The sequence below is a fragment of the Glaciecola sp. 33A genome, assembly GCF_002836745.1.
In the GTDB taxonomy this organism is placed as follows: domain Bacteria; phylum Pseudomonadota; class Gammaproteobacteria; order Enterobacterales; family Alteromonadaceae; genus Glaciecola.
The window spans coordinates 1-230,686 of the sequence record NZ_PJAR01000042.1; the positions used below are offsets into that span (position 1 = coordinate 1).

Genomic DNA, 230,686 nt, shown 5'->3' on the forward strand with positions numbered 1-230,686 from the left:
GGAACCAACGGTAAAACCACCACGTCTAGAATGTTAGCTAGCATTATGAAAAGCGCTGGATTTACCACCGGTATGACTTCAACAGATGGTGTCTATATCGATGGGCACCTTACAGTGAAGGGTGATATGACTGGTCCAACCGCAGCCCAAATTGTATTACGTGACCCTAGTGTCGATTTTGCCATTATGGAAACTGCGCGCGGCGGTATCGTTAAACGCGGCTTGGGTTATAGCACATGTAACGTTGGTGCGTGTTTAAATATTTCAGCCGACCATTTAGGTCAACGAGGCATCGATACCTTAGAGCAATTAGCACAAATTAAACGGGTTGTTGTTGAAGTAGCCCAAGACTGCGTTGTGCTTAACGCAGATGATATCCATTGTCTAGAGATGGCAGAGTTTTGCGAAGCCAAACAAATTTGTTATGTCACTATTGATTCTGGTCATGGACTGGTGCGTGAGCATATTCGTCAAGGCGGCATGGCGGTTGTGTTAGAAAAAGGTATTAATGGGGAAATGATCACGATTTATGACAACGGGGCTCATATTCCTTTGTTATGGACGCATTTGATACCAGCAACGATTGAAGGCAAAGCAATGCATAACGTGCAAAATGCAATGTTCGCAACGGCAATGGCATATAGCTTTGATACTTCATTAGAAAATATTCGCCAAGGTTTGAGAATATTTAATACGTCATTCTATCAAGCCCCGGGTCGACTCAATATCTTTGATGAACACCCGTTCAAGGTTATTTTAGATTACGCGCATAACCCCGCAGCAATTAAAACAATTACCGATTTAGCCGGGCGTCTAGGTGTGAAAGGAAAGCGTAGGCTCGTATTGGCTATGCCAGGTGATAGACGAGATGAAGATATTATAGAGGCAGCCAAAATTGTGGCTTCTACTTTCGACAGTTTTGTGTGTAAAGCCGATGATGATCGTCGCGGTCGCGGACACGATGAAGTGCCAATGTTACTCAAGCAAACCTTACAAGCTAGCGGTGTTGATGCGAAAGATATTCAGGTAATACCAAGCGAAGCTGACGCGGTTGAAGCTGCCTTAGTAAGTTGTACTCCGGGTGATTTACTCATTATTTTAGGCGATAACATTACCCGTTGCTGGAAACAGATCGTACACTTTAATAACGTATCTGAGCACCCTGGAAGCGATATGGATAAACCATCGAGTGACTTCCCCGAAAAATTATATGAACCTATTGAGCACAAATTTGAACTACAAGAAGGTACCCGAATTGTACAAGATGAGCGCGGTGTTCATATTGTTGTTGATAGAGAAGAAGACGCTGATTAAATTGCGTATAAGTAAGATAATGAGTGGTGATACTGATGGCTTTTGAACTTGATGAGGTGAGAAGGTTAACGGGTCCTAATTTATTATCCAATGACCCCGGAGCGATAATAGATGTGTTTTTTGATGACGTCGAGGCGCAAGTTGTTATTGATTGTTGGCAAAAGCACCTTTATCACTGTCAGGTGAGTTTGGGTGGTGAGTATGCATGGCCGTCTAACTGCTATGATAGACATTATAAAGGCGGTGCAAGTATGTCGATTTCTGCGCCTATGGATTTACTTTATAGTGCATGCGACTTAATTGAACTTGCTTGGGACCTATGTGCTGCCGAGTTTTCTGTAGGTGACAATCGCCAATACAGCGTTTCAATGTTGCCTCGTTTGGCAGCACTAAAAGTAACGATTGTTGAGGAGAGAAACCCACAATTACTTGAATTCATGCAGCAAGCTAAGGCCCACGACGTTGTTTGTTTAGTAGACGATGATGAAATTAGCCTTGGTATGGGATCCAAATCTGAAACATGGCCTATTGATGCATTCCCAGATCCTCAAGATGTTAGCTGGCAGCACTATTCTACTATTCCATTAGCCCTAATCACAGGAACTAATGGAAAGTCGACGAGTGTTCGCTTAGCCGCCGGAATTGCAAAAGCAGCTTCCCTGAGTGCAGGTGTAACCTCGACTGATTTTATCAAAGTGGGAGACACAATTATTGATGACGGCGATTATTCAGGTCCTGGTGGTGCAAGACTGGTGCTCAGAGATAAGCGTACTGAAATTGCATTTTTGGAAGTTGCTCGAGGCGGTTTATTGAGACGTGGTTTACCGGTTCAATTCGCAAATGTCGCTTTGATTACGAATGTGGCTGCTGATCATCTAGGGCAATATGGGATAAATACAGTCGAGGAAATAGCAACGGTTAAAAGTATGGTTTCAAAAGCTATTCCACAAGGGAATGACTTTACGAAAGGCATGCTTGTGTTAAATGCAGATGACGTGTTGCTAGTAAAAGAGTCTGAAAAGCTATATGTTCCTATTTGTTGGTTTAGTGAAAATGAACATAACCCTCAAATATTACGCGCATTGAGTCAACATCATCCCTGTGTTTTTGTGCGAAATAATGAGCTTGTATATAGCCACAGTGAGCAAGTCATCATTGCTGCTGTTAGTGATATTCCGATGACGGTAAACGGCACTGCAAAGCACAATATACAGAACGCTTTGGGTGTGATTGGGCTAACTAAGGCGCTAGGAATTAGTAATGATGACGTTATTTCTGGACTAATGAATTTTAGCAGTGATGCAAGCGATAATCCTGGACGTGGCAACATCTATGAAGTTAACGGCGTAACGGTTATCGTTGATTTCGCGCATAACAGTCATAGCATGCAAGCTGTGGTCAATATGGCGTCAAATATGCCAGCGAAGGCTAAGCACGTTATGTTTAGCCATGCAGGTGATCGTTCTGATAAAGATATGCTTGACGTTGCTAACGCAGTAAGTGAATTACGTCCTAGTACTTATGTATTAGCTGAGATTAAGAAATATCTTAGAGGACGAGAGCTAAATGAAATTTCTTTTTTAGTTAAAGCACATTTGCTTGCAACCGGTATTGCAGAAAAAGACATTATACTCGCTAGTGATCCTTTAGATGGCACTAAGAAAATAATGGATCGCGCTGTTGTTGGTGACCTTGTTCTATTATTTGTCTTAGATGATAGAGAGAAAGTGCAGGCGCTGCTCACAGATAGATAAAATTTTATAAACAGGATAATGCGGTACCCGCGCTATTCTCATGAATACCGTCGTTATTTCTGTCACTGCTGAGCTTTATTTTCCCCTGCAAACTCACTGTTAGTAATCTTGCGTATTTAGCGTCGTTTGAGGCTGGGCAGATACGCACACTTGCTGGGCTTGCAGTGATCCCACTTTCATAAAACTTGATAGTCTTTTTGCGACTGTAAAGTTGATTGCTGTCATGACTTTTTGGCATGCTCATCAGCATAGGCTCCTGAGGGTCTCTTTCATTATTGTTATTAGTGTCAATAAAGACAATTTTGGGTCCATTCCAGTCAGTATCGCAATGACTGTAATCGCTAGTGGGGCACAATAAGGTCAGTTGCTGTTGCTCAATTGCCTTAAAGCGTGCAAAGCGAATTAGGCTATTTAATTGATTAGTTTCAGAAGTAATTCTAGCTTTGGTAATAATCGACAAAAAACTAGGCACTCCAAGTGTCCCTACTATTGCTAAAATACCAACAATAACCATCAATTCTACAAGTGTTGTGCCTTCATACCGAAATTGTGGTTTGCTTCTTGGATTTTTTTTAGCTTGTCGGTTACTCATATTTCGGCATTCCTTTGCTTATATTTTATTTCTATTCATTGTAATTTGATAATGAGTAATTGCTACTGAACCTGTTGACAGTTTTTGCTATCATTCTGAGATACTGGATAATTATTGAAGATTGCCGTTTATATAACGCTTTTACCTCATTTAGGAACTTAAATTCACTTGCTTCCCATACAGGAAATACTTAAGGCACTCGCACTGCAACTGGCAGATGGTAACGCTATTGTTGTTGCACCACCGGGAGCGGGGAAGTCAACAGCACTGCCACTGTTTTTGTTACAGCAACCGGCTTTTCAACATAGTAAAATTATTATGCTGCAACCGCGTCGTATTGCAGCGCGAAACATTGCCTACTATCTGTCTGAAAAATTGGGCGAAAAGGTAGGTAAAACAATTGGCTATCGGGTGCGTGGTGAAAATGTAACCAGTGCCAACACCCGCTTGGAAATTGTTACCGAAGGCATTCTTACGCGCATGTTGCAGGCGAAGCCTGAGCTTCCAGGAGTTGCACTTATTATCTTTGATGAGTTTCATGAGCGCAGTATTCATGCGGATTTTTCATTAGCATTAAGCCTAGAAGTACAGCAAGCGTTGCGTGATGATCTGCGAATACTAGTTATGTCGGCCACATTAAATGCACAGGCAATTAGCAAAATAATGCCTGATGCAAAGTTACTAGAGTCCAAAGGCAGAAGTTATCCCGTTGATATTAAATACGTTGCTTCAAATCCAAAAATACCAGTTGTTGATAGGGTCTGTGAACTGCTAATTCAAACCTTTAGTTGCCATGACAAAGACTTTCTGGTTTTTTTACCTGGGGCATATGAAATTAGAAAGGCAGCTGAAATTCTGTCTCGAAAGCTACCAGATTGTGTTGTTTTACCCCTTTTTTCAGACCTCAATAAACAACATCAGCAAGAAGCATTAATGCCTAATAAAGAAGGCAAAAGAAAAATTGTATTGGCAACCAACATTGCGGAAACAAGCCTGACCATTGAAGGAATAGAAGTAGTTATTGATAGTGGAATTGAGAAAAAGGCAATATTCGATTTACGCAGAGGTATTACTCAACTAACGAGCCAAAAAATATCACAAGCTTCGGCCACCCAGAGAGCAGGCCGGGCAGGGCGAGTTATGGCGGGTACTTGTTATCGTTTATGGTCAAAAGAATTGCATGGTCGACTTGCGCAACAATCAACGCCGGAAATACTGCAATCTGACGTTTCAGACTTAGTATTAGAAGCCGCTATTTGGGGCGCGCCAATTGCCGACCTAGCGCTTATTGACCAACCGAATTCGGCACAACTCTCGCAAGGTAAAGAGAAACTAATGAGTCTTGGCGTTATTGAGAAAAGTCATAAAATAACCGAATTTGGTCGCCAAGTGCATGCGCTGGGCGGTAATGCAAGCATTGCCATTATGTTACTAAAGAGTGCTCAATTGAGTCTAGCTCATCAGAGTCTGGCTTGCGCATTGGCTGCGCTGCTTGAAAGTAAAGATCCATTACCGCAAGCGCAAACTGTTGAAGTGACGCCCCGATTGACCTTTTTGCTAAAAAATAAACAGCACAGCATTTGGTTGCTTATTAAGCAATGGCACCGCAAGCAAAATATTCAATTAGTTGAATGGCCTTTACAAGACCTCGCGATTGTTCTGGCTTTTGGTTTTCCTCAGTGGATAGCAAAATATCGCTCAGAAGGACGTTTTAGTTTGGCTAATGGTAGCGGCGCGACGTTGAGTATTAATGATCAACTGTTGCGACATTTAGGACCTCAATCGTTGTCGCAAAATAACCAATGTTGGTTAGCCGTCGGGCATATGCAGCTGACCGACAAACAGAAGGATAGCGCCATTATTCGATATGCTGAACCAATAAAATTTGAACAGATACAAACTCATTTTTCAGCATTTTTTGACGACAAAGAAATAGTCCAATGGGATGAAGAGAAACAACGGATTAGCGCATTTGAATCACAATTTTTTGGCAGTATCTCATTTTCTAAAAAACCACTTCCTAAGCCTTCGTCAGTGTCTTTAAATGACGTATGGCGGCAGCAAATACTGAAAAAAGGAATACCGGCGATACCTTTTGATACTCGTACAAAGCAATTAATCAAAAGAGTCAGTTTGTTAAATGCAGGAGTAAATATAGCGGAGCAAAACGAAGCGTTTCCGGATTTTTCTGACGCCGCATTGCGACAGAATATTGATCAATGGCTGTTGCCATTTTTGAATGGCAAGACTACGTGGCAGGCATTTGTCAACCTGCCATTTTATCAGCTGTTGAGTCAGCAAATGGATTATCAGCAACTCAAAAAGCTTGATTCATTACTACCAGAAAGTATCATTATTCCTACAGGGAGAAAAGCTGGAATTGATTATAATGAGGACGGTAGAGCGTTATTGTCTGTGAGAATGCAAGAGCTATACGGCATGCAACAGCACCCCACACTATTAAATGGCAAACTAACTATTACTTTTGAATTACTTTCACCCGCGCAAAGACCCTTGCAAACAACGGACGATCTGATTGGGTTTTGGCAAGGGAGCTATAAGCAAATTCAGAAGGAAATGAAGGGCCGTTACCCGAGACATTTTTGGCCAGACGACCCAGCTAATTCACCTGCTACTGCCACTGTCAAGAAGCGAATGCCGCAATAGGACGTTAAACGACGACAGTTTGTCCAATAACAAAGGCGTAGATTGCATAAAAGTGGCAAGCTGCGCCTAATAGCACAAATAAATGCCATATAGCATGCGTGTAGTGTTTATGTTTTGCCATATAGAATGGAATACCCAAGCTATATGCGGCACCACCTAAGAATAAAAATATGAACCCGGTTAAAGGAACAGCATTGTAAATGGGTACAATAATGAGCAAGGCCAACCAACCCATAACAGCATAAGTAGTCACAGCTAGTTTCGGGTATTTGTCTTTAAAGATGGCTTTGAAACCGACCCCAAATAATGCTACCGCCCATATAGTAATAATACTCACAGTAGACACCCAGCCATCAATTGCAACCACTAAAAAAGGTGAATAAGTGCCGGCAATCAGCAAATAAATAGCAATGTGGTCGGCGCGTTTTAGTATGGGCTTTAACCTTGAGTTACTGACTGAGTGATACAAGGTAGATGCCCCAAACAAAAGCACCATTGAGCTTCCAAAAACAATAGATGATATGACTTCTGCCAAGCCATTACTTTTAAGCAGCAGCGCGCCAAGGCCTAGGACTGCCAACGCAAAGCCAAAAAAATGAGTAAACGCATTCAACCGCTCTTCTAACTTACTGTATTGATGTATTTGTGGACTGGCTGTTTGCTTCACGATAATGGCTTATTTGAGTGTTAATTTAGTTTCAACTTACAATTGTACGCTGAAAAGATGACGTTTAAAAGGCGGTAATTTAATTAGCATATTGTCAAATGTAGGTTCAGTAACCTTTCGTCCAAAAGCGCACTCGGCAAACGGGTTTGTTGGGCTTCAATTGATTTTGATGTATCAACGTTTTCTCCACTGACAGTTTATTCATTAACATATAAAAAATCTTCAGCTATACTTGCAAGTGATTATTTATATCTTTAAGTAACATGCCGATAGTAGACTATGCCATGAGCTGGATTTTATTAATAAACATACAGATGGACTAAAGGTAGACATGATATGAAGCGTGTGTGGTTCACTACATTATTATTTAGCTGTCTAATATTGCCCCTTCCTCTCTCTGCTCAGATTAGTTCATCACAATCCAAAGCTAATCAATTAGTCAATTTAATAAGACATGATACGAGTTTATCTTCTGCAAACAAAATAATTGCCTACGAAGCATTGCTCAACAGAGAAAAAATAAAAGAAGATCTAAATGACATCGCAATACTTATATTTAACGAAGCGCTTCTGGTTGAAATGTTAAAAGTAGGAAGTTATGCAGAAATAACAACGTTATTTAAAACGTTTACCCCCTTGAAAAATATTAATAAAACTAATAAAACTATAGATAGTTACCTTCCCTTACTGCGCAGTGTTGCTAATGCCTATTTAAATTTGGAAGAATTTGACAGTGCCAAAGTGTTATTAGCAGAAATGAAGTCCTACCTATCACTATATGACATAACATACGTTAACAAAGCCTATTTTTTTCTTGCTGCTGGTCAACTCAGCATAAGGACAGAAAATTACAAAGAAGGTTTAATAATGTTGGGACAGGCCATGAAGGCTTTTGAAGAAAGCGAAAGTCTAAGTGACATAAATAGGAGCAAAAGAATATCTACCGTACTCAGTTACATAGGTAATACATACTACACTTTGGGTGACTATAAAAACGCCATAAAGTATTACGAGAGGGGTCATGATAAAGCAGATAATTTGTTAAGCCCTACTAATATGCTTATTTATAATAATAACATTGCTTCATCCCAGCTTGCATTGTTACAGTGGGAACAAGCCCTCAAGTCAGCTACTGTTGCCTCTCAACAAGCAAAAGCAATAGACAACTATATATACTTTGCATCATCAAATGAAACTGCTGCCCGCGCAAAACATGGTCTTGGAAAAAGTGCTGAAGCAATCGAAATAATACATAAATCAATCTATACATATAAAGAAAACAATTACACGCAAAAGATCATAGAAGCGCTAGCTTATGAAGCTGAATTCCATATTAGTTTAGGCCATTGGGATGAAGCGAAAAAGGATGTAATGGAGGCTTACTTCGTTCTCAAAAACTCAAAAAATCCAGCGATACCGTCGGTTACATTGCTTAAATCTAGTTTTCTTATTGAAGAGCGAAATGGTAATTCGGATAAAGCAAGTTTTTACCGAAAACAGCTAATAAAATTAGAAGGAGAGAATTTTAAAGCCAAAAAAAAGCAAGACGCACAACGCTTAATGTTAAATTTCGAGCTTGAATTAGCCGAAGAGAAATCGCTGCGCTTAGAGCAAGAAAATGAACTTAAATCGATTATTATAGAAAGAAATCAAAGCAAGCATAGATTTTTAATGACCGTCATTTCTCTTGCAATCGCAATGCTCGTGTTACTTGTGTATGTCTATATGAGAGAGCGTAACTTGAAATTAAAGATGAGTCATTTAGCTATGACTGATTACTTGACAGGCTGCCCAAATCGCAGAAATGCCATGCATCAAGCAAAAGTCATGCTGAGCAATCAGGTCAATAAAAAATATTCAATGACAATTGCTATTTTAGACGTCGATAACTTTAAAGCAGTTAACGACACATATGGACATGATGTAGGCGACAAAGTCCTTCAGAACTTATCGTCAATTATGCTCGGTGCGCTGCGGGAAACAGATGTTATGGGTCGGTATGGCGGCGAAGAGTTTATAATACTTTTACCCAATGCAGGCGAAAAAGAAGTGACAATGATATTTTATCGAATGCAACAAGCACTGAAAAATCATATCTGTGAATATAAAGGTGAAAGTATCATACTACCAATAACTATAAGCATGGGCGCTTCTGTGGTTTCTTATGTTCCAGAACAACTTGATGAAAACGAGCAAAAACTGTTACTCGATACCATTATTAAAAAAGCCGATATTAAAGCCTACGAAGCTAAAGAAGAGGGGAAAGATCAATTAAGGTTTGTTGCGGTATCTATTGACAGTTAGTTAGCGCTTAAGGCATCCACTTCCCTTCTTTGCATTCCTTCAACGATGGCAATATTATAATAAATTTTGTTTATTCATGGCTTACCCAGTCTATAAGCAATGCACCACGATTAGTCATCGTTGCCTTATCTAACTGCTTAAACCCTCGGAATTTCTACTCAATGCTATCTACACGGATCGATTGTTAACAATCAGAACAATTGAGTTGATTTATTTCTATCCAGATTAACCAAGCCGCTATGTTGCTAAATAGCGTCAGCTCCGGCCTATAGACGCTACAAGAGATTATTTTTTATATTGTTGGCTTTCACCGTCTACTCTTTTATACATAGGTATTGATTAGGTCAATCTTATTGGGTATAACATGTGGCTAGAAATCTTCACAACAGTGATATGCATATTGAACTGGTAATATCTGGGCTTTTTTTAGTTGCTGATATCAAACAAGTTGTGCGTAACCTAGATAATTTGAAACATAATAATAAGCTCGAGCACAAAAGCTCGGCGTAGCTGTATTAGGAGCAAGTACCATGACGTTGTTAACAACACGCAATTTAACTCGCGCGTTAGTGTTGTGTTTGGCATTGTTCTACCTAACCATCATTTCTGAATTTTTCGACTTCAACATTCTGAATAGACTTCCTAGCGTTAATATAGGTGCGGTTATTGTAACTTGCGCATTAGGTGTTTTTTGGCTTGTATTCAGTATCCGGGCTCGTCACAGACATTAAAGGGCAAATTTGCAGGGCGTGATTTCGTTTTAATCACGAAATTCTTTGCAGAATAATGAGACATGCCTGCGCTAAGTGCTACAATCACTTTTTTGTATGTTGAGAACGACTTCGTATTATGCTTTTGCTTATTATATATGTGCTCATTGCACTTGGTTTTTCGTTTATATGTTCAATTGCGGAAGCCGTAATACTTAGCGTTTCGCAAGCGTATATCTCGTTACTAGAAAAAGACGGGAAGCCCTCCGGTACACTGCTAGGCAAATTAACCAGCGACATCAATAAACCATTATCTGCAATACTCACCTTAAACACCGTTGCACACACAATGGGTGCTGCGGGTGCTGGTGCTCAAGCAGCTGCGGTATTCGGTGATGCCTATTTGGGGGTTATTTCTGCAGTGCTGACTCTTCTGATCCTTGTTTTTTCAGAAATTATTCCAAAAACACTCGGCGCAACCTATTGGCGACGATTGGCTCCAGCAACGGCACATTTTCTCAAATATTTAATTATTGTTTTGTATCCATTCGTAAAAATGTCTGAAAAATTAACCCGTGGATTTAAAGAAGACAGTCCGCTCAAAGGCTTAAGTCGAAGCGAGTTATTGGCAATGGCGGAGTTGTCTGGTCAAGAAGGGCAATTAGCCAAACAAGAATCACGTTTTTTAAAGAACTTATTACAGTTACATGCGTTAAACGTAAAAGACGCGATGACTCATCGTACGGTCGTATTTTCAGCCCCTGAATCAATGTCAGTCAACGACTTTATGAAACAGAAATTACCAACGGAATTTTCTCGTATCCCCATTTATGAAGATGACCATCGCGAAAATATAAGCGGCTTTGTTATTAAGTCCGATATCCTATTGGCTAAAGCGAATGGCGAAGATGACAAGAAGCTTAGCGAAATGAGCAACTCCTTACCCACCGTCTTAAGTAGCATGCCATTATCCAGCACATTCGATCAGTTTTTGAAATCTCGCATTCATATGATATTAGTTGTAGACGAATATGGCGGCTTAGAGGGCTTGCTGACGCTAGAAGATTTACTTGAAAGCCTTCTAGGTATCGAAATAGTAGATGAAAGCGACACTAACGTGAGCATGAAACAGCTCGCAAAAGTGATGTGGCGTAGACGTGAACGTCGCCTTTTGACCAAAGACAGTAATAAATAATCTGTCTACATAAGACAAGATCAAGTGTTGTTTTTGATCTTGTCTATTTTGCTGGTGGGTTCGAACTCCTGTAAGACTTGGTGCCAAGCCGCCAAGTGATTTGCATAGTTTTGTTTTAGCTGACTACTCACTTCTTCAACATCTAACAAGTCCGCTGGAATTTCTGCTAATATACGCCAATGATTCAGGGTATTTGTGGCCGCAGCGCAAAGCTGTGAGATAGATGCGTGAGCCTGTTTTGAGTCTCCGATATTATGATCGGTTTGGATGCAAAGTAATGCAAGTGGGGAACCAGTGATCGGTGCCATATTCTTGGTTACCTGATAATCGCGTAATAGCTGCTGATAGTTGTCGTTGTCCTCGTCAATATCCCTGCCACTGTCGTTTACTTCTTGAATAATCGCATGGGCATAACCCATTGTGTCGAAGGTACTTAGGTGCAATTGTTGGAATATACCTTCCTTCGCTTGCAACCGAGGGTCTACAAATTTTTCATCAGACATTTATTGTCCTCCATAAGCAACATGAAATATTAACACGAAACGTGAAACATGTAGTCTATACGTCAAATAGTCAATATTGTTTTCTCTTATATGTAAAAACAGCAAAAGAATATAAAAATAATACGGGTAAAAATTAATTATGGGGACGTGTTTGATGATAGCTGTCTTTGCTAGACCAAGGTCTTATATTCCAGTTTGATTGTTCCTCTATCCTACTAACCTTTAATGCTAATGGAGTTTGTAATGAGTTTTCGCGTGGGTGCTTTGCTATTAATATCTTTATTTTTGAGTTTCTGTGCGAAAGCGTCGCAACAAATCGACGCTGTTGGGTCAAGTATTTTAGATTTAACCGCGACAGCCTATGGTTTTATTGCAATTATCATTTTCGTTATTGCTTATGTCTTTGTCATCTTAGAGGAAAAGCTACACTTACGTAAATCGAAACCAGTGCTGCTAGCTGCCGGTATTATTTGGATTTTGATCGCTGTAGCTTACTTAGGAGAACCCAATCATTTGCTTGTAGAGCAAGCGATTCGACACAACTTCTTGGAATATGCCGAGTTGTTTTTCTTCCTATTGGTTGCAATGACATACATAAACGCGATGTTAGAGCGCGGTGTCTTCGATGCCCTGCGTGATGTGCTCGTCAGCAAAGGCTTCAGCTATAAAAGTTTGTTTTGGTTAACGGGTGTGCTCGCATTTTTCATTTCGCCAATTGCCGATAATCTGACCACCGCACTAGTTATGTGCGCAGTCATCATGGCAGTAGGCAAAGACCAACCTAAATTCATCGGATTGGCTTGTATTAATATTGTTGTGGCGGCTAATGCTGGTGGTGCTTTTAGTCCCTTTGGTGATATAACCACATTGATGGTTTGGCAAAAAGGCATTCTTGAATTTTGGACATTCTTTAAGCTATTTATCCCTTCTGTAGTCAACTTTTTGATACCGGCGTTTATTATTAGTTTCGCCGTTCCACCTGGCAAGCCTGTAACGCAAATTGATGCTCCAATTTTCAAGATAAAACAAGGTGGATTAGTCATTGTCGGTTTGTTTCTTGTCACTATTGTCACCGCGATTAGCTTCCATTTAGTGCTGCACTTACCGCCAGTTTTTGGCATGATGACAGGCCTTGCCTATTTGAAGTTGTATGCTTTTTTCCTCAATCGACATTCTAAAAATGGGGACCAGGACCCAGATGCTTCTCCGGGCTCAACGCCAAATGGTAGTTATGGAAAATTTGATATTTTCAATAAAATTGCACAAGCAGAATGGGACACATTGTTCTTCTTTTATGGTGTTATTTTAGCCGTAGGTGGCTTAGGGTTTATGGGCTATTTAGGCATGACATCTGAATTCATGTATGGCCAGCTAGGTGCATTAAATGCCAACATTCTAGTAGGTGTATTATCAGCTATTGTGGATAATATTCCGGTCATGTTTGCGGTGATCACCATGAATCCTGAAATGAGCGAAGTACAATGGTTGTTAGTGACACTGACCGCTGGCGTTGGTGGAAGCCTGCTTTCTATTGGTTCCGCAGCGGGCGTTGCATTGATGGGGCAAGCTCGCGGTCATTATACGTTTTTTGGTCATCTAAAATGGACTCCTGCAATTGCGCTAGGTTATGGCGCTAGTATTGGCGTGCATATGCTTCTGAATGGCTAAGGCTGCGCTCTTATGCAATATACAAAAATGGTTGCTTTGACAAACAAGCCCACTGAATTTATGCATTCTTGGGCGTTTACTTTTATCTTATTTCGTTAAGGTGTAACTTTTTAGCTTGAATTTTGGCATAATACCGCCACTTTTTGTGGTACGCGCAAAATCACTATATTCACATAAGTGAAAATGGCTTGAGGGGCATAATGAAAGCATTAGATATAAAGGGCTTGGCGAAAACCTATAAAGGTGGAGTACAGGCGCTAAAAGGGATTGATTTAACGGTTGAAGAAGGTGATTTTTTCGCCTTGCTAGGACCCAACGGTGCCGGTAAGTCAACCGCTATTGGAATTATTAGCTCTCTGGTTAATAAGTCTAGTGGCAGTGTGAAAGTATTCGAACACGATCTAGCGACTGATATTGTTAATGCTAAAAGCTGCATTGGGCTAGTACCTCAAGAATTTAATTTTAACCAGTTCGAAACTCTATTCCAAATTGTGGTCAATCAGGCCGGTTATTATGGTGTTCCTCGTTCAATTGCAAAAGAGCGCGCTGAAAAGTACCTCAAGCAATTAGACCTGTGGGATAAACGGAACTCTGCAGGTAGAGAGCTATCAGGTGGCATGAAACGCCGTTTAATGATTGCTCGTGCGTTAATGCACGAACCTCGTATGTTGATACTTGATGAGCCTACTGCTGGTGTTGATATTGAGGTGCGTCGTTCAATGTGGACCTTCCTTAAGAAAATCAATGAAGAGGGCATTACTATTATTTTGACTACACATTATTTGGAAGAGGCTGAAATGTTATGTCGAAATATTGCGATTATTGATGAAGGAAAAATTGTTAAAAATACTAGCATGAAGGCCCTATTAGCGACATTAAACGTTGAAACCTATGTGTTCGATATTGCATCGGGTGCAAATCAAATAAGTATTGAGGGTTTTGAGACACGAGCTAATGATGACCAAACCTTAGAAGTCGATGTGCTCAAAAAAGGAGGCTTAAATCCGGTCTTTGAGGAGCTATCAAAACAAAATATCGAAGTGATGAGTATGCGCAATAAGTCGAATCGACTAGAGGAGTTATTTGTGCGCCTAGTCGAAGCAAATCAAGCAAAAGGAACTACCAATGAGTAATCGTAATATGACGGCGCTCTATACCATTTGGATTAAAGAGTGCACTAGATTTTTACGCATTTGGGTACAAACGTTAGTACCGCCCGCTATCACAATGTCGCTTTATTTTGTGATTTTTGGCAAGCTTATGGGGGACAGAATAGGTCCAATTGACGGCTCTAGTTACATGGAGTTTATTGTTCCTGGATTAATTATGATGGCAGTGATAACGAGCTCATATTCGAATGTGTCGTCTTCATTTTTTAGTGCGAAATTTCAGCGTAATGTCGAGGAAATCCTCGTCGCTCCAGTACCCACATGGGTTGTTATTATGGGCTTCGTAGGTGGAGGCGTAGCGAGGGCTTCTATTATAGGCGTGGTTGTTATTTTTGTATCAATGTTTTTTGTTGACATAAAAATAGCGCATTATGCAGTCATTATCGTGACTATTTTACTCACCTCTATCTTGTTCGCTACAGCAGGGTTAATCAACGGTATCTACGCCAAAAGCTTTGACGATATCAGTATTATTCCTACCTTTGTGCTAACCCCTCTCACTTATCTCGGGGGTGTATTTTATTCAGCATCGATGCTAGAAAAAGTATTTAATGACTTTTGGCAGGGTGTAATCCAAATCAATCCGATTTATCATATGGTAAATGCATTTCGTTACGGTTTTTTAGGCAGCGCTGATGTTAATTTTATATTAGCACTTAGTATGTTGGTTGGCCTAAATGTGCTGTTATTTGCGGTTGCTTACCGTCTACTCTCTACCGGTACTGGTATTCGCACTTAATGGAATCGAGTCCAAGAGAAATTACGACGAATCAGCGTGGCATTCACGAAGACCTTACTGATATTGTGAATAAGTATCGACACTCTGAATTTAAAAAGCCGATTGCTGAACACACTCAAGAAAGCTTCGAGGGGGTCATTGAGTGGCTAGGTAATTGGCAGGGTGACGTCATCATTGACGCTTGTTGCGGTGTGGGCGAAAGTAGTATCGTACTTGCTCAACAACATCAGAATGCTAAGGTCATTGGTATTGACAAGTCGGCCGTTCGCCTGAATAAATACACACATTACAAGCGCCAAAAAAATCATAATAGCAGTGACAATGTCAGGGTGTTTCAAGCTGACCTACATGATTTCTGGCGGTTAATAGCTGAGTATCTGAAAACAGCGAAATGGAATATAAGTAAACAATGCCTGTTTTATCCCAATCCTTACCCTAAAAAAGCTCAGGTTCAAAAGCGTTGGCATGCGAGTCCCGCATTCATCGCTCTGCTTGGTTGTTCAACTAATATTGAAGTTAGAAGTAATTGGCTAACCTATCTTGAAGAATTTCAACAAGCACTGCATATTCATGGCGTAAAAAGCCAAATTTATCCTATTATCGGTGCCCCAATTACCCCGTTCGAACGAAAATATACTGAATCAGGCCAACCATGTTGGCGGCTTCATACGCTTGCTGAGGGCGAAGACAGGTAAAACCCTTGTCCATAATCAATCCCCAGTGAAGTGACTAACTCAAGCGTTTTTTTGTCTTCAATGTGTTCAGCAACCAGTTTCGTATTATCAATTTTGCACAACTCGACAAGTTCAGTTAGTACTTTTTTATCTACATAGGGATTATTTATCATTATTCCTGAAAGCTTAATAGCTTGAATTTTTAACTTTAGTGCTTGCGTCAAAATAGCACAGGACGTTGACACATCGTCTATGATGATAGTTAAATTTGGACAGTTCTCATTTAAATGAGCGACTACTGCAAAGTGCTTTTTCAAGGTTGAATGGGAAATCTCAATACCAAATAGAGTCGTCAATGTATTTTCATGAGAGCGTATCAACCAAGTCACTAAAGACTCGTCATTTAAATCTTTTTCGCTCAGGTTTATACTCCATGGCATATTGCGGTGAACGCAATAGCGGCGACTTTGTTCGTACATATGATGTGTTAATTCGATATTCCAATTCTTTTGTTCAACAATGGTCAAAAACTCACTAGGTAAAAAAATATGTTCATTTTCACCCAATAACCTGGCTAAGCACTCATATCGCCACACTCGGTTACTCTGCAAATTCATTATTGGCTGAAAGTATGGAACGATACGTTCCATTTTGAATTCTGTTTCGACCTGTGAGTGACCCATTTCAATACCCTGTCCTAATTTTGCGAAGGTTCAAACTTAACTGTCTGTTTAATATGTATCAGTTCTAATCGCAAAATCTTGAGTGTTTTCAACAAATCCACCTATATTTACATTAATTTAATGTGTTTTGTCGATAATTGTCACATTCAGGATCTTGGTATTGATGAGGAAGTGGGGTAAAATTAGATCTTGAAAGTTTTCACCTAGGGTTACAAATTGGCAAAAGCAGAAGTTAGCTTAGAGCATTTATTTAGAGTTTTTACTAAACCTGAGCATAGTGATTCAACGTTAGCCAAAATAGAACGGCATTTATCTGACAATATTTCAGACTTCCTTTCTCAGCATGTGGTCACAAAAAAGACCTCTTTAGAAGAGATTGAAAAAGATTTCTCTAGTGCATCTGTGCCTGATAGTCCTGAATTTGTTTCTGAGCATGCAGAATCACTACTTAATAAATTGGTGGCTCATTCAGTTAATACCTATTCTCCCACGTTTATAGGTCACATGACGTCGGCTCTGCCGTACTTTCATTTAACCTTAGCCAAATTATTGGTTGGCTTGAATCAAAATCTGGTCAAAATTGAAACCTCAAAAGCGTTCACACCACTCGAACGACAGACCCTTGGCATGATGCATAATTTGATTTATCAGCAAGATGATAAATTTTATGAAGATTATCTGCACAGTGCGGATCATGCTTTGGGATCCTTTTGTTCCGGTGGTACGGTTGCGAACATAACAGCGCTGTGGATCGCTAGAAACCAATTATTGTCTGCCGATGGAAAGTTTCCGGGTGTCGCAAAAGCAGGTCTCGCAGCTGCTTACCGCCATTATGGTTACGAGAATATTGGGGTGATGTCATCTAATCGAGGACATTATTCATTGTCTAAAACAGTAGATGTATTGGGTATTGGTCGCGACAACATGCTTACGGTGCAAAGCCCGACACAGAAGCTTGATCCACAACAAGCGTTAAAGCTGGGTAAAGCTTATCAAGAGTCGGGCAACAAATTACTTGCCATTATTGGGATAGCAGGCACGACTGAAACCGGGCATGTTGATCCATTAGATGAGCTTGCTGATGTAGCAAAAGAATTGAATTGCTGGTTTCACGTTGATGCTGCTTGGGGCGGTGCAACGTTGTTTTCAGAACGTTATCGCAGTAAATTAGCGGGCATCGAACGAGCCGACTCTGTCACTATTGATGCGCACAAGCAAATGTATGTGCCAATGGGTGCAGGTATGGCTTTGTTCAAAGATCCAAAGCATAGTAATGCCGTGCGTCATCATGCACAGTATGTGCTGCGTGAGGGTTCTAAAGACTTAGGCGCAACGACGCTTGAAGGTTCGCGTAATGGTATGGCGATGATGGTGTATTCTTCATTACACATTTTGGGTCGTCGAGGCTACGAACTTCTTATTAATAAAAGTATTGAGTTGGCGTTTGAATTTGCCGAGATGATAAACGTTCATCCTGAATTTGAGCTAACCACGCAGCCCACTTTATCTTTACTTACCTATCGACTTAGACCTTTTTCGTTAGCTCAGTTAGCAGGCATGCCGGCATCGGATATTACGAATATCAATAACAAATTGAATAGTTTAACGGTGTCGGTACAAAAGCAACAACGTGAAGCGGGGAAGTCGTTTGTATCCAGAACACGGATTGAAATTGAGAAATACAATGGTGAGGCCATCACTGTATTTCGTGTGGTTTTAGCTAATCCTTTAACTACCAAGGAACATTTGTCTGACATTCTTCAAGAGCAATTAACGATTGCAAATAATAGCAGAATTTGGAATGAACTTTCCGTAAACCCGACATCGAAAATAGCATAGCTTTGTATTTTTCATTGTAAAAATGCAAAGCTACTGCGGCTTTATCACTCCTTATTTTATGATCTACAATTGCTTCTTCAACTTGTTGACTTGTTTCCTTAAGTCTTTATTGTCTGCTACCAATATACTCATCAGTAAATCTGATGCCGCCTTCTTATTGCCGGATTGAATATATAACTCCGCAATTCTTGCTTTTGCCCACTCCATGTTAGGCAGGTTATTGGTATCAAGTTTACTGCTTTCGACAGCGGCTTGTAGCTTGCCCATCGCCGCGAGGCCTACTTCAGTATTTTCTTTGGTTACCACTGCCGTGCGACCCACTTGATAAAGTGCATTCAATTTTGCACTCATATTTCGAATATAACCGCTTTGTGTTTCCCCTGTTGCAGGGTCTATAGCGAACTTCGGCTCTGGCATCCCAGCAGCTTGCTGGAATAGAGGAAAGGCTTGCTTGTAATCCTCCTGCTGTGCGTAGTAAGTAGCTAATCTAAACACAAAGTTAATCTCATACGGAAAGTCAGTTATTGCTTTTTGCAATGCTTGAGTGGCTTTTTCGGGCTTGTCGGTCAGTTGGTAAAACGCAACTTGTGACGACACTCCTTCTAGCGTATTTGCTTTTTGAATTGCTTGCAATTGTACCAACGCAAGCTCCTCATCGCCTCCTGCAATTGACGGTGCTGCAAGATAGAAACTCATCAAGGCTTTGCGATATTTAACCGTTGTTGGCTCCAGTTCAGTTGCCTTTACGAAACTATTTAACGATTTTTCGGCATAGCCTAAGGCACTAAAAATTGAACTTTGTGCTTGGTTTCCCATAATAACACCGCGTAAATAATGCAATTCTGCGTTTTTTGGAAAAGCGCGTACCGCCTCATTAGCCGTTTCTTCAGCATTATCCATATCAATGTTAGCTAAGTTTGAAATCATAGCGGCGTAACTTGCTGGGGTCTTAGCGACTGATTTTAATAAAGTAAATGCATCCTTGTACTTGCCTTGATCATTCAATGCTTTTGCTTTTAGCACTATTGGATTTACATCTTTAAATTGCGATTTTGGAGCTGCCGCAAATGCTGATGACAACGATAGACTTGCACCTAGGCTTACACTGAATAGCATCCAGAAGATGCCTACCGGTAATATATTAGGGGGTGATAGAGACATAGTAATTCCTTTTCGGTGCCGGCAATTTATGGCTATATGAGCGTTTTATTTTTATACCCCTAGCTTAGAGGGTTGTATATGAATATCAACTGAATGTAGCTATTGTCATGATTTAGTGTAGTTTAGCGCTCAATTTACTGGATTTCTGTCGAAGTGCATTTTTAGCTTGAATAAAGATTACTTTTTTGAACATAAAATTATTTATATTTTACAATTCATTTTTTGCATCCACCTTGCTGAGTCGCTCGTTTGGCTAATTAAGTGAAATAGAGGATTGTTATGGAACATGAAGAACTATTTTTTTTGCTGAAGAAAGTTGCTGTAGGCAACCAGCCCGCTTTTAACCAACTATACAAGATTACCAGTGGGCAACTTTTCGCTGTTGCACTTAAAATGTTAAAAAATAGAGATAGCGCCGAAGAAGCTTTGCAAGAGGCCTACGTTAGTATTTGGTATAAAGCTGATTACTATAAAGAAGGTCAAGGCACAGTACTAACTTGGATGGTGAGCATCATTCGTTACCGCGCCTTAGATATGCTGCGAAGCCAAAAAGTTAAAAAAGAAGACGATTTATCAGACGACATATTGAGCGAGTTAGACGCAACCGAAACGACTGGATCTGGATATGATATTAAAATTGAAGGCTGTATGAAAGAACTTGACCAACAGCAAAGGCAGGCAATTCATCTGGCCTATTTCAACGGCTTATCGCATTCCGAAGTGGTGGAACATTTGGATCATCCTTTAGGCACTATCAAAAGTTGGATTAGACGCGGATTAACCAGTTTACAGAGGTGTTTAGGTATATGAATTACGACAACCCACCATTAATATCTGCGTTAGCAGCTGAATATGTGCTTGGCACATTGAGGGGCAAAGCCAGAGAAAGATTTGAAGCGTTAAAATTTGAAAATGAAAATGTAGTCAAAGAAATTAAGTATTGGGAATCACATTTAAATAAAATGGCTTTGCATCTTCAGCCAATTGAGCCAAGAGAATATGTCTTACAAAATATACGACAACGATTAGGGTTTGTTGGCGCCGAAAATAGGGTTAGTGATGCCCCCGTAAATACAAGCAGTGTCAGACAATTTAAGCAACATAAAACGACTCAAAAAGATAAACATATGATCTGGAAATGGTGGTCTGGGCTGGCCACAGCAGCGGCACTAATTCTTGCAGTTTTGGTTTCAATAAACATTAAGGTTGATACTACGCAGCAAGTTCAGAGCCTTGCAGTCATAAGCAATGAAGACGCGCAAGTATTGTGGTCTATCGATGTTTTGGCGAACGATATAAGAGTCAAAGTGACTTCTTTTGTACCAAACCTGCCAAATAATGATTATCAACTTTGGATAGTTCCTGCTTCAGGTGCCGCTCCTATTTCAATTGGCGTAATGCAGCAATCGGGTGAGTTCTATTTATCGAAGCCGGTTGAGTTTGATAATATTGATATTGCGGCACTAGCGGTAAGTAAAGAACCAAAAGGAGGATCACCTAATGGAGCCCCGACAGATGTTCTTCATGCTGTTGAACTTGCGTTTATGTAAGTAAAGATATGCGCATGGAGCAGCATTTATTGCTGCTCCAGCCATCCCAAGAGTCGATTTCAAATCCCCCTTCAAAAATTACTTAATAAAAAAAAATTCTTTTGCATCCAATACAGACCCTCATGCGTTTGGTTTCCTGAATACCTAATTTATACCAATAAAGGAAATTATAATGATAAACACACGAAATACTAAAATAGCACTTGCGATAACTGCAGTGCTAACCGCTGGTGCAGCAAACGCATCAAGTCACCGTGAAGCGCCAAACATGACTAAAACACCAACAGTAGATTCAACAGATTTCTATATGTTTAATAGTTATGAAGAAGGTCGTGGCGATTTCGTCACCATAATTGCTAACTATATTCCTCTTCAAGATGCATACGGAGGTCCAAATTATTTTGCAATGGATCAAGATGCTACATATAGCATTCACATTGATAATGATGGTGATGCAAATGAGGACCTTACGTTTGCTTTTAATTTTACAAAGTCTAGTCCTGGTATTGCATTAGATATAGGCCCTGAAGGTGATAAGAAGTCCATCGCTGTGCCTTTAGTCAATGTCGGCGGAATTTCTGCAGGTAACGACGGCGCTGCAAACTTTTCTGAAACTTATGAGGTGTCTTTGATTGAAGGCTCAATGAGAAACGGAACAAGAACGGCGATAACCAGAACAAGTGGTGCCAGTGTTCAAAGTGATTATGGCAGCCAATCTACATTTGAAAAGCCATTAGATTATATCGGTAATAAAACATTTACAGATGAGGCCGGTTACTCTGCCTACGCAGGCGCTTACATTTATAACATGCAAATACCAGGTTGCTCTACTGAAGCAAAAGTTTTTGTCGGCCAACGTAAAGACGCATTCGTGGTTAACTTAGGAAAAACCTTTGATTTAGTCAACTACGTTCCTGTTGAAGGCGATAGTGTCCGAGGAAATGGGGATGGTAATGGTTTTCCAGATGGTATTACTCAAGATTCGTCTAACGATGACTTGATAGATAAAAATGTGACAAGTATCGCAATTGAAATACCTAAAAGCTGTATAACTGGCGAAGGAAACGGCGTTGTTGGTGGTTGGACTACAGCAAGTTTACCGCAAGTGAGGATTCTTAATCCAAACGCTACTTTCGATAAGCCGGCAAAGAGTGGTGGTGCACTAACACAAGTATCTAGACTGGGTTCACCATTAGTTAACGAACTAGTTATTGGTTTAAAAGATAAAGATGCATTCTCTTCATCACATCCAAAAGATGATGGTCAATTTGCTGACTATGTAACTAACCCTTCTTTACCTGAGTTATTGAATATTTTGTTCTTAGACGCCGTCAATGCCCGCACCGGCGGTGGATTTGAAACACTTGCTCCAACTAACTTCCCTAGAGTCGATTTAGTCACTGCATTCTTAACTGGTTTTCCTGGTGTGAATCAAATGTCTACGGTTACGGCATCTGAAATGCTACGTTTGAATACCGGTATTGCAGCGAGGCCAGCTGCTGAGCAGAGCCCATTTGGCGTCGCTGGTGATGATCTAGCTGGTTTCCCAAATGGTCGTCGTCCTGGTGATGATGTCGTAGATATCGCATTACGCGTAGTTATGGGCGCACTGTGCCACCCAATCCCTATCAATGGCGAACCACAAAACTTAGGTCTTTGTGAAGAGAGTGATGCGAGTGTTGGAAATCAAGCCTTTACTGACGGAGCGCCAAGCGACGCTAGTATGATGATGACAGCTTTCCCATACTTAGCTACTCCAATTGCCGGTTCTAAGTAATAATAGTTAAGGAGACAATTATGAAGATTAAAAAGTCTGTAATCAAAGTGGCGATAGCGATAGCTGGTGTTATAAGTTTATCTGGCTGTTTCGATAGTGATAATGATAAAGCGGCAACTGACGTTGCAGTCGCTTCCGCTCCAGTTAACGAAGCCCCTATCGCAATGTCTGTCGATTTAACTACGCAAACTGAAGTGGCTATCACTGACCAGTTATCAGGCTCAGATCCTGAAGGGCAAGTACTTACCTTTGAGCTCTCTTCAGAGCCTCAGTCTGGTAGTCTGACGATTGATGAAGATGGTACGTTCACATACCAGCCATTCAATGAAGTGACGGGTTCTGATGCGTTTACATACATGGTGACCGACGTTGGTGGCTTAGAGGCATCTGCAACAGTTAACATCACTATCGAAGTGTTGCAGTTATCATTCTTTAACTATAGTCGTCATGCATTTACTGCACCACAGAGTGATAAACCATTGTCGCTAAATGGCAGAGAGCTGGCTCAAGATTCAAATGATCAAAGTGATTACCAAGATTTGTTAGACGGTAACTAAATCGATTTTGCCAAGGATGGCATTTCTAATTCCATTGATCCTACCATTTATTTTTAAATTTATTACTAGGAGTACCCCTTCTCGTGAAACGCATGACTTTACTTTTGTTACTCTTTTTTATCTGTTCTAACAGAGCCTTCTCATCAGAGTCTTTCGTGCCTTATTCATCTGAATTTGTGGTCGCTAAATGGCCAGTACAAACATTAGGTTTAAACGTAAGTAATCAAATACAAAATCTACTCAATGACGCTTCTTATCCTGGCAATAGCGCAAATTATTCCATTGCAGCAAGCCTACTTAAACAGTCCTCCACTCAAGACCTGTCAGTGCTGGACCGATTATACTATGGGGCAGTCATAAAACAGCACTATCATCGATTTAAAGAAAGTAAAGAACTACTCCTTACTTTGTTGAAAACACAAGCTAAGAATCCTAATGCGTTGTTATTACTGTCCAATATGTATTCTGTTTTAGGAGAGCATCAACTCGCTGAAAAGATGTGTATTCGTCTCATCTCAATCGCTCCGCAAACTTTCGTCGCTACTTGTGTACTCAATGTAAGAGCGCAAGAGGGTGATTTAAAATCAAGTCTGGAACAACTCGCTACATTTTTGAAAAACAATGATTTAAGCGCTCAAAGTAATGAAGGCTTAGGGATATGGTCAGCAGAGACTCTCGCTAGCCTTGCCAGAGCGAATGGCGAGCTTAAGCGTGCACAGCGAATACTAGCACCTTATATCGATAAAAAAGTGCCGGTCAGTTTTTGGGTCCTTTGGTCTGATATTGAACTCGAATTAGAGGATCCAGAGCGTGTAATGAATCGTCTTCAAAGTATTGTTAAAAGTTCACAGAATCAGGATGATGCTCTTATTTTAAGACTTGCTTTAGCGGAACAGCGATTAGTTCCGCTAAAAAGTGTGTGGCTAGAAAAGGTGCGCGCAAGAATTGATTTGAGAGAATCTAGAAATGACACAGAACACGCTTTCGACATTGCCCTTTATTACTACTTTATTGAACGTAAATATCACAAAGCACACTCTTGGGCTCTGATTAATTGGGATAAAGCAAAATTATTAGACGATAAGAATTTATTAAAAATGACTCAAGATGCTTTGCAAATGCTTCCGGCAGACAAACAGTTCATGGGCGACGATAAATGATTATTCGTAACATATTTTTTCTATTTGCTTTGTTGTTTCTGAACAATGTAGTAGCGCATGAACTAAGCACAACTTTTATCGCGGCTGAACTTAGCGAAGATGGCAGTCTAAACGGACAGGTAAAGCTCGATGTTTTAGACTTAAAAGAAGTGATTACACTTGATATCGATGCCAACGGTGAATTAACTTGGGGGGAACTGGAAGTGAGTAAAGTCATCGTCCATACCTATATTTCCAATGGTTTACGTTTTTTCGCGGGTACCGATCAATGTATGCTCAACTTGAATAGCCCGCTTGAGCTACAAGAGTTGAATGGTGTTACTTATCTAGTTGTCCCTTTTTCTTCAGAATGTCCAAAAATGAGTAAGTTACGTTTCGAGTATTCACTACTTTTTGATGCAGCGGCCAATCACAAGGCTATTTTCAGTTTGCTTGTCGAGTCACAGCAACATGTTTTTATAGTAGACGATGAAAACAGCCGAAATTCGATAGATGTTAGTTTAAATGAGAACTCATCATGGGCTACATTTGGGGCGTTTATTTACCAAGGTATATTTCATATTCTTATTGGTCTTGATCACATCCTATTTTTATTCACCCTATTATTAACGTTATGTCTCTATCGTCACCTAAATGAGTGGAAGAACATAGAGTCTAAAAAAATCATTATTAGAAAAACACTGGTAATTATTACTGCATTTACCGTTGCACATTCAATCACCTTATCAGGCACGGCGCTTGGTATTATTCCAGTTATGGGTTCTTGGATTGAAGTCGCTATAGCTGCGTCAATATTATTTAATGTTATCAATAATTTATTCCCGATGATTAAAAAATTGGGCGTCATTACGTTCATTTTTGGTCTAATCCACGGCATGGGTTTTGCGGGGGCATTGTCTGAGTTTGGTTTTACTAAAGAGCATCAATTATTAAGTGTACTAGGTTTTAATTTAGGTGTGGAAATCGGGCAGTTGGGTGTTTTAATCATTTTCTTACCTATTTTGTTATGGTTAAGAAAAAGCAATTATTACAAATCGTATGGAATGCAACTGCTGTCCCTTTTGGTCGGAGGACTAGCTATATACTGGATAGTAGAACGGTGGTAGAAGTCACTACTCAATGAGCATCAAAACCCTGAAAATGACCCTTAGATAGTTTAACGAGTCAGTATGTTGGCTACTCTGTTCTTTTGAGTAGATATTTAAAACGATAATTTGTAAGGAAAATTTGTATTATAAAAAATTAAAAATCAATCGATACAATGGTTTGCGTTAAAATTTACGTGGTGAGTTGAATTCTTCAAATTAAATTCATTTAGGGCCTTCATTTTGTGTGCAATTATTGCAGGGCATTGATATCCTATAACTGACTAATAATAGTAAACAACTTGTGTTACCGAATAAGTAGTTGGTGACGATGAGTGAAGAAGAAGAAGTGTGCTAAAAAAAATAACCATAGTCATGCTATTGGTTTGCGTTAGTTTACTTGCAGATGCAACTCAGCTATTGACTAAAGATAGCCAAACTAAAATCAACTCGGTGACAACGACATCAGCGAACGTGAAATTAGTGAGTTCTCAACAAGCAAAGCAATATTCAAGCTATAAGCAAAAAAAGGCTCAGATTGCCATCATTATTGACGATATCGGAAACAAACGAGCCGATGCCGACGCTTTCTCTCTCCCTAAAAAAGTCACCTTTTCGATATTACCGCACGCACCTTTTTCGACGCAATTTTCAAGCTATTCCTATCATCAAGGGAGAGAAGTTATGCTGCATATGCCGATGGAGTCATTGCATGGTGACGCCCTAGGCGATGGTGCTCTACTCGCTAGTATGTATCCTCAAGAAGTCGAAAATAACTTATTGTCAGCCTTAGAGTCAGTACCTCATGCTATCGGCGTGAATAATCATATGGGCAGTAAACTCACGCAAATTACCTTGCAGATGAACGCAGTTATGGACGTTCTTTATAAGCACAACTTATACTTTATTGACAGCCGCACGACGAAATTTACCAAAGCATATATAATCGCGCAGCAGCATGGTGTGGCTAGTGCTCAGCGACATGTATTCCTCGATCATCATGCAAATGAAGCATTCCTTGAAAAGCAATTTGACCAGCTTATTCGAAAAGCCAGACGCGACGGGTCGGTGATTGGTATAGCCCATCCATATAAAATCAGTATCTTATTTTTACAACGAAAATTGGCTAATTTACCTGATGATATTGAGCTAATTACGGTAAGTGAATATCTGTCCGTAGGCGGCAGCGAGAGCATCGATAGCTTTGAACAACCAAGACTTGCAAAAGAAACAATGTTACCGACAACTGACATTGCACCAGAATAAATACACTTGTGTCGTTTTAATACTTTTACACTTCTTAAATTAGATGTTATATTATAACGCTAACTTAACACATGCCGATACCATTCGGCTTTTTCGAGAAGAGTAAATGAACAGCAAAGTAGCTGACGTTAAACCAGAAGTACTAAAAGCAGAAATAGGGGCACTTGTATCTGTGCAGTCTGCTGTCGGGGCTAAAACACAAAATGCAGTTTTGGACCGAGTGGGTATTTGGACGTCTAGCATTTGTGCTGTACATTGTTTGCTTTTACCAATTCTGCTGCCCCTTGCACCCTTAGTTGCCAGTAGTGTTTTTGCCGAAGTATGGTTTGAGCGTATGATACTAACATTCTCAATTTTGGTCGGCTTTGCCGCCTTGTTTGTCGGTTTTCACAAATATCATCGTCAACTTTATCCTTTGTATTCACTCGCACTTGGGGGGTTAATATACTGGAATAAGGATATATTTGGTCACGAATATGAACCCTTCACTATTGCTATTGGTGCTTTCCTCATTGTTGCTGCTCACGTGACTAATATGCGTCTGTGTAACAATTGCAAAAGCTGCGAAGATAAATGCGGGTCGGCAAATTAGTACATTGCTTCTTGCGTGCGTAAGTCAAAGCTAAATTCAGCCTAATTTGAAAAAGTAATGCAACGCGCTATACTCAAGTCTACTTATTGAGATAGGTATTTGTCATTTGTCATTTTATTTTTTATTGAACGATGCGCTAAAAGACTTTAAAATTTCAATAGCTTCTAAACTAATGCGCGGCTTTTCTATTATCGTCTGTATCGCTTTGCCGCTGTCACTTATGCGGTGGTTTGAGATTGGTTTTCAGCCGGTTTTTTTACTCCACATCGCAATAACAATCATCATTTTAGCCTGCAATTTTAGGCCCAATAAATCTAACTACGAATTAGATTTTGTGGTCATTATCTGTGTTCTTAGTCTCATGATTATCGCTGGAATGCTGTCATTTGGACTACAAAGCGGGGTGATTACATTTGCTACGTTCACCTCTTTCTTAGTCGCGGTGTTATGGGGTATCCGCCCTGCCATATGGTTCTCTGTTTTTTGGTGCTTTTTTGTTCTTGGTCTCGGATTTTTATTTGTTAATGAATTGCTTGAATATTCGGTAAAACCTGAAATCTACAGTGCGACATTTGGTTCTTGGGTAATTGTTGCGATAGGTTCGGGGTTATCAATCACCTTAATATTGATCCTAGCATCGCAAGGTTTTAAAGCGCTTTCTAAACAATTTGAAATAATTGAATTGCAACAACAGGAAATAGAATACTTAGCAAATCACGACGCCCTGACGGGATATTATTCTGCTAGGCTGGCAGTTCCAATGTTAAAAAGTGCCTTGAACACGGCGAAAAGAAAAACTCACAAAGTTGCCGTTGTATTTGTAGATTTAAATGAATTTAAACAAATAAATGATAACTTAGGTCATGAAATTGGTGACGTTGTGTTAACTGCTGTTGCAAAACTGTTCAGGGAAGAAATGAGAGATATGGATACCGCTGTGCGTATTGGTGGCGATGAGTTCCTGTTTGTTTTGCCAAATTTACAATCCCCCGACGAAGCTTTAGAAATAGTCACTAGATTAATAAATAGACTGTCTGCATTTTGCTCAATAGGTGTTCACAATTTATCGGTGAGTGCTAGTGCTGGTATCGCCATTTACCCTGATGATTCACTAAGCGCTTCCAAACTGAGAAATTTTGCGGACAAGGCAATGTATAGCGCTAAACAAGACGCTGTGCAGATTAAATTCTACCACGACTTAAAAGAAACTTTCCACGCTGAGCTTTGATACCAACACATTTATAACAACCACTATTTGTAGACTATATTTTTATGGATATATCGCTATTTTTTTTGGCTTTTAAGAATGCTTGATTTACTATCATAAATAGCATTATAAAAAAATTAAGAAAACATGGATTCTTTGACACAAGTCGCGTTGGGCGCAGCCGTTGGATATGCTGTACTGGGAAGTAAAGTTGGTCGTAAAGCCGCCGTCTGGGGCGCAGTTTTAGGCACGTTACCCGACTTAGATGTGTTTTTACCCTATGCTGGCGAAGTAGAGGCATTTACCTACCATCGCGGCTTCAGTCACTCTTTTTTCGTTTATCTTTTCGCTAGCCCGGTTATAACTTGGTTAATATTAAAACTGCATACTAGCGACCAGCAGTATAAAAAAGAGTGGTTTTGCTTAGTGTTTTTAACTTTATCGACGCATGCAATTCTTGATAGTTTGACTGTGTATGGCACTCAATTAATGTGGCCCCTCACTGAATATCCATTTGCTGTCTCCAATATGTTTATTATTGACCCCATGTATACCTTGCCTTTATTGCTGGGCATTGCTTTTGCGCTATTTCCAAAGGTAAAAACGACAACAGCCCGGCACATGAATTTTTTAGGATTAGCGTTAAGTAGTGTCTATATTTGTTGGTCTCTTATCGCTAAAGTCGCGATTGACCATAAACTCGAAACTGCACTGAGCAACAGCGGCATACAAGTAAATGACTATATTAGTACGCCTGCGCCATTAACTACGATGCTTTGGCGCATTGTGGTTATGTCTGATGGGCAATATTATGAGGGCTACGCTTCTATTTTCGATGATCCACAAGATATCACCTTGGATGCTTATCAAACTTATCCGGCGCTGCTGAACAGCATTCAAGATGAATGGGGTGTTAAACGTTTGCAGTGGTTTACTCGGGGATTTTACTCAGTGCGGCAAAAAGAACAAAAAGTGATCTTGTCTGACTTGCGAATGGGAGTTGAGTGCAGTTACGTATTTAACTTCGTCGTGGGTGAAAAAACAATGTCGGGTATTCGGGTAGGAGACTTTGCGAAAGTAAGTGAACGGCCAGACTTAAGTAAGGTAGGCCGCATTTGGGATAGGATTTGGGACCCTAGTATTTCCTTGGCTCCGTCTTTAGTTGCCAATGATTGCTAGGAAAATAATAATTCGTTACTGAAAACTACTTTATAAGTTTCATACAACTAATAAGGTGGGGCAATGCCAAGGACTTTATGCAATTCTACCAGTGGTACGTAGCACTGAGCGTGTATTGTTCTCCTCGGCCGGGTGTGCCAGGAACCTCCTCAAAAGATTCATCCCAAAGATTGTCAGCTGCAAGCATAATATCCAGCCCTTTCAACTGCGATGGAGATATCTTTAGCGTAAGGTGTGTAAATAATGCATCGTCATCGCCGTTGCGTAGTGTATTTTCTTCTTGTTTACGCCACTCATTATCAACACGGACTTCAATCATGTTGGTAGGACGCCAAATAACACCTAATGTTACGCGATGATCGGGGTAGTTCAATGCATAAAAGCTAGCATCGATATCAGTAGCGCCATAATCTTCAGATTTATTAAGGAAGGTATAGCTGGTAATGATCTCTGCGTTATCTAAACGCTTTATGGCAAGTAGTTCCAGACCTAAAGTTTTTATATCGACCGGGTTTGCAGAGCGCGCAGAGCTTGAACTTAAACTATAAGTCCAATCGGTTAAATCATCATCTTGTCGATAAAAAATAGCAGAATCAAGACGCCAAGTATCTCGTTCTAATGCCAAGCCTAATTCAATATTTTTAGTGGTTTCTCGCTCAAGGTCATAGTTACTTCTGAATAGCCCACCCGTATTACTGCCACCGATAGCTGTATAACCGGGCACTTGACTGGCTTGAGCATAAGAAAGATAGACAATTTGAGAGGTGTTGTCAGCATTTATCGTGTTCAACGTTATATCACCAATTAGTGACATTTCGGAACCATCTCGGTTAGTATCGTCAAAAGTCGCGCCGAGGCGATACGTTAACTGTCGATCATTTTGCAGATCCACGCGGTATTCAGGTAATACACTGAGCTTGTAATAATGACGAGAGGTAAAGTTATTTTCAAGCGTGGTTGATTCGATACCATCTGCTATAAACTGTGCTGAATAATTGAGTGCAAAGGATACTGTTTGTACATGACGCCCAGAGAGCGCTATCGATTTAACATCAGTTTCGTGAAAAGCCTCAAATATATCTGGGTTTTCACGTGAAAAAATATAATGGTCATTATGACGACGATAGTAAGTAGAAATTTCAAATATGCTGTCTTGTGCGTAATATTGTTTATGATTAAGTATCAATAGTCGCGCTTTAAGGTCTTCAGTTTCATTGAAATTAAATGGTGTGTACATATTTGGCCAACCAAAGAATTTCTCTTGAGCACCAAAGAACAAGTCAGTTTGTGATGATGGCCCAACTAACTGAATACGACCAGATGCACGTTGAAAATCGTGGTCGCCATTTTCTATAGTACCGTCACTTTCAGAGCGAGAGAACTCACCTTCAAAACCGATAGTCCAATCTGTAAAGTCACCCAGTGCTAAAGTCACACCACTGTGAATTCGTTGTAAATTAAAGTTGTTATTACCCGCGCCAATAGAAACGCTGCCAGAAGTTTGTATGGGGGTCCACTCACGCGAAATAGTTCCCACCGAGCTGTTAACACCCAGAAGCGCATTGTCTACACCAGTCAGCACGTTCGCGTCACTTAACATTTCCTGAGCAATAGGAATTTCTGCAAAATAATGCCCGGTTTGCGGATCAAATAATGTCGCGCTGCCTATTCTAAATCCTGTATTTTCAAAAATGCCACCACGAATTGTTACATCGGCTTGAGCTTCGGCCATATTGCGCGACTGTAGGTCAACACGTGGATCATATTCTAGATTTGAAACTAGTGAACCAAAGGTTCCTACCGGCTTGTTATTTGCCGTTGCTGAACCTTCAACCGTAATTTTCTCAATATGATTTACTTCATTGCTATTGTCGGGTTTGTCGGATCCATTGGACGCCGGTGAGAATGTTGATACGCTAAATAACAAGGCGGGAAAAGCAATTTGTACAACTCGAATCATGTTTATGTTCTCTGTTTACGTTGTTAGATCTATTAGTAACACCGATTATTTTCTATTACCCCACCCAACCATATGAGCAACTAGCAGAGCGCGTCGTTCTCTCTATTAGTGCTATATACCTATCATACATTGGCAATAGATGAGTGCTTGCCAACGATGAATATGAACACGCTTACCCTAAGGATAGCTTCCGACCGCAAGCCATATGGAACAAATAAATTTCCTTATGTTCGCTATGGCCCCGCCCTTTAACTGGCGAAAGGTTAATCCAAAAATATGAAAAAACGTTATTTAGTTTGACACTTTATTGTGAGCCCACACTTGCTCTTTGTGTAATTAATTGCATCGCCCAGTCTGGGCGATCTGTAAATATGCCATCGACGCCGATGTCTAGAAGCTCTAATAGCGTTTCTTGATGATTCACCGTGTAACACCATACCTTTTTGCCACGCCTATGTGCATCATCTACAAAGTCAGCATTAACTGTATTCCAATCGGTGCCAGCTATTAATACGCCGAGACTGCTTGCGTATTTAGCGTGATCAAAGGGGGCATGAGCAATTAATGCCGCGAATTCCACGGGGTACGCTTCTTCAGATAATAAATCTGCTTCTGTGAAGTCACTGAAACTGGCCTTTATAGCCATCAGTAAAGGATGATCAAAAGATGAAATTACTACTCTGCATTGATGTGTTGCAATTAGATGTTTTACATAGACAACAAACTCTTGAACTGATTGCAGTGATTTTACCTCAATGTTCAATATGACTCTGTTGCCTATGAGCGCCGCGACCTCGCCCAAAGTCGGTATTGGCTCTTTATCTTTGACCCGCAGTTGACGCGCTTGGTCCAGTGGCATATCAAAGATACGACCTTCACCATTGGTCAGTGTGTTTACGTATGGATCGTGAAAAACTAAAAACTCGTGTTCAACTTGATGAATGTCGAGTTCAATTGCATCAACCTCAAGCTTTAGCGCTTGTTGAAATGCAATAATTGTGTTTTCAGTATATTGGCTGCTAAAACCGCGATGAGCAATTACGAGCATTGTTTGGCTTTTTGGTTTTCTCTATGGGTATTAATAGTCTCGTATACCGCCGCAGAAATTACCAGTAAACCACCAACTAAAGTTTGCCAGGTAGGCTGCTCATTAATTAAAATCATTGCAAATAGAATCGCGTAAAAGGGCTGCATGCAAGCAACTAAGGAAAATGTTTTTGCACGCAAATGCTTCAGAGCACTAGCAACCATAGCGTGTGGTACAGCAGTAAAAAATGTACCTAATGCAACCAGTAACCATAATGTATTTAAGTCAATCATTGCCAATTCATCGGATACAAAAAAGACCAACGTAGGGCATATGATGAGTGTTTGCCATGCCATCGCTTTTGCGCCGCTGTAATGTGAAAAATAATGGCGATGTAGTAAGTTACGAATGGCATAAAGAAAAGCCGAAAAAACACCCACAATCACACCTAAAGTCACTTCATTTTCCAATGACGCATCGGGAACGATTAGGGCGATACCAGCTAACACCACAAGCGCACTCAATATGTCTTGCCATAGCAAGCGGTTTTTCTCAAAATAAGGTTCAATTAGCACTGTGATTACCGGAAACGTAAATAGCGCAATAATACCAACGGATACGCTGGACAATTGCATCGCCATAAAGTAAGTGACCCAATGCACAGCCATAATGATGCCAAGACCGAATGCAATCAAATAGTCTTTGCTTGAATTCAGCCGCAATCCTTCACCGGTGAACTTAGCCACTGCAAAAAGTAGCATACACGCAATTAAAGAACGACCAAAGGTGATGTCAATTGAACCCAGTGGGATTAATTGCGAAAAAAGTGCGGTGCCGCCTAATAGCATTACAGTAATATGCAATGATATTAGGCTTTTCTTAACGGGGTCCATCAACGCTATTCAGAGTCGCTTGATGTTTCAATTTTTTCTTTGACAACCGCAAATGGTTGACCTAAACGTGTCACCATACCCGCTTGTAAGTTCGCAAATTCAATGGCATTTGGTTCGAAACAAACCACAATTGTTGAGCCTAATTTAAAGAGCCCCATTTCGTCTCCCTTCTGCAAGCTAACATCTTGATCTTCATATTGCCAATGTTGCACTGTTTTTCCTGCGGGTGGCGTTATGTTACCGGCCCAAACCGTCTCAATACTCGCAACAATAGTGGCACCAATCAGAACAATTGCTACTTTGCCTACGGGAGTATCAAATATGGTCACAACACGTTCATTACGCGCAAACAATCTCGGCATATTTGCAGCTGTTAAAGGATTGACCGAAAATAGCTCGCCAGGAACATGCAACATATCAGTAAGTTTGCCGTGAATGGGCATGTGAATGCGATGGTAATCCTTTGGTGATAAATAAATAGTAGCAAAGTCGCCGCCTTTAAATATACCTGCTAGCTCGGGTTTGCCGCCCAATAATGTGGTCAAACTATAATTATGACCTTTGGCCTGAAAAATCTCGTCACCGATAATTTTTCCGAATTGGCTTACTCTTCCATCAACTGAATGGCAAAGCTGTTTGTTATTTTCCTCGATAGGCCGAATGCCTTCTTTTAGTTGGCGTGTAAAAAATGCATTAAAGGTTTTATAGTCGCTTGGCTCAGAATATTTAGCTTCGAACATATCCACTTTAAATGCTTTAATAAAAATTCGAATAAAAAACTGGGTAATAACGCCTGCTTCAGCCGCAGCTAACCAACCGACGAATCTTGACGTTAAGTGTTTAGGAACTATATATTGAACGTGAACTTTAAACCAATCTAGCACTGGATTCTCTCGATAATTTAGACTTCGTGATTGTACAACAAAGAACAAACGAATGAGAAATTAAGTTCTTATGTGAAATTACCCTTTCGAATAAGAGGGACTGTTTTCTTCCAAAGAATCGACAATTTTATGATAGCTCTCATAACGATCTTCGGTTATTTTTTCATCCATCACAGCCTGTCTGATAAGACACCCCGGGTCGGTTCCATGTTTGCAATCGGTAAACTTGCAGCCTCCTATATAATCACGAAATTCAATGAAGCCAGAGGTTACTTTTTCAACAGGTAAGTGCCAAAGGCCAAATTCTCTTACTCCTGGAGAGTCAATTAAGTCGCCGCCTTGCTCAAAATGTAATAATTTTGCCGCGGTTGTTGTATGTTGCCCTAAGCCTGAGTTTTTAGAAATATCACCAACCATCTCTTCTGCGTCTGGAAGTAACTGGTTAATGATACTGGACTTACCTACACCACTTTGGCCAACAAAAACGCTAATTTTATCTTTTAGTAAAGTGGACAGTTCAGCAATACCTTCTTGGGTGACACAACTCATGTAGATTACTCTGTAACCAATTTCCTCATAGATTTCGACGACCTCTTTTACATACTCACGGTCTTCGTTACTTAACAGCTCCATTTTATTTATAACAACAACGGGCTGGATGTCGACGTCTTCGCATGCAACTAAATAGCGGTCAATGATGTGGGCTGACAGTTGAGGAACAATAGCAGCCACAATAATAATTTGATCTATGTTAGCGGCGATAGGTTTTACACCATCATAAAAATCGGGTCGAGTGAGGGTTGTAATTCGGTCCAAGACAACTTCAATTACGCCACGGTCTCGCGAGTCATCCGATTGAGAAGGGCGAAACAACACATTATCACCGCAAACAACAGAGGTAACTGTTCGGCGAATATGACATTTATGCACCTTGCCATCGTCAATGGATTCGACATTCGCGTGTTTTCCAAAACGGCCAATAACGCGACCTTTTAATTCAGCACCAAGGTGCTCATCGCTATGCGCAACTTGTTTGCTTGCTAAGCGTTTTGTGCGGTTATCTTTGACTTGTCGTTTTTGACGATCGGATAGTTTTGGTTGTTTAGCCACGTGAACCTTGCTGATTGAATACTTGTTGGCGAAATACTAATTTGCATGTTACCTTTTTTCATCTTTATTTTCATGATATTTAATGACAGGGGTAATCATGTCGCCGAATGAATCGTTTAATGACTCAAATTTAGTTTGGATTGATATGGAAATGACAGGGTTAGACCCTGAGGCTTGCGTAGTCATGGAAATCGCAACCATTGTAACAGACAAAGAACTTAATATATTGGCTCAAGGCCCTGTCATTGCAGTGCATCAGTCTGATGATGTGCTTGATAATATGGATGCTTGGTGTGTTAAAACCCACGGTGCGACAGGGTTGACGGCTCGTTGCCGCGCGAGTGTATACGATGTAGACGCGGCGACGAAAGAAACCATAAAGTTCCTAGAGACATACGTAGCGAAGGGGAAGTCTCCTTTGTGCGGTAACACAATTGGTCAAGACAGACGTTTCCTGGTTAAATATATGCCAGAGTTAGAAGCGTATTTTCATTACCGAAATGTGGATGTAAGTACAATTAAGGAACTAACAGCCCGTTGGAAACCGGAGATACTTGCTGGATTCAAGAAGAAAGGGGTTCATTTAGCATTAGACGATATTATCGAATCAATTGATGAAATGAAATTTTACCGAGAGAATGTGTTTAAGATTTAGGCGATTACAGGTTATTTTACAAATAATTGCAAATTAGACTTGCACTGCTCGAGTATTTTTGTAAAATGCGCCTCCATATTGCGGGAATAGCTCAGCTGGTAGAGCACGACCTTGCCAAGGTCGGGGTCGCGAGTTCGAATCTCGTTTCCCGCTCCAAATATAAAAAAGCACAGTTTTTACTGTGCTTTTTTGGTTTTTGGCTCATCTATTTTAGTTCCTAATTGATTTACTTACCTAGGCGATTTTTATGTTCATACCAAACCCGCTGAGAATCTTTGCAGACAGGGCGATGAAAATGCCATTGTGGCTGCGTTTTAAAATATTGACTTGGATGTTTAGGTATAAGGTAAAATTAGTTGGAACCTGTAAGATAGAAATAAAAGAAACTGACCTGAAAAGCGTCACATTCTTTGTTAAAAACCGTAATAAAGTACAAAATCATATCGGCAGCGTTCATGCGGCGACGATGGCATTAATCGCTGAATCAGCAACCGGTTTCGTCGTAGGGATAAATTTACCTGGCGATAAACTTCCTCTCATAAAAAACATGAATCTTAATTATGTAAAGCGAGCTTATGGCGATATGCAGGCCATTGCGAGTCTTACTGATGAGCAAATACATATTTTGCAGAATGAACCCAAAGGCGACTTTCTGGTTAACGTTAAAGTAACGGATGAAAGTGGGAATGAGCCTGTCATCGCAGAAATGCATTGGGCATGGGTTGAGAAAGATAAAAAATAATGAGTCGAAGTATCGTTAAAGATACGATGCTAGTTACTTACTGATGTCCTGCCAATAGACGCTTTTTTTTTTAAAACAGAAACTTAATGGCACTCATATTCGCATGCCCACGCGTCGGTATTCTTTCACTATTTAAATAATATAAAAATTAGCAGTTGACAATACGCAAGTTCCGATCACTAATGCGGTTTGTCAGCAAGTCCCATTGTTTTTGTCTTATTTCAGGGAGCAGTTTCTTGTGTTAAATATGAATAGCGAATCACTGTTAAAACGTATGTTTAGCGATGCTAAGCATTATCCTTATGGTTTTTCTCGTTCTGGTGATTTTTCTATCGCTGAGAGCAAGGCTCTATTGCAATATGGTTGCTTAATTGCCGCATTAGTTGACGGACATTTATTACCATCAAACGATGAAGAAATAGGCTTCATTGAATCTGCGTTTGGACGCAAGAAACCAGAGACTGCTCCTGAGCGTGCTTGGTTGAAGTATCAAAGCCGTATCAATCGACCAAAATATGCAAGTATACACGGTACGACAAAAGCATTGAATGAGAGCCGATTGGATGACGATCTAGTAAACGATAAAGATGATGATGTAAGTATTGATGTGGATGAATAATTAGGTGTTTTATCCTATTTACAAGCTATTAACATTCATATATTAGTATTTTTATCCTAATATTTTTATATATTAGGATGGCATTTACATCTATTACGATATTTTTTCACTTTTTGGTTCTTTTGGGTTTTATCTTTGGTTCGGCTACGCTATATTCGAGGTGTGACCTTATTTTATATGATAAAAATACTTTAGGAGAGAACTCTGTGAAAATGATGTCGGGCGCTGCAATGGTGGTAGAAGCCCTAAAAGAAGTTGGCGTAACGCACTTGTTCGGTTATCCGGGCGGCGCGGTATTGGATATCTATGATGCCTTGCATGCTCAAGACGACATTAAGCACGTGCTCGTGCGCCATGAACAAGCCGCGGCGCATATGGCTGATGGCTACGCGCGTGCAACAGGCAAAACTGGTGCGGTCTTAGTCACATCTGGACCGGGCGCAACAAATACGATTACTGGCATAGCGACTGCTTTTATGGATTCGATTCCAATGGTCATTCTGTCTGGCCAAGTACCTTCTATGCATATCGGAGAAGACGCCTTTCAAGAATGTGACATGGTGGGGATCTCTAGGCCGGTCGTCAAACACAGTTTTCTGGTCAAAAAAGCAGAAGATATACCAATGGCAATCGCAAAAGCATTTTATATTGCGAATACGGGTCGTCCCGGTCCTGTGGTTGTTGATTTACCTAAAGACATCGTAAACGTTCAAGATTCACATCCTTATGTTTTTCCTGATGACGTAACAATGCGCTCCTACAATCCGACCTTGAAGGGCCACAATAAGCAAATCAAAAAAGCGGTTGCGTCAATGCTAAAGGCACAACGCCCTGTTCTTTATGTCGGCGGCGGTGCGATCGTAGCCGAGGCTGGTGCTTATGTGACCCAATTGGCAGAGCTGCTACAAGCACCTGTTTGCAGCACACTCATGGGCTTAGGCGCTTTTTCATCTGTACACCCTCAGTTTATTGGTATGTTAGGCATGCACGGCACGCTTGAAGCAAATAAAACAATGCACAATTCAGATTGTATTATTGCTTTGGGTTCGCGCTTTGACGATCGTGTCACTAACAATGTTGACAAGTTTTGTCCACATGCTGACATTATTCACGTAGATATAGACCCCGCATCGATTTCAAAAATTGTGAATGCACATATTCCCGTGGTTGGTTCTGTTGATAAAGTGGTGTTGCAAATGTTAGACCTGCTTGCTGATGCGGACTTCGCAAACCAAGAACAGAAGGTTGCTGATTGGTGGCGACAGATTGAAGAATGGCGAAGTAAAAAATGCTTGCAGTTCGATCAGTCTAGTCAGGTAATAAAACCACAAAAAGTTATTCAGTGTTTGTATGAACATACCAAGGGCGATGCATATGTGAGTTCAGACGTTGGGCAACATCAAATGTTTGCAGCATTGTATTATCCATTTGCTAAACCTCGGCGTTGGATTAATTCAGGTGGGCTGGGCACTATGGGCTTTGGTCTTCCCGCCGCCATGGGCGTTCAGTTTGCGTATCCAGATGCGGTTTCTGTTGTGGTAACGGGTGATGGCAGTATTCAAATGAATATTCAAGAGTTATCGACTTGTTTGCAATATGGTTTACCTATTAAAATTATTTCATTGAACAACCGCGCACTCGGTATGGTTCGTCAATGGCAGGATATGAATTATAAGGGCCGCCATTCTTGCTCATATATGGAATCAATGCCTGATTTTGTTAAGTTGGCTGAAGCTTATGGTCATACTGGAATTAAAGTAGACCATCTTGATGAGCTAGATGATGCAATGGCTCGTTGTTTTGCGACTCCTGGGCTAGTCTTCATGGACATAATGGTTGACCAAAATGAACACGTTTATCCGATGCAAATTAAGTATGGTGCCATGGATGACATGCGCTTGAGTAAGAAGGAGCGTACATAATGAGAAGAATTATTTCAGTATTAATGGAAAACGCACCCGGTGCATTGTCAAGAATAGTCGGTGTGTTTTCCCAACGCGGTTTTAACGTTGACTCTCTTTGCGTAGCCCCAACTGACGATGAAAGCTTATCTCGCTTGACTATTATCACGCAGGGAGATGATAAAGTTATTGAGCAAATTACTAAGCAGGTAAATAAGCTTATTGACGTACTCAAAATAGCAGAATTAACTGAAGGCCCGCACATTGAACGCGAATTAATGCTTATTAAGGTAGGCAACAAAACAGAGTTGTCGCGTGCCGAAGTAAAACGAAATGTGGACATTTTCAGAGCCAGAATACTAGATGTAAATGCCAATAACTATACGATTGAAATCACCGGTACGAGCGATAAACTTTGCGCGTTTGAAGATGTAATGTCACAGTGTGGTGATATTATCGAGTCCGCACGCACGGGTGTTTGCGGTCTTGCAAGAGGCGATAAAGCGCTGCGACCTTAGTTTTTGTGCGTGTGATTAAGAGAAGCACCATTGCTCAAATTTGTTCAATTAATTAGCAGTTTCAGTGAATAAAGATTTGCAACGGTGTTTTTTGTGCTACACTCCAATTGTTTCTGAAAAGACAACGTTATTTAGTTTGATACTGTAAGTGCTATAAACCTCTTTGCTCACGCCCGTGACATTAGTTAGACGTTTTTCCATTTGTTAGTAAAATCTCAGTAAGTCATCTTCCCAGAAATTCGAAATGCGCAGCTATTTGCGCGGTTAAATTTACATATATTTGAGGTTTACATGTCTAAAGTTACAGGCACAGTTAAGTGGTTCAACGCTGATAAAGGTTACGGTTTTCTTACACAGGACAATGGCGGCAAAGACGTTTTTGTTCATTTTAGAGCTATCGTTGCTGAAGGCTATAAAACTCTTCCAGAAGGGCAGAAAGTGTCTTTCGAAGTAGAAGAAGGCCAAAAAGGTTTGCAAGCAGCAAACGTTGAAACAATTTAAGTTTCTTATGAGGTGATGCATCTGCATCGCCTCGTTTTTTCATTTAAGGTTAACTTATCCTTATCAATAAATTTCAATTCCAAGATGTTACAATCCTCAAAAGTCAATATTCAACACATGTACATTAACACCCTCAAATAACTCGGTATTTTACACTGGTGCAATCCCCAAATAAATATCCTTTAAACGCGTTCAATTCTTAAATACACTAAATTACTTATGCCAACTGCACATAGTATAATGAGCATACTGAGCAATATAAAAAGGTTACTCGACCAATGAATAGTAACTTGGTATAAAAATCCACCCATTCCACAACATGAACTGCTCAGCGCAAATTGTTTAGATGATAGTGAGGGATAAATAACCGGAATGGACCAAATTACGCACAATATCAACAGTATATTGCATGCTATTGTAGCCGTGAAATTTGTTATATCGAGGGATTGTCGAAAAACAGCTGACACGATCCCTAGTGTTAAAAAAATAAAAGCTAAGCGACTATAGATCCGTTTATTCACATTAATTTCCTTTTATATGATGAAAGCCATCACCTACCAAAACACATTAAGCATAGCTTTTATTTTATGATTACACCTCATTGATGTCTATTTGAAGTGATCTGTGTCAGATTTTATAATCGGTTGTAAGGTAGACTTCTATTTGGATCTTGATACATGTCATCGACATTTGAGGCTGCTTCTAAGGTTTTATCTATTACCTTGGGACCAAAGTAGCTCAATAAGGCTTGTAAAAATCCACCGGATACCTGTTCTACTTCTGCATTAGTTAAGTTTTTCATGTTTAATTTATCCTTAAATTATTCATTTATTATAAAAAATGTATTGCTATTAACAATTCAAACTAGAAACACACTGACCTCATTTAGCATAAGTATCGCAAACACGTTTCATTCCAACTAAATGCTCGCGAAGAGTGTCTCAAGCCTGTTTGAAATTGCTAGCAATGTATTGAATGGCGCTTCTACATAGTCGCGCCATCAGCTATCAAAGTAACAGCAATATTGATTCTTTACATCTGTACTTCAGACAGGTTTATGCCTGGCTTGCTGTCAACGCTTGCTCTATATCTGCAATAATGTCATCAATATGTTCAATACCAACTGAAATCCTAACCATTTCCAGTGAAACGCCTACTTTTGCCAGTTCTTCAGGATCCAGCTGTCGATGAGTTGTGCTTGCTGGATGGCAAGCCAATGACTTCGCATCACCAATATTGACTAGTCGTAGGATCAATTGAAGTGAATCGATGAACTTTGAACCAGCTTCAATGCCGGTATTTTTTCCAGCTTTTAGACCGAAACTAACAATACCTGCTGCTTTTCCACCACAAATACGCTGACATGTTTCGTAGTACTTACTCGTAGGAAGTGCCGCGTAGTTAACCCAAGCAACAGCGCTATGTGATTCTAAATATTTCGCTACTTTTTCAGCATTTTCGCAATGTCTCTCCATACGTAAAGACAGCGTTTCTAAGCCTTGCATAATTTGAAATGCGCTTTGAGCTGAAAGTGTAGCGCCGGTATTTCTCAACGGCACGACTCTGCATCGGCCAATATAAGCTGCAGCACCAAGCGCTTCTGTATATACAACCCCGTGATAAGAAGGGTCCGGTGTAGTTAGCATGCTAAAACGCTCTGCATTTGCTGACCAATCAAACTTGCCAGAGTCTACAATAATACCGCCGATAGTTGTTCCGTGGCCGCCAATATATTTTGTCAGTGAATGAATAACAATATCAGCGCCTAAATCAAAAGCACGACATAGGATGGGTGTCGCAACGGTGTTATCAACAATCAAAGGAACGCCTGCTGCGTGCGCAATTTCTGCCCATCGTTGTATGTCGACCACATTGCCAGCAGGATTACCAATGGATTCACAAAATAGAGCTTTAGTATTTTTATCAATTAGTGAAGCTAGTTTTGCGTAATCATCACCTTCTGCAAATCGAGTTTCTATACCTTGACGTGGAAAAGTATGTGCAAACAAATTGTACGTTCCGCCATACAACTGACTGGAACTGACGATGTTGGAACCAACTTCTGCTATTGTTTCTATCGCATAACGGATAGCAGCCATTCCTGAGGCAACAGCTAAGGCACCGATACCGCCTTCTAATTCAGCAACTCGTTGTTCTAAAACTGCATTCGTCGGGTTCATAATACGACTATAAATATTACCAGGTACGGCCAAATTAAAAAGGTCTGCACCATGTTGCGTATCATCGAAAGTAAAAGATGTTGTTTGATAAATGGGTACTGCAGCGGCTTTTGTTGTTGGTTCACTAGTATAACCCGCATGTAACGCGATTGTTTCTGGTTTCATTATGTTCTCCACTTTATTGTCATGAGTCTGTGTTATTTGCAATCATCTTAACGACGTTATTAGATTTATAATGCTACGAATTAAGGATTTAAAAAACACTCAAAATGAGATTAAAACCATCTATATAATAACTTTTGTGTGTTAACTTCTATTTGTCGCCTTCAAAAATGATAGCTATGTGATTTTGTTACATTTATTAAGTAAGCAAAAACACGTAGATGTTGTGCATCAGCGGGCGACTCGTTATTATTTTGCGTAAGATATTCAGCACAAAATATTCAATGTACTGATGTGTGCGAACAGTATTAATTAAATAAATGGAGTTTTCTGATGAAAAAACACGCTATCACGCAGTGGTTAATCGTATTATTTTGCGCCGCCATCTTACTATCAGCTCAAGCCTACGCTATCACCACAGCACAAGATATTAAGCAATTCACATTAGCTAATGGAATGAAAATAATCGTCTTAGAAGATGATTCTATTCCTAATGCCAACATGTACTTATTTTGGAAAGTAGGTTCTAGAAACGAATACCCTGGGATCACAGGTTTGTCGCACTTTTTTGAGCATATGATGTTTAATGGCTCTAAAAAATATGGACCTAAAATGTTTGACCGCACAATGGAAGCTGCGGGTGGTTCTAACAATGCGTATACCACAGAAAACTCGACGGTTTATACCAATTGGTTTCCTGCTGATGCGCTAGAGCTTATGTTCGATCTTGAAGCTGATCGTATGCAAAACTTGGACATTAATGCCGACGTAGTTGAAAGTGAGCGTGGCGTAGTAACCTCAGAGCGTTCCACGGGCCTTGAAAATTCAAACTACAGAATGCTTAGTGAGCAAGTTAAAGCCGCTGCGTTCCGAGCTCACCCATATAGTTGGTCTGTAATAGGACATGAGTCCGATATTGCCAATTGGAAACTGCAAGATTTAAAAGATTTTCATAAAACTTACTATGCACCTAACAATGCTATTGTCGTTGTTGTTGGGGCGATTAAATTTGAGGACGTCATACGCCTTGCAAAAAAATACTTCGAACCTATTCCAGCGCAAGCTGCGCCCCGCGAAGTACATACAGTGGAACCCAAGCAAGTGGGTGAAAAGCGTGTGTATGTGCAGAAAAAATCAGTGACTAGTCCCAACGTCATGCTTGCCTACCATGTGCCAGAAACCAAACATGAAGACTATTATGCGTTACAAATTTTAGCCGGTATCTTAAGTGATGGTGATACTTCAAGACTCACCAAAACGTTAGTTTATGAGCAAGAATTAGCGGCTCAAGTATTCGCCTTTAGCTCAGAATCTATCAATCCTAACCTGTTTTATTTCTACGCGATTGCGGCGCCAAATGTTGATGTAGATTTGCTGGAAAAAGGTTTGATCACGCAAATAAATGAAGTAATGAAAAACGGCGTGACAGATCAAGAACTACAAAAAGTCAAGAACCGCCAATTGGTAAACTTTTATCGTGAAATGTCGACGATTAATGGCAAAGCCAACACGGTGGGGTCGTATGAATTCTATTTTGGCGATTATAACGCTTTATTTGAATTGCCAAATTCACTTGACAAAGTGTCCAAGGAAGATGTGCAACGCGTTGCCAATTTGTATTTACGAAAAGCAAACCGCACTGTCGGTATTCTAGCAGCCCAGGAGGATAGCAATGAAAACGATCTTTAATAAGTTACTGATAACTGTTGTTTCGACTTCTTTGTTCAGTTTCACTAACTTTGCTAGCGCTGCAGAGTTTACTTTGCCTAAATATGAAAAGATGATACTTAAAAATGGCTTAACTATTTATTTAATGAAACAGGATGAAGTACCCTTAGTCGATGTTGTAGCCATCGTTAAGGCTGGGGCAGTAAGCGATGAAAAGGCGGGTGTAGCGCAAATGACCGCGAGTAATTTGTTGTTAGGTACAACGTCGCTGGATAGACAGGCATTTCAAGAAAAGCTGGATTTTATTGGGGCAGAAACAAGTAGCAGTGCAGCATTAGAATACAGTGTGTTGAGCGCCTCCTTGGCAAGTAAAGATATTGATACTGTATTACCTATTCTGCGCGACGTATTACTTAACCCTAGATTAAACCAAGCCGAGTTTGATCAACAAAAATCCCGCTATTTAGCTGATTTAGAACGTCAGACAGAAAGTCCAAGGGCCAAAGTAGGGCCGTTCTTTAATGCGCTTTTGTACGCTGATCACGTTTATGCAAATCCCGTTGGCGGCAATGTAGATTCAGTCCAAAGTATCACACTAGAAGATGTTAAAGCATTTCATGAAAAGTGGTTTAGTCCAGGCAATTCAGCGGTTATCGTGACCGGTGACATTGATCCTAAGACCATGGCAAAAAAATTGAAAGAGCTGTTTGGTGAATGGGAGGGTGAGAAAGTCGTGGCGAAGGTGAACTCAATGTTACCTGCCCCTAAACAATCAACCGTGTTGTTAGTGAACAAGTCGGATGCGACTGAAAGTACATTTTTAATTGGCGGACCCGGCATAAAACGCAGTAATGCAGATTTTGTTGCTGTATCGGTAATCAATACTATTTTGGGAGGCAGATTTACCAGTTGGCTGAATGATGAGTTACGAGTCAACAGCGGCTTAACCTACGGTGCGAGAAGTTCTTTTTCAAGTAATAAAGAGGGCGGCAGCTTTGCAATCTCTACATTTACCAAAACAGAAACTACCACTGAGGTGATTGATCTTGCATTAAAAACTTATGCCAAATTATGGCAACAGGGTATTGATGCGGCCACATTGGATTCAGCCAAGTCTTACGTTAAAGGACAGTTTCCTCCGCGTTATGAGACATCATCTGATATCGCCTTTTTGCTAGCTGAAATGTTTGTATATGATTTTGATGAATCCTTTATTAACACCTTTACCCAACAGGTCAATAAACTTGATGTAGAGCGCAGCAAAGAAGTTATCGAAAAGTATTTTCCTAAAGAAAATATGCAATTTGTGATTGTGGGTAAAGCCGATGATATCAGGCAGAGCGTTAAACAATACGGTAAGCTGATTGAGGCTGATATAGAGGACAATAGTATTCGCCTCAATTAAGGTTAGCAGGCAGCAGGGTCATCACTTAAATGGTGTTCTAAATGAAAGTTAACGTAGTTAGGTGTCACCGTTAGCCTTTCACACCATCTTGCATTTATGGTTCGTGCATGTTTGCGTGGTTATCTATCTAATAAATTAGGCACTGCTGCGTGTTCGGCCGCATTCCTTAAGCGCAAAAATAATGGGTAGACTGTGAAATAGGCTGCAACCCTTAATAGATATAGGAAAGCATTTTTTAGTGAGAATAAAATAAACCAAAGCATTACATTACAAAAAAACAGGAAGCCACAGACCCTTAACCAAATTAGTGACTATTTTAGAAACAATAAGCGTTTGTTTACTTGTTTGGTTTTTATAAACGGAATCGTAATCCAATACACCAGCATTCATAAGCAACAGCGATCAAAAAATTAGAGCGCATTAGTTCCACTTAGGTCGCGTGCTACTTTTCGTAGCACGCTAGCATGGGTAATGGGATCATTTTTGTAATTTAGGTGGTCTGGATCATTTTGTGTTGCAGCGTCTTTATGACGTTGCAAGTGATATGTTCGATAAGCATCTACGTCGGCAATAACTGGGGCCCCGCAGAATACACCCCTATCCAACGATTAACTTTTGGGCGCTTAAAAAGCATGTAATGCGCCTTGCCAATTCGACTTCTCAGAAAATTGACGAATGTCTGCGTTGTTACTTCCTGTAAAGTCGGTTTTTTCACGCATTTTTTCTACCCCCATACCTAGTAACTGCTATCAACAAAGTTTGCGAATAAAAATACAACACAGCCAAATTTAAATAAGCAAAAGCTAGTTTTTAAGTCCACTCGTCACTTTAGTTAAAAATTACTCTACTCCATTTCCTGGTTTGTTATCGGCTATTTTCGATAGCTTATTGTTTCCGATTGTATTTTGTGAGCGATTAATAGCAGATAACATCAACTGAGAACCAATCAGCGAAACCACGCAGTACCCAACAAAATAGTAAAAACCCATTCCTACATTCGATAACGTTTGCGTACTGATTTCAAAGTCGATAGACATACCAAAAAAAGAAAGTTGATGTTGTTCTGCGCTTTGTGCATGGTCAGTTGAGAGTACGGCAAGAAATATAGCAACCACAAAGACATCAGCCATCGACCATTTACCGATAACCGCTACAAATTTGCTAATTTTATGCTGAAATTCAACACTTTTAGTGAAGTAAACTGAGGTAATTAAACTGGTCTTAGTTAATGGGATCACCACAGAAAAAATAAATATGAGCAGAGCAACAAACAACCTATCTTCACTCACTAGTTCCTGTACCGTGCCTATTATGGATAGTTCTTTATTGACTAGCTCAGAAGAAATTGAGGGGCCAGAAAGAACAACAGCAAGCTCCATATTTAATGTAAACATGGGGGCCAGAATACCTGGTACAAAAAGTCCAATTGCGATAATGCTGAGTACAAATCCTATGTGTTTTTGAAGCAATTTTTTTTACCTTAAATAATAGTTAGTTTAAACTTATCAACTCTATTATAAGTTGAGTAAAAAGATGAGTCACTTAAATCTTTGTATCAAGACTTTGCTAAATTTAGGCACACTGACTAAGCTGCACTTTGCACTCATATTAGAGTGATATTCCACGGACCTTAAGGATAGAACAAGATAATGAATATGCTAAAAAAAGTTGCATGGATAGTGTTTTTATCGACGTCATTTTCGGTGCGATCAGCTTCTGTGTGGAAGGTAACCGATGGTGAAAACAGCGTTTATTTTGGTGGTACTATTCATATTTTGAAAACTGAAAACTTACCTTTGCCAATTGAGTATGACATAGCTTACGCGGCTTCTGATAAGTTGGTTTTCGAAACCGATATTGACGGTATTAAAACGGTAGAGTTTCAACAAAAAATGTTATCAAAACTGACCTTGACCGATGGCACAACACTGCAATCTCACTTAAATGATGGAACTTATAATGCACTGAAGACGCATTTACATTCCAGAGGTCTGCAGATCGTCGAGTTCCATCGGTTTAAACCTTCAATGCTGGCATTAATGATTTCAATGATGGAGTTTAGAGCAAACGGTTTCGACCACGATGGTGTTGACCAAATTTTCGCAAGCAGAGCAAAAGCAGATGGAAAAGCAATACAATGGTTCGAATCTGTTGATGAGCAATTAGATTTTATAGTTAACCTCGGTGGCGATGATGACAATGCAATGATCAAACATACGCTTGATGAGATCCAAACTCTACCAGCCCTTATTGATGATATGTTATCTAGCTGGAGGGATGGCGATCTCGAAAAATTAAATAAGTCGCTTGTTGAAGCAATGGAAAAAACGTCCCCTAAAATTTACGATAGCTTAATCATTCAACGTAATAATAATTGGATGCCTAAAATCATGCAAATGCTAAAGGACAGGCCGACTGAATTTGTGTTGGTTGGTGCAGCTCACTTAGCAGGTAAAGACAGTGTTTTTGCTAAATTAGAGGCCAAAGGCTACAAGATTGAAAAGGTAAAATAGTCTAAGGCTAATATTATCTGCAAAACAACTGTTGTAGGTAGACCAAATGAAGGCTATTTGTGCAAGTAAATATAGCTGTTTGTTGACCTATAAATAGGTCAACAACACCGCATTTTCATTGCGATGTATTACATTCTGCTGTACCCTCTGCGATCTTAGTATCAGTTAGCAATATGCATAAGCTATTTTGCTAGGCGATTCCTGCTTAACAGCGTGTTAGGTCCTATCAGTTCTTCAAACGAGTATAACCATGTCATTTAAATCCTTAGGATTATCCCCTCTTGTCCTGCAAGCTATAGAAGAAAAGGGCTACAAACAACCATCGCCAATTCAAGAACAAGGGATCCCGGTTGTATTAGAAGGCAAGGATGTCATGGCTGCTGCACAAACAGGCACAGGTAAAACCGCCGCGTTTACGTTGCCTATACTGTCGATGTTTGAGAACACGACACCTGCTGCAGCGAATAATGTTAAGGCGCTTATTTTAACGCCAACTAGAGAATTAGCAGCTCAAATCGACGAGAATATTCGTTCCTACGGCAAGCATTTAAACCTGAAAACTCAAGTCGTGTTTGGTGGAGTAGGTATTAATCCTCAAATGATTAAATTGCGCAGAGGTGTTGATATTTTAGTGGCGACGCCTGGCCGATTAATGGATTTGTATCAACAAAAAGCAGTAAAGTTTTCTCAACTTGAAATACTCGTGCTCGATGAAGCTGACCGCATGTTAGATATGGGGTTTATTCATGACATTAAAAAAATCATGGCAATACTTCCTAAAAAGAGACAAAACCTGCTTTTCTCCGCCACGTTTTCAGATGATATTCGCAAGTTAGCAAAAACAATTGTGAATAATCCGGTGGAGATTTCGGTTAATACCAAAAATAGCACTGCAACGGCAGTTGAACAGGTCATTATTCCTGTGGATAAAACAAATAAGAATACTTTGTTGAGCCATTTAATTATTGAAAATAATTGGCAACAAGTCTTGGTTTTTTGCAGAACAAAGCATGGTGCTGACAGACTCGCCAAATTTTTAATTAAGAGGAACATTAGCGCGTCAGCTATTCATGGTAACAAAAGCCAAGGCGCGAGAACGAGAGCGTTAGCTGATTTTAAAAACGGTAAAGTTCAGATATTAGCAGCTACCGACATTGCCGCTAGAGGTATCGATATCAATGAGCTTCCGCAAATTGTGAACTTCGATTTACCTAATATTCCTGAAGACTATGTTCACCGAATTGGTCGTACAGGCAGAGCTGGTGCGACGGGTCATGCTTATAGTTTTGCAACCATAGAAGACAAAAAAAATATCAGTGATATCCAGAGTCTGATAGGCAAAGTTATAACAACTGAGGTGATTAAAGGTTTCGAGCCAAGTGAAAAGTTAGCACCTGTTGCCCTAAAAGCACAAAAACCAAAGCGCCCTAAAGGACCTAAAAATACACGTTCGGATGGGGTCAATGGAAATCGTGAAGGTCGGAATGATAAACCGAGGCAACCTAGAAGAAAGTAAGGGCTATATAACTCGCTTAATTTATACAATGTTGCTGCGGTGAAAGAGTTCAGCACAGCCTATCGAGTCTTAATAATGTATTGGACTGCGGTGACAGGGATTCAATACTAGCTCCAAAAGTATAAAATGTGGCGGGTGTTGCTAACAGCTCCTATGATGACGCCGATTCATCAGTAGCTTTGCACGATGCCCCATAAATATCAATGATGCTTGTGTATAGCCTGCTTACCCGCTAATTTATGTTCATAATCACTTACATTGGCAATGAACATGACGTCAGCGGCGGTATCAATCGAGCAAAAACACTATTCTACCTGTACCTTATGTGAGGCTATGTGTGGTATTGAAGTCACCACAATAGGTCGTGAAATACTGTCTATTGTAGGGGATAAAAAAAATCCATTCAGTGAAGGTCATGTTTGTCCTAAAGCAATGGCGCTAAAAGACCTATATGATGATCCTGACCGCATTAAAATGCCGTTAGAGAAAACAGCGTCTGGCTGGCAAGAAATTCCATGGGACGAAGCCCTAGATAAAGTGGCGAATGGCCTGTTTGAAATTCAGCAACAGTATGGAGTTGAATCCGTAGCGACTTATTTAGGTAATCCCAATGCACATAATATGGGCTCTATTTTATATGGTCCTTACTTTTATCGGTCATTGCAGTCACACAATCGTTTTTCTGCGACGTCAGTTGATCAGCTTCCGCATCATATTGTGAGTCGAAAGCTATTTGGGCATCAATCACAAATTCCTATTCCTGATATTGATCGTACCCAATATTTTATGATTATTGGTGGCAATCCTTTAGCATCAAATGGCAGCATTATGACTGTTCCGCATATTAAGCGCCGATTAAAAGCCATTCAAAGCAGACAGGGTAAAGTGGTTGTTATTGACCCTAAACAGTCTGAAACAGCGGACATGAGCAGTGAACATCATTTTATTAAACCAGGCACTGACGCGCTGCTACTATTGGCAATGATCAATACTGTGTTTGCTACGAATAAAGAAGCACCAGCGCGACTGCTAGAATTTGCACCCCAGTTATTAGACGTTAAGGATTACATATTGCCTTATACTCCGCATAAAGTGGCAACGAAAATAGGGATGACAGCAGCTCAAATTGAACAGTTAGTCAGTGATTTTTGTGCTGCAGAATCGGCCGTTTGTTATGGCCGAATGGGCGCAAGTGTGCAAGCTTTTGGCACGTTAACACAATATTTAATTATGCTGTTCAACATGTTAACCGGCAACTTAGATAAACCTGGTGGCATGATGTTTACGCAACCGGCTGCAGATTTTTTACCCCATTCTGGTCGTGGCTCAATTGGTAACTTTCATACTCGGGTACGCAAGCTTCCTGCTTTTGCTGGCGAATTTCCTGTTTCTGCCTTAGCTGAAGAAATGACAACGCCCGGTGAAGGTCAAATCAAAGCAATGGTTATTGGTGCAGGAAACCCGGTTCTTACTACACCAAACGGACAGCAGCTTGATGCGGCCTTTGAGAATTTAGATTTTGTGGTCGCCGTTGATTTTTATATGACTGAAACCACTAGACACGCAAATATTATACTACCGCCTGTGACTGCGCTTGAACGAGACCACTATGATATTGTTTTCCATAATTTTGCGGTTCGTAACAGCAGTAAATATTCGCCTGCCATATTCCCACCAGAAGCAAACAGTAAAACCGATTGGCAAATATATCTGGGCCTAGCTGAGCGACTCGACAAGCTCAATGGCTTACCTACTGATAAGTATCAGTTGCTGTGGGACAAAAAGCCAACAGGCGTAGTTGATGATATGTTGCAAATGGGGCGTTACCAGCATGCAGGCAAACCTATTAGCATTAAGACATTGTTAGATTTACCGCATGGTATTGACTTAGGGCCATTGCAAGCTGATCTACCTGGTGCAATTTTCCATAATGATAAGAAAATCGACATGAGTTTTGATTATTTTATGCCCGACCTAACGCGTGTAGATAAACACTTTTTTGAGATTGACCTGCCAGATGATAACAGTCTGCAGCTGATTGGTCGCCGCCATTTAAAAACGAATAACTCGTGGCTGCATAATAGCAAGCGCATGGTCAAAGGGACTAATAATGGACTGTCTCGCTGCACGGCGCAAATTCACCCTGATGATGCGACTAAATTCGCAATACAAGACAAACAAATGATAAACGTAAAATCACGCGTGGGAGAAATCAGTTTGCCGGCAGAAATTACACATAAGATCATGCCTGGCGTTATTTCTATTCCGCATGGTTGGGGGCACAATAAGAAAGGTATGCGTTGGAAAACTGCAGAGCAACATGCAGGCGTCAGTGTGAATGACTTAACAGATGAAATGGTGATCGATGAATTGTCTGGCAATGCAGTGCTTAATGGCGTACCAGTTTGGATAGAGGCAAGCGTCTAGCGTATATAACGCTTGCCCAATCAAGTACCTAAATAGACTCACAACACAAAATTATGGTGTGTTTTAACGCGGTTTATTCAAACGTAAAAACGACAGATTGTCCGCGTCCAGAGGATTCCGAGGCCGCATCTAGTTCATCGCTAGTATGCAGAATGATGTGCATATCACCGAAGCTACTTTGATGCATGATGTAGCCCATTTCTTCGAGCTGGCTGATGACTTCTTCATCAAGGCCTTCATGATATCGAATTTCGTTTTTGGGTAGCAATTGATGATGAAACCGAGGTTGGTCTACAACATCTTGTGCGCTCATGCCAAACTCCAATGCATTCAATATAGATAAATACACCGAGCTGATGATGGTAGTGCCGCCGGGAGAACCGGTTACCATAACGACTTTGTTGTCTTCTAACACCATGCTAGGCGTCATCGATGAAAGCATGCGCTTTTGCGGTTGAATTTCATTGGCTTCACCACCTACGGCGCCAAATACGTTGGCTACCCCTGGTTTAGCGCTGAAATCGTCCATTTCATCGTTCAGCAAAAAGCCGGCACCTTCCACGACTACACCGCTGCCAAAGCCTAAGTTAATGGTCGTGGTATTTGATACCGCATTACCCCATTTATCCATAATTGAAAAATGAGTAGTTTGTTCACTTTCTTTTAATCCTGGTTTGATGCTTTCAGTCACTGATATTTTATCGCGCAAGACACTTTGGCTGCGCATTGCAATATAGTCGTCAGCAATTAACTCATCAACTGGCACCTTTACAAAGTCAGGGTCCCCTAGGTATTCTGCTCTATCGGCAAATACGCGTTTACCGATTTCGGCCAATAAGTGCACGTAAGCAGCGGAATTATGCGCTAGTTGAGGCTGACCTTGGGTTAATATGTCATACATCTTTAGCCATTGTAGTATGGCTATACCACCTGAACTCGGGGGCGGAGCGCTTACCAATTCATATTCACGCCATTTTGTTTTAATGGGCTGCCGACTCTTGGCTTCATAAGAAAGTAAGTCTTGTTCAGTAATTAGCCCATTTTCTTTACGCATAAAATCGCTAATTATTTTTGCGGTTTCGCCTTGGTAAAAACCATCTCGACCTTGATCTCGAATTCGCACGAGCGTGCTAGCTAACTCTGGTTGTTTAAATACTTCATTGGCTTTTGCTGAGCCAAAGTAGTCTTTAAAATTAACATCAAATCCGCGTTTTTCTAGGTCTTCAATATGCTCTGTAATAGAAGATGACAGTTTAGGATGTACAATAAAACCTTGCTCTGCCAATGTAACCGCAGGTTGCACTAACTCCTTCCATGGCAAGCTGCCATACTTTTGATGTGCTAACCACATTCCTGCTACTGTTCCTGGGACCCCAGATGATAATACACCGATAACGGATTTATAAGGAATTACGTTGCCTTGCTCATCTAAATACATATCTTTGTGCGCAGACAACGGTGCTTGTTCCCGGTAATCAATAAAGTCAGCTTTTTGGTCTTTATAAATCAACATGAAACCACCGCCGCCAATATTTCCTGCCTCAGGTAATGTGACTGCAAGTACAAGTTGCGCCGCAATAGCTGCGTCGACGGCGTTACCGCCTTTTTGTAATATTTCTTTGGCAACATCGGCACTGTAACTGTCGGGCATCGCTACAGCTGCTTGTGCAGTTTCATTTGCACTAGGACCCGATGCGGGTTGACTGCAGCCGAGAGTGGTTAAACACAAGGTAGCTAAAAGAATGAGATTGATTGGAAAACGGTGGTTGCTTGGCGCCAAGAGTGTTTCTCCTTGAATAGTAAAACAGCTTGAATTGAAGTTATATGACTATCGAAATGGTAACACTAATCTTTGTCTATGCAACTAGCCATAAAGCTCTCCATGCATCTTACTATTTGCAAAGTGCTCAATTACAAAAAAGCGGCACCAGCAGATGACAGTGGGGCGCCTCAGGAGTACACTATTGAAGGATCCATAACCGATAGTAGCATCGTGTCTTCGTTAAAGTATTTAGCCTCTTACGCTCCTGACTTGCAGCAGCAGATTGCACAATTGTTGTCGCAAAATCGTCTGACTGATTATTTGCTTCAGAAATACCCTACAGTTAGCGACATACCAAACGACGCAGCCCTTCGTGGCTATGTAATGGATCTGAAAAATCAGTATCTTAAAAAGTCCCAGCCACTGAGCAAGATAGTATTTGATAAGAAAATTCATGTGGTAAATAATGCATTAGGTTTGCATAGCTTTGTATCCAGAGTCCAGGGCGGTAAGCTAAAGAGTAAAAATGAAATCCGTATTAGTACTTTATTTAAGAATGCACCGCATGAATTTCTTAATATGATTGTGGTGCATGAATTGGCACATTTAAAAGAAAAAAATCATAACAAAGCGTTTTATCAACTTTGCCGGCATATGTTGCCTGACTACCATCAAATAGAGTTTGATGTCAGAGTCTATCTAACCCATTTGGAAGAAAAGGGTGAAGTTTATATGAATCAATCTGTTATTAACAAAGCATGAGGCAATGATGAACTATCAATTTATTCGTGATCAGCAAGGCAGTCCAGTTGCCGAATTTGATATGGGGAGTGAGATTTTTTCGCAATGGTTTACACAAGAGCTAGGCACGGATCAACATAAAATTGAGGCTATATTTAAAGCAATTCAAGAGTTACGAAGTCGTCAAATTAAAGAGTTTGTGCTGCAAGGCAACGAAATTAATTTATTATTTGATCCAGATGAAGTAGAAGCTAGGTCGAAAATTTTAGATATACAGGCGCCAGATGAATTGCCAGAGGGAACACAATTGTATGATCAGGAGTCTATAGCGGGTTGTGGACTGGAAGATTTTATTCGAGTGTTGCAATCGTGGAGCGATTTTGTTTCTGACAATTAAGCAAAAAGATGACTGGATTTGTGCTCTGTGACGGCTACAATTGTTGACAATTTCGTTGCGCCAAAATGCTTTCAAAAAATCGACATTTTATTTGAAAGTACTGATTTTCTGTTGATAAATAAACCCAGTGGTTTGCTATCGCTTTCGGGTAAAAATCCATTAAACAAAGATTCAGTACACTTTCGCTTGGTACAGGATTTCCCCACCGCTAGCTTGGTGCATCGTCTCGACCTAGGTACCTCAGGGATTATGCTAATTGCCCTGAATAAGCCAGCAAATACTAATTTGGCTGGGCAATTTCAATTACGTAGCGTGTTTAAAACCTATATTAGTATTTTAGCTGGCCACGTGATTGAGGACAGTGGGCAGATTAAGATGCCCATAGCCAAAGATCCTTTGCTATTTCCTCGGTTAAAAATCTGTATTGAGCATGGCAAACAAGCGCAAACTGACTATCAGGTCCTCGAACGACTGCAAAGCCCCTTATCAACCCGCATAAGATATGAGCCACTAACCGGCAGGACTCATCAATTGCGTATTCACAGTCAACATATTGGCCATCCTATTCTAGGTTGTGATTTATACGGCACACAACAAACTCATAAAGCTGCAGATCGACTGATGTTACATGCTGAAAAATTACAATTTGACCATCCGGTAACGGGAAAACGGATAATGGCTGAATGTGCTTGTCCTTTTTAGGGACTATTATTTCAGTTCTATTATTTAAGAGACATAACAAATGGGGTATACAGGTCATAAGTTTGATACAGATATTGGATTAAGCTATATGCAGGCACGATATTATGATCCAGTGATTGGGCGGTTTTATAGCAATGATCCAATTGGGTTAAGGGATATACATAGTTTTAATCGATATCAATATGTTGCTAATAACCCATACAAATACACCGATCCAACTGGGATGTGGAAGAGTAAGCTCGATGAAATAAGAGAAAATAAGCAGAAGCGAAAAGATAGACAAAAGAAACAAGACGCAAAAGATTCAGTAAAATTATTGACTTTGTTGAAAGGAAATCAGCCTCTACTGGAAATGGTAAACAATGCTATGAGGTATGCTCAAAGTCACCACAAAGTGGGAGATAATCCGGGTTTCAATTCTATGGGGGTTGCAATTACAATTGAAGATGGCGAGTACAAAGAAGGTTTGGCAAATTCGACTTTGTGGCGGGGATGGGATCAATGGATGAGTGAAACAGGCGGAGCTAGTGGTGGTGGACTTGTCGTTCCACCAACATACGTTATTGTCATTGTGACTAGGAGTGACGCTAATGGCAGGAATGTCGAGTTAAACCCAGGACAATACAACTTTGCTGCTGTCTCAAAAAATGTGCCCTACATTGTAATTGCTACGAAGGGTGGAAATGCTTATTTTTTTGCCGAAGCAGGCAAATCAGAACCACTTACAGAAATTGAATTTTAGGGAATTTATTATGAACAAACGATTATTGAGCGTTTTGATTGTTGGAGTGTGTCTAAGCTCTAATAAAGTTATTGCTGGTCCAGTGTGTTCACCAGACTTAAGTGCTTTGGATAACATGAATGTTTTACGGAAAGTAGTTATGCAAACAAAAAAAATGGGGATTACTCAAAAATTTCATGGAGTAACAGAAAGTATTGTTAGCAATTATACCTTTGATATTATTGATTTAGATTCCACAGATTTTTTAATAAAAACACAAAAAGACGATAGTACTCCGCCACAAATTCATGGCATCATAAAGAATATTTATGTTGGTCTAGATAATAGAAATGAAGAAATAGACTTATTATTTTTTAGAGCTGGAATGGGCGTGGACGAAAGGTTCCTTGCTTCGTTTAAAGTACAAAAATCAGATAATAAATGTGTTTTGGCTACGCCTCATTATGATGAAAAAAGATATGCACAATTAACTATCGACTCATGGAGCAGCTTAAGATTAGAGTATTATCTGATAGACGACGGTGAAATAGACGAATATGCACCAAATTACATTTTTCAATAAAAGTATACGCTATTGGTTACCATTATTGACAGCTGTATTTTCGTGAAAAAGTGAACAAGGGGTCAGGTTCGCTGAAATGCTAAAGCACAATTAACCGTGGGATAGGCAGATGTTATCGGTTTGGTTGCGCAGTGTATTCGAGCGGCGTTGGCGGTTAGTGCCAGCGCCACTAGATGGTGATACCAGTCATTTTGACTAGGCTGCCGGTTTCTTCTGACCATGGCAACCAGCCACCGCTGCCTGCTAAATCTGCTGAAGTGCCTGCAGACTAGAGATAGTCGAGCGATAGTAAGTTGCTTTTTTCTTGAGTTTTAATTAATTTGTCTACCAACCATTTTAAGCCTTTATGAGAAACTGGTAATTTGTATTTTCTTACGTGCATGGCTTTGGCATGCGCGTCCGACGATACCGCCTATAATGCAACACCATTGAATGGAAGCAGTTCGTCGATTTCCACATCACTGTGGCTAATTTTATCCAACGTATTCATCTGTAGTGGGCCGGTAATTTTGGCCACGGGTTCATAATCTTCTTCATAATGTCCGCTTTCACTAAAACGGACAATAATTCTAGCCTCTAAACGTCCCGTTTTGGCACAAAATGCTCATATGCTTTCGTGGCATCGACTGGCGGCTATTGCCGTAGAGCCGACCGACAGAGATATATCGCAATAAGCAAAAAGCGGGAATGATCAGAACAAATCTGACCGTCTCCTTAGGCGAGCACTTTCATTCAAAAGTTTAACTGTACTGTTATGTTAAGCGACAATGAACTTGACCAGTCAAGATAGTTGAGGCGCTATAGCTGTTAAGAATGAGTTAGCAAACCAAACAAATCATAAAGCAAAAACCACTCGTAAGCGGTTTCATAATGTTACTGTGAGTTTCAAACTTTAATGTCTAGTTGCAAACATTAATATCCAGTTTCAAACATTAATATGCCGCACAGGTAGATTGATATAGAGAGCTAACGTTAATGACAAGTTAAAGTCTACAAGTGAGCAAAAATTCAAGGAAGATTATTTTCCGCCGATGACTCAACGTAAATAAAGAACGTACACACAAATATACATAGTGTGTACGTTTAAGGTTTTCCTGTGTGAGTATGCTGCATATGACTTGCAACTTACTCACTCACGAATATACATTGTTTTTACTATATACTCATATGAGCATCCCTTTTTCGTGCTTAAAAGCCTTTAAACGCGTTCGAAAATAGTCGCGATGCCTTGGCCTAAACCAATACACATAGTCGCTAAACCAATTTCTTTATCGTTCGCTTCCATCAAGTTAATTAGAGTTGTGGAAATACGCGAACCAGAGCAACCTAAGGGGTGACCTAATGCAATGGCACCTCCATTTAAGTTTACTTTATCTTCGTATTCATCCATCCAACCTAAATGCTTTATACAAGACAATGCTTGCGCCGCAAAAGCTTCGTTGAATTCAGCTAATTGAATATCTGCCATTGTCATACCAGCGCGTTTCAATGCTTTTTGTGTGGCAGGAACCGGACCAAAGCCCATAATTGCCGCATCACAACCAGCAACAGCCATTGCACGAATTTTCGCACGTGGTGTTAGGCCAAGTTCTTTTGCACGGCTCGCAGACATGATCAACATTGCAGAAGCGCCATCAGACAGCGCTGATGATGTACCCGCTGTTACTGAGCCGTTAACCGGATCGAACACGGGTCTTAAACCAGCAAGCCCTTCTACGGAAGTTTCAGGACGAATTACTTCATCCTGCTCAATTAAGCGTAATACGCCATGGGCATCATGACCCTCAATCGGTACGATTTCATTCCAACGACCTTCAACAGCTGCTTTGTGAGCGCGCTGATGAGAACGTGCAGCAAATGCGTCTTGCATTTCACGCGTAATGCCATTTTGACGACCTAATAATTCGGCTGTCATGCCCATGCTGCCCGAAGCACGCGCTGCATGTTTCGCAATACCAGGGTGGAAATCAATATTGAAATCCATTGGTACGTGACCCATATGCTCAACACCACCAATCATGTAAACGTCACCACGACCAGACATGATACCTGATGCAGCATCATGCAATGCTTGCATTGAAGAACCACACAAACGGTTTACCGTAACGGCACCTGTGCTTCTTGGAATTGACGTTAGTAACTGAGCGTTTCGAGCGATATTGAAACCTTGTTCTTTGGTTTGCTGCACGCAGCCCCAAATAATGTCTTCAATTTCAGCTGGGTCAACACCTGGGTTACGCTCTACTAATTTTGTCATTAAGTGCGCTGACAAAGTTTCAGCGCGCACGTTTCTAAAAACACCACCCTTGGAACGTCCCATAGGGGTACGAATACAATCGATAACGACGACATCTTTCATTTTTATCTCCTCTGGTGAATTAGGCTGATTGTGAAAAATAAGATTTTCCAGAAGACGCCATTTCGCGCACGCCATCTGAAATTTGATAAATTGGACCTAAACTTGCGTACTTGTCTGCTAACACCACAAAATTTGCCAGTCCCATGGTTTCAATATAACGGAATATACCGCCTCTGAAAGGAGGGAAGCCTAAGCCAAACAGCAATGCTATGTCGGCTTCTGCAGCACTTGCTACTATCCCTTCCTCTAAACAACGAATAGCTTCGTTCGCCATCGGGATCATCACGCGAGCAATAATCTCCTCTTTGTCGAACTCTTTAGTTGCAGCCACATGACCTTCAAATAATGTGTAAGCTTCTGGTGAGGCTTTTTTGGCTGGGCGTCCGCGTTTGTCTAGCGAGAAGTCATAGAAGCCTTTACCGTTTTTCTGACCAAATCGACCTGCTTTATAAAGTAAAGTAACAGGGTCATTGTCAATTTTTTGCATACGCTCAGGAATGCCATTAGACATGACGCTAGAAGCGTGATCAGCTGTGTCCATGCCAACAACGTCGAGTAAAAATGCAGGACCCATAGGCCAACCGAATACTTTCTCCATCACTTTATCAACAGCAGTAAAATCAGCACCATCAATTAACAATTGGCTAAAACCTGCGAAGTAAGGGAACAATACCCGGTTAACTAAGAAACCAGGACAATCGTTTACAACGATAGGTGTTTTACCCATCTTCAATGTAGAGGCAACAACCGCACTAATTGTGGCATCCGAGGTGTTTTCACCGCGAATAATTTCAACTAAAGGCATCTTATGTACTGGATTGAAAAAATGCATACCGCAAAAACGCTCAGGCTTTTCTAAGCTTTTTGCTAACTGATTAATAGAAATTGTAGAGGTGTTTGAACAAATAATAGCATCATCAGCAACGGTCTTTTCCGTTGCAGCCAGCACAGCCGCTTTGATTTTTGGATTTTCGACAACTGCTTCGATAATTAAATCAGCATTGGCAATCGCATTTTGATCAAGCGTCGGGATGATTTTGTTTAGTGTTGATGCCATTTTTTTTGCATCAACTTTACCGCGCTGCATGCCTTTTTCAAGAATGCTTGACGCTTCTTTTAAACCAAGGTCAAGAGCAGCTTGGTTGATATCTTTCATTATAGTCGTAATGCCTTTTACAGCACCTTGATAAGCAATGCCGCCACCCATAATACCAGCACCTAATACGGCATGTTGTTTGATTTCTTTAGTGGCGCCTTTAGCTACTTTTTTGCCTTTAGCTTTAACTAATTGGTCTGCAAGGAAAATACCCACTTGTGCCTTGCACGCATCGGTTTTAGCCAGCGCAACAAAACCTTCATTTTCAAGTTTGAGTGCACCGTCTCTGTCAAGACGAGCAGCCTTGCTGATGGTTTCTACCATCTTATGTGGAGCTGGATAATGTCTGCCCGCTTGTGCGGCTACCATTGCGGCTGCAGTTGAGAAACTCATTACTGATTCGTTTGCGTTTAACATCAATGGTGCTTTTTTCTGAGCCCTGCGAACCTGCCAATCAAGCTTACCAGCCATTGCATCTTGGAGCATGCTACGCCCTGCTTCATGCAAATGTTCAGGTGCAACAACAGCATCAATGGCGCCTTCCTTCAATGCTTGGGCACCGTCACGGTCACGACCCGTGGTCATCCATTCTAATGCGTTATCAGCGCCAATAACTCGCGGAAGACGGACTGTTCCGCCAAAACCGGGCATTAAGCCGAGTTTTACTTCAGGAAAACCGATTCTTGAAGATGTATCGACAACTCGAATATCGCCAGCTAACGCCATTTCAAAGCCACCGCCAAGAGCAAAGCCATTTATTGCAACAACAGTAGGAACCGCTAAATCTTCAAAATGGTCAAATACTTGAGATGTTTTTGCAACCCAGGTTAGAATATCGGCTGGGTCCATTTCAAACAATGGTAGGAATTCAGTGATGTCCGCTCCCACAATAAACGTGCTCTTTGCAGAACGTACAAGTACCCCTTTTACGTCGCTTGAGGCAGCTATAGCAGCAGTGGCTTGGTTGAGTTCTTCAACTGTTTGTCGGTCGAATTTGTTAACTGAACCTTGTGCATCAAACACAAGTTCAGCGATTGAATTGTCGGTCAGTGCTACTGAAAGACTCTTGCCTTCAAAGATCATTATATTCTCCTGTGACATTTACAACACGGATTATAGAAATTGTTGAGATTGACCACCATTTTTCGATAGTGGTTTATACTATACTTGAACGTTCTGGTAAATATTGTGGTACTACTTAACACATAACGTTCCGATAGATCATCAACATGGTTGTGAATACTAACTTTTCAAGAACTCATTGTACCAGTTATTTTTTTGTTTGTTTAATGTAATTAACTCTTAACAACAGCGGATGCCCCCATTGTCTAACGTTATAGCTACTATTTATTGCTTGTTTTTGATATTCGGTATTTTTTTATCTGATGTTGCCTTCTCACTTGAAAATAAATCACCAGAACAAGAGTTGGAGAGTCAACGTGCTGAATTTTTGCGAATTGAAAAACAAGTTTGGAGTACCAGTGATAAAGATTTTGCAAAGTTAGTAATCAACTTAGGTGATTACCCATTAATACCTTATTTGATAGAAATAAAAATTTTGCACGGATTAACAACAAAGAAAGTCGATCAAGTTCGCGCTTTTCTTAAAGAATATAAAGACACTCCGCTGGAGAGTCGTGTTCTGCGTCCATGGCTGCGATATCTTGCGAAGAACAACCGTAAAAGTTTATTCATGGAGTTTTACGAGCCAATGGGTGACATTAAATTAACGTGCCAATATTTGCGTTATCAACTCGAGGACAATGTTAATAAGGACCAGTTATACTCGCAAATCGCTGACTTGTGGAATGTCAGTAAGTCGCAACCGAAAGACTGTGACCCTGTATTTAAAAAGTGGAAAGCGGACGCTCAATTGACTGAGGAGTTAATTTTGCAACGCATCGCTAAAGCAGCGAATGGCGGGCAGTACTCTATTATTACCTATCTGAGAACGTTATTACCTGAAGATAAGAAGTACCTCGCCGATTTGTGGTATGAAACTAGAAAGTCTCCTTCTACAGTAAGGAGATTGAATGTATTTAAAGGTAATTATCCTGATATTGAAACAGAAATTATCAGTTATGGTTTAGGCCGTTTAATTTGGCGAAACAAAGCTGAGTCAGTAAAAACATGGCAACGAGCGCAGAAGAAATTTACGTTCACCGATGAACAACAAGCGCATGTTGCGAATAAGTTTGCAATAAGTATGGCGATCTCGAAACACCAAGATGCTGAATATTGGTTGATTAAATCAGAGTTATTAGAGCAAGATCCGGAAGTGTTGCGTTGGCATCTTGCTACATTATTAAAAGACCAAAACTGGCCGAGTATTATAAACTTAATAGAACAAGCGTCACCCACATTAACTCGCGCTCATGAGTATCAATATTGGTTAGCCCGCAGTTATGCTGAGTTAGGTAATGATAACAAGGCGAATGAGTTATTTAAGCAATTGGCTGGTGAGCGCCATTATTATGGATTTTTAGCAAGTGCTAGATTAGGACAGTCTTTTAACTTTCAGGATCAGCCTTTGGTTATTAAAAAAGAGGTGATTGAGCGAATTAAACAACTGCCTAGTGCCAAGCGTGCTTTGGAACTTAAAGAGTTAGAAAGATTCCACGAGGCAAGATTGGAATGGCGCTTTGTACAACAACAATTGAACGCTCAAGAAATGCTCGCCTCTGCGGTTATTGCGGGTCAATGGGGCTGGCATGATCAAGCTATATTTACCTTTATTACTACAGGTTATTTGAACGATGTAAATAGACGATTCCCCATGGCCTATTCGGATATTCTGACCAAAGAAGCGCAACGTAATAGAATTGATCCTGAGTGGGCATTTGCTATTGCGCGCAGAGAAAGTTCTTTTATGAGCGATGCCGTGTCGTCAGCTAAAGCCCTTGGATTGATGCAGGTGTTGCCGTCAACCGCTAGATATTTAGAGAAAAAACGGGTATCAAATCGTGCATTGATGAATCCCAATACGAATGCTAAATTGGGGAATAAATATTTACGCTACTTAATGGATAAAGTAGATAATAATACGCTGCTTGCGACTGCTTCATACAATGCAGGCTGGAGTAGGGTGAAAAGTTGGTTGCCCGCCAGCGAATCAGTTGGGGCAGACTTATGGGTCGAAACTATTCCCTACAGAGAAACTCGTAACTACGTTAAAGCAGTCATGGCATACAAGCAGATTTATCAAAACCAGTTATTTGAAATCAGCAACTCAAAAACGCCGCAGTTAATAGCTAATTCGGTTTTCGGTGAGCTAGTTCAAATGCAAATTCCGATCAATGTTGGCGACTAAAATTAGCTGGTATGGTTCTTATATCGCTGACAACCGTGTGATGGCGTGCTAGCCTAAGACAAACAAGTATATTGCTGAAAAAACAATGTAAAAGTCAACCAAATAAGGTTGAGATTTATGCTCTAAACGAGGACACCAATGCTAAGCCACTCTGCATCTTACGCTGAACATATAAAGATTTTACAAGCTCGCACACTCGAAGCAATTCAGCGAGAAAGTATTGACGGTTTAATTATCCATTCTGGACAGGGCAAAATCATGTTCTTGGATGATAACTATTATCCATACAAAGTGAATCCTCAATTTAAAGCCTGGCTTCCAGTCGTTGATAATCCTTGCTGCTGGTTAGTCGTGAATGGCACTGACAAGCCAAAGCTTATTTTTTATCGGCCTGAGGACTTCTGGCATAAAGTGCCGCCTGAGCCAACAGAATTTTGGGTTGAGCATTTTGATATTGTGTATTTAAAACAAGCTAAAGCAGTTGAAAAACATTTGCCTTATGACAAAGTAAAATACGCTTATGTGGGGGAATATATTGAAGTTGCCAAAGCACTTGGCTTCGAATTAGTTAATCCGGATCGTGTACTTAACTATTTGCACTGGCAACGAGCCTTTAAAACAGATTATGAGCTCGAATGTATGCGCCAAGCAAATACTATCGCGGTGGGTGCACATCTAGCAGCAAAAGCTGCGTTTTTTGATGAAAAAAGCGAATTTGATATTAACAATGCCTACCTCAGTGCAGCAAGACAAGGTCACAATGAACTTCCCTATAACAATATTGTAGCGTTAAATGAAAACGCAGCCATACTGCATTACATGCAAACGAATGCAGTCGCACCGGCTGACTTTAAAACGTTCTTGATTGATGCAGGAGCCACTTACCATGGCTATGCTGCTGATATTACCCGCACGTATTGCGCCAAACAACATGAGTTTAGCGACTTAATTAAAGCGGTGGATGCGTTAACTATTAATTTAGGCGAACAAATGAAACCAGGCTTAAGTTATGTTGAAATTCATTTGGCTGCGCATGTTGGTATTGCGCAAATTTTGCATGATTTTGGTATTGTGAATCTGTCGGTAGAAGATTGCGTAGAAAGTGGCATAGTAAGTACGTTCTTTCCCCATGGTGTTGGCCATTTCTTAGGTTTACAAGTGCATGATGTTGCCGGCCATGCCAGAGACGATCGCGGAACACCTAATCCGGCGCCAGAAAATCACCCCTTCTTGCGATGCACTCGTATTATTGAACCAAGACAGGTGTTCACGATTGAACCTGGATTGTATTTTATCGATAGTTTACTAACGAAGCTTAAAGGCTCAGAGCAATCCAAATTCATTAATTGGAACGTTGTTGATAAATTTAGACCGTTTGGTGGTATTCGTATTGAAGACAATATTATCGTGCACCGTGAACGCAATGAAAATATGACGAGAGAGCTAGGCTTGGTAAGCGATTAGCGTTGCCATCTATAGACTTAATATAATATATAGCTAATCGAGTGACTGAAGTAATAAGAGGCCAACGAATAGGCATTGGCTTATGAACTGGCTTTTTTGAGTCAGGGTATTCAGTGAAGAAGCTTTTATATTTTCTGTTGCCTGCACAAAATTTCTGCTATTATTCGCGGCCACTGCGTTGAACGAAGCAACATAATTGTATTCGAAGACGCAGTGCTAAAAGGGATTTTTATGAAACGGTCTATTCTTAATAGCGCATTTTTTGCACTTCTTTACGGCGCCTTGCCATTGCAAATGATTTCATTTTTTTATTCTCAGTGGGCACTCTGGTTTGTTCTATGTTTACCCGTGTTGTTTGTTTTGGCCAAGTCACAAGACTATCTTTATCAAAAAGGTGGGGAAACCTATTTCCGACGTATTCCGTTTTTTGGTGGCGTACTGCTTAACCAAATAAATGATATGGGCGATTTGAAGCTAGTCGACACATCGACAACGGTCCAAATTTTATGGGCGAATATAGAGTTGCGTCGAATACAGTAATTCCAATAGCTTAATGAGATAAAACAATGCGTTAAAAAGCGTTAGTAGTTTCTGTTAACGGATAAATCGGCCAGCCCAATTAGGGCTTCTTTAAATTCGCTGTCAGGAATAGGAATTAATGCCTCCTTCGCTTTTTGAGCTTCAATTTCAGCACATTCTCGAGTGTAAGCTAGTGAGCCGGTGGCTTGCATTATTTTTAATATATGGTCGAAATGTGCCATGCCATTTGCGTTCTCAATTGCGTCTCGAATGAGACGTGCATCTGCTATATCACAATGCCACATTGCATGTAAAAGAGGCAAGGTTGGCTTACCTTCAGCTAAATCATCGCCTGCATTCTTGCCCATGTCATCTGCTTGTGCCGTGTAATCAAGGACATCATCAATGAGTTGAAATGCAGTGCCTAAATGCTTTCCATAAGCTTGCATTGCTAATTCAATTTCTTCATTTTGATCCGTTAGTATCGCCGCAAGTTGCGTTGCGGCCTCAAACAAACGCGCCGTCTTGCTATAAATAACTTCTAAATAGCTCGCTTCGGTGGTATTAGGATCGTTGCAATTCATTAATTGCATGACTTCACCTTGTGCGATTCGGTTGGTTGCATCAGATAAAATGTCCATTACCCTCATACGTTTTAAGCTAACCATCATCTGAAAGGCACGTGAATATAGAAAATCACCCACGAGCACAGTCGCTTGGTTACCAAATACCGCATTAGCGGTCTCTCGACCGCGGCGCATAGTAGACTCATCAACAACATCGTCATGCAATAGTGTTGCCGTATGTATGAATTCAATAATAGCCGCCAACGTATGGTGCTCATCATTTTTAATATTGAGGGACCGAGCAGCCAAGACGGTGAGCAATGGACGCAATCTTTTACCACCGCTGTTAACGATGTAAAAACCGAGTTGATTAATAAGAGCAACGTCAGAATCAACCTGCGTTTGAATCAGTTTATTAACTGCCTGCATGTCCAATGCAGTGAGTGATTGAATACTTGCTAAATCCATATTGAACTCGTACCGGGCCTAATTATAAAGAATACGCTTGATGACCTGTAGTGTACATTAATCTATAATGTCATGTACAAAACTGATGCAAATAAGCCTTACTTTGCCTGCTTATTGTGGCTATTTCTATCTAATTGAAAATACCCTGAATAAAATTCAGTTTTGTGCTTGATAGATTAGATTCCATAAAGTACAATTCGCGCCCTGTTTTTTGAATAAAAAGCGCTTGTATGCGCAGTGCGGAGAAATATATGTACGCGGTTTTCCAAAGTGGTGGTAAACAACACCGTGTGGCCGAAGGTCAAACCGTTCGTCTTGAAAAGATTGAAGTGGCTCCAGGTGAGTCAATCGAATTCGATAATATCTTGATGATTAGCAATGGCGAAGATGTAAAAATTGGAACCCCTTATGTTGCTGGTGGTAAAGTTACAGCTGAGATCGTTGTTCACGGTCGTGGCGAGAAAATTAAAGTAGTTAAGTTCCGTCGACGCAAGCATAGTCGAACGCAGATGGGACATCGCCAGTGGTTTACAGAAGTAAAAATCACTGCAATCAACGTATAATAGGAGCACTAACTCATGGCACATAAAAAAGCTGGTGGTAGTACTAAAAACGGTCGCGATTCAGAAAGTAAACGCTTAGGCGTTAAACGCTACGGCGGCCAAGATGTATTAGCTGGTAACATTATTGTTCGTCAGCGTGGAACTAAATTCCACCCTGGTAACAACATGGGTATCGGCAAAGACCATACATTATTCGCTCTTACAGCGGGTAAAGTACAGTTTGAAATTAAAGGCCCTAAAAACCGCAGATTTGTCAGTATTCTTTCTGAGTAGTCTGGTTTAAAGCATATCGAAAACCCCGCTATCGGCGGGGTTTTTTTTGTGTTATTTTTTAATCCGGACCCTATGGCAGATATTTTCTGGCGTAAAATGCACTGATTGATGTGCAAGCGTTTTGTATTATTTGTACATACACTGACTAGAGTTGTTGGGTTTTCAGTATTACATTAATTGTTTAATGCCAATTCCACAGGCTATTTGTGAAGATCAGGTAGGTTTATCAAGCGGCAGTGCTGTGTATGAAATATGACACTGATATGTACAAATATCTTGACATCGGTATGTAAAGATCTGAATTGTTTAGAATTTAAAGCTGGTTTAAAGACCAGTTACTGGTACAGCAAAAACTGCTATACTAATAGCGTAATTTCGTGCGAATGCATTGCACTTGGCTTGCTGACGCGCACCAACCACAGGTTTAGAGAAAAGATATGAAGTTTGTTGATGAAGCAGAAATACGCGTAGAAGCTGGAGACGGTGGTAACGGCGTTATTGGATTCAGACGCGAGAAATATATACCTAATGGTGGTCCAGATGGTGGTGACGGTGGTGATGGCGGTAGTGTCTACCTTGAAGCTGACGAAAACTTAAATACCCTAATTGATTATCGTTTCGAACGTTTTCATCGAGCGCAGCGTGGCACTAACGGTCAAGGTGCCGATTGCACTGGTCGCGGTGGTGAGGATTTGATTTTGGCAGTACCGGTTGGTACCCGCGCTGCCGACAAAGACACTGGTGAATTTTTGGGTGATTTGGTCAAGCATGGCCAGCGCATGAAAGTAGCTCAAGGTGGTTATCACGGTTTGGGTAATGCTCGATTTAAGAGTAGTACCAACAGAGCGCCGCGGATAAAATCAGACGGCACACCAGGCGAAATTCGTAAACTGTCTTTAGAACTAATGTTGCTTGCGGATGTAGGTATGTTGGGCATGCCTAATGCGGGTAAGTCGACGTTTATTCGTTCGGTTTCTGCAGCCACACCAAAAGTTGCTGATTACCCATTTACCACTTTGATACCAAATTTAGGCGTCGTTCGTCTCGACTCACAAGCGAGTTTCGTTGTTGCCGATATCCCCGGTTTGATTGAAGGCGCTTCTGATGGTGCTGGACTTGGTATTCAGTTTCTGAGGCATCTTGAGCGTTGTAGAGTATTAATTCATTTGATTGACATTATGCCCGCAGATGGTTCAGACCCAGTTCAGAATGCGTTAACTATTGACAACGAATTAGATAAATATAGTCCTAAGTTAGCCGCCAAACCACGCTGGCTAGTGTTCAATAAAATTGATTTAATGTTAGAAGATGAAGCAAATGCTTTATGCGCAGATATTGCTGCAAAATTAGGATGGGAAAAAGATTACTATCAAATCTCAGCCTTCCAAAAGTTGAATGTTGATGTACTTTGCCAAGACATCATGGAGTTCATTGATTCTCTTCCACCTGAAGAGGAAATGTTCAATAAAGACGAAGAAATGACGTTTACGTGGAATACCAATCGTGAGGAAGCTGTTTCAGAAGTTCAAAACGACGATTCAGATGCTGATGCCGACTTGGACGATGAAGATTGGGATGATGACGATTATGACGTTGAAGTTATTTACCAGAAGTAGACAGCCAAGATAACACTTTGGACATACACAGATGATATCCATGATTGCCGCTATGGCAAACAATCGCATAATTGGTGCTGATAATGATATGCCTTGGCATCTACCAGCAGATCTTAAGCACTTCAAATTTGTCACTATGGGCAAACCTGTGCTTATGGGCAGAAAAACCTATGAGTCGATTGGAAGGGCGTTACCAGGGCGCCCAAATATAGTTATTACGACCAACAAATCTTATGTATTAGATGATGCAACGGTGGTGACATCAATTGAGGCAGCTATGCAAGAAGCGTCCGCCTTTGACGAAGTCATGATTATTGGAGGTGGAAGTATTTATGAATTGATGTTGGCACAAGCGCAACGACTGTATCTGACTTTCATCGACTTAAAGGTTGATGGTGATACACAGTTCCCAGATTATGAAGCAAATGCTAATTGGATTGAGATAGAGCGAGAAACTCATCAAAAAAATGAAAAAAATCCATACAATTATACCTTCGTTATGCTTGAGCGTGCTTAAGTTTTTTGGTCAGTGAAATACTATATACATAGCCGTAGACCATACTAAAAAATATAGACGGTGCAACTGTTAGCCATAAATTAGGCGTCATAAAGGCAACATTTACTCCCACCACAAATACACTCTGCACTGCAATTGCCGGTAATGGTGTTACCAACATACCAGCTACACAACTTCCTCTGCGGGCATGTTCAATAGTTAGTAAAGATGTTTCAAAGGATTTGGTTGTTGCACATTCTTTGCTAAAAAAGCCGGGTTTTGCCACTGTCGGAACAACAAACGGAAGGCAAAATTGTTTATTTCTAAAAAATTTATGACAAAGCTCCAATATAAAGGTGAATATAAGCGTAATACCACCACTGTAGGTACCTTGCACTAATGCCGCTTTATAAAGGATGTTGGTGTCATCGGTTACTAAACTGTTAGCGTAGTAAGCCCACGCAGCATAGAAAAAGAAGGCGATGAGGCCAGATATAGCAAGTCGTATGAAAGCAAAAATCATGAGTTTAGTTTTTATTACCCTTGGTATGTAAACAATGACTCTATATCAAGACCGTGATGACGTACAACATCTTTCAAACGTTTTAATGCTTCAACTTGAATTTGCCTAACACGCTCTCTCGTTAGGCCTATTTCGATGCCCACATCTTCTAAGGTTGCTGGCTCATGGCCCAGTAGACCAAATCGTCTCGCTAATACTTCTGTTTGTTTTGGGTTGAGCTCTTCTAACCATTTTATAATGTGCAGCTTCATATCACTGGTCTGCAGTTGGTTTTCAGGTTCAGCGCCGCGCTCATCCGCAATAATGTCAAGTAGTGCTTTATTCTCATCGTCGCCGCCAATAGGTGTATCGACAGAATTAATGCGTTCATTTAATTTTAGCATTTTTTGCACGCTAGCGACTGGCTCACCCGTAGCCTCAGCAATCTCTTCTGCTGTGGGTTCATGGTCGAGTTCTTGAGAGAGCTTTCTAGCAGTTCGCAAATATAAGTTGAGTTCTTTAACGATGTGGATCGGTAAACGAATAGTACGCGTTTGGTTCATCAACGCGCGCTCAATAGTTTGACGTATCCACCAAGTTGCATAGGTTGAGAAGCGGAAGCCACGTTCAGGATCAAATTTTTCAACAGCTCGAATTAGACCCAAGTTACCTTCTTCAATCAGATCTAGCAAAGCCAAGCCTCTATTGTTATAGCGGCGGGCAATTTTAACCACTAATCGCAAGTTACTAACAATCATTCGTTCTCGGGATTTTTCGTTACCTTTCAAAGACTCACGCGAAAATTTAACTTCTTCTTCAGCAGTCAATAATGGCGAAAAGCCAATTTCACCCAAATATATTTGGGTGGCATCAAGCTGTTTAGCGCTGACGTCTAAGACATCAGTTTGTTCTTTTGAGGCTGTTGTATTGCCAATCTGTTTCGTGGTCATGATCCACCCCTATCAGCTTTGTAAAGTAGATTTAGTGAGCGTTTGAAAAGCAGATCCTGATATGGATGAGCCAATACATGAATTATTTTTTTGGTAAGAATTCGAAGGGATCAATGGACTTCCCTTTACGCCTGATTTCAAAATGCAGCATAACATCGCTAGAACCCGAACGACCCATTGTTGCAATTTTTTGTCCTTGCTTAACATAACGTTGCTCGCTAACTAAAATCGTATCGTTGTGCGCATAAGCGCTTAATAAATTATTATCATGTTTAATAATTACCAGATTTCCATATCCCTTTAACGCGTTACCTGCATAAACAACTTTACCACTAGCAGCTGCATATATTGGGGAATACAAATCGCCTTTTATATCGAGCCCACGATTTGTGCCGTCGCTACCGACTACCGCAGACGTCGACTTACCTGATGCTGGCCACATCCAACTCACATCATTATCAGGTTTATTCGACGGTTCGTATTTTTTATTTAATTTTTTTCGATGAACTTTCTTTTCTCTCTCACCATACGCCTGTGTTTTAACCGGGTCAACTACAACTTTAGTGGCACTATTTGCTTTTGATGTTATACCGTTGTTTTTATTCCTATTATATTCTGGAGGCGTCGCAATTAAGGTCAAGGTTTGACCTGGATATATGCTGTAGGGAGCTTTTATATTGTTATATTTAGCGATGTCTCTGTAATCATTGCCACTGTAAAACGCCACGGCGAAGAGCGTGTCGCCCCTCTGAACTTCATATGTCTCACCGTCTATTTCAGTGAGATTATTTTGTTTCGCGACAGTGGTGTTAAGTGACATAACCGGAGCTGGCTGCGAACGACCACTGCATGACGCCACCAAAATGAGCGCAAAAACACAGAACCCTACTTTTGCAAAGATCAGTAATTTCCGTTTGACCAAGCAAGTCATGTATTTATTACCTGAATATTAAATAGAGAGCGACTGCAAATGCAACAGTACCCCAGCCGATAATCTCTATGTATTTTTTTAGTTTAATTTCCACCATTGGTCCGCCGTATTTCATCAAGGCTGCAACTAAAAAGAAACGCATGCCCCGGCCAATGGTTGACGCGATTATGAAAGGAATGAGTGCCATATGCAAAAAACCAGCGCTTACAGTAAACACTTTATATGGAATAGGGGAGAAGCCAGCTAAAAAAACTACCCAAATACCATATTCTTCAAACCAAAGTGTGGCTTGGGCTAGTCTTTCTTGATAACCCATTTCTATAACTACGGGTTGAATAAAAGATTCAAATGCAAAATATCCTAACAAGTAACCCAATATACCACCAATAACCGAAGCAACGGTGGTGATTAAGGCAAAACGCCATGCTTTTTGTGGCTGACTAAGCGCCATGGGAGCCAACATAACATCGGGCGGAATAGGGAAGAACATAGATTCAGAGCAGCTTAGCCCCGCGAGGTATTTTTCAGCATGTTTGTGTTGTGCCCATTTGAGGCAAAGTTCATAACAAGTTTCGAATATCTTCACAGCAAATCGCCCGCAATTAATGGCACAAAACGCACTGATTCAATGGCTTTTTCGATAAACTCTCCACCTTGGCGGTCAATACACTTAAGACTTTGTTGCTCATCTCCGACTGGAATAATTAAGCGGCCACCGTCGTTAAGTTGTTCCAGTAAAGCGTGTGGTAGTTTCGTGGCTGCTGCCGTAACAATAATGCCGTCAAACGGACCTTTACTTTGCCAACCTTGCCAGCCATCACCATGCTTCATTGAAATGTTGTGAAAGTCGAGCTGGTTCATGCGACGTTTTGCTTGAAACTGCAAAGCCTTAATGCGTTCGACTGAATATATGTGCCCAAAAATACCTGCTAAAATTGCAGTTTGGTAGCCAGAACCAGTGCCAATTTCTAAGATTTTCTTAGGCAATACTGGCGCGTTAAGCAATAACTCTGTCATTTTTGCCACAATATACGGTTGTGATATCGTTTGTCCTTGTCCAATAGGTAGGGCGGTATTTTGATAAGCTTTGTGTTTAAGTGCGTCTGGAATAAAAAGTTCGCGAGGTATCTTAGCAATAGCACTTAATACTCTATTGTCCGTTACGCCTTCTTGTTCTAATAATTGCGCGAGCTGTAAACCCTTGCGAGATGATATTGCCATTTCTATTCCTAGTTCATCGCTTCTTTGGTGTTCAACCAAGCGTTCATTTTGCTTACTTTCTGATGCACCGTCATATCCACTGACAGCGGTGTTACAGAGCAGTAATTGTTATTTACGGCGTCAAAGTCAGTACCTTCACCCGCATCCTGCTCACTACCCAATTTTCCATACCAATATATCGTTCTACCAAATGGGTCCATACTTTCTACCATCGTCTCTGCACGATGACGTTTACCCAACCTAGTAGCTGTTATGCCTTTTAAGCAGTCATAAGGAATGGCGGGTACATTTATATTTAAAATCTCGTTTCGTTCTAGGGGATGCGAGGCAAGGCGGCGAATAATATCGCAAGCCACCTTTGCAGCGGTATCGAAATGCTCTTCTTTTTTGCTGCAAAGTGAGACAGCTATTGCCGGCAAGCCCATATGGCGACCTTCTAACGCTGCCGCTACCGTACCTGAATAAATCGTGTCATCGCCTAAATTAGCGCCGTGGTTAATACCAGACACAACTAAATCAGGTTCCTGCAACATGAATTTGTTAATACCCAATTGGACGCAATCTGATGGCGTACCATTCACTGCATAGAAGCCATTCGGCATTTTCTCAATGCGCAACGGTGTGTGCAGCGACAGTGCGTTACTCATTCCGCTGCAGTTGCGGTCAGGTGCAATAACCGTGACATCATGTTCTTTTGATAAATGCTCAAAAAGTACCGCAATTCCTACTGCATTTACACCGTCATCATTGCTCAATAATATGTTCACTTGTTATTCGCCTTTTTACCAGTTGACTGCGTCGCGCTTTCATATCCACAACACTGTGATGCGAGAACATGCTTTGAGACCCAATTAGTCGAGTATTTATGCACGCAAGAATTAACCATGACTCGCTTAAACATCTACCAGTTCCCTCACAATCGAGGTTGCAAAACAGCCTGCGGGAAGCGAAAACTGCATTTTTAAATTATTATCTTCTATTTGCCAAGTAAATTCTTGTGGAAAAATACGAATAGCTCTTCTTTCTTGTTTTAAGCCTAATGAATTAAGCGTTTGGATGATGTCAGGGAATTGTGTGACACAGCTCAGCTCTAAGGCTCTGCTCGTTGCAGTTGAATGTAGCTTGCCGTCACCCCACAAAGGTGCGGTAATATTGATATCAAATTCGGCTAATCGTTTTATTATGTTAGCGTATTCTGCTTCATCTTCGAACACAAAAAAGCTGTTTGAGCCACTCAACTGCATCGCATCGCCAAGCAACGGTTGATGAAAGCTTTGTTGTACTATTCGTTGGTGAATAACTTCATTGAATAACCAGCTGCGCAATGCCGATATAGCCATGGAGCGTTTATTACGATTACGGATGCTTTCACCATCGATTAGTTTTTCGGCTAAGGCAAGATTACCACCTTGCAGCAACCTCGCAGTTGCCGTTACTGGTTCGATATCTTTGGATGTTAGTCTGATTTCACCAAAGCGTTGGCTGCCGTAATAATTGGGTGCACCTCGGTATTTTATAAGCGCTAGGCGTTGTTCTAATGCGGGGATGTCAAATTCGGCATCATCCTTCGAGGTTGATGTTAAGTTTCGCAATATGAGTTCGAACTTATTGCTTTTGAGCACGCCAACACGTAATTTTCGATCGTTGCGTGTGACTTGTAAAATTTTCGCACCTTGAAGTTCAAACTCATCCCAATTGGGCTCTTTTTTGTTGGCAATATGCACCCCAAACCATTGTCGAGTTAACGCGAACTTATCTTTTCTACCAGCGTAGGTAATATCGCGCAAGTGCAGTTTGCTAAACCTTGCGAGCGACTCAGCGACGAAAGCGGTATTTAGATTTGTTTTCTCCAACCATAAGAAAATATGCTCGCCTTCGCCGCTGGGCTCAAATCCGAGTTGTTCTTCAACGATAAAATCGTGCATTTCTTGTTTAAGTGTGGCGCTACCTAGTGCATCACCATACAACCTAGACCAATGCGAAATCGACAATGCCATTCAGTTACCTACGTGGACATATGAGCACGACAGCGTGGCATGCAATGCCTTCTTCTCGTCCTACAAAGCCAATTCCTTCAGTTGTGGTTGCTTTAATGCTGATATCCTTGACCGAAACGCCCATAGCATCAGAGATTGCTTCGCGCATAAAGTTAATGTGAGGTGCCATTTTTGGTGCTTGAGCTTCAATCGTAATATCCGCATTGCTGAGCATATAGCCTAAATCTTGAATACGTTGGTAAACCTGCCTTAATAGTTCTAGGCTGCTAATGTTTTCGTAGCTTTTGTCAGAGTCTGGAAAGTGATGTCCAATATCACCTAGTGCTAATGATCCCAGAAGCGCATCGCATAATGCATGTAAAGCAACATCACCATCGGAGTGGGCAATTAAACCACGCTCATGCACTATGCAGATGCCACCAATCGTTATTGGACCCATTCCACCGAACTTATGTACATCGTAACCATGACCTATACGGAACATAGAGTACCTCCCTGCTTATTATTGTTTGCCAATGTATTATCGGTTAAATAAAACGCGGCCAATGCTAAATCGCACGGGCGGGTTATTTTTATGTTGGTGCTGCGTCCTTCAACCAGTTTTACACTCGCATTGACATGCTCCATTGCTGAAGCTTCATCGGTAATATCAATATTATTGTGTTGCGCAAGTTCAATCGCATGTATTAATTTTCCCAGTGGAAAAAACTGCGGTGTTTGCGCTTGCCAAAGCTGAGTGCGTTCGACTGTTTCTTCAATTTCAGCTATTGGACTTAGCTTATTTGAGGAAGCTCGTTTTATTGTATCAGTAACTGGCACTGCCAATATGGCGCCGTCACACGTGTTAATACTGGCGAATAAATCATCGAGCTCTGCATGGGTTATGCAAGGTCTTGCCGCATCATGCACTAATATCCACGAATTTGCATTTGCTATTGATTCGGTTAAGCAATGCTGCAAACCGCTCAATACTGAATCGACTCTTTGGGTTCCGCCAATAACGGTTTCAATTAATGGGTTTTGAGATGCGTTTAACGATTTAAAAATAGTATCTTGCGGATGTAAAACGACAACAATGCGTCGAATTTGATGGTGGGACAGCAATGCGTCGAGCGTGTGCTCGATAACAGTTTGATTACCAATGGTAAGATATTGCTTTGCTACCGATGACTCCATTCTACTGCCAATACCGGCAGCAGGAACAACGGCTACAAATTTCTCTACTGCTGTCAAAATTACTTCTCTGGGGGTAAAATTCGATAAAAAGTTTCGCCGTCTTTAATCAGACCTAGTTCGTTACGCGCCCTTTCTTCAATAGATTCTAAACCCAGTTGAAGATCGCTAATATCAGCCTTGAGGAGCGAGTTGCGCTGTTTTAGATTTGCGTTTTGTTTTTGCAATTCTTCTACTTCTGATTTCATCAGGTTGTAATCGGCGATGCTATTCTTGCCAAACCAAAGGCGAGCCTGCAGCAGCCCCAGCAGGGCAATCAATGTGACGAGTATCCATCTATTGCGCATCGCTCATTCCTTATTGGCTTTGTATTTATTGGTTGCCAAGCAACTTATCGCTAAGCTTATTTAATAGTTTATCTTTCGTGTTGCCCAATGCATTTGTCATCTGTGATTTTAATAGCTCATTTAGGCTGTCAGTATCACCTTGCGCTGCCGTTAGCAGAGCATCAACAGAAGCTAGTTGTTGACCCGACTGTCCTAATTGTTCAGCCACTTTTGCATTTAATTTAGTTTTTAATTCACTTAGTTTACCAGAACTATTGCCAGTCAGGCCACTAGAAAGAGCTTGCAGCATTTTTTTGTTCAAATCTGATTTTATTTTGATGGATGGACTAGTAAGGTTACCTGAAAAATCAGTGCTCAATTTTAACTCAGACAAGCCCGAAATTATTTCAGCCATCGCATTTGTTAGATCATCTTCACCTGTGGCTTTTAACTTCATGGCAGTAAGATCAAATACCGACGAACCAGTTAGCTGGCCATCGACTATGTTTAATTCACCTTTGCTGGCAAGTAAACCAGACTCTAGTAATGCATTTAGCTTTTGCTTTGACTGTTCTGGTACTAATTCAATTGCATCTAATACTAAGCCTTTAATATCCCAGTCTTGTACTGAATTTACCTTGCCCTCAATAATTTCAAACGTGCCGTTTAAGTCAATGTTACTCAAATTGTTGGCCTTGCTTGAATTGACTACAAATGAGGTTGGTTTGCCTATAAGCGCATGTTGATCTGTTATATTTTGCCAAGCAGTTTGAATTTTTTGGTTTTGCCATTTAACGCTGACTGCTGCGTTCTTGATCCAAACACGGGGTAAGCCATCATCCACCGTAGTTTGTTCAACAACCGGATCCTCGGAGCTGCTCGACAGCATATCCATAACGATTAAAAGGCCTCGAGTGTAAATTGTCGCCTTTTCACCAAATAAGTGTTGAGTTACCTCGCCAATAGCGCCTTCATCCCCTGCAACTAGACCTTTGAGCAGAGCAAAGTCGTCTTGAGGTGCTGACTTTAATAAAGATACTGAATTGGAGGAAGCAGCTTGAGCCTCTTTTGCTAGGTCGACAAACGCTGACACCTTGATTCTGTCTTTTTTAATTGTTTCTTTAATGTCATCAAACTCTTTTTTTGCTGCAATCAAATTAGTTGGGTTTTTATAGTCAGTTTCTTGCAGGACTCTAAGGCGTTCTTTATAGGCAATTAATTTCTGTTTGCTAGGTAGAGTTGCATACTTATCTTGTATGGGTCGTTTGTATTGTTCAAACACTCTTTTTGCTTCAGCAACGGCGGCTGTCGTTTTTAACGGCGATTTTTCTAATATGTCATCTACGCTTGGCAAGTCTGCTAATGTTGGAAAGGCAAAACTTGAGGTTTGCGCATCAGGTTGAACATAAATCGCACCAGCGCTGTCGCGTTTGGTATCAAATTCAACATTTTGTACAATGAGGTCACCAATAATGAGTTTTTTGCTTAATAAAGGCATAAAATTAACATCAGCTTTGAGCATCGCAATCTCAATCTTATTGTGAAGAGGATTGGCGTTGTCAGTAGCTTGCAGTCGAGTTAGAGTGAGACCAAATGGAAAAAGACGATGCTCTACAGCGCCGATATTCACCTCTGCACCAGATGCATCACCAAGTGCATTTTGCGCAAGCGTTTTTAACAAGGTATTAGCAAAGAATAAATAAAATACAGTAACAATAGTAATCGTTCCTAGGGGAACTGAAATCCAAAGGGACATTCTGCCTTGTTGCGCTGCTGGCGATTTTGAAGAAAAACGATGCCTAAACATAAAATAATCCTTGTGACGCTTATAAATATTGTTGTTTGCCTGCGACCAAACTGACGACCCAAAACTAGTCTTTTCTTGCGATGAACAACCTTTACACAATTTTTCGAAAATAATTATAGCTGATAAGCACGCAACAACCAATGAAAACGCAGTTTTGTTTATGCGTTTTTGGTTAAAAATTAGGGTGTTATATACCTTGTCAAAATGCCTGTAAAATTAGTTGATAAAACTAACTAAATTTTTTGCTCACAAAGGTAGTTTTTCATTGCAATTAGGCTTATCGTACGCGAACTTTTTAAGCTGCAAAATTAGGGCAGCATCAGCACAAAAAGATAGTGCTAAAAATAGTGCTAAAAAGAGTGCAAAATACAACTGTGAGGCGAGCCAATGTTAGTGAACAATACAATCAATAATACCTGTCCGATCCGACAGAAAATACGCGAGTTTTACCGTATCGGTGAATCAGAGGCTATTGATCATATTTTACCTGAAGCAGAAGTGAATATGGCTGCTCGTTCACGCGCATGGGAACGCGCTAGGACCATGGTTTTGCAAATTCGCCGCGATCAAGAAGGTCATGGTGGTATTGATGCGCTATTAAATGAATTTTCGTTGTCAACAGCGGAAGGTATTGTATTGATGTGTTTAGCTGAAGCGCTGTTGCGTGTACCTGATAAACACACCCAAGAAGAGCTTATTCGAGACAAGCTTTCAAAAGGAGAATGGACACCTCACTTAGGTAATAGCGATTCATTATTTGTTAACGCTTCCGCTTGGGGATTATTGTTAACCGGCAATATGGTTAACTACGCAGACAAACGCAAATCTGAGCAGTTCGGATTACTCAAAAAGACCATGGGTCGTTTAGGTGAGCCGGTTATCCGCAAAGCAATGAAAATTGCAATGAAAGTGATGGGTCGCCAATTTGTTATGGGCGAACGTATCGAAGATGCTGTTGAAAGAGCTGCGAAAAAAGAAACCCAAGGTTATGTCTATTCTTACGATATGTTAGGCGAAGGTGCCAGAACAGGTAAAGATGCAGAGCGCTATTATCAGGCTTACGTTAAAGCTATTGAAGTAATTGGTAAAGCGGCAAAGGGACGCGGGCCGCGCAAGAGTCCCGGGATTTCGGTAAAGCTTTCAGCTATTCACCCGCGCTATGATTTTGCTAAATATGATCGCGTTATGGAAGAAATTCCGGCAAAACTAAAAACCTTATGCTTAATGGCGAAGAAGTATGACATCGGTTTGACGGTCGATGCAGAAGAGTCCGAGAGACTCGACATATCTCTGGATATTATCGAAAAAGTATTTAGCGATCCCGATTTAGAAGGTTGGCACGGTTTTGGTTTAGCCGTTCAGTCATATCAAAAACGCGCTATTTTTGTGATCGAATGGTTACGTGAATTGACACTTAAAGTGGGCCGTAAAATGATGGTTCGCTTGGTCAAAGGCGCGTATTGGGATACTGAAATAAAGCACAGCCAACAAGGTGGTTTTGACGACTTTCCCGTGTTCACTCGTAAAACTTCTACCGATGTTTCTTATCACGCGTGTGCAAATAGAATGTTGGCATATCGTGACAGCATCTATCCGCAGTTTGCGACTCATAACGCTTATACTGCGTCAGTTATCATTGAGCTTGCTGGTGGTGATAAAGAAGGCTTTGAATTTCAGTGCTTGCATGGAATGGGCGACTCTTTGTACGATCAAGTGGTGACTAAAGATAAGATTCAATGTCGCGTTTATGCACCGGTTGGTGTTCATGAAGAATTGTTAGCTTATTTGGTTCGCCGTTTGTTAGAAAATGGGGCCAATTCATCGTTTGTCAATGCGATAGTCGATGACAGCCTGCAAGTTGAATCGCTCTTAGAGGATCCAGTAGAGCGCACACAGCGTTTGCAGGTTCGGGAAAACAAGCAAATTGTTATGCCGGTTGATTTATATGCGCCAAGCAGAGCAAATGCCCGCGGCTTTGATATCTATGATTTGAATGCGACTCTGGATTTATCGCTGAGATTAGAGAAATGGTTTGAAGAGCATGTAAAAGCACTCGGCGATGTAGACGAGGCTGAAAATCAGATCATCGTGCGCAACCCAGCTCTATTGAGCGAAATCGTAGGAACGCATCAGCTTCATGGCAAAGCAGATATGCTAGCTATGCTTGAACGCACAACTAAAGCGTCAGAATCCTGGTCGAAAGAGCCGGTGGAAGATCGAGCAGACCTATTAATGCGTATTGCTGGCATTCTTGAACGTCATATGGACGAGTTGATTGGCTTGTGTATAAAAGAAGCGGGTAAGATTACCTCAGATAGTATTGATGAAGTTCGCGAGGCTGTGGATTTTTGCCGTTACTATGCAGTTGAAGCTAAACGACTTGATCCCTCAAATCGTTTGCAATCGCGCGGAGTGGTTCTTTGTATCAGCCCTTGGAATTTCCCTTTGGCCATTTTTATGGGACAAATAGCAGCAGCGTTAGTTACCGGAAATACGGTCATCGCTAAACCAGCGGAGCAAACTAGTTTAATTGCTAAACGTGCTTTGGAATTGATGATATCTGTCGGTTTGCCTGAAGATACAGTCAATATAGTTATTGCTAACGGCCCTGATGTTGGCGATGTACTTTTACCTGACGAGCGCATTCAATGCGTCATGTTCACGGGCTCAACGCAAACAGGATCGCTAATATCACAAATATTAGCGGCTCGTGGCACGGAACAGGTTCCATTAATTGCAGAAACCGGCGGTCAAAATTGCATGATTGTTGACTCAACAGCGCTTCCTGAACAAGTGGTAGATGATGTTATTATGTCAGGTTTCTTAAGTGCCGGTCAGCGTTGCTCAGCCTTGAGGGTGTTGTTTGTGCAAGAAGATATTGCTGATGTTGTGAGCGAAATGATTGTTGGTGCTATGAAAGAATTATCACTGGGTGACCCTGCCTTTTTGTCTACGGACATTGGGCCGGTCATTGATAAAAAAGCATTAAAAGCACTCAACGATCACGCCGAATACATGCAAGAAAATGGAAAGTTATTACACAAATGTGAGTTACCTGCAAGCGACGGTAACTTCTTTGCGCCGCACTTTTTCGAAATAGACAATATTGACGTGTTGAAAAAAGAAGTCTTTGGACCTTGTGTGCATTTGGTCCGCTTTAAAGGCAAAGAAATAGACAAAGTCATACAGCAAATCAATGGTACAGGTTTTGGTTTGACGATGGGCATCCACTCTCGTATTGAAGAGCGTGCTATTGAATTGGCGCATCTCTCTAGAGCGGGTAACGTATATATCAACCGCAACATGATTGGCGCTATCGTTGGGGTTCAGCCATTTGGTGGACGAGGACTGTCAGGCACGGGTCCTAAAGCCGGTGGCCCGAACTATTTACCGCGTTTGATGAAAGAAAGGGCGACACCAAAAGTGGCATCGCAAGTTGAAAATTATGCCGATGATAAGGCAATTCAAAGTGATGCGACTGCGGTAACTGAAGCTAACAATCTGATGGACTCGGCATTGGCTGTTGAAAACCAGTGGCGCTTAACACCACTGATCAGTCGGATTTCGTTTGTACGTCAACTGTTAGCAAAAATTGCTAATGTTGAAATTGTTGAAGAACTTGCTGAGGATTTAAATCAAACACTGGCGACAGCTAGAACCCAGTTGATTGCTATTGAGCGTAGGTTGCGAGCACCTATTCACTTGCCTGGGCCTACTGGTGAGTCGAATACCTTACATTTGGAACCTCGAGGCGTCTTAGTGTGTTTCGCTGATAAAGACGTTACCTTTGAATACTGGATGTTATCGATTGTAACTGCACTAGCAACGGGTAATTTAGTTATTTCGGTGGTATCAGACTTGTTCTATGAAGAGGCTCTGACATTCAAAGAAAAATTAGCTAGTACAGGAGCGCCAAATTCAGTTTTCCAAGTAGCAAACTTGTGTCACTTAGAAGCTTTATTGATGAACAAGGGTTTGACAGGTGTCGTGGTGGATAGTCGGACAGACCGAAGTGCCTATATTTCTGCGAAACTAGCTGAGAGGCAGGGTGCAATATTACCGGTTATTACGGCTGAATATAATGATAACTTGATTCAGCGCTTGGTTACTGAAAAAACAATCAGTATTGATACAACGGCATCAGGAGGGAATACGTCGTTGATGACATTGGTTGAAGACGACGATTAAAAATCATATTGAATGAGTTGAGCAGGGTAAAACCTGCTCATTATTTTTTAATTAATTTGTATATTACCAACGAGTGTTTCGCGTTCCTTAGATCACTGCAAGCCTTTGTGCGCTGGCATGGAAAGCTTTGTCACTATTGCGATAGCACGAACGGTAAATGCCACAACGCAGCCAAGTCCTATGGCGTAAAAATCAATAATATCTAGCAAGTTATAACAAACACAGAAAGCAATCGCGCCGGTCAATGACGCCGTGATATAAATTTCTTTTTGAAAGACGACAGGAACATCATTCAGGATAACATCACGAATGATTCCGCCTAAACACGCACTAAACACCCCCATTATGACGGCAACCGGAATTTCAGCTCCCAAGCTCAATGCCTTTTCGGCGCCCAAAACGCTGAATAATGCCATGCCTACAGCATCAGCCCATAGCAATGCGTTAGATTTACGAGATATTTGCTGGGCAGCGAAATAGGTGATGACAGCAGAAAAACTGCATATGACCACATAATACCAATCGACTAACCAAAAGACAGGCACGTCTAATATAACGTCGCGCAAGGTGCCTCCGCCGATACCGGTGACATTACCAATAAAAACAAACCCCACCCAGTCCATTTTTTTCTTAGCCGCCAATAATGCGCCAGAAATAGCAAATGCGGCGGTTCCAGCAATATTGATGACTAGCAAAAACGTTAGCATTTTATCAACCTTCTATGAATTTTTATGTTGGGTGAGAATAGCGGCATCAGCTCTGCTTGAATCAACTTATGGAATTGGATTGAGCTTTTTTGCGCCCAAACAGACCTAATAAGTAACCAATGGTAACACTAATCAATCCGAGTACGGTGCCGCGTGTAAACCATTGCATTTGGTCGCTACGCTCTTTCTTAATTATGCGTCTTTCTAGTTCAGCATTTTGTTCAAGAATGTGAGTTAATTTTCTGTTCAGTGCTATTTTTTGTTGCTCAGACAGAGCGAAGTCGCTTATCGCTATATTCATTCGTTGTTGCATTGCCTTTATGTCTTCTTGTTGTGATTTCAATCTATCGGTTGCATCGTCAAGTGTCGTTCTGATTGATGGAGTGCGACTCACGAACCTAGATTCAACCCAGCCTACACGTTCGCGCTCATCCTGCACCTGAGCGTAGCCAGCCTTTCTTTCAACTTGTAAAAGTGACACAGTGGTACCGGCATTAATTGAGCCAACAATACGAAAGTCTCGACCTGGTCCCGCATGCAAAAAGATATATAGTTCATCAGAAATATAACGAATTTCCTGTTCGGCAGCGGTCACATCTGCTTGTGATGAGGAAGATTGAGCGATTAAATAAAAAGGGAAAAGAAAGAGGGAAACAAACAAAATAAAAAAGCGCATGTTGTCTTCATTGTAAAAAACGGTTGGGGGATTTTAGGTGCTTCACTGCTATTTCACAAGGCTATATTTTATCATGTTGTATTTCACAAGGATTTATTTTTTAACATGTATGTTGAAAGGTTTGCGCACATAAGCATTCGGCGATATTGTAAGCAGATACTCGATACCAACCTTTTTATAAGCAAGTTGAGACCATGGAAATTGAATTAAAACTCGTTGCAGACCAAGACGCTCTCACCAGCTTTGAGCAAACATTGTTGCCGAAGTTAAAAGGTGAGGTAAAGCGCAGTTCTTTTGACGTATTCAATGATTATTACGACACCCCAGAGCAATTTTTGGGCAAGCGTAAAATGGGGTTTCGCATTCGTCGAGTTAACGACCATATTGAACAGACATTAAAAACTCAAGGTAAGGTTAAAGGAGGTTTGCATCAACGTCCCGAATACAATATTGATTTAGATAAAGCACATCCAGATTTAGAAATGTTTGATTCTGAAATATGGGATAAAGATATTAATGTCCAGGAGGTGAATAGACAACTACAAGTGCAATTTTCAACCCATTTTAATCGCGTCACTTTTGATATTGTGGATGGTGAAAATCACATAGAACTGGTATTTGATAGTGGCGAAGTAAAACATCGCATGGGGTCATTACCGATTGGTGAAATAGAGATTGAATTGAAAGCAGGTAAGCCCACCGCATTGTTCGATTTGGCCGACGAAATAAGCAAAGTCACTCCCGTTCGTTTAAGTAATGTAACGAAGGCTGCGCGTGGTTATGAATTAATGAATGGCAGTATTTCAGACTCATTTGAGCTTCCTACATTCTTAGACTTAGACGCTGAAGATAGCACCGAAGACGGCTTATGCAAGGCTATTGAATGCGCGTTGTCGCATTGGCAGCATCATGAATATGTATATTTGCAATCGGGTCATACCGGGGCATTGAAAGAAATAGCGCAAAGCGTTCGATTGCTATTACAAGGTGTGTCTTTGTACTTGCCAGTGCTGCAATGTCAGGAACTCCTTAACTTACACAAGCAACTTCTTGTTTTGTCTGAGCAATGGTCGTGGCAAGATGACTTGCAATGCATTCGTAAACTGCGTTCTAACAAAGGTCCGTTTAGTCGTAGAATACCTAAAAATCAAGCGTTGATGGGTTATCTCAATGGTCGCCGTGAAGGTTTGTTAACAGTGCGATCACCAGGACAATTATTAGTCTCTATGGAAAGTAGTCAAGTGCAACTTGGCGCATCAAGATTACTGATTGAAAAACCATGGAGAGCACAAGCTACAGGTCATCAAATTCCGGTGTTAAAGCATGCCAAAGGCTGGTTGTCTCAAGGTTGGCAAACTGTCATGCAAAGTTTACCATCAAAAGTTGAAATGCATTACACCAAGTACATCGCACTGGAGGTGCTGTTGCGCCAAACACTACTCAATGGATTCCTGCTCGCGGATTTGTTTGCCGAGAGCCGAGGTAAATTCAGAGCGCCTTGGTTGGATTTAGTCGAAGGCATTGATGAGATCAAAGCGCTGATGTTTTTGCGAAGTGTATTAAAGGAAGTTGATATTGAAGATGCAGAAGACTTAGATAATTGGATTAATGACAAATTGACCAGTGTGATTACCGTGATGGAAAAGAGTCGCAAAGTGGCAATGAGCGCTGAGATATATTGGTGACATGTCTATCGAATTTAGAAGATGTGAGGTTTTTCGTCATATTTTTGTTGAATTACACTTAATCTATAACCATACCGATCTGTATAGCGGCGATAACTGTAACTATTGAGCTAACATCGCGTTTAGCAATCAGTCTTGAAGCAGTGTTGCCAACCTGTTGAATTGTGCGTGCGCAGTGGCTTTCAATTCTAGGTACTAAACTGGCTAATCGATTTAACTGGTTAACAGAATCGATTTTATTCAATTTATTTATTTACGAAAAACGCTTATCTTAACGCTTAGAAAAACGGTAAGCGTTTTATCAGCAATTTTAAACAGTTAAATTAAGAGGAAACAAACAATGACAATGATCAACAAATCAATCCCAGAATTTTCGGTAGAAGCTTTTCATGATGGTAAATTTAAAACGATTACTAACGAAGATGTAAAAGGAAAATGGTCTATCTTCGTATTCTACCCAGCAGACTTTACATTTGTATGTCCAACCGAATTAGAAGACATGGCTAACAAGCATGAAGAACTTTTAGCACTTGGAGTTGAAATTTACTCTGTATCAACGGACTCACATTTTGTGCATAAAGCATGGCACGACACAAGTGAAGCAATTGGCAACGTTAAGTACCCTATGCTAGCTGACTCAACAGGCGCTCTGACTCGTGCATTTGATATTATGATAGAAGAAGAGGGTCGTGCTTTACGCGGCACTTTCCTAGCAAATCCAGACGGCATCATTAAAGTTGAAGAGGTTCATGACTTGGGTATTGGTCGTTCAGCAGCTGACATGGTTCGTAAAGTGAAGGCAGCTCAGTATGTTGCTAACAACGACGGTGAAGTTTGTCCAGCAGCCTGGGAACAAGGTCAAGCGACTTTAACGCCAAGCCTTGATCTTGTTGGTAAGATCTAAGCTTCGTTAGAAAATATGTTTGGGGAGCGCTCGCTCCCCAATGTCCAGGCTGCTGCGTAATGAGTGACACAAAAGACGCGTAGGCCATAACGACGGCTTTTAGAGATGACAACATGCTTAAAAGCGAAATATTGAAAACAAGAATTTGAAAGCAGAGGCTTTCACCCTTTACTTATCGCAACTATCAAACTGAAAAGGATAGGGTTCATTAATTGAGCTGGGTTTTATTCGTGCTTTTTTTGATAAATTACCCCATAAGTAAATGGTGAAGCCCTTTGCTACAACCCATTTAAAGTGAAAGGAAAAAACAATGTTAACTCCAGATATATTAACAGCTTTAGCTCAGTATGCGAAAGATATGCAACACACCGTTACCTTGGTAATGCAAACAGGTGAGCACGCAAAGCGAGCAGAACTCAAAGAAATGCTAACTCAATTTGCCTCTATATCAGATAAGATTACGCTCGAAGAGAAAGACGACTCAGCGCGTTTTCGCAGCCCAGTGAGCTTCGGTTTAGAAGTAAATGGTAAGCCAAGCGGTATTACATTTTCAGGCGTGCCAGGTGGACATGAGTTTAATTCATTTGTTTTAGCCGTGTTGCAAGCCGGTGGTGTAAAACTAAAGCTTGATGAAAGTGTTCAAAGCATGATTAAAAAAGTGGTTAATCCGCTTAAGTTTCAGGTCTACATTAGCTTAAGTTGTCATGCATGCCCCGACGTCGTGCAAGCAATGAATCAGTTCGCGTTATTGAACGACAATATCGAATCTGAAATGATTGATGGTAGCGTTTATCCAGATTTAGTCGAACAAAATGGCATTCAAGGTGTTCCTACCGTTTTTATGAACGGCAAAGTGTTTGCGACAGGTCAGATAGACACCGCAAAACTGATCGACAAATTAACACAGTCTCAACCTGAAATGCTGCAAGCGAACGACAATGTTGAGCAGCTTCCACTGCAAGACGTTACCGTTATTGGTGGTGGTCCAGCGGGTGTTGCTGCTGCTATTTATTCAGCGCGTAAAGGATTGAAAGTGACCATCATTGCGGATCGTTTTGGTGGCCAAGTAAAGGACACTATGGGAATTGAAAATTTGATTTCGGTATCAAAAACCACAGGCCCTCAGTTAACCACATCATTGATGGATCATTTGAATGACTACGAGGTAACAATACGTGAGCATTTTCGTGTCGATAAAATTGAGAAAGGTGATATTAAAACGCTGACATTAACTTCAGGCGAAGTGATTGAAACTAAAACAATTATAATTGCCACTGGTGCTAACTGGAGAGAACTAGGTGTACCTGGAGAAAAGGAAAATATAGGTAACGGTGTAGCCTACTGCCCACATTGCGATGGTCCTTTCTACAAAGGTAAAGACGTTGCTGTGATTGGCGGTGGTAACTCAGGTGTCGAAGCTGCGTTGGATTTATCTGGCATTGTAAAATCGGTCACCGTGTTTGAGTTCATGCCAGAATTGAAGGCGGACCAAGTGTTAATTGATCAAGTAAATGCAAGGGATAACATCAAGATCATTAAAAATGCGGCAACCAAAGAAATCCATGCAAAAGACGGTAAAGTCAACGCTATTGAATATATTGATCGTGCAACTAACGAAGCGCACGTGCAAGCCTTGCAGGGTGTGTTTGTGCAAATCGGTTTAGTACCAAATAGTTCGGTGCTAAAAGGCGTTGTTGATTTAACTAAACATGGCGAAGTCATTATTAATGAGAAAAGCCAAACCAGTGAAGCCGGTATTTACGCATGTGGTGACGTTACAACGGTACCCTATAAGCAAATTGTGATTGCAATGGGTGAAGGTGCGAAAGCATCGTTGGCAGCTTACGATTACATCTTAATGAGCAAACCTCTTAAGAAAACTGAGGCTGTAGCGGCTTAGTAACGGTTGTTGAGTTAGTCTAATGAGTAAAAAAGGCGTTATGATTAAATCAGCGCCTTTTTTTTACGTGAAAATTACTTTTATCATTATCTAAAAGTTGTCTAAATAGTTCTCTGGAATGCTTTCTATTTTGGCAACGCCAGACGCGATAGCTGCTTTTGCGACTGCTGTCGCAATGCGCTTGCAGAGTCTAGGGTCCATTGGTTTAGGAATAATATAATGCTTACCAAAAATGAGCGATTTTGACTGGCTAGCAATCAACACCTTTTCAGGCACAGGTTCTTTTGAAATACTTCTCAATGCTTCAACCGCAGCCACTTTCATTTCATCATTAATGACGGAGGCTCTTACATCTAAAGCGCCTCTAAAAATAAATGGAAAACAAAGAACGTTGTTTACTTGATTTGGGTAATCAGAGCGGCCGGTCGCCATAATTAAATCATCACGCACAGCATGCGCTAATTCCGGTTTAATCTCAGGGTCGGGGTTGGAGCAAGCAAATACCACTGGATTGGGTGCCATCAGTTTAAGGGCTTCAGGCGGAAGCAAATCAGGACCACTTAATCCTAAAAAGACATCAGCTCCTTCCAGCACATCTTCTAATGTGCGTTTGTCAGTATTATTGGCAAACAAAGCTTTGTGCGGCGTTAGCTCTTCTCGTCTGGTATGGATAACACCCTTGCGGTCAAGCATGTAGATTTTTTCACGCATAGCGCCGCATTTGATGAGTAATTCCATACAAGCGACAGCAGCAGCCCCAGCACCTAAACAAACAAATATAGCTTCGCCTATTTTTTTGCCTTGTATTTCAAGCGCATTCAACATACCCGCAGTGGTTACTATTGCGGTGCCATGCTGGTCATCATGAAATACCGGGATTTTACACCGCTTTATAAGCTCTTGTTCAATTTCAAAACATTCAGGTGCTTTAATGTCTTCTAAATTAATACCACCAAAGGTGTCAGCGATATTAGCGACAGTATTGATGAATTCTTCCGTGGTACGGTGTTTAACTTCGATATCAATTGAATCAATTCCTGCAAAGTGCTTAAACAGCAACGCTTTGCCTTCCATTACTGGCTTAGAGGCGAGGGGACCCAAATTACCTAAGCCAAGGATCGCAGTACCATTTGTTATGACGGCGACTAAGTTGCCTTTAGCGGTATATTTATATGCAGCATTTGGATCCGCTGCAATTTCACGCACAGGTTCTGCTACACCGGGGCTATATGCGAGAGCCAGATCGGTAACAGTGTCGGCAGAAGTAGTTAGCTCAACACTAATTTTGCCGGGCTTAGGAAATTCGTGATAATCGAGCGCTTGTTGGCGAAAATCTGGCATGTCAGTCAGGGTCCTTTCGAATGTGTTTGTGATACTGTTTTGGTAAGCTTTCAAAGTGACTTACAAGCAAAGTACAGGTGCACAGCAAATGTAGCACATATCGATAGAAAATGAAGAGTACAAAAAGCATTAAGTTATATTGAAAGGCAGCGAGTAAGACCATGATTTTAAGCGAATAGTTTTTATTAAATTGAGTATTATAATCTAAGGGCATAACGAGTATTTATGTAAAGAGAAATTAATATATGAATATTTATATAGTAAAAGGGCAACTAGTTTTTTAAAAATTTAACGTTTTATCATTAATTAGCACCGTAAATGTAGCCATTAGGCTAAAAGTAATTCATTTTTTAACTAAATAATAGTGTGTTTATTGTGTCGAAAATAGAGGATGCGATAACTCTCAACCAGGCAATATACGGTTAATATTTCTTCTGAAGTTAGAGATTCAGTGCACGGCGATAAGTAAGATGCGGCTAAATGCAAAGCGCGGCCAAGTACAAAGCGTAATAAAAAGAGAAAATAGCCTAAATAACCGGTGATAAGTTTGTGTGTTGTGCATTACTAGGCATAAAAAAAGAGCGCAATGCACTCTTTTTAAATTATATTGTAAGCGTAGTTTGTTAGATAATAACTTACTTAGCTTTAAGTGCGCCAAAACGCTTCTTGAACTTATCAACACGACCGCCAGTGTCAGCAGTACGTTGCTTACCAGTGTAGAACGGATGACATAATGAGCATACGTCTAAGTTGATGTCTCTGCCAAGTGTAGAACGAACAACCATTACATTACCGCATGAACAAGTTGCTGTGATCTCGTTATACTTAGGATGAATACCTTCTCTCATTGGGATACCTTATCTATTTAGGCCGTCTCGCTATACAACCCGAAGTTGCACACCAAACGAAATTAATTAAAAAGTAGCTGAATATTCAACTACATAAATTTGGAGCGCCATGATAATGGACTTACACACCATAATCAAGAAATAACGAAGCAATTATCGCTAAACATAAGCAACAATAATGAAATACCCAACATTAGATGCATGAAAACCAGATAAGGATAAAAACATTTCGTAGTTGCTTGATAAAAGTTGATATCATGGTGCCAGAACGTAATGCTCGAAAGCTGGCAAACATTAACACGGCTGCTATTAACAAGGTTGCTATTAATAAAAGAGGTTTCATTGCAAGTTATTCAAGTGGCCATTGCGGTGCCCATGTCACAATTGTTTGATTATAAAATTGACAGTGCTATTGCAACTAAGTCTGGGATAAATCAATTATCGCAGACTGAAGAAGCGTTAACTTCCCTCTCAATGACCGGTTCAGGTAATACTGAATTGCTCGGTTGTAGAGTCTTAGTGCCTTTTGGTCCGCGCAAGTGCGTTGGCATCGTGTTGCGCGTGGATGTCGAATCTGATTATGAAATATCAAAGCTTAAGTCGGTAATTGAGATACTCGATAGCGCACCTGTTTGTTCTCGACAGATGTTGACCTTAGGTCAGTGGATGAGTGAGTATTATCATTATCCTATTGGCGAAGTGTTACATACATTGTTACCTGCTGCCCTAAGAAAGCAGCAAAAAGGAAAAACTAATGCGGCAGTTGCTTCTCAAGCTTATTTGCAACTTGATACTGCAAGCAAAGCAAATGATGAAGTCGATGAATTGCTTGCCCGTTCGCTCAAACAGTTCGATTTGTATCGCTTGCTTAAAAAAGGCGCTCAGCCGCTATCAGTGATAAAGCAGCAATTTACTGCTGCCATCATTAAAGCACTCATAGATAAGTTGCTGATTGAAAAGGTCGACGTTGTCGAAAAGCCAGATGAGTGGACAACACAATTAACGATATCTGAAAAGCCGGTGCCGAATGTGGAACAAGCAATGGCAATTGCAACCATAAATCTTGCTAGTGGCTTCGACACAATGTTGATTGAAGGTGTTACCGGTAGCGGCAAAACCGAAGTGTATTTGCAAATTATTGAACCACTGCTGGCGGCAGGTAAACAAGTCCTTATTTTGGTGCCTGAAATTGGATTAACTCCGCAAACTGTAGGGCGTTTTGAAAAGCGCTTTGGAATACGAGTGGGGACATTACATTCCAATCTGAATGACACTGAACGTTTACAAGTTTGGCAGCAAGCAAAAGAGGGTAGTTTAGGTATTGTGATAGGGACGCGGTCTTGCATTTTTATCGAAATGAAAAATCCTGGAATGATCATTGTAGATGAAGAGCATGATGAATCGTTTAAGCAACAAGATAATTTGAAATATCACGCCCGAGATATCGCTGTTTATCGTGCAAGGCAGTTAAATATTCCTCTGGTGCTGGGCAGCGCAACGCCTTCACTAGAAAGTTTGCATAATGCGCTAGAAAAAAAATATCGACATATTTTATTACCCAACCGCGCAGGTAATGCAGCAATGCCTGCGCAACGTTTAATGAATATTAAGGGTCAGCCTATGCAATACGGAATAGCCCAAGGGATGCTCGATAAAATGCAAATACAGCTGGATGCAGGCAATCAAGTCATGGTGTTTGTAAACCGCCGTGGATACGCTCCCGCGTTACTTTGCCATCAGTGCGGACATGTTGAGCATTGTGCTCGCTGTGATAACCCCATGACAGTGCATAAAAGCGCGAATAATCTGCAATGCCATCGCTGTGCTGATATTCGCCAATTGCCCAAAGCGTGTGCAGAATGTGGACACACCGAGTTAGATACTTTCGGTGTTGGTACGGAACAATTACAGCAAGGTTTGGAAACGCTTTTTCCAGACTACGCAACAGTGCGAGTCGATAGCGACACCGTTCGCGGTAAGGGAAAATTAAGTCAGCTATTGCAAGACATCAATCAGCAGAAGTATCAAATTCTTGTAGGTACGCAAATTTTATCGAAAGGTCACCATTTTCCGGATGTGACCCTAGTGCTTATTTTAAACGTCGACAGTGCCCTTTTTAGTGCAGACTTCAGGGCACCAGAAAAACTAGCTCAACTAATTACTCAGTTATCAGGTAGAGCGGGTCGCAGTGATAAAGCGGGCGAAATGTGGTTACAAACTCACTGCCCGGAGCATCCATTATTGCAAGATCTCATCAATAATGGTTTTTCTGATTTTGCTCGATATGCACTACTTGAACGTAAACACGCGGCGTTGCCGCCCCACGAACATCAAATTTGTATTCGCAGCGAGTCACATCATAAACATCTGTCCATGCACTTTTTGCAATTGTGCGCACAACTATTCAAGCAATTTAAACATGCCAAAGTATTAGGACCATTTCCTGCATTTATTGAAAAGAAACAAGGGCGCTATCGAAATCTGTTGATAATTCAATCGGCTTCACGAAAGTATTTACAACAAGCAACTGAACAAGCTAATAAAGCATTGTCTGAAATGCCGGTGAGTAAGCAGGTGCGTTGGAGTATTGATGTTTCACCTATCGATTTCAGTTAAATAAAGTACAATAAACTCGCGTTTTTTATAGCAAAGTTTTGTATAGTCTTGGACTGAAGCCGACTCAAAAAAAGATATTAAAGAAAAATATGGCGCAAAGAGATTACGTGGCGCGTAGCCAAAAGAAAAAACAGCCTCCTAAAAATAAAAACCAAGCTACCCAGTCGGTTGCTTGGTTTAAAGTGGTGATAGCCATTTTAGTTGTGAGCGGCTTTGTGGCGGTTCTATTGTATTTAAAAGATGCAGGCAATAGCGATGCAGGTACCCCGCTGCAAAATGAACAAGATAATATCGCGAGACCCATTGAAGGTGAAAAAGATCCACTACCTGTGCTTGAAGAAGAACACTGGGAGTTTATAGAGGGCTTACCTGCTTATTCAGTAGAAGTAGAGGTAGATGAATTACCCAATGCGGATCGTCGCTATTTAATGCAGTGCGGTGCGTTTAGAAAGGAATCGCAAGCGCAAGAATTAAAAGCCACAATTGCATTTCAAGGGCTGGAATCGCAAGTGCTAGACAGTAAGAATTCAAAAGGTATTTGGTATCGAGTTGTTCTTGGACCCTACGAAAGTAAGCGTGACGCTGAACGAGACCGCCATTCATTAAGATCCGCTCGTGTCAATCGCTGTCAAATTTGGAATTGGGAATAGGCTGAACGGTAGGGAAAACATTACAAACTATCGATTGAGTAACAAAGCGAGACTTGAAATAATTTGAACGCCCCCCATTTATTCCTGACTAACATAAATTAGACGGTATTAAATAGGAGTTTACATGACAACGATCGTATCAGTTCGTCGAGGCAATCAAGTTGTGATTGCGGGTGATGGCCAAGTTTCACTTGGCAATACCGTTATGAAGGGTAACGCACGAAAAGTTAGACGCCTTTATAATAACAAAGTATTGGCTGGATTTGCAGGCGGCACCGCCGATGCTTTTACGTTGTTTGAACGTTTTGAATCCAAACTTGAGATGCATCAAGGGCACCTTACTAAGGCTGCGGTTGAGCTTGCTAAAGACTGGCGTTCGGATCGAATGCTTCGAAAATTAGAAGCACTATTGGCTGTTGCTGACCACAGTGGCTCTTTGATTATCACCGGTAATGGTGATGTAATTCAACCTGAAGAAGATCTCATAGCAATTGGCTCAGGTGGCCCATTTGCCCAAGCTGCAGCGACAGCACTGTTTGCTAATACCGATTTAAGCGCGCAAGAAATTGCCGAAAAAAGCTTAACTATAGCGGGTAATATTTGCGTATTTACCAATCAAAACCACACAATTGAAACTCTTGATTATTAACTCTATTTTTTAAATTAACTCGCCCAATGGCCTTGTTATAGGATCCGTTGGCAGCGTTAATCAAAGGTAACCAGACTATGTCAGAAATGACTCCCAGAGAAATTGTACATGCTTTAGATAAGCATATTATTGGGCAATCAGATGCGAAAAAAGCGGTGTCTATTGCGCTTAGAAATCGCTGGCGTCGAATGCAACTTGACCCAGAACTGCGCCAAGAAGTCACGCCCAAAAATATTTTGATGATAGGCCCAACGGGGGTGGGCAAAACGGAGATAGCCCGTCGCTTAGCAAAGCTAGCGAATGCCCCGTTTATCAAAGTAGAGGCGACTAAATTCACTGAAGTGGGTTATGTAGGTAAAGAAGTTGAAAGTATTATTCGCGACCTTGCGGATATTGCTGTCAAAATGACTAAAGAAGATGCGGTAAAAAAGGTGAAATATCGTGCTGAAGAGGCGGCTGAAGAGCGAGTTTTAGATATTTTGATTCCGCCAGCAAAAACCTCATCTGGAGAGCGCGAAGACAATCAAGATAAAGGAACTCGTCAGATTTTCCGTAAAAAATTACGCGAAGGTCTGCTGGACGATAAAGAAATCGAATTAGATGTAGCTCCTCCCCAGATAGGCGTTGAAATCATGGCACCGCCAGGAATGGAAGAAATGACTAATCAACTGCAAGGTATGTTTCAAAATCTGTCAGGTGAGAAGAGCAAAAAGAAGAAAAAGTTAAAAATCAAAGACGCTTTAAAATTGTTGATTGAAGAAGAATCGGGCAAGTTAGTTAATCAGCAAGATTTAAAAGAGCAGGCCATTGAATCGTTAGAACAAAATGGCATTGTGTTCATTGATGAAATTGATAAAATTTGTAAGGGAGAAGGAACGCAATCTGGCGGAGTTTCCAGGGAAGGCGTTCAGCGTGATCTTTTGCCCCTGGTCGAAGGGTCTACGGTGTCAACGAAACACGGCATGGTAAAAACTGACCATATCTTGTTTATAGCCTCAGGAGCTTTCCAAATGGCAAAACCGTCCGACTTGATCCCTGAATTGCAAGGTCGCCTGCCAATTCGGGTAGAGTTATCAGCCTTACGCGTCGAAGATTTTGTGAGGATTTTAACGGAGCCAGATGCATCCCTAACTCTACAGTACAAAGCCTTGTTGAAAACCGAAGGTGTGGACATCAACTTTGTTGAGTCAGGTATTCAGCGTATTGCCGAAGTTGCTTGGCAGGTAAATGAAAAAACCGAAAATATAGGTGCCAGACGACTCTACACCGTGTTGGAGCGGTTAATGGAAGAAATTTCGTTTGAAGCGTCGGACAGATCGGGTGAGTCATTAGTTATTGATATTGATTATGTGAATCATCACTTAGAAACGTTAGCAGATAACGAGGACTTAAGTAGATTTATACTGTAGTATGTGACCTTAGACGTGAGTCTTAACCTCTATACCTGTCTGAGTCACTGAACACTAACATGTACTTAGCGTTTAAAAACAGTAGAAGTAGTCTAAAACGTAGTAAAAAGTTTGTTAACAGAGCAGTTAGAAAGTGTTTTTTAGGTAGCGTTATTGGTCTAGTCAACTATAGCGTGCAGGTGCGTATTAATATTTGATTAAAACCCCATTAGCTTTTGGTTACTGGGGTTTTATTATTCTAGAACGCGACGTTTTGAAATAAATTCGGTTTAAGCCAAAAGAGCGCAAGCGCTCAATTTTACATTGATTCTTCCGCGCTCATAGAACCTATCTTATGGTCGTGAGCTGAACAGCCTCAATCGTCTTTAGGCCTTTTTTCGTTCCACACAAAAGGCATTGGAATTCGGCCATCAGTAATTGTAGTCAATCCATGATCGCCAAGAAACCCCATGCGGCGCTGATTTAAGGGCTGGCCAACATAACCGAGACCAATATTGAGTGGCTTACCGCCGAATACAACTAGTTGCTGCACTTGGGTTAATTGTGTTGTTTTCTCTAGTTTATTCTTCATGCTTATTCCCAGTCATAGCGAGTAAAGTGACTATTAAATAAGTGAGTAACATAGGCCAGTCTTTAAGATAGCCTATGTTGTCACCATCCTTGGTAGTTTTTTGTCTGCTTCCTTCCAGACACATTTAGAATAGATGACTTATAGAATTCGAGCTACTGACCGCTCGACTAGTTTGTTGATTCCTAGGATAATAACTGACCTATAGTCTTGCTGTTCAGCGCAAATCAAAGGACAATACAGGCACGTCTATGTTGCCCTACTTTTTTATGTAAATCATAAGGAGCTGCTTATTTCTGTCTTACTCAGTTGTCGACAATTTCTTCGTAGCTTACTTATCCTCCCAAGCTTACTCATCCTCGCGGTCTTTTTTGTTCACGCACCAGCTATGGCAAAATGGGAAATTAAATCTGCAGACGAAAATAAGCAAGTCGACAGTCAAGTTATGGATAATATTGGACTTCATCTGGTTGGTCTAACGTTTCCAGAAAATGATTATGAGTTAACGCAGTTCGAAGAACAAACTCGTGTCAAAATCACGACTGCAATTCGCGCATATTCCTATTATCAGGCAACGGTCGTACTTAATAATTTCAATAAAAAGTCATTTGATAATGACGGCGTCCAGATCTTATTAACATTGGGACCAAAGCTAATTGTTAACGAGGTGGTCTTGGAATATGACCGATCTGCGGCGCAACAAGCGCATTTCCCAAGTGAATTAAAAGACATTATGAAGTCATTAGAAGCTTTTGAAGGCAAGCCCCTAGAACAATCAAAATATGATGGGTTAAAGACCAAAATACAGTCTTTTGCCCTAATATTTGGTTATTTTGATTTCGTACTGGATAAAAGTGAAGTGCAAGTTAGCTTGGCTGAGAATCAGGCAAGTATTTATTGGAAATTTAACTTTGGTTCTCGATATCGCTTCGGCAATCTTGAATATATTGGTGAAAATAGAGGTATGGAGCTTGTTGAAGCGGTAAAGCCATTTTTAAGCAATGATTATTTTGATCAACAAAAGGTCAGTGAGTTTACGCAACTTATTCGCCAAACCTCGTATTATGACAACGTTATTGTTAGGGCAAATGTGAATGCAATGAGCAGTGAGCAGCGAGTAGGTAAGATTGTGCCGATCGAAGTTCTTTTAACAGCTAAACCAAAAGACACCTATCAATTCGGTATTGGTGCATCGACCGATTCAGGGCCCAGAGTGACTGTTAATTGGAAACGTCCGTGGGTCAATTTACGGGGTCATAGTTTGTCGTCTGAACTCTACATTTCAGGCCCCAAAAAGAATGTCGCGTTGGGCTACACAGTTCCAATGGCGAACCCATTGAACGATTTTTTTAAAGTTCAAATGGGCTATCAAGAAGTCAATGAAGAGCAACGAAATAGTCAAACATATACGCTTGCTGCCCAGCGCCAATTGGGAGCTAAGAATAAGAATGATTGGGATAAAATAGTCTTTCTTCGGTATGAATATGAGAATTTTATTCAAGGTATTGATGAAGAACAATCGACACAACTTCTGCTACCGGGATTCACATTTAACCGGGTTAGAAAAGACGGCGAATTATTTGTAAATTGGGGAGACCGTCAGCAACTGACCGTTGAAGCAGCTTCGGATAGCGTGATATCAGATCTGAATATTTTACGCGTCACGGCACGAACAAAATGGATAAGATCATTTGGTAAGCACCGCTATATAATGCGCGGCGATGCCGGTGCTATTGTTACAAACGATTTTGAACAAGTGCCCTCAAGCCTCCGATTCTTTGTAGGTGGCGACCAAAGCGTACGTGGTTTTGGCTTAAATAAAGTCAGTGAAGAGCGTATTGATAACAGAACAGGATTAGATGAACTCCTTGGTGCACAGTTTTTAGTGGTTGCCAGTGTTGAATATGCATATCAAGTGAGCAATGATTGGCGACTGGCTGTGTTTGTTGATGCAGGTAGCGCGAATAATGAGATAGGAAAATCGCCCATTTATGGCACTGGACTGGGTGTCCACTGGTTGTCGCCTATAGGGACGATTAGACTTTATTTTGCAAGAGGATTTAGTGACAAAGAAAACACCAAGCGGCTTCATTTTTCGATTGGGCCTGGGATTTAATATGTCTAATTCCGTGTTGTTGAATCGTGCCATTAAAATAGCGTCTTGGTCTGTATTGGGTGTCGTGTTATCGATCATTCTTGTTGTCAGTGTTGCACTGTCGAACATTGGTACACAGTGGGCTATTCATTATATTAATAAGAGTGACATTGGTGTTTTGGTTGACTATAAAAGTGGGAGTTTTTATTCCCAAGTCGAGCTCAATCAAATTCGAATTAAGCAAGCTGGGGTTGAAATCGAGTCAAATGACTTGTCCCTTGATATTGCTCTACATTGCCTGTTTGCAGGCGAGATATGTATTAATGAAATTCGAATAAACAACTTGATTGTTGAACTTGGTAACATCCTGGTGCAACAAGACGCGGTTGAGGCGACAGAAAATAAGCAAATTCAGTTGCCTATTTTGCTTAGCCTAAATGAATTGAGTATTGGTGATGTGGTGGTTTCTCAACATAATGTTGAGGTCCTAAAACTGAAAGACATGCTGCTGGCCTTGTCTTTCCATAATGAGTTGAATATATCGCAGTTAAATGTGAGTTCACTATCCATACAACTGCCAAAAACGGTTGAACCTGAACTGACTCCAACGACGCCTAGTTCGCCGAATAAAAAAGGGCCTAGGGAGTGGTTGAGTACGTTAGCAAATTACCAATACGACCCTATTGTAATACCTGAGGTTTATCTCCCAATAGAGTTGGCGCTCAGAAACACGATGCTGCGTAATGTGTGTATTCGCCAACAAGGCCAAGATGATTCAATCAGCACTATTGTTTGCAATGACAGTTTGGCTATTGTTCTTGATATAAAAAATCAAAATCTAGACACCACATTAGTGATCGGGAATTTGCATCAAGAGTCAGAAACCCCCACCTTCATGCCAACAAATTTAAAACTGAAAGCAGCCGTGAATTTTGCAAAAAAATTCGAACATAATTTGACATTTATTGCCTTCAAAGTAGATGCTCCCAAAGTAGACACACCTGTTTCGAACCTAGCATCAAGAGCCACCAAAGTAGACACACCTATTTTTAATAATGCCACTGGTTTTGAATTGCAAAGCCAAGGCAATATCAACAAGCTCAATTTGATTTTGACTCATTTGCCAACCAAGCAAAAATTAAGCACGCTTGATTACATGCTTGAGTTATCCAAAGCGACACTCCCTGTAAATGTTGATATGAAATTAGAAGCATTGTCTGCTCAGGTTGCTGATGACATTCAGGCTTGGTTTCCCAAATTGAGTAATGACGTGACTTTACAGTTAAGAGGTGTGTCTTTATTGCATGCAAAAATAGCTGGAGACATGCAAGGCTATCGTTTAACTAGCATGCTAAAAACGGAAGAAATATTCGGGATTGAAAATTTTGAATTAAATGCATTGTTCAAACCCATGAGCGCAAAACAAGGAGAGCGCTCAATTGTTGATATTCAAAAACTTAACCTTAATGGCAGTATTGGAGCGCTCGATTATCTTGGTAAAGCCATATTAGCGCCCAACAGTGATGGGCAAAATGAGTTGTCGTTTAGTGGAAAGCTAGAGCTTGAATCTGTTCAGCTAGCAAAACTTGATTCCTCTTTAAAGTCTCATGTCTCTGGCCAGTTGCCGCATACGATGGTGATAACTGAAACAACGCAATCAATTGCTATTAAGGGCGCTAATCTGAGTGGGAGTTGGCAGAATTTACCCTTATCTTTGATTGCTGATGCAGAACTAGAGAAAAGTGGTAATGTGAAGGTGCAATCGGTTCGCCTAACTCAGGGTGACAATAAGTTGCATGTGCAAGGGCATCTTTATTCTAGGAAAGCACTTGAATCTATAGCGCAGCTTGGTATGAGCTTTCCAGATAAAGATGAAAAAAAGGCTTCTAGCCTCGATTTTTCTATCGATTTAAACGCCTTAAGTGATATTTATCCTGACTTAGAGGGGCAGATATATGCGAAAGGTAACTTATCTGGGCCTATTGAAGCCCCCAAAATCATTATGCAAGCGAGTGCAAAAAAACTCGCTGCTGTCGGCATTAGGTTAGACGATGCGCTAATCGATGTCAGCGTAAATATCGCCAACAAACTGGCATCAAAAGCGCAGATATCTATTTCAAACTTGTCTGCGGGTGGCCAGCATATTCCTCGCCTTGAACTGCAATTAAGCGGTGATGAAAGTGAGCAGTCATTACGACTCAGTATTCCAGAAGGAAAATACACTACTGAACAATTTTTCAAAGGGCAGTTGAACGCCCAAAATACAACATGGTCAGGCAAGTGGTTAGAGGGAAATATAGTTTCTAGCTTTACGCAACTCTCACTCCAAGATCAGCCCGATCTAACTCTGAACTTGCAGCCTTTCAGTTTGTTCCTTGCCCGGCATTGCTGGGAAGGTCGAGGAGACCGATTGTGCACAGAGGATATTAACGCGAACCAAAAACAAGCCAAAACAAAGATCTCACTAGACTACAATGTGATGAATCCGGGCGTGGCTAAGTTACTGCCTAGTTTTAATATAGACACTTCAGAATTAACGGTAAATATCGACATTGATATTGATTGGCAACAGCAGCAAGGTCTAAATTTTTCCGCTGATGTTGTTTCGGAAAACGCGACGCTGGTATCAAAAGAAAATAAATTCAGCATAGATAATATCCTAGCTAAAGTACAAGGAACGCCAAAGAGTATTAATAGCAGTTTTAGCTTTGACAGTACTGAAGCGGGCCAAGTATCTTTGAGCAGTAAATTGGACCTAGCAAATCAGCCCTATCAACATCAGGGTAGCATTACGGTTAGCGATTTCGCGATATCCTATTTTGCCTCTTTCATTACGGCAGTGAAAAAATTAAGGGGTGACATCAATGCTAATATCGCTTTTGAAGGGCCATTAGATAAACCGTCATTGCATGGGGAGTTGTCCATCACTGAGGGTGCTGTTGTATTAAAAGAATATCCGTTAAGGTTGACTGAGTATAATCAAAAAGTCATATTTAACGGTTCTAAAGCTGACTTCTCGGCACAATTTACCTTAGGCGATGGCATGGGGAGTATCAATGGCGATGTTGACTTTGCCGATGCCTTGATTGTTAACACGACCGTGGTTGGCGATAAACTTGATATTGCTTATGAAACCTATCAATTTAAGGTATCCCCAGATGTAAACATGACACTTTCATCTGAGTTATTGTCTGTTTCAGGCAAGGTTGAAGTACCATATGCTAGAGTAAAAATTAAGTCATTACCGGCGAACGCAAAATCACCCACGCAAGACATTGTTGTGATTGATGAGAATAAGGCAGTGAAGCAAAGAGGATTGCCACTTGATGTTAACGTCAATGTACTAATTGATAAGGCGAAGACAGGCCAAGTTAAACTTGATGCTTTGGATTTAAAAGCTGAGTTAAGTGGTGATTTAACGGTACAAATTGATACTCAAAATACCCGTGTGCACGGCATTGTTGAAGTACTTAAAGGTGAATATAAAGCTTACTCTCAAGTATTGCAGATCAGAAAAGGCGATATCATCTTTAGTGGTCAGCCTGACGTTCCTGCATTTGATATTGAAGCTATTCGTAATCCGCTAAATACCAAGGATGAAGTCATTGCTGGAATTAGGGTTACTGGAAACGCCATTAAGCCCTCTGTAGAATTGTTTTCGGAACCAACAATGGAGCAAGCAAGACAGTTATCATACCTCATTAGTGGTGCAGATAGCTTTGGTGCCGGTGAGGATTCGGATTCAAATACAACGTTGGTGAATGCACTCGTGAGCTTTGGTGTTGGGCGCAGTGAAAATGGCATTGGCAGCTTAGGTCAAAAGTTAGGTGTGAAGGATTTGAATTTACAAACTGCGGGGCAAGGTAGTGACACTCAAGTTCAACTTTCTGGACAGCTGGCTAAAGGTGTTAAAATTACATATGGTATAGGTGTGTTCGATTCTGTCAGTGAAGTAAGTGTACACTATCAATTACTCCCCAAGTTATATCTTGAAGCGGTGAGCGGGGTAAATAACACGCTTGATTTGTATTATCAGATTACCAGTAAAGATTAAGTGTTATGAAGAAGCCCGAAATCGGGGCTTCTTATTTTACTTAATAAGTAGTTTACGCGGTCATGTAAAAGCACTTTTTTGTAATTATAAACTACGATGCCATATCATATAGGTCCTTATAATAATTCGCCATTAAGGTTGTTCTATTGTTAATGTTAAGCTTGCGGTAAATATTTGCGCAGTGAAATTTAACTGTACGTTCACTGATGAATAGGTCTGCCGCAATAATTTTATTGGGTAAGCCTTCCATAATCTTCATCGCAATTTGCTTCTCTCGTCTAGATAATGTTTGTATTTGAGTAATCATATTCATCATTTATTTTCCTTATTTTGATGTTTTTTGCTGGTGGGTATTGGTGACATATTGGTGCGTAATATCGCATAATTCACCTTCAATAAAAGCAAGCACAATGTCTGCACTTCCAATCGTTTCTTGTCGATGAGCAATCATAATCTTAGTCATGCTCAATTTACGTAAGTTGTTGTTTATCGTGTTTTCTGTAAAGGCATCAAGGTGACTTGTTGCTTCGTCCATAAATAATAATCTGGGTTGCTTGTAAAGAGCGCGAGCAAGCAGTAATCGTTGTTTCTGTCCGCCACTCAATGTGCTCCCCATATCTCCTACTAACGTGTTGTACTGCATCGTCATTTGCATGACATCGTCGTGCAGACAACTTATTTTAGTGACCTCAATAGCGAGAGGTAGGTCTGTTGTGTCGGCAAAGTCAGTAATATTTTCTAGAATTGAGCCATTAAGTAACTGATCATCCTGCAGCACGGCCGCAACACCCTGTTGGTGTCGGTTGCTGGCATTGAGTAAATGACCATCGATATAAACATGGCCTTTAGTACTGTTACTCAATCCCATTAAGCAGAGTAACAAGCTCGATTTTCCACAGCCACTTTGACCACAAATAACCACACTTTTACCACGCGGAATATTCAAGTTTAGGTTCTTAAAAATACAGTCTTGAGTTGGATGATATTGAAACGATAAATCACGAACTGATAAGTGAAAGGCACTTTCTACATTAGCGGTTAGGTGTTCTACATTTTTGTTGATTTCATTTTCTAGGTTTTTCGATATTTCACTTGCGGTAAATACAATGTCCGCCAATCTATCTAAGTGTACTCGGAGCATTTTGAATTCGAGCCAGTTATTAATCAAACTGTCAGCGGCATTAATAAACTTAGCTTTGTAGCTCATGAACGCATACAGCATACCTATAGAGAACAAGTTTATAGTAACCAGTTGGGCCGCTAAATAAACGATAATGATATTCTCTACACCAAATAATATTTTATTAAGCACTGAAAAATTTATTTGCCAACGTGAAAGCTCAATTTGTTTATTCATGGCACGGCTAAGAAGGTTAAGCCATTGAGAACCGCGTTGTGTGCTTTTGTTATTGAGCTTAATTGTTTTTATTGCCCGAACGCTTTGCATAAAATGGGTGTTTTCGGCAGCTTGGCTTTGAATCACTTCCATATTTTGGCGTTTCATGGGATTAAAGAATACCCAGCGTAGAAGCCCGTAAAATACAACGACTAAGCAAACGATGCTGGAAAGTGTGGAAGAATAGAAGAATAAAACGATAAGCATCAATACCGCCATCAGTCCATCAATGAGGCCCGAGATAATGCCAGATGTCACAATATGACGAATATTTTGAAGGGATCCGAAGCGACTCACAATGTCACCTAAATGTCTTTTTTGAAAATAGTCTACGGGCAGTGAAAGCAGGTGGGCAAAAACGCGAGTCGACATATGAATGCTAAATTGATTCGAAAAATAGAGCATGACCCTTTCGCGAAGCATGAATGTGAGGGTATCTATACATAGTAACAAAAGGAAAGCGATTGCGAGCACATTGAGTAGAGAGATATCCGACTTTACAATGACTTCATCGATAACAGTTTGCATGTAAAAAGGCGCTGCGATGGCAAAAAGCTGAAGCAATAGACTTAGGCCAAATAAGATCCCCAGCTGTCTTTTAATGCCAATAGCCTGGCTTAAAAAATCTTTTATTTCTAGCTTTTGCGATGCTCTTACTTTCGTAAATTTAGTATTCGGCTGTATTTCAACCGCGATGCCAGTAAAGGCGTCACTGACTTGCCGCATACCTAATTTTCTTAGGCCAAGCGCGGGATCTGCAATATAACAATGCTCCTTTGCTACCTTCTTTAACACCACAAAGTGTTGGAAATTCCAATGTAGAATACAAGGCGTATTCAGTTGATTCAGTTCTGTTAGTTGTACTTTCAATGCTCGACAAGAGAAGCTTAGTAACTCGCCAAGTTGCATTATTTGAGTCAGATTACTTCCTTGAATTGATATTGGGTTCAGTTGGCGTAGCTTATCTAAGGTAATATGATTGCCATGAAAGTTGGCGATCATAGCAACGCAAGCTAAACCACACTCACTGGACTCAGCCTGCATAACAATATTAAGACAAGGCTTTGACGAAAAGCGTAATATATGACTCACCTTGGTGTGGACTGTTTTCTGCGTAACTGTTTGGGTATTTGTACTTTTTGCTTTAGCGTCAGAATCGAAGAACATTAGACTGTGCCTCGTAAGCTATAAATTGGACTTAACAACCATTCCAATAGGCTTCTATTTGACAGCGTTATCTCAGCCTGAAATAGCATACCGGCCTTCAGTTCAACCGTGTCACCATTGGCGTTAAGTTGTTGATTATCGAGAATAGCATTAATAAGAAAAACGGGCTCTGTGAGTTGCATAGGCAAACGTTTTACTTGATGCGGTAATAGTATTTGTTTTGACACATATGACACCTGAGCCGTTGACATACCAAATTTTTGGTAGGGGAATGCGTTTAGTTTGAGCTGAACTAACTGCTTATTCTTGATAAAGCCTGCATGATTTGATGGCACGTATAAGACCGCTATCAGTGGATTGTTGAGCGGGGTTATTTGGAGTAAGGGCATATTGCTACCAATAGTCTCGCCGTTAGTTGCTTGTAAGTTATGCACTATGCCGTCAATGGGGCTTTTAATTAAGTAGTCACCAGCGCCTTCGAATCGTTGTATCTCTTGGGTAATGCGTTGCAAACTTGATGCAAGTGTATTGAGTTCTTCTGCTAACGCTATTTTGTTACTTACCTGGTTTTGTTTGACCGACAACAATCTTTGTTCAAACTCTAATTTTGTTGAATACCCCTGTGCCTGCCGCAATTCAATCGCCTGGCGTTTCTCTTTTTGCGCGTTATAGCTTAATTTTGGAATGCTGTTAACTTGCAGGAGTGACAGTAATAATGCCTCTTCAACACCCGCTTCATTGACTTGTTGGTTTAATTTTTTTTCAATTTGAATATTAACGCTTAAATGTTGCTGATAGCTATGTATCAAACTGTCATTCTGATTCTCTTGTTGTTGATACTTATCAACGAGTATAATTTGACGTTTTTCTAATAGTTCACGTTGTTGCATGAGCGAATGAAATTGTTGCTGGTAATTTCCATTTAAGAGTGAGGGAACATTGCGCGATATCTCGATTAACACCTGACCCTTCAACACCTCTTGTCCGTTGCTTATTAGTGTGGACTTGATGATACCACTTGCCTCTTTCGCCATGACATCAATGCTTGATTTAGAACTTACCAGCCATCCATTCACAGTCGCTTTACGACTAAAATTGGCGTTAAGAAGCAACCCGCACAAAAGCAAAAACCAACAGACTAGAATAGTGGTGATCACCAAATGATTCGTTTTTGGTAACAGCAGAGCCTCACCAAGGTTGTTTGAATTTTGCCCTTGTATTGCTTCTTGTCTAAAAAGCTCGGTTGAATGTTGCATGTGTTTTTCATTCCCTGAAAGTAAAAGATTATTCGGGTGTCATCACTTTTTGATGTGAACAACTAGCTTACTTAGATTCTTTCAAAACGACGTTTAAAAATGAGACAAATACTTTTAAAAATGGGACATTTTGCAATTTTGTCCCATTTTTAAAGATGTACTAATGATCAAGCCCATTAATATAGGTTACTTTGGTTCAGGAGAGTTAATTTCAATATAAATAGAGTGTTAGATGATTTTATACTGGTAATTTAAGTTAAATGACGCTATTTCTTAGTCTGTTTTTGATTGTTTAACGTTAGAAAATTAAATCGTGTTTTTTAGTTAAATTAAGAGGTTACGCATAACTTTAGTGTTTTTTCTGTATGAATAATAAACAAAACGTAAATATTATTAAAAATGAAGGCATAAAAAAACGCGCCGCATAGGCACGCTTTTAAACTTCTGAGGCTAGAAACTAACGTAAATTAATGCACCCAATGATACATATGTGCTTTCTCTTCCATTTGCTGCTGAGTTTCTTGAGGCATAAATAAGCTGTTATCATTTTCAAAGAAGAAAGGAGACCGTTTCTTTTTCGAACCCACTTCATTCATTGTTGCTGCTGCAAATACGCGACCATTAATCATTGTATAGTCAACAAATTCGCTGCGTCTTAAATCATTCAGCACGTCACCGTCGATAATGACTAAGTCGGCTAACTTTCCCGGTTCTATGCTGCCGATTGCGTTGTCCATACCTAGGTGTCTTGCGCCATCGATGGTGCCAGCGCGAAGTGCTTCAAATGGGGTAAAACCACCTTGCTCCATTATCCATAACTCCCAATGTGCAGCCAAGCCTTCGCGTTGACCATGTGCTCCAATATGAACGCTAACACCATTGTCGCGTAACTCTTTTGCATATTTAGCAACGGCAAAATGATTGTAGTGATCATCAGGTGCTTTGGGACGGCGGATATTACGGTCAACCAAGAAGTGAGGTGTATAACGCATTAATCTCTCATTTTCCCAGACATTGGTGCGGTCATAAAAGTAGGTTTCACCGCTTAATCCGCCATAGGAAACAACAAACGTAGGTGTGTAACCAAACTTCGTGGCTTTCCATAGTTGGGTCAGGTCGTTATAACCGGAAGCAATGGGAAGACTGTGCTCCAAACCAGTGTGGCCATCAACCAGCATAGTAATGTTCTGTTGGAATTTGCCACCGCCTTCAGGCATGACCATCATATCTTGGTTTTTAGCTGCGACTAGCACCTGTTGGCGTTGATCGCGTCGCGGTTGGTTGTAACTTTTAACCGAAATAGCCCCAAGGTCTTTTAATCTTTGGACGTGATAATAGGCATCATCATAGTCGTTAATAATAGATTTAAAGCCAAGTGCTTCTGCGCCATATAAAATTGTTCCTGTGGAGTAAGTTCTTGGAGCTATTCGTTGACCTGCTCTTTGTAATTCCCCTGCGGCCATTATCTCAGTGGTGTCATTTGATGGATCATGAATAGTTGTTACACCAAAGGCGAGATTAGAATATTGACTCCAGTTTTGCTCAGGAATAATTTCACTTCGCCCTTGTGCTCCATGTGCATGAGTATCAATTAGTCCAGGAATAACTGTTTTCCCTTCAGCATTGATAATGAGTGCATCGTCAGGGATCATGATTTCTGCTCTTTTGCCGACAGCTTCGATTCTATTGTCTTTTATTAATACAACGCCATTTTCAAATACTTCCTCTTGATTATCGGCATCACGCATGGAAACAATTTTGCCACCAACAATTGCAGTATAGCGATTTGGCTTGTCAGACTTTTTCTTAAATGATAAATCCATACCTTCGTTTAATGGTTCAGGCAATTGAGCATTGGGCTCTGCTAAAAAGTCAAAGGCTTGATCCAAACTGCGTTCAAAATAACGAGGACCATGAGACCAACCCACCGAATCGTTATTCGGGCTCCAAGTCATGTAGTTACCTGAGCGTGCAGAAAGTTGCTTGACAGGAAGTGACAACATTTTAGGACCAATCGACACTTTTTGACCATTATCTGCAAAAGGAGTTACGAATGTGTTGTATTGATGCACAAAAGCAACCCACTTTTTATCATGTGATAAGCGGTATTCACTTACTTTGTCGGCGCCATATAGATGCACACGTTTGTCTTCACCCCGCAAATTCACGCTAGAAAACTGGGTTTCACGATAAGGAGTACCAGCCACCGATTCACTGAAATAAACACGCTCATTACCTGCAGAAAAATGCGGTTCAACACCACTTTTTGAGACACGTTCGGTGGTTTTTTCTTTTAAGTTAAGAACGTAAATACCAGGATCAATAGAGTTGGTTGGGTCTAGCAAATATCCGCCAGTAAATTTGCGATAGGTAAGCATTTTTCCGTCTGTTGAAAAGCTTGGTTCAATGTAATGGCCTTTTGACAAACTGACTACTTTACCTTTGCCGCCTCTTACGGAAATAATCCTTACGTCGCCAAGATTATCATCACTCCATGTCGTATAAACGATTTGCTTACCGTCATTTGAGAAACGCGGATAGTATTCGTCATGCTGATTTTGCTTAGTTAAGCGTTGTATTTCACCACTCTTAATATTTTTGGTGTAAAGTTTACCGAGTGCTTGAAACAAGATTGAGTTACCGTTTGGTGATTTTTGGGCCCAACGTATCGCCTTTACATCAAACTCATCCGGCGCAACATCGACATCAAAGCGCAGCGCATCTGCAAACTGAACTGTTGTCTTAATGTTTACATCTAACGTTGCTAATGACTGATCTTTGATATTCAGTTTATGAAACTTTCCACCTGTCCAAAATACGATTTGTTCGGAGTCTGGTGTCCAATCAAAATAGGGAAAATAACCTTCGCTTCCAAAACCTTCTTGCATGTCACGTTCTAGTTCCATAAATACCGCTTTTTCATCGCCAGTCTGTATATCCTTTAGGAATAAGGCTGTTTTACTTTTTACACGACGAACAAATGCTATGTATTTTCCATCTGGGGAAGGTGTAGGAACCACAGCGCCTCCTGTGCCAGAGATATAGCGTTCTTCTTCACCTGTTTCTCTGTCATATCGAATAATTGCGAATATGCCTTTCAGGGCATCTCTGTTGTAGCTAAATTGGGAGCCGTCGGTAATATCTTGGGTATAATAGATATATTGCCCATCCGATGAAAATGCAGGGTCAGTAATATTCTTTTGGTCGACCTTGCCACTAACACGTTCTTTGATTGCTAGACCGTTGCCACCGCTTTGGTGATAAAGCCAGATTTCACCTGCCGGAATACTTCGACTCGACATAATACCTTTATTGACGATAATATATTCGCCATCTGGACTCCACTTAGGAGAGTGTATTAAGTTGCTCTTTTCCTTGGTCACTTGGCGCAAGTTTTCGCCGTTCATGTCCATTACCCAAACATTTGAAAGGCCATCGCGGTCAGAAATAAAGGCAATTTGTTTGCCATCGGGGCTAATTGAAGGATGTATATTCCAAGCAAAATCTTGAGTTAGCGATTTAGCGTCGCCACCGTTAATGCTAGCAATAAAAATATCTCCGAGCATATCAAACACAAACTGCTTGCCGTCTGGACTAACGTCTAAGCTAGACCAGGTGGTTTCATCCGTGTTTATTTCAACGCTAGATAATGTCATAGGCGGATTTAACACATCCCATGTTGCGAAAGGCTTTTCTTTTTCTTTGTCTGTTTCGTCATGCCCATCGGCAATACTGATTGCACTAAAGCTCAGTAAACCGGATAGTAGAAAGGGTAACAGCTTCTGTCTTGTCGATATCATTATTTGTCTTCTGCTTTGGATTAATTAATGCTTCAGTGATGTGTCTTTTGTGACTAGTTTAACAACCAACTTGCACATTCTAAGGCGAACAATAGATGTTAACAAAAAGTTCTGCAACTTTTGGTTAATTTACAATCAATCCATTTTGTAAACTCTGGAATAAGGACACACCTGTTTTATCGTTACGTTGCATAGAGGTGTGTCTTAGTTTTGTGTTTTTCCGTCTTCGGCTAAGGAAAATTGGTGTGTCCTTATTACTGTCCTTATTACTGCTGTTTTTATCATTGACGCTCATTGGCACCTAATTCTAAAATAGTTCCGTGGTGAATTGTTGATTTCTTATCGCGATTTGACTTGATGGGGCTATTTCACCTAATTTATATTGTGCTGCGCCAGTTGGTTCAGCGAGGATATAAGATAAGTTATTTTGTACTATTTGTGCATCCGTTTCATTTGGATTCATATTAACTCCAACCAATGCATGATTGCGTAAGAAAACCATTTTGGCAGATAACGTTGGGTTGTAAGATTTTAAAAGGGCAAGGAACAAAGTTGATTTACTATCACAGTCCCCTCTATTGTTTAATAGGAGTTGTTGAGGTGCGGCAAACCCAGATCCATTTGACGAGATACGATTTTCAAGAGTGTCATAGGGAATGGTTTGCAGCCAATTCAAGGTGAAATCAATAAACTCTCTGGCATTATTAGGATTATTCAGTTGCTCTTTAATAGCGAGCACAACACCAGAAAGATGATTGCTGCTTTCTTCAGCGTAACGCCGATGATCTTGTTTAATAGTCAGCCGGCCCATTTCATTTTTAAAAGGAACATAGTAGTTTTTGGTTAAGTATTCGGCTTCTGCTTCTTCGTGCTTTTTACCAAGTGTCGCTGTTATTTTGTCTATCTGTTCGGGATATTTACCAGAAACTTGCATATTCAAGGACCCCGCAGATCGCTTAATTGAAATATTCGCAATTTTTGGGTCTATTGTTTTGGCATATTCGAGTAAATTTCTGTGAATATAATTTTGAGCGAGAAGCGTATTGTAGGCAGGAGCGGAAGTTGGTAGCTTATCGATGTCTGTGTGCGTAAGTAAAAACTTGAGTTTACGAATACCATCTTCGCTTTGCCATTGATAATTGAACTCAATACCTAAGGTAGAACTGTTTTTAAAAAAATATTCTTGTTGAGAGTCGGCCTTAAATGGCGTAATAAACATGACTATTAAAGCAATATTAATTAAGATCTTGAACATGTATCGCATTTAACTAACCTTACAATATTATTGGTCTACGTTTCCTCGAGAAAACCAGTTAAGTGATGAATGTAAATTAACAACGCTACCTACAATAATCAAAGTGGGTGGCTTTAACAACGCAACTCTAGGATTACCGACAATATTATCAAGCGTTCCGGTAACAACGGCTTGATCTTCTCGAGTTGCTGATTGGATTAGCGCAATAGGCATCTCTGGAGACATTCCATGTTCAATTAGTTTGTCACAAATTATAGGTAAACCGGTTAGTCCCATATAAAATACAACCGTGTGATTCTGTTGAACAAGTGCTGGCCAATTTAAATTGATAGTGTCATCGCGCAAATGGCCAGTGGTGAATGTTACTGACTGTGCATGGTCGCGATGCGTTAATGGTATACCTGCATAACTCGCCGCTCCTGTAGCGGCAGTAATACCAGGCACTACTTGGAAGTCAATACCATGTTCAATGAGAGTTTCAATTTCTTCTCCTCCACGGCCAAATATAAACGGGTCGCCTCCTTTCAATCTAACCACTCTGTTTCCAGCTAATGCTTCCTTCGCTAGTAGTTTGCTAATATCTTCTTGTGGGATAGTGTGATTGCTTTTTTCCTTTCCAACATAAATTTTTTCCGCGTCTCTGCGCACGAGCTCAAGTATTTCAGGACTTACTAACCGATCATAAACAACAACGTCAGCTTTTTGCATTAATCTTAATGCTCTGAAGGTGAGTAGGTCGGGGTCTCCAGGACCTGCGCCAACCAAATAAACTTGACCAGCGGGTTTATCACCATTTTTATAGGCAATAAGTGCTTTATCGAATTTCGTTTCTGCAAGTTTTTCGTTTCCTTGCAGAATTGATTCACCAATGTCACCGTCAAGCACCTCTTCCCAAAAGTAGCGTCTGTCAGTTACCGAAGAAAGTGCTCCTTTGACTGTATCGCGGAACTTAGCTGAAAAATCACCTAATAGTCGTATGTTTGCAGGTATAACACTTTCTAGTTTTTGACGAATATAACGAAGTAAAACAGGCGCAACACCGCCGCTGCTCATTGCGATGATGATGGGTGAGCGGTCGACGATAGATGGTGTAATAAATTTACATAGCGGTGTGTTGTCAACTACGTTGACGAGCATGTTTTTAGCATGTGCTATATCGTGTATGTGCTTGTTTACAAGTGCATCATCAGTAGCAACAAAAATCATTTGCTTGCCTTCAATATCAGTATCTTCAAATTTTCTTTCAATTAAAGTAATTTGAGTTGATTCGGCGGCAAGTCGTTTTACTGTGTTACTTACCCACGGCGATACAATCGTTATTTTTGCCGGAGTTTTTAACAACAGTTCACATTTTCTAGCGGCAACTTCGCCTGCGCCAACTAGTAGGCAATGGATGTATTCAGCATCGACGAATATAGGGAAATACTTCATTAGTGTGCGCGCTTGTCATAAATATTGAGTTTAATTATGAGGGTTATCCTTATTCTAATATAGCAATATTTTTAAAGGTAATATTTCATTTTGGAATTAGAAAGCTAAAAGCATTCAGCAATTTCTTTGTTTATGTCAGTTTCGAATGAAGTTTGTGAATGGTAAATGAAGTTTGTGAATTAAATGAAGTTTGTGAATAAGGCTCAAAAAGCCGAATTGATCAATACGCGTTACTTTTATTTGGTATTAATACTACCGCATGAATTAAATGTCATCACCCACGATGTAAAAGCAGAACTTTACCGCTCACTGTTTCAAGCTGTCTCGCAGATCCTCGATAAGTTTGCGCATAATCGCAAACGTCTAAAGGGGTAATTAGGGATAACGATGGCGGTGGATGCGTGGTGACAAGCCTTAAGCCAGCACATTCATGTGCATCGCTTGGTGCCGTGCGGCGTTTGAGATGGGGCTAATCATTGGCAATAAGTAAAAACTGATTATCTGTTTCCGGTGAAAGCATTATCAGGTGTTTTTAAAGCGAAAATGTGTGAGGCATTGAGGTCTCGGAACGTTACTATTCCAGAACCGGATAAGCTGATGTTGGAGCCTTGGTGCGTTTATAGCAAACCGTCTCTCAGTAAGCCTGAAACGGTAATTACCGAGACTATCGTCAACTCAAGGGCCAATCGATGTCGTCGCAATAAACGCTCATTCATCCAGCAACAACCACAGCGTGCTACTTCTATTAAAAAAGACGCTACTGAAATACCGTTTAGCCATCATTGGGCATGTCCGATATGTAAACAGGGAGAATGAATGTTGGCGAGTTCCAGTTTATTACCGGCCTATCAACACAGCATAGGTGAGGTATATCGTTTAAGTGGCTGATCAAACTTAACGGAAGATAAGCGGGCTAATCAAATACCGACAATGTTATTCGGCGGCTTGTTTGTTGCCTAAATTGCCAATTGGGTGTAATACTTGATGTAACGGACTGCAAATCGAAGAGAGCAGTAAAGCATGACAAAGAATAGGCAACCAATCGTAAACCGCTTTGGCCAATTAGTCGCTCATTCTAGCGTTGAGAGATTTACAAATTCCTACAGCATAAATCAGACCAAAAATTAAAGAAGCTTTATGTAAACCCGTCAACACGAGTTTATAATTTAAGGTGATGTATTGATGAAAAGGTTGTTTCAAATAAGTTTTATGTCCATTGTTGTTGCGTGCAATAGCAATGTGTCCTAATCCCGTTATACAGAAATAATTCTACTTATAAATACGTTAGCGCTCATATGATATACGGTAAATTTTTGTTTTTTAATAAGTTTTACAAATTTGATTTAATTAAAAGATTGGACAAATTAGTGCAGTGCTAATTTTCACAAGCTTGATGAATTGTGGTAATGATTTTATCGTGCTGTGGTAGCAGACCACTTAAATAGAGCAGGTGAATATAAAGGCTTCCTCGACAGACTCGCTTTGCGAGTCAATATAAACTAATTGGCAAACGAAAATTGTGAAGTAGAAAATACCAAAAATAGGATAGTTATAAATTGTTAGCGATGAAGCAACATCGATTCCGATAAATACTCATCGATATATTGTTTGGTTGTTTTCCAACACGGTGCTACTTAAAAAAGAATGATTGATACTAAAATTCCCAATGTCGTTAATAACATTTTACCCACTCTTGAGTCATGCGTAAATTCGATAACATAAATTGTACCTCTGCAGATATGAAATTTAGAGTGCAAGCGACCTGCAAATATATCAACACTTTTTGACGTCAAAATTTTTTGTGTTGCTTATCGATTAACGACGCTTTTGCCGGATATAAATATATTATTTAACAACTCAGGATTTTGGGCATAAAAAAAGCCACTCAAAGTGGCTTTCGTATTTTTACTAGCAGAAGCCGCTAACTTTTACGTTTTGGCGGTGTATCAGACCATTCACGTATATTTAAACGTTGACCCGCTACGCGTGTTTTTGCGAGCGTTTCTCTAGTTTCTGCAGGCATGCTTTTAGGTAAATCTACAGTCGTAAAGTTATCATAGATTTCAATAGCACCTATGTTTTTACTGCTGATGTTTGCTTCGTTAGCAATTGCGCCGACAATGTTTCCTGGCTTCGCACCATGCGAATGGCCTACTTCAATTCGGAAGCGCTGCATACCTTCGTCTGGTGTGCTTGCACCTCTTGCGGGACGCGGTTTTCTCTCATTGCGATCACTTTTGCCACGTTCAGTGCGCTCATTGCGACCTTGTCTTCTGCCGTTATCACGGTCTCCACTGTCGCTTCGATCATTGAACGTTGGTTTGCTATGCAAATCTGGACGGTCAGATTCTTTTAACAACAAAGGCTCATTACCTTGCGCAACTTTGGCAAGTGCAGCCATTATTAAATCTGGAGAAGCTTCAGTTTCTTCCATGATTGATTCAACGATGGGTATGTATGATTCAATCGATTCATCATTCATCGCTTCTATAATGCTCTGCTTGAAACGTTCTAAACGTGACTCATTCAATTGTGAAATTGAAGGGATTTCCATGTTTTCTATACGTTGCTTTGTTGCTTTCTCAATTGCGAACAATAAACGTTTTTCACGATGAGAAATAAACAAAATTGCGTCACCAGTTCTTCCCGCTCGGCCAGTTCTGCCTATGCGGTGAACGTAGGACTCAGTATCATATGGAATATCGTAGTTAAGAACATGACTGACGCGTTCTACGTCAAGACCACGAGCAACAACATCAGTAGCGACCAAAATATCAATATCACCACGTTTCAGTTTCTCAACCGTTCTCTCGCGCGCATTCTGCGGAATATCACCGTTAAGGGGTTCAACAACATACCCACGCGCCATTAATTTGTCGGCTAATTCAACTGTCGCTGTTTTAGTACGCACAAAAATAATCATACCGTCGAACTTTTCAACTTCCATGATGCGAGTTAATGCTTCTAATTTATGATGACCTGCAACTTGGCAATAACGCTGCTTGATCATGCTCGCAGATGAAACAGTTGACTCAATTTTAATATGCTCTGGATTCTTCAAATAACGTTTTGTTATCTTCTTAATCGCATCAGGCATTGTTGCAGAGAACAACGCGGTCTGGCGTTCTGCCGGCGCGTGACTTAAAATTAATTCAACGTCATCAATGAAGCCCATTCTAAGCATTTCATCAGCTTCATCGAGGACTAGAAATTTAAGCTTGTCTAGTTTCAGTGTTTTGCGCTTAATATGGTCTATAATTCGACCCGGAGTACCAACTACAACCTGAACTCCGCGCTTAAGCTGACGGATCTGATTATCGTAAGACTGACCACCGTATACAGGCAGTACTCGAATTTTTTTCGAAAAACTGGCATAGACCTGAAACGCTTCAGCAACTTGAATAGCAAGTTCGCGAGTTGGCGCTAATACCAGAAGTTGTGTAAAGTTCTCGTCTGGGTCAATATTTGCTAACATTGGCAGTGCAAATGCAGCTGTTTTCCCCGTACCTGTTTGAGCTTGGCCCAAAAGGTCGTGACCCGCGAGTAAAAGTGGAATACTCTTAGCTTGTATTGGAGATGGCTTTTCATAGCCTACTTTTTCTAACGCTTGTAATAAATACGTTGGAAGATTTAAATCTTTAAATGTAACATCGACAGTGTCGGTCATCGTGTATCCTGATAGACTGAAAGGGGGCATTGCTGAAGGGATGTGAGAGCCTTCTTAAAAAAAGAATTATATAAGAATTAATGGTTATTTACCACCATTACTCTTGACTAGTTTGTAACCACCTGAGTTAGCTACTAATTAATTGGGATGTGAGCCGTTTTTGTATTTCAAAAACAAGTTAAAATACAAGGGAATAGGATAAAAAGTGGACAAAAGAATGAAAAAAAATAATCGTAATTGCCAGCAAAGTATCAACACAACCAATATATTTTTCTCTAATACGAAAGTAATTAAAAAAATATCGCTTGCCGCACTTTTGCTATCATCACTAATAGGCTTAGGCGGCTGCCAACAAAAAACCAGTGAGGAACACATCGCTGCTGCTAAAGAGTTTGTTGTGACTGGAGATCAACAAGCCGCGATAGTTGAGCTTAAAAATGCCATTCAGTTAGACCCTAAACAAGCAGAAGCGCGTTTTGAACTAGGTAGTTTGTACTTGGAGCAAGGAAACTATCAAGCTGCTGAAAAAGAACTCAACCGAGCACTGGAACTGGGTTATTCGGCCTCAAAAACGATTCCCTTGCTAGCAAGATCTTACCAACGCACAGGAGCGAATGCCGCGCTGGAAGGACTCGAACATGATATGTCCGAGTTGACTGTGGTAGAGAGGGCCGAAGTTGGTTACTACAAGGCGCAGTCTCTTATTGAACTTGGTAAACCAGACGAAGCGATAGTGTTAATTCAAGAACTAATGCAATTGGATACCAGTTCGGTTTACAAAGGGTTGGCGGGTGTTCTTAATTTAGTATTATCAGAAAAGAATCAAGAAGCACTAGAAAGGGCAATTCAATTACAAAATCAAGCACCACTCAACAAAGATGTATTAAATGTGACTGCCCGTCTCTATTTAATCAACCAACAACCAACCAAAGCGGCTGATGTTTATGCCCAATATGTGAAAGCAGCGCCAGGGGACATTGAAACGAGATTTGCACTGGCAAATATGTTGGTTGAGCAAACTAGAACACAAGAAGCTGAAGTGCACGTCGATACTTTATTGAAAATCAATGATCAAAATGCGTTATTGAATCAATTAAAAGGCGTCATTCGTGCTGCAGACAAAGACTTTGTGAATGCTCAGAAATTTTCTGAAATTGCAATTACTAATGGCAATACTGATCCGATTGTTAGGTTGGTTGCTGGCTATAGTGCTTTTCAACAAGGTGACTTTGAAGCTGCCGTTTCGCATTTATCGATCATTGCAAGTGGCTTACCTGATAATCACGCAGGCTTGCGCATTCTAGCGGCCAGTCAATTGCAAACAGGAATGACAACAGAAGCGTCAGAAGTATTAAAGCGACTAGATAACCTAACCGCTGCTGATGCGACCCTATTCTCATCAACCGGTTATGAATTGCTGCAATCAGGTGAAGCAAAGAAAGCCAGAGCGTTGCTTAAAAGAGTCGAGGGTATCAGTGAAACTGCGGAAGATTTAACTCGCTTGGGTGTATTGAAGCTGAGTCTTAATGATATAGACGGTGTGCTTGATCTGGAGAATGCAGTCGCAAAATCACCAGAGTCAGTAACCGCAAAAACGACCTTGGCGACCGCCTATTTAGCAACAAATCAACTTGAAAAAGCACTAGCGTTGTCGGCTGAATGGAAAAAAGAAGCAAGCAGTGATCCTCAAGGTTTCTTGTTGGCTGGTGAAGTGGCATTAAGAGAAAATGATTTAGTTAAGGCCGAGGCTGAGTTTCTAAGCGCATCTGCACTTGCGCCAAATAACAATAAAGTGAAAATGGCATTAATAGGCCTAGATATTCGAAGTGAAAAGTTAGATGCTGCTGTTACTAAACTCGAAAACCTTATTGCTATATCGTCGGATAACCTACCCGCATTGACTGCGTATTTTGCAATAAAGCAGCAGCAAGGAAACGCCAGTGAAGGAATGCAACCAACATTGGCGCAATTGCAGAAGACGCCTCAGAATGCCGACATCGTTGTTCTAGCAGCTAGAATGAGAGCCAGTGATTCTAGTTACGATGAAGCACTTGCTTTGCTCAAATCTATTGCCGCAGATAAAAATGCACCGAATACCTTTTGGCCAACAAAGGGCATGGCGTTGCTACAGTCTGGAAATATAAAAGAAGCTGAAGCGCATTACGAAACATGGATTGAGTTGGCGCCAAACAATCGAGAAGCTGCGCTTGGACAATTACTTTTGTTAGACAGTCAAAACAAATACAGCGATGGTTTAGCATTAACTAAACGCTACCTAGATGCCAGAGATGACATTCAGATTCAAGTTTTGCAAAGCTATTTTCAGGTAATGAGCGGCGACAGTGAAAGTGCCAGAGCCGTCATAGGCGGATTTACTCAAGAAGTGCAGCAACTGCCTTTTGTCCGCGGTGTTATGGCTAGAATCAAACTTAGAGAGCAGAATCCAACTGGCGCGATTGAAGATGCTGAAGTTGCCTTTAATGCTAACCAAAACTCGAAAAACCTACAAGTGCTTGTGATGGCGTATGATCTGACGAAACAAAACGACAAGTCTTACGAGTTGTTAAAGAACTATTCTGCTAGCAAACCCCAAGATTTAACCGCACTAATGTTGTTAGCCGAAAAAGAAATGGGTAAAGATAAAGGCTCTGCAATTGCCAAATATAAAGATGCGTTAACCTTAAATGAAAATAACTTTGTGGTACTGAATAACTTGGCTTATTTGTTGATGGAGGAAGACAAACTAAGTGAGGCCTTTGCGTTTGGAAAACGTGCTTTTGATTTAAAGCCAAACCATGCAGCGACTGTAGATACATACGCGCAGATACTAGTTCGTCAAAATCAACCTAAAGAAGCGCTAGAAGCATATAATAGAGTAATGAATGAAGATGTGAAAAATGAGGAAATATTCTTAAACTACATTGAAACGTTGTTATTGAATGATAGTAAGGTAATTGCAAAGCGCAGACTCGAATCTCGCACCTTTGTGTTGCCCGAGTCAAACACTAGGTTAGCGGAATTAAAGACGCAATACGGCCTATAAAATAATTGTTGAGGCACCACATTCTGTAGTGCCTCGACCAACTACCTACTAAGTGGCTTGCACTTCTATGTTCGAATCCATCCGTATATCCTTGTTTAATTTAAAAGAAAAAAAGCTTTTTGAATTCTTTGTTATTATTGTCATCATTATTTCTGCACTAGAGATTGGTGCAAAAACATTTGATTTATCAGAGAATTCGTTATCGGTTACAAAGTACCTTGATGTATTTATTACTTTATTTTTCTTATTTGAAATAACCATCAGATTTTTGTCCGAAGAAAAGAAGACGGACTTTTTTAAGTCTGGCTGGAACATATTTGACACTTTGGTGGTTGCCATCAGTTTAATCCCAATCAATGAATCTGAGATGGCCCTGCTTGCTCGATTGATTCGGATTTTCCGCGTATTACGTATGATTTCGATTATTCCAGAGCTGAGAATACTCATTAATTCGTTGCTACAAGCTTTACCTCGCTTGGGCTATGTTGTCTTATTAATGTTTATTATTTTCTACATTTACGCTGCCGTCGGAAGCTATCTGTTCCAAGATATTAATCCTGTTTTATGGGGGGATATTGCGATTTCAATGCTGACCTTGTTTAGAGTCATGACCTTTGAGGATTGGACTGATATTCAGTATGAAACGATGGAAATATATCCGATGAGTTGGATATTCTACATGACTTTTATATTTTTCACTGCGTTTGCCTTTTTGAATATGGTGATTGGTATTGTGGTTGGAGTGATGGATGAGGAAATGCATAAAGAGCGCTTGAAGTCAGAACCTTCAATGAATGAACTACAGGACCAAATTAAAGATATTAGAGGTCAGATTCAAATATTGATTGATCGAGAGAATAAGTCGTAGATGCTTTTATCGCCTAATAGACTTGGTTCATAATAAGTAACAAAACGGCTTAATTAAGGAAGTGTAGAGTTGGGCTGTTGCAAAAATCTCTAGGTTGAAAATGCAAAAAGCGGCAGTCTAATTTCATTTTGACTGCCGCTTTTTTCTAGTGCTAGTTTGTATCGCTACTTACTTGGACTTAGCATGTTATGCAGGTTTCATGACACGGTTTATAGCCAATAAATCATCTTCGGTAAGCGTGCCGGCTGCTCGTTTAAGGTCGATAATTGCGGTGATGAAATTATAACGAGCGTCTGCTAAGTTGCGTCTGGCATCAAACAAGTTTCTGGTACTGTTAAGCACATCAACGATTGTTCTTGTTCCAACGTCAAAACCAGCTTCAGTGGCTTTCAACGCACTGTCAGCAGAAACAACGGATTGCTCTAGGGCGCGAATGGTAGAGACTGCTGCTTTTACGTCGTTAAAAGAGCTTCTTACGGAGCGAACGGTTTGACGATAAACCAGTTCAAGATTTTCACTAGCGATTACATAGCGACTGCGTGCTTGGTCAGTACTTGTGGTAACGCGGCCACCTTGGTAGATCGGAATATTCAAACTTAAAGCTAATGATTGACTATTTAGAGTCGGAAACTCGTTAGATGCTGCGCCTTGAATTTCCGTGGTTCGGTCAACTCTGCTCAGGGTAGCTGATAGTCCTAGTGTCGGGTAATGACCAGCCTTAGCCGATGCAATATCCTCCATTGCGATATCTTTTGCGAAACGCTGTATTAGTAAATCATAATTATAGTCTTCAGCTAGTTTTAACCAATCATCAACTTTCGCTGGCGTTGGCTCAGTCGCTGAGAATAAATTTGTATCAAGTACCGAAATACCTTGGTGGTATTTACCGGTAATTTCTCGTAACTCTTCTAAACGCAATTCTAATTGGTTTTCAGCTCGGATTTGACGTGCAACCGTATTATCGAAGTTAGCTTGAGCCTCATGAACGTCAGTGATTGCTGTTAAACCTACCTCAAATCGCTGCTTGGTTTGTTCTAATTGACGTTCGATTGCGCGTAATTCAGCTTTAACGAATTCGACGTTGTCTTGCTCTCTCAACACAGCAAGATAAGTATTGGTGACGCGAACTATAAGTAACTGTAAAGCTGACGCTAAATTTGCATCACCCTGCTGTGCTACTTTTTCCGCTCTGTCCATACCTACCCAGTCGGCGTGGTCGTAGATAGACATGCCTAAGTCTAGACCCATTCTCAAAGTATCAGATTCAGACTCGATGGTACCGAAGCCGCTTGAAGTGGTAAAAACTTGATCACCAGAATTAAGAGAATAAGAAACTGAACCCGAAAGTTGTGGCAACAAGTTAGCTCTACTTAGCGCAACTCCACTGAATGCCAGTTCTTTATCAGCCTTTGCTCGATTAATAACGGGATCATTTTGTAGTGCAAGTTGATAAACTTCTGATAAATCATCCGCTAATACTGGTGCGGTGAGACCAAAACCAATAAATAGTGACAGTAGGGTTTTCTTCATAAAATGACCTTTAAAATAGTATTCTTTATATTGAGCTTTTCATTGTTGTTAAGTGTAAGACATTCATGTCTTTAAACATAATGAATGGTTGTTACATATTCCTACTAAGTGTAACAGAATGTGATTTTTATGCTGAAATTCGGTTACGCATCGTTTATTTTAGTTAAAAACGTCAAAGAGGATAATAATGAAACAATTAAAGTATACTAATGATGATGTAAAAGTACTGACCGAGGAGACCGTTTTTAAAGGTTTTTTCGAAATGAAACGAGTTCAAGTTCAGCATAAATTATTTGATGGTAATTGGAGCCGAGTTTTATCTCGTGAAATGTTTGAACGAGGACATGCGGTCGCCGTTTTACCTTATGATCCAAATACGCGGGAGTTTGTATTAATCGAACAATTTCGTTTAGGTGCGATGGCAACTTGCGACACACCGTGGTTGTATGAAGTGATTGCGGGGATGATTGAACCTAATGAAGACATTGATGAAGTCTGTCATCGTGAATCTTTTGAAGAGGCAGGCATTTTACTCACAGGCTTACAAAAAGTGCTGTCCTATTTATCCAGTCCTGGTGGAACCACAGAACGTCTGCATATTTTCATGGCGAAAACAGATACAACCCTAGCAAAGGGCGTGCATGGTTTAGAATCTGAGTCAGAAGATATTATGGTTCACAGGGTGAAAGAATCAGACGCAAGAGAATGGTTGGATAATGGAAAGATTGACAATGCAGCAGCGATTATAGCCCTGCAATGGTTTTTTTTAAACAAGCAAAAATTACTAAAAAGTTGGAAATAGGACACACCTGTTTGCTACTCTACTGAACGGTTTGAAGTTAAGACAGCATAAAACTTCATTTATTTACAACATTTGCCGAAGCATTATTATGCATAAGATTGAGGAGTAACAATTGAGAAAGAAGTATGTACCGCATTTACCCAGTATTCTTGCGACGTGTGAGAACAACTATGCTTGCGCTCTAAAACTTCTTCCTGACTGCGATTCGGAGAATCTTAGTTATGAATTTATGATTAATGATCAATTAAAATATAAAATAAAAATTTTAGATTCCGCTAGATACACAAGCACGATAATGATGTCCCAGATGGCAAACAATACCCCCAGTTTTTTAAGACCATCTATGGAAATTAGGTTGTATCACGACGCGAAGGTTGCAGAAGTATTAAGTTGTCAGAAAGTATCTAAGTTACAGCCGACCTATGAATATCCTAATTTAAATATGCATTTGCGAAATGAAAAGCAAATGGTGAATGTGTTTTTGGCGGAGTGGTTACACTTCTGTTTAGAACAACGCAAACTGCAGATTATAATAAGTTAGAAACACAATGGGAACCGAATGGATCATATTATTTACTTACACGGATTTTTAAGCTCACCGAAATCCGAAAAAGCACGGTTAGTGTTGAAATACGTTGCTCATAATCATCCAAATATACAACTACACATCCCCAAGTTACCCGGCAATTCTGCAAAAGCGGTTGAGATAGTCGAGCGACTCATATGTACTGTTTTGAGCAATAAAAGCATGAACAAAAACATGAACAAAGACACACCTACTAATGGACTTCGATTTATTGGAAGTTCAATGGGTGGTTTCCTAGCTACGTATTGTGTTGAAACTTATGGTGGCAAAGCAGTGCTTGTTAATCCGGCAGTCGAGCCATTCAATCTGCTGACAGAGTATTTCGGGGAACACCTCAATCCTTATACTGGAGAAGTGTTTAGCATCGACCAAAGTAGCGTTGGTCAGTTACTTCAATTGAACAAAGTAATAAAGAGAAATGATCCTAACTATTTAGTTTATTTGCAGAAAGAAGACGAAACATTAGATTATCGGTTGGCAGAAAAAAAATATGGTACTGACTGCTGTATTATTGAAGAGGGAGGTAATCATTCGTTCACTGGCTTGCAAAACCATTTAAGGGACATTATTGGATTCTTATCGCAGTAATAGGATGTCTTTTATAGGTATGATAAGGGTTAACAGCTGCGATGTTTGCTTTTAGACTCAAAATAGGTGTGTCTTTATTGGCCGTTCTTAATGCTAATAAAATTAGCTAAAACCTTCATTGCTCAAGAGCTTCAGCCTTGCTAATATCGTTGTTAATAAATTAAATAAAAACTTAAGCAAGAAACTATGTCAACACAATATAATTCTGATGCTATTGAAGTCTTAAATGGCTTGGATCCGGTTAAGCGCAGACCTGGAATGTACACTGATACGACTCGTCCGAATCATTTAAGCCAAGAAGTTATCGATAACAGTGTTGATGAAGCGCTCGCCGGTCATGCGTCTTCTATAAAAGTGATATTGCACGAAGACCAGTCATTAGAAGTAACTGATGATGGTCGAGGCATGCCTGTTGATATTCACCCAGAAGAAAAAATTTCTGGTGTTGAATTAATCATGACCAAATTACATTCTGGCGCCAAGTTTTCTAATAAAAATTACGAATATTCAGGTGGTCTGCATGGTGTAGGTATATCTATTGTAAACGCATTATCTACGCGAGTGCTGGTCACTGTTCGTCGCGACGGTAACGTTTATCAGATGACATTTGAAAACGGGGACAAAGTTGAAGAACTTTCAATTGTTGACACTTGCGGTAAACGTAATACTGGCACCAGCGTTCACTTTTGGCCTGACCCAAAGTATTTTGATTCCTCAAAGTTCTCTGTTAGTAAATTGCTTCACGTCCTGCGCGCCAAGGCTGTGTTATGCCCAGGCCTAAAAATTCGCTTTGACGATAAGATTTCCAAGGAGACTACGGAATGGTACTACGAAGACGGGTTAAGAGATTATCTCTACCAGTCAGTAAAAGATTACATCACATTACCAAATGATAGCCCCTTTATAGGGCAATTTGCAGGTAATGGAGAGGCTGCAGACTGGGCGGTAATGTGGCTACCTGAAGGTGGCGAAATGATGACAGAGAGTTACGTGAATCTTATTCCGACAGCCCAAGGCGGAACTCATGTAAATGGTCTTAGGCAAGGGCTTTTAGATTCGATGCGTGAATTTTGTGAGTTTCGTAATTTGTTGCCAAGAGGCGTGAAAATTACTGCTGACGATATTTGGGAGCGCTGCAGCTATATCCTTTCAACAAAAATGCACGACCCACAATTTGCGGGGCAAACAAAAGAGCGATTGTCTTCTCGTCAAGCTTCTGCTTTTGTTTCTGGCGTCGTAAAGGATTCATTTAGTTTGTGGCTAAATCAACATACAGATGTTGCAGAGCTGCTTGCTGATATGTGTATAAATAATGCGCAGAAACGTTTACGTCAAAGCAAAAAAGTTGCGCGGAAGAAAGTCACTCAAGGTCCAGCCTTGCCTGGTAAATTAACCGACTGTTCATCTCAAGATATTAATTATTCAGAGCTGTTTTTGGTTGAAGGTGATTCTGCTGGCGGTTCCGCTAAACAAGCTCGAGACAGAGAATTTCAAGCTATAATGCCATTGAGAGGTAAAATATTAAACAGTTGGGAGGTTGACTCATCTCAAGTTTTAGCGTCACAAGAAATACATGACATATCCGTTGCATTAGGAATTGACCCTGATTCTGAGGATTTATCAGGTTTACGTTACGGTAAAATTTGCATTCTTGCTGATGCTGACTCTGATGGATTGCATATTGCAACATTACTATGCGCCTTATTTGTAAGGCACTTCAGAACGTTGGTTGATAAGGGGCATGTGTATGTTGCTATGCCACCCTTGTTTAGAATCGATGTGGGTAAAGAAGTTTATTACGCGCTAGATGAAAGCGAAAGGCAAGGGATTTTGGATAGAATTCAAGCAGAAAAGAAACGAGGCAAAGTCAATGTGCAAAGATTCAAGGGGCTCGGTGAAATGAATCCTTTGCAACTTAGAGAAACTACTATGGATCCAAATACACGCAGACTAGTGCAATTGACTAGCCATGATTCGGAGGGAATGCTCGAGCTGATGGACATGCTTCTATCTAAAAAACGTTCTCCTGATCGCAAAGCATGGTTGGAAACAAAAGGTAATTTGGCGGTAGTAGATTAGTACTGTTGCGCCAAAAAAATTGGATTAGTAATGAAACGATTCATCAAGATTACAGCACTTGCTCTAATTAGCTTATTTTGCCTTTCTGTGATTTTGTTAATCGATTTATCACCAACGGTTGCAAAAAATGCATATCAACAAGTTAAAAATGCTGAGAACGTGTCAGAATTAATTATGCAACTGCGCTCAAGCCTAAGGAATCGATACCAACCGCAACAAATTGATATCTCATATTCACAAGCCGAAAGTTTGTTAGGCTTCACTCAGCGTGCTCTACCGAACGTGAGTAGTGATATTAAATTATCTGAAGACCAGGCTGAAATCCTGATTTCATATCAACTTCCTGCCTACCTTTTATCTTTGTACGTAAATGTCTCGATAAAAGTTAAAGAAGCCAGTTATCTGGACGTTGAAAGCGTTTCCATCGGTGTAATTACTTTACCGGGAGATTGGGCATTAAGTTGGGTCGAAGCATTTGCGAATTCTTATACAAATAGCGAAGTTGCGACTAAAGCAATTCAACAAGTAGCAAAAACAGATATATCACCTCATCAAGTCATTGTTAGTCTGAATCCGCTGGATCCATTGCTTCGAGAACTAAAAAACATTAAGACTTCAGGTGATGGCAGTGAACGACAATTGTTGAAAATAAAAATAGCACACTACCTAAGACTTTTAGATAGCCTTCCTCTCCCGAATGACTTAGCAACCCAGAACAAAGACACATCTCTTAGTTATTATTTGCACAAGATTATGCTAGAAGCGAAAGCGATGAGTTCCCAAGATCCATTAGGAAATTCAAACTCAGCTACCTTAGAAAATGAAGCCGCTATAATGGCTTTGGCCATTTATGTTGGGCACAGAAGGTTTTCAACGCTTTTTGGTGATCTTTCATTTGCAGTCGATCCAATTCCTACAGTGCGAAAAAAGCCAGTTTTAGCAAATCGACAGGATTTAAGCTTACACTTTATATTCTCAGCTGCGATTAAACTATTATCGGAGCAGGGCATTAGTATTGCTGTTGGTGAGTTTAAAGAACTCATGGACAGAGGGAATGGAGGGTCTGGCTATAGCTTTGTTGATTTAACCGCGGATATGGCGGGCGCTAATTTTGCTACTTTGGCTGTTGACCCCAGAACAGCAGAGCAAATTCAGAATATTATGTCCTCGGAAGCAAGTGAATCCTTTTTCTTTCCAAATATTGATGGTTTTGATGAGGGAATGGATAAATCACAATTCCGACAAAAGTATTCCGACATAGAAAGTATAGAATACTTAAAGGTATTAGACGAAATTGAAAGACGTTTGAGTAAATTACCCGTGAGTAGAATATCAAATTGATAGAAGTTTATTGAAACAAGCGTAACGCTGTCGATATTCCTTTTAGTTTCTTTTGCCGAATCTTTTTTCTGTATTTTTCCATAGATATTACAGATCCTATAACGTAACTAAATTCTTCTTCAATATGCGCAGTCAGTGTTAGCCAGTTCTCCTCATCAATTCCAAACTGTTCCAATAGACTAGATTTAATCTTCGTATTTACGAGTCGAATGTTCTTCAATCTTGTTGCCGTTTGACGCAGAAGATTTGTATAACAAGTTAAGTCAATGTTGATAAAGGTAGGGTCACTTTCAAGCTGAGTTTTTAGGCATTTGAGTTCCGTAGGTTGCTTACCAAGTTTCATACAAGTTAATCGTCTTTTTATACTGGTATAATGCGAATTTTCTAGGGTAGTGGCTATTCCTGCTCTTATTGGATTTAAATCGACGTAGATCATACATGAGACGATCGCACGCTCGTCCAACAACGCTTGAGACTTGAAACGTGACTCCCAAAATCGTCCAGAACACTTATCTTCTCTATTCGCCCGCAGCGCAATATACTGATTCAATGCTTTCATAAAATAACTAATGCTAATGAGTCTTTTTCTATAAATATTAGTAATTTTGTGGATAGTAGATAATTGTATCGGTGTCAGTTTTTTTCTTTGTTGTGGGTCAATATACATAGCTGTAATTGTTTTGTTCGGGTGCACTGAGTGCCAACGTTGTATAACCTCCATGTTGGTCCATTGTTTTGCGCGCTCGGTATCTACATGTAAGACTAGATGGTTGTGATTATGCATAATAGCATATGCACAAACATCAATAGAAAATGCTGACGAAAGCTTGGTTAAACGCTTTTCAAACCAATTCCTGCGGTGCTCAAAACTCTTTCCAGTGAACTTGTCATAGCCACATAAAAAAGCCCGGCGAACACAGCGGCTAATACAATGGTAGTAAGAGGTTTGTGATAATATTATTTGTTTGCTGCGAGCAATTGGCATTTTATACCCCTGTATTTATGGTTCTTATAGGGTATTGGACTAAGTCAAAATTAGTAGCTGCCTTGAAGTACAGTTTTTGCGTTTCTATGTGAATAAACAGGTTAAAACAAAGACACACCTAACAACCTGCGGTCTGGTAAGTAACCAATTTAAAGTTTGCTAGGATGCACAATGAAAAGAAACAGGTGTGTCCTTTTAGATTTTCCTTTTAGATTTTTTTAGATTTTCTTTTAGACTACTTTTAGACCAGACAAGGAAAATCTAGAGCGTTATTTTGAATTTTGCGAGTGTTAAAAGCATCAATTCCATTTTTTTTACTATCGTAGTAATTTCATTTTCGATATTGACATCGTTGCTTTGAAGCATCGTGACATCACTAGCAAGTTCGTCTACGTAAGGTCCAAAACGCTTACTTTTTGTAGTAAAACCATTGTCTTCAGTGAAGATTACTGAGAACTTGGCTTTACCCGATTGTTGAAGTTTATCAAGGGCAGAATCTGCATCAATTGCCTTCCTATATATTATTTGCATGTTTTCAGTTATTTTTACTAGAACCTGCTGCACGAAAATCTCCTAAAATTATCCTCAAGAAAATGGCTCAATTGCCGATATACTATTGAAGTGCGTAATTTTGCACACTTTTTTACGTAGCTACAAGCAATAAAAGGAAAAGGTATGGATATTTCAGGTACAAGTGCCTCAAGTGTATCCGGTGCGTTGGAGATTAAATCTGCTAAGTTGGCTAAAAGCCTTCAAGAGCAAGAAGGTCAAGCAGCGCTTCAGTTGATTGAGTCAGCTGACGTACCCAAATCATCATCTAACCCTGGATTAGGTTCTGTAATTAACACTTATGCCTAAGCTAGCCCTCGATGAAGGTTGTAAATTTAAGTCTATCGGCGTTTTGCTGGGTTGTCCTCCAATCTCAGTTACGAGTTTGGGGACCAGATATCCTGGCAAACGCTTTAGTACTTCTCTGATTATTTCCTTAGCAAGTTTAACGTCAACATCAAAATGTGCAGCTCCTTTTACTTTGTCTAACAAATGTAAATAGTATGGCATCACGCCAATGTCAAAAAGAGCTTCACTCAAAGCAACTTGTTCATTTACTGTATCGTTGACTCCTTTTAAAAGGACGGCCTGATTGAGAAGAGTAACTCCAGATGAACGCATTTTTGAACAGGCTCTCGCTAGTTGAGGGCTTACTTCATTAGCGTGATTCGTATGCAATACCAATACTTTCTGAAAGCGGCAACCTGCAAACCATTCAACGAATTCATCATTCACTCGAGAAGGGATAACGACAGGTAGTCTTGTGTGGATCCGAAGCCTTACTAGATGAGGTATTTCTTCTAACTGAGCAACCAACCATCTTAGATGGCTGTCTTTAGCCATTAATGGATCGCCGCCTGAGAAGATCACCTCATTGATTTTGTTGTTTTCCTTAATGTAGTTGATAGCCTCCTGCAATTCGCGTTTATTGACAGAGTTTTCTTCATAAGGAAATTCTCTCCTAAAACAATATCGACAATTTACAGCACATCCACTTTTGACTATGAGTAAAACTCTATTTTCATATTTATGTAAAAGACCTTTTATTTTGTTTTCGTGCTCTTGCAGAGGGTCTTTAACATAACCAAGTGTGTCTTTATATTCTATGTTTTGAGGGAGCACCTGAAGCAACAAGGGATCGTTTATATCATTTTTATTCATTAAACTAGCAAAATGCCGTGGTACTTTCATGGAAAAAAGCTTTCTTGCAGCACTATTGTTTACCGCAATTCCGGGGTCCAAATCTAAAAATTCTAGTAACGACTCAAGGGTCGTAAAACAATTTGCTAATTCTTTTTGCCAGTTTGACTCTACAGCAATGCTATTTTTAGGTATTATTCGTTTCACAAATATGCTCACAACGTAAATTTTAGAGGAACTATGGCTCATTTCAGTACAAACGAGTTCAAAGCGGGCTTAAAGATAATGCTCGACGGCGAACCTTGCAACATTCTTGAGAATGAATATGTAAAACCAGGTAAAGGACAAGCCTTCAGCCGTGTCAAACTTCGTAAACTTATTTCGAACAAAGTACTAGAGAAAACCTTTCGTTCTGGTGATTCAGTCGAAGGTGCTGATGTCATGGATACCGAACTCTCCTATCTCTATACCGATGGTGAGTTCTGGCATTTTATGAACAACGAAACATTTGAGCAAATTGCCGCCGACGAAAAAGCGTTGGGTGATAGTATCAAGTGGTTAGTTGAAAATGATACCTGTACTATCACATTGTGGAACGGAACTCCTATCGTTGTGACTCCTCCGAACTTTGTTGAGTTAGCAATTACCGAAACTGACCCCGGTCTAAAAGGTGATACAGCTGGCACGGGCGGTAAACCCGCGACACTGGCAACTGGGGCTGTTGTTCGTGTTCCATTATTCGTTCAAAAAGGCGAAATAATTAGAGTTGACACACGAAGTGGTGAATATGCCTCACGTGCACAAAAATAAGATAGCGAATGGGGTTGTGCTGCAAGCGCTAACCTCATTCATTGTTTAATGACTATCTCAAATGAATGGCAACCCTCGGGATCAATTGAGAGTCTTGTCAAAAGAGCTAAAATACTTTCCGACATCAGACAATATTTTGCGACTGAAAAGGTGTTAGAAGTTGAAACACCGACAATTTCACCGTCGACAGTCACAGATGTTCACTTAGAAGCAATGAGAACGGTACATACGAACCCACTCTCTGTTAAAAAGACACGCCTCTTTTTGCAAACTTCGCCTGAATATTACATGAAACGTATGTTATGTGCAGGTTTTCCAAGTATTTACCAAATCACTAAATGTTATAGAGATGATGAGGTGGGGCGGTACCATAATCCTGAGTTTACGATGCTTGAGTGGTACCGGTTAAGCTTTTCAATGAATGAGTTGATAAACGAGGTAGATACGATTTTAAGACTCGTCTTAGACACACCTGCATGCGATAAAACTACTTATAGAGAATTATTTTTGAAATACCTAAGTTTAGATGTAAAAAGCGATACTGATTTGAAAGTTGTATCGATTTGCAAAAAGTTTGGCTATGAAGATTTAGTTCCATCGGGTTTTAAAGATATGCTTTCTGCATTTGATAGAAATATGCTTTTACAACTGTTGTTTTGTGAAAAAATTGAAACGCGAATCGGCAGAGAGCGACCTATTGCCGTAACCAACTTTCCAGCTAGTCAGGCGTCGTTGGCTAAAATTGATCCGTCTGAACCATGGTCGTCCCTTCGGTTTGAGTTTTATTATCAAGGTATTGAGCTTGCCAATGGCTTTGAAGAGCTCAACGATGCTGATGAACAAAAGACGAGATTTATTTTGGATAATAAGCAAAGGAAAGAAGGTGGTTTGGAAGTAAAGCCTCAAGATGTAAAGTTTTTGAATGCATTGGACGTTGGCTTGCCGATGTGTTCTGGCGTAGCGTTGGGGATTGACCGCCTTTTAATGTTAGCGCTTGGTAAAAAGCATATAAGTGAAGTATTAAGTTTTGATTTTGCAGCCCTGTAGATGAATACTAGAAAGGAAAGTCAGTATTAATGGAAAATGAGGGCAATATTGATGTTTGGTTTCAGCAACTAGCAAAAGCTAAAAAGAGCGCAAACAAAGACACACCCCACCTAGTAGTCGGTTATGGCAGCCTCATGAGCAAACAAAGCCGAGACACGCATAGCAACATCAGGTCACTCCCGCTTCCTGTTATTGTCAATGGGTGGGAGAGGGCTTGGGTCACGAAGTCTAATGATGAAAAACAGACTTATGTTGGCGCCTATCGAAATAGCGCAAGCAGTTTTAATGGCCATGCTTTCTATACTAATATCGATGAAAAGTTACTTCAGCGAGAGCAAGATTATAGATTTTCGAAGCTCAAGCTGGATCAATTAGATTTTGGCTCAGGGATAAATAGTTCGATGTTAGAGGTACTATCTAATTGCACTGTGTACGTTTGCGAAACGCTTGAACGAACAAGTCCAAGCAGAGAGTTTCCCGTAAATGCTAGTTATATCGATACGTGTTTAAAAGGGTGTTTGGATGTTGGTGGAATAGAAGAGGTTAAACGATTTATTAAGACAACAAAGCATTGGCCTGATGTTTTCAAACTAGATGACCGATTAAAACCAAAATATCCTAGGGCAGCCACAACATGTATGTCTGAGCGCACAATCTTCGATGAGATACAAAAGCAAAATACATAATGATCAAAATTCAACAATTGTATTTTATAAAATTAAGTGAGTCAGGTGCAGAGTCCATCAATAATTTAGTAAATGTCCGCAGATTGTTGCAATAAGTTGATGATATAGAGGTAAATAATCAAGAAAATACAGCTTGTTTTATCGCTGAAAATATAAACGTTAAAGTATACGATAAGAGCCTTGCTACAAAGCTTTGATGCAAGAGGTGCAATTATGTATCCAAAGAGCTACAAAAACTCTCAAAAAACGTAGAGAAAGATACAAAGAAAGAGATATAAAGAAAGACACACCTAAGCACGTGTGTCTTGTTTGTGGTTCTTTTAAGGCCGTCGCGGTTAGGTAATTATTGCGGTGTTCTTAAAACCATTAACCTAATTTCAGTCATGTCTTCTATTGCAAACTTGACCCCTTCACGACCTAGTCCCGATTCTTTCACTCCGCCGTATGGCATATTGTCAACTCGCCAACTGGGTACATCTCCAATGACTACACCACCGACATCCAATTCATCCCATGCTTTATGGGCCTTATAAATATCCTTAGTAAAAATGCCGGCTTGTAAACCAAATTGACTGTCATTGACTAATTTTAATGCCTCATCGAAATTAGAGAAAGGTGTGATCGTTGAAACTGGGCCGAAGGCTTCTTCTGCATTTATTTCACAGTCCTTTGGGACCTCCGCAAGAAGAGTGGCTTGCAGCATTTGCCCCTTCCTTGAACCACCACAAAGCAATTTAGCGCCAGCGGCAACTGCTTTTTGTATCCATTCCTCAAGGCGAATGGCTTCCGATTCGGAAATCATTGGACCGATGTATGTATCCTCGTTCAGTGGGTCTCCATGAACCAAATTTGCAACTTTTTCCGTGTATGCGGATTCAAATTTTTCGTAAATTGTTTCATGAATAAAAATGCGTTGAACACTAATGCAACTTTGACCTGATTGATAATAAGCACCAAAAACAATGCGTTCAATCGCATCCTCAATATCGGTGTCATGGTCCACTATACAACCGGCATTACCACCTAATTCTAATATTACAGGCTTTTTACCTGCCTTGGCTTTTAATGCCCAACCAACACCGGGCGATCCGGTGAAGCTTAAAAGTTTGAAGCGCTCATCAGTTGTAAAAAGATCTGCGCCATCTCTGCTGCAAGGTAATATTGAAAATGCACCTTCAGGTAGGTTTGTTTCCGCAAGTACTTCACCGATAATTAATGCTCCGATGGGAGTTCTACTCGCGGGTTTTAATACAAAAGCACACCCAGCAGCTATTGCAGGTGCTATTTTGTGAGCCGCTAAATTCAATGGAAAATTGAACGGAGAAATGAAAGAACAGGGACCAATTGGCACTTTCTTATATTGTCCTTGATACCCTTTTGCTCTCTCGGTAATTTCTAAATTCATTACCGCTCCCTCTATTCGTACTGATTCTTCCGCGGCAATTTTGAAGGTATCTATTAGTCTTGTGACTTCGCCTCGCGCATCTTTAATCGGTTTGCCAGCTTCGATACATAGAGCATAAGCAAGTTCATCAAATCGCTCTCTAAACCTTGTTACACAGTGTTCTAATATCTGTTGCCGCTTATATGCAGGCATTTTATTCAGTATTTTCTGACTTTTCTCTGCGGCATCAATGGCTTTATCAATTGTTTCTGGATCAGCCAATGCAACAGTTGAAGCTACTTCACCGGTATATTTGTTGGTTATTTCAAGATGTTGATTAGCAAAAATAGCTTTGTTTGCAAGAAAGTATGGATATTGTTTTGCTAGCTTCGTCATGGTTATTGTCCTTTTATAAAGACACACCTTATTGAGAAACAGGTGTGTCTAGTTTTAGCTCAAATGTAGAGTTTACAAAGAGCATCAAATAGGTGTGTCTTTATTTAATTTCTTTATTGAATTTAAATCTACAGAATTATAACTTCGCGCTAAGCTCTCGAATTGTCTTGTTCAATGTTTCATCATTTAAACTATAATCAACAGGCACATCAATTAAATGAACGGCAGGATCGATAAGGCAATTTTGTAAGGTGGGTAATAGTTCTTCTGTCGCTGCAATTCGCCAGCCCTTGCCGCCATATGATTCCACATATTTAACAAAATCAGGATTACCGTAATCTAATCCGAAATTTTCAAACTGCATATTGGCCTGTTTCCACTTAATCATTCCATAAGCGTCGTCACGCAATATAATCACAACAATATGCAGTTTTAGCCTGACAGCTGTTTCCAATTCCTGGCTATTCATCATAAAGCCACCATCGCCACAAACAGTAATAACCGCTTTGTCAGGATAAACTAGTTTCGCAGCTAATGCTGAAGGCAGACCAGCGCCCATGGTTGCCAATGCGTTATCGAGCAATACTGTATTCGGCAAATATGCCGGATAGTTTCGAGCAAACCAAAGTTTATAGATGCCATTATCTAATGTAACGATCCCATCTTTGGGCATTGCTTTTCGGATCTCTCGTACAAAACGTTCAGGCAATATAGGGAAACGATCATCATCTTCCGAAGCGGTTCGATGCGCTATATAAGCATCATGAACCTCCTTGTAAAAGTCTAGCGTCCAGCTATCTTGTGGTTGTATTTTTTGTTTAATTTGCCAAATACTATTGGCGATATCACCAATGACCTCTAACTGTGGGAAGTAGACCGGATCAACTGCAGCTGAGTCGAAGTTAATATGGATGACTTTCTGATTATTGTCTTCCATAAAGAAAGGCGGCTTTTCAACTACGTCATGCCCAACATTGATTATTAAATCAGCTCTATCGATAACGCGATGAACAAAATCACCAGATGACAATGCCGTATTACCCATAAACAGTTCCCCGCTCTCATCGAGCACACCTTTGCCCATTTGGGTCGTGATGTATGGGATCCCTGTTTTGTCGACAAACTGTTGAAGCATTTTTGCTGTCAGCTTACGATTTGCTCCGGCTCCAATCAATAGAACGGGAGATTTTGCTTTTTCAATCATATCAATCGCAAAACTAATCGCTTTATATTCTGCAATTGGGCGTCGCGCTATGCTCGGCTTGAGTAATTTTGCGTTGGTAGATTCTTCGGCGATATCCTCAGGAAGTTCAATATGAACCGCGCCTGGACGTTCCTCTGATGCCAGCCGAAAGGCCTCTCTTACAACAGATGGGATGCGATCACCACTAACAACTTGGGTTGTATATTTAGTTATAGGGCGCATCATATCGACCACGTCAATGACTTGGAATCGTCCTTGCTTACTAGTCTTTATTGGTTTCTGACCCGTTATCATTAGCATTGGCATGGCACCAAGTTGCGCGTATGCGGCAGGTGTGACTAAATTAGTTGCGCCAGGGCCTAATGTTGATAAACAAACGCCTACTTTGCCAGTTAAGCGACCATAGGTAGCCGCCATAAAACCAGCTCCTTGCTCGTGGCGGGTTAAAATAAGTTTGATAAATGAATTACGTAAGGATTCTAATAAATCGAGGTTTTCTTCGCCTGGTATACCAAATATATACTCAACACCTTCTGCCTCCAGCGCCTTCACCATTAAATCTGATGCTTTCATAATTTTCCTTTTTCATAACTGTATGCTCAGTATAGTCAGGTAAATTAAATTTACATATTCAGTTTCAGAATAAAGTATTACGCTGTGTCTGTATAAGTGATACACGCGATGATGAATTTATTACTGTGGCTCAGGCAGCACAGTGGCGGTTATTAGTACCACTTCTTTTTTTGGCGCATCTTGAAAACGAATAAGGGCTTTATATTCGGTCTCAACCAGTGCCATTTTATCAAGTAAATCGGTACCATCGATAACGCTGCCGAAAACAGTGTAACCCCATGTTTTTCCTGGGTCTAAATTGTTATTATCCTTCAGGTTAAAAAAGAATTGACGCTTCGCTGAATGCGGGTCGTCTTCTCTAGCCATAGCAACGCTATATATATTATTTTTCAGCCCATTTCCCGATTCGTTGATAATCGAGCGACTGGCTTTTTTTTCCCGATATTCAGGGTCATAGCCACCGCCTTGTATAATATAATTTGGGATAACACGATGAAATAGCGTGTTATCAAATTCACCTCTTTTAACATAGCTCAAGAAATTATTTGCGGTAGCGGGTGCTTTTCTTCTATTTAACTCAATCACTAAATCACCCATGCTAGTTTCAAACTTTACCAAAGGATAATAATTATCTTTCTGAATATTTTCGCCAGGTTGTTTCTGTGTATTTGCCACTAAGCCAAAACTAAATACCGCAAGCATGAAGCATGCAAATGTCAATTTAATCATTTTATTGCCTTGCTTTGTAAGTTGATAAAATACTGAACTTTTTATTACTATCGATGACCTCATATCCACCAAAAAGTTTCTTTAATTTAATTGGATAATCCAAATGGCGATTACCCACAATTCTTAACTCTCCACCCTGTTTAAGGACTTTTTTTGCATCGGTGAACATTTGATATGCAACGTGATCAGTAATCGTATTTTGCTGATGAAATGGCGGGTTACAAAGCACAATATCGTAGTTCGACGATCCAATTTTCAACAGTTCTTCCAAACAATTACTAACAATAAAAGTTGCTCGGTCTTCACTACCAATATGGTTGATAACGTTTTGTCTTGCAGATTCAACAGCCATGAAAGACTCGTCAACGAAAGTGACATGCGCATCCTTACTTTGGTCCAAAATAGACACACCTATTACACCATTACCGCAACCTAAATCAATAACCTGTTTGTTCATTGCATTTGGGAGATTTTTCAACAATATTCTTGCACCAATATCTAAGTGCTCACGACAAAAAACATTTGCGTGGTTACTAAGGGTGAATGGAATTAATGGGTCAGACACAATCGTAGGGTAGGGAGAGGTTTCTGTATTGATACCTGTATATGTTGAAAAAATGAGTCTTGCTTTCTTTTTTGCCAAAGAGGTTGTTGTTATACCAATGTACTTTTCAAATAATTTTAAAACAGAGTTTTGTACGATTTTTACTTTTCCTGCGGCAATAACTGTAGAATTTTCATCGAGGACAGACTGCAATGTAATGAGCTGTTGTTCTAATAGAGCAAGTGATCGTGGGATTTTAATTAATACTACTTTTGCTTTGTTCTCAATAACGTCATTGAGGTCAGTAAGTGCATGGCAGAATTCAACATTTCCCGCTTCCAATCCATTAATCATAAGGTTAGTCATAACACTTTTATGAGAAATCCATGAATCAGAAATAAAGACCGGTTGTTTGTGGTTAAACCAACACGTCAGGGCCCCAAAGTCATCATTAATAATAATAAGAGGTGTGTCTTTATTCGACGTTTCCGCTAATAGTGAGCAATTCTCTACATGTTCAATAATGTATTCGTCCGCTCCATCCCATGCTTGAAGACTCACATGCTGATACTTCGCGGGGTAACGTTCTAAATGTAAACTGCGCTCAAATGCAGTAAAATGTGTATTCATTGAATTACCCGTTTTATTGACAGTGAGCAACTTAAACCAAATGTAGAGGTGTTATGCAGCAATGTCTTTTTTCCAATCATAATTTGCAGAGTCTACCCTTGGCTGATGCAAAGGTACAATATTTAGCGAATTGGCTCGATAATGAAACAGCAGATTCTTTGTTGCACTTATTTCAGCGTGAATTGAATTGGAGTGAGGCGGAAATAAAGATTTTCGGTAAAATGATAAAAATACCTCGGTTACAGGCGTGGTATGGTGACGCAGGAACGAACTATACGTACTCAGGTGTCACTATGACGTCACTTCCTTGGCATCATGAATTACATAAATTAAAAGCTAAATGTGAGGATCAGTGTGGGTCGTCGTTTAACTCAGTTTTAGCAAATCTGTATAGACATGGTCAAGATAGCATGGGAATGCATTCTGATAATGAAGCAGAATTAGGTATCGAGCCCCTTATTGCTTCTGTTTCTTTGGGGGAAGTCAGAAACTTTGACTTTAAACATAAAATAAATGGTGAAAAATTTAGATTACCGTTGGAACATGGTTCTTTATTGATTATGAGTGCTGAAACTCAAAAATATTGGCAACATGGGGTTGCAAAGACAAAGAAACAGGTTGAGCCTCGAATAAATTTTACTTTTAGAAAAATTCTTCTTTAACGGAATTGTTGGATTATTTTGTTGACTCGGTTTTGGCTCCAGAGGTGCTTCTTTGTTAAGGGCTCTGGAACCGTTTTATAGGTGTGTCTTGCTTAAACTTTGCTTGTTTAAACTTTGATTGAGATAACGGCGCTGCCACTTTATAATGCAGCTAACTGCGAACGACAACATTAAACAGAGAAACGTGATGACTGTAGAGCAAGGTATTATCAATAAACTCAACAAAAATTTTCAATTGTCATATTTGGAAGTGTTGAATGAGAGTCATATGCATAATGTGCCAGCAAACGCTGAAACTCATTTTAAAGTGACCATTGTTTCGAGTGATTTCGAAGGTAAAAGGTTAATTCAAAGACAACGCTTGCTGAATCAATTGTTATCTGAAGAATTAGCAGGACCAGTTCATGCGTTAGCACAGCATACCTATACATTAGAAGAGTGGAACAAGAAAAATAGTATTTCTCCTGAGTCTCCGAATTGTTTAGGCGGTGGTTCAAAGTAAAATCTTACTGATCAAAATCTTCTTAACATTCTGTTAAAAGAAATTATGCTTATTATCTGCTAAACTTGCGCCAGTTTTGAAACAATAGAAATGTAAATATGTTTAATTTGATAAATGGTACAAAAGGGAATGTTAAAAACGACATTTTCTCTGGTATCACCGTTGCTTTTGCTCTGGTTCCCGAAGCCGTAGCATTTGCGTTTGTTGCAGGTGTTGAACCGATGGTGGGTTTATACGCTGCGTTCATGATGGGATTAATTACATCAGCAATAGGTGGTCGCCCTGGTATGATTTCAGGCGCAACAGGTGCAATGGCTGTAGTCATGGTTGCCCTTGTTGCTCAGCATGGCGTGCAATACTTATTCGCCGCTGTTTTGCTAGCCGGTTTTTTGCAAATCATGGCTGGTGTATTTAGACTTGGCAAATTCATCCGTTTAGTGCCCTACCCAGTTATGCTCGGATTCGTAAATGGCTTAGCAATTGTTATCTTTTTAGCACAGTTAGGGCAGTTTAAAATAACCAACTCGTTAGGTGAGCTGGAATGGATGACGGGCAACTTGCTCTATATAATGCTTGGCCTAGTAGCACTAACGATGGCTATTATTTATCTGCTACCAAAATTGACAACCGCCATACCTGCCTCTCTTGTTGCCATTGTAGCTGTCACTGCGCTAGTCCATGGCTTAGATTTAGATGCTAGAACCGTAATCGATTTCGTTCGAGATATGGCGCCAGAAGCACAAAAAGGTACGATTACTTTGGCTGGAGAATTGCCAACCTTCGCTATACCAATAGTACCTTTTACTCTTGAAACACTTTATATTATTTTACCAACAGCAGTTATTTTGTCGCTTGTCGGTCTTATTGAATCCTTATTGACGTTGTCGCTTATTGACGAAATGACTGATACTCGCGGTCAGGGCAACCAAGAATGTGTGGGTCAGGGTGTAGCAAATACCGTCAATGGTTTCTTTGGTGGAATGGGTGGTTGTGCCATGATCGGACAGAGTATGATTAATATAAACTCAGGCGGTCGAGGTCGCTTATCAGGTATCACAGCAGCATTGGTCTTACTTGGCTTTATTCTATTCGCAGCGCCTCTTATTGAGATGGTTCCACTAGCAGCACTAGTAGGCGTTATGTTCGTCGTCGTTATCGCTACGTTCGAATGGGCATCTTTCAGAATTGTTCGTGGTGTAAATAAAGAAGATGCTTTTGTCTTGTTTTTGGTTACCGGTATCACCGTAGCTGTTGATTTAGCCATAGCGGTTGTTGTTGGTGTAATCGTGTCAGCCCTTGTATTTGCATGGAAGCATGCGACACATATGATGGCGAAAACTTATACAGATGATGATGGTTGGAAGGTTTACGATCTAGCGGGACCTTTATTCTTCGGTTCAGTAACTCATTTTAGAGAAATTTTTGACCCGCAAAATGACCCTGACGATGTGGTTATTGATTTTCGTGAGTCTAGAGTTTGGGATTCTTCAGGGATTGATGCACTAGATGGCCTTGCTGATAAATATAAAGAGCAAGGCAAAAAGTTGCATATCAGACATATCAGTCCTGAGTGCCGAGTGTTGCTTAGGAAAGCAGGCGAATACGTTGAAATTAATGTGAATGAAGACCCTCGTTATCGAGTTGTTTCAGATACGCTTGGTTAGTGTAAAGAAATCGCTTGGTATTTAGAAGTATTAAAAAAGGGAGCTCACTGGTGAGCTCCCTTTTTTGATTTTCTAAGATTAATCTAATGAAAGCTAACTTCGGTACAACGTTTTTATAATATGAAACCCAAATTGCGTCTTTATGGGCCCATGAACTTTCAGTATTTCTTTTTTAAATACGACGTTCTCAAAAGCTTTTACCATGTCGCCTTGGCGAAATTCTCCCAAATCCCCTCCTTTTTTTGCTGAAGGGCAATGGCTATATTTCTTAGCCAACGCTTGAAAGCTAGCGCCTTTGTCTAACTGAGATTTAATGCTTTCAGCTTCTTCTTTGGTTTTTACCAATATATGACATGCATTTGCTTTCATATTTTCAAGTTACCTTACTGTGCTTTTTTAAATAAAAGAGTCATGCGATTCGATTCACCAATAGCATCAACTTTTTCTTTTAATCTTGGGTTGTCAGCGGCGCCGTTATAAGTAGGTGGGAGCCTCCAAACAGTATCTTTTTCAGTCGGAATATCGTTCGCGTTTTCGTTAATGTCAGATTCATTGACAAGCTCAAAACCCCCTAGTCTAAACATTTCAATCACCGCTGATTTCTTTAAGTAACCTGCACTGCCATCGGCCCATTTATCTGAACTCGTTTCAGGTGCTTGATGTTGAACAACACCGACCAATCCACCATCTTTAAGCAGCATTTTTGCTGTTGCCAATGCTTCACTCATCGTCCCTGCTTCAGCTTCGAATCGGTTTACGTTGTGAAGAGCTCTAATAAACAACACTCTGTCAACAGTCCCAGTTAACTCATCAGGTGGTGTGTTAAAAGTAAAGCCAGTTGATTGAGGTGCTTTTTCGACGAACTCACTTACCATATCCGGAAATTTAGCGGTTCTTTCAATTGCCTCTTGAATATCCTCTTCAGAGAAAAAACCAAATCTAGCCCACATTTCATCATTATAATTGATACCGTGCAGTTGACCTTCAGAGCCTAAGTAATAAGCTAGAATTTTTGAATACCAACCACCGCCAGGGAGTGCCTCTGCAACAGTCATTCCAGGGGCGACTTTAAAAAAATCAAGTGTCTGAATTGGATTGCGTGCGCTGTTTCGTGATTTATCTTCTTCATTCTGGTTTTTTAAAGCGTAAAATAGTTTTCCATTATCGACTGCAGGAGCTGCATCTTTCAGTGGTGCAGCCTGCATAGCTACTTTAGCTTCGGGTGCAGTATCCTTAACTTCTTCTTTGGGAGCCTCTGAACAACCGAGCGTCATAGCAAGGGCTAGTGTGCACGTTGATGCAGTAATTGATTTTTTAAACATGATAATCCTTATTATAGTTATAAATTTTTGTTGTAAGCTCATTCATTGCATAGGGTAAATTGATGCTCAATTATTTTTGTTGGCTAAGCCAATTAACTAAATCTACAATATCTTGAACGTTCATTTCTCTTGTAAATATGGCTTGATACTTCCCATTAACAATAATATTTGGGACGCTTTGTAAATGTTCCTTAAATTGGCTTATATCATCATTGTTCCGCTTAAATGTATCAGTTAACTCCGTTTTGCTTAATGTACTTTCAAAGTCGACCGCTGCTATATCATAAGAAATGAAAAGTTGCTTAAGGTCGTTTAGTCCTTCAATTTTTTGTCCTTGTTCATGGATATGAGCAAATATTGCCGCATTCATCAACTCTTCCGTGCCCAATGACCTACCTATAAGCATTGCTTTAGTTGCTTGTTCTTGTATTTCTTGAGTCGTAAACGACATAAAATTTACATGAACTTTTCGAAACGCTACATCATTAGCCAATTGTGGCTTTATTTCATTTATAATCATTTCAAAGCGATAGCACGCAGGGCACCAAAAAGAAAAATACTCAACGACTTCTTTTTGTTCAGAAGCGGTATCAGCAACAATATTGTAATGAGTACCATTGACCCATTTTATTGGTAACAGCGGCGATAATGGTGCTTGCGCGTTAGTTTCAGCAGTTACAAGTGCTGAGCTCGAATCCACTGGCGGAGCTTCCGTGCATCCGGCAAGTGTTAAACTCAGTAGTAAGGTTGCAAAGAACGCGATTGAAGGTTTAGTCATGTTGCCTCTTAAAATAAATTCTATTGTTTGATCAAATGATTATAGATGCTTTTGAATAATGGTAAACCCATTAGCTACAATCGTACTATCTCTCAAATAATTATTAATAAAAAATTCCTAATAAAGACACACCTATTTAGCATAGAGTAGGTGTGTCTTTACTCTTCTCTTTATTTTTCTCTATTATTGAATTGATAAAAAAATCTCTATTCGTGCATTCTTGATGCCCCAAACAGGTGTGTCCTTATTCATGCTTATGCAGCATTTGGAAGTAATAAAAAAGGACCTTTCGGTCCTTTTCTTGGAAATTAGGCTCATTGTTATGATTGTTTTGTTAGCCATACAATGAGATTTACGATCTGATCGGCCGTCATATCTCTTGAAAACTTCGCTTGGTATTTACCATTTACAATAAAGTTAGGTACGCCGTTTAGATATTCGCGATAAGTTTCAATTTCTCGGTTATTTTTGTTAACCAAGCTTTTTACACTAAAACTTTTCGCCATTTTATCAAACTCTTCAGCTTCAACACCATTAATAATGAAAACACTACGTAGGTCTTTTAAGCCAGTTACTGTTGAACGTTGCTCATGAATGTAATTGAAAACAGCGGTGTTCAAAACATCTTCTTTTTTCATCGCGCGTGCAATGATCATCGCTTTCGTCGCATCGTTCTGTACATCTGGCCCAGCACTTTGCATAAAGTTAACTTGGATTTTTGTGAATTTAACATCTTCGCCTAATCCTTCTTTAATCTTTTTGACCAAAGGCTCAAAGCTATAGCAAGCAGGACACCAAAACGAAAAGAACTCTTTTACCTCAGGTGTTGCTGTGGCTTTATCGTTGATCACGATGTAATGCTCGCCTTCTTGCCATTCATCGGCTGCATGTACTGAAAGTGGAAGCAACATTGCAACAAGCAGTATTGAAAACAGCTTTTTCATAAAAAATTCCTTTAATTGAGGGCTAATGATAGTAAATATAAATCGTCTTAGGTTCTAATTGGAGAATACCACAAAGCAAAATACCTTTTCAAAATATAAGGGCGAATGCCTGCATGATATTCGCCCTTGTTCAGATGTCATTCACATTTAAAACTTCACATAAGCAGTTTTAGAGAGGAAGTTACATGCTTAGTTCAATTGATATCGCATATTCACCACAATTTTACGTGATTGGCCTACAAAACCAAATACATCTTCAAAATCCTCGTTCAACAAATTGTCAACACGAAGTCCAAAGCTCAAACTATTATTGTACTTATACTGATAGTTTGCACTAACTAACCAATACGGACTCAATCCCACAATTTCGGATGAATTAGGAAATGGAGGAAAGAATCGGTCTTGTTTTGAACCGGTATAATCTGCTTGAAAATAGAGATTGCTTTTTTTATTCAATGCATAGTTAATGGTAGTAGAACCTGAATGGCGGGCTCGTCTAAGTTCAACCTCTGTAGGTGCTTTTGCCTCTAGATAGGCATAATTTGCTGACCAAGTAATGTCTTTCCAATCCCCATAGAGAGAAAACTCTAGGCCTCTTCTTGTTGACGTTTCATCAATGTTCTGCGCAGTAAAAGCACTCGTTGCCGGGTCAAAAACAAAGCCATTGATCTCATTTTCCAATTGAGTGTCAAAATGAGTTAGTTCAGCACTAAAGCGACTCGATAAATTATAGATTAAACCAATTTCATTCGCATAACTCGATTCAGGAAGTAAACCGGAGTTGCCTGTAAATGTGCCTGGGAAGAAACCAAATCTCTCTGTGAATGACGGATTTTTAACTGCTTTACCGCGACTTACAAAAACTTTTAACTGGTCGGTGAAATTGTAGCTTAGCCCTAACCTAAAACTATTGGCATCATCAAATTCATCGCTTTGATCTGCCCTCGCGCTATAACTAGCATAAAGATTCTTAGCAACTTCATACTGACCGTCACTCAGCACTGAAATAGTTTGGTTGTCTTGGGTTTGATTTGGATCGCCAAAAACGATAGGACCGCTTTGCTCGAAGTCTTCTATTACACTATCAAGTCCAACGTTGATAAAATCGTTGGCACCTAAATCAATGTAGTTTATCCAATTAAGTCGTTGGGTCTTACCAACAGTGCCACCAGAAAATACATCACTCGAAAAGCTATCACTCGCAAAACGATTTAATTGATAGCTCAACGATTGTGACCATATGCCTGCAGATGGAGTGAAGTCCCATCTCAATAAAGCACTGAGTTGTTTTCCTTTTGAATAGTTATCGGCGTCAGCAGGCAAACCAGTATTGACGAAGTCGATAGCATCAAAGTCAGTAACAAAATCAACCAGTCGCAAATTAAAAACCAATGTGTGTTCTCGGTTAGCTTGATAAGCAACATTAGTATTAAAAGAGGTGTTACGATATCCTTCCTCCTCGCTACCTTGGCGGGATACGTTTTCACCATCAGTTTTAAGGTGATGTAAATTAGCTGACAATGACAAGCCATTTCGGCGCGTTTTATAAGAAACACTCAATTGGCGAGTTGCTTGTGTTCCAAGTCCAACATTAGCTGATAATTTATGTTGTCCAGAAATCGCCGCTTTTTTGCTGGTGATGCTTATGACCCCTGAAACGGCACTACTTCCCCATAGCGCACTTTGCGGTCCGCGAAGTAACTCAATGCGCTCAATGTCCGATACCAGCAAATGTGCAAAGTTTACTAAGCCGCCTTGGCCAATGTCGTTTATCTCGACACCATCCACCAACACTAAAATATGGTTACTCTCACTACCACGAAAACGTATTTCAGTTAATGTACCTGTAGGACCGGATTGACTTATATTGATACTAGCAAAAGACCGTAATAAATCAGTAACGGTTGCAGCCCCAGAAGCCTCAATAATATCAGCGTTTATAAAAGAAACAGAGCCAGCAAGTGTCGATTTATCAACGGGCGCTCGAGAGCCCATTACGCTGATAGTTTCTATAGATCGGTTTTGTTCTAAAGCGAAAATGGAAGTTGAACAAGAGGCAGCAAAAATTGCCGCCAATAAAGAAAATTTTGTTTTCATAAAATTAAGACTCTGTATATGCTCCACCCGAGCATGACAAAAAAGAAAGGCAAATTGCCAGCACCTTTCAAGGCCGGTATCCGGGCTTACATTGTCTTATTAAAACCTTCCCATGTTTGCACACAGTGGATGACGCCGATATAGATATCGATGAATAATAAGCGAAAGTGTTATGGACTTTCAATGTTTACCGTTGCGGGGGCAGCGCTGGATTTACACCAGTTTCCCGTTTAACTTTTTGCATTAATACAAATAGCACCTTGAACGCGTCGGAGTATAAAGTCTTTGCTGCAGATGTGAATGATTAATTTGACTTAATATTGAACGACACGCGCTGTTTTTAAAAGATTAGAGCTTTAGCGGTGGCTCTTGAAGCGCTGAGTGCTGTTCTTTCAATGCCAGTATTTGGCTCTCCCAATACTTATCTTCAGCGAACCAGGGGAATGCATTTGGGAATGCAGGATCCTCCCACCTCAGGCTTAGCCAAGCCATGTAGTGAATCATTCTCATCGCACGCAGGGGTTCGATAAGTGATAACTCATCTTCATCGAGTACATGAAATTCATTATAAGCGTTGACTAGTGTCTCTAGTTGGATGAACTGCTGTTGGCGATCACCCGAAAGCATCATCCAAATATCTTGAATTGCAGGCCCCATTCTGCAGTCATCAAGGTCGACAAAGGTGGGTCCATCGCGCCATAAGATGTTGCTTGGATGTAAATCACCATGCAAGCGTATTGAGCGGTAATTACGCGAGAATTTCTCTTTAGTTTGTGCGATCACCATATCAAGAACGTTATGAAATGCGGTTTGCAAATGACGCGGAATTAGTGAACTCGTTAACAACACTTGTTTAGGTGTGTCCAAATAACTGTTAGTGCAAACTTCTGGCCGACGCTCGAACGGCTTAGATTGCGCTACTTTATGCATTTGACCAATAAAACCGCCCATCGATTCAAGCTGTTCAATGTTGTCAACTTCAAACTGACGACCACCAGCGGAAAGAAAGATGGCGAACCGATAATCGGCATGTTGATGCAAACTCTCACCATTAATAACTAATGGCGCAACAACTGGAATTCCTGCTGCCATCATTTCTAACGCAAAATAGTGCTCTTCTTGAATTTGCTGATCATTCCATCGTAGCGGACGATAGAATTTGACTACATAACGCTTGTTATCCTCGGCCACAAACTGATAAACCCTATTCTCATAACTATTTAATGCCAATAAGCCAGAGGATGCTTGAATATCAACAGTCTCAATAGCATCAAGGATCAGGTCTGGATTCAATCCCGCGAAAGAGAAATCAGACATCAGTAAAAATAAATCGACTGGTTTCTTGAATTTTAATTATGTCACCATTTTCATCTTTGGTTTCTACGTGAAAATTGAAATCTGTAATTTCTTCAGTGAGCGAATAAGGGTCAGTAACAACGCTTATAGGCAGCGTATAAATTTCGCCTCCCCCCACTTTCACTTCAGTTTCGCCGACATATTTTGCGCCTTCAATTCCACTAATTGAAATTTTAAAAATACGATCATTCTGTGATTTATTTAGTAACTTTAGGGTATATACGTTTTCGATTAATCCTTGGTTGGTTTCTCTATAGAGTGAAATTCTGTCCTTGATAATGTCTATCTCTAATGGTTGACGAGAGTATATATCGTATACCAGTAGACTGGTCATAATAAGCAAAACAATGGCATAACCGATTAGCTTAGGACGCATTATTTTAGTTTTCCCGCCAGCAAGCTGATGCTCAGATGTAAAACTAATTAAGCCTCTTTGATAACCCATTTTGTCCATGACACCATTGCAAGCATCAACACAGGCGCCGCAGTTAATACACTCATACTGCAGTCCATTGCGAATATCTATTCCCGTCGGGCATACTTGAACGCAGAGGTTGCAATCGATGCAGTCTCCCAGACCTTGTTCTTGCACTTGTTCAGGTGCGGCTTTGCGAGAACGTGGACCGCGTTGTTCACCTCGACCAGAGTCATAGGCAACTGTAAATGTGTCTTTATCAAACATTGCTGACTGAAAGCGAGCGTAAGGACACATGTGAGTACACATGATTTCGCGCATATATCCGGCGTTAGCATAAGTGCAAACGGCAAAAAATATAATAAAGAAGCCAGCCCAAAAACTAACACCAAAAGTGAAAAAGTCAGCGAATAAGGCATCTATTGGTGAGAAATAGCCGACAAAGGTCATAGCAGTAAGTAGGGCAACAGTAACCCAAGAAAAATGTTTTAATGTTTTGCGAATAAATTTGTCCACATCCATTTTACGTTCATCAAGTTTCATTCGTTTATGGCGGCTACCCTCAATTTTTTCTTCAAACCAAATATAAAGAAATGTCCACGTCGTCTGAGGGCACATAAAACCGCACCAAACTCGTCCAGCAAAGGTGGTAATAAAAAACAAGGCAAAAGCGGCCACAATAAGAACGTAAGCAAGGATGGTGAGGTCTTGGGGCCAAAGTGTCATTCCGAAAATATTGAAGCGCTGTTCACCTATATCGAAAAGAACAGCCTGGTTGCCGTTATATTGTAGCCAAGGAATAACGGCAAAAATACTTAAAAATATTAAACCAAAAAAACGCCTAATATTCTCAAGCATTCCTTCAACAGCACGAACATAAATACGACTTCTAGCCGGATAGGTAGCAGTCTCTGCTGGTTTGTGGATTTTGACCGGTGTGACATCTTTAATTTTTATTTGTTCGTTCATTAACCGCTCCGGAAAGTACTAAAAGAAGTGCTGAAAATTGATCGAAAATAGGTGCAGAAGGTAACCACGCTAGTATAGCAATTTGCTATGGAAAATTGTTATTCCAGATCAAAAAATATGAGATTCCTTGTCAACCTAAAAATTATACCTTTACTCACTATCGTTAACGCCATAATCTATACAGATGTATCAGTGAGCATCTTTGTTTCCTTGCGTTTGCTGACTAGTATACTATCTATTAAGAATATATATTATTATACGTTACCATCTCGTTTGAGGACTTTTGTTTACATATGTGGCGAGCTTTTGTCATTTTTATTGAAATTGTAATATTGGTTATCGTGCTAAGGACTTCCTTTGTCCAATATTTCTTGTCAGATATTCAGCAGACTGTTTCTGGTTGGATTGAGTCGGTCGTAGATATTCCTGAGCAACAATCGCTTTCCACATTAAGGGAAAAGTTTTTTTATAACAATATGTCACTGCAACCTCATCAAACTGATTATGTGCTAGATATTACTGAGAACAGAGAAAAATTAGAGTCTTTCAGGCAGTTCTACTGCATCAAAAATGATAAAAATCCATTTATTTATGGACAAAACCTGAGGCGATTATGTGACCAAATCAAAAGTACTAAATTTTAGAGCGTATACATGCTGAACTAAAATAGTGAATTATTGGTCGTATCCAACAGTTAATTTTGCTACTGAAGGTGGATTTTATACTCAATTATTTCAAAGCGTTGCTCTTTGTTTCTAGTTTTTTTACTAAGCTCGCATGCAATGTCATTTCACCTGCAAAGGCTCCAAATACCTAATGTCGAGACACAAACGCCACAAATAAACGCGTCTATCAAGAAGATTAAAGTATAACAGTTTCGCGGCGTTAAGTATTCAACACTGTTCAGAAAACGCGTTAGAAAATCAGTATTTCTTGATTTAGAAACGTTTTTTACTTTGCTAGACGAAGGTCTCCCAAGAGGTGATCAATTGAATTTAAAAGTCACTGATCTAGAGCTAGCAGGCACAGTTCAAACGCCATAAATGGCGTGTTTAACTCATCTTCTCAATCTCGCAAATTTGCAGACAAAAGAGTATCGAATCGTCATCGCTATTAATATATTTCGCATGGCATTTTCACATAAGTTGATGGATGCTAGCGGGAAAATTTTACAACAAAAAGAAGTCAAATTAAAAGACATCAGTTTTTTGTCAAGAGCGGGTTCAGTCATAAAAATACATCGCGAAGCTATGAAAAATCACGATTTGAAGTTAGTTTACGCAAACATTTACCACTAAAAGCGAGTAAAACAAAGCATCACTTATATGTCAGTGTTATGTATTAAGTAATTTGATCTGTCACATTTATGTAGTAATTTAGCAGTACTTTTAGTGCAGTTAAGCCTCTATTTTAATATTCTATGGACAGGTCAATATGAACATCAAAGCTCTTTCAACATCATTGCTGTTAAAAATATCGCTTTTAACAATCTTCCTTTGTGCTTTCAATATCAATGTATCTGCGGATGTATTTATTTCTGAATATGTAGAAGGCTCAAGCAACAATAAATCAATAGAAATCTATAATAATAGCGCAAACCCTGTCGATCTTAGCCAGTATAAACTGGCGTTCTACTTCAACGGCAATCAAACAAAAGGCAACACGATCCAGCTGGCCGGGTCGCTGCCCGCTTTTTCTGCCTATGTTGTGGTTGATCAAAAGAGTAACGATGCTTTGAAAATGAAAGCCTCACTGTTGGCTTCGGGTAGCTTCTTTAATGGCAACGATTTTGTTCAGTTAATTAAACTCGATCCGCCTGAAACCGACATTGTTATAGATACTATTGGTACGTATAACCTAGATCCAGGTAGCGAATATAAAGTGACTGCTGACGGAGTCGTTTATTCGACAAAAGACAAAACATTGGTGCGCCGCCAAAATATAGTAATGGGTGATTCTGATGGTAGTAATGAATTCGATCCGAGTGCAGAGTGGGATGTATTTGCAACCGACGACTTTTCTAATCTAGGTACACATATAACCATTGATACTCCGGCCGATGGAGATTCTGAGGGGAATGCGGATGGCGGGCTTGTTAATGTTTCGAATGGTGATTTAAGTAACGTTTGTTCTAATTGTGCTGACCTCCCACAGTTTAAGGACCCTGCCGCTTTTGATGCTTCGGTTTATTACACTGAAGTAAATCAACTGGTATCAAGTAATGCTGAGCCAAGCCAAATTAAGGCAAAATTGAGTGACGTCATTTCAACCGATATTACTCGCTTAAGTTACAGTCAAGTCTGGACTGCGATGACAGCAACTGACCAAGATCCAGACAACTCGGATAACATTATATTACTGTATTCTGGACGCACTATTTCGAAAATATCAAATGGCAGTGGGACTGCTAGTGCAAATGGCGATAATTGGAATCGTGAGCATACTTGGCCTAAAAGCCGAGGATTTAGTAACGCTGATGACGAACCTTACACTGACATTCATCATTTACGCCCAACAGACATATCAATTAATTCAGCGCGCGGGAATCTGAGTTATGATGAAAGTGATCGTGCCTTATTTGATGGCGAAATTACCACTGAAAGTGATGCAGAATTAAGAGCATCAATTCTGTCTCAAACTGCTCAAAACTTCAAAGACAACGACTCGTTCGAACCTCGTGCAGAAGTGAAGGGTGATGTGGCTCGCATGATGTTATACATGGATACAAGATACGAAGCTGCTGGCACCTATACCGACTTAGTGTTGACCAATAACTTAGCAGACAATGGCGGTACTCTTGGGAAACTCTGTACTCTCTTGCAGTGGAACATGGCCGATCCAGTCAGCGATTTTGAGACCAATAGAAACGATGCGGCCTATCAATATCAGGGTAACCGTAATCCCTTTATCGACAATCCTCAGTGGGTTGAATTGTTATATCCAATTGAATCTTGTGATGCTGCTACTGGTGTTGATTCAGACGGCGGTGATGGTGGCGTTTCAGATGGCGGTTCTAGCCAAGATTCAGGTGGAAATTCAACAGGTGGAACTAGCCATAGTCCATTAATTATTACCGCAATTTTTGACGGTCCATTGAGGGGGGGCACTCCTAAAGGTATTGAGGTTTTCGTTGCTCAGGACATTAGCAATTTAACGACTTGCAGCATTCGCGGCACAAACAATGGCGGGACTCCCTCGGGTATTGGATTTGCTATTGAAAAGTCAATGGGTGCTAATTCAGCGATAAAAGGTGAATTTTTATACTTCTCATCTGAAGAACCTGGATTCACCGCTTTCTTCGGTTTTGCCCCCGACGCCACTACAGGGCAATTAAGCATTAATGGTGACGATGTTGTTCAGTTACTTTGCGATGGCAATGTTATCGATACATATGGTGTTGAGGGCGTAGACGGTTCTGGCGAAGTCTGGGAATATTCAGACGGCTGGGCCTATAGAAGAGCAGATACGCTTGCTAGTGCAGAGTTTACCGCCAGCAATTGGTTGATTAGCGGTAAAGACGCATTGGACGGTGAGTCACTAAATACGCCTACCTTGATACCTGTTGGCACGTATTCATTGCTCCAAGGTGGATTGATTATTTCTGAATATGTTGAGGGAAGCAGTTTTAATAAAGCGATTGAGATTGCCAACTTAACGGGCGGTGAAGTTGATCTATCTAACTACACTATTCAACTTTATTCGAATGGTGCTGAGTCTATTACAAAACAACAAACACTGAGCGGTATATTAGCAGCCAACTCTGTATTTGTTATTGCTAACCCTGCAGCCAGTGCTCAAATACAGGCGTTAGCTGATCTTAATTCTTCAATCATTGACTTTAATGGTGATGATGTTTTTGTTCTTGCAGATGCTCAAGGTAGTGTAGATGTGATCGGTCAAATTGGAGTTAAAACAGAGTGGGGGACTGGCGATGCAAGTACATCTAACAATACCATTAGAAGAAAGTTAACCGTGACTCAAGGTGACAATGATGGTTCAGATGCATTCGATCCTTCAATTGAGTGGGATGGCTTCGAGATCAATAATATTGAAGACTTGGGTTCATACGCTGGTTTTAATAATGGCGGTGGAGACAGCGGCGGCGGAACAGGTGGTCCAAGCGATGATGAGCTATTAGGTTTTTGTTTTGAAAACGCGACTAAAATCCATACGGTGCAGGGGGATTTAGAAACGTCTCCACTGATTGGCGAAAAGATCGTTGTTGAGGGCGTTGTTACTTTAGTTGCGCCGACGTTAGGTGGATTCTTCATGCAAGAGGAAGATGCTGATCGCGATGCTAATTCAGCAACTTCTGAAGGTGTTTTTGTTGCCGTTTCTGTTTCTGCTGATGGTTTGGATATCTTCGAAGGTGACGTAATGCGTGTTTTAGGCACTGTTGCTGAAACTTTTGGCCGTACTCAAATAGAAGCAGCGCTAATCTCTACTTCATGCACGACTGATAAAGTGAGTGAAGTTGAACTTGCACTACCACTAGCTGCTGAATTTGACTTAGAGTCAATTGAAAATATGCTTGTTGGCAACACTGACACTTGGTTTGTAACTGACCTCGCTAGTTATGTTCGCTTTGGTGAATTGGTTGTATCGGCCGAGGTTTTATTTACACCTACGCATTTATTTGCTGCTGGTAGCGCAGAGGCTATAGCGTTAGTCGATAAAAACAGTCGCAACAAGATCATTGTTGATGATTTGACGAATGGTACACCTGAATCGTTAGATTTGCCTATTGGCGGGTTTGATGCAACTAACCCTATTCGTATTGGCGATTCATTAACGTCAGTAACCGGAGTTATCGATTATGACTTTGGTAATTATCGAATTCGTCCAGTCATTACGCCTATATTGGAGCAAACAAACTTCAGAACCGACGCACCAGAATTAAAAGAAGGTAATCTTAAAGTTGCCAGCTTCAACGTATTGAACTTATTCAATGGTGACGGACTTGGTAATAATATCGCGTCAGGTCGTGGAGCTAAAACACAGCAAGAGTATGCATTACAGTTACTTAAGATTACGAATGCAATTATTGCAATAGACGCTGATGTAATTGGCTTGATGGAAATTGAGAATGATGGTTACAATGAATTGAGTTCTATTGCTCAGTTGGTCGACTCTCTCAATACAAATTTAGGTGCTGAAGTTTATCGCTTCATCGATGCTGTTGAGCCGCAAGGAACAGATGCTATTTCGGTTGGTATTTTGTATAAACCTGAGACGGTAACGCCGGATGGTGGGCTTAAAGTGCTTAATTCTGATAACTCGATTAAAGACGAGAATAACGCGCCATTGTTTGATACATCCTTGAACCGCCCATCGTTCGCTCAGGTATTCATATTGAATGAATCGGACAAGCCGTTTGTTATTAATGTTAATCACTTAAAGTCAAAAGGTAGTAGTAACCGTTGTATTCAGCCGGCTGATAACGACGGCTTACAAGGGAATTGTAATATAACCCGAACTCGCGCGGCTCAGGCTCTGAATATTTGGCTGAATGAGGAATTCATTGATTTGCCAGTAATGATTATTGGCGATTTGAATGCTTACGCTAAAGAAGACCCCATTCAAACCTTATTGAGTGCGGGTTTTAAAGATGTAGCGAGAGAGTTGGAAGGACCTTTTTCTTATAGTTACAGATTTGATGGCCAGGTAGGTTCTTTGGATTATGCATTGGCAAATGAGAAGGCGTTTGCAGCGATTGTTGACGTAACTGAGTGGCATATTAATGCGGATGAATACGCAGGATTTGACTATAGTTCAACACTTCCTCGTTCCTCTACGATCAAGCCTAATGAGTTCTTGAGTGAATCGGTCTATCGCGCATCAGACCACGACCCCGTGATTGTGAGTTTACTGTTAGAAGCTGATGAGTCTGCTTTTGGTGACTTGAATGCAGATGGTGCGATCAACTTTAAGGATTATATTATCATTATTCGTGCATATGGCTCGTCTGAAGGAAGCCGACGGTTTAATCCCGCCGCGGATATCGACAATAGTGGTAGAGTTAATTTCAGAGATATCGTTATCTGGTACTTTGCGTATCTTTACAGCAGATGATTATTTAAATAATCTCATTAAAAGCCAGCTCCAGTAACTGGCTTTTTGCTAGAAAGGATGCTAGAAAGGACACACCTGTTTTAAAATTTCAGCTTGAACTATCGGTCTTATCGCTCGAACTAGGACACACCTATTTGGTTTAAAATAGTTAAACAGGTGTGTCCTTATAAAGCGCTTTAAGGGTCTATTTTGCATCTGGATCTATAAAAATAACTCAAGAGTTGGACTTAAGAGCGAAGAGCCTTTACATTAACTATTACGATTTAGATTAAGCTTGCTAACTTATTTATGACGCCAGCAGTCCTTTTTTTAGAAAAGCAAAAAATACCTTTTAAATTACTCAAATATTCGCATGACGATAATACTCAGAATTTTGCAAATGAAGCATCTGAAAAGTTAGGTTTATCGCCTGAAACAGTATTTAAAACCCTCGTTGTTGCAGTCGATACCAACAATTTTATTGTTGCAATAGTGCCTTCCGATAAACAACTTAGTATGAAAAAATTGGCAAAAGCAGTGTCTGGTAAAAGAGCAACTATGGCACAAGCTAAAAAAGTACAACGTATGTCTGGATATGTACTCGGCGGAGTAAGCCCGTTTGGGCAAAAGAAGCGCTTAACCACACTACTGGATATTAATGCGAGTAACTTTGATATAATTTATGTAAGCGGCGGCAGAAGAGGCTTAGAAATAGCAATCTCTCCGAATTCTATTGAGCTGTTTTTAAATGCTGCGGTGGCGGATATCTCGGTATAACCACAATCTTTACAAATATAGGTACTCAATGAGCATCAAAATCGAACTTGTCGATTATGACAACGAAAATCAAACAAATGAATTGTTACACCTTTTAAATGAGTACGCGAAAGATCCAATGGGCGGTGGAAGCGAATTGGCTAATTTCTCAAAAACAAACCTGATTGAAGAATTAAAGAAGCGTTCGTTTATTTTTTCTATTATTTGCTATGTAGATGGAAAACCGGCGGGATTCTCAAATTGTATAGAAGGATTTTCTACATTTAAGTGTAAACCTCTTATAAACATTCATGATTTTGCAGTAAATCCAGAGTTTAGAGGATTACAGCTTAGTCAGCGATTAATGAATAAAATTGAAGAAGTGGCTATATCTAAGGGGTGCTGCAAAATCACGCTTGAAGTTTTAGAAGGAAATCAAGTTGCTCAGAATGCCTACATAAAAGCAGGTTTCAAAGGTTATGAATTGGATCCTGAAATGGGTAAAGCGGTGTTTTGGGAAAAATCGCTGTAATCTTGATTTTTCTGTGGTTGAAACAATCAGTCGACATGACTATATCTGTAAATCACGTACTTTTGATATAACTCTCCTGGTCTAAGGATATATTGCTCTAACGCTTGGTGATTAATGGCATCGGGATAACCTTGGGCTTCTAGGCACAAAGCCGACTGTGCTGTTGGTAAAAAATTACCAGAATAGAATTGAATACCGACTTGATCTGATTCTACTTCTAAGCTTATTTTGTTCTTTCTTGATATTAGTGTCGCTATTTTTGTGTTTTTCGCTTGGTAACAATGGTCAAATGTATCTTTCGTTAACCTATCAGCCAAAACAGTACTTTCATTAAAATCAAACCGAGTATTAAGTACAGTGTCAAAATACCCTAATGGAATGCTTTCGGCGTCCATAGGTAAATATGCATCAGCTTGAATTCGTAATTCTAGATTATAAATGTTTTTCTCGCCCATATTAAAGTAGGCATGATTGCAGAAATTAATTGGAGTGGGTTTAGAAGATGTGGCTGAAAAATCAAGCCTAAGTTCGTTGTTTTCGTTAAGGGTAAATAACACCTGAGCTTCGACTGCGCCCGGATATCCTTGATCTCCATCTTTTGAATGAAGTTCAAAGGCTAATGAATTGCCGCGAGCATTAGTACCTTTTGTATGCCAAACTCTTTTGGAGAAACCAACCTCACCTCCATGTAAATTGTTTACGCCGTCATTGCTTGAAATAGTAAATTCGACACCATCGAGGCAAAATTGGCTGTTTGAAATTCGATTACAGGTTCTCCCCACAGACGCACCCATGTAAAATTCATCGCTGATAATATCTTCATCATTGCTGTGATTCAACGTTGTTTCTAAAAGCTTTCCATCTTTATCTGGAACCTTTATAGACAATATTCGAGCACCAAAGTCACATAATTCAACTTGCATTCCTTTGTGATTTATCAGTGTGAATCTCTTCAGCCTCGGCATGTATTACCCTTATTTTTCAATTTTTACGATTGTCATGCTTGTATATTAGCTGATAAATAGGATTTATTAAATATTGTATTTTTGCTTTTCATTAATGTTTGTCTAAAAAATCAATATATCGCTGAGATGTTGCGTTTCAACTCGAACGCAAATAGGTGTGTCCTTATTTATTTTCCTTATTTATTTCAACTCGAACGCAAATAGGTGTGTCCTTATTTATCTTGTATTAAATACGAGGGAAAATGCCTGTCTTTTTGACCGTACCATAGGCGAAGCTAGTATCGATAGACGCAATACTGCCAATAGGATGTAATACTTTTCGCACAAATATTTCATAAGCATGCAGGTCGGCAACAACGATTTTCAATAGATAGTCCGATACTCCGGTCATGACATAACACTCCAGAACTTGCTCAGCAAACTCAATATGTTGTTCAAAATTGGATACAACGTCAGCGGAGTGTTTATCTAACTCCACACGGGCAAACACCGTAATTGGCAGTCCATATGCTTGCGCATCAACTTCAACGCCATAACCTTTAATAATACCTTGATTTTCTAAGTTTCGAAGTCGACGTAAACAAGGTGACGGGCTTAAATTAACTTTAGCTGCCAGCTCTTGATTACTCATTCGTCCATCGGCCTGCAATTCTCGTATAATTTCGCGATCTTTGCTGTCCATACTCATATTTACATCACTCATTTTGGCATTTTCTGCTAATTTACCCTGAATATAGAGCTAAAATAACATGAAATAGCCTTTCACTGAAGCATATAATTACAGGACATTCCAGTGTCAAATCCTAGCAAAAGTAGGCTACAAACATTGTTGAAGACTCAGCTTATCTCGGAGGTTTTATGCAAGGTAACAATAAAAATTTTTCAACGTTAGCTATTCATCATGGTTACGATGCCCAAGCTAATCAGGGAGCATTAACGCCACCGGTGCATCTTACTTCAACCTTTGCATTTGAAACCGCAGAAGCGGGTGGTGAAATGTTTGCTGGAGAAAGAGATGGTCATTTTTATTCACGTATTTCTAATCCAACCTTAGACATCCTTGAAAAGCGGATTGCGATATTAGAAGGCACAGAAGCCGGCCTGGCTTTGGCTTCTGGCATTGGTGCTATTTCTTCAACAATGTGGACACTACTTTCCCCCGGTGATGAGATTATTGTTGATAAAACACTCTACGGCTGCACATTCTCATTTTTGAATCACGGACTGGCTAAGTTTGGTATTAAAGTGACCCATGTCGATTTATCCAACCACGAATTGTTAAATGACATTATTTCTGATAATACAAAAGTAGTTTATTTTGAGACGCCGGCTAACCCCAATATGCGTTTAGTCGATATCGAGGCGGTGTCAAAAATTGCACATAATTACAATGCGACTGTTGTGGTTGATAATACGTACGCAACGCCTTATTTAACACAACCGATTAAATTAGGAGCAGATATTGTCGTACATTCTGCAACAAAATATTTGGGTGGCCATGGTGATCTGGTCGCCGGTTTAATTGCTGGACCTAAAGACATCGTCACTGAAATTCGCTTATACGGAATGAAAGACATGACGGGGGCTTGCATGGCGCCGTTCAATGCGATGTTAGTGATGCGCGGAATGAAAACCCTTGAACTGAGAATGGACAGACATTGTCAAAGTGCAATGCGAGTTGCAAAAATGTTAGAGGCGAATCCAGCCGTCGAAAAAGTCTGTTATCCTGGCTTAGCAAGTTTTGAGCAATTTGAGTTGGCAAAAAAGCAGATGACTGACTTTGGTGGCATGATCACTTTTGAAGTTAAAGGTGGTGTTCAAGCTGGCATTAATATGATGAACAAGCTGCAAATGATACAACGAGCCGTTTCACTGGGAGATGCAGAAACACTGGTGCAACATCCGGCTAGCATGACACATTCAACTTATACACCTGAAGAACGCCTAGAACACGGCATTAGTGATGGTTTAATTCGCTTGTCGGTCGGTTTGGAAGGGGTTGAAGATATATTGGATGATTTACAACAGGCACTCAATTCAATTGTCAGTGAATTGCCTGCGCATAACGTTGATACTTCTGCTAGTGAAAAATCCCAAAAAGCCCCTAAAAAGGTGACAATGAAGTAGGCTAACATGAGATTTAATGGACAGTAATTTCCAACATCAAAAAAGTATTATTCTCTTTTTGATAGCAAAATAACCGTGGCAACGCCGCCCAAAATACTGATAGACGCGAGCGCTATTCTAATACTCACGTCTTCGCCCAACCAAATAACACCACCGACTGTTGCTATTACTGGAACAGTCAATTGTACTGATGCGGATGAAGCCGCTTTTAATAAGGGAATAATCGCATACCATACTGCATAGCCGATACCCGATGTAATGGCACCTGATGCTATAGCAAATAATATACCTTGGGTAGATATCGACATGTTGCCGAGAAAAACAAGACTGAGCAGTAAGGTAATTATTGATGCCCTAATAAAATTTTCAGCCGTCGATTGGCCTGGGTTAATGACGCGTTTTCCTAAAATAGAGTATACACCCCAAGCTATACCTGCAGCGACCATCAGCAAAGCGCCCAGTAAAGGAGGTGCACTGATACCAGGTAAAAATAAATAAACAAGGCCAACCAGTGCCATGGCAAAACCAAACCATTGACCAAAACTAAATCGAGAGCCTTTGACTAAGGCATACGACAACATGGTAATTTGAACCGTTGCGAACAGGATCAAAGCTCCCGTACCAGCAGGTAAAGTAATATACGCAAACGAGAATCCAGCGGCATAAACAAACAATGATAGGCCGCCCGCCCAACTGCTTTGTCTAAGTGACAATAAACGGGCTGATTTTATTAAAAATGCTTCTGGATTAACGGATGTTTTGTTTACGCTCAACTCGGCAGGGTCTAACTTATCTGCTATATATAGCGCTGAAACGTTAGTACGGTTATCGGCAAATGCGGTTTTCTGAACCATTAACTTTGGAATGGAAACTAACAAAATAGACAACATTAACGCGCCACTTAACAGCCGTACTGATGTGAAACTAGCTGGGTCAATACTGCCTTGTTCCAGAGCTAAGCGACACAAAACTGAATTTCCGGCAAACGCTAACATGGCGACAACTGTACCTACAATTAACCGAAAATTCATAATCTTAGCGCTTCGCCTTAAACCAGTAATCCATTAATTCAGTAATGCTGATGATGCTCAAATCTGATGCCACATAATCAGCAAAAATTAAACGCTAGATATAGTCAAATTGCTGATCTTCAACGGCCATTAGATCGTCGGCTGCAGTTAATACAACAGATTTATGTATGTCTTTTCTAGGCAGCAAACGTTTCATGTAAAAATTACACGTATTGGCTTTGCCCTTAGCCACGTGCTCATTCGATGAATGCGCAGCAGCGCTAGCCATATCAAGCCATAACACACCTAGCAAAGAATAAGCACTGTAATGCAAGTAATCAGTTGCCGCACCTGCAGTATCCTCTGCTTTTGCACCGAGTAATGCTTTCGACGTTTCATTCCATTCTTGTAATAAAGAAACCGCTTGTGCTTGTCTCACGCTATCGGTCATGGTCGCAATACGTGACGACAACAAAGTAAAAGTGGCTTGCTGCATGTCGCCACCATCGCGGGTTAACTTGCGACCAATTAGGTCAGCCGCTTGAATACCATTGGTACCCTCATAGAGTTGGGCAATGCGCGTGTCTCTTACCAACTGCTCCATGCCCCATTCGCGCACATAACCGTGACCGCCGTAAACCTGAATGCCAATGTTCGTCACTTCTGTGGCCATGTCGGTCATAAAGCCCTTGCAAATAGGGGTCAAAAAAGCAATCACCTTTTTTGCTTGTTCATGGCGCTCATCGCTAGTGTATTTTTCGACATCCATTTGCTGTGCATAAAGCATAGCGAGGGCTCTGCAGCCTTCTGTCAGCGCTTTTTGAGTTAGTAACATCTTTTTCACGTCTGGTTGGTGTAAGATTGCATCGGCTTTTTGATCTGGCTGTTGCACACCCTGTGGAGCTCTCGATTGCAGACGATCACGTGCGTAGGATAAAGCTCCCTGATAAGAGGCCTCTGCGGCACCTAAGCCTTGCAAACCAACTTGGAAACGAGCGTCATTCATCATAGTGAACATGCAGGCAAGTCCTTTATTTTCTTCGCCCACTAACCAACCTGTTGCGCCATCATAATTCATGACACACGTTGGACTGCCTTTAATTCCCATTTTCTTTTCGATGCTGCCCACACTGACCGCGTTTTTTTCACCAGGTTCAGCATTTTCATTCAATAAAAATTTAGGTACCAAAAATAGACTAATCCCTCTCACACCAGCAGGTGCATCGGGTAATCTAGCGAGTACTAGATGTATGATATTGGCAGTCCAATCGTGGTCTCCACCGGTGATGAAAATTTTATTCCCAGTAACTGAATAAGAACCATCGCCCTGAGGTATTGCTTTTGAATTCAATAACGCAAGATCGGTTCCAGCATGAGGTTCAGTTAGATTCATCGTGCCCGTCCATTCACCGCTAATAAGCTTGGATAAATACAGCGCTTTTAATTGCTCAGTTGCATGTTTATCTACGGCAAGTACGGCACTTTCTGTCAGCATAGTAGTTAAACGCCAGCTCAGATTTGCCGCATTGAGCATTTCATGAACCGGAATAGCAGCAGTATAAGGAAGGTCTTGTCCATCGAAATCAGGATTACCTAACATGGCATTCCAACCGTTCGCAATATACTGGTGATAAGCCTGTGCGAATCCTGTCGGTGTTGTTACTGAGCCGTTAACTAACTTACAGCCTTCTTCATCGCCTTCACGGTTGAGGGGAGCGACAGCGTCTTCTGCAAACTTAGCTCCTTGAGCAATAATTTCGTTGATTAATTCTGAATCCATCCCCTCGGCACCAATATTTAGGTAGTGCTGGTCAATTGCTAACCAGTCGTTTAATAAAAATTGTATATCTGCAGTGGGGGCTTTAAATTGCGGCATAGGAACTCCGAGGTATGCTAATGAAAATAGTTAAATAATACGATACGATAAAATACGCGAAAAATAGGGAAAAGACGACTACTTAGGTGAATTTTGTTGCGATAGTGCTGGATCTTACCGAAATTGATTATCAATCATCCTACTTTACTCCCCTTTCATTGCTACAAAACCATCCCTGTACATGATGAGGTTACCTGGCTGGCTCCAAACATTATATCTCGTATCAAATGGACCGATAAATTCAATTTGCTGAACATCACTATGAGCCCAATTTGGCGGCTTAATCGGCCCATCTTCGCTAGTAAACCCAGCACTGAGTGCGCAGGAAAATAGCATTATTCCAGATTGTGTCACACCGAGTAGTTGGTCAACTTCAACATTAAATCCTGTTTGCAGCCAAGTATTTCTGTGTGCGGTGCACTGTGCCGATTCTTTTGAAATAGGATCGCCGAAAGGCAAGTCATATTGTCCAGTTGAACGCTCCTTAATAACTAACAGTGTATCTTGCACTCTAATAATACATCCGGCTGGACCAGCATAGTCAGCATTAAATGCTTTTGCTATGCGACAGGTGGGCGAAGGCGGGGGTTGTGTGCAACCCATTAAAACGAGCGCACATATAAATGTCAGAAGTTTCAATCCACAGTTGGTCATTTTCAGTATATATAAGCAACGTATAAACGTAGACACTAATGTGCAATCACGTGAGAATCAAGCGATTATATAAAGTAAGTGTAAGATTTCGTGTCTATGACTATATGCATAGAGCAATAGAACTTATACTAGCGTTGAAGAAATTTTCTTGAAATTCAATAGGAATAGTAATGACTAAGTTTGTTAAGTTTTCACCACTGTTAATTGGCGTCACGGCACTTGTCGGTTTCGTCATTTATCTTAATTTGCCAGCGCAAAATATAGCAGTGCCCCAGCGCGGTAATGGTGAAACGGCGGTCGTTAGCGCCAAAGTTGAAACTCAGGCATTCCCTATTATTGTGGAAGCGTTAGGCACCGCAGTGGCGAATGAATCAGTTAACTTAACAGCACAACAGGCAGAAACGGTAAAGTCAGTATTGTTCGAAGATGGTGACATTGTAAGCAAAGGGCAGTTGCTTATCGAATTGAGCGATAGAGAAGAAAAGGCCCGTGTGAACGAATTGGCAATTAATATTGCGGAAGCAAAACGCCAATTGAGCCGAATTAAAGGTCTAGCAAAACAGAGCGCGGCCTCAGAACAGTTATTGGATGAACAAAGAGCTCGTGTTGATGCACTTGAAGCCCAAAAAGACGTAGTGGATGCACAGTTATCAGAATTGCAGGTGCGTGCGCCATTTGCTGGTCGCTTAGGGATCCGCCAAGTGAGTATTGGCAGTTTAGTGCGCCCCGGTGATGTTATTTCAACGCTAGATGACTTGAGTATCTTAAAGGTAGATTTTAGTATTTCTGAGTTACATTTTGCTAGTGTGGCAAACGGTCAAAGTATCGTTGCTACTTCAATAGCGTATCCGGGAGAAAGCTTTACCGGTCTCATTACCAGTATTGATTCACGTATAGATCCCGTTACTCGGGCTATCCAAATTAGAGCGCAAATACCCAATGGTGATTTGAAATTACGCCCCGGTATGTTGTTGCAAATTAACCTTGAAAAACGTGTTATTGATGCACTTGTTATTCCAGAGGGGGCTTTAGTACCAGAAGGCGAGTCACAGTTTGTGTTTGTTATTGACGACGAAGGTAAAGCGCGTAAAACCAAAGTCGTTATTGGTCAAAGAAAGCCGGGTTGGGTCCAAATTCTCGATGGAATTGACGCCGGTCAAGAAGTGATCGTTGAAGGGACATTAAAACTGCGTGATGGCAGCGGAGTGAAAGTTATTTCACCGGCTTCTGTTGCCTTTAAAAACTAGGAGGCTATATGTTGTTATCTGATGTCTCTGTTAAACGTCCTGTTTTTGCATCTGTTGTGAATCTTATATTGTTGGTATTTGGCATTGTCGCAATTAGTTTCCTCTCGCTGCGTGAATATCCTGATATTGACCCGCCAATCGTATCGGTAAATACGAGCTATCCAGGCGCTTCCGCTGAAATAGTGGAAACTCGAATTACACAGCTTTTAGAAGATCGAATTAGCGGTATCGAAGGAATGAAAAACATGACTTCTTCTAGCCGCAATGGTCGCTCTAGTATCACCATTGAGTTCAACTTAAGTCGCGACATTGATGCAGCGTCTAACGACGTTCGAGAAAGAGTCTCACGTGCGCTGGCCAACTTACCTGATCAAGCATTACCGCCAGAAGTATCTAAATCAAACAGTGATGAAGACGTAATTGTTTGGTACAACTTGCGTAGTACTAACTTAAATACAATGGAACTAACCGACTACGCTGACAGGTTTATTGTTGACCGTTTGTCCACCGCTGATGGCGTCGCGCGTGTTCAGATTGGAGGCGGAAGAACGTATGCGATGAAGGTGTCGGTTGACCGCAGTGCGATGGCCGCTCGTGGTATTACCGTCGGTGATATTGAACGCGTTATACGCTCTGAAAACGTCGAGCTTCCGGCTGGGCGCGTTGAATCAAATGAACGTGACTTTGATGTGCGAGTAGCTAGGTCATTTTTAACCCCGATTGATTTTGCTAATTTAACCATTAAGGCAGGTTCTGATGGGTTTTTAATTCGCCTCTCAGAAGTCGCAACGGTTGAGTTGGCAGCGGAAGATGATGAAACGGATTTCCGTGGTGACGGCGTTAATATGATTGGTATGGGTATCGTAAAACAATCGAAGGCTAATACCTTAGATGTTGCTAAAGCAGCGAAAGCCGCAATCAAACGTATCGCAGAAACATTGCCTAGTAATATCTATTTTGTTGAAAGCTATGATTCGTCATTGTTTATTGAAGAATCTATAAACGAAGTTTATAACACCTTAGCTATCGCTATGTTTATGGTGATCGTCGTTATCTATTTATTTTTAGGAAATATCCGCGCAACCTTAATACCTGCCATAACCGTTCCTGTCTCCCTAGTCGCAGCATTCATTGTCATGTATATACTCGGCTATTCTATTAACTTGTTGACGCTATTAGCGCTCGTCCTAGCCATCGGTTTAGTTGTAGATGATTCTATTGTGGTACTTGAAAATATTTATCGTCGAATAGAAATGGGCGAGCCACCAATACTCGCTGCCTACAGAGGTGCCAGAGAGGTTGGTTTTGCCGTCATTGCGACTACGTTAGTGCTTGTATCGGTATTTTTACCGTTAGTCTTTTTGGAAGGAAATATAGGTAGACTATTTACTGAATTCGCTATAGCAATTGCAGCCGCAGTGGTTTTCTCTAGCTTTACAGCATTGACTTTGTCGCCAATGCTAGCGTCGAAGTTATTAAAGAAAAGAGAGCGTAGCTCTGGGTTTGGAAAGTGGATTGATGTGAGCTTTAAGAAGTTAGAGCTAAAATACTACAACACGTTAACCACAACCATTAAACAACCTATTATGATACTGTTGATGGTTGTTGTTAGCATTGTGCTTCTGGTGCAATTACAAAGTAAAATTCCAGAAGAATTTGTACCCAGAGAAGATCGTGGAAACTTCTTTATATTGATGCAGGCACAAGAGGGTGCCAGCTATGAGAGCAATGCACGTAATCTGAAAGTTATTGAAGAAATTTTACTGCCCTATAAAGAATCAGGCGAAGCTAAACGTATATTGGTAAGAACACCCGGTTTTGGTGGTACAGCCGGCATTGCTATCGTTGGTGCGGCTGATTGGAAAAACCGAGAACGTTCAACATTTGATTTAATGAATGAAATTAGTGGCAAACTCTCTCAAATCCCTGACGTTAGGGCGTTTGCGGTTATGCGTTCAGCGCTTGGTGGCAGGGGGTTAGGTCGACCTGTGCAATTTGTTTTGCAGGGCAATACGTATGAAGAACTAGTCGAGTGGCGTGATATTGTCATGGCTAAAGCGGCTGAAAACACCAAGTTATTGCGTATAGATTCAGACTACAAAGAAACATCACCACAATTATTAGTTAACATTGATAGAGATAGAGCCGCCGACTTAGGTGTGTCTATTTCCGAGATCGGACGTACATTAGAAACGATGCTCGGCCAAAGGCGTGTATCAACATATTTAGACCGTGGTCAAGAGTATGATGTTATTTTAGAAGGTAACGAGGCCGACTATCGAAGTCCAAGCAGTATAGATAACATTTATGTGCGTTCGGATAGAACGGGGCAGTTGATACCAATGGACAATCTCCTGGATATTTCAGAACGAGCCACGTCTAACACACTGAATCGTTATAACCGCATGCGTGCGATCACCATTAGTGCTAACTTAGCCGATGATTATACCGTAGGTGAAGCATTAGCATTTCTTGAGAATACAGTGGCAACTGAATTACCCAGCGGGGTTTCAATAGGCTACAAAGGTGAATCTGAACTTTATCAAGAATCTGGCTCATCTTTCATTTTTATATTTGCATTGGCTTTAGCGGTCACGTACTTGGTTTTAGCTGCTCAGTTTGAAAGCTGGATCCATCCCTTCGTCATTATGTTGACAGTGCCATTAGCTTTAGTAGGGGCCTATGTTGGCCTTTATTTAGCTGGCATGTCGATCAATATATATAGTCAAATTGGATTAGTAATGCTCATAGGGCTCGCGGCTAAAAACGGAATACTTATTGTGGAGTTTACGAACCAGTTGAGGGATGCTGGGGTCGAATTTGAAGAAGCATTGAAGAAAGCTTCAATGTTGCGGCTACGTCCGATTGTAATGACTGGCTTTACGACCGTGTTCAGTGCGCTCCCTTTAGTTTTAGCTACAGGACCAGGATATGAATCACGAGCAGTTATCGGAATGGTTATTTTTGCTGGTGTTCTGTTCTCGGCCTTTATGACATTGTTTATTGTTCCTACTGCGTATGCATATCTAGCAAGGGGAACCGGCTCCCCTGAGAACCGCGCCAGAAGACTTAAACAACTTGAAGCTGAAGTTCCTTACAAGAAAGGGGAAGATGAGCTTGAGGGCGAAGTGGGTGTGTCTAAGTAGATGGCAATTGAATTGTTTGGGCCCGCTATTAACTCGTGTTGTTCAGCATCAAATAGAATTATTGAAAGAAGGTGTGCTGTTATGGCCTATCTTTTTTTATGTTCTGCGAATTCGAAAATGTTGAAATAAGATGTTTACATTAGACACACCTATTAAGTGAAAGTCACCAAACAGGTGTGTCCAGTTTTAGGTTAAATGGGTGTTTTTTGATCTTACAAAGGACATAAAAAAAGTCCTAATTTAACTTAGGACTTTGATTTTTATGCTCATCTAGCAAATGCTTACTATTCGTCTAAGAAACTTCTTAGTTGCTCAGAACGGCTGGGGTGACGCAGTTTACGTAACGCCTTAGCTTCAATTTGTCTGATACGTTCGCGAGTAACATCGAACTGCTTACCCACTTCTTCCAAAGTGTGATCAGTGTTCATATCAATACCAAATCGCATTCTTAGTACTTTAGCTTCGCGTGCCGTTAAGCCAGCCAATACTTCTTGCGTGGCATTCTTCAAACTACCACCAGTGGCAGAATCAAGAGGCTGTATAATAGTGCTGTCCTCAATGAAATCGCCTAAGTGCGAATCTTCATCATCACCAATAGGTGTTTCCATGGAGATAGGCTCTTTTGCAATCTTAAGTACCTTGCGGACTTTATCTTCTGGCATCAACATGCGTTCTGACAATTCTTCAGGTGTTGGCTCTCTACCCATTTCTTGCAGCATTTGACGTGAAATACGATTTAATTTATTAATCGTTTCAATCATGTGCACTGGGATCCTGATCGTTCTTGCTTGGTCAGCAATTGAGCGCGTAATTGCTTGTCGTATCCACCAAGTTGCATAAGTTGAAAACTTATAACCGCGACGGTATTCAAACTTATCAACCGCCTTCATTAAGCCAATATTACCTTCTTGAATGAGGTCCAGAAATTGTAAACCACGATTCGTGTATTTTTTCGCAATTGAGATAACCAAACGTAAGTTTGCTTCTACCATCTCTTTCTTCGCACGACGTGCTTTCGCTTCGCCAATCGACATTCTGCGATTAATATCTTTAATGTCTGGAATAATTAGACCAGTTTCAGCTTCAACAGCATTCATTTTACTCACACTACGTTCAATTTCTTCCTTGAACTCAAGAAGCTTTTCAACGTATGGTGCTTTGCCTTCTAATGCTTTGTAAAGCCAATCTGTACTGGTTTCATTACCTGCAAAGGCTTTTATAAAGTCCTTTTTCGGCATTTTTGCATTCATAACACAATATTTCATAATCAATCGTTCTTGAATACGAACTCTGTCCATCATGCCGCGCATGTTTTTAACCATGCGATCGAATTGCTTAGGTATTAAACGAAACTCTTTAAATACTTCACTAAGCTCATGTATTTCCTTACGTGATGCTTTGTGCGAGCGTCCTTTTAACGCAATTACACTCATTACTTTAGTGTATTGCTTACGCAATGCAGTAAACTTTTCACGTGCTAGTTCAGGGTCAACACCAGTGTCTTCCTCTTCCTCTTCCTCGTCGTCTGAATCGTCGTCTTCATCATCAAGTTCTTTTTGAGATAATTCAGATCCAATATGCGTCGCAGTAGGCGCTACATCTTGCTCGTTAGGGTCAACAAAACCAATAATAATATCGCTGATGCGAATTTCTTCAGCTTCGAATAAATCCCACTGGTCAAGCAGATAAGTAATCGCTTCTGGGTATTCTGCGACTGAGCATTGAACTTGATTAATACCATCTTCAATGCGTTTAGCGATTTCAATTTCGCCCTCGCGTGTTAGTAATTCGACCGTGCCCATTTCGCGCATGTACATGCGAACAGGATCAGTCGTGCGGCCGATTTCGCTTTCAACTGTGGCTAGCGCTTGAGCAGCTGCCTCAGCAACATCTTCGTCGGCAGTTGATTCTTGCATAAGTAACTCATCAGCGTCTGGCGCTGATTCGGAAACCTTGATCCCCATATCGTTGATCATGCGAATAATATCTTCAATTTGATCAGAGTCGACAATGTTTTGAGGAAGGTGGTCGTTTACTTCGGCAAAGGTTAAGTAACCTTGGTCTTTGCCTTTTGCAATCAGGAGTTTTATCTGGGACTGCTTGCTTTGCACAATATACCTTACACTTAATTAGGAGTTGTTAAACGCGAATAAGCTACCTTATAAAAACTAGCGTATTTTCAACCCGTTAAACGATACCAAGGAAATAAACCCTCAGCTTGCTTTATCGTAGCGTTTGCGAATTCGACAGTCTAACACGAAACGACTACTTTTGACTACATCTTGTTGTCTACTTGCTTCACTTAATATGGGTTCAAATTGGTTCTTTTCAAGTGCGTGCTTGATTATATTTTGGAACGTAAAAAGCTTCAAACCCACTAATTTCAGATATATTATTTATGCACTTGTTTACTATATCGGCTATTTCAAACAAAACAGGCTGACTATTTATAGTGGACTAAAAATAGCCTCACATTGGCACTATCAATGCAACTTTTTCATCAACAAATTTAACTCTTGTTGTTCTTGTTCGGTTAATTCTGAAAATTTTGTTTTTGCGTTTAATTCATCAATGCGTGCTCTAAAGTGCCATTTAATTAAATTTTTAAAGCAATCCTTATAGAGTATTTTTACGTTCGTGTCTAAAGCCACAACATCACTCTCTAATAGCTGAGCAAGGTGCCTGATATGCGGGTGCTCACGAAACGCTTCGAGCACCATACCTGTATTTGCTTTCGGGTTTTTATAACAATAAGAATGCAAATCAATTAGTAAAGGTATCCCCGAGATTGCTGTATTTTTAAGTGGCGTTAGTTTCACATTCGGGCACTCTGAGGCCAGGCTTGGTGAATCCATCAGTAATCTGAGCATCATACGAAGCGGTGATTGCTTAATTCTTTGAGGAGCTTGGTAATCAATCTTTCTTGGTGCTTTGCGACTATTGGCATACTTAATGTCTCGAGCTAATGTTTCTTTAGCTTCTTCACCAAATAATTTACTAAGATCAAACATTAATAATTCGCGCTGATTCTCACCTTGAATTTTCTCTATCAAAGGCATTGCTTCTGCTTTTAGCGCAGATTTACCCTCATTAGAACCAACAGAATGTCGTTGCAATAAATTATCAAAAAAGAATTTTGATAATGGTACAGCCTTACTTAACAAATCTTCGAACGCCTCTTTGCCTATTTTTCTAACCATTGTATCGGGGTCTTCACCATCGGGCAGAAATAAGAACTTCATACCCACGCCGTCTTTTAAAAATGGCAGGGCGTTTTCAAGTGCGCGCCATGCTGCCTCGCGACCTGCTCTGTCACCGTCATAACAACAAACAATTTCAGCCGTCGATTTGAACATGGCTTGAATGTGTTCAGGCGTAGTTGCGGTGCCCAATGCGGCAACAGCATAATGGATGTCAAATTGACTCAATGCCACCACATCCATGTATCCTTCAACCACTAATAAGCGGTCAAGTTTTCGATTATTCTGACGCGCTTGATACAAACCGAAAAGCTCAAAGCCTTTGTGAAAAATAGGTGTTTCAGGGCTATTTAGGTATTTAGGGCCATCGGCTTGCATTACGCGCCCGCCAAATCCAACAACACGGCCTCGCTTATCTCTAATTGGAAACATAACGCGGTTGCGGAAAAAATCAAAGCGACGTTTATTGTCATTTTCTGAAATCAGCTTTAGCTCAAGTAGACGCGATTTCTTATGCTCATCAGTACCAAATGTTTTTAATACCGAATCCCACTCTGGTGGCGCAAAGCCTATGTCCCATGCTTTGACAATATCGCCACTCAGTCCTCGACCTTTCAAATATTGGATGACTTCAGGCGCCTGAGAATGGTGTTTTAACTGGTGCTGAAAATATCGAGTAACCGACTCCATTAATTGATAGTCATTTTCACGTTGACTTTTTTGCTGGGCAGTTGGCGCTGGTGCTCCCCCCTTTTCTCGCGGAACATCGACACCATAGGTTTTTGCAAGTTCTTCTATTGCTTCTGGAAACTCTAAGCGGTCGAACTCCATTAAGAAGCTAACGACATTGCCTTTTGCGCCACAACCGAAACAGTAATAGAACTGCTTTTCCTGGCTCACAGAAAACGAAGGGCTCTTTTCATTATGAAAAGGGCAACAGGCTTGATGATTTTTACCTGCTTTCTTGAGTTTTACCCGCGCATCAATAATGTCGACAATGTCACTTCGAGCAATAAGATCATCAATGAAGTCGCGGGGAATACGGCCAGCCATATATCTAAGCTAATTTAGCTTTAATACTACCGCTCAATGCACCCATATCAGCGCGACCAGTTACTTTCGGTTTTAACCAGCCCATTACTTTACCCATATCCTGCATTGACGCAGCACCAGTGGCGGCCATTGCATCATCAATTAATGCATTGATTTCGTCGGCAGTTAGCGGCTGTGGCAGGTATTTTGTTATAACGACGATCTCTGCTTCTTCAATGTCTACGAGGTCTAGTCGGCCCGCAGCCCTGAATGGCGTAATAGATTCATTTCGCTGCTTAACCATTTTGGTCAATATAGCCAGAACATCGGTATCATTTAACTCGATACGCTCATCCACTTCGCGTTGTTTTACTGCAGCAAGAGCCATTCTCAATGTTTTTAGCGTCAATTTGTCTTTAGCGCGCATTGCATCTTTTTGAGCTTCTTTTAATGTTTCTAATAAAGTCATCGTTATATTCCCCTGATATATTTCCGGTTGGCAGAAACAAAAACGGACGTCATAAAGACGCCCGTTTTGAATTTAAATGGTTCGAGACCAGTTAAGTTCTGCTCTACAAGTTAGTACAATCTGACTCGACGTGCGTTCTCGCGAGCTAACTTCTTCATGTGACGCTTTTTAGCAGCAGCTTTTTTGCGCTTGCGTTCCCAAGTTGGCTTTTCAAAAAATTCGCGACGGCGAACTTCAGATAGTACACCCGCTTTCTCACATGAACGTTTGAAGCGTCTTAGCGCGATATCAAACGGTTCGTTATCTCTTACTTTCACGATTGGCATTAATTCATCACCTTAAGATGTTTTATCTACCAGGTATGTTTTATTACCCGGGCTTAAAAATGGTGCGGAATACTAAAACTTTTACAATTGCTTGTAAAGAGATTTAGCAGAAAAATATTTGCGTTACTTGGTTTTCCGACGGCGATGCGCAGTATATACTAGCAAATCACCGATTGCACTGTGATCATCGGCTATTTTAGCGCTTTTTTGATTGTTACTTCGTAAGTAACTGAAACCATTACAAAGCTATTTCAAACATGTATTTTAAAAGCGTTTTTCAAAACGTCTTTTAAAGGATTATTTTTTACTGAGTATTTACATGAAAATTCTAGGCATCGAAACATCCTGTGACGAAACGGGAGTGGCTATTTATGACACTGATAATGGCTTGTTATCTCACGAACTCTACAGCCAAGTTAAATTGCACGCGGATTACGGGGGTGTTGTGCCCGAACTAGCGTCGCGTGATCATGTTCGAAAAATTGTGCCTCTAATTAAGCGCACGATTGCCAACGCTGGACTCAGTTCGGAAGACCTCGACGGCGTTGCCTTCACGCGTGGGCCGGGCTTAGTAGGGGCATTGCTTGTAGGGTCTTCAGTGGGTCGTAGTCTAGCCTATGCTTGGGGCGTGCCAGCGATTGGTGTTCATCATATGGAAGGGCACTTACTGGCCCCAATGTTGGATGATAATCCGCCACCATTTCCCTTTATTGCCTTATTGGTATCTGGCGGCCACAGCATGATTGTCGATGTTCAAGGGATTGGTCGATACACTGTTCTAGGTGAATCATTAGATGACGCTGCGGGAGAAGCATTCGATAAAACAGCAAAGCTCCTTGGCCTCGATTATCCTGGTGGTCCTTTACTGGCAAAATTAGCGGAAAAAGGCCAAGCCGGTCACTACAAATTCCCTAGACCCATGACTGACCGTCCTGGTTTAGACATGAGCTTTAGTGGATTAAAAACATTCGCAGCAAATACAATTCGGGCTTGTGATGGCGCCGACCAAACAAAAGCCAACATTGCTTATGCATTCCAAGACGCGGTGGTGGATACGTTATTGATCAAATGTCAGCGCGCATTAAAACAAACCAATCAAAAACGTTTAGTGATTGCTGGCGGTGTTAGCGCGAACAAACAGCTTAGAGCCACTTTACAAGACCTGAACCGCCGTAAAGGGATTGAAGTGTATTATCCAGCTTTTGAATATTGCACAGATAATGGCGCCATGATCGCGTATGCAGGAGCGCAACGTTTATTAGCAGGTGAGTCTGAAGGCTTGGATACGAAAGCGATGCCAAGATGGCCTTTGGATTCTCTGCAAGCTATATAGTAGCCTTGAGGCGGAGCACAAGACGCTTTCGCTTAAATTACTGAGCTAAAATAACTAATGAAATAAGAGTGCTATCTTAAGTGAATTAATGACTTGCTTTTCGTGTGTATACAATGTCACCGCATACATTATTCATTAACGTTGCCTTTTTTCCATATTTTACTCTCTTTACCACCCAGTAGGCGTCTAATATTATCTCTATGCTGCCAAATTATAAGGGCCGACAGCATGATAACTGGATATATATAGTCAGGCTTGAAAAGTAGCGTGTAAATAGGAGCAAGCGTCACGGTAACGATAGCAGCAAGTGATGAATAGCCGGTAAGTACCGCGACTAATAGCCATGTTCCCAGCAATAGACCAGCTAAATTAAAGCCCAATGAAATTAAACATCCTAAGGCAGTTGCTACGCCTTTACCGCCTTTGAATTTAAAAAATATAGGGTACATGTGGCCTAGACAAGCGGCGATAGCAATAACACCAATCGATATGGCATCAACACCTAACAGAAACGCCGCATAAACACTCACGGTGCCTTTTAATATGTCAAAGACTAGAACCATAACGGCAGCGAAAGGCCCTGCAATCCGCAAAACATTGGTTGCTCCTGGATTTCCTGAGCCCTGTGTTCGTGGGTCGCCTTTACCGAACAAATAGCAAACCAAGATCGCACTGGACACAGAACCTAACATATATGCGGCAAAAATCATCATCAGTGTGAATGAAATCATATACTTGGTCCCTGTATTGCGGTTACACTAAATTATAGATTACTAGAAGGTGAAAAAAATCGCTAGCCGATTAAGTTATTGTCATGGATTTAGTTAAAATACAGGGCTTAACCGTCCACGCACTTATTGGTGTTTTTGAGTTCGAAAGGCACGCAAAACAAAGGTTAATACTGGATGTTGATATGGTCACTGACCTAGAGTTGGCCGCCAGCACTGATGATGTCAAAAATACGATCGACTATGGCAAGGTTGCTCAGCGCTTAGCTGAACTCGCTGATGAGTCGTCGTACTTTTTACTCGAAGCATTGGCAAAAGAAATGCTAGATACGATATTTGTCGAATTTAACCCGCAAAAAGTCACGCTCACTGTTAACAAGCCTGATATTCTAAAAGAAGCGGTAAATGTCGCTATTAGTATGACCCGAGAGCGCCCTTAGTGTCCCACTTTATACTTATCAGTGTCGGTTCCAATATCGATAAAACGGCGAATACCAATGCGGGACTTAATGGCATTGCTGAGGCTTTTGACAATGTGCAACTGTCGCCAGTTTATGAAAGTGAATCTGTTGGTTTTAAAGGTGATACGTTTTTTAATTTAGTTGTATCGGCTCAAACTGATGCCAGCGTCAAACGAGTGTGTGAAACACTAAAAAAAATTGAAGATGAAAATGGTCGAATTCGAGGCACGCAAAAATTTGCACTGCGAACCCTCGATCTTGATCTATTGATCTTTGATGAGCGCGTCATCCATAAGCCGATTGTTTTGCCTCGTGATGAAATTCTCTACAATGCTTTTGTATTGAGGCCGTTAGCTGACTTAGTACCATCGCACGTTCACCCTGTAGTGAAAAAAACTTATCAAACCTTATGGCAACAGTACGACAAGCAAAAACAAAACTTGTGGGTCGCTGACTACGAGTGGAGTAATACCCGAAAATGACCTTCTTTGAAATAATTATTCTTGCAATCATTCAGGGTTTAACTGAATTTTTACCAATTTCTAGTTCCGCTCATCTTATTTTACCCGCCGAAATCCTCGGTTGGCGCCAGCAAGGGTTGGCGTTTGACGTTGCTGTGCATGTGGGTAGCTTACTTGCAGTTATGATTTATTTAAGAAGTGATATAGCAAGGTTAACCGTTGCGTGGTTTTCGACTGGTTTTAGTCGCCAGCAAACAACAGAAAGTAAGTTAGCTTGGTGGATAATTGTTTCTACCATCCCAGGGGTTATCTTTGGTTACCTAATGAAAGACTTTATTGCCGAAAATCTACGCGTTGCTATCGTCATCGCAATCACGACTATCGTATTTGGTTTGTTACTTTGGTACGCAGATGCGACCGCAAAACAAACAAAAAAAATTGAAAATATTGGTTTGAAAGAAGCGGTTATTATTGGCTTGGCTCAAGCGGTTGCAATTATTCCAGGCACGTCTCGTTCAGGTATCACGATGACTGCTGGACTCATGCTTGGACTGGACCGAGAAAGTACGGCAAAATTTTCTTTTTTACTTTCCATACCGATCATTTTAGGTGCCGGTTTGTTTTCGGTATTGGGCTTGTTAGAGAGTGCCTCTAAAGTCAACTGGAATGAGTTGTTGTATGGTGTCGCTTTCTCTTTTGTTGCTGCTTATTTATGTATATTCTTGTTTTTAAATTGGATTTCTAGAATCGGAATGTTGCCATTCGTTATTTATAGATTGGTATTAGGTTTCGTATTGTTATACATAGTTTTGGGTTAATTTATATACGCAAATTAGTCAATCGTTTACCAAAAGGGCTGTTAGTATGAATGATACGATATTTACAAAAATTATTAATAAAGAGATCCCGGCCGATATATTGTTTGAAGATGACAGGGTCATCGCTTTTAAGGACATTAGTCCGCAAGCGCCAGTGCACTTCTTAGTCATCCCGAAAAAAGCGATAGCCACTACCAATGATATTGTTGCTGAAGATGAAGCACTCATAGGCTACATGCATCGCGTTGCGGCAAATGTCGCAAAAGACTTAGGTGTCGCAGAGCAGGGATTTAGAACAGTAATGAATTGTAATCAAGATGGCGGACAAACGGTTTATCATATCCATTTGCACGTTTTAGCAGGGAAAGCATTGGGATGGCCACCTTATCAAGAACGATTAAAAGGGTAAACTAATCCATCAGTTTGAAGCGACAAGTCACAATGTCCAGTTGCATAGTGATACAGTCAAATCAACGGTAAAATGTCATTAAAGTTTTGCTAACGTTAGTTAAGCAAGCTATCAAAATATAAGGTTTTATTTACATGTCAACTCAAAATGCACTGTTAACTATTTTAGTCGAAAAAATTAACAACGATACTTTGGTGTTACCAACCCTTCCTGCAATCGCATTGAAAGTAAGAAGATCGGCTGATGATCCCAATATCAATTTGAATGGCATGGCTGACGTAGTGGGTCTTGACCCGTCGTTGAGCGCTCGGATGATTAAAATTTCCAATAGCGCGTATTTGGGTCGTGCCGTTAAAGTAACGTCTACCACACAAGCGGTAACGCGGATTGGTCTAAATCAAGTAAAGAACATTGCTACCGCTTTAGCTATGGAACAACTGTTTGTTTCGAAAAATGAAACTGTTAAAAAATACATGACAAAAATGTGGAATGACACTGTTGATATTGTAGCAAACGCGATGGCTGCTATGTTGACTTATCAAGCTGCGACAGGTAAAAAAAACCTGAGTTTAGATACGATGACACTTTCTGCACTGGTAGCTAATATCGGTGCATTGCCGGTATTGACTGAAGCCGAACGTCATGACAGTGTTTTTGCCAATCCAACTTTCCTGGATGTAGCGATCCAGAAACTGTCCGGTCGCATTGGTGGTAGTATTATGCGTGAGTGGCAATTCAATGAGGTTTTTATTCAGTGCGCAGAGCATTGGAGAAACTTAGAGTTCACTGAATCAAGCATAGACTATATTGATTTTGTTCGTATAGGCGCGGCATTATCAAATCAAGCAGACAACGGTGATGAAATCCTGACGTTAGCACAAGAGAAAGGTATTTTTACTGATGTTGAGATTTATCAGTCTCCTGAGTTTACTGAAATCAGAGATAATGCAAAAGCTATCTTTGCGTAAACGCTTTTACTGGGTCGAGTCTTGCATAAACATGCAGAATTGTTGGTCAGTTTGAGGGGGGGGATGAATATGGAGTTTTCTTGTTTGTATTGAGCTTAATTACTCGAGTGTCACTGGATGGCGAGAGATAGAAAAAGCTGCCTTTCTCAAGCTCTCACCATGTCAGGATTTGCTGGGAACTATCCTGTTCCGAATTTCTGCTCTACAGAGAGACTGTTTTCCCTTCAAATTTCTTAGCAAACGTTTTGATATCTTGATTGTTGCAAATGATATTGAATCTTTGCATGTCATGCTTCTCTAAAGCAACGTCAACGCCGATAAGCACTGCATCTAAACAAATTTGTGATTCAAGCGATTCATCAGTAATAAATCTAATTTTTCTTGCTGTTTGTGCTTGTTCTTGGTCTGTTTGTTTAAATGTTCTTGCTGTGCGAACTAGTGACTTGCCGTTGCAACTTAAAATAGCAGTGAAACGGTCAAAGTTTTCAGTGCTCTTGCGCACTAGTTCGTAAGCCGCTTTTAAGCCTTCAGTTGCTGCGGAATAGCACACTTTAGTTTCAAATGTATTGTCTGCTGGACGGAGTTGAACATTCGTTGCTAAAACAGAAGCACTAAATGTAATTGTCGCAATAGCGATTAAGGTGAATGAAGTTTTCATATGAGTATCCCAGTAATAATATTGTGCAACAACATTGTTGCCAGATAAATAATACTGAATTACATACAGAGATCTAGTTATTTTGTAATAAAATTACAAAATAATTGAAATTTATACATTATTTAACGTTATTATGTAATTAAATTACTAATTTTTAACAGATGATGCTTATTAATTACCCAATTTTAACACTATAAACAAAAGATTCGAATGCTTCTGCCTGCACGTATTTAGTGCTATTGCGCTATTTTGGTGAGGTCTGATACTCTCTTTGTGCACTCATTGGTGCAGTTGTAGTGAACTGAAATAAAAGTGTAATAAAATTACATTATAAGGCTGACTTAACGATCAGCCTTATACCCTTATTATTCCGAATCGACTTCAAATATTTTGCGAAGAGCTCCAGCAAATTCGATCACTTCAGAGGACATTAGTGTAAAGTCAGCATCCAACTTCACATTGAGTTCATCTTTAGGAATATCTTCGTTTTGTTCTTTTACGACATCAGTAAACTTCAAGCGCTTTATAGATAGATCTTCGCCGATGATGCAGGTGAGTCGGTCTTGCCAAGCAACGCTCAATTTTTGAACCAACATACCGGACTGTAAATGCGCTAGTATTTCAGCCGCATCTAGGTTTTGTGATTTACACCTAATTACGGCGCCATCTTCTGACGGTGACTTAAACTCAGCTTCATCAAGTATTTCGATTTGATCAGGGGCGTCTTGAAGAACCCAGGAGCTTAGGATTTCTTGTTTGCTGCTTTTTGCAAAAGGCACAACGGGAAGAGAGCCGATACACTTTCTAACGCAAGAGAGAAAAGCTTCAGCTGCGCCATCAGAGCTGGCATCGACGACAACAAGGTTATTCTCTGGTGAAATAAACCCGTGGGTCACACTGTTTTTAGTGAATGCTTGAGGAAGTAAACGGTGAACAATTTCTTGTTTTAAATCTTGTTGAGATTTTTTCGGAACTGGTGAACCTGTTTCGGCCTCAATTTGTGCCACTTTTTCAGCTAATTCATTGTTAATAACTGACGCCGGTAGTATGCGTTCTTGTTTTTTGAGTACTAACCAATAACGATTAGCGGTTTTTTGAAACAACATGTCGCTATTTCTAAACGGTGATGTCCACCCCATAGTAGCAATATCTTGAGAACCGCAAGGACGAAAAGACATGCTTTCTAACTGAGTTTGAAGTTGCTCTTCGTTGAGTTCTAAGGAGTTTGTTAGTTGATATAATTTAAGATTTTTGAACCACATAGTTATTCTAATAATTACCGATTAAAAAAGTGGTCGCACTCTACCAATCTGGACGCCGATGGTCAAAAGCAATTTCCGCAAGACTCTGAAAAAGGACTCTGAAAAAGGACCCTGAAAAAGGACACACCTATATGAGTTCAAACAGGTGTGTCCTTTTTCTTGCAAACAGGTGTGTCCTTTTTCTTGCTTTTTCTTGTGGTGGGGTAATATCAGATGTCATAAATTTTGGTGTTGGCGCAACTAAACGCTAAAATATGGTGTCTATTAGACCTTTTTTTAATTATTATTAGAATAATTTGGTTATTTTGTTAATTCTTTTAGTTATTTAATAAAACTGTCACAGAATACTTTAATAATGGCTGTCAATTAATTATGTCACGAGTTAAATCCATGTCTCGCACAATTTTGTTAGTTGAAGATGAAGCGCCCATCAGGGAAATGCTTACTTTCGTTTTAGAACAAGCTGGTTTTAATGTTGTTGAAGCCGAAGACTTCGATATTGCATTAGAAAAAGTAAAAGAACCGTATCCTGATCTGATACTCCTTGACTGGATGTTGCCGGGTGGCAGTGGTGTTCAATTGGCAAAAAAGCTAAAACAGCACGAATTTACGCGTGAAATTCCTGTGATTATGTTGACTGCTCGAGGCGAAGAGGACGATAAAATCAGAGGTTTAGAAGCGGGTGCTGATGATTATGTCACCAAGCCTTTTTCGCCAAAAGAGCTAGTCGCTCGTATCAAGGCTGTTATGCGTCGAGTGACACCCACTTCAAAAGAAGAGCCAATCCAGTTTAATGGTTTGATATTGGAACCTATTTCGCATCGAGTTACGGCCAATGATGATCCTTTGGATATGGGGCCAACCGAATTTAAGTTATTGCATTTCTTCATGAGCCATCCGGAACGCGTTTACAGTCGCGAGTTGTTACTAGATAATGTATGGGGTACTAACGTTTACGTAGAAGATCGCACGGTTGATGTGCATATTCGCCGTCTTCGTAAGGCCTTATCACAACATGGTCACGATGCCATGATCCAAACTGTCCGTGGCGCAGGATATCGCTTCTCAAATAAGATTTAAATGTAATGTATTACCCGCGCTCATGGACCAAAAGCATATTAAGGCTATTTATTTATATAGCCTTAATTGTCTTACTTGGCATTTACTTAGAAAATGTCACTTTAGTGCTCTTGATCGCAACCGTGTCTCTCATTATTTTCAACTACCTGCACTTATACCAGTTAACTAAGTGGTTGTGGGAAAGTCGTAAAATGTCGCCACCATCAGCCCCCGGTGTTTGGGAACATGTGTATGAAGGCATTTATTATTTGCAACGCCGTAATAGGAATAAACGCCGTAACCTAGGTCAATTGGTCAAGCGCTTTCGCGAGGGATCTGAAGCACTTCCAGATGCTGTCGTTGTAGTAGATAAAGAAGCCAAAATTGTGTGGTGTAATCGTCATGCAAGGATTGAAATGGGATTAAAATGGCCTGACGATTCTGGACGCAGAATTGACAACCTTATCCGCCACCCTAAATTTATCGACTATTTTCATTCCGGTGAATATCAATATCCAATTGAAATTCCGGCTCCGACCAATCCCAATAAAACCTTTGAGTATCGGATAATGGCGTATGGTGAAGACCAACTCTTACTGATAGTTCGAGACGTTTCTCGTGTGTCTCAATTAGAAGAAATGCGCAAAGACTTTGTGGCCAATGTATCGCATGAACTGCGCACCCCACTGACGGTTATCAACGGCTATCTTGAAGTACTTACTGGCGACGGTGACGAACAAAATCCTTTCGTGAATAAAGCAATGACGGAAATGGGAACGCAAACTAAGCGCATGCAGGCTCTTATTGAAGACTTGCTTATTTTGTCGCGAATTGAAGCATCGGCAGAGCGTATATATGAAAACACTATCGACATGACAGCAATGTTGAGGCAAGTTGAAACAGAAGCTAAAACCTTGAACAACGAAAAGCAACATAATATTTCGTTTAAGGTGGATAACGAGTTGCGCATATTTGGTGTTGAAACTGAAATGCGCAGCGCTTGTTCAAACCTCATCTTTAACGCCATTTATTACACGCCACCGGGTGGCAATATAAAAGTCATATGGAAAAAACGGGGTAACGCGGCCTGCTTTGCTGTGGTCGACAATGGCGATGGTATTGAAGACAAACATTTACGTCGGCTAACAGAGCGCTTTTATCGAGTGGACAAAGCGCGTTCGCGAAAAACCGGCGGTTCAGGTTTGGGGTTATCCATTGTTAAGCACGTACTGAATCATCACAATTCTTTTTTAAATATTGAGAGTAAAGTTGGTAAGGGCAGTGAATTTTCATTTATACTGCCTCCAGAACTTATTTATGAAAATAGTTTGGATTCGTGAGCAGCGTACTATTTAAACAAGCCATTTCTGAAAAAATTAATTTCAGCTTAAATGACGGGAAGCGTTTTTTGTGCTCTTTTGTCTATTGGATGATGTGTCTGTTTATCGGACTATTAGTATTTTTCCCGTTACACCTAAATGCGCAGGAGCAAGAACAGAGATCACCAGTTCAACCTGCAGTAACAAACTCATCTCAAATAGACACATTAACCAACAAAGAACACAGTATAGAATTGCCAGATACCACTCCCGTAGACTTGGCCTCCTTGACCAAAAAAGAGAGTTTAGCCGGCGTTTATGGCAGCATATCTTCGGTAGGTTCGGATACTTTAGCCACCTTAATTTCACTATGGTCTGAGCAATTTAAAACCGTTTACCCGCATGTTAAATTTCAAATTCAAGCATCCGGCTCAGCAACAGCGCCGCAAGCGTTAACGCAAGGTACTGCGACAATAGGCCCAATGTCGCGGGCGCTGACAGCAACCGAAATCAGTCGCTTTACGCAAAAATATGGCTACCCACCAACAACGCTTATTGTTGCCGTGGATGCGATTGCTATTTATGTTGAAAAAAATAATCCGTTGCAATCGCTCACGCTACAGGAAGTGGATGCGCTTTTTTCGGTAACTAGATTCTGCGGTTCATCTAAGAAGATAGACACTTGGACTGATATTGGTGTGAATAAGTTCGGTGAAAATCGAGAAGTACTATTATATGGCCGTAATTCTGCGTCAGGAACCTATGACCTATTTAAGAAACAAGCCTTGTGCGAAGGTGATTTTAAGGCCACAGTTAATGAATTACCGGGGTCATCATCAGTCGTCTTATCGATTGCATCTTCTGTTGGCGGTCTTGGCTATGCAGCGCTTGGGCAGTTTGACGAAAATGTTAAAGCACTTTCTATTAGCACCGAAATCGATGGTGAAAATGATTATATAGAACCTAATACTGACAATATAACCTCGGGTAAATATCCATTCTCTCGCTACTTATATATTGTGGTTAATAAGCCACCTGATCAGCAATTGCCGGTTTTGGAACGTGCATTTTTGACTTTTATTTTGTCTGATGAAGGACAGGATATGGTGGATAAAAATGGCTACTATTCAATTAGTAATGAACTCAGGGACAAGCAATTAGTCTCTATTTTACGATAATTAGGGTAATACGAGTCAAACAATTCCATAACGCCTGCCAGAAAAACATCGAACACAATCTCAAACACAATCTCAAACTCAAACACACCCTCTTGTATTAAACTTTTGTGACAATACCGCTGTGTAACATAACTGTCATTTACATCAAGTAATCTCCCTTAAAAATTTTAGTAGTAATTTCTTATTTTTGAATCTTTGGAGAGCAAAATGAACTTGAACGGACTATTTAGGGTTTCTGCAATTGCAGCTACTTTGGCACTTGGCGCATGTGGCGGAGATATTAATATTTCTGAAGGCGATATAGTTGATAATAGTGTTGTAAACAATGACAACAGCAACAGCGGTACTCCGGTTACTCCTACTCCTACTCCTGATGATACAAAACCAGGTTCAGTAGATACAGCATTAAGTGCTCAAGTATCGACCGCGTTAGGTCAATCCATTGAAGTTAGAGAACTTGTTGGTCGCCTTACTGATGCAGATGCTGTTAACGGTGTTATTAGACTCACTAACGACACTGTCTGGGCATTAACTGGAGCGGTCTTCGTTGGTAATGATAAAGCAAACAGCGTCACCCTTGAAATCGAACCAGGCACTATCATTTTTGGTAGCGCTGGCGCCGATTATTTGGTTATCAGTCGAGATTCAAAAGTTGAAGCGCTAGGTACCGCGGCTTCTCCAATTATTTTCACTTCATACAATGACGTTATCGGTAACGAAGTTCAAGCTGGCCAATGGGGCGGTATGATCATCCTTGGTAATGCACCAACAACCAAATGTCCAATTGACGGAACTGATTGTTCACTGCAAGTAGAAGGCGCTGAAACAGGCGCAGTATTTGGTGGTGTAAACGATGCTGACAATTCGGGTATACTCAACTATGTTGTCGTTAAATACGCAGGTTTCGAAATTGCACCTGATAATGAATTAAACGGTATTACTTTTGGTGGTGTTGGTTCGGGTACAGAAATTGATTATTTACAAGTTCATGCAAACGCGGATGACGGTGTCGAATTCTTCGGCGGTTCGGTGAACGCTAAGCATCTTGTATTAACTTCAATTCAAGACGACTCAGTTGACTGGGACAATGGCTACAACGGCAAACTACAGTATGTCTATATTGAACATGCAAGTGACGGCTCTGATGCTAACCGTGGTATTGAAGGTGACGGCGATGGCGGTGACGGCACCCCGTTCTCACTCCCAAAAATTGCCAATGTTACGATTATTGGTAATGACTTTGATAATACAAATACTGCTTCCGAGGGTGTTTTACTTCGTGACCAAACCGGTGCAAATATCATTAACATGCTAATTACTGGTCCAGCGGGCATGGGTGAGTGTTTAGAAATGGATAATGACGCAACAGTTCAAGGTAACTTGGCCGACGGTGACATCACTATCACTAATTCAGTTATCGCTTGTGCGGAAGCATTTAACTTTACTGCACCCGATGTTGACTTAAATAACTGGTTCGGTACAGAGCAACAAGGAAATAGCATCATTGCTTTTGCTGACCGTGCTAACGTTGGTATTAATAGCGACGGTACCTTAACCTCGGAAAGCTCACTACGCACCTCGGGTGGCAATCCAGCAAGCTTAGACACCTATTTTGATACTAATGCATTTGTTGGCGCAATTGGCGCTAATGATTGGCGTCAAGGTTGGGCATTTGGTTTTGGTGGTGGTGAAGTCGGTGTGGTTACATCAGCGTCAGGTTGTCCAGCAGGAACAACCACTATTCCAGCAGTGGATGGCACCACCAACACATGCCAGTTGTCTGGTCGTATTACGACTAACCTGCGTTTAACGGCGGGTAATCATTATGCATTATCTGAAGCGGTGTTCATTGGTGGCGATAATACTGACAGTGCTACATTAATAGTCGACCCTGGTGTGGTTGTTTACGGAAGCTCAGGAGCGGATTATTTAGTGGTTAGCCGTGGTTCCAAAATTGAAGCGAACGGCACAGCAACGTCACCAATTACATTTACATCCAGTCAGCATGTTGCTAATGGCCTAACTGCTGGTCTAGCAAATGGTACCGCTGGTCAGTGGGGCGGTATGGTTATTTTGGGTAACGGTAATTCTACCAAATGTCCACAAGACGGCACAACTTGTTCGTTGCAAGTGGAAGGCGTGCAAGAAGGCGCCGTATTTGGAGGCGATAATGATGCTGATAATTCAGGAACCTTGCGCTACGTCCGAGTTATGCATGGTGGTTTTGAAGTTGCTCCTGATAACGAATTAAACGGTATAACTTTTGGTGCAGTCGGTTCAGGTATGGTTGTTGAGTATCTTCAAGTCCACAAAAACGCAGATGATGGTGTCGAGTTCTTTGGTGGTGCGGTTAATGCTAAGTATCTAGTTCTAACTGGTATTCAAGATGATTCAGTTGATTGGGACAACGGCTACAAAGGTAAAATGCAATTTGTACTGGTGAAACACGCAGATGACAACTCAGATGCGAACCGTGGTATTGAAGGTGACGGTGATGGTGGTGAAGGCACTGCTTTTTCTAACCCAACAGTTGCTAACATGACGATTATTGGTAATACCTTTAACACCACTAATGGTACTTCTGAAGGTGTTTTGTTGCGAGACCAAACTAACGCACAATTATATAACTTTGTGGTAACGGGTCCTGCTGGAATGGGCGAATGTTTCGAATCTGATTTATCAGATGGTGACATTACTCTAGAAGAAAACATGGACGGAACCAGTGCTACCCAGTTAGTATTTCAGTCTTCGGTACTCGCTTGTGCTGAAAATATTAATAATTCTGGTACCTTCGACCAACAAGCTTGGTTCATAGGTCAAGCTGGTAACTCAATAGCAGCGGACCAGGAAGCTGTACTAAACGGGATCTTTACAATTGATGCAACAGCTCCTACGGACGTAACAACATTAGATAGCTTCTTTGTGCCGGTCGATTTCATCGGCGCGGTTAAAGATGCAAACAATGACTGGACCGCAAACTGGACAGTAGGTTTATAACTACTCCAACAGTTTGAGAGTGTTTAGCTCGATAGTAAATTGATACGAGTGCGTTACTGAAGGGTAGCGCACTCGCGTTTCAAAGAGTCAGTTTTAGATGTTGCTTAATTTTAGGTATTGTAAAAAATTAGCAGCTAATGAGGTTAAAATGAACCAGTCTACAAGCAGGTTTTCGATCAAACAAGTGACACTTGCCGTAATGGCTTCGCTTGCGATAACTCAGCCAATTTTTGTGCAATCTGCAATGGCTCAGCAATCAGATGAAGAAGAGGCAATTGAAGAAGTTGTTGCCACCGGAACAAGATTAAAAGGAACAGCAACCGCTGTTTTGGAGGAACGTAAAAACCAAGCTTTTGTGGCAGATATCTTGGGTTCTGAACAAATTTCAAGAACAGGTGACAGTGATGCGGCATCTGCGCTTCGTCGTGTAACTGGTTTGACCTTGGTTGATGGCAAGTTCATCTATGTTCGTGGTTTAGGTGAACGATATTCAAGTACGCAATTGAACGGTGCCGCTGTACCTAGCCCGGATCCAACCAGAAACGTTATTCCGTTGGATTTATTTCCAGCTGATATCATTGAAAGCCTGTCCGTACAGAAGTCGTTTTCGCCCTCTATGCCCGCTTCGTTTGGTGGTGGTAATGTTAATATTCGTTTAAAAACGATCCCGACTCAGTTTATATTTAACGTGTCCGGTAGTCTGGGTTATAACACCGAAAACTCAGGCGACGCGCTAGCTTATCGGGGCGGAGATAAAGATTGGCAGGGTCGTGATGATGGCACTCGTGGCGCCCCTTCATCCATCGGCTCTCGCTGGCAAAATAAACAGTTCCTAGATTCACTAGATCAAGACGTTGCGCTCTCCTTGTTGCGCGATGTTAACCGTGACTACGACCCATTCTTAAAAAGTATTGGTCCAGATATGGGCTTCAGCTTTTCATTAGGTAACAGTTTTGATATCGATGATAAGTGGCGGTATGGTTTTTTGCTTACGAGTAGTTACGACAATAAAACAAACGTTTCACAAGAATACGAGCTACAACAAGCTGATAGAGTGCAAGATTCGATTAACCTAGTGCGTTTCTTTGACGATATTTCGGTCACGGAAACAAGTGTTAAATGGTCAAACATGCTCAACTTAGGTATAGATTACAATCGTAATCATAGAGTGGATTACAGCTTGATTTTATTGAATGATACGCGCGATGAAATCAGCGAAAAATTTGGTAATACTGAAAACTTAAGCCAAGCCGAAGGTCTGCGCATTCGTGATGTCGAAGTTGAATATGAAGAACGTAAAATGTTTACTAACCAACTTCGCGGTATGCATACTTTTCCTCAATTCAATTTTGCGGGTGTTGACTGGAAATACAGTTTAGGGCGTTCAGTGCGAAATGCGCCCGGAAACTTCGAGTCACGTTTTGTCATTAGCGACGAAAACATCGATGGTTTATTTGATGCAAGCAACGAAATTGCATTGAATAACTCAACTACCGCTGCACGATATTCATTTCAAACCTTACACGATAGATTGGAAAATGCGGGTTACAACGTCTCATTGCCTTATTCTATAGGCAACTGGGAAATGGAATTTAAATTCGGGGCTGATTTCCTAAGCAAAACACGGACAGCTGAAAATCGTCGTTTCGATATCAATACGCGTGCATTTACTGAATCAGAATTATTGGTTGGAGACTCTTTTTTTAGTATCTTCAGCGATCAAGTTCTAGCGGATGAAACTAATTTTTTCGGTGCTGGCCCTGCTATTATTCGAGACACCACAATTGCTGGAGATGACTATGCTGCGGGTCAGAAAGTTGATGCTTATTATATTGAAGGTGATTTATTCTTTAAGAATAAATGGCGTTTCAGCGGTGGCGTGCGTTTTGAAGATTTTCGTCAAGTTGTTGCTCCGTTCGATCCAAGAACCAATCAATTCGATTTACCGGATGAAGCTGACCGTTCTCAGTTAGCCTTTCAAGAGGATGACTTTTATCCTGCTTTGGCGATGACCTACATTAAAGATGAAAGCATGCAGTTTAGAGCAAGCATTGGTCAAACAGTGGTTCGTCCTGATTTACGCGAAGTGTCATCTTCGACGTTTATTGACCCGCTAACTGAATTTCCAATTGCGGGTACACCGGGTATTAACACCACGTCAATCATTAACTATGATTTGCGCTGGGAATGGTACCGCGAAGCTGGCAACAACTTGTCAGTCGGCTTGTTCTATAAAGACATGGATGCGCCGATTGAGTCGGTGCAATCGCCAGCGCAAGATGGCCCGCCTTTAATTCGTATTGCTAACGCCGAAACAGGTGAGTTGTATGGTGTCGAAGTTGAATTCTTGCAAGGCTTAGATTTCATTGGTAAAGGTGTTTGGGACAATATATTTGTGTCAGGCAATCTAACCCTGAGTGATTCGGAAATTCTACTGGATCGTCAGAGCATTGTTGAACAAACTGGCGTATCAGCTGCAGTAACTAACTTAAAACGTCGCCTAACAGGTCACTCGCAATATGTAATGAATTTACAAGGTGGCTTCGACTCTGACAATGGAGAACATTCTCTTTCTGTCGTTTACAACGTGTTTGGTGAACGTATTTTGATATCAGGTATCGACGGTTTTGATGATAGTTATGAGCAACCGTTTCATTCCTTAGATACGGTTTATAAGTTTTATCCAAACTTCAACACCACCATGACATTCAAAATTCAAAACATATTTGGCGAATCCAAGAAGCTAGAATTTGAAAACGTGTTATTGCGTTCTGAAACCAAGGGCCGCAAATTGAGTTTGTCAGTGAAGTATAATTTTTAACTGACACAAAAAGTTCATAAAACTCTGTTAATGCCTCAAAGCTGTACTATGTAGACCCTTTACAATCATAGTATGGCTTTTTTCTATCTAGATGCAGCAAGACTTTCACGAATATGACAGTTATGTAATAAATCTGTAATAGAATACCTCTATCCTTTGCGCAGATTTTGGTCTTGTCGTTGGTTTATTTGACTAACGCCTAGCTCGTTTATTTTGAACTTAGGATGCGTATATGAAGGTTTTTCAAACGTTAATAGCGACTGCAGTCACGTCAGTGCTACTTAGCACGGCTGCTCTTGCACAAGAAGATAAATATCTTGACCCAGCAGCCAAAAAGGCGACTGAAATTAATGAATCTGCGGTTAAGTCGCAAACTAAAATTAATAGTATCACTGATCAAATTGATGACAAACTTCAGCAGTTCAAAGCACTAAGCAAAGAAATAGAGGGCTTAGATGTTTATAACGAACAACTACGTCGTCAAATAGCTAACCAAGATCAAGAGATGTTAGATCTCAACCAATCAATAGACGAAGTAAGTGTAATTGAGCGTCAAATTACGCCTTTGATGCTGAAAATGATTACCGGCTTATCTCAGTTCGTCGAACTTGACGTGCCTTTCCTTGCCGAAGAGCGTGGTAACCGAATCTTAGATTTACAAAATATGATGGATAGAGCTGACGTCACGTCATCTGAAAAATTTCGTCGTGTTATGGAAGCTTATCAAGTTGAAATGGACTACGGCAAAACGATTGAAGCTTACCCTGGTTTGAAAGACATTAATGGCCAAGAACGTTCTGTTGAATTTCTTCGCATTGGTCGCACGTCATTGATTTATCAAACGCGCGATGGCAGCTATCAAGGTGCGTGGAACAAACAAACACAGCAGTGGGAAGAACTTGATTCAAGCTACAAAAATCAAATATCTAAAGGTTTACGTATCGCCAAGAAACAGCTAGCACCGGACCTATTAATGGTTCCCGTCGCGATTACGGATTAAGGGAAAGATAATGAAAACATTCTTTTGTAAGAGCAGCAGCAACAGCAACACTATTTATAAAATCAGTATGCCTGTAAAATCGCTGTTAGCGGCAATAGCCGCTATCGCTTTATCATTTTCTGTGCAAGCACAGTCAGACACTGCACTTGACTTGGACGCGCTTCTTAAGCAATTAGAAGAAGGTAAGTTCGCACAGTCAGAGCAAAACAAATCGCGTGAACAAGACTTTACGTCAAAACGCACGCAGCAAGATCAGATTTTGCGTGACACGCTGAAACTTCGTGATGCCCAATTGGCTTCTTCTGAGAACCTAGAAACTCAATTTGAAGAAAATGAGTTTAAAATTACGGATTTAAATGGTGCTTTAGATAATCGCTTAGGTTCATTAAAAGAATTATTTGGTGTCTTGCAACAAGTTGCTGGTGACACTAAAAATAAACTTTCTAACTCTATTATTTCTGCTCAAATTCCGGGTCGTTCGGAGTTCTTAGACATGATGGCTCAGTCGATGGGTAAATCCACTAAACTTGCATCAATTGCTGAAATTGAGCGTGTTTGGTTTGAAATTCAACGAGAAATGACCGAGTCAGGCAAAGTTACTCGTTTTAACACCGATGTGGTTGAAGCTGGTGGCCAGAAAGTGAATAAAGAAGTCGTAAGAGTAGGCCCATTTGCGCTGGTTTCTGATGGTAAATACTTAGAATATCAGGGCGCAACAGGGGTTGTTTCTGAATTACTACGTCAACCAAAAGACCGTTTTGTTAATTCAACTACTGAGTTACAAAATTCGTCAGGTGAATTGGTTACCTTTGGTTTAGACCCAACGGGAGGCTCTATTCTTGGCTTGCTAATTCAAGCGCCTTCATTAGAAGAGCGTATTCATCAAGGCGGATTAGTGGGTTATATCATCATTGCTGTTGGTGCCGTGGGTATTTTGGTCGCTTTCTGGCGCTTTATCGCGTTATCGCTAGTCACCGCCTCGGTCAGTCGTCAATTGAAGTCAGATACATTGTCAAGCAAGAATCCATTAGGTCGCGTTTTGAAAATAAAAGAAAATTACCCTGATGTAGATACCGAAGCTTTAGAGCTGCATTTAACTGAAGCAATTTTAGGTGAAGTACCCAAATTAGGTCGCTACTTAACCTTGGTTAAAATGATTTCAGTGGTTGCGCCTTTGGGTGGCTTGCTGGGAACCGTAACCGGTATGATTGTGACTTTCCAACAAATCACGTTGTTTGGTACTGGTGACCCGAAAATAATGGCGGGTGGTATTTCATCGGCACTAATGACAACGGTGCTCGGTTTGGTTGTCGCTATTCCAACAACCCTGCTTTATGCGCTGTTGAGTACGCAAAGTAAAAATGTTGTGATGATTTTACAAGAACAGTCTGCTGGCGTTATTGCAGAGCGCGCTGAGAAGCAAGCTGCTAAGCAAGCTGTTCAACAAGCTAAGGCGTAAGTCATGTTTATGGATATTTTCGAATCAATTCGTGATTTTACCGAAACTGGTGGAAGTATTCTGCTGGTTATTGGAGCACTCATCTTCGTGATGTGGATATTGATACTCGAGAGAATTCTATACGTGACCAATAACCACAAGCTGATGATGAAAGAAACTATTAGCCAATGGCATGCACGCCCTGAACGTAATTCGTGGAATGCGAAGCAGATCCGCCAGGCAATGATTTCCCGAGTGAGTTTAAAATTACGTTTTAGTTTGCCTATTATTCAAGCCTTGGTTGCCCTTTGTCCATTACTTGGATTAATGGGAACAGTGACCGGCATGATCATGGTATTTGACGTAATGGCAATGTCAGGTGGTGGTAACGCTCGTTCAATGGCTGCAGGGGTATCGCAAGCGACTATTCCAACAATGGCAGGCATGGTCGGGGCTCTTTCGGGTGTATTTGCGTCAACTTGGTTAACCAGAACCGCAAAAACTGAACGTATGCATTTAGAAGACGCATTACAACTTCAACGCAGCGAATAATCGCTGGTTGGTCAAGGAATACTTATGAAACATTTACAAAATTTAGTCGAAGAAGAAGAAGCAACAATTGATATGACACCGATGCTTGATGTTGTGTTCATTATGTTGATTTTCTTTATTGTTACGGCGTCTTTTGTAAAAGAGTCAGGCATCGACGTTAACCGTCCGGATGCGGCTACTGCAGTGAAAAAAGACCGCGCCAATATCTTGATTGGTATCAGCGATAAAAACGAAATTTGGATTAATAAACGCAGAATTGATGTTCGCGCTGTGCAGGCTAACGTTGAACGTTTACACGCTGAAAATCCGCAAGGTTCAGTGGTCATTCAAGCGGATCGGAAATCAACAACTGAGTATTTAATTAAAGTCATGGATGCCTCTCGCGCGGCCGGTGTATCCGACGTTTCCATCGCTGCACAAGAGTAGATTGTTATGCTAAGACTGTTAATTGCTATTGTCTTAGCTGCTGTTATCACACTGAGCTTGTTCTTTTTAATGCAAGCCTTGATAGCCAGCGGTGATAAGACGTTATCTGAACCACCGGAAGGGAAGGTACTTGATTTTGTGCGTGTGCCAAAAGAAGAAAACGTACAGAAGAAAGATAACAAACTAAAACGTCCGCCAAAGCCAGAAGCGCCACCACCTGAAATGGAGGCACCGAAAATGGACTCATCTACACCGGATGGAGAAGGTGCTGCACTGGATTTTGGAGCTGATATGTCGAATGATATTGCACTTGATGGCGGCTTAGCTTTAGGGTCAGGCGATGGTGAATATTTACCTATCGTTAAAGTAACGCCAGTGTATCCCAGACGTGCATTACAGCGTGGAATTCAGGGTTACGTAATTGTTGAATTCACGGTAAATAAAATAGGCGCCGTGGTTGATATTTTTGTGGTTGAGGCTAACCCAGAAGATATTTTTGATGAAGCGGCGATGGATGCGGCTAAAAAATTCAAGTATAAACCACGTGTTGTGAACGGCGAGCCCGCAGCTGTTTCTGGGGTTCAAAACCGCATTACCTTTAAGATTGATGGATAAAGGGACGATGATGAAAAATAAACTCTCTTTGGTATTAAACGTGGTCTTATCCTTAATGATCGTTTTTGCGGCTATGCTAACGATTTCATCAGTGACTAATCTGGCTTTTGCGCAAGACGCGGAAGCAACTGAGTCTTCAACAATCAAACCAGGCGAACGTAAAACGCGTCGCGTACCGGCATTGCGTTCGAGGGTATATGACCAATTGTCTCGGGCGCAAACAGCCGGTGATGCTGGCAACGTGGCTGAAGCTATAGAAATATTAGACGAAGTTCGAGATAAAGACAGTTCGATGAACGGTTATGAAAAATCGATGATGTATAACTTCTACGGGTTTATTTATTACAATAATGAACAGCTAGAAAAATCGATCGAAAGTTTTGAACAAGCGGTGGCTCAAGAATCGATCCCTGAAAAGTTTGAACAAACAACCCTGTTTACTTTGGCACAGCTGTATATGGCCACGGGTAAATTCGAAAAGAGTATTGAGAAGTTAGAACAATGGGAAGCCTTAAACAATGGTGTTATTCCACCGAAAAACTTTGTTTTAAAAGCCCAAGCGCATTATCAAAATAAAAACTATGCTGAGTCAGCTCGATATATTGAGTTAGCAATTGACGGTCATGAAGCTGAAGGTTACTTACCTGATGAGGGTTGGTTAATTTTACAACGTGCTGTTTATTATGAAATGAAGCAGCCAGAAAAAGTAAAAGAGATTTTGGCTAAGATGATCCGCCTATATGACAACCCTAAATATTGGATACAGTTGGCCGGTATGTATGGTGAGCTCGGTCAAGAAAAACGTCAACTAGCGATGATGGAAAGTGCTTATCAACTGGGCTATGTAGACTCTGCGTCTGATATTTTTAACTTTGCACAATTGTATTATTATCACGAAGCACCCATCAAAGCAGCTGCATTGATGGAACAAGCTATTAAGAACGGTGTGTTAGAACGGAATCTGCGCAATCTCAAGTTCTTGTCTATTTGCCTGACGTCGGCAAAAGAGCAAGATAGAGCCATTCCTGTCTTAATTGAAGCCGCTGAATTAGCTGAAAACGGCGAATTAGACGCACAACTCGCTCACCTTTATTACAACAGTGATAAGTTTGAAAGCGCGATTACTTCATCAAGTAGAGCGCTTGAGAAGGGTGGCTTGAGCAACCAAGGTTCAGTACACATGCTACTGGGCTTGGCATATTATAATCAGGAAGAATTCGTTAAAGCCCTGGATGAACTTGCCAAAGCCGAACAGTTTAAGTCAAGCAGAGCGGCTGCCCAGCAGTGGGGGCAATTTGTTGGTAGAGAAAAGAGTGAAACCGAACAACTTCAAGCTGAGTTGAATAGTATGTAGCTTGCTTAGTAATGAGGTAAAAAGGCGACTTTAGTCGCCTTTTTTGATTAATGCCAAAGGCAACTTAAATGCCCCGTCTCTGCTTTGTACAACCGCACTAAACATGAATTCTCTCGACTCTTTATTCTGCTATTGATATCCCAACCTATCCTTTTTGCATCATCTTTGCGCGACAAATAGTCAGTTTAGTGCAGCGTCATGTAGATAATGACTGAGCTGATGCGTAAACAGTGACCTGTCAATGTGGCACTGATTATGCTGTGTGATTTACGTACAGCACTTTCTTCTGTATTCCCAGTTATTAAATTATTTCTAAGGGGTGTTATGGAAGTTGAGCTGTTGTGGTTTGTAATAACCTTATGTCTTGCGGGTGCAATTGCTGGTATTACATCTGGGTTGTTCGGAAACGGAGGAGGGTTTGTCGTCGTGCCTGCTCTTTTGGCGGTTTTTCCTTTTTTTACTGACTCATCTGGTGAGCTCATTAAGGTTGCAATTGGCACGTCTTTAGCATCAATTGTGGTTTCCAGTGCACGCTCTGTGCAGGCGCATAAGAAAAAAGGTGCAGTCGATTTTTTAGTGTTGAAAGACTGGTCAATCTGGTTGGTGGTTGGGGTAGTCGTTGGATTATATATTGCGTCACGCACAAGCTCAGAAAGTCTCATTCTGGTGTTTGCTATTGGCGTATTATTGTACTCGATTTACTTTTTATTCCCCACACTCTTTGCTGGAACATCAAACACATTGACCATGCCAAAAGGTATATTTAAAGCCGGACTGGCGTCTTTCTTAGGCGGTTTTTCGGCACTGCTTGGGATTGGTGGCGGAACCATTACGGTAATGACGATGGTGATCTGTAATCGCAGCGTGCATCAAGCCATAGCAACGGCTGCTGGTGTAGGTTTTATTATTGGCATCCCGGGTTCAATTGGATTTTTGCTGATGGGGCAAAATGCACAGGATCTGCCTTACGGTACGGTTGGATTCATCAATATTCCTGCGCTTGCCGCTATCAGCGTCGGATCGGTAATGACGGCTCCTTTGGGAGCTAAATGGGCGCATAGTCTGGACGAGGTAAATTTGAAGAAAATATTTGGGCTTTACCTGATAGCAGTATCTATTTCTATGTTTTACAAAGCGTTTTAAAAATCAATTAGAGACTAAAAGTAAAGGGCTGATCACATGACAGAGAATTTAAGTAGACGATTATTTTTAAGAGGAACGTTGGTAACAGCCTCTGCTGTTGCTGTTGGGGGCTTGGTATCTTTATCAGGCAGTGCACTGGCGGCGAATCATACTGTCCCGGTGATTAATTATGGGCCGATTGCGGGTATCGCCAAACTTAATGCCAATGAAAATCCTTACGGACCAAGTCCTGATGCAATGAAAGCCATGATGCTAGCAACTGCTAAGGGAGCCTACTATGCCGCAGAGCCATATCAGGTATTGGTTGATATGATTGCTGAGAAAAATGCCTTGAGTAAAACCCAGGTATCATTGAGTTCGGGTTCAAGCGGTGTATTGTCGTATGCGGCTATTGCAGCGTCAAATAAGGGCCAAATTTTAGGTCCAGACCTGTTTTGGGACACAACCGCACAAGCACCGCAACGGATGGGCAGAGAGAAGATCAAACGAATTGCCAAAACAGCAGATTTGAGTATTGATCTAGATGCCTTGTATGCTGCGATTGATAGCAATGTTGCCACGGTGCATGTGACAAACCCTAACAACCCTACTGGGCAACTATTGGACGCCAGGAAATTAAGAGAGTTTTGTATTAAGGCGTCTAAGAAAACATTGGTGTTAGTTGACGAAGCTTATAATGAAGTGACAGACATGCCTGAAACAAATTCAATGGTCTCGTTGGTAAGGGAGGGGCATAACGTAATAGTGGCCAAGACTTTCTCTAAAATATATGGCCTCGCTGGCATGCGCGTCGGTTACATGCTGGCTTCTGAAGAAAATACAAATGACATAAATCGCTATAGTTTAGGCGGTTATGCAATGAATCAAGCAGGATTAGCCGCAGCGATAGCCAGCTACAATGACGACGCTTTCTTGAAGATGTCTAAGTCCAAGATCGTTGAGGGGCGCGAAATGGTAGTAGATGCGGTTAAGGCAAATGGGCTCATCGCACTTCCTTCCTCAACTAACTTTGTTTTTGTTGATTTAGGTAAAGGGAATGCCGAAATTTTTAGGCAAAAAATGGAAGAGCAAAATGTCTTGATACGTGGGATCTATCGTGATTATACCAGTTGGTCACGCGTCAGCATGGGCATGATCCCCGATGTTCAAAAGTATGTTAATGCATTACCTAGAGCACTAGAGCAAACCTTAGCACTGTCTTAATTTATAATGGTAAATCACTCAAAACAGTAATTTACCTTTTCAATCGCCCAAGGGATGGGCTTTCTTTACGCTTTTAAAGCGTGTTTTTAGTTAACTCATAAGACAAAAGTGAGATCAGCAAAGGTAGATTCATTTTTATTGCCTAAGCATGCACTGACAATCGTGCGTCATATGCTGTTTCCTCTAGTGCATGTTGCAACTGAGAAGGAATACACAGCATTCGAGCTAATTTATCTAGGTAGATACGTGAGTCAGTTTGACCTAAGTCCAGTGCAATAGCGCTAATTGCATACACCTCAGCGGCGGCTTCAGAACAAGGTACTTTAGTAACCAGTTGTTCAATACTCAATGGGTTGCGCATTTCATCAAACAGCGATGACTTGTCTTCCGTGCTCAAATCCATAGCGTCAACTTTATCGAATATCTTCATTCGTTCGGTTTGATCTATGTGTCCGTCGGCATGCGCCGCGGCTACCATGGCTCTGAGTAATAAAAGCTGGCCCTGAGCGTTCGTTTCGTTAACCACAGCATCGAATTGCGATTCATTCAAACTTTGTGGGTCGTAAGCAAATTGAGAGGCTTGCTGGGGTGACTGAGGTTGTGGGCTATCTGAATAATCTTGATATTTACCACGACCAAATGCGCGATCTTGTGCCTGTTGGTCAGAGTATGACTTATACGCTTTCCAAGCAATCCCTCCCACAGCTGCTAAAGCGCCTATTTGTAAAGCTTGCTTCCCTGCACCCTTGCCACTCATAAGGCCACCAGCAATGCCGCCAGCAATGCCACCGCCCAATAAAGCGCCACCCGATCCTTTCATCATTCCTGAGCGACTTAAACTGGCAAACATCTTACTTACATTAATCATTATTTTACCTCAATAGACACATTAGTTTTATTGAGTATAAAACAAGCTAGCACAAACAAAAGACGAATAATTGGGACTTAATCATCGTAAAAAACTGATTAATAAAGCGCGCAGAATTGCTAAACAGTGGGCTTAACAATAAAAAAGACAATACTTCAAACAAATACTGCCTTTTGATAAGAGCATTAGTGGCTACTTATCGTTAGCAATTTGTTCATGTAACCAAGCCGCATGCCGCGGCGCTTTTTTAGTTTTGCTCCACTCATCTAGCATTTCTGGTGCAACTCTATGTAGCTCTTGCATTTGCTCTTGTGTATGCGTATTGACTGCCAGTTCTAAACGGTGGCCGTTCGGATCGAAGAAGTAAATCGATTTGAATATGCCATGATTAGTGGGGCCAATGACATTGATGCCGTGACTCTCAATCGAAACCTTAGCTGCATTTAAAGCCTCTAAATTATCCAATTTCATGGCGATATGTTGCACCCATTTAGGCGTATTTTGGTCCCGATCCATATCGGGCTGCTGTGGCAGCTCGAAAAAAGCCAGCACGTTGCCATTGCCGGCATCCATGAAAATATGCATGTAGGGGTCATAAGCACCAGTAGATGGCACGTGATCCTCGGCTATCGCTAGTTGGAAATCCATGCCTAATACATTTTGGTAAAACTCAACAGTCTCTTTCGCATCTTTGCAGCGATAAGCCACATGATGAAAACCATTTAGCTGGATTGGATGGCTCATACGTCCTCCTCTTCCTCAACTTTCTTGGAAGTGTTTAAAACACCGCGATTTATTTGGTCGCGTTCAATAGATTCGAACAAGGCTTTGAAGTTGCCTTCACCGAAACCTTCATCACCCTTGCGCTGAATAAATTCAAAAAACACTGGACCTAATTGTGTTTCAGAAAATATTTGAAGCAATAATCTTGGGCCACCTTCGGTAGTACCATCCATTAAAATACCGCGTGTTTGAAGTTGTTCAACAGGCTCACCATGATTCGGCAAACGGCCTTCTAATAATTCGTAATAGGTTGATGGTGGAGCAGTCATAAACGGCATACCCATGCCTTTCAAACGATCCCAGCAAGCGACTAAGTCATCACAACTAAAGGCAATATGTTGAATCCCTTCGCCATTAAATGCGCGTAAAAACTCTTCAATTTGTCCTTTTCCGCCTTCGCCTTCTTCGTTTAATGGAATGCGAATTTTACCATCAGGTGCACTGAGTGCTTTTGACGTTAACCCCGTATATTCGCCTTTGATGTCGAAGAAGCGAACTTCTTGGAAGTTAAATAATTTCTGATAGAAATCAGCCCAATAGTTCATTCGACCGCCATAAACGTTGTGCGTTAAATGGTCGATAACATTGAAGCCAGCACCTATCGGATTGCGGTCAACGCCTTCAATGTAGTCAAAATCGATGTCATAAATAGACAGCTCATCGCCATAGCGGTCTATCAAATAAATGATGGCGTTGCCAATGCCTCGAATGGCAGGCAAACGAAGCTCCATAGGACCGGTCTCGACTTGCACCGGCTCGGCACCTTGCGTTAATAAGTGCTTATAAGCTGTCACCGCATTTTTAACGCGAAAACCCATACCACAAGCTGAAGGGCCATGTTCGCGAGCAAAATACCAAGCCGCAGATTTGGGTTCATAGTTTGCAATAAGATTAATACCACCTTGACGCCATAGTTGTGCGTCTTTGGTGCGGTGATCCGCAATATGGCTAAATCCCATAGCAGTAAATACTGTTTCTAGTTGACCTTTTTCAGGAGAAGAAAATTCGATGAATTCAAATCCATCTAAGCCCGCTGGATTTTCAAATAGGTCTACCATTGTGCACTCTCTCTAGTCATGTATAAATTTAAAGGCGCTTTACGCCAAATTTTTCTGCCCGCAGTCTAGGTTATTTAGCGGAAAATTACCCGAGAAGGACATCTTGATGCTCAGTTGTGATTTAATAGAAAATATATAAGTGTAAATAATATAATACACAAATGTGGTTGCAGGCTACGTTTTTCGGTTTAAATTTCTATTTTGGAAGACACGTGTCCTGTTGTTAAAACCTAATTTTTGGGTCCACTCGTTACTTGGCTAGTGTAGAACTATATTTTCATCATGTTTGAAAATACGTATAAATCTATGTCGAACCAGTATTTGATGGCGAAGTCCATCGCTTCACCATGTTGCGCATCGGTAAATTGTAGTCAACAATTGCATATATGAATGCGTATAAAACTCCCCATGTCACTCCTTGCGTAAGCATTTATATTTATTTTCTAAAAAGCAGTAACAAAATTGATAGCAGTGCAATAAACTAACGCGAAAACATGTTAAATGAACTGGCGGAATTAGGCTTAGGTAAGCGCTTAAAACATATAACTGAGAAAAAACAGATTACAGCGGATCACGTAATACATGGATATAGTATCAATGAACAACAATATCGAAATCCTCGTGTTTAGGGATGATTTAGCCTTTTATTTTGAAAGCATTAATGCGCAATGGATCAATGACATGTTCGTCCTAGAAGATATTGACAAGCAAGTACTGCAGCAGCCGCGTAAGCATATTATAGATAAAGGTGGAAAAGTCTGGTTCGTAAAACATGCAACACTCGGCATTATTGGCACTTGTGCATTGCTGAACAAAGGTAACGGTAATTTTGAGCTAACTAAAATGGGCGTGTTAGACACTGCTCGTGGCTTGAAAGTAGGGGAGATCTTACTTCGCTATGTCATTCAAGAAGCGAAAAAGATGCACGTAACCTGTTTATTTTTGCTGACTAACGCAAAATGTGAAGCTGCTATTCATCTATATGCGAAGAATGGTTTTGAGCATGACAAACAAATAATGCAAACCTACGGACAAAGCTATGAAAGATGCAATGTAGCGATGCGTTTTATTGCATAACATGGTCTTGTTGATGATTATTTTAAGCTTACAAAATCCTCTACACTGATATGCTAATAAAAGTAAGGCCATGCAAGTAGGGCGATAAAAGAGCTGATGAGCTAACATGCGTTGTGAGCGGATAAGCCATTAACAACGTACAAAACAATGTGCTCTGCAATTGTTTTGGATGCGCGTTGATTAAAGAACTTTAGATAAATAGAAAGCATCTCAGTAGAAAGCATCTAAATAGAAAGCACCTTGCAAACTTTTGCGTACTCTGTTGGTTTAGGTCACTATTGCGCGACATTCAATTTATTAATAGAGAGGACGTTTTTATTTTCCTTCCTCTTCCTGGAAATTATTCATGCAATCTGTCGTTTCTCAGCCTCACAATTACATTGATTGGTCTGCCATTATTAAATCGGGTGACCGCATCTTTCTTGGCTCCAATGCAGGAATTCCGAATGCCCTAGTAGATAGCCTAATTGAAAATGGCAAAGATATTAAAGACATTGAAGTTACTCATATAGGTACTTTATCTGATGAAAGATGGGCTCTGCCTAAGCACCAGCGGCAGTTTAAAGTGAACACCTTTTTTATTCACGGTAGTGTTATCCGCCAAGCAGTAGATGAAGGAAGAGCAGATTACACACCTTGTTTTTTATCGGAAATTTCTAGTTTGTTTGCAAACGATATTTTGCCGTTAGATGCAGCTCTAATTATGGTTAGCCCGCCAGATGAGCTTGGTTACTGTTCTTTAGGTGTCTCTGTTGATGTGGTTATGTCAGCGGCGCGTTCTGCAAAAAAGATAGTGGCCCAAATAAACCCGCAAATGCCAAGAACAGCAGGACACTCGTTTATTCATATCTCGGAATTTGCGGCGTGTATTGAACACGAACAAAAACTACCAGAAGTAAAACCAGCTAATAAAAATGAAATTTATGAGCGTATTGGTCAATACGTTGCCATGCTGGTGGAGGATGGTGCAACACTGCAATTAGGCATTGGTAAAATACCGGATGCTACACTGCGGTATTTGGGCAAGCACAAAGACCTTGGCATTCACAGTGAAATGATCAGTGATGGGGTGATTGAGCTTATTCAGGATGGTGTCATTAATAACCGTGCTAAAACTTTTCATCCAGGTAAATCAGTAGTTAGCTTTTGCATGGGGACACAACGCCTTTATGATTTTGTACATAACAACCCGCATGTTGAATTCTATCCATCAAGTTATGTGAATAAACCCACAAATATTGCAAAAAATGACAAGCTTGTTTCTATCAATAGTGCGTTGGAAGTTGATTTAACTGGGCAAGTCGTTGCTGATTCAATTGGCCACGATTTTTATAGTGGTATTGGTGGTCAAGTTGACTTTGTTACAGGAGCAACGCTCAGTAAAGGTGGAAAACCTATCATCGCATTGCCCTCCACCGCAAAAGGCGGAACCATTTCTCGAATAGTAGCCAACATTCAGGAAGGGGCAGGCGTTGTGACATCGCGTGGTAACGTGCATTACATTGTTACTGAATTCGGTGTCGCAAGCTTAAAAGGTAAGAGTATCCGAGAACGTGCCTTAGAGTTGATTAGGATCGCACACCCTAAATTTAGACAACAATTACTTGAAGCAGTAAGGCAACATTATTGGGTGCCTGATTATCAAACCAAGTATCCTACTGATATCGCTGAATTAGGTGAAATGCAACTGCAAGAAATAGACATACAAGGTGACGTATTTTACTTAAGGCCGCTTAATCCAGCTGATGAGAGGCGCCTGCAGGAGTTCTTTTATTCGCATACCAAAGAAACGTTGCGCTTGCGTTATAACTACTTACCACAAGGTATGAGTCGACAAAACTCGTGTGATTTAGTGAGCGTTAATCAAACTAAGGATATCGCTCTTACAATAGTTAACCAGCAAGGGTCCAGCGTCAAGATTGAAGCCGTTGGACGATATTATTTGAATGCTGATAATACCTGCGAAGTGGCTTTTGTTACGCGCGAAAATCAGCAAGGTAAAGGCATGGCCTCTCGATTAATGAAGCTGATGATTAGTATTGCCCAGCAAAGAGGTGTGTCAAAAATGGTAGCTTATGTGCGCAGTGAAAATAAGCCGATGATAACTGTGTTTGAGCAATTTAAATTCAAACGTGTTTTCAATCCAGATCCTGCAGAAGTTGAACTGGTATTATTTCTACAGGAGAGCTAAATGCCGATTACATTTATAAGCAGTCCTAAATGTTTATTACACGACATGGACCCTGAGCATCCAGAGCAACCCGCAAGGCTGCATAGCATTAACGATCAGATAATTTCCTCTGGTGTTGAATTTGCAATTGATTTTGCTGATACGCCACCGGTGCAATTAGCTCAACTTTATCGCGCTCATGATAATCAATTTGTTGATAAGATAATCAAAGAGGCCCCAACAGAAGGCCATAAATGGCTAGATGACGATACCTTAATGATGCCACAATCACTGGATGCCGCAATGCATGCAGCAGGAGCAGGTGTTCATGGGGTAGATCTGATCATGAGTGGGGATACGAACAAGGCGTTTTGTGCAGTGCGTCCGCCTGGTCATCACGCCGAATATGCCAAGTCGGGCGGCTTTTGTATCTTCAACAACATTGCTGTTGCAGCTTTGCATGCGCTCGACCACTACGGCATGAAGAAAGTTGCTATTATTGATTTTGACGTGCATCACGGCAACGGCACTGAAGATATTTTTAAAGATGATCCTCGCGTGTTATTTTGCTCGTCATTTCAGCATCCTTTTTATCCTTTTAGCGGTGATAAGCCAACTAACGAGCATATTCTTAATATTCCGATCCCAGCAGGAACCAAAGGCGATGAATATCGTCAAATGGTAATGCCTTGGTTTGATAAGCTAAATGATTTTTTGCCCGAAATGATTTTTGTCTCCGCCGGTTTTGATGGGCATGCCGAAGATGCATTAGCGCATTTGCGTCTGGTTGAGGCAGACTATGAATGGGTGACGCTGCAAATCAAGAATATTGCAGACAAACACTGCGGTGGCAAAATAGTGTCTATGCTTGAGGGTGGATACGCGTTAAGTGCGCTATCACGCAGTGTTGTTTCACATATCAAGGCGTTAATGAACTAAGCGTCGTCATCGTCTGTTGTTAATTGTGAAATGGACAAATACGGGGTTTTATTTAGCTTTTTTCTGTTAACGTATACCGTGTCTGCAAAAAAAGACAAGATAAAGTAGCAATCGACTTTTTAAAAACTATGTATACTCTGCAGTGGTGAATAGTATGCTAAAAATTGGCCGCTAGTGATTGCAAATCGTCGCTTAACAAACACTTTTCACTTTGTTCAGGCTTAAAAGGAAAAAAATAATAATGAAATACTCTCCTCTTGGAAGTTCTGGTTTGTCTGTGTCTCGTGTTTGCTTGGGCAGCATGACGTGGGGTGTACAAAATACACAGGCTGATGCAGACGAGCAAATTGAATATGCAATGGCCTGTGGCATTAATTTCATTGATACCGCAGAAATGTATCCCGTGCCTCCCTCAGAGGAAACTTACGGCGATACAGAGCGATGCATAGGTAACTGGCTTGCACGTAACCCTGAGCAACGTGAAAAATTAATTATTGCTAGCAAAATAAACGGCCCCGGTTTTCCATATGTTCGCGGTAATTCGATGATTAGCAGCGCCACTATCGCGCAAGCATTAGATGATTCATTAGTACGATTGCAAACTGATTACATAGATGTATATCAACTGCATTGGCCAAACAGAACGTCGCCACACTTTGGTAAGCATTGGCCCAATCAGGTCATGGCTACCCAGCAACAGGTAAAAGCTGAAAAGAAACGCATGCGAGATATCGTTTTAGGCTTAGGAAAAGCACTTGAAAGCGGAAAAATCAGACATTGGGGACTGTCAGACGATACGACTTGGGGTATTCATACTTATCTCAAACTGTGTGAAGAGTTAGGAGTGGCCAAACCGGTTTCAATTCAAAACGAATTTAATTTAGTACACATAAAAGACTGGCCTTATCTAATTGAGTCGTGTGTGTTTGAGAACATTGCATATCTGCCTTGGTCTCCTTTATCGAGTGGTATGTTGACGGGTAAATATATTGGTGGCGCGCGACCCGAGGGTAGTCGCTGGACCATGGCTCAACGTCAAGGTTTATTCCGTAACACGATCTATTCAGAACAAGCTGTTATTGCGTATTGTGATGTGGCCAAAAAGCATGGTATGACATCGAGCCAAATGGCACTGGCATGGTGCGCTCAAGTTGATGGCGTAACATCGACTATTATTGGAGCGACTAACATGCTTCAGTTAAAGGAGAATATTGAGGCGTTTGATGTGTCATTATCGGATGCATGTTTAGCTGATATTGAGGCTGTGTTGAAACAATTTACGGCACCATTCTGAGCGTGGTAATTGCGAATGTTGGACATTTAGGTCACTTTTTTTAGCGTAATTACGGTTTGATTGATTTATTCATCTAGCCTTAGCTTTTCTATCAGTGCGCCCACTTCTTGCTTAAAGCGTGCTTTTCGCAACGTACTATTTATGTTACCAAAACCGTAATATTCTATTTGAGCTTGTGCGTAAAAAAAGCTATCGCACCTTGTTTCTGCAAAGCTAATTTCGTCTAAGTCAATACGATCCATCGATCGTTGAAATATAATCAGGTCAGTAATACGACTCACATAATAACTAAAAATCACAACTGTTTGTTGTTCCTTAGAGAGCTCTGAACCTGTCAACTTATCTAGCATTGGAAGCATGCTTGCCCCAATACTGTCGATGATTTGTTCCGGCAGTTGAGCGTTTCTTGCGAAGGCTTTGCCCATTATTGCTGCGTTAGTTCCCAATTCTTTCTGAATACCTTTAACGCGCTCAAAGTGTGTAGAGTGGTTCAAATAATATTTTGCAATTATAGGTTTTGCAGTGAGTAACGAAATATCACCTAAATAATCTAGTAAGCATCGTGTCGATAGTTCCGCTGAATTTTCTAGTTTCAGATCTTTAGCAATGAGTAACCCGATAGAACTCGCAAGAAAACTGGCTTTCCAAATTTTATGATACGCTCGTTTTTGCTCATCATTTACAAAGTCTACACTACGTTCAAGTGCAAATTGCATTGCAATGTTTTTTGCTCGAAGTACCCCTAAGTAGACGATGGCATGGTTGATGGTGGTAATTGATTTACGCAAGGCAAATAACGACGAATTGGCTACTTTGATAACTTTAACAACTAACTCAGGGTCGTTTTTAATAATATATAACAACTCCTTCGGGTCCTTGATATCGCGTGTAAGCGAAATCAGCAAAGGGTGTGGCTTTTTAAGGCTGGTTGCTGAATCGAACAGATTACGTTGTTTTTCATCAACAATATCTTCAAGCAAGATAAAATTAATGAAGTCTTCTGATGGATCAGGCACATCTTTTGGATTTCTAAGTTTTGGGCTTGGTTCGTTCGCCTCCCCAAGTCCACTAAAAGTCGTCGTATTTATGGTACTTTTCAACTTTGGATTTTTTGTCGCAATAGTCGACTTTTTGCTCATACGATATAAGAATATTACAAGGATAAGTCCTACAATCGCAATTGAGTTAATAATGATATCTAAGGGCACAGGAGCCTCGTATAAGCTTGATACTTTCCTAACGGTACTATAGTCATTAGTCTACGTTATGCATAGAATTTGATCTAAAGGTATGTTTTTATCGCGCCAATTAAGACATTTGCGTTGGCAAGCTAGCAAATATGGGCTTGAATTTACGCACGAATAAACTTTCATATAGCACAATAAAAAACGACTTATTTGTAATACAAGTGTCACTTTACAAGGTTATACTCATTTCAAAGCTGTTGGCTTCATAAGCGCCATTTTGATGAGTGAAAGCACATACTATGCAGAAAGAAATTATTGCACCCGCCAACACCATTAAAAGCGTAACAAGCTTGACTACAGCGTTACGTTGGTGTGTATTAGTGTTCTTAGTATATCTGATGCTGTTGGCTGTAGGGCTTATTGGTTATGGTTTCAAAGAAGCAACGCAGGAGCAAGCTAAAGGGCTATTTGAATTAGCGGCTAACCCAGTCATGGGACTTATTATCGGTATGGTGTGCACTGCGCTGATTCAATCTTCAAGTACGGTGTCATCTATCATCGTTGCGATGGTTGCAGGTGGCTTACCCATCAGCATAGCTATTCCTATGATGATGGGAGCAAATATTGGCACTAGCATTACCAACACGATTGTTAGCCTCGGTCATATCGGTAATAAAGCAGAGTTTCAGCGCGCCTTCAATGCGGCGACTATTCATGATTTTTTCAATATTTTTGCGGTACTTATTTTTCTCCCGCTAGAAATAATGTTTGGCATTTTTGAACACATCAGCGCCGCAATGGTAAGTCTAGTTGCGTCAGGGGCGACTGCAGAGATGGGTGGTTTCAACCCTATCAAAGCGAGCACTGCACCTGTAATTGAATTTGTCAAAGGGCTGTTAGTTAATACTAATGAGATTTATAGCGGTTCCATAAAAATTGTATTAGGTCTTGCTTTGATTATTATTTCTATCACTTGGATGGGAAAGATAATGAAATCGTTAATGATAGGTCGGGTACAAGACATTCTAAAAAGTGCACTTGGGAAAGGCTCTGTTACTGGCATTTCGTCGGGTGCCATCATGACCATCTTAGTGCAATCTTCATCCACAACAACGTCACTTTTGGTCCCCCTTGTGGGTAATGGTATTGTTACTGCTAGATCAATCTACCCATTTACTTTGGGGGCAAATATTGGCACTTGTATTACCGCATTAATAGCGGCGCTTGCTATCGTCGGACCCAATGCTGAACTTGCGTTACAAATAGCTTTCGTGCATTTGGCCTACAATGTGTTGTCGGTAGTGGTTATTTACGGTATTGCTTTATTGCGCGAGTGGCCACCCAACTTGTCTTATCAATTATCATTGAAGGTGGCTGACCGCAAAATATATGGGCTTGCATACGTTATTGGTTTATTCTTTTTATTGCCTTTAAGTGCGGTTTTTATAGTTTCTTAATGACTGCTTATAAACGACTGCTTATAAACGATATAACTTGGCGTAAGAATAAAAAGCCTATACATTTGAAGCATAGACTTTTAGCGTGTTTATATTAGTCTTGAGCTTAATTAGCTTAAAGAGTGAATTCTGCACTTGCAATCAAACTTTAGAATGCGTACTTCATTGAGAATTGAACTCTTGTCATATCGCCATCAGCACCAGATTCAATTTCTCTGGTCGCTTGCTTAACCTCGCCACCCACGGTAATTTTCTTGGTGGGTGAATATAACAAGTTAGCGCTTATGCTACTGGTGCTAGCCGTTGCCGATGTTCCGGTTAAGGCAACGTCGTTATCAACTGACAATGATGAATAGCTAAAGTTTGAACGCATTTTAGCGTTCCATACATGACGATAGGCAACTGAATAGGCTGTTGAATCAATCGTTTCTAAGTTGCCATTGGCATCTAGTGTAGCGCCATTGACCGTATTTAATGCTACATAGCGACCCAAACCTGAACCGGTTGTCAGTGACAAGCGGATATCATCTCGCCCACCGACGTTGATTTTTGAGTTAATGCTAACACCCGTTGATGACGTTGAATCGTCAATTGCAACTGTGTCGTCATATTTCAATTGACGGATAATACCCGCTATTGATACATGGCCCCAATCGGCTGTGTGCGTGTAGCGAACAACCGCGTCGGGAACTGAATCGTCATCAGACACAATTCGTCCACCGCCACCAAAAGGTGTAATAGTCGTTTCTGAGTTCTCTAACGAAAATTCCCAAGCCCCTGTTTTATATTTTACTAAGGCTTGACGGGCAAACGAGACACCATCAGTTGTACCAACAAAATCGAGTGATTCAGGTAAGGTTTTTACGTCTTGGAAGGTTGTCCATGTTTGACCAACCGTCCAGCCACTATAGCTAATAAAAGCGTGACGAACTCGTGGTACATAAGAATTACTCACGCGCTCATTGCCACCTGGAGTGACTAAGAAATCTAATTCTAATACGCCTGTTATGCTGTCACCCTCTTCTGTTTTTGTGTTTGTGGTGAAACGAAAGCGACTCTGTTTAATGTGTGCATCGAACTGCGTACTTTCTTTAGCGCCACCAACAGGCGTCAGGCCAGGAAGATAAAAGTCTCTACCGATACTCTGGGTTCCTAATGAACCATCGGAGTAAGAGCTAAACATCGCATCTACTTTTATATAACCGCTAAATTTTACATCAGTGCCTGCTAGCATGTCGGCTTGCGCGTTCATCGATACAGCTGATACGGCAAGAGCAAAAGAAACCGCTAATGCAGAGTTTACTATTGAATTTTTCATATTCGTATCCATCTTCCAAAACGTTAATTGTGTGTAAAGTTGTAGTTAACTGGATGTAATTTTACGTAAATCAATTGAATTGCAAATTAGCGCATGGTCTATCAGACTAAGGTCGAAGGTAATTAACAACATGTTCTTGTCGGGTTATACCAAAGTCTCATTTTGCTTTGCCCATATAAGTTTATTGTGATGGTATTAGTTAGAATACTTTTTTAGAACCTCAAATACGGAGACGATATAATGTCGGCTAAGAAACTTTATCCAGTGCCAGAGTCATATAAAGAAAATACGCTGCTTACGCCAGAGCAATACGAAACGATGTACCAGCAGTCGGTGAATGATCCTGATGCGTTTTGGGCTGAGCAGATGACTCAGATTGAGTGGTATAAAAAACCTACTATTATTAAAAACACAACGTTTGACGCTTCAACGCTTTCGATCAAATGGTTTGAAGATGGCGAATTGAATGTAAGTTATAACTGTATCGATCGCCATTTAGCGACGCGTGCTAAAAAGACCGCTTTATTTTGGGAAGGTGATTCTCCCAATGACAGCCAAAAAGTATCTTATCAAGAGCTTCACTATGAAGTGTGTAAACTTGCGAATGGATTGAAAAAACTAGGCGTTGAGAAAGGCGACCGCGTCGCGCTATATATGCCGATGGTCCCTCACGCTGCTTATGCAATGTTGGCTTGCGCCCGTATTGGCGCAATCCACTCTGTTATTTTTGGCGGCTTTTCACCCAATGCGATTGCGGATCGTATCAATGACAGCCAAGCTAAAGTGGTTATTACTTGTGATGAAGGTCGCAGAGCGGGTCGTTCAGTGCCGTTAAAAGCGAATGTTGACCAAGCCTTAGCTAATGGCGCTTGTCCGTCAATTAGCGCTGTCGTTGTGCATAAGTTAACTGGTGGTGAGGTAAAAACAAACGATGTCGACGTTTGGTGGCATGATCTTGTTGAAGATTGTTCTGCTCAATGCGAGCCGGAAGTAATGAACGCAGAAGATCCCCTTTTTATTCTGTATACATCGGGTTCTACTGGGCAACCAAAAGGAGTGGTTCACACAACTGGCGGTTATTTGTTATATACAACCATGACATTCAAATATGCGTTTGATTACCGTGAAGACGATGTCTTTTGGTGCTCAGCTGATGTGGGCTGGATCACAGGGCATAGTTATATTGTTTACGGGCCATTATCGAATGGTGCGTCACAAATATTCTTTGAAGGCGTACCCACCTATCCTGATGTACGTCGTATTGCGCAAATCGTTGAAAAATATAAAGCAACCACGCTCTATACAGCGCCAACAGCAATACGTGCATTAATGGCGCACGGTGACAAGCCTGTTGAAGGTTGTGACTTATCGTCATTACGTATTCTTGGGTCAGTAGGTGAACCTATTAATCCTGAAGCGTGGGAATGGTATTACCGCACTATTGGGCAAAGTAGATGTCCGATTATTGATACTTGGTGGCAAACCGAAACCGGCGGTATTATGATTATGCCAATGCCAACAGTACATGCCTTAAAACCGGGTTCAGCAACGCGTCCGATGTTTGGCATTGTGCCTGCATTATTTGATGCTGAGGGGAATGAGTTAGAGGGTGTTGCTGAGGGTAACCTCGTGATCAAAGAAAGCTGGCCTAGTCAAGCTAGAACCGTATATGGAGATCATAAGCGCTTTATTGAAACCTATTTTAGCACCTACCCAAATGTGTATTTCACCGGTGACGGCTGTCGTCTTGATGAAGATGATTACTTTTGGATTACAGGACGAGTCGATGATGTGCTTAACGTATCGGGCCATAGACTGGGTACAGCCGAAATCGAAAGTGCATTAGTAGCGCATCCAGATGTTGCGGAAGCTGCCGTTGTGGGTTACCCACATAATATAAAAGGCCAAGGCATTTATGTGTATATAACGCCAAACGAAGGCATTGAGGTGAATGACGAACTCACCGCTGAAATACGTAAATGGGTTCGCACCGAGCTAAGCCCAATTGCTACGCCAGACATAGTTCAGTGGACTAAAGGATTACCGAAAACGCGCTCAGGTAAAATCATGCGTCGGATCCTGCGTAAGATCGCAGCGAATGAGCATGAAAACCTAGGTGATACATCAACATTGGCAGATCCCTCAGTTGTTGATACAATCGTACTCGAGCGATTGAATAAATAAAGGAATTGGTATGGTAACCTTGCTTATTGCAGACGACCATCCTCTATACCGTGATGCCCTGAAAGGGGCACTATGTATGGGGTTTAGTGATATGGAAATACTTGAGTCTGGCAGTTTAAATGAAACGGTCAGCGTGCTGCATGAGCACGAAATTGATTTATTATTACTTGATTTACATATGCCAGGGAGTAGTGATTTATTTGGACTTTTACATATCCAAAAAACATTCCCTGACCTTCCTATTGCGGTTGTGTCTGGAACCGAGGATGTGTCGTTAATCTCTAAAGTGGTCGGTGTTGGTGCTATGGGTTTCATCCCCAAAACCGCCAGTGCACAAAATATCAGTGATGCGGTTAACGCAATGTTAGGCGGTGACATTTGGGTTCCAGAGAGCGTGAGGCAGCAAATTGAGCAAGTGGACGAACACTTCTCTGAATTAGCTGAAAATGTTGCTAGTTTGACACCAGCCCAATACAACGTGTTGTGTTACATGCGGGACGGTTTACTTAATAAACAAATTGGTTATAATTTAGAAATTGCAGAGGCTACGGTGAAAGCTCATGTCACCGCAATATTTAGAAAACTCAGTATTAACAATCGTACACAAGCCGTACTAATAGCAAGTAAGCTGCAACTTGAGCCGCCAACAAAGTAGCCACTTTACATACATATCATTAAGGGCCTTTCTCACAGCTTGGCCACTACCTTAAACACAAACTGCCCTTGTGCGTTAATTTCTCGACTAACCTCTCCTGCAAAATATAAATAATTAAGATGTGCAAAAGCTTCGGCAACCGCAAAAAACATATTATGCGGATTGAGTTTGCGTTTAAATAATACAGGCAAACAATCTTTAATGGTTTTATCCTGCTGACAAAACTCACGCAAACTACTCAAATGAGCATGGTGATGCTCAATGAGTTCATTCACGCGCGTGTGCAACCCATGAAAAGGTTGTTTATGCGAGGGTAACACTAGGGTATTTAGTGGTAATGTTAAAAATTGCGGCAATGTCGTTAAATAAAGATCTAACGAATTTGCGTTGGGCTCGGTACTGTAAACTCCTATATTAGGGGAAATACCGGGCAATACATGATCGCCAGAAATAAGCACTGCTCTTTTTTCGCTATACAAACACACATGTTCCGGTGAATGTCCGCGTCCAATCATAACTCGCCACTGATCATTGCCAATACTAATTGAATCGCCTTCTTGTAAACACTCATACTGCAGTGGGATAGGGCGAATAACTTGACCAATGCCTTTGTTTTTATTGCGATTTTGTTTGGCTTTTTCTACGTATTCTGCAGACATCCCGCAGCGCACTAAGTACTCATCATCCTGCCAGTGTGACGCGCCTCTGCTGCCCGCGGATATAGCTCTAGCAACAAAATACTCGGAATGACTCATATACAATCGCACTCTGAATTTTTCAACTAAGTACCCAGCCATTCCTATATGATCAGGATGCATATGGGTCACAATGACTTTGCTAATGGGCTTTTTTAATTGAGCCAGCAGGGCATCCCATAATTCTTCAACATGACTAGTGCCAATACCAGTATCAATTAAGGCATATCCGTCGCTACCATCTTCTAACAGATATAAATTTATGTGGTCTAAGTCGAACGGCAACGGCATGCGCAACCAAAATATGTCAGGAGCCACTTTTTGCATTGTGCCTGGCTCAGGAATAGGCACGTCTATAAAAGTAGTTTGCATGATTGCTCCGCAGTATGGATTAATGTTGTTTTTCCATTAAAAACAATAATGGTGAGCAATACCAAGCACAATTATGAATTATCAAGTATTAGAGAATTGAATAGGGGGGTGGTATGAATGAACGAAATGGGCCAGCTTACACTGGCGTGCGGACAATATAAGCGACAGGGAATTTGCGACAACAACTGAACTAGCAGACGCCTGGCATGCGGCTGGTCTGGCAACCAATGCAAAAGCCCTCAATAACTTGCAAAAGTTACTTAATCGGTTTTCACCTTGGCTGCTCTAATAAACTTAGTCATACTCTGTACCAATGTTCTTAGCTTCGCTGGTTTTAATGGTTTACTTAGATAATTGACACCTTGCTCTTTACATAATTTAATTAAATCATTACCGCGCTTTGCAGTCACTAAACATGCAGGAATGATCATGTTTAGCTCAGTTCGAATGGCCTCAATAATGGCTAAACCGTCTGGACCGTTGCCAAGATGATAATCGGCAAGTACAATTTGTGGCGAAAAGTGTTGAGCAACTATTACCGCTTGTTCATAACTTTGTGCGGTTTCAATTTCTATGCCCCATTTAGTCAATAACGTTTGCATGGCATCTAAGTTTTCTTGCTGATCATCAACGCACAAAATTCGTAAACCACTAAATACTGACGTGGCTCTGGACACAACGATATCTACAAACTTTGGTGCATCGACCAAATTAAACATAATTGAAAAACAGCTTCCTTTGTTTTCCTCAGACATCACTTTAACGGTGCATTGCAGCTGTTGTGATAGCCGTTTCACTACACCTAAACCGAGTCCTATGCCTTGTTCATTGCTATTTCCCACACGATAAAAATCGCTAAAGATAGCAGCTTGCTGAATCCTAGGTATACCAATACCGGTGTCTCTAACTTCGATAACGACTTTGTTTTTTTGCTTTCTAACCGTTAATAAAACGGTACCTGTTTGGGTATATTTCACGGCGTTGGAAACCAAATTTTGTACAATGCGATAAACATAAGTTCTGTCGGCGCTTATCCACACTTCTTGTATATTATGTTTGAATATCAGACATTTATCTTCTGCCCTCATGCTCATCTCATTGATAATCGGCGTCAGGATTTCGGTCACATTTAGCGTTTCAATAAAGGGTTTTAACTCACCTTGATCAAGTCGTGAAATATCCAGAATAGTGCTAATCAAGGCTTCGCTTGACACTACTGAGTCATTCAGTTTATTAATGATATTAGTGGTGTCATCGTCTAGTGTAGTTTCTTGCAATGCTGACAAATAAAGCTTAGCCGCATTTAAGGGCTGGAGCACGTCATGGCTTGCTAAGGCAAGAAACCTAGACTTGCTCGCGTTGGCATCTTCAGCTTCTTTACGCGCTCTGATCAGCTCTTTTTCAGCCCCATTACGGCGTTCTATCTCTAGCCGCAGTTCGGCATTAATTGAATGTACTTCTTCAGTCCTTTTACGTATCCGTTGCTCAAGTGAAATATTTGTTTCTTTTAAGGCTTGTTGTAACTCAACGTGATCGGTAATGTCGTGAAAGCTGGTCACAAAACCGCCACCTGGCAGTGGGTTACCAATCATTTCAACGACTCTACCATCATCACGTTTACGCGTGAATTTATGCGATTGGCCTGATTTAAGATGATTAATTCGTTTTTGAACTCGGTTTTCAATCATATTCAAAGGGCCATCTCTATGCGCCACGTCATAGCGGATCAATTCCTCTATTGGCATACCAATTGTTAACATGCCCAGCGGAAAATGAAACAGATCGCTATACCGTTTGTTCCAAGCGACTAAATTGAGATTTTTGTCGATCACACTGATACCTTGCTCAAGGTTTTCAAGCGAGGTCATTAACGCACTGATATTAAATTCAACGGCTTGTGCATTTTCTTCAACGAAGTTAACAACCTCTGAAATATCCAGCTTTTTGCCTCTTACCAAGCCGTCAATTAAGGCCTTTGAGCTTGAAGAACCAACGACACCGCCAAGCGCGCGTTCACAAAATGAGAGGAAATCATCGTTGGCGGCATCGTGCATTTTTACGTCGATATTGCTGCGTCGTGAATAGTCATCAAATAACTGTTCACAGCGTTCAACGCCGCTGAATTTGGCAATTAATGTGTGTAAATCTTCAACCGTTACTCTTAAGGGAGGAGCAGTAACTAAGGACGATTGAACATCTGCTGGTGACACAAAAGCTTCGGCTTGTATGCGGTCAATTAAGCGAGAATTCGTAATCATGGAGACAGAAATGTAGGCAAGGATATTGACTAATAAGCTGATCATAGCACCTTTGCTTAACCATTCTGATTGATCAATTCCGTGCGCCAAACCATTGAGTGCGGGTAATATTAACCACAATGAAAAAACTACAATTCCCGATATTAATCCGGCGTAGACACCATGTGCGTGGCCTCGCTTCCAATAAAGGCCACCCACTATGGGGGGTAATAAATGGATCACTAGGGAGAAGGCTAATAGACCAATGGAAGCTAAGCTCGCGTCACTGGTCATTTGTTGTTGATATAAAAAAGCGAGGGTCAAAATAAGAAAAATAATGATTCGGCGCAGCAGCTTTATGCGTTTAATCTTATTGGTTTTTACATTTGATATGCGTTTAAGTACTTTAGGTAAAACAACATCATTGGTAATCATGGTGCTCAGAGTAAGCGTGGCAACGATGATCATTGCGGTTGCGGCGGACAAACCACCGATGAAGACAATCATTTCCAATAAGAGAGAATCAGACAATACCGCAAGGCCTAAAACGTAGTTGTCAGCATTCATGTTCGACTGGCTAAAAATGGCATCACCCGCGGCAGCGATAACCGGAATAGTGCAAGCAATAATGAACAAATACAACGGAAATACCCAGCGTGCTTGTTTAAGATGGTCTAGGTTTAAGTTATCAACAACGGCAACGTGAAATTGTCTTGGTAAACAAATGACGGCAGCAGCTGCCATCAGTGTTTGTGCCCAAAATGTGAATGAATAAAATGTGTCGATTGCGGCATCGGTTTTGAAGTCAACGAAGATATCGTTGCTTGGATTCGATTCGTAGTATTGGTATGCGACAATCGCAACCAACACGAGGGCAAGTAATTTGATACAGGACTCAAAAGAAATGGCGAGCATTAAGCCCCGTCTATACTCCGTTACATCCGTATTTTTAGTACCAAAGTACATGGCAAAAATAGCGATAAAGACCGTTGCGATAAACACTACCAGACTTGAGTGTTGCTGTTCAGAGATAGAAGTGAATAAGGAACCAATTGCCTTTAATTGCAAGGCGATATAAGGAATAGTTGCCAGCAGAGCGATGATTGTAACCAGCAAAGCTACAATTTGGCGTTTTCCATATCGAGCACTAATAAAGTCTGCAATGGTACTAATGTGCTGTTTTTTGCTAACCAATATCAATTTACGAATAAACCGATAAAACACCAAATAAACAATAATAGGGCCTAATAATATGGGTAAATATAACCAATTGTCTCGACTCGCTTGACCCACCGCACCAAAAAATGTCCATGCTGTGCAATAAATGCCTAATGCAAGCGAATAGACCAAGGGATTTGACGTGAGCCATCGGGATGTCGGTGTATTTCGATCACCCCATTTTGCGATCCAGAATAACAAACAAAGATAAATTAGTGCGAGTGCAAGCCATCCAAACGACATGTATTTTCCCAACAAACGATTAACAATTCAAACTGTATCATATTCTATCAGTGGCCTACGACCACTAAGACCATCGTCTCATTTTACCTTTTTTAGCTAAGAGATACAGTACCCCTAACAATGTTAATGTCAGGTTTTGCAGTGGTTTAGCTTAAATTAGCGGAAAAAATGCAATTCAACATCACTGACAGCAAAGGCTTACGTTAGCAAAATGTTAAACAAATACATCTTATTAACTTGGTGAGGAACGTAAAGATGGCTTTTAAAAATGAAGGGGATCAGAAGGCTTACTGGAACGAGAATTTATCTCTCCTGTTTAAACTTCTAATTGTATGGTTCGTCGTCTCGTTTGGCGCCGGTATTATTTTCGTTGAGGTACTGAATCAAATCCAGTTTTTCGGGTTTAAACTTGGTTTTTGGTTTGCACAACAGGGCTCAATATACGTGTTTGTCGCACTTATCTTCATCTACATGAAGAAAATGAATGCCATAGACAAAAAATACGGCGTGGAAGAGGAATAACTGATGAGCGTACAAATATTAACATTTATAATTGTTGGGGCATCATTTTTGCTCTATATGGGCATTGCTGTTTGGGCGCGTGCTGGAACAACTAATGACTTCTATATTGCTGGTGGTGGCGTTCATCCAATATTGAACGGCATGGCAACGGCTGCTGATTGGATGTCTGCTGCTTCTTTCATTTCTATGGCAGGTTTAGTTTCATTCATGGGATATGACGGTGCAGTTTATTTGATGGGATGGACTGGCGGTTACGTGCTTCTCGCACTTTTGTTAGCTCCTTATTTGCGTAAATTTGGCAAATTTACGGTGCCAGATTTCATCGGTGATCGCTACTATTCGCAAACAGCCAGAACGGTTGCTGTGATTTGTGCCATTTTCGTGTGCTTTACCTACGTAATTGGTCAAATGCGTGGTGTCGGTGTTGTCTTTAGTCGCTTCTTAGAAATTGAGTTATGGCTCGGTGTTGTTATCGGTATGGGTGTGGTTTTTTTCTACACCGTACTTGGCGGCATGAAAGGTATCACTTACACTCAAGTTGCTCAATTCTGCGTCATGATCTTTGCCTATATAGTTCCAGCAGTCTTTATCTCAATCATGTTGACAGGCCACGTACTGCCGCAAACTGGCTTTGGTGCCACGTTATCTGATGGTTCGGGTATGTTTTTACTCGAAAAGCTGGATATGTTGTCAACCGACTTAGGTTTTAATGAATACACTTCAAATACTAAATCATATTTAGATATATTCTGTATTACTTTTGCTCTTATGGTCGGTACCGCCGGTTTACCTCATGTAATTGTTCGTTTCTTCACTGTACCTAGAGTAAGTGATGCACGAAAGAGTGCCGGTTGGGCTTTAGCATTTATTGCTATCCTTTATACGACCGCACCTGCACTTGCTTCTTTTGCTCGTGTGAACATGATTGAAACTATTAATGGGCCTGACGCTACGGGTATGTCTTATGCTGAAGCGCCAAGCTGGATTAAGAATTGGGAAAAAACCAATCTCATCTCGCATGACGATAAAAATGGTGACGGTAAAATGTTCTACTCAGGCGATGAGCGTAACGAGATGACAATTGACCGTGACATTATGGTTTTGGCTAACCCAGAAATCGCGAATTTACCAGCTTGGGTAATCGCATTAGTCGCTGCTGGTGGGGTTGCCGCTGCGCTGTCAACGTCTGCAGGTTTGCTATTGGTGATATCAACATCGGTCTCGCATGATTTACTCAAACGAAACTTGATGCCAAATATTTCGGATAAGAAAGAGCTGCTATCAGCGCGTATCGCTGCGGGGGTAGCTATTCTAATAGCGGGTTACTTTGGCATAAATCCGCCAGACTTTGTGGCCGCCATTGTCGCCTTTGCCTTTGGTCTTGCTGCTTCAAGTTTCTTCCCAGTAATCATTATGGGTATATTCAGCAAGCGTATGAACGACAAAGGCGCTATCTCTGGCATGATTACAGGTATTGTATTCACGGCTGCTTATATAATTTACTTTAAGTTTGTTAGCCCTGAAATGAATCAACCTGACAACTGGTTATTTGGAATTTCTCCAGAAGGTATTGGTACTATCGGTATGATAATTAACTTTGTTGTTGCGTTTGTCGTATTCAAGTTTACGGATGACGCACCTCAAGAAATCCAAGATCTGGTTGAAAGCATTCGTTTCCCTAAAGGGGCTGGTGAAGCCCAAGCTCACTAGTAAAATGTAAAATGTAACATGCAAAAGCCCAGCTATGCTGGGCTTTTTTATCACTGTAAACTACAACTAATGTGCCTATACTTGTTATCCCAATAAGGAGTTATTTATGCATGTTGTACCACCGCAGGTGACTGATTTTCTAAAACAATCAGGACCTTTTGATATGCTAGATAGCGAACAGCTTCATGCTATTGCTCGACATTCTCATATTATTTATTTAGCGGCTGAGAACCAAGAAGAGATGCTTACAAGGCATAAAAACTCACTTTACTTGATTCAAAGCGGCCAGTTTTCTGTTAAGGATTGTGACGGTGCACTTAAACATTTAAGTGATGGTGACTACTTTGGCTACGCTGCTTTATTGGATAATGTTAGCTATAAACTTGATGTCACTATTGACAGCCCTGGACTTGTCCTTTGTATCCCAAAAGAGTGGTTTGATAAAGCCACGTCGCATCCTAGAATTAATCAGTTTTTTAATGCGGCCAAAGATGATGTTTTGCAGCATGATGCGGTAACTGACTCAAATTCGATGTGGCTGCATAAGCCTCTATTTGAAATTATACAAACACCCCCTATAACTATTTCACAAACTGGCTCTATACAAAGTGCCGCAGCGTTGATGCGTCAGAAGCGTATCTCATCCGTTTTGATCATTGAACACGATCAATTGCTGGGTATTGTAACCGACCGTGATTTGCGTAACAGAGTGGTTGCAGTCGGCCTCAATATGCAGCTAACGGTAAAACAAATAATGACTGAAAATCCAGCTTATTTAACGAAGAATAAAACCTTGTTTGATGCGGTTTGTTTGATGAATGAGAAATCCATTAACCACTTGCCCGTGCTTGATGAAATGACCAAAATACCGGTTGGTATGATCACGGCAACAGATATTTTTAAACAACAACGCAATAATGTATTGTTTGTTATTAGTGATATTTCAAAAGCCAATAATCTATACGAACTAACTCGTTGTTCTTGGCAATTACCGCATTATTTTGCTTCTAGTGCTAAGCGTCCCGGCGATTTTGATATTGTGGGTACAGTGCTCTCGCAAGCTACTGACGTAATGACGCGTAAATTAATTACCTTTTTCCAGCAACAAAATGGTGAGGCACCTATGCCTTATTCTTGGTTAGTTTATGGATCACAAGCCCGTGAAGACCAAACAATGGGGTCTGATCAAGACAATGCGTTACTGTTGGCCGATGAACCAAATGAAGAGCAGGCAGCGTATTTTGAAAAAATGGCGAAATACGTTTGTTTAGGATTGGGGAAATGTGGCATAAAACTATGTGATGGCAATATTATGGCATCAAACCCCAAGCTTCGCATGTCTTTGCAAGCGGCTATTGAACAATCTAAAGGATGGGTTCGCCAACCCACTCCTGCCGCTATGCTGTCGTTTAATATTTTCTTAGATGTTCGTTCTGCTGCGGGCGACCCAAGCTTGTTTTCACGTTTGCAAGAAGAACGAAAAACAGGGTTCCAACAATCTATGTTTTTGGCTGCTTTAGCGCGTCAAGCAAATGAAGGTTCAGTGCCGCTGTCTATGTTTCAAAAGTTTGTGTACGTAAAAGATAAGAAAGTCAAAGACAGTATTGATTTGAAGCACACAGCCATTGCCATTATCAATAATTTAGTGCGGATCCATGCACTGGCGAATGGAATTACAATACCGTCGACTGTGGGAAGGTTAAATGCTTTACCGGACAATAGCGGTGTTTCCTCAGAAGATATTAAGAACTTAAGAGATATTTGGTTATTTTTAAACCGACTAAGGTGGCGTCATCAACTCCACAATAAAGTACAAGATAACTTTATTCGTGTGAGTGATTTATCGTCCATCGAAAAGCATCAATTGAAAGCTTCGTTTCAGGCGATACACAGAGCACAACAAACCGCAGTGCTTAAATATTCTGGAGGCATAGGCTAGTGATTTCACTATTTTCCAAACTATTCAAACGCCAGCTAACCCTGCCTGATAAATGGAAATCGATGCGTATAAAAGACACCCCTCTTTTGTCCATCGATCTAGAGCTTACGAGCTTGGATACAAAAATCGCCAAAATAACGTCTATCGGCTGGGTTAAGGGAGAACACCAGAGTATCGATTTAAGTTCGGCATTTTACACTGTTGTTCGTGCGTCGGGAGATTTGCAGCAAAGCCCTGTTATACATGGCTTAACTGCAAGAGATTTGCTAAAGGGTGAGCATGTTAAAACGGTGATTGGGCAATTGCAAGTATTTGCCAGTTCGCATATTTGGGTTTTACATAATGCCAGTCTAGATATGCAGGTATTGGACAGAGTTGCACATAATCTCGGCATCTCTAATATTGAAATTACGACCATTGACACCATGATGCTAGAGCTTTATTTTCTTAATAAAACCCAAGATATGGTAAAGCAAGGTGCAGTCACACTAGAAAATTGCCGTCATCGATATGGTTTACCCGAAGCACCAAATCACAATGCATTGGATGATGCACTTGCGACTCTTTCTCTCAGTTTTGCGCAATTGTATAAATTTGACAAACAGTCCTCAGCGCCTCTTTCGGATTTATTGCATTCCAAGGCCATTAAAATATATCGTATTGGAGAGGCGTGAGTTGAATCACGATTTTCTGTAATGTAAGAGTTTTTGTATTATTAATACTTGAGCATCGCAATGTAGTCGTTGAGGTGCAGCGAAAACTAAATGCATCGTGCTGGACTCATGAATAATGAGAAAAATAGTCAATTTGGTAATATATCAGTCAGCCGTGCTTAACATACCAGATATAAAAAATGCCAGTCAGGGTATCTGACTGGCATTAACTACAATATAACGATTTGACTTATTCTTAGAAGGTGTAACGAACACCCACTTTGATACGCCAAGTAGATTCTTCCGGTCTAAACTCATTCCAATTACGAAGGTCTGAACCTCTGAAGCGTTCTTCATATTGGTAGCGACCGTCGTCTGAAAGACCTCTTAGGTCAAACAAAGACTGTTGAGGGAAACGCATCTCATATATCTGCCCCCAATCATCGTTTAGTAAGTTCGCTAAATTATCAACAGTAAGATACACCATGCTCTTATGACTATCGGTGAAACCGGGAAGTTCTTGAGTAATATTCAAGTCCATCGTAGTTATCCACGGTTGAGTTGTTGCGTTCTTAGGAGCATAGCCACCTTGATAAGCAGCAAGTCCTGCTTCATCAATAATCACTTTCATTTCTTCATACGTTAGACGACCACCGTCAAAGTCCATGTTCGGATCATCTGGGCCACTTGGCAAATACACTTGATAAACTGAATTTGAGTACAGTGATGGTTGGTCACCGAAATCATCATCTCTAAATAAGCCAAGCGTATATGTCAAAGGACGGCCTGAACGACGTGAGAAGAACAAATCAAACGTTGTGTCATATCCATCAAGGAACTGAGTTTTGTAACCGAGATTAAGGACAAATCTATGCTCAGTTTCAAAATCGGTAGTACCAATTAGCGGCTGATTTCGGTTCAAGTTGACGTTAAATTGGTAATTAGAAATAGAACGTGAGCTCGAACCAGGGTTTGCATTTGTAATATCTTGATTAGTATAAGACATATTCATACTAACGCCGTTGTCCCAGCTCTTCTTCAAGCTAGTTGTCCAGATAATGCTGCGGCCATTGTCATCCGCATTAGTAAGCGCTATATCGAAGTTATCTGCTAAGTCGCCCTCGTAACGGCTCTCGTAAATAATACGTTTGCCATCAAAAGTGCGTTCACCACTATCTACACGAGAACTATCAATCCAAAAAGAAGCGTCTGATTGCTTCACATAATTAACTTCGGTGCTCCAATCAAAACCGTCTCCTAAATAAGGAAGATCAAAATTCCAATCGAAACCTAACTGATAGCGCCAATCGGATGGCATTTCATAATCTTTTGACACATAGTTGGTGCTGCCTGTGCCTGATTGAAGAGCATCTAAGGCCGCTTGAGGTATACGCGTAAAGTCAACGTTAGCTGGATCGCGTGCTATTTCGGTTGATACACTTGCTGGCAATTCAACAAAGGTAATACCGTCATTCGTAAATGAGTTGACCACCCAAACATTTGGCTTACCACCACTATATTTACCAACGCCACCACGAATTGTCATATCGTCATTTAGGTAATATTTAAAGCTTGCGCGAGGTAAGATAATATCTAAACCATCAAGATTTTCGGTATTGTCAAAGCCATAAGTATCTACAAAGTTCGGGTTTAGGTTCGGCTTATCACTTGATGCTAAATATTCGTAACGAACACCAAACGATACGTCTAGTTCATCTGAAACAACCCAATTATCTTCTACATAAAACACATGAGTTTCGCGCGTTGCGTCATACGCAGTATCGTTTGCGTCATTTGTAAACGCGTTCTTATATGCAAAGCCTTGGCCTCTAAAGTCATCAGGCGCACGGTTAGCGAAATCTTCTAAACCGGTTGTACTGTCAAAACGGTCATCATCAAATGACCATACTCCTAAAGAGCTTTCTGCGAATAAGTTAAACAAGTTTAAGTTTTCGTAATGATAGCCAAAGTTAATACTATGGTCACCGGTCAAATAGTTAGCATCAAAATTAAGCCGTAAAGTTTCCGTTTCTGCTTTGTTTGCGTGTCTAAACGCATCAGTACCGAAAACTATATCACCATTATCTGATGCAATATTAACTTCACCAAGACTTGAATTAGTTAATGAATTTGCTTCTGTATTTTTATAGCTCATCGAAATTTCAGTTGAAAAGCCGTCATTCCAATCTGAAAACACACGAGCAGCAAAATTGGTCGACTCTGTATTTAACTCATAAACATTGGAGTTCATGATGATTTCATCATCAGCGTCGGTGTTATTTCTATCTTCAGAATTGTCTTGATATTGAAAAGTAAAGTCCGCTCTGTGCTGGTCGTTTATATTCCAGTCAAGTTTCAGTAGGAACTTTTCATCTGTTTCTTCCGGATCACCAGATACTTGATCCGTCAGGCCGTATACGTCGCCTAAAATTTGAAAGAAGCTATCAATTTCTGCTTGTGTAATTTGACTCTGATTTGCACCACTGCCGATGCCATAAAGAACTGGAGTCTCTTTTTGGAAGTTTTCGTAGTTGACGAAGAAAAATAGTTTATCTTCAAGTATTGGACCGCTATAGCTTATACCATATGTACTTTCTTTGCCCGTAGCAAAGTTTTCCACCGGTGCATCCGAGTTAAATTGAGGATCTTCGTCGGTTCTTTTGTTTTCAGGATCACCTGAGAAATTATCATTCTTAAATTCGTAAAATGTAGAACCTTTAAACGTATTGGTTCCTGATTTTGTAACCACATTTATGATACCACCAGAGAAACCACCTTGCCTGGTATTAAACGGAGTAGTGTCGATCGAAATTTGCTCAACGGCGTCTAATGAAATAGGTGAACGCTGTGCAGGATACCCTCCCGAGTTCAAGCCGAAATCATCGTTTTGGCCAATCCCATCTACAGTGATACTGTTAAACTTAGAGTTTTGGCCACCAACGCTCAGGTCACCGCTAGCGTCTACAACTGCCAATGGGTTATTACGAACAATATCTTTCAGATCTCGATTGAACGAAGGCATTCTCGCGATTTCTTCTTGGCCATAGGATGAACGAGCACCCGTTGCATCAAAAACAGTAGCAGTGCCGGTTACTTGGATGCGTTCAACATTATCTGATTCAAGTCTCTGCACTAAGCGGTAAGTTTCACCAAGATTTAAAAATACATTCGTCACAGTAGTGTCTTTATGTACGTCGGAGTCAATTACCACTTCGTATGGACCGCCTACTCGAAGACCTTTCGCAATAAATGCACCCTGGGCATTGGTTTCCATTTCTTTAACGGTGCCGGATGGTATGTGTTTGATTATTATTTTCGTATTCGCTGCGGGTGAGCCTGTCGGTGTTGTAATCATGCCGCGAATATCTGATGATGTTGATTGGGCTTGCGCGATTCCAGTCAAGCTAATTGACATCGCTACTGCAATCGCAATGCGATTGAGTTTTGTTTTTTTAAACATTGTCTAATCCCTAAATGTTCTTTGTTATGAACTTTTATTGAATGCGTTGGTCTTATTCGCCAACAGGTTATTTTTAATCGTTTTCTAAGAACGATCTATCTATCTACTCGGTTAGTGTACCAGATTAATAACGACACTTTTATTACGCAATGACTTTCGCAGCGTTTATTCGAAGCGTTTATTCGAAGCAATACGCAGTGAGATGGTGTTGTCAGCGCTTTATAAACTATTGACTGCAGTGCCCAAGGCCAAGTGAATTCTTAGGGTGGTTGGCGTAAATAATGTTTATCAGTAAAAAAACATAGCAATGTAAAGAACGAAAAATGAAATTTCAAATATAACAATGCCGCTTAACTTTTTTTATTGGCACCGTTTTGTATTCTATTTTGAGAAGACCAGCAACTTTTTCTTGAAGGTTGTTGCGCCGTTAATAACGTCATAGAACCCCAAGCTCAGTTAAACGCTCAGTGAGATAAGTGCCCGCAGTATGTCGTTCGGATAATTTTACATCAGGTCGTGGATGCAAGAACAGAGGTAATGAAATACGCGACTTTGTTATGTCTGTGCCTTCAGGATTAACAACTCTGTGCGTTGTTGATGGGAAATATTGGCCAGACGCTTCTTGTAACATATCACCAATGTTGACAATCAAGTTACCGAAATCGCAGGGTACATCTAACCAACTGCCGTCGGTTGCTTTTACTTGCAGGCCGGGCTCATTTGACGCAGGTAACAATGTGATTAGATTAATGTCTTCATGCGCTGCTGCGCGAATGGCATCAATTTCTTCATCACCACCTAGGGGCGGATAGTGCAGCACTCTCAAGAGGGTTTGCCCACTGTCCTCAATCATATGGGAGAGTGGCATGCTGTAATGCTTGCTTACGGCGTCAGGTGATTCTTTTTCTATCCAATTTAGTAACTGAGCGGCTAGCGCTGACGTGTTTTGGTAATAATTACTGAGTTCACTCTTCAATTCTGCGGGACACTGACCCCACGGATAATAATGAAAGTATTCCTTTATGTCTTTTTTCTTAAAGCCTTTCGCAATTTCTGACACGCTTTGTGGAAAGTAACCGTCTTGAGTACCCTTATTGTAAAGGTACTGGTGTTTTGACTCACGATCAAAAAATGTTTGCCAGTTAGCGTAAATACTGGAGACTAACGTTTGCTCAATTGGATGATTTTTTAAAACGCCAAAGCCTGTCTGACGCAATGATTCAACAAATTTCTGCGGCGCATCGGATGCGGTAAAATCTACGGCTTCTAATTTCATATTTTCGTGAACCTATATCTGTTTAATTGATTAACCTGAAACTGCTGGGTTTGATGTTGATTCAATCAAACTCGCTCTGTTTGGTCATACTTCAAGTGACTAGAACACGTCATTTCACTTTTTTGTTTTCTACTGTCTTTTCTGGGATAAAAATTTACAAACTTAAGGTAATAAATATGCCAGCAAGTGCGGCACTCATTAAATTCGCTAACGTGGCCGCAAATACCGCTTTCAAACCCAACTGCGCAATCTCTTTGCGTCTGGCTGGGGCAAGAGCGCCTATACCACCCATCAATATTGCAATTGATGAAAGGTTAGCAAAACCACACAATGCAAATGTCACTATAGCTTGAGTGATGGGCGATAACTCATCGGCATATTTGATAAAGTCTGAGTACGCAACAAACTCATTCACGACCACTTTTTGGCCAATAAAACTGCCAGCTAAATTTGCTTCGTTCCACGGCACGCCAATTAACCATGCTATTGGTTGAAATACGTAGCCCAAAATAAGCTGTATCGATAGCTCCTGTTGATCAAACATTGCGCCAATACCACCAAGCATGCCGTTTAGCAGGGCAATTAGCGCGATAAACGCGAGTAACATTGCACCTACATTCACCGCCAGTTTTAAGCCTGCACTTGCGCCACTTGCGGCAGCGTCGAACACATTAGCATATTCTTCATTATCGGCTTTGACATCGGTCAAGCCTTCATTAGTTTTTTTGGTTTCAGGCTCCAACATTTTAGCCATTAATAACCCACCTGGAGCAGCCATAAAACTAGCGGCTAACAGGTACTTTAATTCTATCCCCAAACTAGCATAACCTGCCATGATCGAACCCGCAATTGAGGCTAAACCACCGACCATAACTGCAAACAATTCTGAACGCGTCATGGTCGGTAAAAAAGGTTTGATAATAAGCGGGGCTTCGGTTTGGCCTACAAATATATTAGCAGCTGCAGACATTGATTCAGGTCTGCTGGTGCCGAGTATTTTCTGCAATGCGCCGCCTATTATGCGAATAACAACAGACATAATGCCCAGATGATAGAGAACGGCAATTAATGATGAGAAGAATATGATGACAGGCAAAACATTAATGGCAAATATAAAGCCTAGTGACTCACTGCCCAGTAAACCGCCAAATAAGAATCGAATACCTTCTTCGCTGTATGAAATAACATTCGCTACATATACCGTTAGGCTATTGAGAAAGTCGATACCTCCTTGTGAATATAATATAAAGGCGCCCAATAAGGCCTGAATAGCAAAAGCGCCAATGACGGTTCGCCAATTGATACTTTTCCTTGCCGAAGAGAACAAAAAAGCCATGCCTAATAAAAAGGCGATCCCTAATAATCCTGTCATTTAATTTTCACTTTTTTTTTATTTTAGTTTACGCTACTACCGATTTGCCTTCCAGTAAGTAAGAACATAAAACATCCACTGCCAAGTGATTCTCACCTCCGTGGGGTACGATCAGGTCAGCAAATGTTTTGCTAGGTTCTATAAACCGATGATACATCGGTTTGACTGTCTCTTCATACTGTTTTGCAACGGAGTTGATAGAACGTCCACGCTCTTGGGTATCACGCAGCATTCTTCGCATTAAACAGACATCAAGGGGCGTGTCGACAAACACTTTGATGTCGAATTGGTCGAATAATTGAATTTGTGTCAGTAACATAATCCCTTCAAGAATAATAATAGGCGCTGGACTAATAACGTCAAAGTCGGGAAGTCGAGTATGTGTAACGTAACAATAACTTGGATATTCAATGCTACTACTACCGGTATTCAACTCCTGTAAATGTTGATTTAATAAGTCATGTTCAAAAGCATCAGGGTGGTCATAGTTAGTATTGATACGGTCACCCATCTCTATGTGGTCTTGAGCTTTATAGTAGTGATCCTCTTGCAGCACGAGCACTTCACGACCGTGTTGGCGTAATTTTAATGCTAGATTTTGTGTAAAAAGTGATTTTCCTGAACCTGATGCACCTGATATTGCAAGTATAATTGGTTTTTGCATGGATCTAGTTTAAGTCGGTAATAATAGTAGACATAGGATACCCTTTCGGTCCATTTCGATCAATTTAAGCTTTTGTAGTCGCTAGTATTATATGAAGATGCTGCTTAATTATACCGCCATGCCTTAAAATTGACGCTAGTTTATATCAACTGCTTATCATTTTTTTATTTCGCGCAGAAGCTTAGAAAGTTACTATACTAACTTCAGGCCAAGGACAGTAATGTCATGCTTAAACTCTAAGCAAGCCTGTAAATTAGACAATAATAAGTTTTACGAGAAAAAGACTGAACTAAAAACTGACACAGAAATTATGCTATATCTGCAATGATTAAAGTGAAACGCATTGCTTAAGTAGTGGTCAACTTGCAGCGTGTGGTTTGTATATTCTTTATGTACAGAGTTATGTGCGATTAATGCAGTTTGGTTCTATAATAATATTCAACAAAAGTAATCTTGTAATAAAAACGTCACAATATGTCTGATACACTATGCGCCAAAAAAGCAGGCACAGCGAATAAGTTTGCTATCAATTAGAAACTACTTTGCACTCTTATCAAAATATATGCGGAGTGCAGCCTATATCAAATTATAAACTCACATAAAACAGGAAAACATAATGTTTAGAAATACAAAGCTTAGTCGCACAGCAATTGCCGTTGCTATGTCGATTGGTATGTCAACTGCGGCGATGGCGCAAGTTACTTCCTCAGGAATGACTGGGAGTATAGTCGGTCCTCAAGGAAATCCAGCTGCAGGGACCGTAGTCACTGTTACTCATGAACCTACCGGCGCAACTAAAACTGTTACAGTTAGTGAAAACGGCACTTTCAACCTTACTGGATTGCGTGTTGGTGGACCTTACACCATAAAGCTTGACTCAACGTCTCTCAATGATGAGACTATTACGGGTGTATTTTTGACCCTGGGTGAGGATTATCCAATTGAAGTTGCTCTTGTATCAGACGAAGATGTTGAGCGTATATCAGTTACCGGTTCTCGCATGAACAGCGTTGCTTTTGGAAAAAACAGCCCTGCCACAACGTTTGGAATTGATACTTTAGAAAATGTTCCAGCTATCAACCGCGATATCACTGACATTCTGCGCATAGACCCAAGAGTTTATGTGGATGAAGCGGGTCAAAACTCAATCCAGTGTGCGGGTAAAAGTCCTCGTTTTAATAGTTTGACTGTAGACGGTGTTCGATTGAGTGATTCATTTGGTTTGAATTCAAATGGCTATCCAACCGAAAGAATGCCTTTTTCTTTCGACGCTATTGAGCAGGTTGCGGTTGAATTAGCGCCAGTGAGTGTTATTTATGGTGGTTTTACAGCATGTAATATTAACGCTGTAGCCAAAACGGGTACTAATGAATTTCACGGTTCAGCCTTCTACGACTATACCAACGATTCATTAAAGGGTGATTCGCTTGAGGGTGATAACATAGCCCTTAGTAGCTTTAACGAGAAACGCTTCGGTTTCACCGTTGGTGGTCCACTTATTCAAGACACGCTATTCTTTTTCGCTGCATACGAAAAATTAGAAGGCAATAACTTATTCGAACGCGGTGCAACTGGTTCTGGTGCGGTAGTTGAGGTTGAAGTTACTCAAGCTGAATTAGATGAAATTGCTTCTATATCAAACAACCTTTATGGTTTTGATCCAGGCGGTATTCCTGCGAGTTTAGCGAATGAAGATGAAAAACTTCTGATTAAATTAGACTGGAATATTAACGAACAACATCGTGCGTCATTCACATATAATTACAATGATGGTTTGAATTTTAATCAGTCTGATGGTGATGACAGTGAGTTTGAATTTGAAAACCATTTGTATGAGCGTGGTGCTGAATTAACTTCATTAGTAGGCTCTTTGTACTCAGATTGGACTGATAGTTTTTCTACTGAAATTCGCATCGTTGACCAAGAACTAGATAATCGCCAGAACTCACGTGCGGGAGATGGCACTATTGGTGGCAATGATTTCGGTGAAATACGTGTTGAACTTGACAATGTAGATGTC

Annotated in this window: 186 protein-coding genes, 1 tRNA gene, 1 pseudogene and 1 riboswitch (1 of these 189 cut by a window edge); of the genes and pseudogenes, 110 read left to right on the forward strand and 78 right to left on the reverse strand. The window is 40.7% G+C overall.

What is annotated here, in order from left to right; genetic code table 11:
- Together CXF81_RS12755 and CXF81_RS12760 are read left to right on the forward strand one after the other, a co-directional pair.
- A partial coding sequence (locus CXF81_RS12755) for a Mur ligase family protein (protein ID WP_255409450.1) occupies positions 1 to 1,314 on the forward strand: 1,314 nt, incomplete at its 5' end.
- 35 nt (positions 1,315 to 1,349) lie between these two features.
- Complete coding sequence (locus tag CXF81_RS12760) at positions 1,350 to 3,068, forward strand: Mur ligase family protein (RefSeq protein ID WP_101181742.1); 1,719 nt, start codon at positions 1,350 to 1,352, stop codon at positions 3,066 to 3,068.
- 4 nt (positions 3,069 to 3,072) lie between these two features.
- Here CXF81_RS12760 and CXF81_RS12765 read toward each other — a convergent pair whose 3' ends face one another.
- Positions 3,073 to 3,660, reverse strand: coding sequence for a GspH/FimT family pseudopilin (locus CXF81_RS12765; RefSeq protein ID WP_101181743.1), 588 nt, complete (start codon positions 3,658 to 3,660; stop codon positions 3,073 to 3,075).
- Positions 3,661 to 3,828: 168 nt separating this feature from the next.
- Here CXF81_RS12765 and hrpB point away from each other — a divergent pair, with 168 nt between their 5' ends.
- On the forward strand, positions 3,829 to 6,327 hold the full coding sequence (gene hrpB / locus CXF81_RS12770) for an ATP-dependent helicase HrpB (RefSeq protein WP_101181744.1): 2,499 nt from the start codon (positions 3,829 to 3,831) through the stop codon (positions 6,325 to 6,327).
- A gap of 4 nt (positions 6,328 to 6,331) precedes the next feature.
- Here hrpB and CXF81_RS12775 read toward each other — a convergent pair whose 3' ends face one another.
- Positions 6,332 to 6,994 carry a hemolysin III family protein gene (locus CXF81_RS12775; protein ID WP_101181745.1) on the reverse strand — a complete coding sequence of 221 codons (663 nt, stop codon included), beginning with the start codon at positions 6,992 to 6,994 and terminating at the stop codon, positions 6,332 to 6,334.
- A gap of 336 nt (positions 6,995 to 7,330) precedes the next feature.
- On the opposite strand from CXF81_RS12775, the gene CXF81_RS12780 reads away from it, so the two are divergent.
- The 3 genes from CXF81_RS12780 to CXF81_RS12785 all read left to right on the forward strand — a co-directional run bounded on the left by CXF81_RS12780 (position 7,331) and on the right by CXF81_RS12785 (position 11,203).
- On the forward strand, positions 7,331 to 9,298 hold the full coding sequence (locus CXF81_RS12780) for a diguanylate cyclase (protein WP_101181746.1): 1,968 nt from the start codon (positions 7,331 to 7,333) through the stop codon (positions 9,296 to 9,298).
- Between the two features lie 530 nt (positions 9,299 to 9,828).
- Entirely contained in the window at positions 9,829 to 10,029 is a 201-nt protein-coding gene (locus CXF81_RS19900; RefSeq protein ID WP_006009886.1) for a hypothetical protein, read from the forward strand.
- Between the two features lie 118 nt (positions 10,030 to 10,147).
- On the forward strand, positions 10,148 to 11,203 hold the full coding sequence (locus CXF81_RS12785; protein ID WP_101181747.1) for a CNNM domain-containing protein: 1,056 nt from the start codon (positions 10,148 to 10,150) through the stop codon (positions 11,201 to 11,203).
- A 20-nt stretch (positions 11,204 to 11,223) separates the two neighbouring features.
- Here CXF81_RS12785 and CXF81_RS12790 read toward each other — a convergent pair whose 3' ends face one another.
- Positions 11,224 to 11,706 (reverse strand): hypothetical protein, encoded by a 483-nt coding sequence (locus CXF81_RS12790; RefSeq protein WP_101181748.1) that lies wholly within the window; start codon positions 11,704 to 11,706, stop codon positions 11,224 to 11,226.
- 243 nt (positions 11,707 to 11,949) lie between these two features.
- On the opposite strand from CXF81_RS12790, the gene nhaD reads away from it, so the two are divergent.
- The 4 genes from nhaD (at position 11,950) to CXF81_RS12810 (ending at position 15,977) form a co-directional block, all read left to right on the forward strand.
- A complete protein-coding gene (gene nhaD / locus CXF81_RS12795) occupies positions 11,950 to 13,374 on the forward strand; it encodes a sodium:proton antiporter NhaD (RefSeq protein WP_101181749.1) in 1,425 nt (474 codons plus the stop codon).
- Between the two features lie 200 nt (positions 13,375 to 13,574).
- Positions 13,575 to 14,507 carry an ABC transporter ATP-binding protein gene (locus tag CXF81_RS12800; protein ID WP_101181750.1) on the forward strand — a complete coding sequence of 311 codons (933 nt, stop codon included), beginning with the start codon at positions 13,575 to 13,577 and terminating at the stop codon, positions 14,505 to 14,507.
- Complete coding sequence (locus CXF81_RS12805) at positions 14,500 to 15,282, forward strand: ABC transporter permease (RefSeq protein WP_101181751.1); 783 nt, start codon at positions 14,500 to 14,502, stop codon at positions 15,280 to 15,282. Before CXF81_RS12800 ends, CXF81_RS12805 begins: the two co-directional genes overlap by 8 nt.
- Complete coding sequence (locus CXF81_RS12810; RefSeq protein ID WP_101181752.1) at positions 15,282 to 15,977, forward strand: class I SAM-dependent methyltransferase; 696 nt, start codon at positions 15,282 to 15,284, stop codon at positions 15,975 to 15,977. Before CXF81_RS12805 ends, CXF81_RS12810 begins: the two co-directional genes overlap by 1 nt.
- Here the strand turns inward: CXF81_RS12810 and CXF81_RS12815 are convergent.
- Positions 15,947 to 16,639, reverse strand: a complete 693-nt coding sequence (locus CXF81_RS12815) for an EAL domain-containing protein (RefSeq protein ID WP_101181753.1) — start codon at positions 16,637 to 16,639, stop codon at positions 15,947 to 15,949. The genes CXF81_RS12810 and CXF81_RS12815 overlap by 31 nt on opposite strands.
- 216 nt (positions 16,640 to 16,855) lie before the next feature.
- Between CXF81_RS12815 and panP the strand changes: the two genes are divergently transcribed.
- Complete coding sequence (gene panP / locus CXF81_RS12820; RefSeq protein WP_101181754.1) at positions 16,856 to 18,478, forward strand: pyridoxal-dependent aspartate 1-decarboxylase PanP; 1,623 nt, start codon at positions 16,856 to 16,858, stop codon at positions 18,476 to 18,478.
- A 63-nt stretch (positions 18,479 to 18,541) separates the two neighbouring features.
- Here panP and CXF81_RS12825 read toward each other — a convergent pair whose 3' ends face one another.
- Entirely contained in the window at positions 18,542 to 19,639 is a 1,098-nt protein-coding gene (locus CXF81_RS12825) for a lipopolysaccharide assembly protein LapB (protein WP_157825561.1), read from the reverse strand.
- 279 nt (positions 19,640 to 19,918) lie between these two features.
- On the opposite strand from CXF81_RS12825, the gene CXF81_RS12830 reads away from it, so the two are divergent.
- The 10 genes from CXF81_RS12830 to CXF81_RS12875 all read left to right on the forward strand — a co-directional run bounded on the left by CXF81_RS12830 (position 19,919) and on the right by CXF81_RS12875 (position 30,012).
- A complete protein-coding gene (locus tag CXF81_RS12830; protein ID WP_101181756.1) occupies positions 19,919 to 20,449 on the forward strand; it encodes a sigma-70 family RNA polymerase sigma factor in 531 nt (176 codons plus the stop codon).
- Positions 20,446 to 21,189 (forward strand): anti-sigma factor domain-containing protein, encoded by a 744-nt coding sequence (locus CXF81_RS12835; RefSeq protein WP_101181757.1) that lies wholly within the window; start codon positions 20,446 to 20,448, stop codon positions 21,187 to 21,189. The genes CXF81_RS12830 and CXF81_RS12835 overlap by 4 nt, the downstream gene beginning before the upstream one ends.
- A gap of 172 nt (positions 21,190 to 21,361) precedes the next feature.
- A complete protein-coding gene (locus tag CXF81_RS12840) occupies positions 21,362 to 22,966 on the forward strand; it encodes a DUF4331 domain-containing protein (RefSeq protein ID WP_101181758.1) in 1,605 nt (534 codons plus the stop codon).
- 20 nt (positions 22,967 to 22,986) lie between these two features.
- A complete protein-coding gene (locus tag CXF81_RS12845) occupies positions 22,987 to 23,523 on the forward strand; it encodes an Ig-like domain-containing protein (RefSeq protein WP_101181759.1) in 537 nt (178 codons plus the stop codon).
- A gap of 92 nt (positions 23,524 to 23,615) precedes the next feature.
- Positions 23,616 to 24,683 (forward strand): lipopolysaccharide assembly protein LapB, encoded by a 1,068-nt coding sequence (locus tag CXF81_RS12850; protein ID WP_232771939.1) that lies wholly within the window; start codon positions 23,616 to 23,618, stop codon positions 24,681 to 24,683.
- Positions 24,680 to 25,789 carry a HupE/UreJ family protein gene (locus tag CXF81_RS12855; protein ID WP_101181760.1) on the forward strand — a complete coding sequence of 370 codons (1,110 nt, stop codon included), beginning with the start codon at positions 24,680 to 24,682 and terminating at the stop codon, positions 25,787 to 25,789. The genes CXF81_RS12850 and CXF81_RS12855 overlap by 4 nt, the downstream gene beginning before the upstream one ends.
- Positions 25,790 to 26,119: 330 nt before the next feature.
- Positions 26,120 to 27,034: a divergent polysaccharide deacetylase family protein gene (locus CXF81_RS12860; protein WP_232771918.1), complete on the forward strand. Its 915-nt coding sequence runs from the start codon at positions 26,120 to 26,122 to the stop codon at positions 27,032 to 27,034.
- A gap of 106 nt (positions 27,035 to 27,140) precedes the next feature.
- Positions 27,141 to 27,626 carry a MerC domain-containing protein gene (locus CXF81_RS12865; protein WP_232771919.1) on the forward strand — a complete coding sequence of 162 codons (486 nt, stop codon included), beginning with the start codon at positions 27,141 to 27,143 and terminating at the stop codon, positions 27,624 to 27,626.
- A 106-nt stretch (positions 27,627 to 27,732) separates the two neighbouring features.
- Positions 27,733 to 28,854 carry a GGDEF domain-containing protein gene (locus CXF81_RS12870; protein WP_101181761.1) on the forward strand — a complete coding sequence of 374 codons (1,122 nt, stop codon included), beginning with the start codon at positions 27,733 to 27,735 and terminating at the stop codon, positions 28,852 to 28,854.
- Between the two features lie 126 nt (positions 28,855 to 28,980).
- Positions 28,981 to 30,012: a metal-dependent hydrolase gene (locus CXF81_RS12875; protein ID WP_101181762.1), complete on the forward strand. Its 1,032-nt coding sequence runs from the start codon at positions 28,981 to 28,983 to the stop codon at positions 30,010 to 30,012.
- A gap of 85 nt (positions 30,013 to 30,097) precedes the next feature.
- Here CXF81_RS12875 and CXF81_RS12880 read toward each other — a convergent pair whose 3' ends face one another.
- The 5 genes from CXF81_RS12880 to rsgA all read right to left on the reverse strand — a co-directional run bounded on the left by CXF81_RS12880 (position 30,098) and on the right by rsgA (position 35,886).
- Complete coding sequence (locus CXF81_RS12880; RefSeq protein ID WP_101181763.1) at positions 30,098 to 31,972, reverse strand: TonB-dependent siderophore receptor; 1,875 nt, start codon at positions 31,970 to 31,972, stop codon at positions 30,098 to 30,100.
- Between the two features lie 304 nt (positions 31,973 to 32,276).
- Positions 32,277 to 33,020, reverse strand: a complete 744-nt coding sequence (locus tag CXF81_RS12885) for a glycerophosphodiester phosphodiesterase (RefSeq protein WP_101181764.1) — start codon at positions 33,018 to 33,020, stop codon at positions 32,277 to 32,279.
- Positions 33,011 to 33,892, reverse strand: a complete 882-nt coding sequence (locus tag CXF81_RS12890; protein ID WP_101181765.1) for a DMT family transporter — start codon at positions 33,890 to 33,892, stop codon at positions 33,011 to 33,013. The genes CXF81_RS12885 and CXF81_RS12890 overlap by 10 nt, the downstream gene beginning before the upstream one ends.
- Before the next feature lie 5 nt (positions 33,893 to 33,897).
- Positions 33,898 to 34,776: an archaetidylserine decarboxylase gene (asd, locus tag CXF81_RS12895; protein ID WP_101181766.1), complete on the reverse strand. Its 879-nt coding sequence runs from the start codon at positions 34,774 to 34,776 to the stop codon at positions 33,898 to 33,900.
- A 78-nt stretch (positions 34,777 to 34,854) separates the two neighbouring features.
- Positions 34,855 to 35,886 (reverse strand): small ribosomal subunit biogenesis GTPase RsgA, encoded by a 1,032-nt coding sequence (gene rsgA / locus CXF81_RS12900; protein ID WP_101181767.1) that lies wholly within the window; start codon positions 35,884 to 35,886, stop codon positions 34,855 to 34,857.
- Between the two features lie 97 nt (positions 35,887 to 35,983).
- Between rsgA and orn the strand changes: the two genes are divergently transcribed.
- The 7 genes from orn (at position 35,984) to CXF81_RS12935 (ending at position 40,822) form a co-directional block, all read left to right on the forward strand.
- On the forward strand, positions 35,984 to 36,541 hold the full coding sequence (gene orn, locus CXF81_RS12905; RefSeq protein ID WP_101181768.1) for an oligoribonuclease: 558 nt from the start codon (positions 35,984 to 35,986) through the stop codon (positions 36,539 to 36,541).
- 80 nt (positions 36,542 to 36,621) lie between these two features.
- A tRNA-Gly gene (locus CXF81_RS12910) sits at positions 36,622 to 36,697 on the forward strand.
- A 91-nt stretch (positions 36,698 to 36,788) separates the two neighbouring features.
- Positions 36,789 to 37,283, forward strand: a complete 495-nt coding sequence (locus CXF81_RS12915) for a DUF4442 domain-containing protein (RefSeq protein WP_101181769.1) — start codon at positions 36,789 to 36,791, stop codon at positions 37,281 to 37,283.
- A gap of 238 nt (positions 37,284 to 37,521) precedes the next feature.
- Positions 37,522 to 37,902: a DUF413 domain-containing protein gene (gene maoP / locus CXF81_RS12920; RefSeq protein ID WP_101181770.1), complete on the forward strand. Its 381-nt coding sequence runs from the start codon at positions 37,522 to 37,524 to the stop codon at positions 37,900 to 37,902.
- Positions 37,903 to 38,108: 206 nt separating this feature from the next.
- Positions 38,109 to 39,824 carry an acetolactate synthase 3 large subunit gene (locus CXF81_RS12925; protein ID WP_101181771.1) on the forward strand — a complete coding sequence of 572 codons (1,716 nt, stop codon included), beginning with the start codon at positions 38,109 to 38,111 and terminating at the stop codon, positions 39,822 to 39,824.
- Complete coding sequence (gene ilvN / locus CXF81_RS12930) at positions 39,824 to 40,321, forward strand: acetolactate synthase small subunit (protein ID WP_006009842.1); 498 nt, start codon at positions 39,824 to 39,826, stop codon at positions 40,319 to 40,321. Before CXF81_RS12925 ends, ilvN begins: the two co-directional genes overlap by 1 nt.
- Before the next feature lie 291 nt (positions 40,322 to 40,612).
- The gene (locus CXF81_RS12935; protein WP_006009840.1) at positions 40,613 to 40,822 is read left to right on the forward strand and encodes a cold-shock protein; all 210 of its coding nucleotides are present in this window, start codon (positions 40,613 to 40,615) and stop codon (positions 40,820 to 40,822) included.
- A gap of 634 nt (positions 40,823 to 41,456) precedes the next feature.
- Here the strand turns inward: CXF81_RS12935 and CXF81_RS19905 are convergent.
- Both CXF81_RS19905 and CXF81_RS12940 read right to left on the reverse strand, forming a co-directional pair.
- A complete protein-coding gene (locus CXF81_RS19905) occupies positions 41,457 to 41,624 on the reverse strand; it encodes a hypothetical protein (protein ID WP_157825562.1) in 168 nt (55 codons plus the stop codon).
- A 253-nt stretch (positions 41,625 to 41,877) separates the two neighbouring features.
- Positions 41,878 to 43,167, reverse strand: coding sequence for an O-acetylhomoserine aminocarboxypropyltransferase/cysteine synthase family protein (locus CXF81_RS12940; protein ID WP_101181772.1), 1,290 nt, complete (start codon positions 43,165 to 43,167; stop codon positions 41,878 to 41,880).
- Positions 43,168 to 43,497: 330 nt separating this feature from the next.
- On the opposite strand from CXF81_RS12940, the gene CXF81_RS12945 reads away from it, so the two are divergent.
- Together CXF81_RS12945 and CXF81_RS12950 are read left to right on the forward strand one after the other, a co-directional pair.
- Positions 43,498 to 44,853 (forward strand): pitrilysin family protein, encoded by a 1,356-nt coding sequence (locus CXF81_RS12945; protein ID WP_198556405.1) that lies wholly within the window; start codon positions 43,498 to 43,500, stop codon positions 44,851 to 44,853.
- On the forward strand, positions 44,837 to 46,237 hold the full coding sequence (locus CXF81_RS12950; RefSeq protein WP_101181773.1) for a pitrilysin family protein: 1,401 nt from the start codon (positions 44,837 to 44,839) through the stop codon (positions 46,235 to 46,237). Before CXF81_RS12945 ends, CXF81_RS12950 begins: the two co-directional genes overlap by 17 nt.
- Before the next feature lie 839 nt (positions 46,238 to 47,076).
- On the opposite strand, the gene CXF81_RS12955 is transcribed toward CXF81_RS12950, so the two are convergent.
- Entirely contained in the window at positions 47,077 to 47,706 is a 630-nt protein-coding gene (locus CXF81_RS12955; RefSeq protein WP_101181774.1) for a paraquat-inducible protein A, read from the reverse strand.
- Between the two features lie 180 nt (positions 47,707 to 47,886).
- On the opposite strand from CXF81_RS12955, the gene CXF81_RS12960 reads away from it, so the two are divergent.
- From CXF81_RS12960 to CXF81_RS12970, 3 genes are all read left to right on the forward strand, one after another.
- Positions 47,887 to 48,750 carry a TraB/GumN family protein gene (locus CXF81_RS12960; RefSeq protein ID WP_101181775.1) on the forward strand — a complete coding sequence of 288 codons (864 nt, stop codon included), beginning with the start codon at positions 47,887 to 47,889 and terminating at the stop codon, positions 48,748 to 48,750.
- Between the two features lie 250 nt (positions 48,751 to 49,000).
- The gene (locus CXF81_RS12965; RefSeq protein ID WP_101181776.1) at positions 49,001 to 50,266 is read left to right on the forward strand and encodes a DEAD/DEAH box helicase; all 1,266 of its coding nucleotides are present in this window, start codon (positions 49,001 to 49,003) and stop codon (positions 50,264 to 50,266) included.
- A 270-nt stretch (positions 50,267 to 50,536) separates the two neighbouring features.
- On the forward strand, positions 50,537 to 52,693 hold the full coding sequence (locus tag CXF81_RS12970; protein ID WP_101181777.1) for a molybdopterin-dependent oxidoreductase: 2,157 nt from the start codon (positions 50,537 to 50,539) through the stop codon (positions 52,691 to 52,693).
- Positions 52,694 to 52,766: 73 nt separating this feature from the next.
- Here the strand turns inward: CXF81_RS12970 and ggt are convergent, their stop codons facing one another.
- On the reverse strand, positions 52,767 to 54,422 hold the full coding sequence (gene ggt, locus CXF81_RS12975) for a gamma-glutamyltransferase (protein WP_232771940.1): 1,656 nt from the start codon (positions 54,420 to 54,422) through the stop codon (positions 52,767 to 52,769).
- Between the two features lie 264 nt (positions 54,423 to 54,686).
- Here ggt and CXF81_RS12980 point away from each other — a divergent pair, with 264 nt between their 5' ends.
- The 5 genes from CXF81_RS12980 to CXF81_RS13000 are packed head-to-tail and all read left to right on the forward strand — an operon-like array spanning position 54,687 to position 57,599.
- Positions 54,687 to 55,217 (forward strand): M48 family metallopeptidase, encoded by a 531-nt coding sequence (locus CXF81_RS12980; protein WP_101182028.1) that lies wholly within the window; start codon positions 54,687 to 54,689, stop codon positions 55,215 to 55,217.
- A 4-nt stretch (positions 55,218 to 55,221) separates the two neighbouring features.
- Positions 55,222 to 55,593 (forward strand): YacL family protein, encoded by a 372-nt coding sequence (locus tag CXF81_RS12985; RefSeq protein ID WP_232771920.1) that lies wholly within the window; start codon positions 55,222 to 55,224, stop codon positions 55,591 to 55,593.
- A 27-nt stretch (positions 55,594 to 55,620) separates the two neighbouring features.
- On the forward strand, positions 55,621 to 56,295 hold the full coding sequence (locus CXF81_RS12990; RefSeq protein WP_101181779.1) for an RluA family pseudouridine synthase: 675 nt from the start codon (positions 55,621 to 55,623) through the stop codon (positions 56,293 to 56,295).
- Positions 56,296 to 56,335: 40 nt separating this feature from the next.
- Complete coding sequence (locus CXF81_RS20355; RefSeq protein ID WP_232771921.1) at positions 56,336 to 57,037, forward strand: RHS repeat-associated core domain-containing protein; 702 nt, start codon at positions 56,336 to 56,338, stop codon at positions 57,035 to 57,037.
- A gap of 10 nt (positions 57,038 to 57,047) precedes the next feature.
- On the forward strand, positions 57,048 to 57,599 hold the full coding sequence (locus tag CXF81_RS13000) for a hypothetical protein (RefSeq protein WP_101181780.1): 552 nt from the start codon (positions 57,048 to 57,050) through the stop codon (positions 57,597 to 57,599).
- A gap of 1,198 nt (positions 57,600 to 58,797) precedes the next feature.
- On the opposite strand, the gene fadA is transcribed toward CXF81_RS13000, so the two are convergent.
- Complete coding sequence (fadA, locus tag CXF81_RS13005; RefSeq protein ID WP_101181781.1) at positions 58,798 to 59,958, reverse strand: acetyl-CoA C-acyltransferase FadA; 1,161 nt, start codon at positions 59,956 to 59,958, stop codon at positions 58,798 to 58,800.
- A 19-nt stretch (positions 59,959 to 59,977) separates the two neighbouring features.
- Positions 59,978 to 62,137: a fatty acid oxidation complex subunit alpha FadB gene (fadB, locus tag CXF81_RS13010; RefSeq protein WP_101181782.1), complete on the reverse strand. Its 2,160-nt coding sequence runs from the start codon at positions 62,135 to 62,137 to the stop codon at positions 59,978 to 59,980.
- A gap of 232 nt (positions 62,138 to 62,369) precedes the next feature.
- On the opposite strand from fadB, the gene CXF81_RS13015 reads away from it, so the two are divergent.
- The 3 genes from CXF81_RS13015 to CXF81_RS13025 all read left to right on the forward strand — a co-directional run bounded on the left by CXF81_RS13015 (position 62,370) and on the right by CXF81_RS13025 (position 66,368).
- Positions 62,370 to 64,364, forward strand: a complete 1,995-nt coding sequence (locus tag CXF81_RS13015) for a lytic transglycosylase domain-containing protein (RefSeq protein WP_232771922.1) — start codon at positions 62,370 to 62,372, stop codon at positions 64,362 to 64,364.
- A 138-nt stretch (positions 64,365 to 64,502) separates the two neighbouring features.
- Complete coding sequence (gene pepQ, locus CXF81_RS13020) at positions 64,503 to 65,828, forward strand: Xaa-Pro dipeptidase (RefSeq protein ID WP_101181783.1); 1,326 nt, start codon at positions 64,503 to 64,505, stop codon at positions 65,826 to 65,828.
- Positions 65,829 to 66,059: 231 nt separating this feature from the next.
- Positions 66,060 to 66,368 (forward strand): hypothetical protein, encoded by a 309-nt coding sequence (locus CXF81_RS13025; protein WP_101181784.1) that lies wholly within the window; start codon positions 66,060 to 66,062, stop codon positions 66,366 to 66,368.
- A 41-nt stretch (positions 66,369 to 66,409) separates the two neighbouring features.
- Here the strand turns inward: CXF81_RS13025 and ispB are convergent, their stop codons facing one another.
- Positions 66,410 to 67,381 (reverse strand): octaprenyl diphosphate synthase, encoded by a 972-nt coding sequence (gene ispB, locus CXF81_RS13030; RefSeq protein ID WP_101181785.1) that lies wholly within the window; start codon positions 67,379 to 67,381, stop codon positions 66,410 to 66,412.
- A 251-nt stretch (positions 67,382 to 67,632) separates the two neighbouring features.
- Here ispB and rplU point away from each other — a divergent pair, with 251 nt between their 5' ends.
- From rplU to folA, 4 genes are all read left to right on the forward strand, one after another.
- Positions 67,633 to 67,944, forward strand: coding sequence for a 50S ribosomal protein L21 (rplU, locus tag CXF81_RS13035; protein WP_101182031.1), 312 nt, complete (start codon positions 67,633 to 67,635; stop codon positions 67,942 to 67,944).
- Between the two features lie 15 nt (positions 67,945 to 67,959).
- Positions 67,960 to 68,217, forward strand: coding sequence for a 50S ribosomal protein L27 (gene rpmA, locus CXF81_RS13040; protein WP_101181786.1), 258 nt, complete (start codon positions 67,960 to 67,962; stop codon positions 68,215 to 68,217).
- A gap of 437 nt (positions 68,218 to 68,654) precedes the next feature.
- Entirely contained in the window at positions 68,655 to 69,833 is a 1,179-nt protein-coding gene (gene cgtA, locus CXF81_RS13045) for an Obg family GTPase CgtA (protein WP_101181787.1), read from the forward strand.
- Positions 69,834 to 69,873: 40 nt separating this feature from the next.
- Positions 69,874 to 70,350, forward strand: a complete 477-nt coding sequence (gene folA / locus CXF81_RS13050) for a type 3 dihydrofolate reductase (protein WP_101181788.1) — start codon at positions 69,874 to 69,876, stop codon at positions 70,348 to 70,350.
- Here folA and CXF81_RS13055 read toward each other — a convergent pair.
- The 11 genes from CXF81_RS13055 to CXF81_RS13105 form a co-directional block, all read right to left on the reverse strand.
- Positions 70,331 to 70,852, reverse strand: coding sequence for a hypothetical protein (locus CXF81_RS13055; protein ID WP_101181789.1), 522 nt, complete (start codon positions 70,850 to 70,852; stop codon positions 70,331 to 70,333). The two genes, folA and CXF81_RS13055, sit on opposite strands and share 20 nt — an antisense overlap.
- Before the next feature lie 14 nt (positions 70,853 to 70,866).
- Entirely contained in the window at positions 70,867 to 71,781 is a 915-nt protein-coding gene (gene rpoS, locus CXF81_RS13060) for an RNA polymerase sigma factor RpoS (protein ID WP_101181790.1), read from the reverse strand.
- A gap of 82 nt (positions 71,782 to 71,863) precedes the next feature.
- Entirely contained in the window at positions 71,864 to 72,712 is an 849-nt protein-coding gene (locus CXF81_RS13065) for a peptidoglycan DD-metalloendopeptidase family protein (protein ID WP_101181791.1), read from the reverse strand.
- 7 nt (positions 72,713 to 72,719) lie between these two features.
- On the reverse strand, positions 72,720 to 73,298 hold the full coding sequence (locus CXF81_RS13070) for a YqaA family protein (protein ID WP_101181792.1): 579 nt from the start codon (positions 73,296 to 73,298) through the stop codon (positions 72,720 to 72,722).
- On the reverse strand, positions 73,295 to 73,933 hold the full coding sequence (locus tag CXF81_RS13075; protein WP_101181793.1) for a protein-L-isoaspartate(D-aspartate) O-methyltransferase: 639 nt from the start codon (positions 73,931 to 73,933) through the stop codon (positions 73,295 to 73,297). The genes CXF81_RS13070 and CXF81_RS13075 overlap by 4 nt, the downstream gene beginning before the upstream one ends.
- A gap of 8 nt (positions 73,934 to 73,941) precedes the next feature.
- Complete coding sequence (gene surE, locus CXF81_RS13080) at positions 73,942 to 74,700, reverse strand: 5'/3'-nucleotidase SurE (RefSeq protein ID WP_101181794.1); 759 nt, start codon at positions 74,698 to 74,700, stop codon at positions 73,942 to 73,944.
- 126 nt (positions 74,701 to 74,826) lie between these two features.
- Complete coding sequence (gene truD / locus CXF81_RS13085) at positions 74,827 to 75,930, reverse strand: tRNA pseudouridine(13) synthase TruD (RefSeq protein ID WP_101181795.1); 1,104 nt, start codon at positions 75,928 to 75,930, stop codon at positions 74,827 to 74,829.
- Between the two features lie 4 nt (positions 75,931 to 75,934).
- On the reverse strand, positions 75,935 to 76,414 hold the full coding sequence (ispF, locus tag CXF81_RS13090) for a 2-C-methyl-D-erythritol 2,4-cyclodiphosphate synthase (RefSeq protein ID WP_101181796.1): 480 nt from the start codon (positions 76,412 to 76,414) through the stop codon (positions 75,935 to 75,937).
- Positions 76,402 to 77,163 carry a 2-C-methyl-D-erythritol 4-phosphate cytidylyltransferase gene (gene ispD / locus CXF81_RS13095; RefSeq protein ID WP_101181797.1) on the reverse strand — a complete coding sequence of 254 codons (762 nt, stop codon included), beginning with the start codon at positions 77,161 to 77,163 and terminating at the stop codon, positions 76,402 to 76,404. The genes ispF and ispD overlap by 13 nt, the downstream gene beginning before the upstream one ends.
- Positions 77,164 to 77,165: 2 nt before the next feature.
- On the reverse strand, positions 77,166 to 77,450 hold the full coding sequence (ftsB, locus tag CXF81_RS13100) for a cell division protein FtsB (protein WP_101181798.1): 285 nt from the start codon (positions 77,448 to 77,450) through the stop codon (positions 77,166 to 77,168).
- Positions 77,451 to 77,475: 25 nt separating this feature from the next.
- Entirely contained in the window at positions 77,476 to 79,236 is a 1,761-nt protein-coding gene (locus CXF81_RS13105) for a TIGR03545 family protein (RefSeq protein ID WP_101181799.1), read from the reverse strand.
- A 387-nt stretch (positions 79,237 to 79,623) separates the two neighbouring features.
- Between CXF81_RS13105 and putA the strand changes: the two genes are divergently transcribed.
- Entirely contained in the window at positions 79,624 to 83,424 is a 3,801-nt protein-coding gene (gene putA / locus CXF81_RS13110; RefSeq protein ID WP_101181800.1) for a bifunctional proline dehydrogenase/L-glutamate gamma-semialdehyde dehydrogenase PutA, read from the forward strand.
- A 92-nt stretch (positions 83,425 to 83,516) separates the two neighbouring features.
- On the opposite strand, the gene CXF81_RS13115 is transcribed toward putA, so the two are convergent.
- Complete coding sequence (locus CXF81_RS13115) at positions 83,517 to 84,131, reverse strand: trimeric intracellular cation channel family protein (protein WP_101181801.1); 615 nt, start codon at positions 84,129 to 84,131, stop codon at positions 83,517 to 83,519.
- 61 nt (positions 84,132 to 84,192) lie between these two features.
- A complete protein-coding gene (locus CXF81_RS13120) occupies positions 84,193 to 84,807 on the reverse strand; it encodes a TIGR04211 family SH3 domain-containing protein (protein WP_101181802.1) in 615 nt (204 codons plus the stop codon).
- A gap of 194 nt (positions 84,808 to 85,001) precedes the next feature.
- Between CXF81_RS13120 and CXF81_RS13125 the strand changes: the two genes are divergently transcribed.
- From CXF81_RS13125 to ahpF, 3 genes are all read left to right on the forward strand, one after another.
- The gene (locus CXF81_RS13125) at positions 85,002 to 86,492 is read left to right on the forward strand and encodes an inorganic triphosphatase (protein WP_101181803.1); all 1,491 of its coding nucleotides are present in this window, start codon (positions 85,002 to 85,004) and stop codon (positions 86,490 to 86,492) included.
- A 340-nt stretch (positions 86,493 to 86,832) separates the two neighbouring features.
- Positions 86,833 to 87,396 carry an alkyl hydroperoxide reductase subunit C gene (ahpC, locus tag CXF81_RS13135; RefSeq protein WP_101181805.1) on the forward strand — a complete coding sequence of 188 codons (564 nt, stop codon included), beginning with the start codon at positions 86,833 to 86,835 and terminating at the stop codon, positions 87,394 to 87,396.
- A gap of 310 nt (positions 87,397 to 87,706) precedes the next feature.
- A complete protein-coding gene (ahpF, locus tag CXF81_RS13140; protein ID WP_101181806.1) occupies positions 87,707 to 89,296 on the forward strand; it encodes an alkyl hydroperoxide reductase subunit F in 1,590 nt (529 codons plus the stop codon).
- Positions 89,297 to 89,386: 90 nt separating this feature from the next.
- Here the strand turns inward: ahpF and CXF81_RS13145 are convergent, their stop codons facing one another.
- Both CXF81_RS13145 and rpmE read right to left on the reverse strand, forming a co-directional pair.
- Entirely contained in the window at positions 89,387 to 90,637 is a 1,251-nt protein-coding gene (locus tag CXF81_RS13145; RefSeq protein ID WP_101181807.1) for a malic enzyme-like NAD(P)-binding protein, read from the reverse strand.
- Positions 90,638 to 91,272: 635 nt separating this feature from the next.
- Entirely contained in the window at positions 91,273 to 91,485 is a 213-nt protein-coding gene (gene rpmE / locus CXF81_RS13150; RefSeq protein WP_101181808.1) for a 50S ribosomal protein L31, read from the reverse strand.
- 342 nt (positions 91,486 to 91,827) lie between these two features.
- Here rpmE and priA point away from each other — a divergent pair, with 342 nt between their 5' ends.
- The 4 genes from priA to hslU all read left to right on the forward strand — a co-directional run bounded on the left by priA (position 91,828) and on the right by hslU (position 96,809).
- Positions 91,828 to 94,101, forward strand: a complete 2,274-nt coding sequence (priA, locus tag CXF81_RS13155; protein WP_101182032.1) for a primosomal protein N' — start codon at positions 91,828 to 91,830, stop codon at positions 94,099 to 94,101.
- 89 nt (positions 94,102 to 94,190) lie between these two features.
- Positions 94,191 to 94,751 (forward strand): SPOR domain-containing protein, encoded by a 561-nt coding sequence (locus CXF81_RS13160; protein ID WP_101181809.1) that lies wholly within the window; start codon positions 94,191 to 94,193, stop codon positions 94,749 to 94,751.
- A gap of 124 nt (positions 94,752 to 94,875) precedes the next feature.
- The gene (gene hslV / locus CXF81_RS13165) at positions 94,876 to 95,400 is read left to right on the forward strand and encodes an ATP-dependent protease subunit HslV (protein ID WP_101181810.1); all 525 of its coding nucleotides are present in this window, start codon (positions 94,876 to 94,878) and stop codon (positions 95,398 to 95,400) included.
- Positions 95,401 to 95,477: 77 nt separating this feature from the next.
- Positions 95,478 to 96,809, forward strand: a complete 1,332-nt coding sequence (hslU, locus tag CXF81_RS13170) for an ATP-dependent protease ATPase subunit HslU (RefSeq protein WP_101181811.1) — start codon at positions 95,478 to 95,480, stop codon at positions 96,807 to 96,809.
- Positions 96,810 to 97,164: 355 nt separating this feature from the next.
- On the opposite strand, the gene CXF81_RS13175 is transcribed toward hslU, so the two are convergent.
- Complete coding sequence (locus tag CXF81_RS13175) at positions 97,165 to 97,380, reverse strand: hypothetical protein (RefSeq protein WP_101181812.1); 216 nt, start codon at positions 97,378 to 97,380, stop codon at positions 97,165 to 97,167.
- Between the two features lie 385 nt (positions 97,381 to 97,765).
- Here CXF81_RS13175 and CXF81_RS13180 point away from each other — a divergent pair, with 385 nt between their 5' ends.
- Positions 97,766 to 99,493: an autotransporter assembly complex family protein gene (locus tag CXF81_RS13180; protein ID WP_232771923.1), complete on the forward strand. Its 1,728-nt coding sequence runs from the start codon at positions 97,766 to 97,768 to the stop codon at positions 99,491 to 99,493.
- Between the two features lies 1 nt (position 99,494).
- Positions 99,495 to 103,526, forward strand: a complete 4,032-nt coding sequence (locus CXF81_RS13185) for a translocation/assembly module TamB domain-containing protein (RefSeq protein WP_232771924.1) — start codon at positions 99,495 to 99,497, stop codon at positions 103,524 to 103,526.
- Between the two features lie 91 nt (positions 103,527 to 103,617).
- Here CXF81_RS13185 and CXF81_RS13190 read toward each other — a convergent pair whose 3' ends face one another.
- From CXF81_RS13190 to cysG, 6 genes are all read right to left on the reverse strand, one after another.
- Positions 103,618 to 103,842, reverse strand: coding sequence for a helix-turn-helix transcriptional regulator (locus CXF81_RS13190; protein ID WP_101181813.1), 225 nt, complete (start codon positions 103,840 to 103,842; stop codon positions 103,618 to 103,620).
- Positions 103,843 to 103,851: 9 nt separating this feature from the next.
- Positions 103,852 to 106,089 (reverse strand): peptidase domain-containing ABC transporter, encoded by a 2,238-nt coding sequence (locus CXF81_RS13195; RefSeq protein ID WP_101181814.1) that lies wholly within the window; start codon positions 106,087 to 106,089, stop codon positions 103,852 to 103,854.
- Positions 106,089 to 107,345 carry an HlyD family secretion protein gene (locus CXF81_RS13200; RefSeq protein WP_101181815.1) on the reverse strand — a complete coding sequence of 419 codons (1,257 nt, stop codon included), beginning with the start codon at positions 107,343 to 107,345 and terminating at the stop codon, positions 106,089 to 106,091. Before CXF81_RS13200 ends, CXF81_RS13195 begins: the two co-directional genes overlap by 1 nt.
- Positions 107,346 to 107,812: 467 nt before the next feature.
- Complete coding sequence (locus CXF81_RS13205) at positions 107,813 to 111,145, reverse strand: amidohydrolase family protein (RefSeq protein ID WP_101181816.1); 3,333 nt, start codon at positions 111,143 to 111,145, stop codon at positions 107,813 to 107,815.
- A 307-nt stretch (positions 111,146 to 111,452) separates the two neighbouring features.
- Positions 111,453 to 112,400 (reverse strand): hypothetical protein, encoded by a 948-nt coding sequence (locus CXF81_RS13210; protein WP_157825563.1) that lies wholly within the window; start codon positions 112,398 to 112,400, stop codon positions 111,453 to 111,455.
- A gap of 27 nt (positions 112,401 to 112,427) precedes the next feature.
- Positions 112,428 to 113,831: a siroheme synthase CysG gene (gene cysG / locus CXF81_RS13215; RefSeq protein ID WP_101181818.1), complete on the reverse strand. Its 1,404-nt coding sequence runs from the start codon at positions 113,829 to 113,831 to the stop codon at positions 112,428 to 112,430.
- Positions 113,832 to 114,014: 183 nt separating this feature from the next.
- Between cysG and CXF81_RS13220 the strand changes: the two genes are divergently transcribed.
- Together CXF81_RS13220 and CXF81_RS19910 are read left to right on the forward strand one after the other, a co-directional pair.
- Positions 114,015 to 114,206, forward strand: a complete 192-nt coding sequence (locus tag CXF81_RS13220) for a hypothetical protein (protein ID WP_101181819.1) — start codon at positions 114,015 to 114,017, stop codon at positions 114,204 to 114,206.
- Positions 114,207 to 114,341: 135 nt separating this feature from the next.
- Complete coding sequence (locus CXF81_RS19910) at positions 114,342 to 114,647, forward strand: hypothetical protein (RefSeq protein WP_157825564.1); 306 nt, start codon at positions 114,342 to 114,344, stop codon at positions 114,645 to 114,647.
- A 1,105-nt stretch (positions 114,648 to 115,752) separates the two neighbouring features.
- Here CXF81_RS19910 and CXF81_RS13225 read toward each other — a convergent pair.
- On the reverse strand, positions 115,753 to 117,498 hold the full coding sequence (locus CXF81_RS13225) for a DEAD/DEAH box helicase (RefSeq protein WP_101181820.1): 1,746 nt from the start codon (positions 117,496 to 117,498) through the stop codon (positions 115,753 to 115,755).
- A gap of 217 nt (positions 117,499 to 117,715) precedes the next feature.
- Between CXF81_RS13225 and prsT the strand changes: the two genes are divergently transcribed.
- Entirely contained in the window at positions 117,716 to 120,541 is a 2,826-nt protein-coding gene (prsT, locus tag CXF81_RS13230) for an XrtA/PEP-CTERM system TPR-repeat protein PrsT (protein ID WP_232771925.1), read from the forward strand.
- Positions 120,542 to 120,608: 67 nt separating this feature from the next.
- Positions 120,609 to 121,409, forward strand: coding sequence for an ion transporter (locus tag CXF81_RS13235; RefSeq protein ID WP_101181822.1), 801 nt, complete (start codon positions 120,609 to 120,611; stop codon positions 121,407 to 121,409).
- Positions 121,410 to 121,595: 186 nt separating this feature from the next.
- On the opposite strand, the gene tolC is transcribed toward CXF81_RS13235, so the two are convergent.
- On the reverse strand, positions 121,596 to 122,939 hold the full coding sequence (tolC, locus tag CXF81_RS13240; protein ID WP_101181823.1) for an outer membrane channel protein TolC: 1,344 nt from the start codon (positions 122,937 to 122,939) through the stop codon (positions 121,596 to 121,598).
- Between the two features lie 187 nt (positions 122,940 to 123,126).
- Between tolC and nudF the strand changes: the two genes are divergently transcribed.
- The 5 genes from nudF (at position 123,127) to CXF81_RS13265 (ending at position 128,335) form a co-directional block, all read left to right on the forward strand.
- Entirely contained in the window at positions 123,127 to 123,741 is a 615-nt protein-coding gene (gene nudF, locus CXF81_RS13245; protein WP_101181824.1) for an ADP-ribose diphosphatase, read from the forward strand.
- A gap of 112 nt (positions 123,742 to 123,853) precedes the next feature.
- Positions 123,854 to 124,282, forward strand: a complete 429-nt coding sequence (locus tag CXF81_RS13250) for a DUF1249 domain-containing protein (RefSeq protein ID WP_232771926.1) — start codon at positions 123,854 to 123,856, stop codon at positions 124,280 to 124,282.
- Between the two features lie 18 nt (positions 124,283 to 124,300).
- Positions 124,301 to 124,915 (forward strand): YqiA/YcfP family alpha/beta fold hydrolase, encoded by a 615-nt coding sequence (locus tag CXF81_RS13255; protein ID WP_101181825.1) that lies wholly within the window; start codon positions 124,301 to 124,303, stop codon positions 124,913 to 124,915.
- A 186-nt stretch (positions 124,916 to 125,101) separates the two neighbouring features.
- Positions 125,102 to 126,994 (forward strand): DNA topoisomerase IV subunit B, encoded by a 1,893-nt coding sequence (gene parE, locus CXF81_RS13260; RefSeq protein WP_101181826.1) that lies wholly within the window; start codon positions 125,102 to 125,104, stop codon positions 126,992 to 126,994.
- Between the two features lie 30 nt (positions 126,995 to 127,024).
- Entirely contained in the window at positions 127,025 to 128,335 is a 1,311-nt protein-coding gene (locus CXF81_RS13265) for a hypothetical protein (protein WP_101181827.1), read from the forward strand.
- 7 nt (positions 128,336 to 128,342) lie between these two features.
- Here the strand turns inward: CXF81_RS13265 and CXF81_RS13270 are convergent, their stop codons facing one another.
- Both CXF81_RS13270 and CXF81_RS13275 read right to left on the reverse strand, forming a co-directional pair.
- Complete coding sequence (locus CXF81_RS13270) at positions 128,343 to 129,320, reverse strand: transposase (RefSeq protein ID WP_101181828.1); 978 nt, start codon at positions 129,318 to 129,320, stop codon at positions 128,343 to 128,345.
- 261 nt (positions 129,321 to 129,581) lie between these two features.
- The gene (locus CXF81_RS13275) at positions 129,582 to 129,884 is read right to left on the reverse strand and encodes a hypothetical protein (protein WP_101181829.1); all 303 of its coding nucleotides are present in this window, start codon (positions 129,882 to 129,884) and stop codon (positions 129,582 to 129,584) included.
- A gap of 111 nt (positions 129,885 to 129,995) precedes the next feature.
- On the opposite strand from CXF81_RS13275, the gene CXF81_RS13280 reads away from it, so the two are divergent.
- The gene (locus CXF81_RS13280; RefSeq protein ID WP_101181830.1) at positions 129,996 to 130,178 is read left to right on the forward strand and encodes a hypothetical protein; all 183 of its coding nucleotides are present in this window, start codon (positions 129,996 to 129,998) and stop codon (positions 130,176 to 130,178) included.
- Here the strand turns inward: CXF81_RS13280 and epmB are convergent.
- The gene (epmB, locus tag CXF81_RS13285; RefSeq protein ID WP_101182036.1) at positions 130,149 to 131,216 is read right to left on the reverse strand and encodes an EF-P beta-lysylation protein EpmB; all 1,068 of its coding nucleotides are present in this window, start codon (positions 131,214 to 131,216) and stop codon (positions 130,149 to 130,151) included. The two genes, CXF81_RS13280 and epmB, sit on opposite strands and share 30 nt — an antisense overlap.
- Before the next feature lie 33 nt (positions 131,217 to 131,249).
- Between epmB and efp the strand changes: the two genes are divergently transcribed.
- Genes efp through CXF81_RS13300 form a run of 3 tightly spaced genes read left to right on the forward strand, consistent with a single transcriptional unit; the run spans position 131,250 to position 133,552 of the window.
- A complete protein-coding gene (gene efp / locus CXF81_RS13290; RefSeq protein ID WP_101181831.1) occupies positions 131,250 to 131,819 on the forward strand; it encodes an elongation factor P in 570 nt (189 codons plus the stop codon).
- 48 nt (positions 131,820 to 131,867) lie between these two features.
- A complete protein-coding gene (gene epmA, locus CXF81_RS13295; protein ID WP_101181832.1) occupies positions 131,868 to 132,866 on the forward strand; it encodes an elongation factor P--(R)-beta-lysine ligase in 999 nt (332 codons plus the stop codon).
- Between the two features lie 29 nt (positions 132,867 to 132,895).
- Positions 132,896 to 133,552 (forward strand): hypothetical protein, encoded by a 657-nt coding sequence (locus CXF81_RS13300; RefSeq protein WP_101181833.1) that lies wholly within the window; start codon positions 132,896 to 132,898, stop codon positions 133,550 to 133,552.
- A 343-nt stretch (positions 133,553 to 133,895) separates the two neighbouring features.
- Here the strand turns inward: CXF81_RS13300 and CXF81_RS13305 are convergent, their stop codons facing one another.
- The 4 genes from CXF81_RS13305 to CXF81_RS13320 all read right to left on the reverse strand — a co-directional run bounded on the left by CXF81_RS13305 (position 133,896) and on the right by CXF81_RS13320 (position 139,012).
- The gene (locus CXF81_RS13305; RefSeq protein ID WP_101181834.1) at positions 133,896 to 135,332 is read right to left on the reverse strand and encodes an aldehyde dehydrogenase family protein; all 1,437 of its coding nucleotides are present in this window, start codon (positions 135,330 to 135,332) and stop codon (positions 133,896 to 133,898) included.
- 136 nt (positions 135,333 to 135,468) lie between these two features.
- Positions 135,469 to 137,109: an acetolactate synthase large subunit gene (locus CXF81_RS13310; protein ID WP_101181835.1), complete on the reverse strand. Its 1,641-nt coding sequence runs from the start codon at positions 137,107 to 137,109 to the stop codon at positions 135,469 to 135,471.
- 120 nt (positions 137,110 to 137,229) lie between these two features.
- Entirely contained in the window at positions 137,230 to 137,838 is a 609-nt protein-coding gene (locus CXF81_RS13315; protein ID WP_101181836.1) for a peptidylprolyl isomerase, read from the reverse strand.
- Position 137,839: 1 nt separating this feature from the next.
- Positions 137,840 to 139,012, reverse strand: coding sequence for a methyltransferase (locus CXF81_RS13320; protein WP_101181837.1), 1,173 nt, complete (start codon positions 139,010 to 139,012; stop codon positions 137,840 to 137,842).
- 53 nt (positions 139,013 to 139,065) lie between these two features.
- On the opposite strand from CXF81_RS13320, the gene CXF81_RS13325 reads away from it, so the two are divergent.
- The 3 genes from CXF81_RS13325 (at position 139,066) to CXF81_RS13335 (ending at position 141,840) form a co-directional block, all read left to right on the forward strand.
- Positions 139,066 to 139,674, forward strand: a complete 609-nt coding sequence (locus CXF81_RS13325; RefSeq protein ID WP_101181838.1) for an alpha-ketoglutarate-dependent dioxygenase AlkB — start codon at positions 139,066 to 139,068, stop codon at positions 139,672 to 139,674.
- Positions 139,675 to 139,861: 187 nt separating this feature from the next.
- Positions 139,862 to 140,176 (forward strand): BolA family transcriptional regulator, encoded by a 315-nt coding sequence (locus CXF81_RS13330; RefSeq protein WP_101182037.1) that lies wholly within the window; start codon positions 139,862 to 139,864, stop codon positions 140,174 to 140,176.
- Between the two features lie 98 nt (positions 140,177 to 140,274).
- Entirely contained in the window at positions 140,275 to 141,840 is a 1,566-nt protein-coding gene (locus CXF81_RS13335; RefSeq protein ID WP_101181839.1) for a SulP family inorganic anion transporter, read from the forward strand.
- A 93-nt stretch (positions 141,841 to 141,933) separates the two neighbouring features.
- Here CXF81_RS13335 and CXF81_RS13340 read toward each other — a convergent pair whose 3' ends face one another.
- The 7 genes from CXF81_RS13340 to ccoG form a co-directional block, all read right to left on the reverse strand.
- Positions 141,934 to 142,209, reverse strand: coding sequence for a peptidylprolyl isomerase (locus tag CXF81_RS13340; protein WP_101181840.1), 276 nt, complete (start codon positions 142,207 to 142,209; stop codon positions 141,934 to 141,936).
- Positions 142,210 to 142,223: 14 nt separating this feature from the next.
- Positions 142,224 to 143,162 (reverse strand): class I SAM-dependent methyltransferase, encoded by a 939-nt coding sequence (locus tag CXF81_RS13345; RefSeq protein ID WP_101181841.1) that lies wholly within the window; start codon positions 143,160 to 143,162, stop codon positions 142,224 to 142,226.
- 70 nt (positions 143,163 to 143,232) lie between these two features.
- Positions 143,233 to 143,940, reverse strand: a complete 708-nt coding sequence (locus tag CXF81_RS13350; RefSeq protein ID WP_101181842.1) for a thiol:disulfide interchange protein DsbA/DsbL — start codon at positions 143,938 to 143,940, stop codon at positions 143,233 to 143,235.
- A gap of 320 nt (positions 143,941 to 144,260) precedes the next feature.
- Positions 144,261 to 144,884: a thiol:disulfide interchange protein DsbA/DsbL gene (locus CXF81_RS13355; protein ID WP_101181843.1), complete on the reverse strand. Its 624-nt coding sequence runs from the start codon at positions 144,882 to 144,884 to the stop codon at positions 144,261 to 144,263.
- 189 nt (positions 144,885 to 145,073) lie between these two features.
- A complete protein-coding gene (locus CXF81_RS13360) occupies positions 145,074 to 146,981 on the reverse strand; it encodes a TonB-dependent siderophore receptor (protein WP_101181844.1) in 1,908 nt (635 codons plus the stop codon).
- A 53-nt stretch (positions 146,982 to 147,034) separates the two neighbouring features.
- Positions 147,035 to 147,259: riboswitch (cobalamin riboswitch) on the reverse strand.
- 70 nt (positions 147,260 to 147,329) lie between these two features.
- Positions 147,330 to 148,298: a serine/threonine protein kinase gene (locus CXF81_RS13365; RefSeq protein WP_101181845.1), complete on the reverse strand. Its 969-nt coding sequence runs from the start codon at positions 148,296 to 148,298 to the stop codon at positions 147,330 to 147,332.
- Positions 148,291 to 149,721 carry a cytochrome c oxidase accessory protein CcoG gene (gene ccoG / locus CXF81_RS13370; RefSeq protein ID WP_101181846.1) on the reverse strand — a complete coding sequence of 477 codons (1,431 nt, stop codon included), beginning with the start codon at positions 149,719 to 149,721 and terminating at the stop codon, positions 148,291 to 148,293. The genes CXF81_RS13365 and ccoG overlap by 8 nt, the downstream gene beginning before the upstream one ends.
- A 293-nt stretch (positions 149,722 to 150,014) precedes the next feature.
- Here ccoG and CXF81_RS13375 point away from each other — a divergent pair, with 293 nt between their 5' ends.
- The 5 genes and pseudogenes from CXF81_RS13375 (at position 150,015) to CXF81_RS13390 (ending at position 157,060) form a co-directional block, all read left to right on the forward strand.
- The gene (locus CXF81_RS13375) at positions 150,015 to 150,365 is read left to right on the forward strand and encodes a hypothetical protein (RefSeq protein ID WP_101181847.1); all 351 of its coding nucleotides are present in this window, start codon (positions 150,015 to 150,017) and stop codon (positions 150,363 to 150,365) included.
- Between the two features lie 240 nt (positions 150,366 to 150,605).
- Positions 150,606 to 151,019: pseudogene (locus CXF81_RS20720) on the forward strand (DUF3016 domain-containing protein); the annotation flags it as partial.
- A 136-nt stretch (positions 151,020 to 151,155) separates the two neighbouring features.
- On the forward strand, positions 151,156 to 155,793 hold the full coding sequence (locus CXF81_RS13380) for an ExeM/NucH family extracellular endonuclease (RefSeq protein WP_101181848.1): 4,638 nt from the start codon (positions 151,156 to 151,158) through the stop codon (positions 155,791 to 155,793).
- Positions 155,794 to 156,081: 288 nt separating this feature from the next.
- Positions 156,082 to 156,549, forward strand: coding sequence for a Cys-tRNA(Pro) deacylase (gene ybaK / locus CXF81_RS13385; protein WP_101181849.1), 468 nt, complete (start codon positions 156,082 to 156,084; stop codon positions 156,547 to 156,549).
- 28 nt (positions 156,550 to 156,577) lie between these two features.
- A complete protein-coding gene (locus tag CXF81_RS13390) occupies positions 156,578 to 157,060 on the forward strand; it encodes a GNAT family N-acetyltransferase (RefSeq protein ID WP_101181850.1) in 483 nt (160 codons plus the stop codon).
- Between the two features lie 26 nt (positions 157,061 to 157,086).
- Here CXF81_RS13390 and CXF81_RS13395 read toward each other — a convergent pair whose 3' ends face one another.
- Entirely contained in the window at positions 157,087 to 158,025 is a 939-nt protein-coding gene (locus CXF81_RS13395) for an aldose epimerase family protein (RefSeq protein ID WP_101181851.1), read from the reverse strand.
- Positions 158,026 to 158,251: 226 nt separating this feature from the next.
- Complete coding sequence (locus CXF81_RS13400; protein WP_232771927.1) at positions 158,252 to 158,728, reverse strand: Lrp/AsnC family transcriptional regulator; 477 nt, start codon at positions 158,726 to 158,728, stop codon at positions 158,252 to 158,254.
- 155 nt (positions 158,729 to 158,883) lie between these two features.
- On the opposite strand from CXF81_RS13400, the gene CXF81_RS13405 reads away from it, so the two are divergent.
- Positions 158,884 to 160,152: a methionine gamma-lyase gene (locus CXF81_RS13405; protein ID WP_101181852.1), complete on the forward strand. Its 1,269-nt coding sequence runs from the start codon at positions 158,884 to 158,886 to the stop codon at positions 160,150 to 160,152.
- A gap of 47 nt (positions 160,153 to 160,199) precedes the next feature.
- On the opposite strand, the gene CXF81_RS13410 is transcribed toward CXF81_RS13405, so the two are convergent.
- From CXF81_RS13410 to CXF81_RS13420, 3 genes are all read right to left on the reverse strand, one after another.
- On the reverse strand, positions 160,200 to 161,183 hold the full coding sequence (locus CXF81_RS13410) for a DMT family transporter (protein WP_232771928.1): 984 nt from the start codon (positions 161,181 to 161,183) through the stop codon (positions 160,200 to 160,202).
- Positions 161,184 to 161,277: 94 nt separating this feature from the next.
- Complete coding sequence (locus CXF81_RS13415; protein ID WP_101181853.1) at positions 161,278 to 163,038, reverse strand: acyl-CoA dehydrogenase family protein; 1,761 nt, start codon at positions 163,036 to 163,038, stop codon at positions 161,278 to 161,280.
- 144 nt (positions 163,039 to 163,182) lie between these two features.
- The gene (locus CXF81_RS13420; protein ID WP_101181854.1) at positions 163,183 to 163,641 is read right to left on the reverse strand and encodes a DNA mismatch repair protein MutT; all 459 of its coding nucleotides are present in this window, start codon (positions 163,639 to 163,641) and stop codon (positions 163,183 to 163,185) included.
- A gap of 221 nt (positions 163,642 to 163,862) precedes the next feature.
- Between CXF81_RS13420 and CXF81_RS13425 the strand changes: the two genes are divergently transcribed.
- Both CXF81_RS13425 and CXF81_RS13430 read left to right on the forward strand, forming a co-directional pair.
- Positions 163,863 to 164,939 carry an efflux RND transporter periplasmic adaptor subunit gene (locus tag CXF81_RS13425; protein WP_101181855.1) on the forward strand — a complete coding sequence of 359 codons (1,077 nt, stop codon included), beginning with the start codon at positions 163,863 to 163,865 and terminating at the stop codon, positions 164,937 to 164,939.
- An 8-nt stretch (positions 164,940 to 164,947) separates the two neighbouring features.
- On the forward strand, positions 164,948 to 168,085 hold the full coding sequence (locus CXF81_RS13430; protein WP_101181856.1) for an efflux RND transporter permease subunit: 3,138 nt from the start codon (positions 164,948 to 164,950) through the stop codon (positions 168,083 to 168,085).
- Between the two features lie 284 nt (positions 168,086 to 168,369).
- Here the strand turns inward: CXF81_RS13430 and rpoD are convergent, their stop codons facing one another.
- The 4 genes from rpoD to rpsU all read right to left on the reverse strand — a co-directional run bounded on the left by rpoD (position 168,370) and on the right by rpsU (position 173,112).
- On the reverse strand, positions 168,370 to 170,199 hold the full coding sequence (gene rpoD, locus CXF81_RS13435; RefSeq protein ID WP_198556408.1) for an RNA polymerase sigma factor RpoD: 1,830 nt from the start codon (positions 170,197 to 170,199) through the stop codon (positions 168,370 to 168,372).
- 369 nt (positions 170,200 to 170,568) lie between these two features.
- Positions 170,569 to 172,338 carry a DNA primase gene (dnaG, locus tag CXF81_RS13440; protein WP_101181858.1) on the reverse strand — a complete coding sequence of 590 codons (1,770 nt, stop codon included), beginning with the start codon at positions 172,336 to 172,338 and terminating at the stop codon, positions 170,569 to 170,571.
- Positions 172,339 to 172,342: 4 nt separating this feature from the next.
- A complete protein-coding gene (locus CXF81_RS13445; protein ID WP_101181859.1) occupies positions 172,343 to 172,786 on the reverse strand; it encodes a GatB/YqeY domain-containing protein in 444 nt (147 codons plus the stop codon).
- Positions 172,787 to 172,896: 110 nt separating this feature from the next.
- On the reverse strand, positions 172,897 to 173,112 hold the full coding sequence (gene rpsU / locus CXF81_RS13450; RefSeq protein ID WP_006013751.1) for a 30S ribosomal protein S21: 216 nt from the start codon (positions 173,110 to 173,112) through the stop codon (positions 172,897 to 172,899).
- A gap of 319 nt (positions 173,113 to 173,431) precedes the next feature.
- On the opposite strand from rpsU, the gene tsaD reads away from it, so the two are divergent.
- Positions 173,432 to 174,445: a tRNA (adenosine(37)-N6)-threonylcarbamoyltransferase complex transferase subunit TsaD gene (tsaD, locus tag CXF81_RS13455; RefSeq protein WP_101181860.1), complete on the forward strand. Its 1,014-nt coding sequence runs from the start codon at positions 173,432 to 173,434 to the stop codon at positions 174,443 to 174,445.
- A gap of 128 nt (positions 174,446 to 174,573) precedes the next feature.
- Here tsaD and plsY read toward each other — a convergent pair whose 3' ends face one another.
- Complete coding sequence (gene plsY, locus CXF81_RS13460) at positions 174,574 to 175,176, reverse strand: glycerol-3-phosphate 1-O-acyltransferase PlsY (RefSeq protein WP_101181861.1); 603 nt, start codon at positions 175,174 to 175,176, stop codon at positions 174,574 to 174,576.
- Between the two features lie 83 nt (positions 175,177 to 175,259).
- Here plsY and folB point away from each other — a divergent pair, with 83 nt between their 5' ends.
- The 5 genes from folB to CXF81_RS13485 all read left to right on the forward strand — a co-directional run bounded on the left by folB (position 175,260) and on the right by CXF81_RS13485 (position 178,290).
- Complete coding sequence (folB, locus tag CXF81_RS13465; RefSeq protein ID WP_101181862.1) at positions 175,260 to 175,613, forward strand: dihydroneopterin aldolase; 354 nt, start codon at positions 175,260 to 175,262, stop codon at positions 175,611 to 175,613.
- Positions 175,613 to 176,116 carry a 2-amino-4-hydroxy-6-hydroxymethyldihydropteridine diphosphokinase gene (gene folK / locus CXF81_RS13470; RefSeq protein WP_101181863.1) on the forward strand — a complete coding sequence of 168 codons (504 nt, stop codon included), beginning with the start codon at positions 175,613 to 175,615 and terminating at the stop codon, positions 176,114 to 176,116. The genes folB and folK overlap by 1 nt, the downstream gene beginning before the upstream one ends.
- A complete protein-coding gene (locus CXF81_RS13475) occupies positions 176,113 to 176,913 on the forward strand; it encodes an undecaprenyl-diphosphate phosphatase (RefSeq protein WP_101181864.1) in 801 nt (266 codons plus the stop codon). The genes folK and CXF81_RS13475 overlap by 4 nt, the downstream gene beginning before the upstream one ends.
- Positions 176,914 to 176,959: 46 nt before the next feature.
- Entirely contained in the window at positions 176,960 to 177,322 is a 363-nt protein-coding gene (locus tag CXF81_RS13480) for a histidine triad nucleotide-binding protein (protein WP_101181865.1), read from the forward strand.
- A gap of 134 nt (positions 177,323 to 177,456) precedes the next feature.
- Positions 177,457 to 178,290 carry an HDOD domain-containing protein gene (locus CXF81_RS13485; protein ID WP_101181866.1) on the forward strand — a complete coding sequence of 278 codons (834 nt, stop codon included), beginning with the start codon at positions 177,457 to 177,459 and terminating at the stop codon, positions 178,288 to 178,290.
- Between the two features lie 202 nt (positions 178,291 to 178,492).
- On the opposite strand, the gene CXF81_RS13490 is transcribed toward CXF81_RS13485, so the two are convergent.
- Both CXF81_RS13490 and rdgC read right to left on the reverse strand, forming a co-directional pair.
- The gene (locus tag CXF81_RS13490) at positions 178,493 to 178,948 is read right to left on the reverse strand and encodes an ABC transporter ATP-binding protein (protein ID WP_101181867.1); all 456 of its coding nucleotides are present in this window, start codon (positions 178,946 to 178,948) and stop codon (positions 178,493 to 178,495) included.
- Between the two features lie 365 nt (positions 178,949 to 179,313).
- A complete protein-coding gene (gene rdgC / locus CXF81_RS13495) occupies positions 179,314 to 180,210 on the reverse strand; it encodes a recombination-associated protein RdgC (RefSeq protein WP_101181868.1) in 897 nt (298 codons plus the stop codon).
- Positions 180,211 to 180,600: 390 nt separating this feature from the next.
- On the opposite strand from rdgC, the gene phoB reads away from it, so the two are divergent.
- The 13 genes from phoB to CXF81_RS13560 all read left to right on the forward strand — a co-directional run bounded on the left by phoB (position 180,601) and on the right by CXF81_RS13560 (position 197,315).
- Positions 180,601 to 181,290, forward strand: a complete 690-nt coding sequence (gene phoB / locus CXF81_RS13500) for a phosphate regulon transcriptional regulator PhoB (protein WP_101181869.1) — start codon at positions 180,601 to 180,603, stop codon at positions 181,288 to 181,290.
- A gap of 5 nt (positions 181,291 to 181,295) precedes the next feature.
- Complete coding sequence (gene phoR, locus CXF81_RS13505; RefSeq protein WP_101181870.1) at positions 181,296 to 182,609, forward strand: phosphate regulon sensor histidine kinase PhoR; 1,314 nt, start codon at positions 181,296 to 181,298, stop codon at positions 182,607 to 182,609.
- Entirely contained in the window at positions 182,606 to 183,766 is a 1,161-nt protein-coding gene (locus CXF81_RS13510; RefSeq protein ID WP_101181871.1) for a PstS family phosphate ABC transporter substrate-binding protein, read from the forward strand. Before phoR ends, CXF81_RS13510 begins: the two co-directional genes overlap by 4 nt.
- A gap of 207 nt (positions 183,767 to 183,973) precedes the next feature.
- Positions 183,974 to 186,763, forward strand: coding sequence for a hypothetical protein (locus tag CXF81_RS13515; RefSeq protein ID WP_101181872.1), 2,790 nt, complete (start codon positions 183,974 to 183,976; stop codon positions 186,761 to 186,763).
- Between the two features lie 148 nt (positions 186,764 to 186,911).
- Positions 186,912 to 189,584 carry a TonB-dependent receptor domain-containing protein gene (locus CXF81_RS13520; RefSeq protein WP_101182040.1) on the forward strand — a complete coding sequence of 891 codons (2,673 nt, stop codon included), beginning with the start codon at positions 186,912 to 186,914 and terminating at the stop codon, positions 189,582 to 189,584.
- Between the two features lie 232 nt (positions 189,585 to 189,816).
- Entirely contained in the window at positions 189,817 to 190,584 is a 768-nt protein-coding gene (locus CXF81_RS13525; RefSeq protein WP_101181873.1) for a DUF3450 domain-containing protein, read from the forward strand.
- A 67-nt stretch (positions 190,585 to 190,651) separates the two neighbouring features.
- On the forward strand, positions 190,652 to 192,043 hold the full coding sequence (locus CXF81_RS13530) for a MotA/TolQ/ExbB proton channel family protein (protein WP_101182041.1): 1,392 nt from the start codon (positions 190,652 to 190,654) through the stop codon (positions 192,041 to 192,043).
- 3 nt (positions 192,044 to 192,046) lie between these two features.
- The gene (locus tag CXF81_RS13535; protein ID WP_101181874.1) at positions 192,047 to 192,574 is read left to right on the forward strand and encodes a MotA/TolQ/ExbB proton channel family protein; all 528 of its coding nucleotides are present in this window, start codon (positions 192,047 to 192,049) and stop codon (positions 192,572 to 192,574) included.
- A 24-nt stretch (positions 192,575 to 192,598) separates the two neighbouring features.
- Entirely contained in the window at positions 192,599 to 193,000 is a 402-nt protein-coding gene (locus tag CXF81_RS13540) for a biopolymer transporter ExbD (RefSeq protein WP_006013789.1), read from the forward strand.
- 6 nt (positions 193,001 to 193,006) lie between these two features.
- Positions 193,007 to 193,615: an energy transducer TonB gene (locus CXF81_RS13545; protein WP_101181875.1), complete on the forward strand. Its 609-nt coding sequence runs from the start codon at positions 193,007 to 193,009 to the stop codon at positions 193,613 to 193,615.
- Positions 193,616 to 193,622: 7 nt separating this feature from the next.
- Positions 193,623 to 194,969 (forward strand): tetratricopeptide repeat protein, encoded by a 1,347-nt coding sequence (locus CXF81_RS13550; protein WP_101181876.1) that lies wholly within the window; start codon positions 193,623 to 193,625, stop codon positions 194,967 to 194,969.
- Between the two features lie 324 nt (positions 194,970 to 195,293).
- The gene (locus CXF81_RS13555) at positions 195,294 to 196,112 is read left to right on the forward strand and encodes a sulfite exporter TauE/SafE family protein (protein WP_101181877.1); all 819 of its coding nucleotides are present in this window, start codon (positions 195,294 to 195,296) and stop codon (positions 196,110 to 196,112) included.
- A 36-nt stretch (positions 196,113 to 196,148) separates the two neighbouring features.
- Positions 196,149 to 197,315 (forward strand): histidinol-phosphate transaminase, encoded by a 1,167-nt coding sequence (locus CXF81_RS13560; protein WP_101181878.1) that lies wholly within the window; start codon positions 196,149 to 196,151, stop codon positions 197,313 to 197,315.
- A 142-nt stretch (positions 197,316 to 197,457) separates the two neighbouring features.
- Here CXF81_RS13560 and CXF81_RS13565 read toward each other — a convergent pair whose 3' ends face one another.
- The 3 genes from CXF81_RS13565 to hppD form a co-directional block, all read right to left on the reverse strand.
- Positions 197,458 to 198,183 carry a tellurite resistance TerB family protein gene (locus CXF81_RS13565; protein WP_101181879.1) on the reverse strand — a complete coding sequence of 242 codons (726 nt, stop codon included), beginning with the start codon at positions 198,181 to 198,183 and terminating at the stop codon, positions 197,458 to 197,460.
- A gap of 192 nt (positions 198,184 to 198,375) precedes the next feature.
- Positions 198,376 to 198,927: a VOC family protein gene (locus CXF81_RS13570; protein ID WP_101181880.1), complete on the reverse strand. Its 552-nt coding sequence runs from the start codon at positions 198,925 to 198,927 to the stop codon at positions 198,376 to 198,378.
- Positions 198,924 to 200,024, reverse strand: a complete 1,101-nt coding sequence (hppD, locus tag CXF81_RS13575; RefSeq protein WP_101181881.1) for a 4-hydroxyphenylpyruvate dioxygenase — start codon at positions 200,022 to 200,024, stop codon at positions 198,924 to 198,926. Before hppD ends, CXF81_RS13570 begins: the two co-directional genes overlap by 4 nt.
- 597 nt (positions 200,025 to 200,621) lie before the next feature.
- On the opposite strand from hppD, the gene CXF81_RS13580 reads away from it, so the two are divergent.
- The 4 genes from CXF81_RS13580 (at position 200,622) to CXF81_RS13595 (ending at position 205,504) form a co-directional block, all read left to right on the forward strand.
- Positions 200,622 to 201,101, forward strand: a complete 480-nt coding sequence (locus tag CXF81_RS13580) for a GNAT family N-acetyltransferase (RefSeq protein WP_232771929.1) — start codon at positions 200,622 to 200,624, stop codon at positions 201,099 to 201,101.
- Between the two features lie 346 nt (positions 201,102 to 201,447).
- Positions 201,448 to 203,292: a bifunctional acetyl-CoA hydrolase/transferase family protein/GNAT family N-acetyltransferase gene (locus tag CXF81_RS13585; protein ID WP_101181883.1), complete on the forward strand. Its 1,845-nt coding sequence runs from the start codon at positions 201,448 to 201,450 to the stop codon at positions 203,290 to 203,292.
- Positions 203,293 to 204,210, forward strand: a complete 918-nt coding sequence (locus CXF81_RS13590; RefSeq protein WP_101181884.1) for a histone deacetylase family protein — start codon at positions 203,293 to 203,295, stop codon at positions 204,208 to 204,210.
- Positions 204,211 to 204,451: 241 nt separating this feature from the next.
- Positions 204,452 to 205,504, forward strand: coding sequence for an aldo/keto reductase (locus CXF81_RS13595; RefSeq protein ID WP_101181885.1), 1,053 nt, complete (start codon positions 204,452 to 204,454; stop codon positions 205,502 to 205,504).
- A 65-nt stretch (positions 205,505 to 205,569) separates the two neighbouring features.
- On the opposite strand, the gene CXF81_RS13600 is transcribed toward CXF81_RS13595, so the two are convergent.
- The gene (locus CXF81_RS13600) at positions 205,570 to 206,712 is read right to left on the reverse strand and encodes an HDOD domain-containing protein (protein ID WP_101181886.1); all 1,143 of its coding nucleotides are present in this window, start codon (positions 206,710 to 206,712) and stop codon (positions 205,570 to 205,572) included.
- Between the two features lie 278 nt (positions 206,713 to 206,990).
- On the opposite strand from CXF81_RS13600, the gene CXF81_RS13605 reads away from it, so the two are divergent.
- Complete coding sequence (locus CXF81_RS13605) at positions 206,991 to 208,148, forward strand: Na/Pi symporter (protein WP_232771930.1); 1,158 nt, start codon at positions 206,991 to 206,993, stop codon at positions 208,146 to 208,148.
- A gap of 148 nt (positions 208,149 to 208,296) precedes the next feature.
- On the opposite strand, the gene CXF81_RS13610 is transcribed toward CXF81_RS13605, so the two are convergent.
- Positions 208,297 to 209,466: a DcaP family trimeric outer membrane transporter gene (locus CXF81_RS13610; RefSeq protein WP_101181887.1), complete on the reverse strand. Its 1,170-nt coding sequence runs from the start codon at positions 209,464 to 209,466 to the stop codon at positions 208,297 to 208,299.
- 240 nt (positions 209,467 to 209,706) lie between these two features.
- On the opposite strand from CXF81_RS13610, the gene acs reads away from it, so the two are divergent.
- The gene (gene acs, locus CXF81_RS13615) at positions 209,707 to 211,650 is read left to right on the forward strand and encodes an acetate--CoA ligase (RefSeq protein WP_101181888.1); all 1,944 of its coding nucleotides are present in this window, start codon (positions 209,707 to 209,709) and stop codon (positions 211,648 to 211,650) included.
- Positions 211,651 to 211,660: 10 nt separating this feature from the next.
- Entirely contained in the window at positions 211,661 to 212,305 is a 645-nt protein-coding gene (locus CXF81_RS13620; protein ID WP_101181889.1) for a response regulator transcription factor, read from the forward strand.
- Positions 212,306 to 212,337: 32 nt separating this feature from the next.
- Here CXF81_RS13620 and CXF81_RS13625 read toward each other — a convergent pair whose 3' ends face one another.
- Positions 212,338 to 213,372 (reverse strand): MBL fold metallo-hydrolase, encoded by a 1,035-nt coding sequence (locus CXF81_RS13625; RefSeq protein ID WP_101181890.1) that lies wholly within the window; start codon positions 213,370 to 213,372, stop codon positions 212,338 to 212,340.
- A 260-nt stretch (positions 213,373 to 213,632) separates the two neighbouring features.
- A complete protein-coding gene (locus tag CXF81_RS13630) occupies positions 213,633 to 217,070 on the reverse strand; it encodes a PAS-domain containing protein (protein WP_101181891.1) in 3,438 nt (1,145 codons plus the stop codon).
- Positions 217,071 to 217,325: 255 nt separating this feature from the next.
- Here CXF81_RS13630 and CXF81_RS13635 point away from each other — a divergent pair, with 255 nt between their 5' ends.
- From CXF81_RS13635 to CXF81_RS13650, 4 genes are all read left to right on the forward strand, one after another.
- Complete coding sequence (locus CXF81_RS13635; protein WP_006013837.1) at positions 217,326 to 217,592, forward strand: DUF4212 domain-containing protein; 267 nt, start codon at positions 217,326 to 217,328, stop codon at positions 217,590 to 217,592.
- A gap of 3 nt (positions 217,593 to 217,595) precedes the next feature.
- Positions 217,596 to 219,302, forward strand: coding sequence for a sodium:solute symporter family protein (locus CXF81_RS13640; protein ID WP_101181892.1), 1,707 nt, complete (start codon positions 217,596 to 217,598; stop codon positions 219,300 to 219,302).
- A gap of 106 nt (positions 219,303 to 219,408) precedes the next feature.
- A complete protein-coding gene (locus CXF81_RS13645; RefSeq protein ID WP_101181893.1) occupies positions 219,409 to 221,241 on the forward strand; it encodes a DUF294 nucleotidyltransferase-like domain-containing protein in 1,833 nt (610 codons plus the stop codon).
- On the forward strand, positions 221,241 to 221,915 hold the full coding sequence (locus tag CXF81_RS13650) for a 3'-5' exonuclease (RefSeq protein ID WP_232771931.1): 675 nt from the start codon (positions 221,241 to 221,243) through the stop codon (positions 221,913 to 221,915). Before CXF81_RS13645 ends, CXF81_RS13650 begins: the two co-directional genes overlap by 1 nt.
- A gap of 235 nt (positions 221,916 to 222,150) precedes the next feature.
- Here the strand turns inward: CXF81_RS13650 and CXF81_RS13655 are convergent, their stop codons facing one another.
- The 4 genes from CXF81_RS13655 to udk all read right to left on the reverse strand — a co-directional run bounded on the left by CXF81_RS13655 (position 222,151) and on the right by udk (position 228,666).
- Positions 222,151 to 225,354, reverse strand: a complete 3,204-nt coding sequence (locus CXF81_RS13655; protein WP_101181895.1) for a TonB-dependent receptor — start codon at positions 225,352 to 225,354, stop codon at positions 222,151 to 222,153.
- 436 nt (positions 225,355 to 225,790) lie between these two features.
- Positions 225,791 to 226,630 (reverse strand): 2OG-Fe(II) oxygenase family protein, encoded by an 840-nt coding sequence (locus tag CXF81_RS13660; protein ID WP_101181896.1) that lies wholly within the window; start codon positions 226,628 to 226,630, stop codon positions 225,791 to 225,793.
- Positions 226,631 to 226,784: 154 nt separating this feature from the next.
- Positions 226,785 to 228,002: a NupC/NupG family nucleoside CNT transporter gene (locus tag CXF81_RS13665; RefSeq protein ID WP_101181897.1), complete on the reverse strand. Its 1,218-nt coding sequence runs from the start codon at positions 228,000 to 228,002 to the stop codon at positions 226,785 to 226,787.
- 28 nt (positions 228,003 to 228,030) lie between these two features.
- On the reverse strand, positions 228,031 to 228,666 hold the full coding sequence (udk, locus tag CXF81_RS13670; protein WP_101181898.1) for a uridine kinase: 636 nt from the start codon (positions 228,664 to 228,666) through the stop codon (positions 228,031 to 228,033).
- Between the two features lie 616 nt (positions 228,667 to 229,282).
- Here udk and CXF81_RS13675 point away from each other — a divergent pair.
- Positions 229,283 to 230,686, forward strand: partial view of a TonB-dependent receptor gene (locus CXF81_RS13675; RefSeq protein ID WP_101181899.1) — the 5' end (the start) only. 1,629 nt of this gene lie beyond the right edge of the window; 1,404 of the gene's 3,033 nt are visible here — the first part of the coding sequence; its start codon is at positions 229,283 to 229,285; its stop codon lies beyond the right edge, outside the window.

What these genes read in the sequence shown, in the direction of transcription:
- CXF81_RS13015 (WP_232771922.1), top strand. Translation starts at nt 62,370, where the DNA reads ATGCCCCCATTGTCTAACGTTATAGCTACTATTTATTGCTTGTTTTTG.
- orn (WP_101181768.1), top strand. Translation starts at nt 35,984, where the DNA reads ATGTCGCCGAATGAATCGTTTAATGACTCAAATTTAGTTTGGATTGAT.
- CXF81_RS12760 (WP_101181742.1), top strand. Translation starts at nt 1,350, where the DNA reads ATGGCTTTTGAACTTGATGAGGTGAGAAGGTTAACGGGTCCTAATTTA.
- CXF81_RS13220 (WP_101181819.1), top strand. Translation starts at nt 114,015, where the DNA reads ATGAAGTTTGTGAATAAGGCTCAAAAAGCCGAATTGATCAATACGCGT.
- ftsB (WP_101181798.1), bottom strand. Translation starts at nt 77,450, where the DNA reads ATGCGCAATAGATGGATACTCGTCACATTGATTGCCCTGCTGGGGCTG.
- prsT (WP_232771925.1), top strand. Translation starts at nt 117,716, where the DNA reads ATGAAAAAAAATAATCGTAATTGCCAGCAAAGTATCAACACAACCAAT.
- CXF81_RS13420 (WP_101181854.1), bottom strand. Translation starts at nt 163,641, where the DNA reads ATGGGTTGCACACAACCCCCGCCTTCGCCCACCTGTCGCATAGCAAAA.
- CXF81_RS13655 (WP_101181895.1), bottom strand. Translation starts at nt 225,354, where the DNA reads ATGTTTAAAAAAACAAAACTCAATCGCATTGCGATTGCAGTAGCGATG.
- rdgC (WP_101181868.1), bottom strand. Translation starts at nt 180,210, where the DNA reads ATGTGGTTCAAAAATCTTAAATTATATCAACTAACAAACTCCTTAGAA.
- CXF81_RS13545 (WP_101181875.1), top strand. Translation starts at nt 193,007, where the DNA reads ATGCTAAGACTGTTAATTGCTATTGTCTTAGCTGCTGTTATCACACTG.
- CXF81_RS13605 (WP_232771930.1), top strand. Translation starts at nt 206,991, where the DNA reads ATGCAGAAAGAAATTATTGCACCCGCCAACACCATTAAAAGCGTAACA.
- CXF81_RS13590 (WP_101181884.1), top strand. Translation starts at nt 203,293, where the DNA reads ATGCCGATTACATTTATAAGCAGTCCTAAATGTTTATTACACGACATG.
- CXF81_RS13540 (WP_006013789.1), top strand. Translation starts at nt 192,599, where the DNA reads ATGAAACATTTACAAAATTTAGTCGAAGAAGAAGAAGCAACAATTGAT.
- CXF81_RS13340 (WP_101181840.1), bottom strand. Translation starts at nt 142,209, where the DNA reads ATGAAAGCAAATGCATGTCATATATTGGTAAAAACCAAAGAAGAAGCT.
- CXF81_RS13345 (WP_101181841.1), bottom strand. Translation starts at nt 143,162, where the DNA reads ATGTTTAAAAAATCAATTACTGCATCAACGTGCACACTAGCCCTTGCT.
- CXF81_RS13205 (WP_101181816.1), bottom strand. Translation starts at nt 111,145, where the DNA reads ATGATATCGACAAGACAGAAGCTGTTACCCTTTCTACTATCCGGTTTA.
- ispB (WP_101181785.1), bottom strand. Translation starts at nt 67,381, where the DNA reads ATGGATTTAGCAAGTATTCAATCACTCACTGCATTGGACATGCAGGCA.
- parE (WP_101181826.1), top strand. Translation starts at nt 125,102, where the DNA reads ATGTCAACACAATATAATTCTGATGCTATTGAAGTCTTAAATGGCTTG.
- CXF81_RS13560 (WP_101181878.1), top strand. Translation starts at nt 196,149, where the DNA reads ATGACAGAGAATTTAAGTAGACGATTATTTTTAAGAGGAACGTTGGTA.
- tolC (WP_101181823.1), bottom strand. Translation starts at nt 122,939, where the DNA reads ATGAAGAAAACCCTACTGTCACTATTTATTGGTTTTGGTCTCACCGCA.
- ccoG (WP_101181846.1), bottom strand. Translation starts at nt 149,721, where the DNA reads ATGAACGAACAAATAAAAATTAAAGATGTCACACCGGTCAAAATCCAC.
- CXF81_RS13555 (WP_101181877.1), top strand. Translation starts at nt 195,294, where the DNA reads ATGGAAGTTGAGCTGTTGTGGTTTGTAATAACCTTATGTCTTGCGGGT.
- CXF81_RS13395 (WP_101181851.1), bottom strand. Translation starts at nt 158,025, where the DNA reads ATGCCGAGGCTGAAGAGATTCACACTGATAAATCACAAAGGAATGCAA.
- dnaG (WP_101181858.1), bottom strand. Translation starts at nt 172,338, where the DNA reads ATGGCTGGCCGTATTCCCCGCGACTTCATTGATGATCTTATTGCTCGA.
- CXF81_RS13180 (WP_232771923.1), top strand. Translation starts at nt 97,766, where the DNA reads ATGGCAAAATGGGAAATTAAATCTGCAGACGAAAATAAGCAAGTCGAC.
- CXF81_RS13665 (WP_101181897.1), bottom strand. Translation starts at nt 228,002, where the DNA reads ATGACAGGATTATTAGGGATCGCCTTTTTATTAGGCATGGCTTTTTTG.
- CXF81_RS13640 (WP_101181892.1), top strand. Translation starts at nt 217,596, where the DNA reads ATGAGCGTACAAATATTAACATTTATAATTGTTGGGGCATCATTTTTG.
- CXF81_RS13330 (WP_101182037.1), top strand. Translation starts at nt 139,862, where the DNA reads ATGACTGTAGAGCAAGGTATTATCAATAAACTCAACAAAAATTTTCAA.
- CXF81_RS13580 (WP_232771929.1), top strand. Translation starts at nt 200,622, where the DNA reads ATGAACAACAATATCGAAATCCTCGTGTTTAGGGATGATTTAGCCTTT.
- fadB (WP_101181782.1), bottom strand. Translation starts at nt 62,137, where the DNA reads ATGATCTTTGAAGGCAAGAGTCTTTCAGTAGCACTGACCGACAATTCA.
- CXF81_RS13320 (WP_101181837.1), bottom strand. Translation starts at nt 139,012, where the DNA reads ATGAATACACATTTTACTGCATTTGAGCGCAGTTTACATTTAGAACGT.
- CXF81_RS13595 (WP_101181885.1), top strand. Translation starts at nt 204,452, where the DNA reads ATGAAATACTCTCCTCTTGGAAGTTCTGGTTTGTCTGTGTCTCGTGTT.
- CXF81_RS13525 (WP_101181873.1), top strand. Translation starts at nt 189,817, where the DNA reads ATGAAGGTTTTTCAAACGTTAATAGCGACTGCAGTCACGTCAGTGCTA.
- CXF81_RS12840 (WP_101181758.1), top strand. Translation starts at nt 21,362, where the DNA reads ATGATAAACACACGAAATACTAAAATAGCACTTGCGATAACTGCAGTG.
- hppD (WP_101181881.1), bottom strand. Translation starts at nt 200,024, where the DNA reads ATGGTAGACCTATTTGAAAATCCAGCGGGCTTAGATGGATTTGAATTC.
- CXF81_RS12875 (WP_101181762.1), top strand. Translation starts at nt 28,981, where the DNA reads ATGGATTCTTTGACACAAGTCGCGTTGGGCGCAGCCGTTGGATATGCT.
- CXF81_RS13375 (WP_101181847.1), top strand. Translation starts at nt 150,015, where the DNA reads ATGTGGCGAGCTTTTGTCATTTTTATTGAAATTGTAATATTGGTTATC.
- CXF81_RS13075 (WP_101181793.1), bottom strand. Translation starts at nt 73,933, where the DNA reads ATGGCAATATCATCTCGCAAGGGTTTACAGCTCGCGCAATTATTAGAA.
- CXF81_RS13410 (WP_232771928.1), bottom strand. Translation starts at nt 161,183, where the DNA reads ATGAATTTTCGGTTAATTGTAGGTACAGTTGTCGCCATGTTAGCGTTT.
- CXF81_RS13635 (WP_006013837.1), top strand. Translation starts at nt 217,326, where the DNA reads ATGGCTTTTAAAAATGAAGGGGATCAGAAGGCTTACTGGAACGAGAAT.
- CXF81_RS13125 (WP_101181803.1), top strand. Translation starts at nt 85,002, where the DNA reads ATGGAAATTGAATTAAAACTCGTTGCAGACCAAGACGCTCTCACCAGC.
- CXF81_RS12960 (WP_101181775.1), top strand. Translation starts at nt 47,887, where the DNA reads ATGAATATGCTAAAAAAAGTTGCATGGATAGTGTTTTTATCGACGTCA.
- CXF81_RS12880 (WP_101181763.1), bottom strand. Translation starts at nt 31,972, where the DNA reads ATGATTCGAGTTGTACAAATTGCTTTTCCCGCCTTGTTATTTAGCGTA.
- CXF81_RS13490 (WP_101181867.1), bottom strand. Translation starts at nt 178,948, where the DNA reads ATGAAAACTTCATTCACCTTAATCGCTATTGCGACAATTACATTTAGT.
- ahpC (WP_101181805.1), top strand. Translation starts at nt 86,833, where the DNA reads ATGACAATGATCAACAAATCAATCCCAGAATTTTCGGTAGAAGCTTTT.
- CXF81_RS13405 (WP_101181852.1), top strand. Translation starts at nt 158,884, where the DNA reads ATGCAAGGTAACAATAAAAATTTTTCAACGTTAGCTATTCATCATGGT.
- cgtA (WP_101181787.1), top strand. Translation starts at nt 68,655, where the DNA reads ATGAAGTTTGTTGATGAAGCAGAAATACGCGTAGAAGCTGGAGACGGT.
- hslU (WP_101181811.1), top strand. Translation starts at nt 95,478, where the DNA reads ATGTCAGAAATGACTCCCAGAGAAATTGTACATGCTTTAGATAAGCAT.
- CXF81_RS13000 (WP_101181780.1), top strand. Translation starts at nt 57,048, where the DNA reads ATGAACAAACGATTATTGAGCGTTTTGATTGTTGGAGTGTGTCTAAGC.
- CXF81_RS12970 (WP_101181777.1), top strand. Translation starts at nt 50,537, where the DNA reads ATGACGTCAGCGGCGGTATCAATCGAGCAAAAACACTATTCTACCTGT.
- rplU (WP_101182031.1), top strand. Translation starts at nt 67,633, where the DNA reads ATGTACGCGGTTTTCCAAAGTGGTGGTAAACAACACCGTGTGGCCGAA.
- CXF81_RS13630 (WP_101181891.1), bottom strand. Translation starts at nt 217,070, where the DNA reads ATGTCGTTTGGATGGCTTGCACTCGCACTAATTTATCTTTGTTTGTTA.
- CXF81_RS13235 (WP_101181822.1), top strand. Translation starts at nt 120,609, where the DNA reads ATGTTCGAATCCATCCGTATATCCTTGTTTAATTTAAAAGAAAAAAAG.
- CXF81_RS13185 (WP_232771924.1), top strand. Translation starts at nt 99,495, where the DNA reads ATGTCTAATTCCGTGTTGTTGAATCGTGCCATTAAAATAGCGTCTTGG.
- efp (WP_101181831.1), top strand. Translation starts at nt 131,250, where the DNA reads ATGGCTCATTTCAGTACAAACGAGTTCAAAGCGGGCTTAAAGATAATG.
- CXF81_RS12850 (WP_232771939.1), top strand. Translation starts at nt 23,616, where the DNA reads ATGACTTTACTTTTGTTACTCTTTTTTATCTGTTCTAACAGAGCCTTC.
- putA (WP_101181800.1), top strand. Translation starts at nt 79,624, where the DNA reads ATGTTAGTGAACAATACAATCAATAATACCTGTCCGATCCGACAGAAA.
- CXF81_RS13055 (WP_101181789.1), bottom strand. Translation starts at nt 70,852, where the DNA reads ATGATTTTTGCTTTCATACGACTTGCTATATCTGGCCTCATCGCCTTC.
- CXF81_RS12945 (WP_198556405.1), top strand. Translation starts at nt 43,498, where the DNA reads ATGAAAAAACACGCTATCACGCAGTGGTTAATCGTATTATTTTGCGCC.
- CXF81_RS13310 (WP_101181835.1), bottom strand. Translation starts at nt 137,109, where the DNA reads ATGAAAGCATCAGATTTAATGGTGAAGGCGCTGGAGGCAGAAGGTGTT.
- CXF81_RS12885 (WP_101181764.1), bottom strand. Translation starts at nt 33,020, where the DNA reads ATGCTCGTAATTGCTCATCGCGGTTTTAGCAGCCAATATACTGAAAAC.
- CXF81_RS13515 (WP_101181872.1), top strand. Translation starts at nt 183,974, where the DNA reads ATGAACTTGAACGGACTATTTAGGGTTTCTGCAATTGCAGCTACTTTG.
- CXF81_RS12965 (WP_101181776.1), top strand. Translation starts at nt 49,001, where the DNA reads ATGTCATTTAAATCCTTAGGATTATCCCCTCTTGTCCTGCAAGCTATA.
- CXF81_RS13480 (WP_101181865.1), top strand. Translation starts at nt 176,960, where the DNA reads ATGAATGATACGATATTTACAAAAATTATTAATAAAGAGATCCCGGCC.
- tsaD (WP_101181860.1), top strand. Translation starts at nt 173,432, where the DNA reads ATGAAAATTCTAGGCATCGAAACATCCTGTGACGAAACGGGAGTGGCT.
- CXF81_RS12985 (WP_232771920.1), top strand. Translation starts at nt 55,222, where the DNA reads ATGATGAACTATCAATTTATTCGTGATCAGCAAGGCAGTCCAGTTGCC.
- cysG (WP_101181818.1), bottom strand. Translation starts at nt 113,831, where the DNA reads ATGAAGTATTTCCCTATATTCGTCGATGCTGAATACATCCATTGCCTA.
- CXF81_RS13445 (WP_101181859.1), bottom strand. Translation starts at nt 172,786, where the DNA reads ATGACTTTATTAGAAACATTAAAAGAAGCTCAAAAAGATGCAATGCGC.
- CXF81_RS12835 (WP_101181757.1), top strand. Translation starts at nt 20,446, where the DNA reads ATGAATTACGACAACCCACCATTAATATCTGCGTTAGCAGCTGAATAT.
- pepQ (WP_101181783.1), top strand. Translation starts at nt 64,503, where the DNA reads ATGCTAAGCCACTCTGCATCTTACGCTGAACATATAAAGATTTTACAA.
- CXF81_RS13530 (WP_101182041.1), top strand. Translation starts at nt 190,652, where the DNA reads ATGCCTGTAAAATCGCTGTTAGCGGCAATAGCCGCTATCGCTTTATCA.
- rpoS (WP_101181790.1), bottom strand. Translation starts at nt 71,781, where the DNA reads ATGACCACGAAACAGATTGGCAATACAACAGCCTCAAAAGAACAAACT.
- CXF81_RS13485 (WP_101181866.1), top strand. Translation starts at nt 177,457, where the DNA reads ATGTCAACTCAAAATGCACTGTTAACTATTTTAGTCGAAAAAATTAAC.
- CXF81_RS13660 (WP_101181896.1), bottom strand. Translation starts at nt 226,630, where the DNA reads ATGAAATTAGAAGCCGTAGATTTTACCGCATCCGATGCGCCGCAGAAA.
- CXF81_RS12855 (WP_101181760.1), top strand. Translation starts at nt 24,680, where the DNA reads ATGATTATTCGTAACATATTTTTTCTATTTGCTTTGTTGTTTCTGAAC.
- rpmA (WP_101181786.1), top strand. Translation starts at nt 67,960, where the DNA reads ATGGCACATAAAAAAGCTGGTGGTAGTACTAAAAACGGTCGCGATTCA.
- CXF81_RS13350 (WP_101181842.1), bottom strand. Translation starts at nt 143,940, where the DNA reads ATGACTAAACCTTCAATCGCGTTCTTTGCAACCTTACTACTGAGTTTA.
- CXF81_RS12810 (WP_101181752.1), top strand. Translation starts at nt 15,282, where the DNA reads ATGGAATCGAGTCCAAGAGAAATTACGACGAATCAGCGTGGCATTCAC.
- CXF81_RS13335 (WP_101181839.1), top strand. Translation starts at nt 140,275, where the DNA reads ATGTTTAATTTGATAAATGGTACAAAAGGGAATGTTAAAAACGACATT.
- CXF81_RS20355 (WP_232771921.1), top strand. Translation starts at nt 56,336, where the DNA reads ATGGGGTATACAGGTCATAAGTTTGATACAGATATTGGATTAAGCTAT.
- CXF81_RS13145 (WP_101181807.1), bottom strand. Translation starts at nt 90,637, where the DNA reads ATGCCAGATTTTCGCCAACAAGCGCTCGATTATCACGAATTTCCTAAG.
- CXF81_RS13300 (WP_101181833.1), top strand. Translation starts at nt 132,896, where the DNA reads ATGGAAAATGAGGGCAATATTGATGTTTGGTTTCAGCAACTAGCAAAA.
- CXF81_RS13430 (WP_101181856.1), top strand. Translation starts at nt 164,948, where the DNA reads ATGTTGTTATCTGATGTCTCTGTTAAACGTCCTGTTTTTGCATCTGTT.
- CXF81_RS12935 (WP_006009840.1), top strand. Translation starts at nt 40,613, where the DNA reads ATGTCTAAAGTTACAGGCACAGTTAAGTGGTTCAACGCTGATAAAGGT.
- CXF81_RS13025 (WP_101181784.1), top strand. Translation starts at nt 66,060, where the DNA reads ATGAAACGGTCTATTCTTAATAGCGCATTTTTTGCACTTCTTTACGGC.
- CXF81_RS13625 (WP_101181890.1), bottom strand. Translation starts at nt 213,372, where the DNA reads ATGCAAACTACTTTTATAGACGTGCCTATTCCTGAGCCAGGCACAATG.
- CXF81_RS12815 (WP_101181753.1), bottom strand. Translation starts at nt 16,639, where the DNA reads ATGGGTCACTCACAGGTCGAAACAGAATTCAAAATGGAACGTATCGTT.
- CXF81_RS13550 (WP_101181876.1), top strand. Translation starts at nt 193,623, where the DNA reads ATGATGAAAAATAAACTCTCTTTGGTATTAAACGTGGTCTTATCCTTA.
- CXF81_RS13270 (WP_101181828.1), bottom strand. Translation starts at nt 129,320, where the DNA reads ATGCCAATTGCTCGCAGCAAACAAATAATATTATCACAAACCTCTTAC.
- fadA (WP_101181781.1), bottom strand. Translation starts at nt 59,958, where the DNA reads ATGAAAGATGTCGTCGTTATCGATTGTATTCGTACCCCTATGGGACGT.
- CXF81_RS12865 (WP_232771919.1), top strand. Translation starts at nt 27,141, where the DNA reads ATGAACAGCAAAGTAGCTGACGTTAAACCAGAAGTACTAAAAGCAGAA.
- CXF81_RS13210 (WP_157825563.1), bottom strand. Translation starts at nt 112,400, where the DNA reads ATGTTCAAGATCTTAATTAATATTGCTTTAATAGTCATGTTTATTACG.
- rpsU (WP_006013751.1), bottom strand. Translation starts at nt 173,112, where the DNA reads ATGCCAATCGTGAAAGTAAGAGATAACGAACCGTTTGATATCGCGCTA.
- ispF (WP_101181796.1), bottom strand. Translation starts at nt 76,414, where the DNA reads ATGTTCCGTATAGGTCATGGTTACGATGTACATAAGTTCGGTGGAATG.
- CXF81_RS12790 (WP_101181748.1), bottom strand. Translation starts at nt 11,706, where the DNA reads ATGTCTGATGAAAAATTTGTAGACCCTCGGTTGCAAGCGAAGGAAGGT.
- ybaK (WP_101181849.1), top strand. Translation starts at nt 156,082, where the DNA reads ATGACGCCAGCAGTCCTTTTTTTAGAAAAGCAAAAAATACCTTTTAAA.
- CXF81_RS19900 (WP_006009886.1), top strand. Translation starts at nt 9,829, where the DNA reads ATGACGTTGTTAACAACACGCAATTTAACTCGCGCGTTAGTGTTGTGT.
- CXF81_RS13325 (WP_101181838.1), top strand. Translation starts at nt 139,066, where the DNA reads ATGCAGCAATGTCTTTTTTCCAATCATAATTTGCAGAGTCTACCCTTG.
- CXF81_RS12785 (WP_101181747.1), top strand. Translation starts at nt 10,148, where the DNA reads ATGCTTTTGCTTATTATATATGTGCTCATTGCACTTGGTTTTTCGTTT.
- CXF81_RS12830 (WP_101181756.1), top strand. Translation starts at nt 19,919, where the DNA reads ATGGAACATGAAGAACTATTTTTTTTGCTGAAGAAAGTTGCTGTAGGC.
- nudF (WP_101181824.1), top strand. Translation starts at nt 123,127, where the DNA reads ATGAAACAATTAAAGTATACTAATGATGATGTAAAAGTACTGACCGAG.
- CXF81_RS13200 (WP_101181815.1), bottom strand. Translation starts at nt 107,345, where the DNA reads ATGCAACATTCAACCGAGCTTTTTAGACAAGAAGCAATACAAGGGCAA.
- CXF81_RS12805 (WP_101181751.1), top strand. Translation starts at nt 14,500, where the DNA reads ATGAGTAATCGTAATATGACGGCGCTCTATACCATTTGGATTAAAGAG.
- nhaD (WP_101181749.1), top strand. Translation starts at nt 11,950, where the DNA reads ATGAGTTTTCGCGTGGGTGCTTTGCTATTAATATCTTTATTTTTGAGT.
- CXF81_RS13610 (WP_101181887.1), bottom strand. Translation starts at nt 209,466, where the DNA reads ATGAAAAATTCAATAGTAAACTCTGCATTAGCGGTTTCTTTTGCTCTT.
- CXF81_RS13475 (WP_101181864.1), top strand. Translation starts at nt 176,113, where the DNA reads ATGACCTTCTTTGAAATAATTATTCTTGCAATCATTCAGGGTTTAACT.
- plsY (WP_101181861.1), bottom strand. Translation starts at nt 175,176, where the DNA reads ATGATTTCATTCACACTGATGATGATTTTTGCCGCATATATGTTAGGT.
- folB (WP_101181862.1), top strand. Translation starts at nt 175,260, where the DNA reads ATGGATTTAGTTAAAATACAGGGCTTAACCGTCCACGCACTTATTGGT.
- CXF81_RS13255 (WP_101181825.1), top strand. Translation starts at nt 124,301, where the DNA reads ATGGATCATATTATTTACTTACACGGATTTTTAAGCTCACCGAAATCC.
- CXF81_RS13355 (WP_101181843.1), bottom strand. Translation starts at nt 144,884, where the DNA reads ATGAAAAAGCTGTTTTCAATACTGCTTGTTGCAATGTTGCTTCCACTT.
- CXF81_RS13400 (WP_232771927.1), bottom strand. Translation starts at nt 158,728, where the DNA reads ATGAGTGATGTAAATATGAGTATGGACAGCAAAGATCGCGAAATTATA.
- CXF81_RS13570 (WP_101181880.1), bottom strand. Translation starts at nt 198,927, where the DNA reads ATGAGCCATCCAATCCAGCTAAATGGTTTTCATCATGTGGCTTATCGC.
- CXF81_RS13535 (WP_101181874.1), top strand. Translation starts at nt 192,047, where the DNA reads ATGTTTATGGATATTTTCGAATCAATTCGTGATTTTACCGAAACTGGT.
- CXF81_RS13645 (WP_101181893.1), top strand. Translation starts at nt 219,409, where the DNA reads ATGCATGTTGTACCACCGCAGGTGACTGATTTTCTAAAACAATCAGGA.
- ahpF (WP_101181806.1), top strand. Translation starts at nt 87,707, where the DNA reads ATGTTAACTCCAGATATATTAACAGCTTTAGCTCAGTATGCGAAAGAT.
- CXF81_RS13160 (WP_101181809.1), top strand. Translation starts at nt 94,191, where the DNA reads ATGGCGCAAAGAGATTACGTGGCGCGTAGCCAAAAGAAAAAACAGCCT.
- CXF81_RS13620 (WP_101181889.1), top strand. Translation starts at nt 211,661, where the DNA reads ATGGTAACCTTGCTTATTGCAGACGACCATCCTCTATACCGTGATGCC.
- CXF81_RS13105 (WP_101181799.1), bottom strand. Translation starts at nt 79,236, where the DNA reads ATGTTTAGGCATCGTTTTTCTTCAAAATCGCCAGCAGCGCAACAAGGC.
- CXF81_RS12915 (WP_101181769.1), top strand. Translation starts at nt 36,789, where the DNA reads ATGTTCATACCAAACCCGCTGAGAATCTTTGCAGACAGGGCGATGAAA.
- rpmE (WP_101181808.1), bottom strand. Translation starts at nt 91,485, where the DNA reads ATGAGAGAAGGTATTCATCCTAAGTATAACGAGATCACAGCAACTTGT.
- CXF81_RS13280 (WP_101181830.1), top strand. Translation starts at nt 129,996, where the DNA reads ATGGATATTTCAGGTACAAGTGCCTCAAGTGTATCCGGTGCGTTGGAG.
- CXF81_RS19905 (WP_157825562.1), bottom strand. Translation starts at nt 41,624, where the DNA reads ATGAAAAACTTAACTAATGCAGAAGTAGAACAGGTATCCGGTGGATTT.
- CXF81_RS13195 (WP_101181814.1), bottom strand. Translation starts at nt 106,089, where the DNA reads ATGTTCTTCGATTCTGACGCTAAAGCAAAAAGTACAAATACCCAAACA.
- CXF81_RS13265 (WP_101181827.1), top strand. Translation starts at nt 127,025, where the DNA reads ATGAAACGATTCATCAAGATTACAGCACTTGCTCTAATTAGCTTATTT.
- CXF81_RS13190 (WP_101181813.1), bottom strand. Translation starts at nt 103,842, where the DNA reads ATGATGAATATGATTACTCAAATACAAACATTATCTAGACGAGAGAAG.
- epmA (WP_101181832.1), top strand. Translation starts at nt 131,868, where the DNA reads ATGACTATCTCAAATGAATGGCAACCCTCGGGATCAATTGAGAGTCTT.
- CXF81_RS13225 (WP_101181820.1), bottom strand. Translation starts at nt 117,498, where the DNA reads ATGACCGACACTGTCGATGTTACATTTAAAGATTTAAATCTTCCAACG.
- udk (WP_101181898.1), bottom strand. Translation starts at nt 228,666, where the DNA reads ATGCAAAAACCAATTATACTTGCAATATCAGGTGCATCAGGTTCAGGA.
- CXF81_RS13175 (WP_101181812.1), bottom strand. Translation starts at nt 97,380, where the DNA reads ATGAAGAATAAACTAGAGAAAACAACACAATTAACCCAAGTGCAGCAA.
- CXF81_RS13390 (WP_101181850.1), top strand. Translation starts at nt 156,578, where the DNA reads ATGAGCATCAAAATCGAACTTGTCGATTATGACAACGAAAATCAAACA.
- CXF81_RS13425 (WP_101181855.1), top strand. Translation starts at nt 163,863, where the DNA reads ATGACTAAGTTTGTTAAGTTTTCACCACTGTTAATTGGCGTCACGGCA.
- CXF81_RS12800 (WP_101181750.1), top strand. Translation starts at nt 13,575, where the DNA reads ATGAAAGCATTAGATATAAAGGGCTTGGCGAAAACCTATAAAGGTGGA.
- CXF81_RS13305 (WP_101181834.1), bottom strand. Translation starts at nt 135,332, where the DNA reads ATGACGAAGCTAGCAAAACAATATCCATACTTTCTTGCAAACAAAGCT.
- CXF81_RS13415 (WP_101181853.1), bottom strand. Translation starts at nt 163,038, where the DNA reads ATGCCGCAATTTAAAGCCCCCACTGCAGATATACAATTTTTATTAAAC.
- CXF81_RS13565 (WP_101181879.1), bottom strand. Translation starts at nt 198,183, where the DNA reads ATGATTAATGTAAGTAAGATGTTTGCCAGTTTAAGTCGCTCAGGAATG.
- CXF81_RS12780 (WP_101181746.1), top strand. Translation starts at nt 7,331, where the DNA reads ATGAAGCGTGTGTGGTTCACTACATTATTATTTAGCTGTCTAATATTG.
- phoR (WP_101181870.1), top strand. Translation starts at nt 181,296, where the DNA reads ATGTATTACCCGCGCTCATGGACCAAAAGCATATTAAGGCTATTTATT.
- truD (WP_101181795.1), bottom strand. Translation starts at nt 75,930, where the DNA reads ATGGCATTGTCGATTTCGCATTGGTCTAGGTTGTATGGTGATGCACTA.
- CXF81_RS13360 (WP_101181844.1), bottom strand. Translation starts at nt 146,981, where the DNA reads ATGAAAACAAAATTTTCTTTATTGGCGGCAATTTTTGCTGCCTCTTGT.
- CXF81_RS12950 (WP_101181773.1), top strand. Translation starts at nt 44,837, where the DNA reads ATGAAAACGATCTTTAATAAGTTACTGATAACTGTTGTTTCGACTTCT.
- phoB (WP_101181869.1), top strand. Translation starts at nt 180,601, where the DNA reads ATGTCTCGCACAATTTTGTTAGTTGAAGATGAAGCGCCCATCAGGGAA.
- CXF81_RS12765 (WP_101181743.1), bottom strand. Translation starts at nt 3,660, where the DNA reads ATGAGTAACCGACAAGCTAAAAAAAATCCAAGAAGCAAACCACAATTT.
- CXF81_RS12845 (WP_101181759.1), top strand. Translation starts at nt 22,987, where the DNA reads ATGAAGATTAAAAAGTCTGTAATCAAAGTGGCGATAGCGATAGCTGGT.
- CXF81_RS13115 (WP_101181801.1), bottom strand. Translation starts at nt 84,131, where the DNA reads ATGCTAACGTTTTTGCTAGTCATCAATATTGCTGGAACCGCCGCATTT.
- CXF81_RS13065 (WP_101181791.1), bottom strand. Translation starts at nt 72,712, where the DNA reads ATGACTTGCTTGGTCAAACGGAAATTACTGATCTTTGCAAAAGTAGGG.
- CXF81_RS13315 (WP_101181836.1), bottom strand. Translation starts at nt 137,838, where the DNA reads ATGATTAAATTGACATTTGCATGCTTCATGCTTGCGGTATTTAGTTTT.
- CXF81_RS13520 (WP_101182040.1), top strand. Translation starts at nt 186,912, where the DNA reads ATGAACCAGTCTACAAGCAGGTTTTCGATCAAACAAGTGACACTTGCC.
- CXF81_RS12940 (WP_101181772.1), bottom strand. Translation starts at nt 43,167, where the DNA reads ATGAAACCAGAAACAATCGCGTTACATGCGGGTTATACTAGTGAACCA.
- CXF81_RS13120 (WP_101181802.1), bottom strand. Translation starts at nt 84,807, where the DNA reads ATGCGCTTTTTTATTTTGTTTGTTTCCCTCTTTCTTTTCCCTTTTTAT.
- acs (WP_101181888.1), top strand. Translation starts at nt 209,707, where the DNA reads ATGTCGGCTAAGAAACTTTATCCAGTGCCAGAGTCATATAAAGAAAAT.
- hslV (WP_101181810.1), top strand. Translation starts at nt 94,876, where the DNA reads ATGACAACGATCGTATCAGTTCGTCGAGGCAATCAAGTTGTGATTGCG.
- CXF81_RS12890 (WP_101181765.1), bottom strand. Translation starts at nt 33,892, where the DNA reads ATGGACCCCGTTAAGAAAAGCCTAATATCATTGCATATTACTGTAATG.
- CXF81_RS13365 (WP_101181845.1), bottom strand. Translation starts at nt 148,298, where the DNA reads ATGTCTGATTTCTCTTTCGCGGGATTGAATCCAGACCTGATCCTTGAT.
- ilvN (WP_006009842.1), top strand. Translation starts at nt 39,824, where the DNA reads ATGAGAAGAATTATTTCAGTATTAATGGAAAACGCACCCGGTGCATTG.
- CXF81_RS13585 (WP_101181883.1), top strand. Translation starts at nt 201,448, where the DNA reads ATGCAATCTGTCGTTTCTCAGCCTCACAATTACATTGATTGGTCTGCC.
- CXF81_RS12825 (WP_157825561.1), bottom strand. Translation starts at nt 19,639, where the DNA reads ATGTCTCTATCACCCCCTAATATATTACCGGTAGGCATCTTCTGGATG.
- CXF81_RS13380 (WP_101181848.1), top strand. Translation starts at nt 151,156, where the DNA reads ATGAACATCAAAGCTCTTTCAACATCATTGCTGTTAAAAATATCGCTT.
- folA (WP_101181788.1), top strand. Translation starts at nt 69,874, where the DNA reads ATGATTGCCGCTATGGCAAACAATCGCATAATTGGTGCTGATAATGAT.